The sequence below is a fragment of the Propionivibrio pelophilus DSM 12018 genome (assembly GCF_059569095.1).
In genome coordinates this window covers 1-183,846 of the sequence record NZ_JCANUT010000003.1, presented here as the reverse complement: position 1 = coordinate 183,846, position 183,846 = coordinate 1, and the positions used below count along the sequence as shown (strand labels likewise).

Genomic DNA, 183,846 nt, shown 5'->3' with positions numbered 1-183,846 from the left:
GCCGCCCCGTTTTGCGTTCCGGGCTAGCTCAGTGCCCGGTCTTTTCTGAAGTGCGTTTCGTCTTCTCGATCAGCGCGTACGCCGAGTGGTTGTGGATCGATTCGAAATTCTCCGATTCGACCACGTACGCGGCGATGCGATCTTCCGCGTTGAGTCGCGCCGCGACGTCACGCACCATGTCTTCGACGAATTTCGGGTTGTCGTAGGCGCGCTCGGTGACGTATTTTTCGTCGGGGCGTTTGAGCAGTCCGAAAAGCTCGCAGGACGCCTCGCCCTCGACGAGTTGGACGACTTCTTCAATCCACACGTGTTCGAGAATCCTGGCGGTTACCGTTACGTGCGACCGCTGGTTGTGGGCCCCGCGTTCCGAAATCTTCTTCGAGCACGGGCAGAGACTGGTCACAGGCACCACGACCTTGATGGTCGAAGCGATCTCGCCGTGGCAGATTTCTCCTATCAAGGTTACGTCGTAGTCGATCAGGCTTTGCACGCCGGAAACCGGCGCGGCCTTGTTGATGAAGTAGGGGAAGTTCATCTCGATGTGACCGGTTTCGGCTTCGAGCTTGCGCACCATTTCGCGCAGCATGACCGGGAAGTTCTCCACCGAGATCTCGCGTTCGTGGCTGTTCAGTATCTCGACGAAGCGTGACATGTGCGTGCCTTTGAAATTGTGCGGCAGGCCGACGTACATGTTGAATACGGCAATGGTGTGCTGGACGCCGCCCGTGCGGTCAAGCACCTTGACCGGATGGCGGATCGATTTGATGCCGACGCGATTGATCGCCAGGCGGCGGGTGTCCGCCAGGCCTTGAACGTCTTCCATCGCTGCGGCATGGTGTTTCTCTTTCATTGTCTGTCCTGATAGGTCCGGGCTGTCTGGATGATTCCTGCCTTGTCGAGTCCGGCTTCGGCAAGCAGGCGGAATTGGTCGCCGTGATCGATGAAGCGATCCGGGAGCCCCATTCTTGCGAGGCCCACTGCGCTTCCTGCCTCATGCAGGACCCGGGCAACTTCGGAACCAGCGCCGCCGATCACCACGTTCTCTTCGATGCTGATGAGCAGCGAATGTTCCTTGGCGAGTTCGAGGATCAGTTCGCGGTCGATTGGCTTGACGAAACGCATGTTGGCAACCGTTGCATCGAGTTCTTCAGCGGCTTGCAGCGCGGGGTTGAGCATGCTGCCGAAGGCGAGCAGTGCAATGTCCTTGCCGCGCCGCCTGATTTCCCCTTTGCCCAGCGGCAGTTCGGTCAACGCGGCTTCGGTCGGTACGCCGGGGCCGGTGCCGCGCGGATAGCGCACGGCGCAAGGGCCGTTGCTGCGCAGCGCGGTGGTCAGCATCCGGCGGCATTCTTCCTCGTCGCTCGGGGTCATGACGACCATGTTCGGGATGCAGGTGACGTAGGATAGGTCGAAGGTGCCGTGATGCGTCGGCCCGTCAGCACCGACGAGTCCGCCGCGATCGAGCGCAAAGACTACCGGCAGGTTTTGCAGTGCCACGTCGTGCAGCAACTGGTCGTAGCCGCGCTGGAGGAAGGTCGAGTAAATGGCCACAACCGGACGCATGCCCTCGCAGGCGAGACCGGCGGCGAAGGTCACGGCGTGCTGTTCGGCGATGCCGACATCGAAATAGCGTTCGGGGTAGCGTTCTGCGAACTCCATCATTCCCGAGCCTTCGCCCATTGCCGGGGTGATGGCTACCAGTTTCGGTTCCACGCTGGCCATGTCGCACAGCCATTGGCCGAAGATTTGCGTGTAGGTCGGCTTTCCGCCGCTCTTGCTGCCTTCGATACCGACATCCGGCTGGAATTTCGAAACCCCGTGGTAGAGGATGGGGTCCGCCTCGGCCAGCTTGTAGCCTTGTCCCTTGCGGGTGATGACGTGGAGAAACTGCGGGCCCTTGAGCTTCTGCAGATTCTGCAGTGTCGGGATCAGAGAATCCAGGTCGTGGCCGTCGATCGGGCCGATGTAATTGAAACCGAGTTCCTCGAACAAAGTGCCTGGCGTCAGCATTCCCTTGACGTGTTCCTCGACACGGTTGGCGAATTCGAGCAGCGACGGTGATACGCCGAGCACCTTCTCGCCGGCACGGCGCGCGGCGTTGAACGCGCTGCCTGAGAGAACGCGGGCGAGATATTTGTTCAGCGCGCCGACGGGGGGCGAGATCGACATGTCGTTGTCGTTGAGAATGACCAGCATGTTCGCGTCGGCGACGCCGCCGTTGTTCAACGCCTCGAAGGCCTGGCCGGCAGACATCGCGCCGTCGCCGATGATAGCGACCGTGCGCCGGTCGTCAGCGTTGAGTTTGGACGCCATGGCCATGCCGAGGGCGGCGGAGATCGATGTCGATGAATGGCCGACGCCGAATGTGTCGTACGGGCTCTCGCTGCGCTTGGGAAAGCCCGAGACGCCACCGTGCGTCCGCAGCTTGGCCATGCCGGTGCGACGGCCGGTGAGGATCTTGTGCACATAGGTTTGATGACCCACGTCCCAGACGAGGCGATCCTCCGGTGTATCGAAGACATAATGCAGCGCGATCGTCAGTTCCACCGTGCCAAGATTGGAAGAAAAATGCCCGCCGGTTCGTGAGACGGATTCGACGATGAAGTTGCGCAGTTCCTCGGCCAGTTCGGGCAACTGTTTGCGGTCCAGCGCGCGCAGGTCAGATGGGGCGCTGATGGTGTCGAGCAGAGGATATGTGTTCATGGCGTGTCGTGGTTCAGCGTGATGGGGTGACCGCGCGTCCGTCGAGGCGGTTCCCGTTCAGAACTTCCGATGGGCGATAAAGTCGCTTATTGCAACCAGGCGCCGGGCCCGGTCACCGAATGTGCCGAGCGCTTCCAGAGCCTGTGTCCGGAGTTCGTCAGCAAAACTGCGGGCTTGTTCCAGACCCATCAACCCGACGTAGGTCGGCTTGTCGGACGCGGAGTCCTTTCCGGCGGTTTTTCCCAACGTGGCCGTGCTCGCCGTGCAGTCGAGAATGTCGTCGATGACCTGGAAAAGCAGTCCCGCCCGTTTGGAGAAGCGGTCAAGAGCGTTCCGTTCCATTTCCGAGAGCGGGTCACCGCACAGTGCACCGAGCATGACCGCGGCACGGATCAGGGCGCCGGTTTTCAGCGCGTGCATGAGTTCGAGTTCGGGCAGTTCGAGTTCGCGCCCGACCGCATCGAGGTCGATGGCCTGCCCGCCTGCCATGCCGAGCGAACCGCTGGCATGGGTCAGCAGACGAATCATTTCGATCTGCACGCTCGCTTCGCCTAGGTTTTCGCGGGCGAGCAATTCGAAGGCCAGTGGCTGCAGACTGTCGCCGACGAGCAGGGCGGTGGCCTCGCCGAACTCGACGTGGCAGGTCGGGCGTCCGCGCCGCAGAACGTCGTTGTCCATGCAGGGCAGGTCGTCATGCACCAGCGAGTAGGCGTGGATCATTTCGACGGCACAGGATACGACTTCGAGCTTCTCCGGTGTCGCGCCGGTCAATTCCCCGGCGGCGAACGCCAGCAACGGACGGATACGCTTCCCCCCGTTGAGGCATGAATAGCGCATGGCCTGATGCAGGCGCGCCGGGATGGCTTCTCCGGGCGGCAGGAACCGTGCAAGCGCCCTCTCGATCCTGCCTTGGACATCCGCCATCCAGTCGATGAAGGAAGGGCTGTTTGTATTCATCGAGCGTCCCCGTTCAATGGGTCGAAATCACGCAACACGCCGTCATCGAGAATCTGAATCTTGCGTTCGGCATCGTTGAGCTGGTGCTGGCAATGCGCAAGCAGTGCGCTTCCGCGGCGGTAGGCTGCGATCGAGTCTTCCAGCGACAGGTTGCCTCCCTCCATGTTCTGCACGATCGACTCCAGTTCCGCGAGTGCTGCCTCGAATTTCAAGTCTTCGGCGACTTGCGGCGCGGGGTCCGCGTTCGGATCTTTTGCTTGTGGTCTGGCCATGGCTTGGAAGCGGCTAAAACATTGAAAAATAGCCTAAGGATAACACTCCGGTCAATTGGAAAGGTGATGGGGCGGCAGTAGAATGTCACGTCCTCCCTGATCGATTCGACGCGATGCGGCGTGCGGATCGAAACTCTTCCGGTAAAGAACGATGCAGTCGTTGTGGATGATCGTGGCCAGTTTCTTCTTCGCGTGCATGGGCGTGTGCGTGAAACTGGCAGCAGTACAGTTTTCGGCAGCCGAAATCGCCTTTTATCGCTCCTTGATCAACTTCCTGTTCATGATCCCGCTGGTGTTCGTGCGGCGCATTCCGGTCCGAACGCCGTTGTGGCGGTTGCACGTGGTACGCAGCGGAGCCGGTTGCCTGGCGCTCATGTTGTATTTCTCCGCCTTGAGCATGCTTCCGCTGGCATCCGCAGTGACGCTTTCGTACACGTCACCGTTGTTTCTGGCGATCTTCCTGGCGCTGTCCGGCAAGGTGCGCCTGCAGGGCGGCGTGGCGTGCGCGCTGGTGCTCGGGTTTGTCGGAGTCGCCCTGTTGCTGCGCCCGACCTTTGGTGCCGACCAGATGTTTGGTGGCGCGATCGGCCTGGCCAGCGGCATGGTGGCTGGCGTGGCGTACCTCAATGTGAAGGAGCTTGGTGCGCGCGGCGAGGTCGAGGAGCGGATCGTGTTTTACTTCGCCCTGGTGACGACGGTGATTGGCGCGACCTGTATGCTCTTCTTCGAGTTTCACCCGATCAACTGGGAGGGCGGCTGGCTGTTGCTGGGCGTAGGGAGCTTCGGGACGGCCGCACAACTGGTTATGACCCGGGCGTACAAACGCGGCAACACGCTTGTTTCGGCCAGCCTCGCGTATTCGACGGTGATCTTTGCGAGCCTTTTCGGTATGCTGTTCTGGCGGGAGACGCTCTCCGCGGCGGCGTGGTCGGCCATTGCGCTGATCGTTGCCAGTGGCGTCATCTCCAGCTGGTTGTCGCGGGCCAACCCGGCGGACCAGGATTGAAGCCAACCATCCGGGCACAAAAAGGAGAAATTGCCATGATTGTTATCCAGCACCAGAGCAATCGCGTCGCAGTCAATGTGTATGGAGAGTTCACCTTGGCGGACTTCAAGGAGTTCGAGGATATGGTGAACTACAAGGTGAAGTTCGAGGGGCCGGTCAATCTGCTGTTCGACTTGCGTGAAATGGCCGATTTCACGTTGGACGTCGCGTGGGAGGATATTGCCTTTGCCCGGGCGCATGCCAACGATTTCAATCGCATCGCTGTCGTCACAAAAAGCCAGTGGGTCGCCTGGAGTGCATGGCTGTCTCAAATGTTCGTCAGCGCGGAGATGCGCGTGTTCGACGAGGCGGTGGATGCCGAGGCGTGGCTTGATTCGCAGGAGGCGGTGGCGTGAGCTTTTCGACCCTGGTCTCCTGTGCGCAGCTTGCCGACCACCTGAACGATCCGACGTGGGTGGTCGTCGACTGTCGGCATCAACTCTCGGATGTCGGCTACGGCGAGCGCGAATACGCCAGGGGACATCTTCCCGGCGCGGTGTTCATGCACCTCGATCGCGATCTGTCCTCCGCGATGACCGGCCGGAACGGGCGCCACCCGCTGCCTGATCCCCTGCGACTGGCCGAGAAGCTTGGCGCCGCGGGTATTTCGCGGACGACCCAAGTGGTGGTTTACGACGACGATGGCGGCATGTACGCCGTGCGTTTGTGGTGGCTGCTGCGCTGGCTGGGGCACGACCGCGTGGCCGTTCTTGACGGTAGCATCCGCAGTTGGGTTGCGGAGGGGCGGTCGTTGGTGACCGAAGTGCCGGAACTGGTTCCCGCTGTGTTCAATATCGATCTGCGCGACGGGGTCGCCACGGCCGCCGAGGTCGAGGCCAATCTGGAAAAGAATGAGTTCGTCCTGGTCGACGCGCGCGCACCTGATCGCTTTCGCGGCGAAAACGAGACGCTCGATCCGGTTGGCGGGCACATTCCCGGGGCGCGCAACCGGTGCTTCCGTGACAACCTCGACGAGCAAGGTGGGTTCCAGTCTGCCGCCGAGTTGCGCCAGCAGTATCTCGCGTTGCTCGCCGGCGCAGAGCCAGCCCAAACCGTCATGTATTGTGGTTCGGGCGTCACTGCGTGCCACAATTTGCTGGCGATGGAAATCGCCGGGCTTCCCGGTGCACGGCTGTATGCAGGCTCCTGGAGCGAGTGGTGTTCCGATCCGGCGCGGCCGGTGGCGCGCTGATACGGTGTTTTCCTAGCCGGCGTTGATCGACTCCAGCGCGCCGCTCAAGGCGCGCTCGAACAGCGCTTCTTCATGGACGAATGCGGCCTTGCCGTCGCGAATCTGCCGAACAAGCGCTTCCGGCGTGATCGAAATGGCCTTGGCCGAGCGGTGATTGCTGAAAAGCAGGATGCCGCGCTGCGGGCTGATCCAGTTGAGGCGCTCACGGCTGGCGTGGCCGTCCTCGTCGATAAACTCGACCCAGTCGCCGCGCTTCAGTTCATCAACCTGGCGGGCGATGTCGCGGTCGTCGGCTTTCCAGACGGGGCTGGCGCCGACGAGGACGATCTCTTCCACCTGAACGCCATTGTCGACGCTTCGTGTCACCAGTAGGTCGCCTTCACTCGGCGGTGTGATCGATCGCGCGGCCGCTGCCTCTTTCTGTGGCGCTTCGGGCTCTATCGCACCGGGGGATTCGCCTTTCAATGCGCCAGAGTGATGTTTCACCAATGCGTCGAAAAACGCGTTGCGTTGCTCGGCGGTGATGTCGATGGAGTCCAGCCCCTTGTTGAGGGATGCGAGCAAGCGTGGGAGCAGACCGATCAGTTTGAGTCGATCGTCCGGGGCCTTCTTGGGGATGATGCTCCACGCCAGATCCTTCATCACCTCACAGGCCATGCGCCAGTCCGTTTCGGCCGTGTCGCTTTCGCTGACGGCGATTTTGCGCAATACAGCGGTCCAGTGTTCGTCCAGGAAGCGTTCGACCGGGGCGGGTTGCGGGGCGTCGCGCAAGAAAGCACGAACGGCCTGATGGGAACGCTCCCAGGCTTCGGCATCGATTTCGTGGCGAATGACTGTGTTTGCAGCAACCAGCGCGGTGTCGTTTTCTTCCTCTTCACGCGCATCGACGAATGCTTCCAGTTCGTCGAGGGCCGTGCCGAAAATGCCGATATCTTGTTCGAACTCCGCCTGGATGCGTTCGACCAGACCGGATAGCTTTTCGTAGAAAGGGTCGCTTTCATCAACGCTGTCCCCCCAGCGAACCGCGATTCCCGAGATACAGCCGAGAAAGCGCCGGGTCGGGTGCTGCCGGTCGGCGAAAAAGCCGGGGTTGAGCATCGCGACCTTGAGAACCGGAATCTGCAGACGACTGAGCAGCGCCTTGACCGCCAGCGGAATGCGCGCATCGTCGAAGATGATGTCGAAAAGCGTGGCGACGATATCCATCGTCACGGCCTCCAGACCGGTGGCCTGTTTCGCATTGTCCGAGTCGCGGACGAGTCGTACCTGATTGACGATGACCTCTTCGCCCCAAACCGGTACGGCGTGCTGCAGGTTGTTCAGCGAATTCAACAGGAGATGGCTGATGGCTGCCGAATCGACCGTGGCTGGTGTTTGTGCCAAATTTCCGCCGGGCGGCGTTGGCACCGCCTGTAAGCCAACGCTCTGCGCGCTGATTTGTCCCGACAAGCTGCCCGGGTTTTGCGCCGAGCGCGCCAGAGCCAGGCGCTGCAAGGCTTCGATAATGGAATTCTCCGTGATTGGGGCCGCGGTAGTCTCGGGGGCGGGAGGTGTTGCCGCAGAGGTGGCCTTGTCCGGAACGGAGTCCTCGCGGTTTGCGCCTGATGAGCGGCGGAAGGTGCGCTTCAGATCGGGCAGGATGCCGCGTTCGACCAGATAACTGTTGACCCTCTGGTAAATGCCAGGGAGGGATGCATGAAGATGACGCTCGAGGCGGCGCAGCAGGATCAGGCGTGACTCGGGGTCAGATCCGATCGACGTGCAGGAATCAGAAAGCGCACGGCAAACGACTGCCGGGGCGAGCGGGTTGCCTGAGGCGTCCGGTTGTTCCTCCCGGCCGAGCAGCGCCGCGACTCGCCGGTTGAGCGTATAGAGTTCCTCGTCGCACGTCTCCTCCAGTTGCGCCGAGAATTCCCTGATGACGATATGTTGCGAAAGATCGTCATCGTCGATCAGTTGCAGCCCTTCGAAATCGGGGATTTCGAGAGCGGGACCATTCTTCTCGCTACCGCCGAGGACATCGTCCTGGCACCGTTCGGCCTCGGCGGAGAGATCGCGGCGAAAGGTCTCGACGAAGTGCTGCCAGCCCTTTTCGATGTCTACACGCAGGTCCAGAAAGCGAGTCTGTTGAACCCGGTCGCGTGTCGAATCGAGGAGCACGAACAATTCTTCCGAGACTGCTGGCGCGACATCGCGCAGCCACTTGCACAACCCTTCCACCAAGAGGTCGCGGCATTCGTTCAGGACGCGCTGGCCCGGGCTGCGGCTCCGTCCGAGTCCGTTCAGCGACACGACTCGGCTAACATTCGAAGAGGGCTTGCTCATGGCGATTACCTCGCGTGAAAACCCGCCCGCAACCGGCGTTGAACGACTGTTCTAAACGAGGAATATTGCTGGGCGCAAAGCAGGCGCCGGAAGGCCGCTTTGATCCGACCAGCGGCGTGGGGTAGTTCGGTATTACAACTCACGATCGACCTCGTTTTCTGGTGGTTCCGCTGCCATCGCTCCGCGGACCCCGCAGGCATTAGGCCGGTGACTTTGCGTCCTCGTCTTTCGACGGGTTTGCCCTGTTTCAGCGGCTGGCTTTACAACCGGCCAGCCTGAGTGCTTGTGCTGTTTTCGCGTTGAAGGAGCGGACCGGTTACGACCAAACGCACCTGCCAAATGGTATCTGAAAAGTTCAGAAAATCAATCCACCTGGCCGATTCTGGCAAGTGCCCAGGCAACGTGTTCGCGGACCAGTTCCGAGGGGTGATCGGCGCGGGCGTTGAGTGCCACGATTGCTTCTTGCGTGGCCGGCGCATTGCCGAGCGCCACAGCGATATTGCGCAGCCAGCGCTCATGGCCGATGCGACGTATGGGGCTGCCAGCGAGCCGTTGTTCGAATTCTGGCGGGCTCCACGAGAACAGGCTGACGAGTCCCGGCGTGTCGAGTTCGTTGCGCGGCGTGAAGTCAGGATCGCCGATCTTTGCAAAGCGATTCCACGGGCAGCACAGCTGGCAATCGTCACACCCATAGATGCGATTGCCGATGGCCGGGCGCAGCGCGACGGGAATGGCGCCCTGAAGCTCGATGGTCAGATAGGAAATGCACCGCCGGGCGTCGACCTCGTAGGGGGCGAGGATCGCCGCGGTCGGACAGCTGGTGATGCATCGGGTGCAGATTCCGCAGTGGTCTTCTGCGGCCGGGTCCGGCGGCAGCGAAAGCGACGTGTAGATCTCCCCGAGGAAGTGCCAGGAACCAGCACGCGTCAGCGAGATCGTGTGTTTTCCGCGCCAGGCAATGCCGGAGTTGCGGGCGAATTCGACCTCCATCACCGGCGCGGAATCGGAGAAGACGCGAAAGCTGAAATCCGTCTCCGGTGATTTTGCCGCCAATTCGGTACCGATGCGTTCGGCCAGCCGCTGCAGGCGGTTACGCACACTCTTGTGGTAGTCGCGGCCGAGCGCGTAGCGCGACACATAACCTTTCGCCGGGTCAGCCAACACGCCGTCTGCCGTTGTCGCATCCGGCCAGTAGGGCAGGGCGGCGGTGATGATCGATCGGGTTCCCGCTACGAGTTGGCCGGGATTGGCGCGCAGATCGGCGTGTTTGGCCATATAATCCAGCCCGCCGTGACGCCCGAGTTCGAGCCAGCGGCGCAACTTCTCGGCGGCCTCCGAAACATCGGGTTCGGCAATGCCGATGGCGCTGAAGCCGAGCTCCATCCCCCAGCGTTTGATCTGCCGAACCAGCGCTTCGCCGTCCAGTTGGCCTTTGGCCGGCTCAGTGGTTGCTCGTATCGTGGAGACATCGTTTTGCATAGCCCGAATCATAGCCTTTCCCCACCGCTTTCCTCACTAACCTTGGCCGTGTCCGACGAGGCCGCGACGGTTGCGCTGGGAAGACGCCTGGCGCCGCTGCTCGACGCAGGCACCGTGGTCTGGCTGGACGGGGACCTGGGCGCTGGCAAGACCACGCTGGTGCGCTCCATGCTTCGAAAGCTCGGTCATCAAGGGCCGGTGAAAAGCCCTACCTACACGCTGGTTGAAGTTTACGTAGTTTCGAACATATACTGGTATCACTTTGATTTTTATCGTTTCAACGACCCTGAAGAGTTTGTCGATGCTGGTTTGGGCGAGTATTTCCGCAACGATTCCGTTTGCTTGGTTGAATGGCCGGAAAAAGCCGCGGGCCATGTCCCCCCGGCTGATCTCCTGCTGGTCTTCCGCTTCCCGGAAAATCGCCACGATTCCGGACGCGTTCTTGAGTTGTCTGCATACACCGAGCGAGGGCAATCATGTCTGAACACCCTCAAAAGCCTCATCCCGGGCGCCGCCGCCTGATCAAGTTGGCCGGTGCGTCGCTTCTCCTTTCGGTAACGCCCGCAGCCAGCGCCGCGCTGAACCGCAATGCCGGCGTGCTCGCGGTGCGCGTCTGGCCAGCGGACGACTACACGCGCGTCACCATCGAACTCGGCGCACCGCTCAAGTTCTCCCACTTCATTGTCAAGGACCCCGAGCGCCTGGTGGTCGATCTGGAAGGGATTGAGTTCAGCAGCGTGCTCGGTGATTTGGCGAGCAAGATTTTGCCGGATGACCCGAATATCAAGGTTCTGCGTGCGGGGCGCTTCAAGCCGGGCGTTGTCAGGCTGGTGATGGAGTTGAAGGCCGAAGTCAAACCGCAAGTATTCGAATTGTCACCGGTCGGTAATTACGGCCATCGCCTGGTTCTCGACGTCTACCCAGCGGCGCCCCCCGATCCCTTGATGCAACTGCTGGAAAAGAACGAGCGCAATGACGCTCCGGAAAGTGCCATTGCCGAGAATGCGGCGGGTTCCACCGAAAATTCCAGAAGGGCGGAAAAGCGTTCTGACAAGCCGATCGTCGACCGTCTGGTGACGATCACGCTCGATCCCGGCCACGGAGGAGAAGACCCGGGGGCCGTTGGCCGGCGCGGCAGCTACGAAAAACACGTGACGCTGGCCATCGCCAAGCGGCTCAAGGCCAAGATTGATGCCGAGCCGAACATGCGCGCCGTGCTCACCCGCAATACCGACTATTTCGTCCCTCTGCAAATGCGCGTGCAGAAAGCACGCCGCATACGTTCCGATCTCTTCGTGTCGATTCACGCCGACGCGTTCACCCGTCCGGACGCCAATGGCTCTTCGGTCTTTGCGTTGTCGGAAACCGGCGCGTCGAGTTCCGCGGCGCGTTACCTGGCCCAGCAGGAAAACTCGGCAGACCTGATCGGCGGCGTCAACCTCGATGTCAAGGACCCGGTACTCGCACGTACCCTGCTCGATCTATCCCAGACCGCCACCATCAGCGACAGCCTCAAACTCGGGAAGGAAGTGCTCAACGAACTGGGTGGCATCAATCGCCTGCACAAGCCGCATGTTGAACAGGCGGGCTTCGCTGTGCTGAAAGCGCCCGACATCCCGTCGATTCTTGTCGAGACAGCGTTCATTTCCAATCCCGAAGAAGAAAAGCGCCTGAACGACGACGCCTATCAGGACAAGATGGCGGAAGCGATCATCGCCGGGATTCGCAAGTACTTCGCGAAGAACCCGCCGCTGGCGAAATCCAAGCTGGCGCGGCTGGATTGATGCGGTGGGCGTCTTTTTGCAGAAGATTTCCCTTTTACGTGTCAGCAAGCGTTTGCAAAAGGTGGTGGCTATCGTATAATGCGCGGCCTTGGACGCCGCTGTAGCTCAGTCGGTAGAGCAGCGCATTCGTAATGCGAAGGTCACCAGTTCGATTCCGGTCAGCGGCACCATTCTGATTCAGCCCACCTCGCGTGGGCTTTTTCACGTCTTATCCCCCTTCCTCTGTTCATTCCTCGTGATGGCAAGCCGCGCTGTCGACTGGTTGGTGTTTGTCCATTTGTCGCATGAGCAGGACCGTTCATTCCGCTGCCATGCGCACGTCTCTCGCGGATTTTTTATATTGCAGTTGTGCCGAGTGCTGTTCTCGTCACGGACCGGGTAGATGGTCGAAGACTCCCGGTAATACAAACAATCGTTGGGAGGCCTGTAAACGTGTTCTCATTGAAGCGCGCAGTCGCGGGTTTCACGCTGATCGAATTGATGATCACCGTTGCCTTGCTGGGAATTCTGGCAACACTGGCTGTTCCCGCCTTTAACGGCCTTATGGATCGGATGAGGATTCAATCCGCGGCGAATAGTCTTTCTGTTGCTTTTGCTACCGCGAGAAGCGAGTCGGTCAAGTTGGGGAGGGACGTCTCGGTATGCAAGAGTCAGGATCAGTCGACATGCATGAACAACGGAAATGACTGGTCGATCGGATGGATAGTTTACGCCACGGCAGGCACTCCTATTAAAGTCTTCGACCCTCCCGGCGGCAATGTGACGATGCTTGGAAGCGATAATCCGGCTGATCTGCAGAATGCCGTTCAGTTTTCACCAACGGGAGCTTCTGATTTGGGGGCGACGGGGAGTGTTACTGTCTGCGTTTCAGGACAAAACTCGCGTGTCGTCTCGGTTTCGTCTTCCGGTAGGGTTCGGGTTGCAGAGGGCGGGGTGTGTCCATGAGTCAAAGAAAGATCGAACAAGGTTTCTCGTTGATCGAAATCCTTGTTTCCATCGTCATTATATGTTTTGGGTTGCTCGGTGTCGCCGGCTTGCTGACCACCGGGCTAAAGAATACGCACAGTTCCCAGTACCGGACGCAGGCGAGTTTCCTGGCGTATGACATGGCCGAGCGGATGCGACAGAACCGTCAGGTTGCTCTGAACGGCGAATACAGCACGAGTACGACAGCAAGCAATACGATTGCCGCCAACGACAAGACTCAATGGCAGGCAGAAATCGGAAAATTGCCTTCTGGTGTGGGAATGGTTGCGATGACAAATACGACATTATTCACGATCACTGTTCAGTGGGACGATTCGAAAGCCGCCGGGGGCGGCGCTACCGAGCAATTCGTTTTCCGGGGAGAGCTTTGATGCGAGCCGTGCAGTACAGGACGAAATTGGCTCAGACGGGGCTTTCGATTGTCGAACTCATGGTCGCCATGGCCCTCGGGTTGCTGATTATTGGCGGCATCCTTTATACGTTCATCAGTTCCCGTCCCGTATTTACTGCAAACGACGCGGTGGCTCGCATCCAGGAGGATGGGCGTATCGCTATGGAGCGACTGACGCGTGAGGTTCGGCAAGCGGGGTATACAGGGTGTGCCAACTCGACGGATATTAATCCGACGATCATTGCTGACGTCAATAAAGACGGTGTTGTCGATGTGACTGCCCCTGCGGGCAGCGGCATACAGGTTTTTGATAATGGAACGGGGTGGGTTAACCCGACAGGGGTCGTTCGCGTGGCTGGAACGGATGTTATCCAGATTCGCGGGATCGGATCGTGCCAGAGGAGACTTACAGGCAATATGACGGCCAACAACGCCAACATTCAGATTGGTTCCAATCCCTGCGGTTGGGCTGCTGATCAAATTCTCGTGATTGCGGATTGTGCCAACGTGGATATTTTTGCTGCGACCAACGTCAGTACGGGGTCAGTGACGATTGCACATGCGAATTCCAAGAATACCGACGAGAAACTAGCAAAAGCATATGGTACGGAAGCTATCGTATTTGCCTACGGCGAAAAGCACTTCTTCGTGGGAATCCATCCGACGCTCAATCAGCCCATGCTTTATGAAGTGACCTTCAACGGCGCGACGACAGTCGCCAGCGACGTGGCTGGCAATGTTTATGACCTGCAGGTTATATCGGTTAAGACCGATACGGATGCAAATGGCGCGGGTGACGCCGAGATTACGTCTACCGGGACAACACTTGGCGCTGTGGCAGATTGGAGTCAGGCCGTGGGGCTCCGTGTGCGGTATTCAGTGCGTAGCGAGGCTGACAACACCGGTCCGGAAAGTAAAACCTACACGTATAACGGTGCCTCGGTCACGGATAGGCGCTTGCGGCGTGACTTCGTTACCAATATCGGCATCAGGAATCGTCTGCCATGAAAAAGGAATCCAGCCATCTCAGACAGCGGGGGGTCACCCTCATCACTTCATTGTTGATGCTTGTGATGATCACGATTCTGGCGTTGAGCGTGATGAATACCAGCGTTTTCGAGGAGCGCATGGCCGGGAATACGCGCGATCGTGCGCTGGCTTTTGAAGCGGCAGAGTATGCCTTGAGGGAAGCGCAGGAGTTTCTGTCCAGCGCAGTGCTGCCTGAGTTCGATGATAAGGGCGGTTCGACCGGCGCCTATTTCAAGGGGCTGGATACGTCGCCAAACGGTGTGATGGAAGAAGTGTATTGGCGCGATACGCATCAATGGAGCACCAAGTCAATCGCGGCGGCGGAATCCAACGCCGTATTGGCCGGGCAGGCCCAGCCGCGCTACGTCATCGAGGAGTACCAGGCGTTGTCATGCGCGGCGGGTTCGGCCAAGTGGCCGCCTCCACCGCCACGGAATGTCTACAAGATTACCGCCCGTGGCCAGGGCCGGACGACCGAAGCCGTGGTGATTCTTCAGGCTTTTTATGACCGTGGTTGCAGTTAAGAGGAAGTCATCGTGAAACGAATTCTTTCAGTCGGAATTGCCCTGCTTTCATCCGTGAACGTCCAGGCCGGCGTGATAGCCCAGGATCCGTTATTCATCAGCGCACAGGCCGATCCGCGCGTGATGCTGGTGGCCTCGCGGGACCATCAATTGTTCATGAAGGCGTACTCCGACTATTCGGATCTGAACAGCGACGGCTTTCTCGATACCTCGTTCGTGCCATATATCGAATACGAAGGGTATTTCAATCCGAGAAAGTGCTACACGTACCAGAACAGTCGTTTCGAGGCGACGGCCGCGGCAACGAGCGAAGAAGTGACTGTCACCTTTCCCGATGCGACTACTGCCAAGAAATCCGAGTACGTTTGCAGCAACCAATGGAGCGGAAACCTGCTCAACTGGGCGAGCATGACGCGGGTCGATGTGTTGCGCAAGGTGATGTTCGGCGGTTACCGCTCGACCGATTCGGAGACCGAAACCGTCCTCGAACGTGCGCATCTGCCTTGGGACGTGCATGCGTTCGCCAAGGTGTTCAATGCCGGCACGGCGGTGATGAGCAAGTTCACGCCATATAGCAACGAGTCCGCGATCAGTTTCTGTAACCTGACGGAAGATGGCTATTCGGCCTCGAAAACTTCGGACAAGCCGCCTGTCATGCAAATTGCCAGCGGGGAATATCGCCTGTGGGCCGCGAACGAGCATCCGCAATGCGGGACAAGTGATTCAAAACCTACGAAGCCGAAAAGTCTGCTTAATACCCTGAATGTCCGCGTCAAGGTCTGCGATGATGGGGGCGGAACGGATACGATCAACGGCCCCGGACCGAAGTGCAAAACCTACCCTAAAGGCACCGCCAAGAAACCGATCGGGTTGCTGCAGCAATACGGCGACGCCGATGTGTCGCTGAGCCTCAAGTTCGGCTTGATGACCGGGAGCTGGGCGCATAACAAGTCCGGTGGCGTGCTCAGAAAGAACATCGGCACGTTGAGCAACAGTAGCAAAAAGTACCCAAACAGCTATAACTGTTCCATAGCCGGGGAAGGGTTTGCTGCCAACTCGGCGGATGAGGTCGACTTCTGTACCGGTGTTTTCGTCAACAACCAGGGGAAGGCGCGGAGCGCATCCGCTAACGATGATTTGCCGTCGACCGGTGGCATCATCGGCACCCTTAACCGGTTGCGGATCGTCGGCTGGGACGGCAGCAAATACGACAGCGTGTGTAATAGTCCGGGAACGACCACTTTCTCCAACGGGCAGTGCGTTGACTGGGGTAACCCGATTTCGGAGATGTATCTTGAGTCGCTGCGTTACCTGCGGGCCGGCGATGCTACGACGAGTACCGAAACATCGGCGAGCGCCGCTTCGCCAACCGCGGCATTTGACGGTAGCGATGCGGGTTTCGTGGCCGGATTGCCGCAACTTTCCTGGAAAGATCCTATTCCTGCCACCGAGTGGTGTGCCAAGTCGAACATCGTAATGATTTCGACGGGGCTGAATTCGTTCGACTACGACGAAACCGGTCACGACCTGAAGTGGGTAAAAACCACTGCCGAACTGACCGACACGATGGCCGACTCGTCGCACGAAAACTTGAGCGGCGACTTTATGATCGGTAGTGTCACGGGCGAGTCAAGCTATGACGCGACGTGTTCGGAAAAGAAACTAGAGGCGTTGCATCTGGCATCCGGGATTTGCCCCGAGATGCCGAGTGTGGGCGGTAGCTATCACATGGGCGGGTTGGCGCTGGGTTCCGGTCTTTACGATCTGCGGCCGGGTTACGCCAGCAAACGTACCGATCTGTGGGGGAAAACCAATAAGGATTATGCGGAACGCCAACCGCTAAGCACCTTTGCCATCGCGCTTGCCGAGAATCTGCCTGATTTCACGGCCAAAGTGGGGTCGTATGAGGTCAAGTTCATGCCGTTCTGCCAGGCAAATTCGACCGGGGGGGCTGGTTTGGACAGCGCGGGATGGCGTGCCTGCAGCATGGTCGATTTGGAGGTCGAGCCGGGAACGAATACCACGGCGGGAAGCTTCAAAGTGATGTGGGAAGACTCCACCTGGGGAAATGACTACGACATGGATGGCGTGATGCATCTGCGCTATTGTGTCGGTGATGCATGTGCCCAGGAATTCAGAGGTAAGAATGGCATGCCTGCGACGCCGGCTAGCAACACGCTATACATCAAGGTTGCGTCGATGACCGCAGCAGCCGGGCACGCGCTGAAGTACGGCTATGTCATTTCCGGAACCTCGGCAGACGGAACTGTGTTGAACGTATTGCGGCCCGGAAGCAAAGACTACGCTACGTATCTCGCTGATAGCGAGTTTGAGAAGCCAGTAACCGAATGGACAACCCCGACTTGGGTGGCCTATACGCCCTCGACATCGGGCAGCGCGGCAATCCTGAAGAATCCGCTGTACTACGCCGCCAAGTATGCTGCCTGGCCAAACTGGGATGTCAAGATCAACGACGCGTCGCGAACCCCGGGCAAAGATCAGATCCCCGACAACTTTTTCGAGGTCCGCAACCCGGCAGGTCTGGATCTGGCGCTCGGGTCGGCGTTGAAGGAGTCGCTTGGCGATCCGTCGTCGTCGTCGGCGATAGCGACGAACTCGACACGGCTGGATACCGGCACGTTCATCTATCAGGCGAGGTTCAAAGCTTCTGATTGGAGCGGGCAGGTATTGGCGTATCCGCTTGAGCTGGATGACAAGGGTAACGTGAGCCTCGGGTCGTTGGCCTGGGATGCCGGGCTGCCTGCCAAGATTCCCGATGCGTCGGACCGGCGTATCTATACCCTGAACCGTTCGGCGAATCCGAAGGGGGTGAATTTCTCGTGGGACAGCCTTTCCAGCAAGCAGAAAGCCGCGCTAGACAACAAGAACGCCGCGGAGTCGGCCTCCCCGGTGCTGAATTATCTTCGTGGTGATCAGTCGCAGGAACTCAAGGACAGCAATAACGATGGCGTTTTCGATTCGGGGGTTTATCGCCCGCGGCCGACGTCTCTGTTGGGAGACATCATCAATTCCGACCCGGTGTTCCTCGGCAACCAGAATTTCTACTATTCGAACTTCTACGATGGCGAGACGGCCTCAATTGCGGGGGCTGACACATATGGAGCGTTTTTCGACAGCAAGCTTGTGACGACCTCGGGGGATGTCAAGAATCCGCTGGTCGTGGTCAATTCCAACGACGGGATGATGCATGTGATCGACGCGCAGAACGGGAACGAAGTATTTACCTATCTGCCGAGTTGGTTGATCTGCCAGGACGAGACCAGCGCGACCGGTTGTACCAGCGGAAACGACAGCAGCCCGTTGCGCAATTTACTGAGCTATGGGATGTCGCACCGGTATCTGCTTGATGGAAACCTTGTCGTCGGTGATGCGTATATCGACAAGGGATCCGGCGTCGCGTGGCGAACCGTTGTTGTCGGCGCGGCGGCGGCTGGCGGCAAGGGGATTTTTGCGCTCGATCTGACCAAAAGCTTTGCTGGAACCGGATCCACTACATCAACCTCGTCCGTGGCGAATACGCAAACCAATTACGCTGCGCTAACTGCAACAGAAACCGTGATGTGGGAGTTTACGGACAAGCACGGTGATGTCGATCTCGGTTATACCTTCGGGCAACCGGTTATTGCCCGGATGGCTGATGGCAACTGGGCGGCTATTTTTGGCAATGGCTACGGTTCGGCGAACGGCAAGGCGGTTTTGTACATCGTCAAGCTCAGCGACGGATCGGTGATCAAAAAGATCGATGTCGGAGATGGTTCGACTGCGGCCAGTCCGAACGGCCTGTCGTCGCCAGCCGCGATATTCGATCAGGGGACCGGGGCACTGTCGGCGATCTTTGCCGGCGACCTGAAAGGCAATCTCTGGAAATTTACTGTATCGGACAAAAATACGGATAAGTGGCTGGTTGACAACCAGTCTGGCGGCAAGCCCGTACCGCTGTTCACGGCCTTCGATGACACGGGTAACCGGCAACCGATAACCAGCGGCCTCGATATTGGTGTGCATCCCAGCGGCGGTTATCTGGTTTATTTCGGTACCGGAAAATACTTCGAGAAGGACGATGATTCGACGAAGTCGCAACAGACGCTTTATGCGATATGGGATAAGGCGGCCAGTACCGATGCGATTGCGGCGGCCGATGTCGATACAGGGGCTGAAAAAGCCAATGTTTTACAGAAGCACTCGATTCTGTTTGCGAAGACTGCGTCCGGCGAGGAGTACCAGATCACCGACGATCTGGGGGCGATCGACTGGTCGGATAAGGCCGGAACGCGTGGGTGGTACATGAACCTCACTTCAAGTTCCGGGGAACGGGTGGTGACGTATCCGATCCTGCGCAACAAGCGGGTGATTTTCACCTCGATGATTCCCAGTGCGTCACCGTGCGATTTCGGTGGTACCAGCTGGATCTGGGAATTCGACGCGGAAACCGGCAACCGGCCGTCCTACTCCGTGTTTGACGTCAATGGCGACGGAGTCATCAACGGCGATGACTATGTGACCGTAATCATCGACGGCAAGGAGGAGAAGGTTTCTGTCAACGCGATCAAGTCCTCCGAAGGCATCATCAAGAGCCCCGCGATCATTTCGGGCGGTGAAAAGGAATACAAGATCGCTAGTGGTACAACGGGGGGCGTGGAAGTCGTCGTTGAAAAGGGAACGACGACACGGCCGCGTACGGCGTGGCGGCAATTGCAGTAACGTGTGAAGGATTTGGTGATGAAAAAAGTTGGCGGTTTTACCCTGATCGAGTTGATGATCGTCGTTGCCATCGTCGCAATTCTGGCGGCGGTGGCATACCCCAGCTATCAGGAATATATAGCCCGCTCACGCCGCGCTGATGCGAAAACGGTGCTGCTGGAAAACGCGCAGTTCCTGGAACGCTTCTACACACAGAACGGTACCTACGTCGGGGCGGTGCTGCCAGTGACGGAGGCGCCAAAGGAAGGTTCGACCAAGTTTTACAACATCAGCTTTGTTGTTGATGCCACGGCAACCGCATTCCAGATTCAGGCGGTTCCCAAAAATGGACAAGCTGGAGACAAGTGCGGAAAGTTGAGGGTTAATCAGAGCAACCAGAAATCGGTGGCGGATGCGACCCTCAGCAGCACGGAGTGCTGGAACCGTTAATTCCGGCGCCGTGGAGGGTCAGTAGCTGATTTCGATCCGGATGATGCTGGCAACAGGAACGCCGTGACGTTCTCCTGGTATGAAGCGGGTAGCCTTGAAGCGCTCGGTGATTTGTTCGACGAATATCGCTGGTGCTGTTGTTTCGTCAGTTTCGGTATGTACCGCTTCTCCGCGCTGGTTGATCCAGATACGCATTTGGAACACCCCCGGCTGACTTGGCGGAGGAATGTCCTCCAATGAGAGCGTGCTCTTGGGGCTCGGCTGGCGGTTGAGGTATTCCTGAGGAAGAAAGACGTCGCTGTTCGGCGTGTTTGAGGCTTCCGTCTTTTTGGCAGACGGTGTTCTATTCATGGAACTGCCTTGAGGGGCGTCAATATACGTTACTCTCTCTAGGGGTTGAGGTTTTTCTCGGAGGGAGAGTTGATTCGAGAAAGGTCGTGCCGTGGAAACGAAGATGGCCTGGATCTTGCCGCCTTTCTTAGTCAGCGCCAGTCCTCGCGGTTGGTTGGCTGCTGCGCCGACGAGAAAAATTACCGCTGCGTGTAGCAGCGTTGAAATCAGAACGGCAACGATGAGTGGTCGTCGAGACGTGATCATGGCCGCTGAAGCGTAACCTGCCTCCCGTGTCAGACGGCTTTCAACTGAGTTCTTTCGGCAGGCTGAACGTTATGTTTTCAGCGACACCGGAATCGTCTTTCGTCGTGATGCCGGGCGAGAGTTGGGCAATCCGGTCGACGATTCTTTCAACCAGAACTTCCGGAGCTGACGCGCCGGCCGTTATGCCGACCGATCGAGCATTTTCTATCAACTCGCTGTCGAGGTCTCCCGGCGCTTCGATGAGTACGGCATTTTTTCCTCGCGCCAAGGCGACTTCCCTGAGCCGGTTCGAATTCGAACTGTTCGGACTGCCCACGACGATGATTGTCTCGCACCGTTCGGCCAGTGTTTTCACCGCATCCTGTCGGTTCTGCGTCGCGTAACAGATGTCATCACCCTTCGGCCCAACGATGGCCGGAAAGCGCTCTTTCAGTGCGGCAACAACTAGAGCCGCGTCGTCGACGGAGAGAGTTGTTTGCGTGACGTAGGCCAGCGGCGTGTTTTCGGTGATCTGCAGGTTGCGTACGTCATCGGCTGTTTCAACCAGATACATGCCGCCCGTGCTTTGCCCCATGGTCCCTTCGACTTCGGGGTGCCCCTTGTGGCCGATCATGATGATCTCGCGCCCTTCCTTGCGCATCCGGGCGACCTGGTTATGCACCTTGGTGACCAGCGGGCAGGTGGCGTCGAAGATGCGCAGGCCGCGCTGCTCGGCTTCTGTGCGGACGGACTTCGAGACGCCGTGCGCGCTGAAGATGACTGTGGCGCCGGCCGGAACTTCTTCCAGTTCGTCAACGAAGATGGCGCCCTTGTCGCGCAGGCTGTCGCAGACGAATCTGTTGTGTACGACCTCGTGCCGGACGTAGATCGGCGCACCGAATTTTTCGATGGCGCGCTCGACGATGGCGATGGCGCGTTCGACGCCGGCGCAGAAGCCGCGTGGATTGGCGAGGATGATTTCCATGAATTGACTGACCTGAATGTCTCGGTCGATATTCGACCACTTAGTCGCGGGTGGGTTTCCCGAAGAATTGATCCCAAAGCAGCAGCACGGCGCCGAGAGTGATCGCCGAATCGGCCAGGTTGAACGCAGGCCAGTAGTAGCCGGCGGCGTGCCACTGGATGAAGTCGACGACGGCACCGAAACGGATGCGGTCGATGACGTTGCCCAAGGCTCCGCCGAGTATCAGAGTGAGCGCGAGCGAGAGGCGGAATTCGCCGCTGTGCTTGCGCAGCAGGGAGACGATCCAGCCCGAGACGCCGAGCGCCAGCACGGTGAAGAACCAGCGCTGCCAGCCGCCGGCGTCGGAGAGGAAACTGAACGCCGCGCCGGGGTTGAAGGTGAGCACCCAGTTCCAGAACGGCGCGACGTAGTGCGAGTCACCCGGGCGCAGGTTGCCGAGGACGATCCATTTGCTGAGCTGGTCGAGCAGGATGATGACTCCGGCCAGCCACAGCCACGGCTTGATGTTACGCGCAGGCACGCGGTTCACCCTTGCCGTACAGGTTGCTCGCGCAGCGACCGCAAAGTTCCGGATGTGCCGGGTCGGCGCCGACGTCGTCGCGGACGTGCCAGCAGCGCTCGCACTTGGCGTGCGACAACGGGGCACACTCGACCTTCTCTTCGCTGGCGCGGACGAGCGTGGTCTTCGAACAGATGAAGACGAAGCGCAGGTCGTCGGCCAGCGAGTTCAGTAGGTCGAACTTCTCGCCATCGGCGTGCAGCGTGACTTCGGCCTGCAGCGAGGAGCCGATCTTGCCTTCGATGCGCAGTTCTTCGAGCGCGCGGGTGACATCGGCACGGTACGTGCGGAGCTTGCTCCACTTGTCGAGCAGCGCCGCTTCGTCGGCAAGGACCGGGAGCGGTTGCCAGGTGTGCAGCATGATCGAGTCGTCGGCGTCGTTGTTGATTGCCTGCCAGACTTCCTCTGCGGTGAAGGAGAGGATCGGCGCCATCAGCTTCACGAAGGTCTGTGTGATGTGCCACAGCGCACTTTGCGCCGAGCGACGGGCCTTCGACGTGGTGGCCGTGGTGTAGAGGCGGTCCTTGAGGATGTCGAGGTAGAAGCCGCCGAGGTCTTCCGAGCAGAAGGTCTGTAGCGCCTGGACGACGCGGTGGAATTCGTACTTACCGTAGTCTTCCTCGCACTGCACCTGCAGCTGGCGCGTCATGGCCAGCGCGTAGCGGTCGATTTCCAGCCACTGGTCGAACGGCAGCATGTCTTTCGCCGCGTCGAAGTCCGAGGTGTTGGCGAGCAGGAAGCGCAGCGTGTTGCGGATGCGGCGGTAGGCTTCGACGACGCGCTTGAGGATTTCGTCGGAGATCGACAGTTCGCCCGAGTAGTCGGTGGCGGCGGCCCACAGGCGCAGGATGTCGGCGCCGAGGGTGTCGGAGACCTTCTGCGGGGCGATGACGTTGCCCATCGACTTGGACATCTTGCGGCCCTTGCCGTCGACGACGAAACCGTGCGTCAAGAGCGACTTGTACGGGGCGCGGCCGTCGATGGCGCAGCCGGTCAGCAGCGAGCTCTGAAACCAGCCGCGGTGTTGGTCCGAGCCTTCGAGGTAGAGGTCGGCCGGGAAATTGCACTGTTCACGATGCGAGCCGCGCATCACCGAAAGGTGCGTGACGCCGGAATCGAACCAGACGTCGAGCGTGTCCTTCATCTTGCGGTACTGGTCGGCTTCGTCACCGAGAAGTTCCTTGGCGTCGAGCGAGAACCAGGCTTCGATGCCGGCCTTTTCGACACGCAGCGCGACTTCCTCGATGAGTTCCGCCGTGCGCGGGTGCAGCGCGCCGGTTTCCTTGTGCAGGAAGAAGGGGATCGGCACGCCCCAGTTACGCTGGCGCGAGACGCACCAGTCCGGTCGGGTCTTCATCATCGCCTCGAGACGGGCGCGGCCCCAGGCCGGGAAGAACTGCGTCTCGTCGACGGCGCGCTCGGCGATCCAGCGCAGCGTCGCCGCGTCTTCCTTGTCCTTGTGGTCCATGCCGATGAACCATTGCGTCGTGGCGCGGAAGATGATCGGCGTCTTGTGCCGCCAGCAGTGCGGGTAGCTGTGCGTGATCTTTTCGGTCTTGAGCAGGCGGTCGCGTGCTTCGAGTTCCTGCAATACCAGCGGGTTGGCTTCCCAGACGGTCTTGCCGGCTAGCGGGGATACGGACAGTGCCGGCGTGTTGGGAAGGAAACGGCCGTCGTCGCCGACCGGGTTGTTCACCGGCAGGCCGTAAGCCTTGCCGATCTGGTAGTCGTCGGCACCGTGCGCCGGGGCAGTGTGCACGAGGCCGGTACCGGCTTCGACGGTAACGTGCGTGCCGCAGATGATGGCGACGTCGCGTTCGTAGAAGGGGTGCTTGAGCAGGACATGTTCCAGGTCGCTCCCCTTGGTCGAGCCGACCACTGTGCCTTCGAGGCCGTAACGCTTGAGGCAGTCCTCTGCCAGTTCGCGCACTAGGATCAGCGTGCCCTTCGGCGTTTCGATCAGGTCATACGTGAATTCCGGGTGGGCGCTGACCGCCTCGTTGGCCGGCAGCGTCCAGGGCGTCGTCGTCCAGATGACGGCGAAGGCCGGGCCGCGCAGGTGGGTGAGGCCGAACGCCTTGGCGACCTTCTCGGCATGGTTGGGATGCACCTCGAAGGGGACGTCGATGGCGTGCGAGGTCTTGTCCTCGTATTCGACTTCGGCTTCAGCCAGCGCCGAGCCGCAGTCGAGACACCAGTTGACCGGCTTCAGGCCCTGGTACAGGTAGCCTTTCTCCAGGATCTTGCCGAGCGCGCGGATCTCGTCGGCTTCGGTCTTGTAGGCCAGCGTCAGGTAGGGGTTGTCCCACTCGCCGAGAACACCGAGGCGGATGAAGTCCTTCTTCTGCCGTTCGACCTGCTCGTTGGCGAAGGCGCGGCAGAGTTCGCGCACCTTATCGCCGGGAATGTGCTTGCCGTGCAGCTTCTCGATCTGGTGCTCGATCGGCAGGCCGTGGCAGTCCCAGCCTGGAACATAGGGAGCGTCGAAACCGGCCAGCGTCTTCGAGCGGACGATGATGTCCTTGAGGATCTTGTTGACCGCGTGGCCGATGTGAATGTCGCCGTTGGCGTAGGGCGGGCCGTCGTGCAGAACGAAGCGCGGCCGGCCCTTGGCTGCCTTGCGAATCTTCTCGTAGAGCTTTCTCTTTTGCCAGTCGGCGACCCACTGCGGCTCGCGCTTGGCGAGATCGCCGCGCATCGGGAAGGAGGTGTCGGTCAGGTTCAGGGTACTTTTGTAGTCAGCCATGGCGGTCACTCAGTGCTTGAAATACTGCCTTGCAGATTGAAGGTCTTGGGAAATTTGTTGCTTCAATGCGTCGATGTTCGGGAACTTGAATTCGTCTCTGATCTTGTGCAGGAAGCGTACGGAAAGGTGGGCGCCATAGATGTCTCCTTCGAAATCGAAGAGATGGATCTCTAGCAACGGATTGCTTCCCTTGTCGATGCTCGGGCGGAAGCCGATATTGGCGATGCCCTGGTGCGGTCTGTCTGTCAGCCCGCGTACTTCGACGGCATAGACGCCGATCAGTGGAGGATTGGCGTGTTTGATGCGGATGTTGGCGGTCGGGACGCCCAGTTGCCGGCCCAATTGCCGTCCGCGCACGACACGGCCGTCGATCACGTAAGGCCGCCCTAGGAAGCGAGCAGCGTCTTCCATGCGCCCGTCGGCGAGTGCCGCACGGACGGCAGAGCTGGATACGCGCACGCCCTCTACCATCACGCTGGATACCGCTTCGAGCGTGAAGCCGTGGTGACGCCCCGCTTCCTGAAGCATCCCGAAGTTGCCGCGCCGTTTCTGGCCGAAGCGGAAGTCGTCGCCGATGATGAGGTGCTTTACCTGCAGGCAGTCGACCAGGATCCGCTCGATGAATTCTTCGGCCTCCAGGTGGGCGAAGCCGGTATTGAAATGACAGACGCAGGTCAGTCCGATGCCTCCCTCGCCAAGCATTTCGAGCTTTTCACGCAGCGTCGATAACCGCGCCGGTGCCGATTCCGGGGCAAAGAATTCGCGCGGGTGCGGTTCGAAGGTCAATGCCGCCGGGAGCAGTCGTTCTTGGCGCGCAACGGCTTCGAGCCTTGCCAGCAGGGCGCGATGGCCAAGGTGGACGCCATCGAAGTTGCCGATGGTCAGTGCCGTGGCTTGCGGGGCCGGACGAGAATAACCGCGTAAGACGAGCATCGGGAGCGAGGTGTCGCCGGGGAGACGAAAAGGGGGGAATTATACCGGCGTTTCAAGGCCTTGGGCCCGTGCGCGGAACCTGGCGATCGGAGAGGCAGGCGTCCAGACCATTTGCCACGGCCGTCTTGCCACTGAAGGGACGGAAGCCGATACTTTCGGCAGATTACTGCCCCTCCCAGATTTCGTAGTCAGGAGACTTTCATGCAACCGTTTGTCGCGCGCGCCTTTACGCTGCTTTTCGCCGTAGTCCTGAGCGGGGCAGTGTTCGCAGAAGGCGTTTATGTGACACGGGGCGCGAACGGTCCCGTCTTTTCCGACAAGCCGCAGTCGGGAGCGAAGGAAGTGACGCTCAAACCGTTGAATGTCGTTCCGTCGATGCCTGCGATGCCGACGCGTCCCGATAGTCTCACTCCCGGAAAGCCGTCGGGAAACAGCAGCGTATCGGTAGCGAATGCCTACCGGCACCTTTCGATCGTCTCTCCCGCCGACAACGGCAGCGTACTTGGCGACACGTCACTTCTCGAGGTCAGGCTGTCAGCTGATCCGCTGCTGCTGCTTGGTGAAGGGCATGCATTCGTCGTGCGCATCAACGGTCGTTTTGTCGAGCAGCGCTTCACGTCGGCCGAGTTCGTAATCCCCCCCGGATTTTGGGATGAGGGCTATCTGCCGGCCAACAGTCGGCTGCAGATCGATGCGAGCATCGTCGATGGTGCCGGGCAGGTCGTGATGCGTGCCGCTCCGGTTACATTCCATACGCGTCAGCGGGTGGTGTATCCGCAGCCGTATCCGGTCGTTCCCGTCTATCCGGCTCCTCGTCCTTCGTTCAGGCCGGTTCGTCCGCCACACAAACCGCCCGAGGAGCCGCCGGCGTCCTCCGGCAGAAAAATGAAATAGCTGGCCGGGGGCTCAGGAAAACCCAGGCAGCCAACCGGATCGGGTGTGCTGATCCAGGGCCAGAGGCTCCAGGGCACCCTGGTAAAGCGCCTCGATGACCGGCGGCTCGCGCCAGGGGTCTTCCATAAAGCGCAATCCGGCCTCTTCGACCAGTGCGCCTCTCCAGTAGTAGCTCGAAACCTCGTCCAGCGTTGCCAGGTTGAGGCTGTGCGGCAGCCGGAGATAATCAAGCCAGGCCGAGTCGTGAAAGGAAACGACATAAGCCCCTTTGCTGTGGGCGGCAACCAGATGTTTTCCGTGAACCCTTGCCGGATGCTTGGCGCGGAAGTTCTCGGCATCCACGCGTGTGGCGAACAACAGGAGTGCATGCAGCCGGCTTGGGAAATCCTGAAAAAGTCGCTGCCGGTAATACTCAAGGTGATACTCGGCGAAGTAATTTTGCACTGTTGTGAAATGATCCTCGGGCAGGGCGATCCCGAAGGGGTTGGCCGAGAGAATGTCCCAGCCGGGAATCTCGGCGTCCGGGTCCAGCCAGGCGTAGAGTTCCAGCGATGTGGAGTCCTTGATCAGGTGGCCGTTCATGCGGGGGCGAGAAAACGGGCAGTTTCCAGCAGGATGCGGATAACTCCGGCCATCAGCAGCGCCGTAACGAGCGAACTCATCACCGAAAACAAGGCCTCCTTTCTTCCCAGGGTTTTCAGCATGACGGCAAAGGTCGACAGGCAGGGGACGTAGAACGTCAGAAAGATCAGAAAAGTAAATATCTGGACATGGTCGAGCAAGGGGGTGATTTCCTGCGTGCCCAAGGCCTGGAAAATCATGAGCAGCGAGAGTTCCTTGCGTAGCACGCCGAATAGAATGGGAACGCCGAGCGCCGCGGGCAGGCCAAGCCACCAGGAGGTTACCGGGGTGAGTAGCGTGTTGATCCAGGCGTCGGCGCCGACATGGCTGAGCAGTGCGAGGACGACACTGCCCGCGACGAGCAGGGGCGTGACAACGGTGACGATGTCGCTGGTTCGTTCCCAGGTGTTGCGCCAGAGCGTGTTCCAGCGGGGCAGCGAGTAGGGCGGGATCGCCTGGACAAAGCCCGGCGCGCTGTCGGCGAACCGGCGGGAAAGCAGCTTGCCGAGTACGGCGATGACGACGAGCGTGAGTATGAAAATGGCCAAAACGCCGAGACCGCCGAGATATTTGCCGCCGATGGCCAGGATGATCGCCGAACGGGCCGAGCAGGGAACGAAGGTGATCAGGATCGCGGCAACCACTTTTTCCCGCCGCGAGCCGCTGGCGGCGGCGGCCGAAATGGCCGGTACGTTGCAGCCGAGGCCGATCAGGAATGGGACGGCGACGCCGCCATGCAGCCCGATGTGGTGGAACCCGCGGTCGACGACGAAGGCGACGCGGTGCATCACGCCGGAGGCTTCGAGCGCCACCAGCAGCAGAACGAGCGGCAGCATGTAGGGCGCGACGATACCGATCAGTCCGACGAGACCGTCGGCCACTGCGCGCCCGACGACGCCAAGCGTCGATACCGGCTGCCATTCCTGCACCCATGCGGCGAGCCGGGCCGACGTCCATGAGTCGATCAGTGTGCTCATTTCAAAGACGATCAGCAGGACCGCGGCGAAAACCAGCAGGCTGCCGAACAGGCCCCAGCGGGGGTGGAGAAAGAGTTCGTCGAGCCAGCGTCGCCAGCCTTCGCCGCTCTCGGTGCTGCGTGGACTGCTGACCGCCTCGTGGAGTACCGCGGCACGATGGTGGCGATCGGCATGCAGTTCTTCCGCGAGCGGTCGCGGCAGCACTTTTTCGGCCGAAAGACGCGCTTCGGTGATTTCGTCCTGCAACCGGGGAAAGTGGGTCGTCAGCGACTTGAGAAAGTAATCGTCGTTCTCGGCCAACTGCGAAAGCAGCAAGGCGCGGGGAATGCCGAAAATGTCTTCGATTTCCGGTCGGGCGATGACTGCTTTCAGCGGACGCAGTGCGTCCTGGATGTGTCGGGCCGGCGGCTGGGGCAAGGGGCACGATTTTTCGCGGGCAATCGAGAGCACGGTCTCGAACAGCGCGGTGAGGCCTTTGCCCATGTGTGCGATTGTCGGTACGACCGGCGCGCCGACCTTTTCGCCCAGTGACTGGACGTCGACGTAAATGCCACGCTTGCGGGCCTCGTCGACGCGGTTCAACGCGATGACCAGCGGGCGTCCGAATTGATTGAGTTCGAGCGTCAGCTCGAGATCTCGCTCGAGCGCCGTGGCGTCGACCACCTGAACGAGAACGTCCGGTGCCGGAAAGTCCGGGTGCTCGGTGGTGTCTTGCGGCAGTTGTTCGAGCGGCCAGCGGTCGCCCCAGAGCAGATACATCAACACCACCTGGTCGTGTTCGCTCAGATGATGCAGGGTGTGGATGGACGGCAGGTCGACCAGCGATATCTGTTCCAGGCCGACGTCGACAACGCACTCCTGATAGGCCCCGCCGAGCCCGGCGAGGTGCTCATGGCTCACCACCGGGCTGGCGGCACCTTCGAATATCGTGCTTTTGCCTGCGCCGTGCCGGCCGATCAACGCGACCCGCGGCCGGCGGGCGCCACGCAGCAGGGGCGCGTGCAACGGAATCGCCGCAGAAGTGGTGGCCTTTTTTCCGTCTCGGTGAGTGACTGGCATTCTGTGTCGGGTGTGTGAATACAGGTTACGGGGGGAGCAGCGAATTCTCGTGAAACAGGAATTGGCCGTTACGGCGGTCTTCGAAGTAGGCTCTCAGGCACAAGGCGACACTGCGGAAGGCAAGGTCATCCCAGGGAATAGCGTCCTCGCTGAAGAGTGCCGTTTCCAGGCTCTCCTCGCCTGCCCCGAATTCGTTACCGAGCAACTGCCCCCGATAGAACAGATGTACCTGGCTGATGTGCGGAATATTGACCAGGGCGAAAAGCTCCTCAATCGCCACCTGGGCGCAGGCTTCTTCCCGGGTCTCCCGCAAGGCCGCCTCGATCGTCGATTCGCCGTTTTCCATGAAGCCGGCAGGGAGCGTCCAGAAACCATGGCGCGGCTCGATGGCGCGTCGGCAGAGCAGGATGTCACCATTCCATTCGGCGATGCAGCCGATAACGAGCTTCGGGTTCAGGTAATGAATCTCTCCGCACTCGCGGCAGACATGCCGCAGGTGCGTGTCACCTTCGGGGATACGCAGCTCGACTTTCGCTCCGCACTGGGTACAGTAGTTCATGCTTCAACGCCTCATTATGACTGGCCGATTCTAGCGGATTCGTCGCAAATCGGCCCGGTGCAGTACTCGCAGCGAATGAAACGGCGTTTCTTTTATTTCCCCGCCGGGGGCATCCCGTTACAATACCGCGGCAATCGTGATCCTTTGCCATGCAGAGGTTCAAGGCCTGACTCGGAGGGTGTGAATGTTTCTTATCGTTGGCTACGTCATCATTCTGGCCGCATCGGTCGGAACGTACTCGGTTCACGGGAGCCTGGCAGCGTTGTGGGTTCCCATGGAGTATCTGGCGATCGTCGGCTTGACGATCGGCGGATTCGTGGCCGGGAACGACATGAAGGTCATCAAGGCGACGATCGCCGCCCTCCCGAGCCTCTTCAAGGGGTCGAAATTCAACAAGGCGGCGTATGTCGACCTGCTCGCCATGCTTTTCGAAGTGCTTGCCAAGGTGCGCAAGGAAGGCCTGATGTCGATCGAAAACGACGTCGAGAATCCCCACGACAGCCCGATTTTCAGCAAGTACCCGTCGATTTCGCATGACCATCACGTAATGGAGTTCATCACCGACTATCTGCGCATGATGGTCGGTGGCAACCTGAACGCCCTGGAAATCGAGAATCTGATGGACATGGAGATCGAGACGCATCACCACGAGGTAGAGGTGCCTGGTCACGCGATGGCCAAGACCGGTGATGCCACCCCTGCCTTCGGTATTGTCGTGGCGGTGATGGGGGTGGTCAACGTCATGGGTTCGGTCGGGGAGCCGCCGGCCGTGTTGGGGAAAATGATCGGCGGCGCGCTGGTGGGGACGTTCCTGGGTATTCTGCTTTCTTACGGATTTGTCCAGCCTGTTGCGTCCTTGTTGGAGCAAAAGGCGCACGAGGGGTCGAAAATCTATCAGGTGATCAAGGTCGTGCTACTGGCATCGATGTCCGGGTATGCGCCTCAGGTCGCGGTCGAATTCGGTCGCAAGGTGCTGTTTTCTTCCGATCGACCGACGTTTGTCGAACTTGAAGAAGAGCTCAAGGCACGCAAGGGCAAGTAGTCCAAGCCTGCCTATCGGGGATTTTGAATGAGCGAGGATCTACGCCCAATCGTCATCAAGCGCATCAAGAAAGGCGGTGGTGGGCATCATGGCGGGGCGTGGAAGATTGCCTATGCCGACTTCGTGACGGCGATGATGGCCTTCTTCCTTCTGATGTGGCTGCTGGGGTCGACTGCCAACGGCGACTTGAAGGGGATTGCCGAGTTCTTTCAGAATCCGCTCAAGGTCAGTCTGTCGGGTGGTTCCGGCTCCGGAGACGCGACGAGCATCCTCAATGGCGGGGGAGAGGATATTACGCGCACGTCCGGGCAGGTGAGGCGAGGCGAAACGGAGGCGCAGAAGCGGTCACGCACCGAGGATCTGCGCAAGGAGTTCGAGCGACGTGAGCGGATGTCCCTCACCGAACTGAAAGGCAATCTGGAGAGTCTGATCGAGCGCAACGTGACCTTGCGGCAGTTCAAGAATCAATTGTTGATGGATGTGACGACGGAAGGCTTGCGGATCCAGATCATCGACGAGAAGAATCGGCCGATGTTCGATTCCAGCAGCGCCGAGCTGAATCCCTATTCGAAAGTGGTTCTGAAAGAGATTGGCAATGCGCTGAATGCCGTACCCAACAAGGTGAGTATTTCCGGGCATACCGATGCTGCGCAGTTCAGCGGGGGCGAGAAAGGATTTTCCAATTGGGAATTGTCGGCGAATCGTGCCAACGCCTCGCGTCGTGAAATGATCGCCGGCGGGATGGACGAAAACAAGGTGCTGCGGGTCGTCGGCTTGTCCTCGACGGTGTTGTTCGAGAAGAATGATCCGCTGAGTCCTTCGAACAGGCGTATCAATATTGTCGTGTTGAACAAACGCACCGAGGAAGCAATGTTGCTGGAGGATGGCAATGCCACAGTAACCGTCGATGGCAGCGAAGAAGCGGCAGCGCTTGTACCACCTGCACCGCCTGAACCCGAGGCCTCGGTGAAAAAAAATTGACGCATTGTCGGAATCGTTTTGCCGACGGTCGTGTGGCTGTAAAGGACAGGAGAATCAAGCGTGATCAATAACAGTTCCTGGCCAGGGAAGGAGTTGCCGAGTCGCGAGGGTGGCGAGCGTGAATTCGTTTTCACCCTTGCGGACTTCGAGCGGGTGCGCAAGCTGATTTACGAGCATGCCGGGATCGCCCTGTCCTCGGCCAAGCAGGATATGGTCTATAGCCGTCTGGCGCGGCGTTTGCGCGAGACACGCCTGCGAACGTTCGGCGAGTATCTCGCGCTGCTGGAGCGCGGCGACAAGCTCGAGTGGGAAAAATTCGTCAATTCACTGACGACCAATCTGACGTCGTTCTTTCGCGAACCGCATCACTTCCCGATCTTGGCCGAGCATCTGAAAAAGCTGCAGGGGCGCCCGTCGATCAAAATCTGGTGCTGCGCCTCGTCGACAGGCGAAGAGCCCTACAGCATCGCCATGACCGTCGTCGAAGCGTTCAACAGCTTCAACGTTCCAGTCTCGATCGTCGCTACGGATCTCGATACCAGCGTTCTGGCGACGGCGGCGAAAGGTCAATATACGCGTGACCGGGTCGAGCGCCTGTCGCCTGAGCGGCTGAACCGGTTTTTCCTGAAAGGCGGGCCGGGGCAGGAAGGAACCTATACCGTGCGTCCGGAATTGCGGCGGTTGGTGACATTCCAGCGCATCAATCTTCTGGAGCCGAACTGGAGTGTGCGCGGTCCGCTGGACGCACTGTTTTGTCGCAATGTAATGATCTATTTCGACAAGCCGACGCAGTACAAGATCCTTAAGCGTTTCGCCCCGCTGATGGATGGCAGCGGCCTTCTTTTCGCCGGGCATTCGGAAAGTTTTCTGCACGCGGCGGATGTGTTCCGTTCCCAGGGCAAGACTGTCTACGAACTGGCCGGACGTACGCGTTGATATGGACCGGCCATTGGTTATGTCCGGATCCGCAATCAAGCCGCTGGCCGGGGTGAGCCGGGTGATTTTCGTTGGGGCATCGACCGGAGGGACGGAGGCTGTCAAAAGTTTTCTTCTCGGAATCCCTGAAGATTGTCCGCCGATCCTGATTGTTCAGCACATGCCAGAGACGTTCACCGGATCGTTCGCCGCGCGGTTGAACGGCCTCTGCAAGCCGAAAGTCATCGAGGCGCAGGGCGGTGAGGTTCTCTCTGCCGGGACCGTTTATGTGTCGCCCGGCCATTCGCACATGTCCGTACGCAAGATGGGCGGAACGTACATGATCGAGTTGCTCAAGACTCCGCCCGTAAATCGCCATCGTCCCTCCGTAGACGTTCTGTTTGACTCGGCTGCTGAAGTCGTGGGACGGAACGCGATCGGTGTGATTCTAACGGGCATGGGTAAAGATGGTGCGAACGGTTTGTTACGTATGCGTAAGGCGGGCGCAAGAACCTTTGGCCAGGACGAGGCGAGTTGTGTCGTCTATGGAATGCCGCGTGAGGCTGCCCTGATCGGCGCGGTAGAGGAAACCGCAAGTCTTAACTTGCTATCACAGAAAGTCCTCGCCGCATTGGGAAGAAGCGTTTAGCTGGTCTTTCTCTCTACTCGTTCTGTAAATTGAATGCACCGGCATCTTGGCGTCTTGGCGTCTGCGCGGCTCGCCTGAGCCATTGTATTGGCGGGCGTTCGTGTCGTATTGTTTTCTCGTCGGTTGTGGTGAAATGCAGGTCGTTCGATTAAGATTCACTTCGACGTTGTAAGGCTATTTGCCCAGAAAAAGGTGATCAAGCATGTCAGATTTACTCAAAAGTATTGATGCGCGCACCAAACTTGCTGGTACCAACAAGTTGGAAATCTTGCTGTTTACGCTCGGAACGCATTCTCTTACCGGGCGTCGTGAGACATTCGGCATCAACGTCTTCAAGGTGCGTGAGGTCATGCGGACGCCGCCCATTACCGCGGCGCCGGAAATGCCCCCGTCGGTGGAGGGAATGGTGAGTTTACGCGGCGCGCTGGTTCCTGTCGTTGATTTGGCGCGTTATGCCGGGGTGGCGTCGGATTCTCCTCGCTCGATCATGATCGTGACCGAGTATGCTGGGCATACTCAGGGCTTCTTGGTCGAGGCGGTGGATACCATTCTTCGGCTCGACTGGAGCCAGATGAAGGTGCCCCCGGATATGTTGATGGCCGAGCTTGGCGGGTTGGTTACAGCGGTGACCGAATTGCCCGATGGACGCCTGGTCATGATGATGGATGTGGAAAAGGTGCTTTCGGAAACGACGAAGTATGACGACGAGGTGGTTTACCGCAACATCAAACCGATCGCCAACCGCGATCTGACCGTGTTCTTTGCGGACGACTCCGTTGTGGCACGCCGACAAATAGTACGTACGCTCGAGGCGATGGACGTCAAGTATGTAGAAACGATCAATGGTCGCTCGGCGTGGGAAGAACTGGAAAGGATTGCTGCCTATGCGGAGGCCTCTGGTCAGGCAGTTTCTGATCTGGTCAGCCTGATATTGACCGACGTGGAAATGCCGGAAATGGACGGCTACATTCTTACCAAGAAGGTGAAGACGGATCCGCGATTTGCTGGTGTGCCGGTGATCATGCATTCCTCCCTGTCCGGAATGTCCAACCAGCAACTGGGTAAATCCGTCGGTGTTGACGAGTATGTTCCCAAGTTCGAGCCGCAAAAGCTTTCGGAAGTGTTGACGCGACGTTTGCTTGGCACAGCTCCGGTTGCCCGCGCGAATGGCTGACGCATAAAAGTGGAGTACGGCGATGGCAATGGATTTGATTGAAAAGAAAAATCTGCTCGAGAGCGTTGATGCGAGAACCCTTCTTGCTGGATCCAACAAGATGGAAATCTTGTTGTTCTCGCTAGGAACGCGCGAGACTTTCGGAATCAACGTTTTCAAGGTGCGCGAGGTTGGGCGGACGCCGCATATAACAAAGACTCCGAATATGCCGAAGGGCGTCGAAGGGTTGGTGTCGCTGCGCGGAAACGTAATTCCGGTCATCTCGCTGGTCAGTTTTCTTGATACCGGAGAGAAGTCGGCCGAGCGGGGCAAGACGATGATGGTTGCCGAATTCTCGAAACGGACGCTGGGATTCTTGGTTCATGAAGTCGATCGGATTATCCGAGTTGACTGGGAGAAGGTTCGGGCGCCGGAGAGTGTGCTTTCGTCGAACCAAGGGTTGATCTCCTCTATTACCGAGTTGGAAAACGGCACCCTGGTTTCTATTCTGGACGTCGAGCAAATCCTGGCCAATGCATTTGGCGAGGCCATCATCGTCGATGTACCACCAGCACAGGTTTCGGAAGAGGTTGGTGTGTTTTTTGCCGATGACTCGGTCGTGGCGAGAAAGAAAATCACCGAGGTGCTCGATCGGCTTAAGGTGAAACACAAACATGCTACGAATGGCGCAGAAGCTTGGACCCGTCTGCAGGGGTTGGCGGCGCATTCGCAGCAGACGCGAGGTAATTTGCGTGATGACGTGCGACTGATTCTTGTCGATGCAGAAATGCCTGAGATGGATGGTTATGTTTTGACCAAGCACATTAAGTCCGATTCTCGTTTTGATGGCATTCCGGTGGTCATGCATTCATCGCTTTCGTCTGAAGCTAACCGGGCTATGGGGCAGGCTGTTGGGGTCGATGCCTATGTCGCAAAATTTGATGCCGAGGTGTTGGCCGATACCTTGCGTCCGATACTCGAGCGGTAAAAAAATAGGAGTGAATGAGTAATGGCTGATCCGAAAATGAGAATTCTTGTGGTTGATGATTTTTCGACGATGCGACGGATCGTCAGAAATCTCCTCAAAGAATTGGGCTTTGCCAATGTGGATGAAGCGGAGGATGGTGCGATCGCGTTGCAAAAGCTTCAAGCCGGTGGTTTTGAGTTTGTCGTGACCGACTGGAATATGCCCAACATGGATGGATTACAGTTGCTTCAGTCTATCCGCTCCACGCCGTCGCTGGCGCATCTGCCTGTGCTGATGATTACCGCCGAGGCTAAAAAAGAGAACATTATTGCTGCTGCGCAGGCAGGCGCGAGTGGGTATATCGTCAAGCCGTTCACTGCTGCGACGTTGTCGGAGAAATTGCAAAAAATCTTCGACAAGATGGGAGGCTGAAATGAGCGACGCGAACGCTTCCGGCGATTCGAGCGAACTAGAAGCTCTATTTGACAGTATCGCAAGCGGGATCTCCCCTTCGTCGAATCCACCACCAAGTGTTGAGAATAAACCATCCTTGATGCAACAGGCACGGGAAGGTAACGATCTGACGGACGATTCAAAGGAGTTGCAGGACCTTTTTGACTCTATCGTATCGAAGAACGCCACGATCGGAGGGGAGAGTGCCTGCGAAGAGGGAGTGGCGCCAGAGGATTGGCCGGCGCAAAAAAAAGTATTTACCCAAGTCGGGCAAATGGCACGGCAATTGCACGATACTCTCGGCGCGTTGGGATACGACAAATTGCTCGAGAAAACGGTCAACGCAATTCCAGATGCAAAGGATCGTCTTTCCTATATCGCTAACCTTACCGAGCAGGCTGCATGCAAGGTGCTGAATGCGACGGATGTAGCAAATCCTATTCAAGACGAGTTGGAGGCGGGGGCCACGCTGTTGGCCGCGAAATGGGATGCCTTGTATGCCAAGCAGTTGGGGGTCGAGGATTTCAAGCTGTTGGCTGCGGAAACCCGGAGCTTCCTGAAGAATGCTGTTCCGCAACGGACGGTTGCAACCAAAGAGCAGTTGCTGGAAATCATGATGGCGCAGGATTTCCAAGATCTTACCGGGCAGGTTATAAAAAAGGTTGTGGCGCTTGCACAGGATCTTGAGTCGCAACTGATGGGGATCCTCATCGAGACAATCCCGGGAGAGAAGCGAACCGAATCCGTAACGTCGCTTCTAAATGGGCCGGTGGTGAACGCCGAAGGGCGCTCGGACGTCGTTGTTAGCCAGCAGCAGGTCGACGATTTGCTGGATAGCTTGGGGTTCTAGGAGGTTCGATATGAGTGACTTTTCCGGAATGGAAGACCTGTTGCAGGATTTTTTGCAAGAGGCGAGTGATCTGCTTTCCGATGTAGATAACAGACTCGTTGAACTGGAGCGGGATCCTGAAGATCGTCGCCTGTTGAATGACATCTTTAGAGGATTTCACACGATCAAGGGGGGGGCGGGCTTTCTCAACGCCACCGAGTTGGTCACTCTTTGTCATCTGACCGAGAATCTGTTCGATAAACTCAGAAACGGTGAAATGACGCTGACGCCGGACTTGCTCGACGTAATCATGGCGGCGACGCAAGGAGTGAGGGGCATGTTTGGCGAACTGGCGCAGGCCGTGCAGCCTAAGCCCGCGCCTGCAGATGTAATTCAGGCTCTGCGAGTGGCGTTGCATGAACTTGCTCCGGTCGCTCCGGAGGAGCCATCGGTAATTTCCCCTGTTTCCACTCCGGGCGTCGATACGGCGCCATCGATGGAAAGCAAGGTGGCTTCTGACGAGCCTGACTGGCATGCGCTTCACGCTGCTGTTACGGGACAAGAGCCTGTCGAGCCAGAGGTTATTCCCGCCGTAAATGCTCCTGATCTGAAGTCGGCCGCTACGGCCGTCGTTTCTGAGCCGGAACTGATGCCACATTTTCCCCCGGAAGGTCGTCGTTCGACCGATAAGCCAGGTCTTGTCGGTTCCGGCACGACAGGTGGCAGGCGTTCCGATGAAAAAATAGCGACGCGTGAATCGACGATTCGTGTCGACACGGCGCGTCTTGATCAGGTGCTCAACCTGTCCGGCGAAATCGGGCTGACAAAGAATCGCCTGACCAGTCTGCGCGCAGATATTCTTGCGGGGAGGAATGATTCAGAGACGCTGCACGCTCTCGACCAGGCGGTGAGTCAACTCGATCTGTTGGTGTCGGATTTGCAGAACTCCGTGATGAAAACACGGATGCAGCCGATCGGGCGACTGTTCCAGAAGTATCCGCGTATCGCCCGCGATCTTGCCCGTCAATTGGGCAAGGATGTTGAACTTGCGCTGGTTGGTGAAGAGACCGAGGTCGATAAGACCATGATCGAGGATCTTGCGGATCCGCTGGTGCATCTGGTCCGTAACGCGGTTGACCACGGTGTCGAGTCTCCCGAAGAGAGACTGGCTGCGGGCAAGCCAGCCAAGAGTGTGGTGCGTCTGGAAGCGCGTCAGGAAGGTGATCACATCGTTCTCATCATCGCCGATGATGGTCGCGGGATGAGTCCGGAGAGGATTCGCGCCAAGGCAATCGAGAAAGGCCTGATTCAGGAGGAAGAGGCGAACACGCTCGATGACCGGCAAAGCCTGAACCTGATTTTCCTGCCGGGCTTCTCGACGATGACCCAGGCGTCTGCCGTGTCGGGTCGTGGCGTCGGCATGGACGTAGTCAAGACGAACATCCAGAAGTTGAACGGATCGGTCGAAATACGTTCTGAGTTGGGCAAGGGGACCGTCTTCCTCATTTCTTTGCCGCTGACTCTGGCGATTCTCCCGGTGCTCCTGGTCTTGCTGGGCGATCAACCGTTTGCCTTGCCGCTATCGATGGTGCGCGAGATATTGCCGATCGAAAAAGACAAAATGCAGGAGGTTGGTGGCAAGGAGACGCTCGTTGTCCGGGGTGAAGTTCTACCGGTCGTGGCGCTTTCGCGTCTGCTTGGATGGCCGCAGCTGCAAACGCCCGAATATGGCGTGCTGATGCAGACCGCCGAACGGAGCTTTATCCTTTCGGTCGACAGTTTCGCCGGGCGTGATGATGCGGTAATCAAGTCGCTCGATGATTTCCGGCCGCGTGGCGTGGCAGGCGTAACCACGCTGTCGAACGGCCAGATTGTCCTGATCCTAGATATGAAAGAGTTGCTGGCTGACCTCAATGCGCATATCGATCGTGAGCTTGGCATCAGGCATGCTCGAGCTCTTGAGTTATCTATCTGATTAGATTAAGTATTTTGTTATTCGTCAGGGGGCTTCGGTCCCCTGTTTTTTTTGGCTTGGCGAACGGGGGCAGTGTTCGTTTTTCCGAGAATTGGTGTAAATAAAACGATATATATCTTTATTTTTTAATGTTTTTTTATATAATTAGCTCTGGTTTTTTGGAATCGGAAGATGGCCGAAGAAAGCGATCTCGAACGAACAGAGCCCGCCTCGTCGAGGCGTCTCGAACAGGCTCGTGAAGAGGGGCAGGTTCCGCGTTCGCGCGAGGTTGGGGCATTTCTGGTTCTGATGGTTGCCGCAGGTTCGTTCTGGATGGTCGGAGGATGGATGATGCATCGCACATCGACCATTGTGTCGCAGGGCCTGATTTTTGATGCGGGCATGTTGCGTGATCCGCAGATCATGGTGGCCCGCTTTGGCGAAATCGCGCTGGATGCCCTGCTTGCCTTTGCTCCCTTTGTCCTGGCCCTCGTCGTGGCGGCCTTGATCTCCCCGTTCTTCCTCGGAAGCTGGAACGTCTCGTTCAAGGCGATGGCGCCTGATCTGGGGCGGCTCGATCCGCTGAAAGGCTTGACCCGTATCGTTTCCTGGTCCGGTTTGCTGGAACTGGTCAAGGGCGTGGCCAAGGCGACGCTGATCGGTGGCGTTGCCGCGAGTGTGCTGTGGGCCGAACGCGGCGAGATCATTTCGCTTCTTACGCAAACGATCGATGCAGGCCTGGTCAACGCAGGTCATTTGCTCAATTTCAGCTTTCTCCTGATTGTCGCCTCGATGCTGCTGATTGTCGCGCTCGACGTTCCGTTCCAGCTTTGGCAGTACCACAACAAGCTGAAAATGACCAAAGAAGAGGTGCGTCGCGAAAGCAAGGAAATGGAAGGGAACCCCGAGGTCAAGGGGCGGATCAGGAGCATGCAGCGCGAGGCGGCGCGCCGGCGAATGATGAGCGCGGTGCCCTCGGCGGATGTGATCGTGACCAACCCGACCCATTTTGCCGTGGCGCTCGCCTACAAAGGCGGAATGGGGGCGCCCAAGGTCATCGCCAAGGGAATGGGAGAGATCGCCCTGAAGATCCGCACGATTGGTGCCGAGAATGGGGTGCCCTTGCTGGAGGCCCCGCCGCTGGCGCGTTCGCTGCACCGCCATGCCGAACTGGATCAGGAGATCCCTTCGGCACTCTATGCGGCCGTGGCGGAGGTGCTGGCCTACATCTACCAGCTGGCGCGCTGGCGGCAGCAGGGCGGCAGCTATCCGGTTCCCCCGCGGCTGATCCCGGTTCCGGAGGAGTTGCTGGTCGCGGAGGTCGCCAATGGCTAGTTCGAGCATGACGCTGCAGAGCTTCATCGGCCGAATCGGCTTGCAGCAGCTCGCCGGGCCGCTGCTGATCATGCTGGTGCTGGCCATGATGGTGTTGCCTCTGCCACCTTTCATGCTTGACCTGTTTTTCACCTTCAACATCGCGATCTCGATCATCGTCATGCTTGTCGCGATCAATGTATTGAAGCCCCTCGATTTTTCGGTGTTTCCTACCGTTCTGCTGATCACTACCTTACTTCGCCTGTCGCTGAACGTCGCGTCGACCCGTATCGTGTTGCTGGAGGGGCATACAGGACAGGGGGCGGCTGGTCAGGTGATCGATGCGTTTGGTCATTTCCTGGTCGGCGGGAATTACGCGGTCGGGATTGTCGTGTTTGCCATCCTGGTGATCATCAACTTCGTGGTGATCACCAAGGGCGCCGGCCGGGTCGCCGAAGTGGCTGCACGCTTTACTCTTGATGCCATGCCGGGCAAGCAGATGGCGATTGATGCCGATCTCAACGCCGGTCTGATCGGCGAGGACGAGGCGCGTCGGCGGCGCGCGACGATTGCCGAAGAGGCGGATTTCTTCGGGTCGATGGACGGTGCGTCGAAATTCGTTCGCGGCGATGCCGTCGCCGGGATCCTGATCATGCTGATCAACGTCGTCGGTGGGCTGTTCGTCGGCATGTTGCAGCACAACCTCGACCTGGGAACGGCAGCAAAGACTTACACCTTGCTGACAGTCGGCGATGGGTTGGTCGCCCAGATTCCGGCGTTGATCATTTCCATCGCGGCGGGCATGGTCGTCACCCGTGTCGGCGATACGCAGGATCTTTCCCAGCAATTCCTTGGGCAGTTGTTCAACAACCCGCGGGTGATTGGCTTGTCGGCAGCGATCATCGGACTGCTCGGGCTGATCCCCGGGATGCCCAATTTCGTCTTCCTGCTGCTGGCCACGGCGCTTGGCGCACTGGCCTGGGAAATGTCTCGTCGTCAGGAACAGGAAAAGCCGGTGCCGGTGAAAGCGGCCCCCCCCGCGGTGACGGCAGAGTCGCAGGAGGCCAGCTGGGCCGACGTGGCGCCGCTCGACGTGCTTGGTCTGGAAGTTGGCTATCGCCTGATTCCGCTGGTGGACAAGGCGCAAGATGGTGAACTGTTGCGCCGGATCCGCGGAATCAGGAAAAAATTCGCACAGGAAGTCGGCTACCTCGTGTCTCCCGTGCACATCCGGGACAACCTCGAGTTGAAGCCGAACGCCTACCGGATCTTGCTCAAGGGCGTCGAGATCGGTCAGGGAGAAGCTTTCCCCGGCAATCTGCTGGCCATCAACCCCGGCCGCGTCGTTGGTCAGTTGGCCGGAACGGCGACCAAGGATCCGGCCTTCGGCCTGCCGGCAATCTGGATCGACAATACGTTGCGCGACCAGGCGCAGGCGTTCGGTTATACCGTGGTTGATGCCAGCACCGTGGTGGCGACCCACCTCAACCATCTGATCCTGTCGCATGCCGCCGAGTTGCTCGGGCGCCAGGAGGCGCAGGCGCTGCTCGACCATTTGGCGAAGGAAATGCCGAAACTGGTCGAGGATCTCGTGCCGAAGGTTCTGCAACTCGGGGTGCTCCAGAAGGTGCTGCAGAACCTGCTGGACGAAGGGGTGCATATCCGGGATATGCGTACCATCATCGAGACGCTTGCCGAATCTGCCCCGCGTACCCAGGACGGCGAAGCATTGACGGCGCAGGTGCGTATCGCGCTCGGGCGTTCGATTGTCCAGCAGCTCTATCCAAGCGGCGGGGAAATCCAGGTGATGTCGCTCGATCCGCAACTCGAACGGATACTGAACCAGGCCATGGCCGGCGGTGGCGAAGGTGCCAGCATCGAGCCCGGCCTCGCCGATACGCTGATCAGGGAGACGGCGGCGGCGGCGCAGCGGCAGGAGGCGCTGGGTCTGCCAGCCGTTCTCCTGGTCTCAGGCAATCTCCGCCCGCTCCTGTCGCGCTTCCTGCGACGGGGGATTTCTCAACTGAAGGTGCTGGCCCATGCGGAAGTACCGGAAAACAAAATCATCAAGGTCACCTCGATCATTGGGGGTAAAGCATGAACGTCAGGAAATTTGTCGCATCAACGGCGCGGGATGCGTTGCGCAAGGTCAAGGAACTCCTTGGGCCGGATGCCATCATCCTGTCTAACCGGGCCGTTCCTGGCGGAGTCGAAATCATGGCCGTGGCGGCCGGCGAAATGGACATGATCGTCCAACAGCCAAGTGTGGAAACGAGGCCCCGGCGGGACGAAGACTACACCGTTCGCCTGAGCGCAGGATCGCGTCCGCAGCAGCCTCCAGCCGGGCGGGCGTTGGCGCCCAGGGAAATTCCACCGCTGGCCTCAAGGCCACTGCCGCGCATTGATCGGCCGGTGGTCCAAGATGTCGCAAGCAGTACGCCAAAACAGGCGGAAATTATCCCGTCCGAGGTGATGGACGAGATTCGTTCGTTGCGGCGCATCGTCGAACAGCATCTGGCAGGCTTCGCGTGGGGCGAGAGCACGCGTTCGGAGCCAGTCAAAACGGAAATTCTGCGCCAGATGCTCGATGCCGGCTTCTCTCCACGTCTGGCGCGCGATCTCCTGGCGGAGTTGCCGCGCGATCTGGCTGCTACGCAAGCGCTGGCCTGGGTCAAGGCGGCCGCCGACCGCTCGCTGCGCACGATCGGGACGGAGAGCGACATCATCGATCGCGGCGGCGTTTACGCCCTGGTCGGGCCGACCGGCGTCGGCAAGACCACGACAACGGCAAAGCTTGCCGCTCGTTGCGTCCTGCGCCACGGTGCCAGCAAGGTGGCGCTGATCACGACCGACGGTTACCGGATCGGAGCGCACGAGCAACTCAGAATCTACGGCCGCATCTTGGGTGTTTCCGTGTATATGGTGAGGGACGCTGAAGAGTTGCGGCAGACCTTGTCCGACCTGCAGCACAAGCACATGGTGTTGATCGATACCATGGGGATGAGTCAGCGAGACCGGCTGGTCGAGGAACAGGTGGCGATGTTCGGGCATAGCGGTGTCAAGCGCCTGCTGCTGCTGTCGGCAACGGGGCGTGGCGATACGCTCGATGACGTCGTTCGGGCCTACAGCGGCCCGGATCTGGCCGGTTGCATCCTGAGCAAGGTCGATGAAGCGGCCGGGTTGGCGACGGCGCTTGACGTCATCATCCGCCACCGCTTGCCGCTGCACTATGTGTCCAACGGACAGCGCGTGCCGGAAGATCTGCATTTACCGAATCGTGTTTACCTGCTGCACCGGGCGTTCAAAGACCTGCCGCAATCCTCTCCTCATCGGCTCGACGGCCTCGAATCGGGGCTGATGATGGCCAGCGCTCCGGAAGTCGCGGCGGCGGGCGGGCGTCGTGGCTGAACTTTACGCTGACCAGGCCGCGGGCCTGCGTCGACTTTTTTCCCGCGAGCAGTTGCGGGTCGTCGCGTTCGCCGCGGGGAGCGCGGGCGTCGGCAAGAGTACGCTGGTCGCCAACCTCGCCGCTTGTCTGGCGCGGCGGGGCAAGAATGTCCTCGTGTTCGACGAAGGAGCCAAGGGCGGGGTTACGGCGCGTTTTGGCAGAGAAATCCGCCATGACCTCCTGGATGTCCTCGAAAACGGGCTGCCGCTCCCGGATGCCTTGATCAACGTCTACCCGGGCGTGCGGGTGCTGCCTGTCGCTGCGGCAGTCGGGCACCTCGGCAAATTGGGCGCTTCCCAGCGCGATGCCTTGATGAAGGGGTTTTCTGCGCTTGAAGAGCAGGCCGATGTGATCCTGGTCGATGCTTCGCTGGATCATCCGCTCGGATTCTCTCCGTTCGCTCTCGCCGCTCATCAGGCAATCATAGTCATGTCGCCGACGCCCGCCTCGATTACCGAGGCGTATGCGCTGATCAAGAAGGCGAGCCTGGGCTACGCCCGCCGGGACTATCGAATTCTGGTCAACGGAGCGCGCAGTGCCGTGGAGGCGCGGGCGGTCTTCGGCAACATCGCGCGGGTGACTCACGGCCGACGTTTCGCCCGGCTCGAGTACGCCGGCGGCGTGCCTCTCGACGAGCGAGTACAACGGGCCATTGCGCTGTGCCAGCCGCTGGAAAGCCTGTATCCGGATGCCGCAGCGGCGAAGGCCTGTCGCCGGGTGGCGGGCGAACTTCTTGACTGGCAAAGGCCGGAGCAGAGCGACGGAGGGCTCGAACAGTTTCTTGAGCAACTGTTACACTTGAGCCAGCAAATCGATCCCGTCGCCATTTACGCTTGACCTTCTCGCTCTATGTACAACGCTGCCGGTCAGATCAACAAGGACCAGCTGGTTCAGCAGTTCGCTCCGCTTGTTAAGCGCATCGCCCACCACCTGATGTCTCGTCTCCCGTCGAGCGTCCAGGTCGAGGATCTTGTGCAAAACGGCATGATCGGACTGCTCGATGCCATCGACCGGTTCGAGGCGGGCATGGGCGCGCAATTCGAGACCTACGCCGCGCAACGGGTCCGCGGTGCCATGCTCGACGGTCTGCGGGAGAACGACTGGCTGCCGCGTAGTTTGCGGCGCGATTTCAGGCAGATAGAAAAGGCGATCGCGCAGCTCGAGCAGGAAAACGGTCGCACGCCTTCTGAGAGCGAACTGGCTCGATCGCTGGGGGTCTCGCTCGCCGAATACCAGAAGATGCTGCAGGATGCGCGCGGGCATCAGTTGATCTCGCTGGAAGATTTGGTGGATGACGGCGACGAGGACTTTCTGGAACGCCATTTGAGCGATACGTCGGGCGATCCGTTGGCGATCCTCGAAGATGAGAGCTTCAAGCGCTTGCTCGTGCAGGGAATCGAGTTGCTTCCCGAGCGCGAAAAGTTGATGATGTCTCTGTATTACGAACAGGATCTCAATTTGCGTGAAATCGGCGAAGTCATGGGGGTGACGGAGTCGCGCGTCTGCCAGCTGCATACCCAGGCTGTCGCGCGTCTGCGCGCCAGGGTTTTCGGAGAATCGGGCGTCAAGAAGAAAGCCAGGAAGAATGGATAAGATCAGCGTACTTGGCCTGGTGATCGGAATCGTGGCGATTGTCGGCGGGCAGATCCTGGAAGGCGGACATGTCGGTTCGCTGGCTCAGCCGACGGCGCTGTTGATCGTCCTCGGTGGCACGATGGGGGCCGTGATGCTGCAGAGTCCCTACGCGACTTTCGTTCGCGGCATGCGCATGACGCGCTGGGTCTGGCTTCCCCCGGAGGTCGATTATCAGCAGCAAATCAAGCAGATCGCGGCGTGGAGTCAGCTTTCGCGCCGTGAGGGGTTGCTGGCGCTGGAAAACTCGATGGCGCAACTGAAAGATGGATTCTCTCGCAAGGGGTTGCAGTTGCTGGTGGACGGCGCTGAGCCGGAGCGTTTGCGCGAAGTGCTCGAAGTAGAGATCAACACGTATGAGCAGCAACTCCGCATGGGAGCAAAAATCTGGGAGGCAGCAGGCGGCTATTCGCCGACCATCGGTATTCTCGGTGCGGTGCTGGGGTTGATCCACGTGATGGAGAACTTGTCCGATCCGTCGAAACTGGGAGCCGGGATTGCGGTGGCATTTGTCGCGACGATTTACGGGGTTGGTCTGGCGAATCTGGTCTTCCTTCCGATGTCGAACAAGCTCAAGGCGCATATCGGGCGTCTCGTCGTCCATCGCGAGATGATTGTCGACGGTCTGGTGGGGATTGCCAATGGCGACAATCCGCGCATCATCGAAAGCCGTCTGCAAGGCTACGTTTCCTGAACCATGGCCCGACGTCGGAGAGATGATGACGAGCATGACAACCACGAGCGCTGGTTGGTCTCGTACGCTGATTTCATTACACTACTGTTTGCCTTTTTCGTGGTGATGTACGCTCTTTCGTCGGTGAACGAAGGCAAGTACCGCATTCTCAGCGATTCGATGATGAGCGCTTTTCGCAATATCCAGGCGAACAGCGCGACGCAGGCCCCGATTCTCCTGCAACCTCCGATTGCCCTGGCCCAGAAGCGGCCGCAGATGGCCACTCGTCAGGCAGAAGAAAAACAGAAGCGGCGGGACAAGATGCGCAACGTGGCCAAGGAGATTCTCGATGTCATGGCCCCGCTCATCGAACAGGGAAAGGTGCGGGTGATCGAGACGAGTCGCGGGGTGACCGTGGAAATCAACGACAGCATCCTGTTCTCGCCGGGACAGGCCGTCCTGCATCCCTTGTCTGCCAAGGCGATGCGGGCGATCGCGCAGGTGCTGGCGCCGACCGACTTCCCGATCACCATCGAGGGGCACACGGACAATGTGCCCATCAATACGCCCCAGTTTCCCTCCAACTGGGAACTCTCGGCCGTGCGGGCGACGACCGTGCTCAGGCTGTTTTCCGATTCGGGGGTGGCGGCCGAGCGGCTAACAGCGATTGGCTATGCCGACACCCGGCCGGTCGAGCCGAATCTTCTCGCTGACGGACGGGCACGCAACCGGCGGGTCACGATCCTGATCGATTCGAGCGGGCCGGAAAAAGGCAGGGAGGTCGCGCTGGAAGAAGATTCGGCGCCCGAGGCGCGCCAATAGCCGATTACGGAACGAGCGCGCTATACCGCGTCGTTGATTCGCCGTTCGCCAGTCCCGGATGCCTTTCCATCCGGACCATACAGATCCAGAGCGGCGGTGTTGCGTTGCAGAATCTCGAGAATCCGGCTGTTGTACTGCAGGCGCATCTGGATCAGTTCCCCGTTCAGCCGGTTGAGATCGCGCGCGCGGGCGGCCAATTTCAACGTCTTTTCCCATGCTGAAGAGGCGTCGGGACTGCCCGCTGCCCACGCGGACATGCCTTGGCGGTCTGCGGGCAGATTCAAGGCAGAGAGGCGATCGTTGCGCTGGCAGCCGAGACGTTGCAGGTCAGCCACCAAGGGCTCCTTTTCGGTCGCGAAGCGGGCCAGGTCGTCTACATTTCCCTCAGTGAGGGCCGTTTTCTCCGTCTCCAGCAGGTCGACGAATCGAGCGATCAGCGCCGCTTCTGCGGTGACGATATCGAGCAACTCGTCTTTGGCCGGAGGCATGCGGTGAATGGATCAGGCGTCGCTGCGGGATCCGACCAGCTCTTTGGCGGAGGCGATCAATCGGTCGGCGATAGCGCCGGGATTGATCGAGAACCGGCCTTCTGCGATCGCCTGTTTGATTTCGGCGACGCGTCCGGCATCCAAAGGAGCTTCGCTCTCCGACGCAGCGAGTTGCGATGCAACGCTGCTCAGTTGAACGTCGTCGGAATTCCTGGCGGCTGCCTTGGTCGCCGTCCCGCGGTTTTCCTTGACGACGGACGCATTGGTGAGTTTCGGGGAGTTCTCAATCTTCATGGCGATGCCTCAAAAGTTCCTTGCTTACGCCTCTTATCGACAGCCGGGGCGGAAACTTTAGCATCTTTTCGACAGGATCTTCCGCCCAGGCGCGAAAGTCGTTCGGGTCAACAGGCGATCAATAAGCGATCTCGACTATCCCGCCGGCGCGCGCGATTCCGCTGACGATCTGGCCGGAAGGTGTCTTGACTTGAACGACCTGCCCTTCGGCCGCGTTATTCAAGGCCTTTCCTTCGCTGCTGACGCTGAAACCGGCGCCGCGGGTCACTGTTTTGACATTCTGCCCGAGTTGTATTGCCCACGGTTCGATCAACTGATCGCTGCGCAGCGGTTGGCCGGCGGCGATGCCTATCTTGATCGTCTTGCCGACGGCTTGCTCGGCGTCGAAAAGGACGCTGGCGGGAAGCGCTCCGAGGTCGCCGGTCCGCCGAATGAGGTCGCGCTCGCCGATGATCTGGCCGGCGGCGAGTGGGCGGGCGGCAACAAGATAGTTCGCCCGTACGCTGACCTGGGCTTGGATGTAGATGGTCCAGGATGACGGTCCGAGACAGCGGACGCCGACCGTCGTTCTCCCCCAAGGGGCGCTTCCCGTCGGGAAGAATGGCTCGAAAGCCTCGCACTCCGCGAGCTGGGTGCGAGGGTCGAGCGGCGTGACTCGATAACTGACTTTACCGGGCAGGCCCCGGGTCTGGCTCTGCAGAAAGTCGTCGACGGCACGATACAGAGCCGATTGCCCTGCTTGTGCGCTGGCGAGCAGCGGTGATAACAGACACAGGGCGCAAAGGAGGACTCGAAGGCGGCGTCGGCAGTTCATGCCGCTATTTTGCCTGATCGACGATTGATGGCGAAGAAAATGGCCACCGTTTTGGCAACGGCCGTGTCGAGGCGGCTGATTTTGGCGGCAAGAATTGCCGATGTCTCGTGGTTTGCCGAGGCGATGCCGCTTGTTCGGTGCCAGTTTTCGATTGGCACGACGGTTGCTTTGCTGGATCAGATGCTTTTCCTTGGAGAGACCGTGATCAGCAAACTCGACAACGCGCTTTCGTTCCAGCAAACGGCGCTGGGCATGCGTGCCTACCGACAGCAGGTTCTGGCGGGGAACATCGCCAATGCGGATACGCCGAACTACAAGGCGCGGGATTTCGACTTCGCGACTGCCTTGAGCGAAGCGGTCGCGGGGCGCAGCGAGGGCGGTCTCTCGGTGGCTCGGACCGACACGGCGCATCTTGCCGGAACGGACAGCGCCGGGCCGGTATCGCTCAAGTACCGTACGCCGGCGCAATCGAGTGCGGACGGGAATACCGTCGAGATGGACGTGGAGCGGGCGGCGTTTTCCGAGAACGCCATTCGCTATGAGGCGGGCCTCACGTTCATTACCCACCAACTGAAGATGCTGGGCCTTGCGGTCCAGTCACAATAATGAGCGTATTCAACGTCTTTCAGGTCGCCGGCAGCGCGTTGACCGCGCAGTCGATGCGGCTCAACGCGGTGGCAAGCAATCTGGCCAATGCGGACAGTATTGCCGGTCCGGACGGCAAACCTTACCGCGCGAAGCAGGTTGTCTTTGAGGCGGCGCCGGTCGAGGGAAGTGCGGCGCTTGGCGTCAGGGTCAAACAGGTGGTCGAGGACGCCAGTCCGGGGCGGATGATTTACGACCCGCGCAACCCCGCGGCCAACGAGAACGGCTACGTCACCCTGCCGAACGTGAGCGTGGTCGATGAAATGGTGAACATGATTTCCGCCTCGCGCTCTTACCAGACGAACGCCGAGGTGATGAATACGGCCAAACAGTTGTTGCTGAAGACACTGACCCTCGGTCAGTAATGCAGCCAGTAGCGCATTCAGGAGAATGTCATGACGACAGTTGATACAAGCACCACATCGAGCAGTATCCTCGCCTCGCTGAACTCCGGAAGTTCGAGTTCGACGAGCACCACGACGACCGAAGACATCCAGAACCGCTTTCTGACCCTGCTCGTGGCGCAACTCGAGAACCAGGATCCGCTCAATCCGCTCGAAAATACCGAAATCACCAGCCAGCTGGCGCAGATGAGCACCGTGGAGGGCATCGAGCAGCTCAATACGCAGCTCACCTCGCTGGTCGACAGTCTGGCTCAGACGCAGGCGGTCCAGGCTTCTGCGTTGATCGGCAACACCGTGCTGGTTCCGGGGGACGGGCTGACCCTGTCTGATGGCGAAGCCTACGGTGGGGTGAATCTTGCCAGCGCAGCTGATGAGGTCACGGTGAGCATTCTCGACAGTACCGGCAAGGTCGTTCAGACCCAGACGCTCGGCGCGAACGAAGCTGGCAACGTGCTGTTTTCCTGGGATGGCGCGACAAGTTCCGGAGAGACGGCACCGGATGGTTCCTACGCATTCACAGTGAGTGCGAGCAACGGAGCGAACAGCGTGACTGCCGAAGCCTTGCAGCTTGGCACGGTTTCTGCTCTTACACGGACAACGAGTGGTTCGTTCCGGCTCGATCTCGGATCGCTGGGGATGTACGACTTCTCCGATGTGCAGCAGATTTTCTAGCCGTTTATTTTGAGACAGAGGTAGAAAATGTCATTTCAACAAGGGCTAAGCGGGCTTAACGCTTCTTCCAAGGCGCTGGATGTGGTCGGCAACAACGTGGCGAACAGCAGCACGGTTGGCTTCAAGTCGTCCAGTGGGCATTTCGCCGACGTTTATGCCGCCTCGCTGAGCGGAAGCGGCGCATCGCAGGTGGGGATCGGTACGTCGCTGTCCTCCGTCTTCCAGCAATTCACCCAGGGAAACATTACGACCACCAACAACTCGCTGGACGTGGCGATCAACGGTGGCGGGTTCTTCAAGGTGACGCGCGACGATGTCATTGCCTACACGCGCAACGGGCAGTTTCATGCGGATAACCAAGGCTACATCATCAACGACCAGAATTATCGGTTGATGGGCTATGTGGCGACTGCAACGGGGCAGATTGTTCCCTCCGAGCCCGACGAAATCCGTATCGATACCAGCAATATTGCGCCACAGGCGACCGGTGCGGCGTTGGGCGGAAACGCGGAGATGGTCATCAATCTCGATTCAAGCGAAGACGTTCCTTCGGTTTCTCCGTTCAGCTACAGCAATCCGCTGACTTATAACTTCTCGACAGCGCAGACTGTTTATGACACGTTGGGCGTTGATCACAACGTTACCTATTATTTTGTCAATACCGGTACGGATGGGATATGGGAGGTCCGCGCCACTCTGGATGGCGGGGACAACGCCACGCTGTTAGGCAGCCTCGACTTCAATACCAGTGGCGGGCTGGATGGCGTTCTTGATTCCACAGGGACTGCCATCGTTGACGCGGACGGTAACCCATCTAAAGTATTGCCGTTGCCGACTACTTGGACTGTCACAACTGGGGCAGAGAGTCCTCTAGGTTCTGGGCAACCCAACTGGAACATTGATTTCGCCAATTCAACCAGTTACAGCGGCGACAGCACGGTGAACTCGCAATACCAAGGGGGATACGCGCAGGGGTCACTTTCCAGCATCAGTATTGGCTCGGACGGGATCGTGCTTGGCAACTATAGTAACGGCCAGACCAAAAATCTGGCGCAGATTGTTCTGACGACATTCCCGAATTCCAATGGCCTGATCAATCTCGGCAACAACCTGTATCAAGCTACCTCCACTTCTGGCCAGGGGCTGGATGGCTCGCCGGGTGCTGGTTCGCGTGGCGTTCTCCAATCGGCAGCGGTTGAAGAGTCCAATGTCGATTTGACAGCCGAACTGGTCAATATGATCACCCTGCAGCGCAACTACCAGGCGAACGCGCAATCGATCAAGACGCAGGATCAGATCATGCAGACGCTGGTCAATCTGCGCTGATCAACGTTAGCCGGATAGCGAGAGAAGAGACCCCATGGATCGGCTGATTTACACCGCGATGACCGGCGCCCGGCAGGCGTTCCAGCAGCAGGCGGGCGTCGCACACAACCTGTCCAACGCTTCGACGATCGGCTACCGGGCGATGGAGCATCGCTTCCGCTCGGTTCCCTTGCAAGGCGAGGGTGCGCCGACGCGCGCTTTCGTCGTCGATGCGTCCGTGGCCGATGTTCTTCAACCCGGACCGATGATGGCGACCGGGCGTCCGCTCGATGTGGCCGTGCAGGGCGACGGCTGGATCGCCGTCGATGCCGGGAACGGCCAGGAGGCCTACACCCGCGCCGGAAACTTGCGGGTCGATGCCAACGGCCAGCTGCAGACGTCCGCCGGACAGAATGTCCTTGGCGACGGCGGGCCGATCGCCATTCCGCCGGACAACAACATCACCATTTCACCGGATGGAACCATCTCGGTCGTCCCGTTGTTTGGTTCGCCGAACAACGTCAATGAAGTCGGGCGGATCAAGCTGGTCAATCCGGCGGCTACCGATCTGGTTCGGGGCGACGATGGCCTCTTCCGGACGCGCAACGGCCAGCCAGCTGAGGTCGACGGGAACGTCCGTCTCGCACCGGAGACGCTTGAAGGAAGCAACGTCAATCCGGTCGATTCGATGGTCAGCATGATCAGTCTGGCGCGGCAGTTCGAAATGCAGATCAAGATGCTGCAGACCGCTGACGGCAACGCCAGCAAGGCCAACCAGATCCTCTCGATGAGTTAAGCATTGCAACGGGAAAAAAATAAATGATCCGCTCTCTCTGGATTGCCCGTACCGGGCTCGACGCGCAACAGACCAACCTGGACGTCATTTCCAACAACCTGGCGAACGTCAGCACCAACGGTTTCAAACGTTCGCGCGCGGTGTTCGAGGATCTCCTCTACCAGACGTTGCGCCAGCCGGGAGCACAGTCGTCCCAGTCGACGCAGATTCCCAGCGGCTTGCAGCTCGGTACGGGCGTACGGCCGGTGTCAACGGCACGTATCCAGACGCAGGGATCACTGCAGCAGACCGGCAACGATCTGGATGTCGCCATCGATGGCGCTGGCTTTTTGCAAGTGCTGTTGCCTGACGGAACAACGGCTTATACGCGCGATGGCTCGCTGCAGCGCGACAGCCAGGGACAGTTGGTCACGTCGAGCGGCTATCCGATTCAGCCGGCGATCACCATTCCGGCCGATGCCACCTCGATCACGATCGCCAAGGACGGTGTCGTCAGTGTCGTACAGGCCGGGTCGGCGGCGACGACGCAGATCGGCACGATGCAGGTTGCGACATTCATCAACGTCGGCGGGCTGCAGAGCATTGGAGAAAACCTGTATCTTGAAACGGCGGCAAGCGGCGCGCCGACGCCGAATACGCCCGGAACCAACGGCTCCGGTGCGCTCTACCAGAGCTACGTCGAGACGTCGAACGTCAACGTGGCGGAAGAGCTCGTCAGCATGATCCAGACGCAGCGGGCGTATGAACTCAATTCCAAAGTGATTTCTACCTCGGATCAGATGCTGAGTCGGCTGACGCAGCTATGAGGTGCCATGATGCGTAACGCTGCGCTATTGATCGGGCTGGCTTTCGTGATGTGGGGGTGTAACACCGTGCCGCCGACGAACGTGCATCAACCGATGTCCGTCCGGCCCAATCCACGTAATGCGGCAGCCCCGGCGAACGGGAGTATTTATCAGGCGGGTAGTTCGCGCACGCTGTTTGAGGATCGTCGCGCGCGTTATGTCGGCGACACCCTGACCATCGTGATAGCGGAAAGGACCTCGGCATCGACCGAGTCGAGTACCAATGTGAGCCGGGCGAGCAACGTTTCGGCCACGGTTCCCACGATCAGTGGTCTGCCGGGAAAATCTTTCCAGGGGCTGACCTTGTCGGCGCAGAGCTCGAACACCCTCGCGGGTGAAGGCGATGCCGCGGCAAACAACGTCTTTACCGGCAATATCGCCGTGACCGTGATCGAAGTTCTGGAGAACGGGAATTTGCTGGTTTCGGGGGAAAAACAGGTGTCCATCGGTCACGGCACCGAGTACATCCGGCTTTCCGGCGTGGTGAACCCCTACTTCATCAGTACCGCGAACACTATCAGTTCGGCGAACGTCGCTGACGCGCGCATCGAGTACAAGGAAACCGGCGTGATCAGCGAGGCGCAGGTCATGGGGTGGCTTGCACGCTTCTTCATGACGGTGCTGCCGTTCTAGCGGCCAGGAGGCGGAAGGCGGATCATGAGACAGAAAAGCTATCGCACCTCACGTTTCTGGGCATTGCTTGGCGTTGTTTTTGTTGCCCTTTTCAGCAGCAATGTCCTTGCAGATCGCATCAAGGACCTGGCGAGCATCCAGGGAGTCCGCCACAACCAGCTGGTCGGCTATGGCCTGGTGGTCGGGCTTGACGGAACCGGTGACCAGACCACGCAAACACCGTTCACCACGCAAAGCATCATCAACATGCTCGCGCAGCTGGGCACGACCTTGCCCACGACCCAGTCGTTGCAACTGAAGAACGTGGCAGCGGTGATGGTGACCGCCAGCCTGCCGCCGTTTGCCCGCACCGGCCAGCAAATCGACGTGACCGTCTCTTCGATGGGGAATGCCAAGAGCCTGCGCGGCGGAACGCTGATCATGACGCCGCTCAAGGGTGCGGACGGGCAGGTCTACGCTCAGGCGCAAGGGAATCTGATGGTCGGCGGCGCAGGTGCGTCTGCTGGCGGAAGCCGGGCAGTGGTCAATCACCTGTTGGCCGGGCGCATCCCCGCCGGTGCGACCGTCGAGCGCGAGGTGCCGACCTCGCTCGGTCAGGGCGCTTACGTTCATTTCGAGCTGGCCAATACCGATTTTGGAACTGTCCAGCGCATGGTCGAAGCGATCAACCGAAATATCGGGGTGGAGGTTGCGGAGGCGCTGGACGGGCGGGTCGTTCGCGTTGTGGCGCCGGAGTCCGCCAACGAGCGGGTTGCGTTCGTCGGCAGGCTTGAGAACGTGGAGGTGCGTCCGACCAAGGCGATGGCGAAGGTGATCGTCAATCCGCGCACTGGTTCCGTCGTGATGAATCAGATGGTGACGATCGAATCATGTGCCGTGGCACACGGCTCCTTGTCCGTCGTGGTGAGGTCGGAGCAGCAGGTCAGTCAGCCGAATCCGCTTTCAGGCGGGCAAACGGTCACCACCACGCAAGCGGATATCGCGATCGAGCAACAGCGCGGCAGTCTGATGGCGGTCAAGGCCGGCGCCAATCTGTCCGAGGTGATCAAGGCGATCAATGCGCTCGGGGCCAACCCGCAGGATCTGTTGTCGATATTGCAGGCTATGAAAGCTGCCGGAGCGCTTCGCGCGGAGCTGGAGATCATCTAGTTGGCCTGAAAGTTGCTTTTTCTGGTCCATGAGAGCAGATAACTTCCAGACCGGCCGCTTCGTCCTTGATATGTCGACAGCGTCCGATACGCAGCTGAAAATCAAACAGGATCCGCAGGTCGGCCTGAAGCAGGCCGCGCAGCAGTTCGAAGGCATGTTGTTGCAGATGATGCTCAAGAGCATGCGCGATGCGACGCCGCAGGATGGGCTGATGGACAGCGACCAGACGCGCTTCTTTACGTCGATACTCGATCAGCAACTTGCCCAGAATCTGTCCTCCACCGGCAGCCTCGGTTTCGCGAAGTTGATCGAAGAGCAACTCGGTCTGGGCTTGCAGGGGGTAGACGAAGGTAGCGTGGGTTCGACGCTTGCACAATTGCAGCAAGCTTTCGTACAGCGGCAGGCGGCAACTTCTGCCGGGTTTCTTGCCGGTGCCGGCAGCGTTGGATCGGTCGTTCGGGGTGCCGCTGCCGATGTCGGCGACGGCGCTTCCGTGTCGGCGCAGGAATTCGTCAACAAGGTCTGGCCGCACGCCAGCGAGGCGGCAAAAAGCCTTGGCGTGCCGGCGCCGTTCCTCGTCGCCCACTCGGCGCTCGAAAGCGGGTGGGGCAAAAGCGAAATTCGCTATGCCGACGGATCGCAGACGTACAACGTCTTCGGCATCAAGGCCGGACGAAGCTGGACGGGCCCGTCCGTCGAGATCCAGACGACCGAGTACGTCGATGGCGTCGCGCAGACGGTGCGGGAGAAGTTTCGCGCCTATGGCTCCTACGGCGAGGCATTCCAGGACTATGCCAACCTGCTTGGCCAGAGCCCGCGCTTTTCGACCGTCCTGGGGCAACAGGATGGCGCGCAGTTTGCCCGCTCGCTGCAACAGTCAGGGTATGCCACCGACCCGCAATACGCTGACAAGCTGGGACGGATCATCGGGGGCGCCACGCTTCGCCAGGCGCTCGCCGGATAAGGAATTGACGCTTAATAAACCGGCAAATGTGCCGTTAATCACATGGAAAAGGAGAGAGTTCCATGGGTTCAGGAATCTATAGCATTGGTATCTCGGCGCTGCAAAACGCCCAACTCGGACTGGCAACGACGTCGCATAACATCGCCAATGCCAACACCGAAGGCTATAACCGGCAGCGGATCATTCAGGCATCAAACGTCGCGACCCTGACCGGGGCCGGATATGTCGGGCAAGGTGCCCATGTTTCGACCATCGAGCGGATCTACAGCAGCTACGTTGCCAAGCAGGTGTATACGGCACAGACCACAGCCAGCGAACTCGAAGCCTATTCAACCTCAATCACTCAACTCAACAATTTGCTCCTCGATGAGGATGCCGGGCTGGCTTCGGCGCTGGATGGTTTTTTCGAAGGGGTCAATCAGGTCAGTGCAGATCCTTCTTCGCTGGCAACCCGGCAAACCATGGTGTCTTCCGCGGAAGCGCTGGTGTCGCGTTTCCAGAGTCTGAATTCCCAGATCGACGCTCAGTACGAGGGGATCAATAGCCAGATTCAGGGCTATGTGACATCGATCAATTCGTATGCCCAGCAGATTGCGACCCTGAACAAGCAGATCATCGTGGCGGAATCGTCGACGAACCAGCCGCCGAACGATCTCTATGACCAGCGCGACCTGGTTGTTGCGGAGCTTAACAAGCTGATTGGCGTGCAAACGACGACCAACTCGAATGGTTCGTTGAATGTCTTTTTCGGTAACGGCCAGCAACTCGTGGTCGGATTGACGGCAACGACGCTCACGGCAGTATCTTCTTCCGAGGATCCTTCAAGGCTGACCGTCGGTCTGGTCAATCCGTCCGGAACACAAGAGTTGCCCGAATCGGTTCTTTCCGGCGGGGCGCTCTCCGGTATTCTGGAATACCGTTCGGAGACGCTGGACACGGCGGCGAATGAACTGGGACGCATCGCGGCGTCCCTCGCGCTGACCTTCAACGCGCAGCACGCGCAGGGTCGGGATTTGCTGGGCAATACGGGTTCTTCAGTAGAGGCTTTTTTCAGCCTGGATGTCCCGACGGTCGTCGGCAATGGCAATAATCCCGAGGGCACAGCAGCGGTTGAAGTATCTGCGGCTTTTCTGGATCCCTTGCAGAGCAGCGATGGTACGTTCTACACGAACCTGACGACCAGTGACTATCGACTCGACTACGACGGCAGCACAAATAGTGTGACCCTGACCAGCCTTTCGAATCCGGACGATATCTGGACAGGGGCTGATATTGCGGCCATTAATACTCAAATCGGTACGAGCCTTGGTTTTTCAATCTTAGCAAACGCCGCCTTCACCGCTGGAGAAACTTACAGCTACTTGATTCAGCCAACGCGGAATGCGGCGCAGGGGATCGAGGTGAATGATGCGGTTTCTGCCGATGTTCGTCTGATTGCCGCAGGCGCTGCGAGTGACAGCGGTGTTTCGGATAACCGGAATGCCTTGCTGTTGGCCCAACTGCAGACGGGCAAGACGATGGACGGGAATGCCGCCAGTTTTGCGACGGCATATGCCCAGATGGTCAGCGATCTGGGCAATAAGGGGAATGAGGTAGAAACGCTGCTGGCTGCCCAGACGACGCTGTTGACCGAAGCCGAGGATGCGCGTGATTCCATTTCGGGGGTCAATCTGGATGAGGAGGCCGCCAAGCTCATCGAATATCAGCAGTCCTACCAGGCGGCGGCAAAAATGCTGCAGATCGCCTCGGAGCTTTTTGATTCAATTCTGGCCATAGGGTGACGGAGTAGCCATGCGAATCAGTACCAGTCAGATTTACCAGTCGGGAGCCCGCAGTTTGATGGACGGGCAGACCAGCCTTTACAAGATCCAGAACCAGTTGTCGACCGGCAAGCGCTTCTTGTCGGCGCAGGATGATCCGGTGGCCGCGGCGCAGGTGGTATTGACCAATCAATCGTTGGCGGTCAATAGCCAGTTTGCCGATAACCAGTCGAATGCCTCCAGCCAGCTGGCTTACGAGGAAGGGCAACTGGAATCGGTGGTGGAGAGTGTGCAGTACATCATGGAGCGCGTGGTCGCTGGTGGGAACGGATCCTATTCGGATAGCGACCGCGAATCCATTGCCGCGGATTTGCAGAGCCAGTTTGATTTGTTGCTCGGCCTGGCGAACAGCAAGGATGCCAACGGTTATTACCTGTTCTCGGGTTATAAGAGCGATACCAAGCCGTTTGAACTGCAGGCAGATGGTTCCGTGACGTACGCTGGTGACGATGGACAGCGCCTGCTTCAGGTCGGGCCGTCGCGGCAGATTGCGGTGAATGATTCAGGGGAAACGATTTTTGACAATGGTCAAAGCGTCTTTGGTACCTTGCAGAATCTGATCACGGCCTTTTCTACGGACATCTCGGGCGATGCCACGGCGACAGCCGCGTTCAACAGCACCTACGAAACCGAGTTGGAGAACCTTCACGGCATTCTCGACAACGTGTTGAGCGTTCAGGCCTCCATCGGCTCACGCATGAATGAACTCGATTCGCTGGCCAATCTGTCCTCTACCTTGGACCTGCAGTATCAAGAGCGTTTGTCGAATCTTCAGGACATTGACTACGCTGAAACGATCTCCCGGTTTATTCAGCAGCAGACGCAACTTGAGGCGTCGCAAAGCTCGTACGCAAAGATTACCGGCTTGAGCCTTTTCAATTATCTCTGATGGGCAATAGACGACTGGTTGTAGCGCTATTAGCGCTTGCTTGCACCGCGTGTACGACGGTCAATTCCGTCTCGCCGGTGACCGGAGACATCGTGTCACTGCCGGATATCAACCTTCTCAATCCGCTGGCCAACAATTGGACGATCGCTGAAACCCCGATTAGCAACGATTCGTATCGCCTGTTGTTGCGCGCGCGCTATTTCAGGCTTGGCGGTGACGGAGAGGCGATTCAGGTCATTCGCCGGCGTGCCTCGCAGCTTCAGCAGGAACGCGGGGCGTCCGGCTATCAGTTGCTGGATTACGTTGAAGGGATTGAATCTTCAACTCCCTTCAACTATCGCGTTTCCGCAGGAACTGTGCGTCTGGTTGGTCTTCCGTAAGGTTGCCACGATAAGCGTTTATCGCAGGACAAAATTTCCGAGCATCGAGGTCAGCCCCGTTTCGAATAGCCGCATCAGGGGGGCGACGAGGTATGGGAGGCAGACATACAGGGCGATGAAGCCGATAGTGATCGTGACCGGGAAGCCGATGACGATGATGTTCAATTGGGGGGCGACGCGCCCGAGAACGGCAATGGCCGTGTTGGTGATGAGTAAGGTCACGACAATCGGCAGCGCGAGCAGTAGTCCAGCAGAAAATATTATGGCGCCAGCGTTTGCCATGTTGGCCCACGAGGCCTTGTGAGGCAAGACTCCGATCGGAAGTGCTCGGAAACTCTCCAGTAGCGTCGATAGCACCATCAGGTGCCCGTCGATGGCGAGGAAGACCAGCAGGCCGAGGACGCCGATGAACTCGGAGACTACCGGCGTTTGAGATGAGCTCGTAGGGTCGTAGGTCGTGGCGAAACCTAGGCCCATCTGCATGCTGAGGGCATTTCCTGCAAGATCGATGGCGCTGAATACGAGCCGCAAGGAGAAGCCCATCGCATAACCGATAAGCATCTGTTCCGCCAGGATCAAAAGGCCTGTCCCCGATGCCGGTTCGACTGCTGTCGGTAGTTCCAGCACCGGAGCGATCGCTGCCGTCACCGCCAGTCCGCAGATGAGTCGAATACGGGTGGGAAGGCTGGCGTTGTTGAAAGGGGGGGCCGCGGCGAGGAGCGCCAGAATACGGGCCATGGGGAACGCCAAGGCCGCAATGATTGCGTTCAACTCGGCCGAAGTGATCGTGATCATCGCCGATCAGCCAATCAGTTGCGGGATTCTTTCCAGAAGCTGGCGAATATAGTCGACGAACATTGACAACATCCATGGGCCGGCCAGCGCAAGGACGAGGAAGGTGCCAACCAGCTTGGGGATGAACGACAGGGTTGCCTCGTTGATTTGCGTTGCCGCCTGGAAAATACTGACGATCAACCCGATTGCCAGCGCAGAGAGCAGCAGGGGGGCTGCCAGCATGAGTGCAACTTCAATAGCCTGTCGACCGAGCGACATCACGACTTCAGGCGTCATGTCGCAAAACTCATGACGAGGGAGCCGAGCATCAGGTGCCAGCCGTCGACCAGTACGAAGAGCATCAGCTTGAAGGGCAGGGAGACCATCACCGGCGACATCATCATCATGCCCATCGACATCAGCACGCTGGCGACCACCATGTCGATGATCAGGAACGGGATGAAGATGATGAATCCGATCTGGAAAGCCGTTTTCAGTTCGCTGGTGACAAAGGCCGGGATCAGTATCCGCATCGGGACGTCGTTCGGCGATTCCATTTTTGGCACGTTGCCCAGGCGAGCGAACAGCCCGATATCCGCCTCCCGCGTCTGCTTGAGCATGAAGCTGCGCAAGGGGACCGCGCCGCGATCAACGGCCTGGGAAAAAGTAATCCGGTTCTCGGAAAGCGGCTGGTAGGCGTCCGTGTAGATCTTTTCGAGAACCGGCGACATGATGAAGAACGTCAGGAACAGGGCGAGTCCGACGAGTACCTGGTTCGGCGGCGAGGTCTGCGTGCCGAGGGCGTGACGCAGGATCGACAGCACGATGATGATGCGGGTGAAACTGGTCATCATCAACAGCACTGCCGGGATGAAGGTCAGCGCGGTCAGCGTGATCAGCGTCTGGATCGAGAGCGTGTAGGTCTGGCTGCCGCCGGCACCCGGTGTGCTGGTCAGTGCCGGCAAGCCGCCAGTCTGTGCCAGTACGGCCAGCGGAATGAAGAGAGCGACAAGCGCCAGCCAATGGGCGCGCTTAGGCGGATTCATTGCGACGCTCGGTCATCTGCTTCAACCAGTGGCCAAACCCGCCGTCGCTTCCGTTCGCGACGGGGAGTTCACCTTTGGGCATCGTATGGAGGGTCTTGATCTGTCCGGGGACGATGCCGACGACGACCCAGGTTTCGCCGACTTCAAGAAGGACGATGCGTTCGCGGGGGCTGATCATCAGTCCGCCAACGATGCGCATCGGGCCGGTGTTGCCGAAGGTGTGCCCGCCATTGAAGCGGCGAAGCAGGTAGGCCCCCAGTACCAGCACGCCGACGATCAGTGCCAGGCTGAGCAGCATTTGCATGAATGCCCCCGCCGAGACGCCGGGGGTCTCCGGCAGAGCTGCAGCGGTTTGGCCCGAAGCCAGGGGGGCGAACAACGCGATCGGCAGGGCCACCAAAGGGGCAATCCGTATGCGTGGCTTGTCGTCGTGTGCGGAAGTCAATTGGCGGGCGGGGAGAGTGGATTGCCCGCTATCTTAATCGAAGCCGCCGGTGCGCGAAACCGCCGGGCGCGGTAGAAGGGTCAGCGGCCGATCTTGCGCATTCGTTCCGACGGGGTGATGATGTCGGTGAGCCGGATGCCGAACTTGTCGTTGACCACGACGACTTCGCCCTGGGCGATCAGGGTTCCGTTGACGTAAACGCTCATCGGCTCGCCGGCCATCGCGTCGAGCTCGACGACCGAGCCGTGAGCCAGTTGCAGCAGGTTCTTGATGGAGATCTTGGTGCGTCCCAATTCGACGGAAATCTGGACCGGAATGTCCAGGATCATGTCGAGTTCGTTCATCATCGACGCCTTGGTGCTGGCTTCCCCGAAAGAAGGGAATATCTGCGCCGGCTGGGCGCTGGTTGCCGACGACTCGGCCAGCGCCTGTTCTGCCATCGCAGCCGCCCAGTCGTCATCCATGCCGGTTTCGGCATTGAGGTTGTTGTCTTCGGTTTCGTCGGCCATTGCTTAACTCCTTGGTAATGCCGAGTCGTCGGCATCCGGCGTGATGAATCTCTCGATCTTCAGCGCGTATTGTCCTCCCTGCTGGCCATAGGTGCCTTCGAGGAGGGGGATCTCATCGACGCTGGCGATGATCTTTTCCGGAATGTTGATCGGGATGATGTCGCCCGCTTTCAGTTCGAGGATCTCTCCCAAGGTGATGCTGGTCGTGGCGAGGTTCGCCCGAATCTCCACCTCCGCATCCTTGAGTTGCTTGCGCAGCATCAGTATCCAGCGCTGATCGGTCGACAGCTGGTCGCTCTGCATCGCGCTGTAAAGCAGGTCGCGGATCGGTTCGACCATCGAATAGGGGAAGCAGATGTGCATGTCCGCTGCCGATCCGCCGAACTCGAGGGTGAATGTCGTCGAGATGACGATCTCGGAAGGCGTGGCGATGTTGGCGAACTGCGAGTTCATCTCGGAACGGATGTAGTCGAACGAGATGGAGTAAACCGGCTTCCAGGAGCGGGCATACTCGGTGAACACGACATTCAGCAGCCCCTGGATGATGCGCTGTTCCGTGCCGGTGAAGTCGCGGCCCTCGACGCGGGTATGGAAACGTCCATCGCCACCGAACATGTTGTCGACGACGAGAAAGACGAGGTTGGGATCGAAGACGAACAGTGAGGTGCCGCGCAGCGGTTTGGCGGCAACAAGGTTCAGATTGGTCGGGACGACCAGGTTGCGAATGAACTCGCTGTATTTCTGCACGCGGATTGGTCCGACCGAGATTTCGGTGGTCCGGTGCATGTAGTTGAACAGGCCGATGCGCAGGTAACGGGCGAAGCGCTCGTTGATGAGTTCGAGCGTCGGCATGCGGCCGCGGACGATCCGTTCCTGCGTTCCCAGGTTGTAGGCACGAATGCCGCCTTCGCCGTCCTCCGCGGCTTCCGGTTCGTCACTCTCCCCGGTGACGCCCTTGAGTAGGGCATCGACCTCGTCCTGGGAGAGAAAGTCGGTGGCCATTTTGCGTTACTGGATGATGAAGGAAGTGAAGAGAACTTCCTTGACCGGCGCTTCGTCCTTCTTTGCTCCGGGCGCAAGGATTTCGTTCATCTGATCGCGAATTTCCTCAGCCAGCTTTTCCTTGCCTTCCTTGGTCAGCAGTTCGGACGCCTTCTTGCCGGACAGCAACAGCATCACGTTGTTGCGGATCTTGGGCGTGAACGTCTTGATCTTGTCGCCGGTATGGGCGTCCTCAACTTCGACCGAAAGCACCAGTTGCACGTATTGCTCGCCCGCTTCCGGGGCGAGGTTGACGGTGAAGGCGTCCATCGCGACGTAGACCGGAAGCGCCTCTTTTTCCACCTTTTTCTTGCTGGACTTCACGGTTTCATGTGCGACTTCCTCTTCGCCGCCGCCTTCTGCCGCATTCTTCTTCATTATCAGGAAAGCCGCTGCGCCGCCGCCGAGCAGCAGAACGAGAAGCAGCGCCGCGAGGATGATGATCAGCAATTTTTTGCTCTTCTTGGGGGCGGCTGCTTCTGCGCTTGCTGCTTCAGGTTTGGCATCCTTGGCCATTGTCGGGACCTCGCTTGTCTTGTCGTGACCGGTAGTTCTGTTTGTCGTTCAGATGTCCGGGGCGCCGTCAGGCGAAAAGATCGACCAGGCCGCGGCCGCTTGTCGTCAATTGCCGCACACTGCTAGTCATGTCCCGCGGAACGCCGGCAAGTATAGCGTTATCGTCGGTACCACGCGATGTGCTCTGGTTCCCCGCTCCTTGCCCCGTGGCTTGCCGGAAGGATTCGGCGCTGACGTTGGCCTGTCCGAGCGATATGCCGACACCGGCGAGCATTTCGCGCAAGCGGGGCAACGCCGTTTCGATGGTTTCCCTGACCTCGGCGTTGGTCGAGACGAACGTTGCCGTCGCCTGGTCGTTGTCGATTCGCAGGGAAACCTCGATGCTGCCCATGTTGGGCGGATTGAGGGTGAGTTCCGCCGCCTGCTTCTGGTTCGAGGCCAGCCACACGATCTTTTGCGCAAAATCGTTGTTCCAGTGCGGGTCGCGCAGGGGCGTGGGGATGGCCGGCGAGTCCGTCCCGCTTGCAACAGCCGAATGGCCGGTGGCCGCGGTGGCGACTGCCGAGTGCGATGATGGAATGGAGGGAGTGGCGGGGTCAGCAGATTGGAGCGTCGATGACGTGTTGCTGTCTGTCGAAAATTTCTCCGGAACGGCAAAAGTTGCCGGTTTTCTGTTTGCCGGGTCGGCTACTGCCGCGGTCATCGACTCCTCGAACGAGGCTGGCATCTCGGTTTGCGACGAATCACCACGCTGCGTTGCCTGCCCCTCTCGTGGTGTCGAGATCGGGTTGGCGTCGGCGGATACGGCTTGCGACGCGACCTTGGCGATGTCCGTGTTGGCTGTGGCGGGCGATGCGTCTGCCTGTGCCGTTGTCGAAGCGCCCAATGCCGCCAGCAACGCCAGTGCATCGGTCGGTTCACTGTCTTCGCTAGCGGTCGATTCTTTGCTCGCGTCCGTTCCGGCTGCCTCGCTCAACAACAGCTCCTTCCCGGGGGGGGCGCCAGCCACTTGGGCGAGTTGGCCAAGCAGCATGCTGGCGAAGCTGTTCGCCGTGTCCTGTACGTCCGCGTCGGCAGGGGCCCCGGTGGCCGAGGGCGGAGTCGATTTTGGCAGTGTCGCGACAAGGGTGATGGGCATGGAATTTCCTGATGGCCGGTATGCGTGCGACTTCAGCAATATCCGTGCCTAACATCCTGTGTCAGACCTCCTTGTCACCGCGGGGGCGGATGGCGAATTCGTCCTGCATTTTCTGCTCCCGCTTTATCTCGCGCGCGTTTTCCGTGGCATGGTGCCGTTCCGACAACGTATCGAAGGCCTTGAGTTTCTTGCGTTGCTGTTGCCATTGCAACTGGCCTGCCACTGTATGCCGGGCCTGGGTCGCAACGGCGTTGCATTGTGCCTCGATGGCATCATCGAGGCGACTCAGAAACTGCTGGTAGTTTTGCCACTCGCGAGGGTTGATGCCGCTTTGCGCGGCTTTCTGGAAGCGTGCCGCGTACTCGTCACGGTATTGCTGGAGCATCTCCAGCTTGGCCTTGGCGTCGCGCTCGTTGGCGATCAGGCGGGCGAGGTTGCGCGTGGCCTCGTCGGTGCGGGACTGCATCAACTCGAGGATCGTCTGCAACGGAAACGGCTTCGGCATGGTCAGCGTCTGGCGGCGAACAGGGCATCGAGGTGTTCGAGGCTCTGGGCGAAATCGGATTGTTCGTTGAGTGATTGTTGCAGGAACTTCTCGAACGACGGGTACATGCTGATCGCCTGATCGAGCATCGGGTCGGAGCCGGTCACGTAGGCGCCGACGCTGATCAGGTCGCGCGAGCGCTGATAGCGCGAATAGAGCTGCTTGAATTGCCGGATCTTGTCGAAATGTTCCGGTTCGATCAGATTGACCATGGCGCGCGAGATCGACTGTTCGATATCGATGGCGGGGTAGTGGCCGGCATCCGCCAACGAGCGCGAGAGGACGATATGGCCGTCGAGGATCGCGCGGGCGGAGTCGGCGATCGGGTCCTGCTGGTCGTCGCCTTCAGTCAGTACCGTGTAGAACGCGGTGATCGAGCCGCCGCCATCGGCGCCGTTGCCGGCGCGTTCGACGAGTTGCGGCAGCCGTGCGAAGACCGACGGAGGATAGCCGCGGGTGACGGGCGGCTCACCGATGGCCAGGGCAATCTCACGTTGCGCCATGGCATAGCGGGTCAGCGAGTCCATGATCAGCAGGACGTGACGCCCCCGATCGCGAAAGTGCTCGGCGATGGCCGTCGCGTAGGCCGCACCCTGCATGCGCATCAACGGGCTGACGTCCGCCGGTGCGGCAACGACCACGGCTCGCCGCAGTCCCTCCTCGCCGAGGATCTGTTCGATGAATTCCTTGACCTCGCGTCCGCGTTCGCCGATCAGTCCTACGACGATGACTTCCGCCTCGGTGTATCGCGCCATCATGCCGAGCAGGACGCTCTTGCCGACGCCGGAGCCGGCGAAAAGTCCCATACGTTGCCCGCGGCCGACCGTGAGCAGGGCGTTGATGCAGCGAATGCCGACATCGAGCGAATGCTCGATCGGTGCCCGTGACATCGGATTGACCGGCCGGCCCTGCAACGGGCGCAGCATGTCGGAGAGAACGGGGCCATGGCGGTCGAGCGGACGACCGGCACCGTCGACGACCCGGCCAAGCAGCGCGTCGCCAACCGGCAGGAGTTTTGCCCGGTCGACCGCACGGCGGCGGGGCGGCACTGGGCTTCCTACCTTGGGCCGCAGAGTCGGCGTCTCCAGCGCTAGCACGCGGGCGCCAGGGGAAAGGCCATAGACGTCCTCGCAGGGCATGAGGAACAGGCGCTCGCCGTTGAAACCGACGACTTCGGCCTCGATCGGCGATCCGCCGGTGGGCAGGATGCGGCAGGAGCTGCCGAGCGGCAGCTTGAGTCCGGCAGCTTCCATGACCAGCCCGTTGATCCGCGTCAAGTGACCGCTCGGGAGAAGCGGCGAAGATTGCGTCGCCGCGTCACGGCAATTGCCCAGAAAAGCGTCCCAGGTTTCCAGATGGGCATTGGGTTGCTGGCTCATGGCTTGTCGCCGAGCCAGTCCTCGTTGACGCCGATCGCCTCGATTACACGGCGCCAGCGCGTTTCGAGCGTGGCGTCGACTTCGCTGGCGCCCAGTTCGATGCGGCAACCACCGCGGCTGAGCGCGGGATCCTCGATGATCCGCCAGTTGTTGTGGGTCAGGTGATCCCCCATGTGCTTGCGAATCAGCGCTGCATCCTCGGGATGCGCCAGGAGCGCCGGATGGCCGGCACCGGGGTGGAGCGTGGCGACGGCTTCGCGGACGATCGGGAGCAGAAGTTCGGGCTGGAGTTTCAGGCTTTGACGGAGCACCTGATTGGCGATCTCGATCGACGTGGCCAGCAACTGATCGGCGATCTTCTGATCGAGATCCGTGATCGCCTGCTGCAGATTGTTCAGAATCTCTCTGGCGTCGGCCAGGACGGCTTTTGCGTCGGCGATTCCTTCTTCGTAGCCCGCCGCATAGCCCTGCTCATGCGCTTCGTTGTGCATGCGCTCGATGTCGGCCGCTGTCGGCAGGACGATGGGCGGCTCTTCCGGCGCGGCTGGCGCTTCGGCGACGGCTTCATGTGGCGGCTGCTCGGGCTCGGCCGCAGCCATCTCCCGGGCGTGCTCTGCTTTCTGCTCGGCCTCATCGAAGGCAGCGAGTTCCCAGCGCTGATAGGCAGTGAGTTTTTCTTTGGGAATGAAGCCGGCGGTCATGGCAACGACCTCGTCACAGCATCTCTTCGCCGCCCGCGCCGCCTAGCACGATCTGGCCTTCGTCGGCCAGGCGGCGAACGATCTTGAGGATTTCCTTCTGTTCGTTTTCGACTTCGGAAATACGTACCGGCCCGCGCGATTCGAGATCCTCGCGCAGCATTTCCGCCGCCCGCTGCGACATGTTCTTGAAGATTTTTTCGCGCAGCGGTTCGGACGCTCCCTTCATCGCCAGGATCAAGGAGTCCGACTGGATTTCGCGCAGCAGAAGCTGGATGGCGCGGTCGTCGAGGTCGAGCAGGTTCTCGAAGACGAACATCTCGTCAAGGATGCGCTGCGCGAGGTCGGGGTCGTACTCGCGGATCGAGTCGATCACCGTCGTTTCGTTGGCCGTGCCCATGAAGTTGAGGATTTCCGCCACGGCACGTACGCCGCCCATCGCCGACTTCTTGATGTTGGCGGAGCCGGAGAGCAGCCGCAGCATGACGTCGTTGAGTTCCTTCAGTGCTTCCGGCTGAATGCCCTCGAGTGTCGCGACGCGGAGCACCACGTCGTTGCGCAGACGCTCGGTGAAGTGGTTGAGGATGTCGCTGGCGTGATCCTTTTCAAGGTGCACCAGGATCGTGGCGATGATCTGCGGGTGCTCGTTGCGGATGAGCTCGGCGACGGTCGGGGCGTCGAGCCATTTCAGCCCTTCGATGCCGTTGGTGTCGCCGCCCTGCAGGATGCGCGAGATCAGGTTGGCCGCCTTGTCGTCGCCGAGCGCCTTGGTAAGTACCGAGCGGACGTAGGCTTCAGTGTCGACGTGCACTGCCGCCGACTCCGTGGCCGTCTTGTGAAAATCTGCGAGGACATTCTCGACCTTGGTGCGCGGCACGGTCTTCATCGCGGCCATGGCATGGCCGAGCTTTTGCACCTCCTTCGGCCCGAGGTGCTTAAGGACTTCAGAAGCGTAGTCCTCGCCGAGCGCGATCAGCAGGATTGCGCTTTTCTCGATGCCTTCATCAGCCGCCATTGGCTCCAGTCCATTCCTTGATTATGTTGGCGACGACCTTCGGGTCCTGCTGCGCCAACTCGCGCGCGAGGTTCAGTTTCTGCTCGAATTCCTGTGCCGCCGACGGCGTGCGGCTTACGCCTTCTTCCTCGTCTACGATGTTGATGGTGCCGCCGACCTGCGGTTTTGCTTCCGGCTCCGGAGGAGGCGGCGGTTGCATCGCTTTCACCAGCGGAAGGATGACCTTGAACATCAGGTAGGCGACGATTGCGGCGATGGCGAGATATTTGAACAGTTCCTTGGCGAGCGGGAGAATTTCCGGGTCTTTCCACAGCGGCATTTCCAGCGTGGACTTCTCGATGGCGGTGAACGGGGCGTTGGCGACCGAGACGGAATCCCCTCGCTCTTGGCTGAAGCCGAGGGCCTCCTTGATGATATCGTTGAGTTGCTTCAGCTCTGGATCGGGCAGCGGCTTGATGGCGCCCTTGGCGTCCTTGCGGTGGTTGACGACCACGGCGGCGGTCAGGCGCTTGATTACCCCGACGGCTTGCTTGGTGTGGCGGATCGTCCGGTCAACTTCGTAGTTGATCGTGGAATCCTTGCGCGTATTGATCGGCTGGCCGACGTTGGAAATCTGCGCCTGGACGCCGGCGGCATTGATAAGTCCCGGAACCGGCGCAGTCTGCCCGGCCGGGGTGCCTGCACCCGGAACAGCCGGCTGCGTCAACGGCGCGGTGGCCGGAACCGGCGGCTGGTTGGACAGTGCGCCCGGCACGCCTTGTGCCGAAGGCATGGTGCTCGCCGACTCGCTGGTCTGCTGGCTGCGGATGCTGACGTCGGGCGGCGTCGTATTCGGCCGGTGCGTCTCCGCCGTTTGTTCACTCTGCGAGAAGTCGATGTCGGCGGCCACCTGGACGCGGTAGTTGCCCGGCCCGAGAATCGGCGAAAGGATGTCTTCGACGCGCTTGATCGCGTTGGCTTCGATTTCCCTGACGTACTTGAGTTGCGCCGGATCGAGCCCGGCGTCCATCAGCTTGCTCTTCAGTTGCGAGAGCATCGAGCCGCTTTGGTCGATGATCGTCACGCTTGCCGGGGCCAGGTTCGGCACGCTGGCGGCGACAAGGTTCTGGATGCCAGCGATCTGCACGGGGTCGAGCGACCGGCCCGCGTAGAGGTTGAGCAAAACCGACGCGGAGGGTTTGAGTTCTTCGCGGACGAAGACCGTCGGCTTGGGAATGGCGAGATGAATCCGTGCGGCCTGCACGGCGGAAATAGACTGGATCGTGCGCGACAGTTCCCCTTCCAGGCCGCGCTGGTAATTGACCTGCTCGGCGAACTGGCTGATCCCGAATTTCTGGTTTTCCATCAGTTCGAAACCGACGCCGCCACCTTTGGGAAGACCTTGCGACGCGAGGCGCAGACGCACCTCGTGCACCTTGTCGCCTGGGATAAGGATGGAGCCGCCGCTTTCGCTGAACTTGTACGGAACGTTCATCTGATCGAGAGCGGCTATGATGGAGCCTCCGTCGCGCTCGCCGATGTTCGAGAAAAGGATCCTGTAGTCGGACTGCTTGACCCAAGTGCTGCTCGCCACGACGACGGCGATGAGCGCGGCCACAGCGACCATCAGCAGTATTTTCTGCTGTCCGGTCAGACGGTCGAGGGCAGCGCGCAACCGGTCCAGAGGGTTGGTTGCCTCTGCCGTTACGGGAGTTTCAGTGCCGATTGCCGCCATGCGTTTTAGTGGTCAACTCTGAGATAAATCAAGCAGAAAGCGCTATTTGCCGAGAATTATCTTACTATTGTATCTGTTTATCGCATGGGATTTTCCACAGAAATGGGCGATGCGCCGCAATTACCAGCCCCGGAAATCAAGGCTCAGGAACTGCAACGAGCCTTCGACGTATTCAATCAGGTTTCCCTGGAGCTGACGCAGGCCTATGAAGCCTTGCAGCAGCGCGTCGAGTCGCTGACCGCGGAGCTGGCGGTGGCCAATGGGGAACTGCGGCGCCAGTATCAGGAGAAGGAGGCGCTGTCGGAGCGTCTGTCCTTGCTGTTGCACGCACTTCCCGCCGGCGTTGTTGTTCTCGACAGTCACTCGACGGTCGGCGAAGCTAATCCGGCGGCGATCCGCATGTTCGGCGAGGCGATCGTCAGCAGTGACTGGGGCGTCACGGCGAGAGACGTGTTGCAGGCGACCGATGCGCCGGAGGAGTGGCTGCTCGGGAAAAGGCGGTTGTCGATTGCCGAAAGCCCGCTCGATTCCGCTGGCGGACGCATCCTGGTCATCCACGACATCACTACCGCGCACGAGCTCAAGGCCAACCTGGAACGCAACCAGCGGCTGGCGGCGATGGGCGAGATGGCTGCGTCACTCGCGCACCAACTGCGTACGCCACTTGCCACGGCATTGCTCTACAGCGCCAACCTCGCCCAGCCGGAACTCTCCGAAACCGCGCGTGCGCGTTTCGCCGGCAAGGCGACCGAGCAGTTGAAACGGCTGGAACGGCTGATCCAGGACGTACTCTTGTTTACCCGCGGCGAGAGCATTGGTCGCGAGGCAATTCCCGCAGCGTCGCTGATCGGGGAAGCCGTTCAGACCGTCGAACCGCTTTGTCGGGCAAAAGGCGTCGAACTTGCCGTCGGCGCTGAGGTCGGCGATACGATTGTGATGGGGAGCCGGAAAGCGCTTGCCGGCGCCTTGCTCAATCTCCTCGAAAATGCGCTTCAGGCATGCGAGAGCGTGGAGGAGGGGCGTCGAGTCATTCAATTTGCCGCTGAGAGAAGCGATGAATGGCTGCAAATAAGCGTGCGCGACAGCGGGCCGGGGATTGCGCTCGAGACGCAGGCGCGGATCTTCGAGCCGTTTTTCACGACGCGGGGGCAGGGCACCGGGTTGGGGTTGGCGATCGCCCTTGGCGTTGTTCGGGCGCACGGAGGCACGATCGACGTGAATTCACGCCCCGGCGAGGGCGCGGAATTCGTCATGCGACTGCCTGCCGGGAACAGCCCGCAGACACAGGGCGCATAAAAATCAGATTCGCCGATTGGGAGAATGATGGCTACAGAGTTACCGGTACTGGTCGTCGAGGACGATCCGAATTTGCGCGAAGCGGTGTGCGACACCCTGGAACTGGCCGGGCAGGCGGTTCTGTCGGCGCCCGGCGGGGAGGCGGCGCTGCGCCTGCTGGAGATGCAGGCCGTGTCGCTGGTCGTCAGCGATGTGCGCATGATGCCGATGGACGGCATCGCCCTGCTCAAGGAAATCCGCAATCGCCATGTCCACCTGCCGGTCGTGTTGATGACCGCCTATGCCGACGTTGACCGGGCGGTCGAGGCCATGCGTTCGGGTGCCTGCGATTTCCTGCTCAAGCCGTTCGAGCCAAAGGCGCTGCTCGAACACGTGGCGCGCTACCGCCTGCCGGCCTCGATGGACGACGACCGCGTCATTGCCAGCGACCCGGCCAGCCGCAACCTGTTCGCGCTGGCGGCGCGGGTGGCACAGACCGATACGACGGTCCTGCTGACAGGGGAAAGCGGAGTGGGCAAGGAGGTAGTCGCCCGCTATATCCATAACCATTCCGCCCGGCGCGGCGGTCCGTTCGTCGCCATCAACTGCGCGGCGATTCCCGACAGCCTGCTCGAAGCGACGCTTTTCGGTTACGAGAAGGGTGCCTTTACCGGGGCGCAGCAGGCGCAGGCCGGCAAGTTCGAGCAGGCGCAGGAAGGCACACTGCTGCTCGACGAGGTGACCGAAATGCCCCTGGCGCTGCAAGCCAAGTTGCTGCGCGTGTTGCAGGAGCGCGAGGTCGAGCGGGTCGGCGGCAAACGGCCGGTGCCGCTGAATATCCGCCTGATCGCCACCTCCAACCGCGATATGGCCGAAGCCGTGGCGAAGGGCGTCCTGCGCGAGGACGTTTATTACCGGCTCAATGTCTTCCCCTTGCTGATTCCCGCGCTGCGCCAGCGGCCTGACGATGTCGTGCCGCTGGCGGTCCGCTTCCTCGCTGAGCATGGCGGGCGCTCGGGGCGCAGCGGCCTGCGCCTGGCGCCCTCGGCTGAAATCGCTTTGCGCGCTTATTCCTGGCCGGGCAACGTGCGCGAACTGGAGAACGTCATGCAGCGCGCGGTCATTCTGGCGACGGGGGATACGGTCGAGGCGGAGGCGTTGCATTTGCCGGCTACGCAGGCTTCCGTCGTCTCCAGTCCGGTTGTGCCCTCGGCACCAATCCTGACAGCGATGCCCCAGGCACCGTTAGCCCGGACGGATAACATGCGGGATCTCGAACGCGAACACATTCTGGAAACGCTGGCATCGGTCGGCGGTTCGCGAAAACTGGCGGGCGAGCGGCTCGGCATGTCGGAACGAACCTTGCGGTACAAGCTCAAACAATACCGTGAGGCGGGCTTTTTCGATGGTTGATGGCGTAGTGTGTGGGTTCTGGTGCAGTTTTTGCTGTTAAGGAAGTGCTGATTTATTGAAGATTCGTCATTCCGGCGAAGGCCGGAATCCAGAAGGAACTCAACGAGCTGGACCCCGGCCTTCGCCGGGGTGACGAATAGTTCAGCGTTTCCTTAACCGAGAAGACGCTGCAAGGAGTAACGAATGGACACCAAGGGCATTGATCAGATGTTAGGAATGCTGCGGGCGACGGCCGCGCAGGCGGGCGGGCGCGCAAGCGAGGCGCCGGCGAGCGAAGCGGGCACGACGGACTTCGCCAAGGTGTTGCAGAACACCATCGAGCAAGTGAATCAGACCCAGCAGCAGGCGGAAGACATGGCGGCAAAATTTGCCGCCGGTGACGGCAATACCAACCTGCACGAGGTGATGATTTCCCTCCAGAAGGCCAACCTGTCGTTCCAGGAGATGGTGCAGGTGAGAAACAAGCTGGTAACCGCTTACCACGACGTGATGAACATGCAGGTCTGATCCGGCCGCTTGTTCCGTCAAAAACGGCGCCGTCAGGCGCCGTTGTCGTTTACGCCAAACCGCTCAGCCGCGCCTTGCGTTCCCGTTCGACGTGGGTGATGTAGCGCTGGATGGCGGTCAGTCGCGCACTCGGAAGGTCGATGTATTCGCAGCCAACGCGCACGTAGCGTGCGCCGCTGCGTGCGGTGACGTCGAACAGGTTGCGAATGCCCAATGTGGTCGCCACCAATCCTTCGCCGGGCAGGGTGATCCGGCAGTTTTCCAGCACGTCGCCGTTTCGCAGCAGGGCCGCCTGGTCGGGCGTGAGCATCAGGCCGACACCGCCACCGCTGATATCCAGCAGGGGAACATCCAGTTGCAGCGGCCCTGCGGGGCGCGGGATGCTGCTGTAAAGCCTGATCGGATTGGCAATCGGCGTGGCCAGTCGGAAAAACTCGCGGCGCTGCAGACGAAGCAGCGTGTCTGGAATACTCCCGAAAAATGCTGGTCGTCCCTCGTGTTTGCCGCGCGTGAGCGCATTGATGCTGAACTGGATCTTGATCCTGTCGACCACCGCCGTGAAGATCAGCTTGTCGGCCTGCAGCGCCCGGGCGTTGGTTTCTTCATCGCTTCCGACATCCACGATGAGGCGGTTTGTCTCCGGCTCGATGGCCAGTAGCGAAGTCAGGAAAAAGGCGTTGCCCTGGTCGAAATGAACGGTGACAAGCGCGTTTTTCTGGATCAGGGTACGCAATACCGCGAGAATTTCCACCCGCGCGTGCAACAGGTACTGGCTGTAGTCGTCGATTCGCTCGAGTTCAAAGCGCGGGGAAACTTGTCCGGCCGATTCGGGTTGTTCCGGTTTTGACATCGCTGATCCTGAGTCCTGAGTGCGCGAGCGAGTCTAGCAGGAGCGTGAGCGGGAATCCATGGCGTAGGCAGAAGTCGGCTCGCCGCCCGCGGCTATGTTTTCTCCCCGTGATAGATCGGCGGTTCGCCGGCGGGCCGGCCGCTCTCCAGTCGATAGATCCAGGCAAGGATCTCGGCGACGGCTACATAGAGCTGCGGCGGGATGCGCTGGTCCAGATCGATCTGCATGAGCAGGGAGACCAGCTCGGGCGATTCGTGCACATACACCCCGTTTTCCTGGGCGCGCGCGATAATCTGCTCGGCGATGAGCCCCTTGCCCTTGGCCACGACACGCGGCGCGGCGTCGGTCTGGGCGTAAACCAGCGCAACAGCGCTTTTCAGCGAATCCTTTTCCGCAGATGCCTTAGCCATTGTCTTGTGCGTCGCTGATGCCGATTGATGTGACACTCAGACCGGCTTCGGTCATTTGTTGGCGCAGGTGTCCGGCCTCCGTCTGCATCAGCGCCCGGGTTTCAGGGTTGCCCGCGTCGATTGCCAGAACGAGTTGCTGGCCTTGCAGACGGATTTGTGCGTTGACGCTGCCCAGGGTCGGGAGCGTCAGCTTCAGTCGGGTACTCCAACCAGTCGCACTTTCCGCGTCGTCTGCGCCGGTACGTCGGCCGTCCTCTTCGATTTCCCAACGCATCTCCTGTCCTGGCCAGACCTGCCCTTGCCAGGCGAAATGCTGGGTGGCCAGCGCATTGAGCTGTTGCTGGACGATCGGCTGAGTCTGCGGCGCGATCAGATGCCCGGAGGCCTGAGGCGGGGGAGGCTCGTTTACGGTCCTTGGCGAGGTCGCCGGATCGGTCGTGGGCAGTCTAGCCGCGACCGGGATTTCCTTGCCTTGCGCCGATGTCTCCGCGTTGCCTTGTTGTGGCAGGGGGAGGGGGCTGGCTGGAGCGAACGCATTCGGCGAGGACAACTTTCCCTGTGGTTCTTGGAGCAGCGCGTTTTGAGAGAAACGTCCTTCCGCCCATTCGGCTTGGTGCGACTCATAGAACATGCCGCTCTGCGTGATCGCCTGCTTCAACAGCGGCAGCAGTTCCTGCGCCGACGACGGCGGCGTTCTGGCGATCGGCTGGTTGCCGTTGAGCGTCAGTGCCTTGGCGCCATCGGATGATTCGTCAGCGCGGGAAAAAAGCTGGCCGATCAACTTTCCCGTCTGGCTGAGCGTGGTCGATACGGCGTCCCGGGCCGTTTTGCCCTCGTTCGCCTGCTGGTGCGACACCACTGCGAGCGAGGTTTTTCCGTCCGATTCCGTGACCAGCAGTTCCAGCGTGTCGCCGCTTTTGGCCGAGAACGGTAGTGCGAGGGTGATGTTCCGCTGGTTGATCAGTGCACGATACGTCCCGTTCGGCAGCATCGACTGGATCTCGGCCATCACCTTCTGGCCAGCGACCAGGTCGGACAGCTTGTCGGTCAGTTGCTGGGTCGGTGCTGCCGGGCGCAGCGTGGTGTCGACAGACGCTTGCTGGCGGCTTACGGCGTCGGCGGGAATCATTGCAGGTTATGCGTCAGGCGTGTTCGCGCAGCAGAATTCGCAACTCGTCCTGGCGCGCACCGAGCAGCGCCGAGGTTTGCGCATCCGTCTCGCGGCAACCTTCAATGATCGTTCTGGCGCGATTACCGTCTGGCGCGGACAGATGCGGCGAAATGTCCGCCGGCATCGTCTGGCGCAGGGCGTCACGCTCCGCGCCCAGCGTCACCAGCGCATCCCAGTCCTGCGCAGCAGCGGCCCGATGCATGGCCTCGGTCAGGCTGGCGAAGCGTTCAAGATCGGAAAATGCGTGATTCATTCCGGGGCTGGGCTATTGTTGCTTCCCCGGCGCAATCTCGCGCCAGGCCGAGTGGATTTCTTCCAGCAAACCGGAAACCTCTTCCAACGCCTTCGCGTCGTTTTTTATGTTCGCCATGAGCAGCCGGTTCGTCATGTAGTCGTACAGGGCGTCGAGCCGGGCTGCAATATCGCCGCCTTTTTCATGGTCCAGGCTGGCCTTGAGACCGTTGCTGATTATGTCGATGGCCTTGGAGATCGCAGCGCCCTTTTCGGCGATCTGGTTCAACTGCAGCGCCGCCCGTGCCTGGCCGATCGCTGCCTGAGCGCCGGCTAACAGCAAGAGAATCAGCTTGTGCGGATCGGCCACCTCCACGGCGGCGTCAACCCCGACTTTTTGATAAGCGGATATTCCGCTACGTGCTTGACCAAACATCTGGCTGGTTCCGTTGTTAATTCTGGCTATTCAAGTTGGAAAGGTTTTCGAGTTGCTGGGTTAGGTACGTGCTCGTCGAATTCATGCTGGAAATCAGTGTCTCCAGCGAAGTGAACTGTGTTCGGTAGCGCGCCTCGATTTTTTCCAGCCGCGCCTCGATGGACTCATATTGCTTTTCGTAGCGCTTGATCGTCGCATTGAGCCCGTCCGTGCGCGCCGCAATGATGCCATCCGATCCGGTCAGGCTGTCAATCGCATCGTCGAATGCCGCACCTACCGCCGAGAGCAGGTTGGCCACGCCAGTAAAGTCCTTGCTGACAGCGTCCGACAGCTTCGTTGAATCGACGGCCAAGGTGCCGTCCTTCTGCAGGCTGACGCCGATATGGGAGAGCAGTTGATACGTCGAGCCTGACAAGCCGGAGGGGACGCTGGTCAGCAGCGAACGCATCCTGTTTTGTGTCGAGCGCAAGGTGCTGTCGCCGTTGAGCGTGCCGGCCGTCTCGGTCGTCGCGTTGTAGCTACCTAGGCTGCTGGCCGTCGAACTAAAGCCGTTGAAGGCCTTCACGAAGGCGTTCACCGCGCTGGTCAGGCTCGAAGTGCTGCGGCTGACGGTGATCGTGGTGGCAACATCCGTCTCGCTTACCTTGGCCAGATTGAGCGTCAGGCCGTCGACGGCGGTGGTGACCGTATTGGTGCTGGCCGTCACGGCGATGCCGTTGAGTTTGAATGCCGAGCCCTGCGCGGCTTGCGCCTGCGTGAACTCATCGACGCTGCTACCGCTGCCGTCATAGGACAGGCCTTCGATGCCCGACAGCGTGATGATTTGATCGTCGCCCGTGGTGTTGCCAGTAAGCACCAGTTGCTTGCCGGCGCTGCCATTGACGATGACAGTCGCGACTCCGGCGCTGGCGGCGTTGATCTTGTCGCGGATCGTCTCGATGCTCGCGCCGTCGGCAATTTCGATGCTCGTGGTCTTGGTCGCATCGGCATCGCTGGCGGTGCCCAGTGCAATCGTCAGCGTCCCGCCGGTCGCCAGTCGTGTCACGCCTTCGGTGTCGGGCGGGCTAAATGCCGCCGTGGAGGAAACGATCTGGTGCGCTTGCGCCAGTTGGGTGACTTCCAGCGTGTACGTCCCGGCCACGGCCTTGCTGCTGGAAGAGACCGTGGCGATCGACGTGTCGGCGATCGAGGCCGAGAAGGAGCTCAGCTTTTCGCTCGCCGTTTGGCTGGTGCCCGGAACGAAGGCCTGGGCGGACGTTTGCAGCGAGGAGAGGACGCTTTTAAGCGAGCCGAGCGCCGAAATTTTTGTTTCGGCTGCCGATTCCTTTTTGGCAAGCGCCGTCAGCGGCGCCTGCTCGAGTGCCATCAACTGCGTGACGAGGTTCTCGACATCCAACCCCGAGCTGATTCCCGATACCGTAATTGCCATGATCTTCTCCTGCGCTACCCCTGCGGCTCGCTATTGATGAGGCCTGATGATGTATGAATTCGTCACCTCGGCGAAGGCCAGGGTCCAGTCGGCGATGGCTCTCCGATGCTGGATACCGGCCTTCGCCATTATGACGGCAACTTTCTACTTCATCGGGCCGAAGCAATAACTGTTCCTCAGGCCTGCTGCTTGATGAACAATCCCTTGATGTTGTCCAGCGCCTTGGCGATGGCGAGCATTTCCTCCGACGGAATCTGCAGGATCACGTCTTCCGTTTCCTTGTCGACCACCTTGACCACGACGCGGCCGATGTCGTCGTCAACGCTGAATTCGAGCCGGTTGTTGAAGGGCTTAATATACTCTTCGACGCTGCTGATCGCTTCGGCGAGCGCATCTTCGCGCTGTGCTTCTTGTGCCGATGGATCGGTGGCTTGGGTTTTTGCCGCGGCGGAGGCGTCGGTGGCGGTGGCTTCCCGGACGGCCTGGGGGGTCAGGGTGCCTGACTGCCGTGCGGACAGGGCGCTGACGGTGGCGGCGACGTCGGCCGCCGGCGCCGGGGGCGGCTGAAATGTGGGTGACGCGCTGATCGATTGAATGCTCATCCCGCTCTCCTTTTCTGGATGGACTCAGGGGCGTGGCGGCGTTTTCGCCACCACGCCCCCGGGTTTTACCGCTGGCGGTCTATTTTACTGGAGCAGCGACAGCACGTTCTGCGGCAGCGAGTTGGCTTGCGCCAGCATGGCGGTACCGGCCTGCTGCAGGATTTGCGCGCGGGTCAGGTTGGCCGTTTCGGCAGCGAAGTCGGCGTCCTGGATGCGGCTACGTGCGGCGGACAGGTTTTCCGACGTGCTGGCCAGGTTGGTAATGACCGACGAGAAACGGTTTTGGATAGCGCCGAGGTCAGCACGGGAGGAGTTGACCGCTGTCAGCGCGGCGTCCATCGCCAGAATCGCGTTGTCTGCGCCGGTTGTACTCGAAATATCCAGGCTGGCGAAGCCGGTCTGAGCGGCTCCGGCGGTGGCCGCATGATCACCAATGGTGAGACCGGTCTGTTCAGCTACTGCGCCCGTGCCACCGATGTTGATCGCGCCCTCCGTCGCGCCCGTTCCGCCGCCTGTAGACGACAGGGTGAGTGCGCCGCCGGAAACCTCCGCGGTGACACCCGTCGTGCTCGTTTGCGCATTGATCGCGGTGACGAGGTCGCTCAAGCGGGTCGCTGCATCGGCTGCTGCGCCGACTTCGATGTTGGTGCCGTTGATGGTGAAGGCGTCGCCGGAGAGGGCGGAGAATGTTCCCGGAACAGCTGCCACTGCTTCCGTGCCGTTGGTATGGTCCCCGTCAAAGCCTACTGTAGCGAAACTACCCGCTGTCGTTCCGAAGTTGCTCGTTATGTCGATGGTGAAGTCAGTGCCATCCGCCTTGCTGAATGCTAGCGTACCGGCTGCTGCGGTGCCCGTGAAGGTGATGCCTGCGGCTGTCAAGTCGTCGATTACGCTTTGGGTACCGAGCGCCGTGTCAATTTCGCCTGCCGTGACTGTAGCGTTAGCATCGGCCGCTGTCTCAGTAAATACCGTAACGCCGGCGACAGTAAGGGTGAAGACTTCATCCGCAGCGCTCGCGTCTGCCGCAGTGAAGGCGCCCGATGCGCCTGATGTGGTCGCTGTCGCCGGAACGGCTGCCGATCCACCGGAACCGGTCGGTGCTACGCCGGTTTGATCGGCGGCGGGCGTATCCACGCTGGTCCACGAGCCCAAAGCGGCGATGTTTGCATCGGCGATGCTGTTGATGCTGATCGTTTCCCCTTGCTTGGCACCGATCTGGAAGGCTTGGCTGGTGAAGCTACCGTCGAGCAGCTTGGTGCCGTTGAAAGCGGTCTGGTCAGCGACGCGGTCGATTTCCGACAGAAGTTGTGCGGCTTCCTTCTGCAGGGCTTGGCGATCTTCTGTGGAGTTAGTCGCGTTGCGCGACTGCACTGCCAGTTCGCGGATACGCTGCAGGTTGTTGCCGATTTCGCCGAGCGCGCCTTCGGCCGTCTGTGCCAGCGAGATGCCGTCGTTGGCGTTGCGCGAAGCCTGGTTGAGGCCGCGAATCTGCGAGGTCATGCGCTCGGAAATCGCCAGGCCGGCGGCGTCGTCCTTGGCGCTGTTGATGCGCAAGCCGGAGGAGAGGCGCTGCAGCGAGGTGGCGAGCGACGATTGCGAGGTGTTCAGGTTGCGTTGAGCGTTGAGCGAGGCAACGTTGGTGTTGATTACTTGTGCCATTTGAATCTCCTAATCACGATTGACTTGGGGGTTCCGTAGTTTTGCCTCGCGGCGTTGTTACGGCCCATCCTGTTACATAGTGCGACTCACGATTCCGGTAACGGAGCGCCGAAGGAAAACTTTAGGAAATTTTTTTCCGGCCCGCCGTGTGAGTCTTTATCGGCCAGAGGGGAAGGAACTTTAACGGGGTTCTTTACTTTCTTTGCGCACTCCCCATTCCCCTCTCAGCTTCCACTTGAAGGTCTATCGTAGGTACACAACCTGTCCGTCATTTCGGCGAAAGCCGAAAGCCAACGGATCCAGATTTTCGGAGCACAAACTGGATCCCGGCCTACGCCGGGATGACGGAGTTTGTGCGATGTGTGCCTACGGTAGCGCTTGAATGAGGCGGAGTTGACGGCCTGGAGCCTCTGCCGGCTAGGCGGCGGCGACGCGGTTCTTGCCGGTGGTCTTGGCGCTGTACATCGCTTCGTCCGCGCGCTTGACGGCAGTGGCCTGGGTGTCGTCGTTCCGCACTTCGGTGACTCCGGCGCTGAAGGTGATCAGCACCTTCTCGTTGTTGGCGAGGAAAAAGCGTCGGGTCAGTTCGCGCTGGACGCGGGTCAGCGCTTTGCCGGCATCTTCAACCGTCGTGTCCGGCAAAAGGATGATGAACTCCTCGCCGCCAAAACGTGCCAGGGTGTCTTGCGGGCGTAGCGTGTCGCGGATGACGGATACGAGGTGGATCAAGGCGGCGTCGCCGGCGTCGTGGCCGAGTGAATCGTTGAGCTTCTTGAAATTGTCGATGTCGAGCAAAGCAACGCACAGCGGCGACTGGCGGCGGCGGGCGCGGGCGACTTCGCTGTCGTAGATCTCGTCGAAGCCGCGGCGGTTGAGGGCGCCGGTCAGCTGGTCGTGGCGGACCAGCCGGCTGGCCTTGTCGAGTTCGACCTGCAGTTCGTTGACGCGCCGTTCGGCTTCCTCGACGCGCTGGCGGGTGGCGCGCAACTCGTCGCGGGACCGCTGCGCGTTGAGCTGGACGGTGCGCGTTTCCCGGATGACCTCGGCCATCACGTCTTCCAGCTGGGTGATGTCCTCGGCCTGACTGATTCGGGTGACGCAGACCTCGATCTTGTCGTGGTAGTCGGAGGTGGAGTCGGCGAATTCAGCGAGGTGATCGACGAAGCCGGCGAGCAGCTGCTTCAGCGCTTCCTTGGCTTCGCTCAGGCTGTGTTTCAACTGGCTCTGCTTGAAGATGACTTCCTTCAAGCGCTGCTCGGCGTCGTGGATCGTGCGCAGGTTCATCGGGCGGGCGACGATTTCCTGCACGATCTCGATCTGGCCGTTCAGCCAGCGGTCGTCGGCGACGAGTTCGCTGATGTTCTCGATGACGAGTTGCAGCAGGCTGAGGGTGCCGGAGCGCAACTCGGCGCGGTCTTCGGCGACGAACTCGAGCCGGTAGGCGAAGCGCTTGATGTCACTCATCAGCTCGTTGAGCATCTTGAGTGTCGTTGCCGCGCGGACAGCGGCGGCGAGCGTTTTGGCCTGGTTGGCCAGATCCGGTTCGTCGCCCAGTTGGGTGGTGAGAATGGTTTCCAGGGTGAAGGCGAAGCCCTCGCGGACTTCGGCCAGCAGTTCGCTGGCGCGGCTGAGCGGCATGGTCGGCGAGCGGGCGGGGGTTTCCGCTGCGCTTGCGGCTTCTTCAGCGGGCGCGACGAGTTCGATTTCGTCGGACGCGGCTTCGTTCGAAGACCACGAGCGGACGAGATTCTGCAGCCGGCCGAACAGCAGTTCGCTGTTCGTTCCGCCCGCCGAGAGGACACGGTCGAGCGACTCGCGCTTGCGCGCCTGGGTCAGTCCGCTCTGCTTGGCTTCCCATTGGCGGAGCAATTCGGTGATGAGTTCGTTCCACGGCTGGTCGGCTTCGCTGCTGTGCTCGCGGATGAACTCGACCAGCGGCGTGCGGAACTCGTCCCAGTCTTCACTTTTCAACGCTTGGTCGAGTTGCCGCGCAAGGCGTTGCTGCGCCGGCGTTTCCCGTGGCAGGGACTGCCATAGCGCCTTGAATTCGCGGTCCGCGCCGGAACCGCTTGGTCGTTCCTGCACGCCGGCGATCTCGTTGTAGATCGCCCGGTAGTTTTCGGGCGACGGCGCCAGGCGTCGCGACAAAAGCTGCTTCAGCGTTTCCCGCGCGATTTCCGAGGGATTGGTGAGCGTTGCCATGCGGTACCGTGTCCATGATCGTGGGATCGGAGGATTATAGCCGCGCGGGTGCGGCGCGGATTCTCTTCAGCTATAATTCGCGCCTCCGCAACACGCGGTGGCCCCCGTAGCATGAAGGTCGTGCAGTTGATTTGTAATCATCAGGTGTTGGTTCGATTCCGACCGGGGGCACCAGTAAAATCAAAAAGTTAGGCCATTCTTTGGAGAGGCCTTTTTGTTTTTTGGTTCTCCATTGCTCCTTGGTTACGCGTGCGGAGTCAACGCCCCTCGGCAGTTTTGTAGACCGCATTCTTGTCGCGCTTACCTATGGCTACGACCAGCACGAGCAATTGGCCGTCTTGAACTTCGTAGACGAGCCGATAGCCGATACTGCGCAACTTTATTTTGTAGCGGTCGGGGTGCCCCGAAAGCTTGGCGGATGGCAGCCGCGGCTCAACTAGGCGCTCCGCCAGTTTTTTCTTGAACTGAGCCTTGATGGAGCCATCCAGGCGATGCCATTCGGCCAGCGCCTCTTCAAGAAACTCGAGCTCATAGCTCATCGAGTTTGACCTTCACTCGCTTCTGACCTGCACGAGCATCCGCAACAGCATTCAATTCCAAATCCTCCAGGCGATTCATCATGCTCTCGAATGCGCGAGCCGGAATGCAATAGAAAGCTGGCTCGTTCCTGTTCAGGATCGCCACAGGAAATCCCTCTCCAGCGGCAACAGTACCCATAGGGTTGCGCTTTAACTCGGAAATGCTTGCTGCCGTTTCAGACAATATTTGGTGGGCCATAACCGCCTCCTGTTTTCATTGGTTCTAATAGTAGCATTTTTAAAAACCCTATTCAGGGTGCTTTGAATAGCATCAAAGGCGGATGGTTCCACACAACTATCTACTGGGAATTTGCAGCCGACGTGGTCAAGTCCGATAGGTGGCGACCGGAAAAAGTGCCGAAATCGACCGACAAACTCTCGCGGTTTTCGGGGCATAATTGCCAGGCGCGGATTCAAATCCGATTAGGGAAGCGCTGATTTATTGAAGATTCGTCATTCCGGCGAAGGCCGGAATCCAGAAAATTCAACGAACTGGACCCCGGCCTTCGCCGGGGTGACGAATATTTCAGCGTTTCCTTAGGGTTTTTAGCCATGTTTTTTTTCCGGCCGCTTGACGAAGCGGCTTTTTTGCGTTTGGAGTTCGCGGAATGATCAAAAGCCTGGGATGGCAATTGTGGCGGCAGGGGCGGATCCGCGAGACGTTTTCGTCGAGCGTGCGCACCACGGTGGCGCTGGTGGGCGTGATGCTGTGGTGCCTGGCGACGGATCAGGTGCGTCTGGCGATTCCGCTGCTGCTCGGGGTGATCGCCAGCGCGCTGGCGGAAACGGACGATCACTGGCGCGGACGCCTCGCCACGCAGAGCCTGACGCTGCTGTGCTTCGCGGCGGTGATCCTGGCGGTCGAGGCGAGTTTCGATCGGCCGGTCGCACTGGCGGCGGTGCTGGCGATCGCCGCGTTTACGCTGACCTTGCTCGGGGCGCTGGGCGACCGCTACCGGACGATCGCGGCGGCGACGCTGATCATGTCGATCTATACCGCGCTGGCGTTGCAGCCGCATGGCGGCCCGCCGGTCGAGCAGTCGCAGGTGATGCAGCTTCTCGTCGGTGCGGCGTGGTACGGCGTCATTTCGGTGGCGTGGGCAGCGGCGTTTCCGATGCTGGCGGTCGAGCTGAATCTGGCGCGGCTGTACGACGCGCTGGGGCGTTATCTGGAACTGAAGGCACGGATGTTCCTGCCGGTGCGCGGGATCGACCTGGAACAGCGGCGTCTGGATCTGGCGCTGCATAACGGTCGGGTTGTCGAGGCGCTGAATGCGACGAAGGAGAGCCTGTTCAGCCGGCATCGTCCGGGCACGATGCCGGACTGGCTGCGTGCCGCGTTGCACCAGTTCTTCGTCGCGCAGGATGTGCATGAGCGGGCGAGTTCGTCGCACGAGAACTACGATCTGCTGGTTGAGAGCTTTTTTCACAGTGACGTGTTGTACCGCTGCGAGCGCGTGCTGGAGTTGATGGGGCGCGATTGCCTGTCGCTGGCCGAAGCGATCCGGACGCGCGCCGAATGGTCGCGCAAACGGGCGACGGAGCGCGCCGTCGAAGACTTGCTTGCGGCCGTGGATCATGCGGATGCGACGAATGATCGGGGTGACGGCGCTACGCTGTTGCGCGCGCGCCGCGCGCTGCGGGCGCTGGCCGCCAACCTGCGGGCGATGAACGAGGAAATCGCCGGGGTGCGGGACAAGGCGTTTGATCGCATGCCGGCCGACACGGCGCTGCAGGACTCGTCGCTGCGCAGCGCGTCGCAGGCGGCGGCGCGCCTGAAAGCGCATCTGACGCTTTCCTCGCCGGTAATCCGGCATGCAGTTCGCTTGAGCTTGTCGCTGCTCGCCGGGTTTGCCCTGATGTCGGCGACGGGCGACAGTTACGGCTTCTGGATTCTGCTGACGATTGTCTTCGTCTGCCAGCCGCAGTACGCGGCGACCGTTGTCCGGCTGGTCGAGCGCGTCGGCGGCACGGTACTCGGCCTGGTCATCGGCTGGGCGCTGCTCGGACTCTTTCCGGCACCCTTGTTGCAGGCGCTGTTCGTCGTGCTGGCGGCCGTGGCGTTCTTTCTCCTGCGTACCCGGCGCTACGCCCTGGCTACCGCGGCGATCACCATTTTCGTCATGCTCTCCTTCAACCAGGTCGGCGATGGCTACGGCCTGATCGTGCCGCGCCTGCTCGATACGCTGGCTGGCAGCGTGATCGCCGGGCTGGCCGTCTGGCGCGTCCTGCCCAGCTGGAACGCGCCGAAGCTGCCGAAGCTGGCCGCGGCGTCATTGCGGGCGCAGGCAGGATATTTCCTGGCGATCATGGGGCAGTACGGGGTGGTCGGGAAGGAGGACGATCTGGCCTACCGCATCGCCCGCCGCAATGCGCACAACGCCGATGCGGCGTATTCCGGCGCGCTCAATGCGGCTTTCGCCGAGCCGGCGCGGGTTAGCCGCAACGTGCCCGCCGGCATTCGCTTTCTGGTGCTGTCGCATACGCTGCTGAACTATCTCTCGGCGCTTGGAGCGCACCGCAACGCGGAGCACGTGCCGCTGGCGGATGCGGTTGCGGCGGCCGATTACCTGGTCGTGGCACTGGAGGGCCTGGCTGCGGCGCTCGACGCCGCCCAGCCGCTGGCGGAATCGGCCGGCGACGCGCAGGCGACCGAAAACTGCGCCATGGCGTCGTCACCGGATGAAGCGGAAATTCACCGCGTGCTGCGCGGGCAGTTGTCGTTGGCGCTTGGATTGCTTCCGGAGCTGCGCGCGGTGGCCAATCGATTGATTGTCGGGTAATTCAGGCGGGCACAACGCGCAGATGGAGTCCTGAGGCGTCGTCGATCTTTTCCAGCACGAGGCGGGTGAAATCGGCCAGGCTGGGGACCGAAGCGTCTGCCGTGGCGTGGGTGCTGCCGCTGATCGCAATGGTCTGGCAGCCGGCGGCGATTCCGGCGGCGATCCCGGCCGGAGCGTCTTCGAAGACCACGGCGTGTTCCGGGCGCTGGCCAAGCCGGTCGAGGGCGAGCAGGTAGCAGCCGGGGTTGGGTTTGCCTTCGCTGATGTCGTCGGCGGAGACGACCGTGTCAGGCATCGGCAGACCCGCCGCGCCCATGCGCGCGCGGGCCAGCGGCAACTGCGCGGAGGTGACCAGTGCCCAGCGGTCGCGCGGCAGGCTGGCGAGCAGTTCGGCCGCGCCGGGGATCGGCACGATGCCGTCGGTTTCGACCAGCTCCTCGGAATCGATGGTCTGCAGTTCGGTTTCGGCGTCGAGGTGGGGCGGAACGATGCCGCGCATGATGTCGATGGCGCGGCGGCCGTGCATCGTGTGGCGGAAATCGTCGAAGGAAATGCCGTGCCCGGCGGCCCAACGCCCCCAGACGCGCTCGACGGCGGCGGTGGAATTGACCAGCGTGCCGTCCATGTCGAAAAGCAGGCAGTGGGCGGTGATGAGTGTTCCCGGAAGAAGCGTCATGGCTTGTGCTCGCAGATAGGGTCGCCGGATGCGCACATCGCGAGTGCTCCGTCATCCCGGCGCAGGCCGGGATCCAGTTTGTGCTCCGGAAATCTGGATTCCGGCTTTCGCCGGAATGACGGACGGGTGGTGTGCATACGGCAGTGCAGATGGGTGAGGTCGGGAATGATGCCGTTCTGAAATCGTGTTGGCAAATGCGAAGGGACAAAAAAAGCGGGGCGGCGCAAAGCGTCCGCCCCGAATCGTGCCGCTGGAGAGGAAATCAGTGCTTGTTGCCGATGCGGCCCTTCAGGCTTTCGAGCATCACGGCGAGGATGATGATGGCGCCCTTGACCACTTGCTGGTGGTAACCGGGGATGTTCATCAGGTTCATGATGTTCGAGATGATCGAGAGGATCATCACGCCGATCAGGGTATTGAACACCGTGCCGCGTCCGCCGGCGAGGCTGGCGCCGCCGACCACGACGGCGGCGATCGCGTCGAGTTCGAAGCCGATGGCCAGGATCGGCGAACCGACGCCGGTGCGTGTCGAGGCGACCACGCCGGAGATGCCGCAGGCGAGGCCGCACAGGGCGTAGACACCGAACTTGTAGTAAGCGACGCGTATTCCTGCGAAACGGGTGGCGGTCTCGTTGCTGCCGATGGATAGGGTCAGCCGGCCGAAAACGGTCTTGCGGTAGAGGAACAGGGTGACGAGGAAGCAGACGATCAGCAGGTAGAACGTCGTCGGGATGCCGAACCAGCTGGCAACGCCGAAGTCGTTGAACGCTGTGTCATCGATGAAGATAGGCTGTCCTTTCGAGACGATCAGCGCCACGCCGCGCGCCACGGTCATCGTCGCCAGGGTGGCGATGAACGGGGCGATGCGGAAGGTGGCCACCAGTGTGCCGGAGAATACGCCGCACAGGGCGCCGGCCAGGATGCCGGCGACGATGCCGACAAACAGTCCTTGTTCCGGTACGACGAGCGCGACGGTGACCGAGACGAGGGCCATTACCGAGCCGACCGAGAGATCGATGCCGCCGGTGAGGATGACGAACAGCAGGCCGAGGGAGACGACGCCGAGCGGCACGCTCTGGCGCAGGATGTTGGTGATGTTGTCGACGCTCAGGAAACGGTCGGAGAGAAAGGCCGAAACCAGCAGCATCGCGATGAAGACAATCAGCGAGGATTGATCGAGCAGAAGCTTTGCAAGACCTGGGCCTCGCGAGGCAGGGGTCTGGGCGGCGGTTTGTTGGGGCAGGGTGGTCGAGTTCATCGTCGTTCTCCTCAATGGGCGGCCTGGGCCACGCGGCGGGGAATGGCATGGGACATGATGGATTGTTCGGTCATCGTCTCGCCGGCAACTTCGCCGGTGATCCGGCCTTCGCTGAGCACGTAGGCGCGGTGGCACAGGCCGATCAGTTCGACCAGCTCCGAGGAAATGACCAGGATGGCCCGCCCTTCCTGGGCGAGGCGGTGAATCACGGCGTAGATTTCCGACTTGGCGCCGACGTCGACGCCGCGCGTCGGTTCGTCGAAGATCAGCACGTCGCAGTTGGCGTTGATCCACTTGCCGAGTACGACCTTCTGCTGGTTGCCGCCGCTCAGGCTGGACACCGGGTCGGTCAGGCGGCCGAGCTTGATCCGCAGCAGTTCACGAAGGTGTTGCGCGATGCCGCGTTCTTCTTTCTTGTTCAGGATGCCGAAGCGGGAGACACCGCCGAGCTTGGAGAGCGTGATGTTCTGTTCGATCGGCAGGTTGAGCACGGCGCCCTGCAGCTTGCGGTCTTCCGGCACGAGGCCGATGCCCTGGGCGACCGCGTCGGCGGGATGCTTGACGTGCACCGGTTGGCCGCCCTTGAGGATTTCGCCCTGCGAGTGGCGGGCGATGCCGAAGACGCATTCGGCGATTTCGGTGCGCCCGGAGCCGACCAGCCCGGCGAGGCCGACGACTTCGCCCTTGCGCACCTGGATGTTGATGTCTTCCAGCACGCCGGGACGGTTCAGGTGGCGAATCTCGAAATAGATTTCGTCGCTCGGTGTCGAGCGTTCCGGGAACAGCGAGGTCATTTCCCGGCCGACCATCATGGTGATGATGTCGTGTTCGCTGCAGGTCTTCGGATCGAGCTGGCCGACGGTTTCGCCGTCCTTGACCACGGTGATCCGGTCGGCGATGCGGAACAGTTCCTGCAGGCGGTGCGAAATATAGAGAATGGTGACGCCGCGCTGCTTGAGGCGCAGCAGGTTCTCGAAGAGGACGTCGACTTCCGGATCGGCGAGGACGGCGGTCGGCTCGTCGAGGATCAGGATGCGCACGTCCTTGGCCAATGACTTGGTGATCTCGACCATTTGCTGGTAGGCGACGCTGAGGTCGCCGACGCGCGTGCGCGGGTCGATGTCGTAACCGAAGGCACGGAGCAGTTCACCGGCCTTGCGGTTGAGTTCCTTCCAGTCGACGAGGCGACCGCCCTGGCCGAGGTCGTCGAGAAAGATGTTCTCGGCCACCGACAGGTCGGGGGCCAGCGCCAGTTCCTGGTGCACGATGCCGATGCCGCAGGCCATGCTTTGCTGCGGCGAGGTGAAATGGACTTCTTCGCCGAAACAGGTGATGCGTCCGGCGTCGCGGATGTAGATGCCGGAGAGAATTTTCATCAGCGTCGATTTGCCGGCACCGTTTTCGCCGACGATCGCGTGGATGGTTCCGGCGTCCGCCGAGAAATTGATTCCACGCAAGGCCTTGATGCCGCCAAAGCTTTTCTGGATGCCTTCGGCGACGATCGCTTGAGCTGTCATGCTCACCCTTCCTTCTGTTGCCGTGTTGCCCTGGAGTTGTTGTTGTCAGGCGCCTGGATGAAAAAAACGGCGGGCCGGGCCGGAAAAGGCCCCGTCCGCCGCACCGTTGATCAGTAGATCGAGTCCTTGTCGTAGTACTTGTCGACGTTGTCCTTGGTGATCAGGATCGGGGTGATGAATTCATAGTCGCTGAACTTGGTCTTGCCAGCCTTGAAGTCCTTGATAACTTCCATGACCTTCTCGGCGAGCGCCTTCGGGTTGTTCGAGGCGGTGGCCTTGAGTTCGCCGTTCTTGATCGATTCCAGTCCCTTCTTGTAGCCGTCGTGGGCGATGACCGTCACGTTCTTCAGCTTGCCGGACGCCTTCAGAGCACGGATCGCGCCGAGCGCCATGTCGTCCATCTCGGTATAGACGGCGTTGATCTTGTCGCCGTGCGCGACGAGCGCGTCTTCCATCGCCTTCAGTCCGCCCTGCTGGTCCCAGTTGCCCCAGCCTTGCGTCAGCACCGTGAAGTTGGTGCGGCCGTACTGGCGCATCTGCTCTTCCATGACCGCGGCGATGAAGTTGTCGCGGCGGGCGGCGCCGACCAGGTTGCCCTGGTTGCCACTGATGATCACGGCGTTGATCGGCTTGTCACCGAACAGCTTGACCGCGTATTCGCCGAGCATCTTGTTGTTGACCGGGTTGTTGGCCATCACGCGGGTGATCACCGGGGCGTCGAGGCTGATGTCGCTGTCGAGGTTGACGACCGGGATGCCCTTGGCCGTGGCCTTCTTGACGATGTTGACGCCGGCGGCCGGGTCCTGCGGGTTGAGTACCAGGATGTCGATGCCCTGCGAAAGCATGTCCTCGACGTCGGAAATCTGCTTGTTCATGTTGCCTGCGGCGTCGGTGGCGACGATCTCGTAGCCGGCCTTCTTGGCGCTGATCTTCATGTACTCGGTCAGGCCGTTGAAGAAGGCGCCGTTCAGGGTGCGGTTGGAAAAGCCGATCTTCAGGGGCTTGGCGGCTTGGGCCTGGGCCGCGCCGCTCATTCCCAGGATGCCGGCGGTGATCATGGCAACTGCGAGAAACCTTTTCATTGTTCGTGCCTCCTCAATTATGTTGGTTGGGTATTTCCGCTGTGCTGCGTGCGACTTTTCGACTGGGCGTTTTTTGTTTTCCCGTAGTCGGGTCAGCGCTGGGAAGATTACAAAGCGTCTGCATCGTTCTCTATGCGAAAATTTTGCAGTGCTATGCAATTTCTTACATCGTTTTCACGCCAGCGCGATATGCCCGACGCCGCTCATGCGGTTGCGATGCGCGTTCAGTGATTCCGGCGAGGAGGTGCGGTCGGTGCGAAATTTTGTCGGTGACACGCCCATGTAGCGGGTGAAATTCCGGTTGAACGTCGACAGGGAGTCGTAGCCGACGTCATAGGCAATCGCGGTGACCGACGAGTCCGTCTCGATCAGCATCTGGCAGGACTTGTAGATGCGCATCCGGTTGAGGTACTCCAGGCAGGTGCAGCGCACGTGCCGGTCGAAGAAGCGGGAGAAGGCGGAGAGCTGCATGTGCTCGCGCTCGGCGATCTCGCGGCAGGAGAGGTCGGAGCGGCTGTAGTTTTCGGCGATGTAGTTGAGGATGTTGTTCAGCCGCCTCATCTGGATGCCATCGGTCTTCGGCAGGACCAGCGACAGCGGTTGCCGCGCGCTGTCGTCGCTGAGCAGGCTGACGATGCGGAAGAAGGTGATCAGCCGGTTCATGCCGGTGGCCGTGAGCAGTTCGTGCAGCAGCGGCCAAGCGGCCTGCGAGGCGGCATCGGAGAACTTGATGCCCGCACGTGATTCGTCGAGCAGCGTCGAAAAGGCCGCGCAGTCGACGAATTCGGTCACGCATTTATGCGCAAAGGCGCCGCTGAACTGGATGACCAGATCGCGCTCGGCGATCTCGATGCGTCCGTTGGGCAGTTCGTCGCGGGCGCCGTCGGTGACCCACATGTGCGGCAGGTTGGCCCCGGTCATCACCAGGTCGCCGACGTCGAACTGGCCGACGTGCGTGCCGACGTAGCGCAGGCCGGACGAGCGGCGGATCAGGTGGATTTCGAATTCCGGGTGGTAATGCCAGCCCGTGTAGTGGAACGGGTAGTCATGGCAAAAAACGAGAAAGTCGCGTTCAAGCGGCGTGGCGATGACCTCGCGCAAAGGCCTGGTGTTCATTGGTAATGCCCCTCACTGCTGGATGGTGCAATCTGCCCGTGCGCCCTCTGTTCTCTTTGTGTTGTTTTTTTTGTGGCAGGCGGGTCGCCGGGGGTTCAACAAGTTTTTATCACTATGCGTCGACGGCCCGGCAATGTCAGGTCGGTTTTTGCACGTGATTGTGCAAAATTTTACGCCGTGGCGAAAGGCTTTTGAGAGGTTTTATGCGGCAGGGCGCTTTGCGTGTGGTTTCTCCCCCGTTTTTGAGCGCACGCCCTGCCGATTTTTTTACCCGTTTCCCGGATCGGTTCCGGGTCAGGCGAAGCGACGCACTGTTTCCTTCGCGCCGACTTCGTACAGGCTGGTCAATGCCTCGGTATAGGCTTCGACGAAGCGCGGGTTGTCGCAAAGGTCGCCGAACACCGCCCGGTTCTCGATGAAGGCGGTGATGTTCTGGCGGTTGTTGGCAGCGATCTGCATCAGTTCGTCCTTCATCCGGTCGACGACAGTGATCGGTTCGCCCTGTTCATCCTTGCCCTCGGCGTAACGCGCCCAGCTGGCGACGACTGCGGCGCTGCGCCGGATCTCGCCGCCGCTGGCGAGATTGGCGCGCACCACCGGTAGCAGCCACTTCGGGATGCGGTCGGAGCTTTCGGCGCAGAGGCGGGCGAGGGTGTCGCGAACTTCCGGGTTGGCGAAGCGGGCGATCAGCGTGCGCCGATAGAGATCGAGGTCTACGCCGGGAACGGGCATCAGCGTCGGTGTGCCTTCACGCTCCATGTAGTTGAGCAGGAAGGTCTCGAACAGCGGGTCCTGGGTGACTTCATGGGCGTAGCGGTAGCCGGCAAGGTAGCCGAAGTAGGTCAGCGCCTGGTGGCTGGCGTTGAGCAGGCGCAGCTTCATCAGCTCGTAGGGTACGACGTCCTTGACCAGCTGGACCTCTGCCTGCTCGTAGGGCGGACGGCCGAGCGGGAAGTGGTCTTCCAGCACCCATTGGGTGAACGGTTCGCAGACCACCGGCCAGGCGTCGTCGATGCCGAAGCGCTGGGCGAACTGTTCGATGTCGCTCGGCGCGGTGACGGGAGTGATGCGGTCGACCATTGCATTGGGGAAAGCGACATGGGTGGTGATCCAGTCGCCGAGCGCCGGATCCTTGCGCAGGGCGAAGGCGGTGAACATCTTCCTGGCGACGTCGCCGTTGGACTGGATGTTGTCGCAGCTCATCACGGTGAAGGGAGCGATATTCCGCTCGCGCCGCCGCCGCAGGGCTTCGGTGACGAGGCCGAAGACGGTGGCCGGGGCCGTCGATCCCTCGAGATCATTGACGATCGCCGGCGTGTCGAAATCGAACTCGCCGGTGACGTGATGGAAGTTGTAGCCGCCTTCGGTGATGGTCAGCGAGACGATGCGCGTGCTTGGCGCGGCGAGGGTCTCGATGACTTTCTCGACGTCATCCGGGGCGTAAAGGTAATCGACGATCGAACCGATCACGCGTGCCTCGTAGTTGCCGTCCGGGTGCTTGGTGACGAGCGTGTACAGTCCGTCCTGGGATTTGAGCGCATCGCGCATGCGCTGATCGGCGGGCATGACGCCGACGCCGCAGATACCCCAATCGAGCGCCAGACCCTGATTCATCAGCTGGTCGAGGTACATTGCCTGATGGGCGCGATGAAAGCCGCCGGTGCCGAAGTGGACAATGCCGACGCTTACTTGCGAACGGTCGTAGGAGGGGCGGGCGACGCCGGACGGCAGTTGCGACAGGGTGGCGGTGCCAAGTTTCAACATGGAAATCCTCGCTTTTTGGAATGGTCGGGAAAGTCGTGGTGTGCCAGGGCCGACGAGCGGCGGCAGCGACTGGGCCCGAGTGTCATGCACTCGGGGAATTTCGGCAGCTTGATATTTCCGGAGTTGATTGCACGGTTTTACGCTGTTCCGCCAGCATGCCGCGCTGGCTGATGGGGTTTCCGGTATCCTTCGCACTGGCCGCGCATCGCGGCCGTCGATTGACCCTCCCGCATCGGAACCTCCCATGATCTCCACCGAATGGATCGGCTATGGCGCAGCCGTCCTGACCACTATTTCCTTCGTCCCGCAGGTCTGGCAAATCTGGACGACCCGCCACACCAAGGACATTTCACTGCGCATGTACATCCTGTTTACGGGCGGGGTGAGCCTGTGGCTGTTGTACGGTGTGCTGCTCGGTTCATGGCCGATCATTGTCGCCAACAGCGTGACAGTCGTTCTGGCGGGGACCGTGCTGGCGCTGAAATTGCGCCACGGCTGACGGCCAAGGGGGCTATTGGGCGCGTCTGCGCCAGGCCCACCACAGACGGACGCCCAGCAGCCAGGTGACGACACCGGCGTAGATGCTGACGGTGCCGAAATCGTTCTTGCCGGCCTTGTGCCACCAGTAGTGCAGGATCGCCGCGATGGCGATGACGTACACCAGACGGTGCAACCGCACCCAGTTACGACCAAGGCAGCGCATCATGCCGTTGGTCGAAGTGACTGCCAGCGGGATCAGCAAAACGAAGGCTGTGAATCCCGCAGCAATGAATGGCCGTTCAAGCACGTCCTGCCACATTGCCTGAACATCCAGCATGTGGTCGACCCAAAACCACAGGCTGAAATGCAGTATGGCGTAGAAGAAGCTGTACAGCCCGAGCATGCGCCGGAACCGGATCCATTGCGAGAGCCCGGTGAGCCGTTTCGCCGGGGTCATCGACAGCGTCAGGCAGAGAAAGACCAGTGCCCAAGTCCCCGTCGAGCGGGTGACGAACTCGAACGGATTCGCCGTCAGGTCGTCGTGCCAGCCCAGCCAGACCAGGCGCGCCAGCGGCAGCAAGGAGGCAACGAATACCGCCGGGCGCAAAATGTCGAGGGGGCGCATCGATCGTTCAGTAGTATTTTTTCAAGTCCATCCCGGTGTAGAGCGAGGCGACCTGTTCGGCGTAACCATTGAACATCAGCGTCTTGCGCTTGGGCGGGAAGAGAACGCTGCCGCCGCCTTCGCCGATGCGCTGTTCGGTGGCCTGGCTCCAGCGCGGGTGCGGGACGCCCGGATTGACGTTGGAGTAGAAGCCGTATTCATTCGGCGCGGCGACCTGCCAACTGTTCTTCGGCTCGGTCTCCGTGAAACGGATGCGCACGATCGACTTGGCGCTCTTGAAGCCGTATTTCCAGGGGACGACCAGGCGCACAGGAGCGCCGTTCTGCTTCGGCAGCACTTCACCGTAGAGACCGAACGTGAGCAGCGTCAGCGGATGCATCGCCTCGTCGAGGCGCAGCCCCTCGACGTACGGCCATTCGAGTACCGGGGAAGAAATGCCAGGCATCTGCTTCCTGTCAGCGAGCGAAATGAATTCGACGTACTTGGCGTTGCCGGTCGGCTCGACCTTGCGGATCAGTTCCGACAGCGAAACGCCGATCCAGGGGATCACCATCGACCAGCCTTCGACACAGCGCAGGCGGTAGATACGCTCCTCCAGCGGGGCCAGCTTGAGCAACTCGTCGATGTCGTAAACCTTGGGGTTGCGCACGTGCCCCTCGACGGCCACGGTCCAGGGCCGGGTGATCAGCGTGTGCGCGTGCTGGACGGGATCGCCCTTGTCGGTACCGAACTCGTAGAAGTTGTTGTAGCTGGTGACGTCCTTGTAGCGCGTCAGCTTTTCCTTGGTCGAGTATTGCGCGTTGACGGCCGCCGCGAGTTTGTCGCTGTTGGCGTTGGGCGAGGGGGTCGGCCCAGCGGATTGGGCAAAGGCTTGCCGGGCGAAGAACGGCGACAACGCAGCGCCGAAAGCCCCGGCCGCGGCGGCCCGGATCAACGAGCGGCGCTGCTCGAAGATATCGCGTGGGGTTATCTCGCTGGCCGGAATAATCGGGCTCAGTTGATCTTGGCGGCGCATATCGACCTCTCGACGTTTTTTGACAATACAATAGGCACTTCTTGAAGCGAATCGGACAGGTGCTTCCGTGAAGGTTTTTGAGTGGTTATTGCCGGCTTTGTTCCTTGCGGCGTCTACGGTGGCTGTTGCCGGCCCGGCACCGTGGTATCAGTGGCGCAGCGTGACCGGTGCGACCGTGTGTGCGCAGACCTCGCCGGGTCCCGCGTGGATACGGCTGGAACAAGCGTTTGTCGATCCGCGCTGCCAGCGACGTGATCCGTCGTCGAACAACGCGAAAACGCGAAGCGGCAAGTAATTGAACACGCGCCCTGCGCTGCCGGGGCGCTCTTTTTTTCCCTCTGTTGGATGTCGTTGCCTTGACCGAAGCTGCAAACAACAAATCGCGCGTTCGCCTGGCCGAATGCATGCTGCTGCTCGTGGCATTGATGTGGGGGATGAACCCGCCGGTGATCAAGCTTGGTCTGCAGCATATTCCACCCTTGCCCTACAACGTCGCCCGCATGGTCGTCGGCAGCCTCTTTGCGCTGTTCGCCCTGTGGTTGTCGGGGTCCTGGCGCCGTCCGTCACGTGCGGATCTGGGCGTGCTGGTGCGCACGAGCATCTTCGGTTTCTTCGTTTTCCAGATATTCTTTACCGAGGGCATCCAGCGGACGACCTCCGGCAACGCGGCCTTCATGTTCTGCCTGTTGCCAGTGTTCGTGTTGTTGATGAACCGCTTCTTCGGTTTCGACACGATCAACCGGGCCGTTGTCGTCGGCATGGCCTGTTCAATGGCCGGAATCGTGTTGATCGTCATCGGCGCCGGCAAGGAGGTGAGCCTGGCGGGGCACCATCTGCTCGGCGCGTTTCTCGTGCTGCTCTCGCAGGTAGGCTACGCCTATTACACGGTGTTTTCGAAGGAATTGCTCGAGCGTTATTCGACCTATCAGGTCACCGCGTCGATGATGATCGTGACGACGCTCATGCTGCTGGCCGTTTCCATGCCGGAGATGCGCAGTGTGGCGTGGACGGCGTTGCCGGCGTCGGCGTGGGGAAGCGTGGTGTTCTCCGCGGTTTTCGGCCTCTGTCTCGGCAATTTCCTCTGGATCTGGGGCTCGGGGGTGCTTGGCACTTCGCGTGCATCGGTATTCAATAACCTGACGCCAGTGTTTGCCGTCGTCGCGGCGTACTTCCTTCTCGGCGAGACGTTCGGGCTGATGCAGGTGGCTGGTGCCGTCTGCGTCTTCGGCGGCGTCTACATCACTCGTAATCGTGATCGCTTCCTGCGCCGGAATGCGGTCCCCTCAGAAGTGGAGCGTGCATGACCCTTGGTGGATTGATTCTGCGTTTTTCCGCAGCTTACCTGTTGGCGCTGGTCGGTGGCTTGCTGCTGGCCTTCTATTTCACCCGAAGCAGCACGCTGGTGATCACGAGCGCGGCACTGGCCGCGTCGACGCTTTACGTCTGTCAGCTGTTTCGCCGGCGGAACGGTCGGAACCTCGTCGGGAAGGAAATGGCGCTTGCCTGGCCGGCTTTTCTGCTGATCGACGTTGTCCTGCAGGTGTTGTTGCGTCTAGCCTCCGTGGGTACAGATGCGGCGGGGCTCGACCTCTTGCGGCAGTTTGTCGCTGGCGAACTGATCGTCATGACAGTGCTGCACGGACTGTGCATTCTCGCGTTCATGGCGATGGCCGGGCGGATCAAGGACAAGGCACGTGGCTGACACTGCGATCTTCCGTGCCGGCGTCATGTGGCGGTGGGGTTGTGCGTCGGCGCTCGTTTCCTCGTTCGTTACTGGTGCCACGGCCGAAACTATCGGTTGCGTGACCACCGAATGGAAGCTGCTGGGCGCCAATCACAAGGTGTGCGTGGAATCGTTCGGTGATTCGCTGATTCCCGGTGTGACCTGTCACGTCAGTCAGGCGCGGAGCGGGGGTATCAGCGGCAGCCTGGGCCTGGCGCAGGATCCTTCGCAGTTCTCGCTGGCTTGCCGTCAGACCGGGCCGATCAGCATTCCGGCGAAGCTGCCGAAGAACGCCGTGGTGTTCAGCGAGGATACCTCGATCCTGTTCAAGGAAACGCGCGTCATCCGCATGTGGGACGAGGCGAACCGGACGCTGGTCTATCTGGCGATCAGCCGCAAGCTGATCGAAGGCGCGCCGGCCAACAGCATCTCCACGGTACCCGTGATGCCGTGGGGCGGCCGCTGACGCGGGTATTGCTGGGAATTACCGTTTGCCTGAGCCGCAGACGGCGCGTCGCAGCCGGTCGGCTACGGCCGCCCAGGCCGGCTCCTGGGGAATGTTCTCGACGAGAATGATGTCGTTGCCGCCACGGTCGAGTTCGCGTAGCGCCGAATACAAGGCACGGGCATAACCTTCGGGTGCGTCGGGGAGCAGGCAGAGCGAGAGAACAGCAGGCAGGGGCGAAACGACTGTATGCAGCAGGACGCCGCAACGCTTGCCGGCTTCCTGGAATGTTTCGAGGACTTGCGCGACGTCGCCGGCGGCGACCATTTGCATGGCGGTGCGCGGAGCGTAGTGTGCGTCGAGCGATCCGGAAACGCGGGGCGTGTGAGCGCTTTGCATCGTCTCCGGCAGCTCCGGAAACTCGCCGATGACCTCGGCGATCTGTTCCGGCGTGATGTGGCCGGGGCGCAGCAGACGCGGCGCCTGGCCATTGCGCGAGAGATCGATGATGGTTGACTCTATTCCTACATCGCACGGGCCGCCATCCAGAACCAGGGCGACCGCATCGCCAAGTTCCTCGCGCACATGCGCTGCGTCGGTGGGGCTGATGTGCCCAAAGCGATTGGCCGAGGGGGCGGCGATGCCACACAGTCCATTTTTCCCGCCGCCTGCCTGGGCGTAAGCCCGCAGCAGGGCAAGGGCCAGCGGATGCGAGGGGACGCGCACGCCGACGGTATCCTGCCCGCCAGTGACGGCATCGGGAACGGCGTTCTTGCGGTTGAGGATCAGCGTGAGCGGCCCGGGCCAGAAGGCTTCCGCCAGATCCCACGCTTCCTGCGGAATGTCCTGCGCCCATTGGTCGAGATGGCCGGCGCCGGGCAGATGAACGATCAGTGGGTGGTTGACCGGACGTCCCTTGGCGGCGAATATCTTGGCCACGGCGTCCGGGTTGGCGGCGTCGGCCCCCAGCCCGTACACCGTCTCTGTCGGGAACGCCACGAGCTCGCCGGCTTGCAGCAGCCGAACGGCCTGGTCCAGATCGACGGGCGTCGTGTTGTCGTTCATGTCTTGGTTAAGGCAGATCAGGCAGAGTCTTGGAGAGAACTTTTTCCGTCTGTTGCTTGCGGAAGTCGCTCAGTTTGCCGGCGATGGTGGCATCGCCCAAGGCCAGCATGGCAACGGAGAACAGGGCCGCGTTGGCCGCGCCGGCTTCGCCGATGGCAAAGGTCGCCACGGGAATGCCGCCGGGCATCTGCACCATGGCCAGCAGCGAATCGAGTCCTTGCAGGTGCTTGGAAGGCATCGGTACGGCGAGCACGGGGAGTTCGGTCTTGGCTGCGAGAACGCCGGCCAGGTGCGCGGCGCCGCCGGCCGCGCCGATCAGGATCTTCATTCCCCGTTGTTGCGCGGTGACAGCGTATTCGAGCGCGGCGTCCGGCGTGCGGTGCGCCGAGAGAACCTTGGCCTCATAAGCGATGCCGAATTTCTTCAGCGTTTCGGCGCAGGCACGCATGACCGGCCAGTCACTGTCCGAGCCCATTACGATGCCAACAAGCGGTTGATTCGACATTTTCGTCTCCTGATTCTGAAAAAACGTTGGATTAGGCGTTGGCCGCACGTTCCGCGCTTTCCAGCGTATTCGCCAGCAGCATGGTGATCGTCATCGGGCCGACACCGCCAGGAACCGGCGTGATGAACGCGGCGACTTCCTTGGCCGATTCGAAATCGACATCGCCACAAAGTTTCCCGTCCGGGAGACGATTGATGCCGACGTCGATGACCACTGCACCGGGTTTGATCATGTCGCCGGTGATCATCTTCGGCTTGCCAACGGCAGCAACCAGAATGTCCGCGCGCTGGCAGTGCGCCTTCAGGTCGCGGGTTTGCGAGTGACAGACGGTAACCGTGGCGCCTGCGTGCATCAGCAGCATGGCCATCGGCTTGCCGACGATGTTTGAACGGCCGACGACGACGGCTTCCTTGCCCTTGAGGCTGATGCCTGCCTCCTCGAAAAACTTCATCGCGCCGTATGGCGTGCACGGGATGAAGCAGGGTTGCCCCTGCATCAGGGCGCCGACGTTCTCCGCGCGGAAGCCGTCGACATCCTTCTCCGGAGCGATCGCGTCAAGAACGGCGTCCGCGTCGAAATGTTTGGGCAGGGGCAACTGAACGAGAATGCCGTGAATTTTCGTGTCGGCATTAAGCTCCGCGATCTTCTCGAACACGAGCTGCGGCGCGACGTCGGCGGGAAAGGTGTATTTTTCCGAGTGAAATCCGGCTTGGGCGCAGGCATTGACCTTGTTGCGTACATAAACCTGCGAGGCCGGGTCTTCGCCGACCAGGATCACCGCCAGACCGGGGCGAATGCCCTGTGCCGCGAGTTCTTCGGCGCGCAGCTTGAAATCGGCGCGAAGTTTTTGTCCAAGGGCGTTACCGTCAAGAATTTGGGCCGTCATGGGAATATCCAAAGGTTGTGCGGGCAATGGTGGAGCTGAAAAAACAAAACCCGATAGCGGGCTATCGGGTTTGTGTTTTGGCGGAGACGGAGGGATTCGAACCCTCGATACAGGTTTATGCCCGTATGCTCCCTTAGCAGGGGAGTGCCTTCGACCTCTCGGCCACGTCTCCGGAAGGGCGCGATGATAGCCTTTCCGATCCTTCTGGTCAAACCAAAAAGCAGTTGATTATTCCGCCTGTTCGAGACCGAAGGCCTTGTGCAGAACACGTACGGCCAGTTCCAGGTATTTTTCCTCGACGACTACGGAAATCTTGATCTCGGAGGTGGAGATCATCTGGATGTTGATTCCCTCTGCGCCAAGGACGTTGAACATCTTGCTGGCGACGCCCGGATGGGAGCGCATGCCCACGCCCACGGCGGAAACCTTGCAGATCTTGTTGTCGCCAACGACCCCACGGGCACCCAGCTTCTCTGCCGAACTCTTGAGAATGTCCATGGCTTTGGTGTATTCACCACGGTTGACGGTGAACGAGAAATCGGTCGTTCCATCGTGCCCGACGTTCTGGATGATCATGTCGACATCAATGTTGGCATCGGCGATCGCGCCGAGTACCTGGTAGGCGATGCCCGGACGATCGGGGACGCCGAGTACCGTCAGCTTGGCCTCGTCACGATTGAAGGCGATACCGGAAATGATGGGCTGTTCCATTTGATTGTCTTCCTCAACAGTAATCAGAGTACCTTCGCCTTCATCCTGGAAGCTGGAAAGTACGCGCAGTTTCACTTTGTATTTGCCGGCGAATTCGACCGAGCGGATCTGCAGGACTTTCGACCCGAGGCTGGCCATCTCCAGCATTTCCTCGAAGGTGATGGTCTCGAGCTTGCGTGCCGCGGGTTCGACGCGCGGGTCGGTGGTATATACGCCATCCACGTCGGTATAGATCTGGCACTCGTCGGCCTTCAGTGCTGCGGCAAGCGCAACGGCTGAGGTGTCCGAGCCGCCGCGGCCCAGTGTGGTGATGTTTCCGTCTTGGTCCGCGCCCTGGAAGCCCGCGACGACGACAACGTTTCCGTCAGCGAGATCCTTGCGAATCTTCTGGTCATCGATTTGCAGGATCCGTGCCTTGGTGAAGGTGCTGTCGGTGAGCACTCTAACCTGGGGGCCGGTGTAGCTTTTGGCTTTCACGCCTTCTTCTTTCAGTGCCATGGCCAGCAAGCCGATCGTGACTTGTTCTCCGGTCGACGCAATTACGTCGAGTTCCCGAGGGTCGGGGGCCGTCGAGATTTCTTTCGCCAGGCCGATAAGCCGGTTGGTCTCACCGGACATTGCCGACGGGACCACGATGATGTCATGCCCCTGTGCTTTCCAGCGGGCCACCCGTTTGGCAACGTTCTTGATCCGGTCCGTTGATGCGACCGACGTGCCTCCAAACTTCTGAACTATCAGAGCCATGCACAATCCCAGCAGTTAATACGAAGACCGAGGATTCTAACGTATCAGTTATTTGAAACACAAGGCAATTTTCGGATCCGGGACCGGCTTTGAACTTGCCCAGAAAGCATGAATAAATGCCACTTGCAATCGCATATGTTCATGTTCTATACTGGCCGCAATATAACGAAAGTTATATATCCAAGGTTTGGATAAAGACGAGGCCCGGTCAAGGGCGATTGGCCTGTTTTGGGGGGTCAGGACACATGAAAGGACATGCTATGAGCACTGTAAAAGCGAATGAAAAAGCCATAGAGCCGCGCGAAATTCGCCGCAAGCTCGGTCTGAACCAGCAACAATTCTGGTCGAAAATCGGCGTGACCCAAAGTGGCGGGTCGCGCTACGAAAGCGGGCGGAATATGCCGCGTCCGGTCCGCGAGTTGCTGCGCCTGGTTCACGTCGAGCAGGTGGATATTCAGCGGGTCAAAAAGGAGGACGTCGAGATCATCGACTATCTCAAGAGCGAAGACCCCGATCTTTACAAGACCTTGAAGAAGGCGGCCAAGGCCAAGAAGAAAGCGGCCTGACGCGTTACGGGGTTACACGAACGTCAATTCCCGTTGCCTCGATGCGGCGGGCGAACTGAGAAAGGCTTTCGGTACTGAGTGCCGAAAGCCTTTTTGCATCCGGCTGTAGGGATGGCCGGGCAAGACCGTAAAGCAATACCCCCTTTATTTCGTCCTTGATTGTCGCGATAAGCTCAAGGTAGGCGCCAAACTCCTGTTCGTCGATGCCCTGGCCGTCAATCGCAAAGAAACAGGTTTGCACCCAGGTCGGTGCAAGACCGGCGCAGGTGATGACAGCTTTTCGTATTCTATCGGGTGTGGTGGTGATGCCGTTGATCTGCAGGGTTCCCGCTTGCGATGCCCGGTCGATCTTGAACCAGACTTCCCCGCCGCGTTCTCCGATCAAAGCGATTCCTTCGCGAACGTAGGGCTTGTGCAACAGGCTGCCGTTGGTGATCAGCCTCAGACGCACTTTGGTTGATAGGCTAAATTCGTCGAGAACGTCTCCGGCAATGCGTACGGCTTCAGGAAAGGCTGATGCGCTGGTCGGCTCCCCGTTTCCCGAAAAGGCGACGTCGACCAGTGTTCTCGCCTCCGGTGGGGCGTTTCGGAGCAGATAGTCCCCCGAGGTCGCGCTCAACAGGAATGTCCTGAGTTCCGATTCCAGTTGGTTGAGATCGATTTCTGGGGCGGCGCCTCTGGTGAGATTGGGGACCTGGCAATAGATGCAAGCCCAGTTGCACGCATTGTTGGTATTCAGGTTGATGCCGACGGAGACCCCTCCGGCTCGTCGCGAAATGACCGGATAGACGTATTTCATTCCGGCGCTATCCCGGCTGTGGTCGTTGATGTTCAAGGTCGCAGGCATGTTGTGTTGTATCGTGTCGTGAAAGTGCGTGAAGCCCCGATGATATAATCGGCTCCGTAATTTTTCCCGAGGAAGTCATGCGCATTACCCGTCGCCTCGAATTCGATGCTGGTCATCGAATTCCCGATCACAAGAGCCAGTGCAGGCATTTGCACGGGCATCGCTACGTGCTCGAGGTGACTCTTTCCGGCGGGGTCATCCGGCGGGCAGGAGATCCTGCGAACGGGATGGTCATGGATTTTTCGGAGGTCAAGTCGCTGGCGTGCCGGCATGTGGTAGACCTTTGGGATCATGCTTTCCTGGTCTATGCCGGCGATGTGGCGGTGGTGGAGTTTCTGGCGTCCTTGCCGGAGCACAAGACGGTGGTTCTGGATTGTATTCCGACAGCGGAAAATCTCGCTGAAACAGCCTTTCGCATCCTTGATGCCGTTTATCGTGATGTCTACGGTAATCAGTTGCGGCTGGAACAGGTGCGTCTCTACGAGACTCCAAACTGCTGGGCGGATGCCTTGCGCAAGTAATGTCCGGTTGAATTCCGGGTGTGGATCAGGCTGATTTCACGGTGTGCATCAGATAGTTGACTGCGGTGTCGTTGCCTAGCGAGTATTTCTGGCTGAGCGGGTTGTACGTCATGCCGATCAGTTCGTCCGGTTGAAGCTCGACGCTCTTTGCCCAGCGTGCCAGTTCCGATGGTTTGATGAACTTTGCGTAGTCGTGGGTCCCCTTGGGGAGCATGCGAAGAATGTATTCGGCCCCGAGTATGGCGAAGACGTAGGCTTTCGGGTTGCGGTTGATCGTGGAAAAGAACACGTGTCCTGATGGCTTTGCCAGCGCAGCGCAGGCGGCGATGGTGCTTGCTGGATTGGGGACGTGTTCCAGCATTTCCATGCAGGTGACGACGTCGAACGTTCCGGCGGCCTGGGTGGCCAGTTCTTCCGCGGAGATCATTCGATAATCGACTTTCTTGCCGCTTTCCAGGAGGTGTAGCCTGGCTACGCCGAGTGCTTTTTCGGAAAGATCGATTCCCGTTACAATGGCGCCGGTCTCGGCCATGCTCTCGGCCAGAATGCCTCCACCACAACCGATGTCCAGAACCGCTTTTCCGGCCAGTTTGGCATGGTCGTCGATCCAGTTCAGTCGCAGCGGATTGATTTCGTGAAGCGGGCGGAACTCGCTGTGAGGATCCCACCAGCGGTGGGCAAGCTGGCTGAATTTCTCGAGTTCGTGCGGGTCGGCATTATTCATTTTCGTCAGCTTCGCAAATGGGTCGAAATAAAAAAGCCCTGCCGGAGCAGGGCTTTTCCAGTGACGTGCAGTCTTACTTCTTGGTGCCGATGATTTCGATATCGACACGACGGTCAGGCTGCAGGCAAGCGATAACCTTCGCGCTCTTCGGTCCCTTGCACTGATCCGGCTTGGTGACGGGCTGCTTGCTGCCCTTGCCTTCGGTGTAGATGCGGTTGGCCGGGATGCCCTTGGCAACCAGGTAGTCCTTGACCGAAGCGGCGCGCTTCTCGGACAGCTTCTGGTTGTAGGCGGCGCTACCGATGCGGTCGGCGTGACCGACAGCGATAACAACCTCGAGGGTCAGTTGTTGCGATTTTGCAACAACGTCGTCGAGTTTGGCTTTGCCTTCCGGACGGAGGGTTGCCTTGTTGAAGTCGAACAACGCGTCGGCAGCGACAGTCACCTTTTCGCGAGCCGGGGCTGCGGCGGGCTTGGCGGCGGGCTTGGCAGCCGGAGCGGGAGTTGCCTTCGGCTCGCAGACTTCCTTCGGCAGGAGGTCCTTGTCGCACTTGCAGCCGGCCGGATCCTTGGCGGCAGCTGCCGGGGTCCAGTAGTTGGTGCGCCAGCAGAGGCCGAACGGATCCATAACGACTTCGCCGCGGCCATCGATCGCGTAAACACGATCCACAGCTTGAGCTTGCGCCAACGAGGCGCAGAGACCAAGGGTAGCGGCCATCAAGGCCATCAGGGTATGTTTTGCTGTTTTATTCATCTTGATTCACCTCGTTAGTTAGAGCCAGCGGAATCGTCCGGTCGGCCGGTTCATTGTTGAAAATACTAGGTCGAGCATTTTACGGACGGATTTGATTCTGCCATAAAGCCGCGAGATTTTTCAACTCGATTTCTCCGCCGGAAAGCAGCAATCCGTCGCAAACACGCGCCTTCCCAGCCACCCAAACGTCTGATACATGCTCACGTCCTGCCGTATAGGCGAGAAGTGATGCCTGATCGTAGCACGGTGCTAATGCAACGTCATCAATTCTGATTGCGCACAAGTCCGCGGCCTTGCCGATTTCGATGCTGCCGGTTTCCGCGTCCAGTCCCAGCGCTTTTGCGCCGTTCAGGGTCGCCATTCGCAAGGCTTGGTGGGCCTCGACGGCATCGGCCTGACCGCTGCTTCCTTTGGCGAGTAGTGATGCGAGTCGCATTTCCTGGAGGATGTCCAGGCGGTTGTTGCTGGCTGCGCTATCCGTGCCCAGGCCGACATTGACCCCCTTTTCAACGAGTTCCGTGAGTGGGCAGATCCCGCTGGCGAGCTTCAGATTGGACGTGGGGCAGTGCGCGACGGAAGCGCCGTTTTCCGCCAGCAAGGTGATCTCTTCGGAGGTGAGATGTATGGCGTGAACTCCGATCAGTGCCGGTCCGAGTATCCCCAGTTTCTTGAGGCGCTCTATCGGGCGCACGCCGTGCTGGCGCTCGCTTTCTTCAATTTCATTGCGGGTTTCGTGGAGGTGGAGATGGATCGGAATGTCGCACTGTTCCGCCAGCGTAAGAACTTGGGAAAAGCTGCGGTCGCTTACGGTATAGGGGGCGTGCGGCGCGAGGCAGAAGCTGATCAGCGAATTGTCTTGAAACTCGTCGCGAACGGCGAGTCCCTTGGAGAGGTAGTCCTCGCAATCCGCTGCGTAGGCGGTCGGAAAGTCGATGACGATTAGCCCGAGTGCTGCGCGCATGCCCATGCCCAGAGCGGCTTTGACCGCGGCTTTGGGGAAGAAATACATGTCGTTGAAGCAGGTGATGCCGGAACGAAGCATTTCGGCGCAAGCCAGTGCCGTGCCGTCATGCACGAATTGTGCTGAGACGTGTTTGGCTTCAGCGGGCCAGATGTGGTTCTGCAGCCAATCCATCAGCGGGAGATCGTCGGCAAGGCCACGCAACAGGGTCATTGCCGCATGGGTATGGAGGTTGACCAGGCCCGGAATGAGGATGTGGTCGTTCAGTCGCTTGACTTCTTTGGGTGCGAAGCGCGATCGGGCTTCCCTGTGTTGCAAAATTGCAACAATTCGCCCGCCGTGCACGGCAATCGAGTGGTTTTCCAGTACGGTTCCGGCGGGTTCGACGGGGATGACCCACTTGGCTTCAATGAGCAGGTCAATGGGATCGGCTGCGTGCATAAGAAAGTGCCTTTCGATATCGGGTTCGGGTCGGGAGCCACAGGGGGCAGCGTGCTAGAATTACCTGTTTATCAGAACGACAACAAGACCGACGCCAGCGTCTGGGGCTGCCGCATTGCCGGTTATCGAATTGGAACAGACCGTGGAAACCTTCGCAAAAGAAACACTTCCCATCAGTCTTGAAGACGAGATGCGTCGTTCGTATCTCGATTATGCGATGAGCGTCATCGTCGGGCGTGCGCTGCCGGATGCTCGTGATGGCTTGAAGCCGGTACATCGCCGCGTCCTGTTCGCCATGCACGAACTGGGCAACGACTGGAACAAGGCGTACAAGAAATCGGCCCGCATTGTCGGTGACGTGATCGGTAAGTACCATCCGCACGGCGATACGGCGGTCTACGACACGATCGTGCGCATGGCGCAGGATTTTTCGCTGCGCTACATGCTGGTCGATGGTCAGGGTAATTTCGGTTCGATCGATGGTGACAACGCGGCGGCGATGCGTTACACGGAAGTGCGCATGGCGCGCATCGGGCACGAACTGCTGGCTGACATCGACAAGGAAACGGTCGATTTCGGGCCGAACTACGATGGTTCCGAGCAGGAACCTTTGATCCTGCCGGCGCGTATCCCGAACCTGTTGATCAATGGCTCGTCGGGTATCGCCGTGGGCATGGCGACGAACATTCCGCCCCACAACATCAACGAGGTGATCGACGGCTGTCTGGCGCTGTTGCACCACCCGGAGATGACGGTCGACGAGTTGATCGAGATCATTCCGGCGCCGGACTTCCCGACGGCCGGAATCATCTACGGCGTATGCGGTGTGCGCGAGGGCTATCAGACCGGTCGCGGCCGTGTGGTGATGCGTGCCCGTACCCATTTCGAGGACATCAAGGGAAGTCAGGACCGGCAGGCGATCATCGTCGATGAGTTGCCGTACCAGGTGAACAAGCGGTCGCTGCTGGAAAAGATCGGCGAACTGGTCAACGACAAGCGGATCGACGGCATCGCCGACCTGCGCGACGAGTCGGACAAGTCCGGTATGCGCGTGGTGATCGAACTCAAGCGCAACGAAGTGCCGGAAGTCGTCCTGAACTGTCTGTACAAGCAGACGCAGTTGCAGGACACCTTCGGCATGAACATGGTGGCGCTGGTCGATGGGCAGCCACGCTTGCTCAACCTCAGGCAGATGCTCGACTGCTTCCTCTCGCACCGACGCGAGGTCATCACCCGTCGCACGGTTTACGAACTGCGCAAGGCGCGGGAGCGGGCGCACATCCAGGAAGGCCTGGCGGTGGCGCTCGACAACGTCGATGAGATCATTGCCATGATCAAGGCTTCGCCGACGCCGGCCGATGCACGCCGCGGCCTGATGGCGCGGCTCTGGCAGTCGGCGACGGTGGGCGAGATGCTGCAGCGCGCCGCGCTGGATGCTACCCGCCCCGAAGGGCTGGCGATGGAGTACGGTCTCTCGAAGAGCGGCTATCTGCTGTCCGAGGCCCAGGCCCAGGCCATCCTCGAGCTTCGCCTGCAGCGGCTGACCGGGCTCGAGCGTGACAAGATCGTCGGCGACTTCGCCGACCTGCTCGAGAAGATTGCCGACCTGATGGACATCCTGGCGCGTCCCGAGCGCATTACCGAAATCATTTCCGAGGAGCTTGAGCAGATCCGCGCGCAATTCGGCGACAAGCGCCGTTCGGAGATCGTCCTGGACACGCAGGACCTCGGCATCGAGGATTTCATTACGCCGCAGGACATGGTCGTGACGCTGTCGCACACCGGCTACATCAAGTCGCAGCCGCTCGCTGATTATCGGGCGCAGCGGCGCGGCGGGCGCGGCAAACAGGCGGCGAGCGTCAAGGAAGACGATTTTGTTGACCATCTGTTTACCGCCAACACCCACGATTACATCCTTTGTTTCTCCAGTCGCGGACGGCTCTACTGGCTCAAGGTCTACGAAGTGCCGCAAGGCGCACGGACCGGACGCGGCAAGCCGATCGTCAACATGTTCCCGCTCGAAGAAGGGGAGAAGATCAGCGCCATCCTGCCGATCAAGGAGTTCGTCGAGGATCGTTTCGTCTTCATGTGCACGGCGCAGGGGACGGTCAAGAAGACGCCGTTGTCCGACTTCTCCAACCCGCGCAAGGCCGGCATCATCGCCGTGGCGCTCGATGAGGGCGATTACCTGATCGGTGCGGAAGTGACCAATGGCACGCAGGACATCGTGCTCGTCTCGGATGGCGGCAAGGCGATCTGGTTCGACGAGGAAGACGTCCGGCCGATGGGACGCACGGCACGCGGCGTGCGTGGCATGAAGCTGGGTGATGGGCAACAGGTGCTGTCGTTGCTGGTTGCCGACAACCACCAGGAAACCGTGCTGGTGGCGACCGAGAACGGCTTTGGCAAGCGCACGGTGCTGGCCGACTTCCGTCACTCCGGTCGCGGTACGCAGGGGGTGATCGCGATCGCCGCCAGCGAGCGCAACGGCAAGGTCGTTGCTGCGCGTCTGGTCAAGGACGAAGACGAGATCATGCTGATCACCACCGGCGGCGTGCTGATCCGGACGCGGGTCGCGGAGATTCGCGAGCTTGGCCGGGCGACGCAGGGCGTGACCCTGATTTCCCTCGACGAGGGCGAAAAACTCGCCGGCCTGGAGAAGGTGGTCGAGTCCGAAGATGACTCCGAGAGCGCCGATGGAGATGAAAGCGGTCACGAAGGCGCTCTCGAAGAGACGCCTGACGGGGAATGATCGGTTCGTAGGGGAGGCAGGATTGCCTTTCCCGGTGAATTTTTGACGAGAGAGTGTCTGCACTGACATGAGCGACGACCTGAAGACAGAACTAGCCGTCGTGCGCGGCGAAATCGATGCCATCGACGCGCAACTGCTCGATCTGCTCAACCGTCGGGCGCGCTGCGCGCAAAAGGTCGGCGAGATCAAGGAAGCGCACGGTGACGCCGGATTCATCTATCGACCGGAGCGTGAAGCGCAGGTGTTGCGGCGCGTTCAGGAATTGAATCAGGGGCCGCTGCCCGATGAGAGCGTCACTTGGTTTTTTCGCGAAGTCATGTCGGCCTGCCTGTCGCTGGAGAAGCCCCTGGGGGTGGCCTTCCTCGGGCCGCTGGGTACCTTCTCGGAGAGCGCGGCAACCAAGCATTTCGGTCATGCGGCGCGCTTGTCGCCGCAGGGGTCGATCGATGACGTGTTCCGCGAAGTCGAAGCCGGCCACGCCGATTTTGCCGTCGTGCCTGTGGAAAACTCGACCGAAGGGGCGATCGGACGGACGCTGGACCTGTTGATGACATCCCCGCTGAAAGTCTGTGGCGAGGTTGTCCTGCGCATCCACCAGCACCTGTTGTCGAAGGAAACGTCGCTCGACGCGATCGGCAAGGTTTACTCGCATGCCCAGTCGCTGGCGCAGTGCCACGAATGGCTCAACCGCTCGCTGCCGAATGCGCAGCGCATCCCGGTAGGCAGCAACGCGCAGGCCGCGCAACTGGCGGCAGCGGAGCCTGGCGCCGCGGCGCTGGCCGGCGAAGCGGCGTCGCAACGCTACGATCTGCCGATGCTGGTCAGCAACGTCGAGGACGAACCGAACAATACGACGCGTTTCATCGTTCTCGGGCGACAGGAAAGCGGGTCGTCGGGGCGCGACAAGACCTCGCTGATCATGTCGGCCCCCAACCGCACCGGCTCGCTCTGCGAACTTCTCGCCCCGCTGTCGGATGCCGGAATGTCGATGACCCGCCTGGAATCGCGTCCGGCTCGCCACACGCTGTGGGAATACGTCTTCTACGTCGACATCGAAGGGCACAAGGATGATCCGACCGTGGCGAAAGCGCTGGCGGAGCTGGCTGGGCGAGCAGCCTATTTGAAGGTGCTCGGTTCGTACCCGGTCGCCGTCTATTGATCAACCCGTTATGTGAGGTTTTCGCATGTCCATCTGCGATCAGTCGTTACCGTATGTCCGTGCCATTTCTCCCTACCAGCCTGGCAAGCCGATCACCCAGCTGGCTCGGGAAATGGGTATCCCCGTCGAGCGGATCATCAAGCTGGCGTCCAACGAGAATCCTCTCGGGATGAGTCCGAAGGCGCGGGTGGCGCTGGAAAAGGCGGCGGGTACGCTGGAGCGCTATCCGGACGATTTCGAACTGAAGGCGGCTGTCGCCGAGCATACCGGCTTCGGCATGGAACGCATCGTTCTTGGCAACGGTTCGAACGATCTGCTCGACATGGCGGCGCGGGTGTTTCTTGCGCCGGGGCGGTCCACTGTCTTCTCGCAGCACGCCTTCGCGGTCTATCCGCTGGCTTCCCTGTCGGTTGGCGCCGAACTGATCGCCGTCCCGGCCAAGGACTTCGGTCACGATCTCGACGCGATGCGCGCGGCCGTGCGTCCGGATACGCGCTTGATCTGGATCGCCAACCCGAACAATCCAACCGGCACTTTTGTGTCGTATCCGCAGTTGAAGGCGTTCATGCAGTCGGTTCCGGCCGATGTCGTCGTGGTGCTGGACGAGGCCTACAACGAATACCTTCCCCCGGATGTTCGGGAAGACTCGAAGGAATGGCTGGCCGAGTTCCCCAATCTCCTCATTACGCGGACCTTCTCGAAGATTTACGGGCTCGCCGGATTGCGCATCGGTTATGGATTGACCTCTCCGGAAATCGCCGATCTGATGAACCGGGTCCGGCAGCCGTTCAACTGTAACAATCTGGCGCTGGCCGCGGCGACGGCCGCGCTGGGCGACCACGAGTTCGTGGCGCGCAGCCAGGAGCTCAACCGTGCGGGGATGGCGCAACTCAACGAGGGATTCAAGCGGCTCGGTTACGAATTCATTCCCTCCTATGGGAACTTCGTTGCTTTCCGGGCGGGAGATGCGGTGGCGGTCAACCTGAATCTGTTGAAGCAGGGCGTCATCGTTCGTCCGGTGGCCGGCTACGGGATGCCCGAGTGGCTGCGCGTGACCATCGGGACCGAGGCGGAGAATCGCCAGTTCCTCGAGGCGCTGGAAAAGGCGCGCGGATGAGAGCGGGCGAATGAGAGTGCGCGCATGAGTTCGGAGCCCGAGTTTGGCAAGGTTGTCGTCTTCGGCGTCGGGCTGATCGGCGGTTCGTTTGCGCTCGGACTGAAGGCCGCCGGGCAGGTCGGCGAGGTGGTTGGCTTCGGTCGAAGCGTCGCGACGCTGACGCAGGCGCTCGATCTGGGCATCATCGATCGCGTCGGAGCCAATCCGGGGCAGGAGGTGAGCGATGCCGACCTTGTGCTGATCGCCTCGCCCGTCGGGCAGATGCCGGAGATCATGGAGCGGATCGCGCCCTATATCGGGCCGGAAACCGTGGTGACCGACGGCGGTAGTACCAAGGCGGATGTCGTCGCCGCCGTGCGCGAGCATTTTGGCGACAAGGCCGGGCAGTTCGTCCCGGCGCATCCGATTGCCGGGGCGGAAAACAGCGGCGCGGCAGCGGCGCGCGCCGAGCTTTACCGCGAGAAGAAAGTGGTCCTCACCCCGCTGCCCGAGAACCCCGTGCTCAACGTCGCCAAGGTGCGTTCGGCCTGGGAGTGGTGCGGCGCGCAGATTTTCGAACTGACCGCGGAAGAGCATGACCGGGTTTTCGCCGCGGTCAGCCATTTGCCTCACTTGTTGTCGTTCGCCCTGGTGCATGACCTCGCCGTCCGGGAGAACAGTGACCTGTTCTTCAGCTTCGCCGCCAGCGGTTTTCGCGATTTCACCCGCATCGCCGCCAGCCATCCGGAAATGTGGCGGGATATCTGCCTCGCCAATCGCGTTGCTTTGCTCGATGAGCTTGATCGCTACCGGGCGCAGCTCGACGAATTGCGCGGCGCGCTGGCCAGCGGCGACGGTGCTGTGCTGGAGAAGACCTTTGAAGTGGCGCGCACGGCGCGTCGTGCCTGGGATGGAAGCAAGAGCAAATGAGTACGCCTGAATTCATCGATTTGCCCGAGGTGCTCTGTGCGCGCGGAACCGTTCGTTTGCCCGGCTCGAAAAGCATTTCCAATCGGGTTCTGCTGCTCGCCGCACTGGCCGAGGGCGATACCGAGGTGCGTGACCTGCTCGCATCGGACGATACGGAGCGGATGCGCGAAGCGCTGCTGGCGCTTGGCGTCGAGATGCATTCACTTGACGACAACGCATGGCGTATCAAGGGCGTCGGCGGGTCGTTTCCGAACAAGCAGGCCGACTTGTTCCTCGGCAATGCCGGGACAGCATTTCGCTCGCTGACGGCAGCGCTGGCATTGAGTGGCGGGACGTATGCCTTGTCGGGTGTCCCGCGCATGCACGAACGGCCGATTGGCGATCTCGTCGACGCATTGCGGCAGCTTGGTGCGGATATCGATTACGTCGCCAATGATGGGTTCCCGCCGCTGAATGTTCGCCCGGCAACGATCCGCGCCGGCGGCGTGGTACGCATCCGCGGCGATGTCTCCAGCCAGTTCCTGACCGGGGTGTTGATGGCGCTGCCGCTGGCCGGCATCGAGACCACGGTCGAAGTGGTCGGCGAACTGATCTCCAGGCCATATATCGAGATTACGCTGGCGATGATGGCCCGCTTCGGCGTGCACGTGCAGCGCGATGGCTGGCAACGCTTCGTCGTGCCCGCCGGCTCGGTCTATCGCTCGCCCGGCACGATCTACGTGGAGGGCGATGCGTCGTCGGCCTCGTACTTCCTGGCGCTTGGAGCGATCGGAGGAGGCCCTTTGCGGGTTGAAGGCGTCGGCGAGGAATCCGTCCAGGGCGATGTCCGTTTCGCCGATGCGATCGCGCAGATGGGCGCGCGTATCGTCATGGGCCCGAACTGGATCGAGGCCAGTGCGCCGAAAAACGGCCGGCTGCATGGTATCGAGCTTGATTGCAACCACATCCCCGACGCGGCGATGACGCTCGCGACGACGTTACTGTTTGCCGAGGGAGTGACGACGCTGAAGAACATCGCCAGCTGGCGCGTCAAGGAAACCGATCGCATTGCAGCGATGGCTGCCGAGTTGCGCAAACTCGGCGCGACCGTGGAGGAGGGGGCTGATTTTCTCCGCGTGGAACCGCCGGCATCGTTGCTCGCGCCGCATGCCGGCATCGATACCTATGACGACCACCGCATCGCGATGTGCTTCTCGCTGGCCGCCTGCGGTGTGCCGGTGCGGATCAACGATCCGGGCTGTGTGGCCAAGACGTTCCCCGAGTACTTCGCGCGCTTTGCCGAGGTGACACAGGCGGTGCCGGTGATCGCCATCGACGGGCCGTCGGCGTCGGGCAAGGGGACGATCGCCGCGCGGGTGGCCGCCGAGCTCGGCTGGCATTATCTGGATTCCGGAGCGATCTATCGACTGACTGCGCTGGCCGCGCAGCGGGCCGGGGTGGCGTGGGGCGACGAACTGGCGCTGGCGCGAATCGCCGCCGAACTTGACGTCGAATTCGGCGAGAACTCGATCCGCCTGTCCGGTGAAGAAGTTGGCGACGCGATCCGCCTTGAGGAAATCTCCATCGGTGCGTCGCGTGTCGCCGCGCTGCCAGCGGTGCGGCAGGCCTTGTTGTTCCGGCAGCGGCTGTTTCGCCGTGCGCCCGGGCTGGTCGCCGACGGGCGGGACATGGCCTCGGTCGTTTTTCCCGACGCGCAGACCAAAATTTTCCTCACTGCCAGTGTCGAAGTGCGCGCGCAAAGGCGCTATAAGCAGTTGATCGACAAGGGAATCGCTGCTAACATTGCTCCTCTTTTGCTGGACTTGCGTGAACGCGACTTGCGCGATAGCCAACGTAGCGTGGCGCCATTGCAGCAAAGTGAAGGGGCCCACCTGCTCGATACGACGGAACTGACCATCGCCCACACCGTGGCGCAAGTTCTCGAATGGAGCCGGCGGGCTTGATAGCAGTAAAGGCGGTGCGGCAGCCATGCCGGACCGTTTCGGTGTCGCTGGAGCCTTTTCCGGGCTTGCAGCGATGTTGTTCAACTAACCCGCGCAAGCGTAACCCCCATTTTTTATGTCAACCAATCCCACCATGCAGGAAAGTTTTGCCGATCTCTTCGAGGCTAGCCTCAACCGTCAGGAAATGCGTCAAGGCGAGGTCATCACCGCGTCGGTCGTGCGCATCGATCAGAATTTCGTCGTCGTCAATGCCGGGCTGAAGTCCGAGAGCTACATCGACCGCGACGAGTTTCTGAGCGACGCCGGTGAAATCGAAGTTCAGGTCGGTGACTTTGTTCAGGTCGCTATCGAACAACTGGAGAACGGTTTCGGTGAAACCCGCCTCTCTCGCGAGCGTGCCAAGCGCGTCGCCGCCTGGAATGCCCTCGAGCTGGCTCTTAACGACGGCTCGCTGGTCTCCGGTACGATTACCGGCAAGGTCAAGGGCGGTCTCACCGTCATGACCAACAGCGTGCGCGCCTTCCTGCCTGGTTCCCTGGTTGACATGCGTCCGGTCAAGGACACCACCCCGTACGAAGGCAAAACCTTCGAATTCAAGGTCATCAAGCTCGACCGCAAGCGCAATAACGTCGTCGTCTCGCGTCGTGCCGTGCTTGAAGCCACCGCGGGTGAAGAGCGCGAAGCGCTGCTGGCCAACCTCAAGGAAGGCAGCATCGTCAAGGGCATCGTCAAGAACATCACCGACTACGGCGCTTTCGTCGACCTCGGCGGCATCGATGGCCTGCTGCACATCACCGACCTGGCCTGGCGCCGTGTCCGTCACCCGTCGGAAGTGCTGGCGGTTGGCGACGAAGTGCAAGCCAAGATCCTCAAGTTCGACCAGGACAAGAACCGCGTCTCGCTCGGCCTCAAGCAGCTTGGCGAAGATCCGTGGGTCGGCATCGCCCGCCGTTATCCGCAGGGCACCCGCCTGTTCGGCAAGGTTACCAACCTGACCGACTACGGTGCTTTCGTCGAGATCGAGCAGGGCATCGAAGGTCTGGTGCACGTCTCGGAAATGGACTGGACGAACAAGAATGTCCATCCGTCGAAGGTCGTCCAGCTCGGCGACGAAGTCGAAGTCATGATCCTCGAGATCGACGAAGAGCGTCGCCGCATCTCGCTGGGCATGAAGCAGTGCGTGGCCAATCCGTGGGATGACTTCGCCATGAACCACAAGAAGGGCGACAAGGTGACGGGCGCCATCAAGTCGATCACCGACTTTGGCGTGTTCATCGGCCTGCCGGGTGGTATCGACGGTCTGGTTCACCTCTCCGACCTGTCGTGGTCGACCCCGGGCGAAGAAGCCATTCGCAACTTCAAGAAGGGCGATGAGGTCGAGGCGGTCGTGCTGGCCATCGATACGGAGAAGGAGCGCATCTCGCTGGGCGTCAAGCAACTCGACGGCGACCCCTACACCAGCTTTATCGCTACCCACGAGAAGAACGCGGTCGTTAAGGGTACCATCAAGTCGGTTGATGCCCGCGGCGCCGTGGTTACGCTCGAAGGCGACATGGATGGTTACCTGCGTGCGTCAGAGGTATCCCGCGATCGTATCGACGACCTGACCAAGGTTTACAAGGAAGGTGACGAGGTCGAGGCGATGATCATCAACATCGACCGCAAGACGCGTTCGATCAACCTGTCGATCAAGGCCAAGGACCAGGCCGAGCAGCACGAGGCGATGCAGAAGTTCGCCGCGGAAAGCAATGCCAGCTCGGGTACGACCAACCTTGGCGCCCTGCTGAAGGCCAAGCTGAACAGCCAGCAGTAAGGGTAGCGCATGACCAAGTCAGATCTGATCGCGCGGCTGGCCGAGCGGTTTCCGCAGCTGGTCGCGAAGGATGCCGACTTTGCGGTCAAGATGATTCTCGATGCGTTGTCCGAGGCCTTGGTCAAGGGCGATCGCATCGAGATCCGGGGATTCGGCAGTTTTTCGCTGAATTATCGGCCGCCCCGTGTCGGACGCAACCCGAAGTCAGGCGACAAGGTCAGTGTTCCCGAAAAGTGGGTTCCGCACTTCAAGGCTGGAAAGGAGTTGCGGGAGCGGGTCGACAAGGTGGAAGATGTGGTTTGAATGACGAATCTGCTTAGGTAGATAGCGGGGCGGCAACGGCGTTGCCGCCCTTTTCTTTACGGGAGGCCGTGACGATGCGTGTCGTGCTGTGGTGCTGTCGGATTTTTATTTTTCTCTTCCTGCTGGCGTTTGCGCTGAAGAACACGGCCCCGGTCAATGTCAGCTTTTTCTTTGATGCATCGTGGCAGGCGCCACTGATCATCGTCGTGTTGGCCTTTTTTGTTGCGGGCGTGGCGCTGGGTGTGCTGGCGTTGCTGGGGAAAATATTCGGTTTGCGGCGAGAGATTGCCCGCTTGAAGCGTATTGCCACCGTCTCGGAGCGCGAGGAAGAACCGTCGCTTCCCGTGACGCCGCCGTTCCTTTGACGGGAAACAGAAAAAATGATCGAACTCGAATACTGGCATCTCCTGTTCCTCCCGCTCTTTTTTGTTCTCGGCTGGGCAGCTGCGCGTATCGACATCCGCCATCTGGTCAAAGAGTCGCGCGCCTTGCCCCGGTCCTATTTTCGGGGACTTAATTTTCTGCTCAACGAGCAGCCGGATCGGGCGATCGAGGCGTTCGTGGAAGCGGTCCGGGTCGATCCCGAGACTGTCGAACTGCATTTTGCGTTGGGCAGCCTGTTTCGGCGCCGCGGCGAAACCGAGCGGGCGATTCGCATGCATCAGAGTTTGATCGACCGCGACGATCTGCCACAAGACTTGAAGCTGCAGGCGTTGTCGGAACTTGGGCAGGACTATCTGAAGGCCGGGCTGCTCGACCGGGCCGAGGAAATATTCGACAAGTTGCGTGAATCCCCTCGCGCGGATGATGCCAAGCGCAACTTGCTGGAGATTTACCAGCTCGAAAAGGACTGGGGAAAGGCGATCGCCATCGCTGCCGAACTGCCGGATTTCGCCTCGCAGAAGGAGGTCGCCGAATACTATTGCGAACTCGCGGCGGCCGAGATGATCCGTTCGCGTCCCGAAGCGGCGACTGAACACCTGAAGTCCGCGCTCGAGCGCAACCGCAAGTGCGTGCGCGCCAGCCTGCTGCAGGGGGATATCGCCGTCCAGCAGGAGTGTGTGCCGGAGGCGATTGCCTGTTGGCAGCGTATCGAGCAGCAGGATCCGACGTATCTGGCGCTGGTGGCGAAGCGTCTGCTGGAAGCCTTCCGCAAGTTGGAGCGGCGCGATGAGGGCCTGCTGCTGTTGCGCGGCTATCTCGAGCGCTACCCGTCGCTGGATCTGCTCGACGTCGTCTTTCAGTTGGTCCTCGAATGCGAGGGGGCGGAAGCGGCATACGGATTGGTGCGCGACGAGCTTCGCCGCAATCCGACCTTGCTCGGTTTCGACAAGCTGATTGAGGCGCGCTCGTTGATTTCTCCGCCGGAAGCCCGAGCCGACATCGATCTGGCGAAGGGCATCGTGCAAGGATATACCCGCCGGCTGGCACGTTACCGGTGCGATAATTGCGGCTTCAAGGCACGGCAGTTCTACTGGCGTTGCCCGGCGTGCGGTGGTTGGGAAACCTATTCGCCGAAACGCACCGAAGAATTCGACCTGACCCCATAGGATTTCGCTGCATGGTTTTGCCTGAACTTTCCTCAGTCCGTCTGCTGATCGTTGGCGACGTGATGCTTGACCGCTACTGGTTCGGCGACGTCTCGCGCATCTCTCCCGAGGCGCCGGTGCCGGTTGTCCGGGTCGAGCGCTGCGAGGAACGGCCGGGGGGGGCAGCCAACGTGGCGCGAAATGCCGCGGCACTTGGCGCCCGGGTTTCCTTGCTGTCTCTGGTCGGTCGGGACGAAGCCGGCGAGAGCCTGGCGCGTCTCGTGCGTGAGGGCGGCATCGACGCCAGTCTGCATGTCGACGACGCGGTGTCCACAACCGTCAAGCTGCGTGTGATCGGACGGCAGCAACAGCTTTTGCGTATCGACTTCGAGAACCGTCCGTCGCATGAAATCCTGCGCGCCAAGCTTGCCGAATTCGCCCAACGCCTTGCCGATTGCGACGCCGTGGTTTTTTCCGACTACGGCAAGGGCGGGCTGACGCACATCAGCGAAATGATCAGGTTGGCACGCGGGGCCGGAAAAATCGTCCTGATCGACCCGAAAGGCGACGACTATTCCGCTTATGCCGGGGCGACGGTGGTGACGCCGAATCGTTCGGAAATGCGCGACGTGGCCGGTCGCTGGAAGGACGAGGCCGACCTGGAGCGCAAAGCCACCGAATTGCGTGACCAGCTGCAACTGGACGCGCTGCTGGTGACTCGCAGCGAGGAGGGCATGTCGCTGTTTCTCGCCGACCGGGCGATTCACGAGAAGGCCGTGGCGCGCGAAGTGTTCGACGTCTCCGGTGCGGGCGACACGGTCATCGCCACGCTGGGGGTGATGCTCGCCAGCGGTGCCGACTGGGAACCGGCGATTCACGTGGCGAACGTTGCTGCCGGCATCGTCGTCGGAAAACTGGGAACCGCCGTCGTCACGCGCGACGAACTGGCGGCCGCTTTGAATTAAGGAGTTCTCATGTACACCATCGTCACCGGCGCCGCCGGCTTCATCGGAGCGAATGTCGTCAAGGCGCTGAACGAGCGGGGCGTCACGAAGATCATCGCCGTCGACAATCTGGCCCGGGCCGAGAAGTTCAAGAACCTAGTCGATTGCGAGATTGCCGACTACCTCGACAAGGAAGGCTTCATCGAGCGTCTGCTGGCCGGTCATTTCGACGGCGCGGTCGATGCCGTGCTGCATCAGGGCGCCTGCTCCGACACCATGGAGCAGGACGGCCACTACATGATGGAGAACAACTTCCGCTACTCGCTGGCCCTGCTCGACTGGTGCCAGGAGCAGAAGATCCAGTTCCTCTACGCCTCCAGCGCGGCGACCTACGGTGGCAGCAGCCAGTTCCGCGAGGAGCGCGCCTGCGAGGGGCCGCTCAACGTGTACGGCTACTCCAAGTTCCTGTTCGACCAGATCGTGCGCCAGCGTCTGCCGGAAGCCAGCGCGCAGATCGTCGGCTTCCGCTACTTCAACGTCTATGGCCCGCGCGAGTCGCACAAGGGGCGCATGGCGTCGGTGGCATTCCACCACTACAACCAGTTCCGCGCCGAGGGCAAGGTCAAGCTGTTCGAGGGCTGCGACGGGTACGGCAACGGCGAGCAGAAGCGCGACTTCGTCTATGTCGGCGACGTGGCCAAGGTCAATCTGTTCTTCCTCGACCATCCAGACAAGTCGGGCATCTTCAACGTCGGCACCGGCCGTGCGCAGAGCTTCAACGAACTCGCCACGGCCAACGTCAACAGCTGCCGCGCCCTGCAGGGCAAGCCGGCGGAACCGCTCGAAGAACTGCTCAAGCAGGGGCTTGTCGAGTACATTCCGTTCCCTGAAGCGCTGAAGGGCAAGTATCAGAGCTTCACCCAGGCCGACCTCACGAAGCTGCGCCAGGCGGGCTACGATGCGCCGTTCGCCAGCGTCGAGGAAGGTGTCGCGCAGTACGTGCAATGGCTGAACCGCCATGTATAGGACGCTCGAAGACTACGTCGGCAACACCCCGCTGGTACGCCTGAAACGTTTGCCCGGCAAGGATGCCGAGGCACGCGGCAACATCATCCTGGCCAAGCTGGAGGGCAACAACCCGGCCGGGTCGGTCAAGGACCGGCCGGCGCTGTCGATGATCACTCGCGCCGCGCAGCGCGGCGACATCAAGCCGGGCGACACGCTGATCGAGGCGACCTCCGGTAACACCGGCATCGCCTTGGCGATGGCTGCGGCGATGGGCGGCTACCGCATGATCCTGGTCATGCCGGAAAACCAGAGCGTCGAACGCCGGCAGACAATGCGCGCCTTCGGCGCGGAGTTGGTACTCACCCCGCGCGACGGCGGCATGGAACTCGCGCGCGACGTGGCAGAGAAATTGCGCGACGAGGGCAAGGGCGTGATCCTCGACCAGTTCGCCAATCCGGACAATCCGCTGGCGCACTACGAGGGCACCGGCCCGGAAATCTGGCGCGACACGGAAGGACGGGTTACGCATTTCGTCAGCAGCATGGGCACCACCGGGACGATCATGGGTGTTTCGCGCTATCTCAAGGAGCAGAACCCGGACATCTGCGTCGTCGGCTGCCAGCCCGAGGACGGCTCACAGATTCCCGGCATTCGCAAGTGGCCAGAGGCTTACCTGCCGAAGATTTTCGACCGGACGCTGGTCGACCGCATCGAATCAGTGTCGCAGGGCGAGGCCGAAAAAATGACGCGTCGCCTGGCCGCCGAGGAAGGTATCTTCGCCGGAATTTCGTCCGGTGGCGCGATGGCCGTGGCCCTGCGTCTGGCGGAGGAAGCACGCAACGCGACGATCGTGACGATCGTTTGCGATCGCGGCGACCGCTATCTCTCGACCGGTGTGTTTCCGGGATGAGCATGAAGCCCGTCCTCGTCTTCGACATCGAAACCATTCCAGACGTGCCGGGGCTGCGGCGCCTGCACGAACTCGACCCGGCGCTGTCCGACGCCGAAGTGGCGGAAATGGCCTTCCAGCAGCGGCGGGCGCAGAATGGCAGCGACTTCCTGCCGCATTACCTGCAGCGCGTCGCTGTCATCTCCTGTGTCCTGCGTGCCGGCAAGGATCTGCGAGTGTGGTCGCTGGCCGAGCCGGAGCAGGGTGAGGCGGAGATCATCCAGCGCTTCTTCGACGGCATCGAGAAATTCACGCCGCAGATCGTCTCGTGGAACGGCGGCGGTTTCGACCTGCCGGTGCTGCACTACCGTGGCCTGGTTCACGGTGTCGTTGCGCCGCGCTATTGGGATCTCGGCGACGGCGATTACGGCGACAGTCGCGACTTCAAGTGGAACAACTACATCAGCCGCTACCACACCCGTCATCTCGACCTGATGGACCTGCTGGCGATGTACCAGCCGCGCGCCAACGCGCCGCTCGACGACCTCGCCAAGCTGATCGGCTTCCCCGGCAAGCTCGGCATGGACGGCAGCAAGGTCTGGGAGGCGTGGCAGGGAGGCGAAATTGCTGGCATCCGCGACTACTGCGAAACCGACGTGATGAACACCTATCTGGTGCTCCTGCGTTTCCGCCTGATGCGCGGCGAAATGTCGCGAGCCGAATACGATGCGGAAATCGCCTTCGTGCGCGCTGAACTGGAGAAACTGAACAAGCCGCACTGGGCCGAATTCCTGGTGGCGTGGGCCTGATGGGGCGAATCTGATTGTCGCCCAGTCGCGCTTTTTACTACTGTTGACGTACTTGAGTTTTGAAAATAAAGGGAGATTGAATGCCAGGCACCAAAATGGAATCCGTTCAGGCTAGCCCTGTCGGAGGTAAGTCGCGCTCGGCTTTCCGGGATATGTTCCGTCTGGTCGTAGGCGTCGTTTTCATCGCCGCCGCCGTTTTCTACTCCGCGCGCTACGGAACCGCCCAGCCGAACCTGTTTTTCCTGGTCGCTGTCGCGGTTGGCGGCTACATGGCGATGAACATCGGTGCCAACGATGTCGCCAACAACGTCGGCCCGGCGGTCGGTTCCAAGGCGCTGAACATGGGCGGAGCTCTGGTCATTGCTGCCGTTTTCGAAGCTGCCGGGGCTCTGATTGCCGGGGGCGAGGTCGTCGGCACGATTCGCAGCGGAATCATCAATCCCGATCTCATTCCAAATTCGAACGTGTTTGTCTGGCTGATGCTCGCTGCGCTGCTGGCCGGGGCGCTGTGGCTGAATATTGCCACAGCGGTCGGAGCGCCGGTCTCGACCACGCACTCGATCGTCGGCGCGGTGCTGGGGGCGGGGGTTGCCGCTGCCGGGGCGGATATCGTCAACTGGTCAACGATGGGCAGCATCGCGGCAAGCTGGGTCATCTCGCCGGTCCTCGGCGCCTTCTTCGCTGCGTCCTTCCTCTATCTGGTCAAGCGCAGCATCACCTACCAGCAGGACATGAGCGATGCGGCATGTCGTACGGTTCCGCTTCTCGTCGGGCTGATGGTCTCGATTTTCACCTGCTATCTGTTGCTGAAGGGCTTGAGCAAGATCTGGAAAGTGGGTTTCGGTGCGGCCGTCGCTTATGGTCTGGTGGCGGGGGCGGTGGTGTTCTTCATCGTGCGAAAGAGACTGAGCCGGACTGGTGCCCTTGCGTCGAACACCAAGGAGAGCGTCAATCGCCTGTTCAACGTGCCTCTCATCTTCGCTGCGGCGCTGTTGAGTTTCGCCCATGGTTCGAATGACGTGGCGAATGCGATCGGTCCGTTGGCTGCGATTGTTGACATCGTTACCGGCGCTGGTGTGATCCACAAATCTGCGCCGATTCCCCTCTTCGTGATGATGCTCGGGGCGGTTGGAATTTCCTTCGGCCTTGTGCTGTTCGGTCCCAAGGTCATCCGTACCGTCGGTTCGGAGATTACCGAACTGGACCAGATGCGCGCCTATTGCATTGCCATGGGGGCGACGATCACCGTGATCGTCGCCAGCCAGCTGGGCTTGCCGGTCAGTTCAACCCACATCGCCGTCGGCGGTGTGTTCGGCGTAGGTTTCCTGCGGGAATATCTGAAGACCAACTACGATCGCATGCTTGCCGAGATCCATGCGCATCATGCCGGAGAGGGAGCTGCCGCAGTGGCCGCCTTTATCGATGAATTCGAAAAAGCATCGATCCAGGAAAAAGGTGCGATGCTGCGTGATCTCAAGGCGCGGGGGAAAGCTGTCGCTTCGCCGGGCGTCGTCTCCAAGGACGAGCGCAAGGGGCTAAAAAAGTTGCACAAACGCGAACTCGTCAAACGGTCGCAGGTGATCCGTATTGCCGCGGCGTGGGTCATCACCGTGCCCGCCTCTGCGGCCATGGCCGCCGTGCTGTACTTCACGATCCGGGGCGTAATGCTGCCCTCCTGATTGTCTGGAGTGATGAAAAAGAACGGACGGTCTGCTTCAGCGCACCGTCCGTTTTTCAATGGTTCTCCTCGCAGACGCCTGTGCCAGGGGAGGGGTGACAGACATAGATATCCGGCTGCAGGCCGGTGGCAGCGGGGTAATGCTCCGTGACGGCGGTGCGCACCGATGTGACGAGGTGGTCGGGTACGAGGGCGACGACACATCCCCCGAAGCCGCCGCCTGTCATGCGCGCGCCGCCGGCGTCGCCGATGACGTCCTTGACGATCTCCACCAGCGCATCGACCTGCGGGCAGGTGATCTCGAAGTCGTCGCGCATCGACGCGTGTGAATCGGCCATCAGTTGGCCGATGCGCCGCAGGTCACCGGCGGGCAGAGCCTCCGCCAGATCGACGGCGCGCCCGCTGTCGGTGATGATGTGGCGGGCCCGGCGGGCGACGACCGGATCGAGTCCCGCGGCCCTCGCCGTGTAGGTATCGAGGTTAACGTCGCGTAGCGCCGTGACGCCGAAGAAGCGCGCCGCTTCCTCGCACTGCCGGCGGCGCGTGTTGTATTCGCTGCCGACGAGGCCCCTTTGGACGTTCGAATTGACGATCACCACCGCGACTCCTTCTGGCATCGCCACCGATCGGGTGCGCAGGCTGCGGCAATCGATCAGCAACGCATGCCCGGCCTCGCCGCGCGCCGAGATCAACTGATCCATGATCCCGCAGTTGCAGCCGACGAAGCGGTTCTCGGCACGCTGGCCGATCAGCGCCAGCTCGGTCGGGTCGATCGCGAGGCCGCCAAGGACCTTGAAGAACTGGCCGGTGGCGACCTCGAGCGAAGCGGAGGAACTCAGCCCCGCGCCCTGCGGGACGTTGCCGCTGATCGCCAGATCGGCGCCGCGAACGGTATGCCCGGCTTCCTGTAGATACTCGACGACGCCTCGTACGTAGTTTGCCCACTGGCGGTCGTGGCGCGGTTCGATCACGGTGCTGAGGCGAAATTCGTCGTGTTCGTCGCCGTAGTCGGTGGCGACGAGACGGACCAAGTCGTCATTCCTTGGCGAACCGCAGATCACCGTGCGGTAGTTGATCGCGCAGGGCAGTACGAAGCCGTCGTTGTAGTCGGTATGTTCCCCGATCAGGTTGACGCGGCCAGGCGCCTGCACCGCGAAAACGGGAGGGGCGCCGAAGGCGGAGACGAAAGTCTCTCGGGCAGAACGCAAAGGATCCATGAGGACGGAAAAGACGGAATCAGGATTCAAGGAAATGTACGGCACCGACCGCACGCAGCCGGTCGGCCGCCTGTTCGGGCGTCAGGTCGCGCTGCGGTTCGGCGAGCATCTCGTAGCCCACCATGAACTTGCGCACACTCGCTGAACGCAACAACGGTGGGTAAAAATGCGCGTGCAGTTGCCAGTGCGCGTGATCCCCTCTGTTGAACGGCGCACCGTGCCAGCCCATCGAATACGGAAAGGAACACTGAAAGAGGTTGTCGTAACGGCTGGTCAGTTGCTTCATCGCCACGGCCAGGTCGTCCCGACGGACATCGTCGAGATCCGGCAGGCGCAGCGCCGGCGTCTTGGGCAACAACAGCGTCTCGAACGGCCACGCTGCCCAGTACGGCACGACAGCCAGCCAGAGTTCGGTTTCCACAACGACTCGTGGGCCACCAGCCTCAGCGTCGGCGTAGTCAAGCAGCAACGGCCGCCCGACCTTTGCAAAGTACTCCCACTGATGGCGATCCTCCGCCGCCGGCTCGTTGGGCACGAAACTGTTGGCCCAGATCTGGCCGTGCGGATGCGGGTTCGAGCAACCCATCATCGCCCCCTTGTTCTCGAAGACCTGCACCCAGGGGTAGGTCGCGCCGAGTTCGGTGGTCTGTTCGCACCAGGTGTCTATGACGCCGCGGATTGCCGGCAGCGGCAACTCGGGCAGACTCTTGCTGTGGTCGGGCGAGAAGCAGATCACGCGGCTGGTGCCGCGTGCGGTGGCGGACTGGAACAACGGACTGGTCGGCGCGGGCGCATCGGGCGCATCGGCGGTCAGCGCGGCGAAGTCGTTGGTAAACACGAAGGTGCCGGTGTAGTCGGGATTCGTTTCGTCGGTGACGCGCTTGTTGCCGGCACACAGATAGCACGCCGGGTCATGCGCCGGCCGGGCGGAGTGGTCGGGCGTTTCCTGCTGGCCCTGCCACGGGCGCTTGGCGCGGTGCGGGGAGACCAGCACCCAGGTGCCGGTCAGCGGGTTGAAGCGACGATGCGGATGGTCGGCGGGGTCGAACATGGAGGTTTTCCAGAGACGTTGAACGTTACCGGGCGGGGGCGCTTTCTTCTGCCGGTTTTTTCCAGTACGAGAAGATCGCGCCGAGGTTCGATCCGCCCTGTTCGAGCAGCCGCTGCATGAGGCAGAACGCGCAGAGCAGGACGCCGATGGCGATGCGCGTCCACCACGAGCTCAGCGAGCCGTCGAAGGCGATCAGCGACTGGATCACCCCGAGGATCATCACGCCGACCAGCGAGCCGGCGACGTAGCCGACGCCGCCGGTGAGCAGCGTGCCGCCGATCACCGCCGCGGCGATGGCATCCATCTCCAGGCCGAGCGCATGCAGGCCATAGCCGGAAAGCATGTAGAAGGTGACGAGCACGCCGCCGAGCGCGGAGCAGAAACCGCTCAGGGTGTAGACCAGGATCTTGGTGCGCCCGACCGGCAGGCCCATCAGCAGCGCCGAGCGTTCATTGCCGCCGATGGCGTAGACGGTGCGGCCGAAGCGCGTGTATTGCGCAAGAAAAATGGCCAGCGCCAACGTGAGGAGGGAAATGATGGCGCTGACCGAGAGGAAGGCTTCTTCGCCGAAACTGATGCGGTATTCTGAAATCGCCGCGTAGGTGGGGTCGGTAATGGCGATCGAATCGATGCTGATCACGTAGCACAGGCCGCGTGCGAGGAACATGCCGCCGAGCGTGACGATGAACGGCTGCATGCGGAAATAATGGATCAGCGATCCCGTCAGCAAGCCGAAGAGTGAGCCGATGGCCAGCACCAGCGGCACGACGACCCAGATGCTCCAGTGGTGCTGCTCGACGAGCGCTGCAGTGACCATCGTGGTCAGGGCGACGATGGAACCGACCGAGAGGTCGATGCCGCCGGTGAGGATCACGAAGGTCATGCCAATCGCCACGACGGCGACGAAGGCGTTGTCGATCAACAGGTTGAGGAACACCTGCACGGAAAAGAAGTTGTCGTAGGAGACCGAGCCGAAATCGAAGAGCAGCGCGAACAGGACGCTGGTGACGAGCAGCGGCAGGGTGCGGGTGTTGATTGTTCTGGCCAGGTTCATGCCGTTCCTCCAGTGCGTAGTGCATGTTTCAGCAACAGGTCGCGCAGGGCCGGCGACTGGATCAGGCAGACGCCGAAGACGACGATGGCCTTGACGACCATGTTGATCTCCGGCGGCACGCCGAGCGAGTAGATGGCGTAGGTCAGCGTCTGGATGATCAGCGCGCCGATCAGAGTGCCGATCAGGTAGAAGCGTCCGCCCGCCAGCGAGGTGCCGCCGAGAGCGACGGCGAGGATCGCGTCGAGTTCGAGCAGCAGGCCGGCGTTGTTGGCGTCGGCGCTCTTCACGTTGGAGGTGATGATCAGCGCGGCAATGCCCGCCGTCACCGCGCAGAAGGCGTAGACCCAGAACACCAGGGCGCGGGCGCTGATGCCGGAAAAGCGCGAGGCGACCGGGTTGATGCCGACAGATTCGATGAACAGGCCGAGCGCAGTGCGTTTGGTGAGCAGGAGCAGGACGGCGAGCACGACGGCGACGATGTACAGCGACACCGGGATACCGAAGATGAAGCCGTTGCCGATGAAGAAAAACGGCTCGTAGTACACCGTGACGATCTGCCCCTCGGTTATCAGCTGGGCGACACCCCGGCCGGCGACCATCAGGATCAGCGTGGCGACGATCGGCTGCATCCCGGCGCCGGCGACGAGCAGGCCGTTCCATAGGCCGCAGAGCAGGGCGACGGCCAGTGCCGCGACGATGGCCAGCGGCATCGGCACGTTCGAAACGTAGGTCTGCACACCGTCCTTGATCACCAGCGAGCCGCCGATCAGCGCGGCGACGACGGCGCCGGCGATGGCGACCGTGGCGCCGACCGAGATGTCGATGCCGCGCGTGGCGATCACCAGCGTCATGCCCATGGCGATCAGCATCAGCGGCGCGGCACGGTTGAGGATGTCGATCACGCTGCCGTAGAGGTGGCCGTCCTTGAGCTCGATGTCGAAGAAACCGGGGTTGAAATAGACGTTGGCCAGGCACAGCAGCACGAGCGTGACGCAGGGCCAGAACAGGTGGCTGCGGGTAAGTTGGCTGAGAGTGTTTTTCATCGTTATCTCGTCATTCCGGCGGAGGCCGGAATCCAGGTTTTCGGAGCACGCGCTGGATCCCGGCCTTCGCCGGGATGACGGTCGATGGGGCGTTGTTCGACGTTCATGCCTCGGCTCCCGCGATCATCCGGAACACGCTCTGTTCGTCGGCGGCCTTGCCGTCGATCTCGCCGACCTTCTGGCGGTCGCGCAGGACGGCGATGCGGTCGCTGACGCGCAACACCTCGCTCATCTCCGACGAGATGAACAGGATCGCCAGCCCCTTGCGGCATTGGGTCTTGACGAGTTCCATGATCTCCAGCTTGGCGGCGATGTCGATGCCGCGCGTCGGTTCGTCGAGGATCAGCATCTTCGGCTCGGTAGCCAGCCAGCGGGCGAGCAGCGCCTTCTGCTGATTGCCGCCGGAAAGCTGGCCGATCGGTTTCTCGGCGTCGGGGGTGCGGATGCCGAGCTGCTTGATGTACTCGTCGGCCATCGCTGTCTGCACACGTTTAGGCAGGTAGCGGAAGATGCCGCGCCGGGCCTGCAGCGCCAGGATGATGTTCTCGCGGATCGACAGGTCGGCGACGATGCCTTCGGTCTTGCGGTCTTCCGGACAGAAGGCGATGCCCTGCTGCACGGCCTTGCGCGGCGAATTGAGCCTGACCGGCGCGCCGTCGATGGCGATCGTTCCGGATTCGGCGCGGTCGATGCCGAAGAGCATGCGCGCCGTCTCGGTGCGGCCCGACCCGAGCAGGCCGCCGAGGCCGAGCACCTGGCCCTGGTAAATGTCGAGGTCGATCGGGTGCATCCGCCCCGCCGCGCCGAGGCCCTGCACCGATATGAACGGCCGGTCGGCCGGGTGGTCGGCGGAGGCGGCGCTTTTTGCTGCCTGTCCGGCTTCGTCGATGTCGCGGCCGACCATGGTGTTGATCAGTTCCAGCCGGCCGAGTTCGGCCGCCGGGTATTCGCCGATGAATTCGCCGTTGCGCAGCACGGTGATGCGGTCGGAGATGGCGTAGGTCTGGTCGAGGAAGTGGGTGACGAAGAGGATGGCGATCCCCTTGCGCTTCAGTTCGCGCAGGGCGTCGAACAGCCGTTCGACCTCGTCCTCGTCGAGGCTGGAGGTCGGTTCGTCGAGGATCAGCACCTGCGCCTCGGTGGATAGCGCGCGGGCGATGGCCACCATCTGCTGGATGGCGACCGGGAATTCGGACAAGGTGCGAGTGACGTCGATGTCGATGTTCAGGGCGAGCAGCGCCGTCCGGGCGTCGCGCTCGATGGCCTTCCAGTCGATCGCCAGCCCGCGCATCGGGAAACGGCCGATGAAGATGTTCTCGGCGACCGAGAGGTTGGGGCAGAGATTGACTTCCTGGAATACCGTGCTGATGCCGAGCTTCTGGGCATCATCGACCGATTCGGGCCGGATCGGCTGGCCTGTGAGCAGGATCTGCCCGGAATCGGGCGATTCGACACCGGTCAGCACCTTGATCAGCGTCGACTTGCCGGCACCGTTCTGGCCCATCAGGGCGTGCACTTCGCCGGGGAACAGGCGCAACCGTGCGTCGGTCAGCGCCTTGACTCCGGGAAACGACTTGCAGATGTCCTGCATTATCAGGACGGGGGTTGGACTCATTACCGCGGACTCCGTTGATCACAGAAAAGAGCACGTGGTGTTGTGCTCCGTCATCCCGGCGCGAGCCGGGATCCAGGCCGAACTTCGGAATCCTGGATTCCGGCGTTCGCCGGAATGACGAGGTACGTGAAACTCAGTACTTGCGGTTCGGGAATTCCTTGGCCGCGGTTTCCATCGGGAAGACGCCTTCCTCGGTGTTGATCCGCTTCGGCAGCTGCTTGCCGGCCTTTACGTCCTTGACGATGTTCATCAGTTGCGGCCCGAGCAGCGGGTTGCATTCGACGGAGACGTTGAGCTTGCCGGCCATCATCGCTTCGAAGGCGCCTTTCACGGCGTCGATCGAGATGATCGTGATGTCCTTGCCCGGCTTCATGCCAGCGGCCTCGATGGCCTGGATCGCGCCGATGGCCATGTCGTCGTTATGCGCGTACAGCACCTGGATGTTCTTGTCGGTCTTCAGGAAGGCCTCCATGACTTCCTTGCCCTTGGCGCGGGTGAAGTCGCCCGTCTGCGAGCGGGTGATCTTGAAGCGCGGCTCGGCCTTGATCACTTCCTCGAAGCCTTTCTTGCGCTCGATCGCCGGGGCGGAGCCGACGGTGCCCTGCAGTTCGACGATGTTGACGTCGCCCTGGCCCTTGGTGTTTTCCAGCATCCACTTGGCGGCCTTGCGCCCTTCCTCGGTGAAGTCAGAGCCGATCATCGTTACGTACAGCGACGGATCCTTGGTTTCGATGCTGCGGTCGGTAAGGATGACCGGGATCTTGGCGCGCTTTGCTTCCGCCAGTACCGTGTCCCAGCCGGTGGTGACGACGGGGGCGAAGGCGATGACGTCGACCTTCTGGGCGATGTAGCTGCGGATGGCCTTGATCTGGTTCTCCTGCTTCTGCTGCGCGTCGGAGAACTTCAGCTTGATCCCGGCGGCCTTGGCCGCCTCCTTGATCGAGCCGGTATTGGCCGTGCGCCATTCGCTCTCGGCACCGACCTGGGCGAAACCGAGGGTGAGGGCCGAGGCGCTGATGGGCATGGCGAGGGTACCGGCGACCAGCCCGGCGGCGATGGCGGAAATGACGGATCTTCTTGACGTACGCATGCTGACTCTCCTTATGCTTCTGGTTGGATTGAACTACCGTGTTTGCTAAAGGCACTGCATGAATCAAAAAACCGGGGTGCGGCTACATTCGCATCGATGGCTACGGTTGCCGCAGGCCGAAGGCCACCTCGTTCCAGCTGATTTCGTTCTTGAACGCGGGGATTTCAGTTTTCTCGTCGATCAGCAGGAATTCGATGCCGAAGATCTCCGCGAAGATGCGCAGATGCTCGGTCGTCACGCCCTGCGTGTAGACGGTGTGGTGCGCGCCGCCGGCGAGAATCCACGCTTCGGCGGCAACGTCGAGATTCGGCAGGGCCTTCCAGACCGCACGGGCGACCGGCAGCTTGGGAAGCGGCTGCGGCTGCGCGACCGTTTCGACGGCGTTCACGATCAGGCGGAAGCGGTTGCCCATGTCGATCAGGCTGGCGTTGAGCGCCCGGCCCGGACGCGCCGAGAACAGCATGCGCGCCGGATCGGCCTTGCCGCCGATGGAGAGCGGCTGCGCATCGAGCAGCGGGCGGGTGTCGTCGGCGATCGACGGGCAGACTTCGAGCATGTGCGCGCCGATCACCAGTTCGTTGCCCGGCGTGAAGTCGTAGGTGTAGTCCTCCATGAACGACGTGCCGCCCGGCAGGCCATGCGCCATGACCTTGACGGTGCGCAGCAGCGCGGCGGTTTTCCAGTCGCCTTCCGCAGCGAAGCCGAAGCCCTGTTGCATCAGGCGCTGTGCCGCCAGACCGGGGAGTTGCGTCAGGCCGTAGAGGTTCTCGAAGGTCGTGGTGAAGGCCTGGAAGCCGCCATCGACGAGGAATTTCTTGACGCCCAGTTCGATGCGTGCAGCGTCGAGCAGGTGCTGGCGTTTCTCCCCTCCTTTTTGTACCGCCGGTGCCAGGTCGTAGGTCGCCTCGTATTCTTCGATCAGTTGGGCCAGTTCGGCGTCGCTGACGGCGTCGACCACCTTGACGAGGTCGCCCAGCGCGTAACCGTTCACCGCGTAGCCGAAACGGATCTGCGCGGCGACCTTGTCGCCCTCGGTAACGGCGACTTCGCGCATGTTGTCGCCGAAGCGGGCGACCTTCATCCGGCGGCTGTCGTAGACCGCCGCGGCGACGCGGATCCAGCGGTCGATGCGGGCCTGTACCTGCGGGTTCTGCCAGTGGCCGACCACCACGCTGTACTGCTTGCGCATGCGCGCGCCGATGAAGCCGAACTCGCGGCCGCCGTGTGCCGCCTGGTTCAGGTTCATGAAGTCCATGTCCATGCTCTCCCACGGGATCGCGACATTGAACTGGGTGTGCAGCTGCATGAACGGCTTTTCGAGCACCGAGAGGCCGCCGATCCACATCTTGGCGGGCGAGAAGGTGTGCATCCAGGTGATCAGGCCGATGCAGTTCTCGGCATGATTGGCCTCGCGGCACAGCGCCACGATTTCGTCGGGGGTCTTTACCGTCGGCTTGAGCACCACCTTGACCGGGAATTTTCCCTCGGCGTTGAGCCCATCGACGACGACGCGGCTGTTTTCGGCGACCTGTTGCAGCGTCTTCGGACCATACAGATGCTGGCTGCCGACGACGAACCAGACTTCCAGTTGTTTGAAAAACTCCATGGTTTGGCTTCCTGTTTTTTCGGGGAAAGGGTTGTGTACGGGGTCAGGCGGCGGGTGTTGCCTGGCCGTAATAGGCGTTGGCACCGTGCTTGCGCAGGTAATGCTTGTCGAGCAGGTGGCCGGAGATCGGCGGATGGCACGGGCTGAGCATTTCGGTGTACAGCGCCATGCGCGCAACTTCTTCCAGTACCACCGCGTTGTGCACCGCGTCGTCGGGCGATTTGCCCCAGGCGAACGGGGCGTGCTCGCAGACCAGCATCCCCGGCACCTGCAGCGGATTGCGCCCGGCCAGCGTATCGACGATGACCTTGCCGGTGTTGGCCTCGTAGGCCTCGTCGATTTCCGCTTTCGTCAGCGGACGGGAGCAGGGGATTTCTCCGTAAAAGTAATCGGCATGGGTCGTGCCCAAGGCCGGAATCGGCCGCCCGGCCTGCGCCCAGGCGGTGGCGTGCGTCGAGTGGGTGTGGACGATGCCACCGATGCTCGGGCATTCGCGGTACAGCACGAGATGGGCCGGGGTGTCGGAGGATGGACGCAGCGTGCCGTCGATGATTTTCCCTTGCAGGTCGAGCACCACCATGTCGGTGACGCGCATCGTTTCGTAGCTGACGCCGCTGGGCTTGATTACCACCAGGCCGTGTTCGCGGTCGATGCCGCTGACATTGCCCCAGGTGAAGGTGACGAGGCCGTGTTTCGGCAGGTCGAGATTGGCGCAGAGGACTTCCTCGCGAAGTTTTTCGAGCAACATGGTCAGAGTCCTGCGGCGCCCGGGGCGTAAAGCGGTTCCGCCTGCGCGCACCAGTGCCGGTAGCGTTGATAGAGCGATTCGAAGGCCGCGGCGCCCTCTGCATCGGGGTGAAAGGTGCGTTCGATGCGGCTGGCCATCGCCTGCTGGGCCGTGGCGATGTCGGGGTGCTGGCCGGAGGCCACGGCGGCGAAGATTGCCGCGCCGAGCGCGCAGCATTGGTCGGAGGCGACGACGTCGATCGGCCGGTTCATCACGTCGGCGCAGACCTGCATGACCGTCGGCGACTTGCGGGCGATGCCGCCGAGGGCGACGACGTTTTCGACCGGCACGCCCTGATCGGTGAAGCATTCCATGATCGCCCGTGCGCCGAATGCCGTCGAGGCGATGAATCCACCGAAAAGCGTCGGCGCGTCGGTGCCGAGATTCAGGTCGGTGATCACGCCCTTCAGCCGCTGGTTGGCGAACGGCGTGCGCCGGCCGTTGAACCAATCGAGCACGACCGGCAGGTTGCGGTAGTCGATGCTGCCGGCCCAGCTTTCCGTGAGTGCCGGCAGGAGGTTGTCCTGTACCTGTTGCAATTGCGTGGCGATCTCCGGGTGATGGTGCGCCGCGTATTGCAGCGGCCAGCCGAGCAGTCGCGAGAACCAGGCGTACATGTCGCCGAAGGCCGATTGCCCGGCTTCCAGGCCGATCTTGCCGGGCAGCACGCTGCCGTCGACCTGGCCACAGATGCCTTCGATGGCACGGCCGCCGATCACGCTGGCGTCGGCGATCAGGATGTCGCAGGTCGAGGTGCCGATGACCTTGACCAGAGCATGGTCGCGCGCACCGGCGCCGACCGCGCCCATGTGGCAGTCGAAGGCGCCGCCGGAGACGATCACGCTTTCCGGCAGGCCGAGCCGCGCGGCCCACTCCGGGGTGATGCGCCCGACCGGCAGGTCGGCGGTATGGCTCTCGGTGAACAGCGGATACGCCAGCGTGTCGACCAGGCACCGGTCGAGTTCGGCAAGAAACTCACGGCCGGGCACGCCGCCCCATTCCGGGTGCCACAGGCTCTTGTGCCCGGCGGCGCAGCGCCCGCGGCGGATTTCGGCCGGGCGGGTGGTGCCGCTCAACAGTGCGGGCACCCAGTCGCACAGTTCGATCCAGCTTTTTGCGGCCGCGCGCACGGCGCTGTCCTCTCGCGAGACGTGGAGGATCTTGGCCCAGAACCATTCCGAGGAGTAGACGCCGCCGATGTAGCGGCTGTAGTCCGGGTACTTGCCGCTGTGGCAGAGCGCGGTGATCTCTTCGGCTTCGGCGATCGAGGTGTGGTCCTTCCACAGCACGAACATCGCGTTCGGGTTGTCGGCGAACTCCGGGCGAAGGGCCAGCACGTCGCCGTTTTCGTCGATCGGCGCGGGGGTCGAGGCGGTACTGTCCACGCCGATGCCGACGATCGTATCGCGTTGCGCCTCAGTCAGGAGGGAGGTCGCCTGGCGGACGGCCTCGGTCATCGACTCGATGTAGTCGAGCGGGTGATGGCGGAACAGGTTGGCCGCCGGGTTGGTGAAGCGGCCTTCGCTCCAGCGCGGGTAGTAGGTGACGGCGGTGGACAGTTCGTCGCCGCTCTCGCAGCCGACCGCCAGCGCCCTGACCGAATCGCTGCCGAAATCAAGACCGATGACAATCTTTTCCGCGATTTTTTCCGACATTTGACAATCCCTGGTTGGAAGAGGTGGTGCTGTTTTATGGATCGCACGATATGGATTAATTGCCTGTTTGCGTTAGGACAGGCTGGTCATTTATATGCACAGATGTGCTCAGCTGTTCAGGCTAATTGATTGAATGGGCACTGAATTTTTGAAAAACAGGTCGTAGATATGGATAATTATGCTTTTGTATCGGTTTCGTGGCAGTCGCTACTTCCATAAGCCAGCCCCTTGGATGTACCGTAGTTTCGTGACCGGGCGTAACGGTGTGTGACGGCTCAGGGGCGGGCGGGGACGGTGAATTTGTCCCTTGGCGATGCCGGCCAGGAGCGTTGCCTGCGTGTCCGGCTTAACAAGAAAAAGCAAGCAGACCGGCTGACGGGGCGCAGGATCCGTTTTCCCCGGGGGTAGGCATGGAGTCATGCAAATTGCTTCAGATGTTGGTCGTAGAAACGCATTGTCAACATTGTCAATTTTGCAAATTGAATAATTCGGAGAGGATCGTTATGCATAGAAGAACAATGATTGCCGCTTCGCTGTTGATCGGAGCGCTGGGGCTGTCTTCGGTCGTGCAAGCGCAGGACAAGGGAATGGTCGGGATATCCATGCCGACCAAGTCGTCGGCGCGCTGGATCTCGGACGGCGAGAGCATGGTCAAGTACTTCAAGGAAGCGGGCTACAAGACCGACCTGCAGTACGCCGAGGACGACATTCCCAACCAGCTCGCCCAGATCGAGAACCTCGTCACCAAGGGCGCCAAGGTGCTGGTGATCGCTGCCATCGATGGCACCACGCTGTCCGATGTGCTGCAGAAAGCGGCCGAAAGCGGCATCAAGACGATCGCCTACGATCGCCTGATCAAGAACTCGAAGAACGTCGACTACTACGCGACTTTCGACAACTTCCAGGTCGGCGTGCTGCAGGCCAATTCGCTGGTCGATGCGCTGAAGCTCAAGGAGGGCAAGGGGCCATTCAACATCGAACTGTTCGGCGGCTCGCCGGACGACAACAACGCTTATTTCTTCTACGACGGGGCGATGTCCGTGCTCAAGCCGTATCTGGACAGCGGCAAGCTTGTGGTGCGCAGCAAGCAGATGGGCATGGAAAAGGTCGGCACGTTGCGCTGGGACGGCGCGGTGGCGCAGGCGCGCATGGACAACCTGCTCTCGGCTTTCTACGGCAAGGACAAGGTGCACGCCGTGCTGTCGCCGTACGACGGTCTGTCGATCGGCATCCTCTCCTCACTGAAGGGCGTCGGTTACTGTTCGGCGGAGCAGCCCTGCCCGTACGTCAGCGGTCAGGACGCGGAAGCCCCGTCCATCAAGTCGATCCTGCGCGGCGAGCAATACTCGACGGTGTTCAAGGATACCCGCGAACTGGCCAAGGTGACGGTCAGCATGGTCGACGCGCTGCTCTCGGGCAAGCAACCGCCGATCAACGACACCAAGACCTACAACAATGGCGTGAAGGTGGTCCCCTCCTACCTGCTCAAGCCGGTCAGCGTGGACAAGAGCAACTGGAAACCGGTGCTGGTCGATAGCGGTTATTACAAGGAAAGCCAGCTGAAATAACCTGCGGTACGGAAAACGCGCCCCGTTCCGCGGGGCGTTTCGCTTCTGGCTGGCAGTCACGGACTGCCAGCCTTTTGCCTGAAACTGAGGAGAATCGGTGAGCGCGATTCTGGAAATGAGGGGAATCACCAAGCGTTTTCCGGGGGTTGTCGCCCTGAAGGACGTGAACCTGGCGGTACAGCCGGGAGAGATCCACGCCATCTGCGGTGAGAACGGGGCCGGAAAGTCGACCTTGATGAAGGTGTTGAGCGGGGTTTACCCGCACGGAACGTACGAGGGGGAAATCCGTTTCGAAGGAGACGAGCAGCGCTTCGGATCGATCCGCGACAGCGAGGACAAGGGCATCGCCATCATCCACCAGGAACTGGCGCTGGTGCCGCTGATGTCGATCGCCGAGAACATCTTTCTCGGCAACGAGCTTTCCCGCAAGGGCGTGATCGACAACGAGGCGACCCATCGCCGGACGGTCGAACTGCTGAAGCAGGTCGGGCTCGACGCGTCGCCCGAGGAGCTGATCACCAACCTCGGCGTCGGCAAGCAGCAGCTGGTCGAAATCGCCAAGGCGCTGGCCAAGGAGTGCAAGCTGCTGATCCTCGACGAGCCGACCGCCAGCCTGAACGAGAACGACAGCCAGGCGCTGCTCGACCTGCTGCTCGAATTCAAGGCGCAGGGCATGACGATGATCATGATCTCGCACAAGCTCAACGAGATCGCGCGCATCGCCGACTCGGTCACCGTCCTGCGCGACGGTTCGACCGTTCGCAGCATGGATTGCGTCGATACGCCGATCAACGAGGACGAGATCATCCGCCACATGGTCGGCCGTGAAATGGCCGACCGTTACCCGCACCGCGAGCCGAAGATCGGCGAGACGGTGTTCGAGGTCCGCGACTGGACGGTGTTCCACGAGCAGCACGCGGATCGCAAGTTCATCAAGGGCGTCAACTTCCACGTTCGCGCCGGAGAAATCCTCGGTATCGCCGGGTTGATGGGCGCCGGGCGCACCGAACTGGCGATGAGCATCTTCGGGCGCACCTACGGGCGCAACATCTCCGGCAAGGTGCTGCTGCACCGGCAGGAGGTCGACGTCAGCACCGTCGAGAAGGCCGTGAATCACGGCATCGCCTATGTCACCGAGGACCGCAAGGGCTATGGGCTGGTGCTGGAAAACGAGATCAAGCACAACATTTCGCTGGCCAATCTGCCCGGCGTGTCGAGGCGCGGGGTGATCGATGACGGCCGGGAGTACTCGGTGGCCCGGGACTTCCAGAGGAAGATGAACATCCGCTGCCCGGACGTCTTCCAGTACGTCGGCAACCTTTCGGGCGGCAACCAGCAGAAGGTGGTGCTCAGCAAATGGCTGTTCGCCGGTCCGGAGGTCTTGATCCTGGACGAGCCGACGCGGGGCATCGACGTCGGGGCGAAATACGAGATCTATTGCCTGATGGCCGAACTGGCCCGGGAGGGCAAGTGCATCATCCTGATCTCCTCGGAAATGCCCGAACTGCTCGGGATGGCCGACCGGCTCTACGTGATGAACGAAGGCGCGTTCGTTGCGGAAATGGATGTCGCGGACGCCACCCAGGAAAAAATCATGCGCGCAATCGTCAAGGCGGGGAAGAACTGAAATGAGCAGTGTCATGCAAGCGGTCGAGCCGACGACCGGGATCGTTTCGGCATCCGGTTTCATCAAGAAGAACCTGCGCGAGTACGGCATGCTGCTCTCGCTGGTCGCGATCATGGTGTTCTTCGAATACATGACCGACGGCACGCTGATGCAGCCGTTGAACCTGACCAATCTGGTGCTGCAGAACAGTTACATCGTGATCATGGCCCTGGGCATGCTGCTGGTGATCGTCGCCGGGCACATCGACCTGTCGGTCGGCTCGGTGGCCGGGTTCATCGGCGGACTTGCCGCCGTGCTGATGGTCGAGTACCACTGGCACTATCTGCCGGCGACGCTGGCGTGCCTCGCCGCCGGGGCGTTGATCGGCGGCATTCAGGGCTATTTCATCGCCTTCCACCGGATACCGGCCTTCATCGTCACGCTCGGCGGGATGCTGGTATTCCGCGGATTGGCGTTGTGGCTGCTGCATGGGCAGTCGGTCGGGCCGTTCCCGAAGGGCTTCCAGTTGCTCAGTTCCGGGTTCATCCCGGATCCGTTCGGTACCGACGGCCTGCGGATGACGTCGTTGCTGCTCGGCGCGGCGGTGGCACTCGGCTTTGTTTACATGAACCTCAAGGAGCGGGCCAACAAGATCCGCTACGGCGCGGCAGCCGAGCCGCTCGGTTTCCTGATCGGCAAGAACCTCGCCTTCGCGGCGGCGATCATCTATCTGTGTTACCTGCTGGCTTCGTACAAGGGCATGCCCAACGTGATGGTGATCATGTTCGCCCTGATGCTGTTCTACGATTTCGTCACCAACCGCACCACGATCGGCCGCCGCGTCTATGCCCTGGGTGGCAACGAGAAGGCGGCGCGGCTCTCGGGCATCAAGACTGACCGCCTGTCGTTCTACACCTTCGTCAACATGGGCGTCCTGGCTGCGCTGGCCGGGCTGGTTTTCGCCGCGCGCCTGAACACCGCGACGCCGAAGGCCGGCGTCGGCTTCGAACTGGACGTGATCGCTGCCTGCTTCATCGGCGGCGCGTCGGCCACCGGCGGCGTCGGCAAGGTAATGGGCGCGGTGATCGGCGCCTTCGTCATGGGCGTGATGAACAACGGCATGTCGATCCTCGGCATCGGCATCGACTGGCAGCAGGTGATCAAGGGCGTCGTGCTGGTGGCCGCCGTGTTCGTCGATGTGTATAACAAGAACAAGTGATCAGCGAACGGCCGATCTACCCGTGACGGAAGATTGAAATCGATGCGCCATCATCAGGAAGCCGGGCAGCAACTCAACCCGCTGTTACCGGGGTATTCGTTCAATATCTACCTCGTGGCCGGGATGACCCCGATCATCGAGAACGGCCCGCTCGACTTCTACATCGACCGCAAGAACGGGATGAGCGGCTTCATCATCAACATGACGGTGCAGGGGCGGGGCAAGGTCTTCGAGGGAGATGACGCGTTTTACTGCAACCCCGGCGACCTGCTGCTGTTCCCGCCCGAGGCACGGCATTTCTACGGGCGCGCCCCGGACAGCCCGGACTGGTACCACCGCTGGGTGTATTTCCGTCCGCGCGGGTTCTGGGCGCCCTGGCTGCAGTGGCGCGACCAAGTCAACAAGGTTGGGCGGATGACGCTCCCGAACGAAACGCTGGTGGCCGAATTCGATACACTGTTCCAGCAGATCGAGGAAACCTACAAGGCCGGGCGCCGCTCGTCCGAGGAACTGGCGCTCAACCTGCTCGAACGCCTGCTGATCCGCTGCTTCGAGGAAACGCCGGAGAACAGCAATGATCCGGTCGATCCGCGCATCGAGGAAGCGTGCCAGCACATATCGCGCAACCTGGCGGCGGACCTTACGCTGGAGGATGTCGCGCGCCATGTCTGCCTGTCGCCCTCCCGGCTGGCGCACCTGTTCCGCGACCAGATGGGGGTCAATCTGGTGCGCTGGCGGGAAGACCAGCGCATGATCCTGGCCAAGCATCTGCTGCATGCCACGCGTTTCCCGGTTGCCCGCGTGGCCAGCCTTGTCGGCTACGATGACCAGATGTATTTTTCACGGGTCTTCCGCAAGCGTGTCGGCAGCTGCCCGACCGATTTCCGCCGGACCAGCGAGGCGTCGCCGGCGCCGTGCGTCGTCCCCGATGAATTCTGGGGCGGCGAGGCGGGAATCGCCGCTCTGCGGGAAAACGACCCATTTCAGGAGAACGTTTGAATGAGTGCCCATGTCCGGTGTCCCGACGGCAATCCGCCGAATCTGATATCGATCGGCAGCGAATCGGGAATTCGGCTGGCCTTGATGGACTGGGGGGCGACGTGGCTTTCGTGCCGCGTTCCGGTGGCCGGAGCGACGCGCGAAGTGCTGCTCGGGTGCAGCCGGATCGAGGACTACTTTGTCCAGAAGGCCTTCCTCGGCGCGACGGTCGGGCGCTACGCCAACCGCATCGGCGGGGCGGAGTTTTCGGATGGCAGCCGGCTTTTTCATCTCATGCCGAACGAGGGGAGGAACCAGTTGCATGGCGGGCCTGAAGGATTCTGGAACCGCCGCTGGCAGATCGCCGAGTGTTCCGGCGAGCATGTGGTGATGAGCCTGGTTTCGCCGGACGGCGACCAGGGTTTCCCGGGAGCACTGCGCGTGTCGGTCTGCGTCCGGGTGCAGGGGGCATCGGCCGTCAGCATCGATTATGAAGCGAGCGTCGATGCGCCGTGTCCGGTCAATTTCACCAACCACGCCTACTTCAACCTTGATGGGGTGGTGAGCGACATCCGCCGTCACCGCCTGCAGATCAACGCCGGCCATTACCTCCCGGTGGGTCCGGAGCTGATCCCGACGGGCGATCTCGCGCTGGTTGAAGGGACGGGCTTCGACTTTCGCCGCGAGAAGCCGATCGGCCAGGATTTCCTGTGCGACGACCAGCAGCAGATCACTCGCGGTTACGATCACGCCTACCTGCTCGATCCCGAGTGCCCGATGCTGACCCGCGCCGCGGCGACACTGGTCGCCGGCGACGGCGCACTGGCGATGGATGTGTTCACCACCAAGCCGGCGCTGCAGTTCTACAGCGGCAACTACCTCGACGGCGTGCCGGCCCGGGATGGCGGCAGCCATGCCGCCTGTCAGGGCGTGGCGCTGGAAACCCAGTTCCTGCCGGACAGCCCGCATCATCCCGAATGGCCGCAGCCGAGTTGCTGGCTTCAACCGGGCGAAACCTATCGGCACAAGACCGTTTTGTCGTTCCGGGCAGGGTGACAAATCCAGCCTCGTAACGGGGGCTGAGTGGCCGAAACAGGTACGGGTCGCGGTTCTGCCGGCCTCGACTATCGTTTATAGTTACGCCTATGCCACTCAAGATAGCCATTGCCCAAATGAATGCCGTGGTCGGCGATATCGCCGGCAATGCGGCTCGAATCGTCGACTTCGCCCGCCGCGCCAAGGCGCAGGGGGCGGACGTCATGTTAACCCCCGAACTTGCGCTGTGCGGCTACCCGCCGGAGGACCTGCTGCTGCGGCCGGATTTCTATGCCGCCTGTGCCGAAGCATTGACCGCGCTGGCCGGCGAGTTGCCGGATCTGCCCGTGATTGTCGGCCATCCGCTGGCCGAGAACGGACGCTTCTTCAACGCCGCCACCTTGCTTTCCGGGGGCGCGTTGGTGACAACTTATCGCAAGCAGCGTCTGCCGAACTACGAGGTGTTCGACGAGGAGCGCTATTTCGATTCGGGCGACACGCCCTGCGTGGCGACCTTCAATGGCGTGCGCTGCGGCATCAACGTTTGCGCAGACGTTTGGGAGGCCGGTGCGGCCGACCGGGCCAAGGCCGCCGGTGCGGAAATCCTGCTGGTGCTCAACGCTTCGCCGTATCACATCGGCAAACAGTCGCTGCGTGCCGAGGTGTTGCGCGAGCGCATTGCCACGACCGGGCTGCCGGTGGTCTATGCGAACCTCGTTGGTGGACAGGACGAACTAGTGTTCGACGGCGGCTCGTTCGTCCTTGACTCCCAAGGCGAGGTGCGTTGTCAGTTGCCGAAGTTCGATGAAGCGCTGGAAATCGTGCAGGTCGTCGATGGTGAACCGCAGCCGGGCGTCTTTGTTCCCGATCAGTCGACCGAGGCAGAGGTCTATCGTGCGCTGGTACTCGGCGTGCGCGATTATCTCGGCAAGAACGGTTTCCCCGGAGCGATCATCGGCCTGTCGGGCGGGATCGATTCGGCGCTGACCCTGTGCGTCGCCGTCGATGCGCTGGGCGCGGACAAGGTGCGTGCGGTGATGATGCCGTCACCCTACACCGCCGAGATCAGCCTGGCCGACTCGCGCGACATGATCCGCCGCCTCGGCGTGCGCTACGACGAAATCCCGATCGAGCCGGCGATGAACACCTTCGCCGCGATGCTGGAAAAGGAGTTTGCCGGCCTGCCGGCCGATACGACCGAAGAGAACCTGCAGGCGCGTATCCGCGGGATGATCCTGATGGCCCTGTCGAACAAGACCGGTTCGCTGGTGTTGACCACCGGCAACAAGTCGGAGATGGCGGTCGGCTACTGCACGCTCTACGGTGATATGGCCGGTGGTTTTGCGGTGATCAAGGATCTCGTCAAGACACTGGTTTACCGCATTTCGCGCTGGCGCAATACCGTCAGCGACGTCATCCCGGAACGGATCATCACCCGGCTGCCGTCGGCCGAGCTGAAGCCGGGGCAGACCGACCAGGACAGCCTGCCGCCGTACGACGTGCTCGACGCCATCGTCGAGGCCTACATGGAGCAGGATCTCAGTCCGCGCGAAATCATCGCCAAGGGCTATGCCGAAGCCGACGTGCGCCGCGTCGTGCGGCTGTTGAAGATCAGCGAATACAAGCGCCGGCAAGCACCGATCGGTATTCGCGTGACCCAGCGCGGGTTCGGCAAGGACTGGCGTTATCCGATCACCAATCGCTACCGGGATCCGTACTGATCTGATACGATCCGCAGCGTTTGTGCAGTCTATCTGGAGTTCTGCAATGAAGAAAATCGAAGCGATCATCAAGCCTTTCAAGCTCGACGAAGTGCGCGAAGCGCTGTCGGAAATCGGTGTCACCGGACTGACGGTAACGGAGGTCAAGGGGTTCGGCCGGCAGAAAGGGCACACCGAACTGTATCGCGGCGCCGAATACGTCGTCGATTTTCTGCCGAAGGTGAAGATCGAAATCGTCGTGAGCGATGACATCGTGGAAACGGCGATCGACGCGATCGTCAAGGCGGCGCATACCGGCAAGATCGGTGACGGCAAGATCTTCGTCATGCCGGTCGAGCAGGTGGTGCGTATCCGGACGGGGGAAACCGGCGACGCCGCGCTCTGATCCTAATCCTGGGCAACCTGAAAAAGCCCGCTGCGTGCGGGCTTTTTTAGTACCTGTCTTATAGACAATTTCTTTTTCTATTCATGTTGTTGCAGCCATAAGCTCAAGCCAGTATCATCGTGCTTCGTTGGGCTTGAATGATTTTCTTCTGCAACTCTTTCGCACTCCTTTGCGCACCTCGCCGATGAATTCCAGACAATCCGAGCGAACGACCTCCAAGGTGCACCTGATCGACGACGATCCGATGGTGACGTTCCTGCTGGTCGATCTGGTCGAGTCGGTTAACCTGCCCTATGTCGTGTATGGGAGCGCCGTTAAATTCCTGGAACAGGAAGGACTGGAGAGCCTGCAGGGGTGCATTGTCAGCGACCTGCGCATGCCGGGGATGAGTGGCCTGGAGTTGCAGGAAACCTTGCACCGTCGTGAGATCAACCTGCCGATCATCTTCATCTCGGCCTATGCCGAAGTCCAGACCGTGGTTCGCGCGATGCGTGGCGGCGCGCTCGATTTTTTCCAGAAGCCGTTCTCGTCGCAAGAATTGGTCGAGCGCATCCAGGACGGCTTGCGCATCGACAAGCAGCGCGCCGAGTTGTTGAAGCGGAATCGCGAGATCGGCGAGCGTGTCGCGCAATTGACGACGCGCGAGAAGGAAGTCCTGCAGGGCATCTTCGAGGGCAAGATCACCAAGGTCATCGCCGATGAACTCGGCATCGGGGTCAGGACGACAGAGACCTACCGGCAACTGATCATGCAGAAACTGCAGGCCGGATCGGTCGCCGAACTGGTGCGTACCGTCATCGACGTGATGCCGCTGGTGCCGCAACGCTCATCCGAGTGATTCCGGCCCGGCCGGAGCGGACGTGTCAATCGGCTCCGGGCGTACGTGCCTTGGTGCTTTGCAGTTCGAGCAGGGCGCGTTCGTAGTCGAAGACATCGATCGCCGCGAGCAAGGTCTCGGCGGATTTTCCCAGTACGGCCCGTAGATTGGCGCTTTCCTTGCGGGCCAACCCGGTGGCGTTGATGTCGCCATCGCGCAACAGCCGCTCGAGTTGCAGCAATACGTGCTGGCTTCGATCGCCGCCGGGAGAGGCGGGCGGCGCCGGCTTGGCGGAGTCGTCGTCCATGGCCACGGCGGGGGGCGCGGTGTCGCCGGCACCGGTGTTCTCCAGCCCGTCGACGAGTTCGCGGAAAGGGGTTTCAAGCGCCGTCAGGCAGCCGAACAGCGCTCCCTGATGATCCTCTCCCTTGCGCACCGTTTCGAGCAGCGCCATGGCCATGGCTGCAACCTTCATGGCGCCGATCAGGCCCGCCGCGCCTTTCAGCGAGTGGGCTACTTGTTCGATCGTCTGCAGGTCGCTTTCCGCCAAGGCCGCAGAAATTTTCTCCAGGTCGCCGCGATGTTCCTGCAGGAAGAGCCGGACGAGTTGCCGGAATTTTTCTTCGTTGTTGCGTACCCGAGCTAGTCCGGCATCGATGTCGATCCACGCTACACCGGCGAGGTGTTGCCTCAGGCCCGATTCCTTCGATGCAACGGCGGCCGGCGCGGCGGTGTTTGCAGTTTCCTGTTTCATCAGTTCAGCCCCCTCAGTGCGTGGCAGCCAGCGGAGCAGCACGGCGTACAGTTTCTCGGGATCGACCGGTTTGGCGACGAAGTCGTTCATCCCGGCATCGAGGCAGGCACGCCGGTCTTCCTCGTAGGCATTGGCGGTCATGGCCAGGATCGGTGTCGCCGCGCGGCCGGGCAGTTTGCGGATGAGGCGCGTGGCCTCCAGTCCGTTCATGACCGGCATCTGCACGTCCATGAGTAGCAGGTCGTATGGCGTGGTGCGGATCATGTCGACGGCCTCGCGGCCGTTGTGCGCCGAATCCACCTGCAGGCCGGCCCCGTGCAGCAGGAGTCGGGCGACCTCGAGATTGACCTCGACGTCGTCGGCCAGCAGGACGCGCGCGCCGGCATGTTTCTGGCGCAACTCGTGCTCGTGGTCATCCGGACGGGTTGCGCTGACGTTGGGCATGATGCCGCGGCCACGCTGCAGGCGAGCGGTGAACCAGAACGTGCTGCCTTGCCCCGGCTGGCTTTCGACGCCGACATCGCCGCCCATCAGCCGCGTCAGACGCTGCGTGATCGCGAGGCCAAGCCCCGTGCCGCCGTAGCGGCGGGTGATCGACGTGTCGGCCTGCTCGAAGGCGCTGAAGATGCCTTCGATCTTCTCGGGAGCGATGCCGATGCCGGTGTCCTCCACCAGGAAGCGTACGACGAGCCCCTGCGCATCCTCCGACAGAAGCTCCGTGCGGATCGTGACTTGGCCGTGCTCGGTGAACTTGACGGCGTTGGCGCTGTAGTTGAGCAGCGCCTGCCGCAGCCGCGTCGGGTCGCCGCGCAACCAGAGGGGAACATCGCCGAGGTCGACAGAAACGGGGAGGCGCTTCTCGCGCAGCGCGTTGGCGAGCATCGAGCGTACGCTGTCGGTGATGCTGTTCAGCAGGAAGTCGGTTTCTTCAAGCTCCATCCGGCCGGATTCGATCTTGGACAGGTCGAGAATGTTGTTAATCAGCGCGAGCAGGTGATTGGCCGCCGCATCGATCTTGTCCAGACGCTCCATCTGACGGGGCGTAGGATCGCTGTTCCTCAACAGATGGGTGAGACCGACGATGGCGTTCATCGGCGTGCGGATTTCGTGGCTCATGTTGGCCAGGAAGGCGCTCTTGGCGATGTTCGCCGCTTCGGCGTGAACTCGTGCTTCCGCCAGTTGTGTGGTGCGTTGCTCGACGACCTCTTCAAGGTGAAAACGGTATTTGTCCAGCTCGGCGCCGAGGCGCTTTTTCTCGGTGATATCCTCCTTGACCGCTACATAATGGCTGGTCTGGCCGTCGGCCTGGCGGATCGCCGCGACGACCGCAAATTCAACGAACAGAGAGCCGTCCTTTCGCCGGTTGTGGAATTCGCCTTTCCAGGACTCGCCCCGTGTCAGTGCGCCCCACATCGCCACGAAATTTTCCCGCGGCGTCTCTCCTGAATGAAGGATGCGCGGATTCTGTCCGAGCGTTTCCTCCCGCGTGTATCCCGTTTGCCTCACGAATGCCGCGTTTACGTATTCGATGGCGCCAGAGGTGTCGGTGATCACGATCGATTCGGGGCTTTGTTCGACGGCCTCGGACAGGATCCGCAGGCTTTGTTCCATCGTTTTCTGCAAGGTGATGTCTGCCAGGGCCAGGCGGATGGCGGTAGACGTGTCGGAAGATGACTGCAGGGTGCTTTTTGCATTTGCGAAAATGATTGCCCCGTCGCTGCGGCGCAGGGACAATTCCGCCTTGTGTCGCTTGTTGTTGTGTTTTGCGTCATCCAGAAACCGCTCCCACTGCACGGAGGAACTGTCGTCAACGAAGGTTGAAAAGTGTTTTCCGATCAACGCTTCGGTGCCCACAGCGAGCATTGAGGACCCCATGACGTTGACGCGCTGGATGATTCCCTCCGGGGAGATGGCGAAGTAGGCGACCGGGGCATGCTCGTAGAGGTCGACATACCCCCGGCGTGATTCTTCGAGCGCCGCCTTGGTATTCAGCAAATCCTCGTTCTGCAGGCGGAGCTCCGTCTGACTGCTTTTCAATTGCGCGTTGGCGATGTTCAGCGCCATTTCGTGCATTTTTCGGGGCGTGATGTCCTGAGCCGTGGCGAACAGGTAGTCGAGTGATCCGTCGGCCTTTCGCGCCGCTTTGATCTCGGTATTGATGAAGATGACCGAACCGTCCTGGCGAATGATCCGCGTTTCGAAGACGACGGAGTCCGCGGCTCCGGTACGGACCTTCAGCACATTGCCGACGACGGCGTCGAGATCGTCGGGATGAAGTAATTCTCGCGCGACTTTCCGCGAGAGTTCGTCGCGAGAAAATCCGGTCAGACGACAGCATTGCTCGTTCACTCTCAGGAAACGCCGGTTTTCCACGCTCAAGACCGCCATGCCGATGAACGTCTGGTTGAAAAGCTTCGAAAGCAGTTCGTCGGCTTGGGTTTCTTCCGCGAATCGCTCCGTGAAACTCGCGTGTTGCGCGAGTACCCGGTGCAGGATGTAGCCGCTGATCAGGATGAAGCACACCTGCAGCATGACGAGGATCGGTGACTCGAAGGCCGGATGTCCGCCGGCGATCAACTGGGGTGTCCCCAGAATGCACAGCGCGGCCAGCAGCATGTAGAGTGCGGCGCCGGTGGCCGGCGGCAGGGACGAGAGCCGTCGACGCAAGGATCGGAGTGCGGGATGGGCCATGACCTGTCTGTCGTATCCGGGCGGGATGCTGATGGAGGCGGATTATCCGTCAAGCCCGTAATGCAGGGCGATCGCCTCGAATTCGTGACAGTGCGCCAGGAAAACGTCGGTGATCTCGGGGTCGAACTGCCGGTCGCGCTCGTCGGCGATGATCCGGCGGACCTCGGCGAAGGGCATGGCTTCCTTGTAGACGCGCCTTGAGATCAGCGCGTCGAAGACGTCGGCTACGGCCATCAGCTTTGCCGATACGGGAATGGACTCGCCGGCGAGCCCATCGGGATAACCGCGACCATCCCAGCGTTCGTGGTGCCAGCGCACGATTTCCTTGGCTTGGGCGAGAAAATCCGCAGAGGCGTTGATGTCTTTCTCGGCCAGCGCGATGGCGTCGCAACCCAGCACCGTGTGGGTGCGCATGATGGCCCATTCCTCGGTTGTCAGCCGACCTGGCTTGAGCAGGATGGCATCGGGAATACCGACCTTGCCGATGTCGTGGAGTGGTGCCGAGCGGGCCAGCGTTTCGATGTATTTCGGGGTCAGCGAACGGGAAAAGCGCGGCCGGTCGGCAAGCCGCATCGCCAGCAGCTGCACGTAGTTCTGCGTGCGCTGGATGTGGTTGCCGGTCTCGTTGTCCCGCGTCTCCGCCAGGTGGGCGAGGGCGCGAATGCTGACGGCCTGGATCAGCTCGTTTTCCCGCATCCGGCGGTTGACTTCGGCTTCCAGCGCCTGGTTCTGGTCCTGCAGCCAGGAACGTGCATGGCGAACCAGCAACTGGCTGCGCACGCGGGCAAGAACGATCGAGGGGCGAAACGGCTTGACGATGTAGTCGGCGATGCCGGCGGCGAAGGCCCGTTCCTCGTCCTCGTCGGTGTCCTTGGCGGTGAGGAAAATCACCGGAATGTCGCGTGTTTCCGGGTTGTTGCGCAGGTAGTAGAGGACTTCGTGGCCGTTCATGTCCTGCATCATGATGTCCAGCAGGATCAGGGCCGGCTTGGGTGCCTGCGCCGCCAGACGCAGCCCGGTACCGCCTGAGTTCGCCACCTTGACGCGGTAGCCGGCTTCCTGCAGCAGGGAACCCAGTGCGCTGAGGTTTTCCGGCGAGTCGTCGACGATGAGGATGATCTCGTTGTCGGTCGATCGGCGGCGCGGCGGGTTCGCGTGAGGATCGGGAACAATGACGTTCTCGCCGAGAATGAGCGACGACACGGTCGGGCGCGTATCCGTGAGCGGCATCGTCCGCGCATTGCTGTGCGAGCGTTCTGCCGGTGGAGCGCCTTGATCGTTTTGCATCTGCGCCTCGCTCACGCGTGTCCCGCGGCCGGTCAGGCGGCGGCCTCCGTCGCCGGCAGGGTCTCGCCGGTGGCTTGCGCCATGCCGGAGAGCATGGCGATTTCGTCGATGGACAGCACCTTGCCGATGTTCAGGATGATGACGAACTTTCCGGCGACCTTGCCCATCCCGGAAATGAAGTCGGCGCGGATCTTCGCTCCGAATGAGGGCGGCGGCTCGATCTCGCCGGACGGAATCTCGAGGACTTCCGACACGGCGTCGACCATGATGCCGATGTCGCTATGCACCTCCTGATCGATGACCTCGAGGATGACGATGCAGGTCCGCCGGCCTACTTTGGTCGGCTTGCCGCCGAAGCGGGCGGCCAGGTCGATGACCGGGACGACGGCGCCGCGCAGGTTGATCACGCCGCGAATGAACGCCGGCATCATCGGGATTTCGGTCAGATGGCCGAACTCGATGATCTCCTTCACGTTCAGGATGCCGACGGCGAACATCTCCCCGGCGAGCGAGAAGGTCAGGTACTGGGCTGGCGCATCGCTCGTCCCGGCGACGGCGGTTTGTGCCGTGGCCGCGGAAAGCGGGTTGCCCCGTGCGGGGGTGAGTTGTCCCATGGTCGGCCTCTCAGAAACGCTCGAAGTCGCCTTCGCTGACTTGCAGCGAGCCCGCCGGCGTGGCCATCGCCAGGCGTGGCGAAGCGCTCCGCGCAGCGGCGCCGGAACCGGCCGGGCGGCTCGCCGGCCGGCGGCTGGTACCCTCGTCGAGACGGAAGAAGGTCATGGTCTGCTGCAATTGTTCCGCCTGCGCACCCAGTTCCTCGGCTGTGGCCGCAAGCTCCTCGGAGGCGGATGCGTTCTGCTGGGTCGCCTGATTGAGCTGGCCCATCGCCCCGTTGATCTGCGCAACGCCGGACGATTGTTCGGACGACGCGGCGGCGATTTCCTGCACCAGGTCGGACGTCTTGCGGATCGACGGGACAATCTCCGTCAGCAGTTCGCCAGCGCGTTCGGCCTGCTTGACCGAGGAGTCGGCGAGGCCACCGATTTCCTGGGCAGCGACCTGCGAGCGCTCGGCCAGCTTACGTACCTCGGCGGCGACGACCGCAAAGCCCTTGCCGTGTTCGCCTGCCCGTGCGGCTTCTATTGCCGCGTTCAATGCCAGCAGGTTGGTCTGGTAGGCGATGTCGTCGATGATGCCGATCTTGCCGGCGATGCTCTTCATGTCATCCACCGTACGGCTGACTGCATTGCCGCCTTCTGCCGCTTCCTCTGCCGCCTTTGACGCCATGCCGTCGGTGACACGGGCGTTTTCGGTGTTCTGGGCGATCGAGGCGGTCATCTGCTCCATCGACGAGGTGGTTTCCTCGACGGAGGCCGCTTGTTCACTCGACGATTGCGACAGCGACTGGGCCGTTGCCGAAACCTGGCCGGCGGCGTTGGTCAGGTTGTCCGCGGCGGTACGCACTTCGCCGATGATCTGGGTGAGGCGGCCGATCATGTTCTGCATGGCGGTCATCAGTTGCCCGACCTCGTCCTTGCTGTCGGCATCGAGGCACACCGTCAGATCGCCCTCCGCCAGGCGCTCGGCGGCTTCGACGGCGGTCCGGATCGGGCGGGTGATCGAACGGGTGATCCACCAGGCAAAGGCCAGGGCAATGACGATTGCGGCGATCGCGATGGAGAGAATCAGCGTCTGGGCGCTGGCGGCCATCTTGTCCGCCGTTTCGCCCGACTTGGTCATGGAGTCGGTTTGATGGTCGATCAGTTGCGAGACAGACTTGAGATAATCGTCCTGTGCCCTGGTCATGTTCCCCATCAGCAAGGTGGTCGCCTCATCGCGTCTGCCGGCGTTTGCCAGTTCGATGAGCTTGCCGAGTTCAGAAACGTATGCCTTGCGCGTTTCACCGACCCCCTGCAGGATGCGCCGGCCTTCGTCGGAAGTGACCGTTTTTTCGAGCTTGTCCATGCGGTCGGAAATGATCTTGCTGCTCGCCGGGATCCGCCCCAGTTCCGTGCGAGCCCCTTCCTGCGAGCCGGCCAGGATGGCGTTGCGGGTAACCCTGGCGACGACGTTGACCTCGTTGATGATGTCGTTGGCCTGGACGGTTTTCGGGAATTTGTCGCGCACCATGTCGTCGATCTCGCCGTTGAGTACCCCGAGGCGCTGGTAGGCGAGGGAGGAGACCACGATCAGCAGCATCAGGACGAGCCCGAAGCCGACGCCGAGGCGAACACCGATTTTCAGATTCTTGAACATGATCTACCTTTCCGTTGGACTTGCAATTTGAATGTTGGTGGGGGTGTTGATGGAGGATGGCGGGAGCAGACGGCTTTCCTCGGCCTGCCGGACGATCCGGACGAGCGCCGCGACGTCGAGGATCAGTGCCACGTCGCCACTGCCCAGGATGGTCGAGCCGCTGATCCCGCGCAGGTTGGCGAACAGGCGGCCGAGCGGCTTGATCACGGTCTGGAACTCGCCCATCAGCTGATCGACGACGATGCCGGCGCGTTGTCCGGCGAACTGGACGACGACGATGCTTTCCCTCGCCGGTGCCTTCCCGTCGATTTCGAACAATTCGCGCAGGCGGATGAAGGGCAGTGCCTCGCCGCGCAGGTTGAGGAAGTTGCGCTCGCCGCCGAGATTCCGGTGTTCGATGCACTCGACGACCGAATCGAGCGGAATGACGTAGGATGCCTTGCCGATGCCGACCAGGAAACCGTCGATGATCGCCAGGGTCAGCGGCAGGCGGATGGTGAAGATCGATCCGACGCCTTCCGTCGACGCGACCTCGACCGTGCCGCGCAGCGCCTGGATGTTGCGGCGTACGACGTCCATGCCGACACCGCGGCCGGAGAGTTTCGAGACCTGGTCGGCGGTCGAGAAGCCGGGTTCGAAGATGAGGTTGATGATCTCGCTGTCCGACAGTGCGTCGGTTGGCTGGATCAGTTCGCGCTCGATGGCCTTGGTACGGATTTTCTCGCGGTTGAGCCCGCCGCCGTCGTCGGAAACCTCGATGACGATGCTGCCCGAATCATGGAAGGCGTTCAGCGAGACGCGGCCGCAGGCCGGCTTGCCGCAGGCCAGGCGCGTTTCGACCGGTTCGATGCCGTGGTCGAGCGAGTTGCGCACCAGGTGCATCAGCGGATCGCCGATCTTCTCGACAACGCTCTTGTCGAGTTCGGTGTCAGCGCCGCTGATCGACAGCTCGATTTCCTTGTCGAGATCCTTGGCGACGTCGCGCACTACCCGGTGGAAGCGGTTGAAGGTGTCGCCGATCTGCACCATGCGCAGCTGCAGCGCGGAATCGCGAATGTTTTCGACGAGGCGCGAGAGCACCGACGTCGCTTCGATCAGGTTGCCGTTGCGGCTGCGGGCGGCCAGCAGGTTGGCCGAGGCGCCGGCGATGACCAGTTCGCCGATCAGGTCGATCAGGCTGTCCAGCTTGTCGGCGTGCACCCGCACCAGTTGCGCTTCGCGCGCCTTCTTCTCGGTGACCTGGCTCTGGCGGGTGACCGCGGCGTCGACGATTTCCTTGTGCACCACCTTGCTGTCGACGAGAATTTCGCCGAGCGGCGGCGCTTCTTCCGGGGCGGCCTGCGATGCGCTCTGTTGCGCTAGCAGGCCGCGGTCGACCTCGGCCTGGGTCAGTGCGCCGCAGCGTACCAGCATCTCGCCAAGGCGCAGGGTGTCTTCGGGCAACTCGGCGATCAGCCGGAGGTAATCATCGAGCTTGCTCTGCGGCGGGAGAATACGCAGGTCGCATTCGTCGCTGACGAAATCGAAGACGCGTTCGATGTCGGCCTTGCCGGCCTTGGTCTGCAGGCGAATCTCGAAGCCCAGGTAGCACGATTCCGGGTCCATCTCGGCCGCTTCGGGGAGCGCATCGGCGATCGTTTCGATACCGATGATTTCGCCGAGACTGCCGAGGAAGCGGATGAACGAGAGCGGGTCAGTGCCGCCGCGCATGACGTTGGGCCCGAAACGCACCGAGACGTGCCAGGCGTCGTTGCTGACCACGCCGCCGCCCGTGCTTTCCACGGTTGCGTCATCGTCGGGGATGGTCAGGCTGGCGCTGGTAGGTGCGTTGCTGTTTCCGAGGATCTGTTTCAGTTGTTCGGTCAGGGCTTCCCCGCGCTCGCAGAGGGCGGCGTCCGGTTCGGCCTGTTGCGCGGCGAGGACCTCCACCAGGCTGCTCATGTGGTCGCAGCAGGCCAGCAAGACGTTGGCCAGTTCGCCGCTGACGGCGGTTTCCCCATTGCGCAGGGCGTCGAGGAGGTTCTCCACGCGGTGGGTGAACTGCTCGATGTAGGCGCACTCGATGACGCCCGCGCCGCCCTTGATCGTATGCGCGGCGCGGAAGATGGCGTTGAGGTTGTCGGCGTCGTCGGGTATCTGTTCGAGCCGGAGCAGCCCGGCTTCCATTTCCGCGAGCTGTTCGCGGCATTCCTGGATGTATACGCTGGTCAGTTCGTCCATCGGGGGTTCCTCAGCAGGCTTCGGCGGCGGGGATGACCAGCGGGTCCCCGAGTTCGCCGGCGAGGTTGCAGAAGTCGATCAGCGAACGCACCGCCTGGCTGTGGGCGACGATGACGGCGCGCTTGCCGGCGCGTTGCGCTTCCTTTTTCAGCAGGAGAAGCAACTGCAAGCCGGCGGTGTCGATCTCGTTGACCTGCGACAGGTCGAGTTCGAGCTCTTCGCTGGCGGCGAGCGCGTCGAGCAACGCCTGCTTCAGTTCGAGCGCGTGGTAGATCGTCAGGTCGTCGGCGAGGGGCAGGGTCTGGCTGGCTGGCATGACGGAGCCTCAAAAAAGTTCGACGCGCGGCGAGTTCAGGGTGCCTGCATCGCTCGCGGCGGCGGACGCGTGGATCGCCCGTTGCCGTTCGGTAACGTAGCTGCCGTGCAGATGCTGCAAGCGTTCATCGCCACTCTGCAGGCTTTCCGGAGGTGTTCCGGTCCGGAGCAGTTCGGCCAGGTGGCCGCTGTGCTGTCCGAGCATCTGCAGCGCCGTCATGACGCTGCCGATCTGCTGGCGCAGCACATCCTGGAACTGCAGTTGGGCGAGCGCGTCGCCCAGCTTGTCGGTCACCCGCTGGAAAACGTCTGCCGGGTGGCCTGGCATCTCGGGCACGATGTCGGCGAGCGAGTGATCGACGGCAATCAGGTCGTTGGTCAGCGCGACGACCGCTTTTTCGCCCGTTTCAACGCTGTTCTGCAGTTGCCGGCAGAGGATCTCAACGAGATGGCCTGCCTCCTGGAGTTCTGTTGCGACCTGCCGGGCGGCGTCCGGGGCTGAGGGTGGAATTGGCAGCATGGTCTTTTTTAGCGCAGGACCAGCTTGATGGTGTTGAGCAGTTCGTCCGCCGTCGCCGGCTTGACGATCCAGCCGGAGGCGCCGGCAGCCTTTGCTTCGGCCTTGCGCGCCTGCTGCGATTCGGTGGTCAGGAACAGGATCGGCATGAACTTGCAGGCCGGCAGCTTCCTGACTTCCTTGATCAGCTCGATGCCGTTCATGCCGGGCATGTTGAGGTCGGTGATCAACAGGTCGATCTTGGTTCCGTTGTTGAATTTCTTCAGGGCTTCCTCGGCGTTGGGCGCCTTTTCCACGATGTATCCGGCCTTGCTGAGGATGCTCGAGATGCTCAGCAGGATGGTTGTGGAATCGTCTACCAGCATGATTGTGCTCATGGCGTCTCTTTTTTTGATCAGGTAAATGGTTGGAGGTGAAAGCGTGCGTCGATGATTCCAGAAACGCGCTGCGCTTTGCATCCGTGGAATCCGCAGGAATTTGCGGGAACTACGTAGTTCCCGCAAAGCGTTGAAGTGTCAGTGTTTCAGGGCGTTGGCGAGCGAGCCGACCTCGGCGGCAGACTCGGCCAGGATGGTGGAGAGCGTCTGTTCGTCGACGAGCAGTTCGATCTCTGTAGTCATCCCGCGGCGGCTCATGCCGGTGAGCGCGTCAAGCGGCGACTCGACCGGCGCGACCTCGTCGGCGAGCAGGACGGTGTCGCCGAGCGATCGAGGCGGCAGGGCAAGGAAGCCGGTCCAGACGGTTGTGAGCGCATCGGCGAGGCTTTCGGGAACGTCGAGGGCGCGGAGGATCGCGCCGCCGACGCGGGCTTCTCCGTCCTCGTGCCAGGGTTCGAGATCGTTGTTGAACAAGCCGGGATGGCGCGCGGCCTGCCCGATAAGGTAAAAGCCGCCGATCTCGTGGAGGATACCGGCGAGAAAGGCGGCCTCCGGGTTTTGCCGGGTAATCTGCCGGGCGATGACGCGGGAGAGCGCCGCCACGTGCGCGGTGTGTTCCCAGAGACGCGCAGAGAACGCGGCCTGCTCCGCCGAGAGTGAGTCTCCGGCGAGCTGACGCACGATGATCGACGCCGTCAGGCTGCGCAGCGTCGAAAATCCGAGTCGGGCGATGGCGGTCTTGAGTTCGGTGATCGCCCGTCCGCCGGGGTTGTAGGCCGCCGAGTTGGCAAGGGCCAACGTGCGTGCCGCCAGCAGCGGGTCGGCGGAAATCAGCGTGCCCAGCGCTTCGATCGCACAGTCAGGGTCGTCGAGCAGTTTCTGCACGCGCAGCGCGACGGCGGCGTGGGTGGAAAAAACGAGCTCGCCCGCGGCGGCCTGGGCGGCAATGTCGTCAAGAACGGTCTGCACATTCATCACAGTCGCCCCTTGTCATAGTTGATGATCGCCTCGGAAATCCGGTTGAGCGGCAGAACGTGGTCGACGCCGCCGATGCGGATGGCTTCCATCGGCATGCCGAAGACGACGCAGCTGGCTTCGTCCTGGGCAATAGTGGTCGCGCCGGCGTCGTGCATTTCCTTCATCGCCCGTGCACCGTCGGCCCCCATGCCGGTCATGATGATGCCCAGCGCATCGGCGCCGGCGGCGCGGGCCACGGAGCGAAACAGGACATCGACGGACGGCTTGTGGCGGTTCACCGGCTCGCCATCGCGAACCTCGACCGCATAGCCGCTGCCGGTGCGCGTCAGTGACATGTGGTGGCCGCCGGGAGCGACCAGCGCAAGACCCGGCCGGACGTGGTCGCCGTGCCGCGCCTCGCGCACCTCGATCCGGCACAGGCCGTCGAGACGCTCGGCGAACATGGCGGTGAACACGGCGGGCATGTGCTGGACGATGACGATGCCGGGTGTTTCTTCCGGCAGGCGGGTGAGGATGGTTTCCAGTGCCACTGTGCCGCCGGTGGAGGTGCCGATGGCGACGATTCGCCCGTTTTGCCGTGTCGCCCTGGGCGCAGTGTGAAGGTGCGACGAAAGAGTCATGGCGCAGGAACTCCGGTGATGGCGCCTTCGCCGTCGGGGAAGGCGAGCCAGACGTCGCCATTCCAGAGATCGAAATGCAGCTTGCGCCGTCCGTTGCCGCCGATGTGGCGGGCGACGACGGCGATGTGCCGCGAGGCGAGCAGCCTCATCCCGAAGTCGATGTTGCGTGCGCCGACGTCCATTTTTCCGCCGGCCGCCTGGTTGAACATGTTGGCGCCGCCGAACAGCTTGGCCTGGTATTCCGATGGGCGGGTGTGTTCGCGCTCGACGTGGCGCAGGAAGAACTCGAAGGCTTCGCTGGCGTAGCGCCCGTCGAGCGGCGCGTCGGCTGGACGCTCGCGCCCGGTGAGCATGTAGTGGCACATGCCGCCGATGCGCTTGCGCGGATGCCACAAGGTGATCGATACGCAGGAACCGAGCAGCGTGGAGATGCGCGTCGGACCGCCGCCGAAGTGGAACTCGCCCGCCTGGAGCGTGACGACCGTGACATTGCCGGCTGGCGGGCGCGGGTGCGTCATGGCTTGCGGTAGATCGTCGGGCGCACGGTGATCAGCCGGTCGGAGATGCCGTTGAGGGTTTCCGAATGGCCGATGATCAGATGGCCGCCGGGCCTGAGGCGCGGGAGCAGGTTGTGCACGACCCGCGCCTTGGTCGGCGGATCGAAGTAGATCATCACGTTGCGCAGGAAGACGACGTCGAATTCGCCGATGGCCGTGTCGACCGGCTGCATCAGGTTGAGCTGGAAAAAGCGGGTGCGCTGGCGCAGTTCCGGCGCGATCAGGAAGGTGCCGGCCTGCGAACGCACGCCCTTCAGGCAATACTTGCGCATGTAATCGGGTGGGATGCCCTCGGTGCGCGCCAGTCCGTAATGCCCGGTGACGGCGCGCGCCAGCACGCGGGTGCAGATGTCCGAGCCGACGATCTCCCAGGGCGCGTCGCCGAGCGTGTCGGCCAGCAGCATGGCGATCGAGTAGGCCTCTTCGCCGCTCGAACTGGCGGCGCTCCACACGCGCAAGGGGGGGGCGTTGTTGCGGCGGGGGACGATCTCGTTGCGCAGGAAGTCGAAATGCGTCGGCTCGCGGAAGAAGTAGGTCTCGTTGGTCGTCAGCAGATCGACCATGACCTGAACCTCGTCGGGGTGGTCGCCGGTGGCGAGCATCCGGTAGTAGCTGGCGAAGCTCGGCAGCTGATAATGGCGCAGCCGTTTGCCGAGCCGGCCGATGAGCAGATCCTTCTTCGTGTCGTTCAGGCTGATGCCGGCGAGCTTGTAGATCAGCCGCTGGAAGAGGGCGAATTCCTGGTCGGTGATGCGGGCGTCGCTCATCAGAACAGCTCGATCTTCTTGTCGGACGCCTGCGGCGTGCGACGCAGCGTTTCGGCGTAGGCGCGCTCCTCGCGGGCGATGACCTCGGCGGTGGCCATGTTGGTGACCATGCGCTTGCAGAAGGCTTCGCCGTTGGTCGGCAGGAAGATGATCTTGCGCGACCACGGGCCGAGAAAATCGGAGGAAACCAGCGGGATGCTCTCGCGCTGCAGCCACTCCTTGGCGAAACCGGCGTTGCGCAGGCCGATGCTCAGCGAGCCTTCGCCGGCGTCGATGATCGTGCCGCCGCCGAAGGCCTTGGCCTGCAGCCTGACCTTCCTGGCGCCCTTGCCGAGCAGGGCATTGAGCAGCGCCTCCATGGCGAAGTCGCCGGAGAGCAGCGAGTCGACGTCGCCGTTCCGGCTCCGCCCCATGTCCGGCAGCATGAAGTGATTCATGCCGCCGATCTTCAACAGCGGATCGAAGAGGCAGACGGCGACGCAGGAGCCCAGCAAGGTCGCCAGCGGTTGCCGGGTATCGACGGCCCAGGCGCCCGGCTGAATGTTTCGCGCCAGTCGTTCAAGTTCTCGTGGAGGAAGGCCGGCATGCTCCAAAGCGTATCCTCGGGGAGGTCAGCAACTGCGCAACTGTTCGAGGCGGTCGTTCAGGCGCTGCAGGGTGTCCTGCGTGTGCAAGCCGCGGTTGAGCAGTTCGGCCATGCGCGCCATGAAGTCGCTGACCATGTTCTGCAGGAAGCGCTCCTGGTTGTCGGTCAGCCCCAGTTTATAGAACGAGTTCAGCAGAGTGTCCTGCAGTGCGTTGATCAGTTGGGTACTGTCGGCGGCGTTTCGCTGATGCGCATCGCGGAGCTCACGAAGGGTGCTGCCAACGCTGGTTAGTGCGGACTGGACGCCTTGTTCGTCCTGAATGGCTTTGAGACGCGAATCGACGCCCTGCGCGGCGACAGAGAGGTGGTCGCGGAGTCGGCCACAGTAGTCCGGGTCTTCTAGTGGCAGGTTGTTGATCATCAGTGTGACGCGCTCGAAGTTGTGCACGCTCCGCCGGCTGAATTCGAAGATCCTCCCCTGCTTGCGCACGTGTTCGATGATCGCGACTTCCAGCGGCAGATCGATGCCGGCGGCGCTGACGGTCAGCACCTCGTCGCCGGCGCGCGTCTGCACGACGCCATCGAGCCGGTAGCGGCGCATCAATTCGAGCAGTTCGTTGGCGATTTCGCGCTGGCTGTCCATGGCGATCAGCTTGCTCATGAACTGCAGCAGAATGCCGGTTTCGTCCATGCTGGCCATGACCAGCGAAGAGAGTTGTTCCGCCTCGCGCACCTGTTCGGCAAGCGAACGCTGGCTGAAGACCATGTTCTGCGCCACCTTCAGCTTGCGCAGCAGTTCCTCAGGCTCGAACGGCTTGACGATGAAATCCTCCCCGCCGGCGTCGTAGCCGCGGACGCGTTCCTCGATCGTGTCGTGCGCGGAGACGAAGATCACCGGTGTCTGGCGATGTTCCGGCGTTGTCTTGATTTTCCGGCAGAGGGTGAAGCCATCCATGCCCGGCAGGCTGACGTCGAGAAAGAACAGGTCGGGCCGGGTCGAATCCATCGCTTCCCAGCACGCTTCGGCGCAGTCGAAGGTGCGGATATGGCAATCCGGTTCGAGGATGGTGGTGATGATCTCGAGAACAAGCGGGTCATCGTCGACGACGAATACCTTGAAAGACTCGCTCATGATGGTTTTTGCTCCCTGTTCGATGGTGATTCGGCGTGGTCGATTGTCAGCTGGCAGTGAGCGCCAGCGCGCTGGTGATTTCCTGGCACATTTCGGCGGTCGTGCGTTCGAGCTCTTCCAGCCAGAGACCGATCGGCTCGTGGTTGCGCAAGCTCATTTCAAGCGACAGGGCGATCGAATGAAGTTCCGACATGCCGAGCATGCCGACGCGTCCCTTCAGCGAATGAACGAGGCCGATGGCCGTCTCTTTCGTTCCGTGCGCAATCGCGTCGCGGATTTGTGTCGTTGCCGCCGGGCCGTGCGTGGTGAATTCGGCCAGCCAGTGCTGGTAACGGTTTGCATCGCCGGCGAAACGCGCCAAGGCCTCGGTGGTGTGGAGTCCGCGAATCGCCAGCAATGGATTCCCCGGTTCTGTTGCTCCCTCATGTTGTACGCCCATCCATATTTCCTTCTTCTTTTGTTGGTCATGTGGTGTCGGCTGTCGCCCGAAAATGATGTGCCGCCGACTCGAACGACGGCATGTTCCCAAAGCCGGCCTTTCTTGTGCATCCGTAATTTGTGCAACGAATTGCGGGAAATACGGAGCTTTATCCGACTGCATGCGAACGGTGGCCGACGGCCACAAACAAAAAGGGCCTGCCGATCGGCAAGCCCTTTTCGCTGACAGGAGATACGGATTACTTCTTCTTCTTGCCTTTGGGGGCAGCGACGGCAGCCTTGAAAGAGGCGCCTGCGGAGAACTTGGGAACGGTGGTTGCCGGGATCTTGATCTTTTCGCCCGTCTTCGGGTTCTTGCCTTCGCGGGCGGCGCGCGCTGCGGCCTTGAAGGAGCCGAAACCGACGAGGCTGATTGCGTCACCTTTGGCGACAGCCTGAACGATGGTTTCGAGGACGGCGTCAAGCGCCTTGCCGGATGCAACTTTGGACAACTCGGTTTTCTCAGCGATTGCGTCGATCAATTCAGACTTGTTCATGGTATCTCCTGTTGTTGATTGTCGAGAGTCGTGGTGGAAACTCCGCAGCGATTCTTGCACTTCGCTGGCTTGAATGGAAGAGGGGGAAGCCTTGAAATCGCCACGAATCGGCAAAAAATGTTGTTTTTTCCTCGTGGTTGCTTCGTTTCGGTCAATTCCCCTTGCGCAGCAAGGGTTGCAGGAAGCGTCCGGTGTGGCTGGTTGCGCTTTTGGCTATGACTTTTGGCGTGCCGGTGACCAGGATCTCGCCGCCGCCATCACCGCCTTCGGGGCCGAGGTCGACGATCCAGTCGGCTGTTTTGATGACATCTAGGTTGTGCTCGATGACGACGACGGTGTTGCCGTGATCGGCCAGACGGTGCAGCACCTTGAGCAGCATCTCGATGTCCTGGAAGTGCAGCCCGGTGGTCGGCTCGTCCAGAATGTACAGCGTCCGGCCGGTGTCGCGCTTCGATAGCTCCAGCGCCAGCTTCACCCGCTGTGCCTCGCCGCCCGAAAGCGTCGTCGCCGATTGGCCGAGGGTAATGTAGGAGAGGCCGACGTCGACCAGCGTCTGCAGTTTCCTGGCGACGACCGGCACGGCGTCGAAGAATTCGCGCGCCTGCTCGACGGTCATCTGCAGGATGTCGCGGATGTTCTTGCCCTTGTACTGGATCTCCAGCGTTTCGCGGTTGTAGCGCTGGCCGTGGCAGACGTCGCAGGCGACGTAGATGTCGGGCAGGAAGTGCATCTCGACCTTTATTACCCCGTCGCCCTGGCAGGCTTCACAGCGTCCGCCCTTGACGTTGAACGAGAAGCGGCCGGGGCCGTAGCCGCGTTCGCGCGCGGCCGGAACGCCGGCGAACAGTTCGCGGATCGGCGTCAGCAGGCCGGTGTAGGTGGCCGGGTTGGATCGTGGCGTGCGGCCGATCGGCGACTGGTCAACGTTGATCACCTTGTCGAACTGCTCGAGGCCGACGATTTCGTCGTGCTCGGCGGGTTCGGCGGTGGATCCATACAGGTGTTTCGCGGCAGCAGCGTAAAGCGTGTCGTTGATCAGCGTCGACTTGCCCGAGCCGGAGACGCCGGTGATGCAGGTGAGCAGGCCAAGCGGCAACTCAAGGGTGACGTTTTTCAGGTTGTTGCCGCGCGCGCCGATGATCTTCAGGAGCCGCCCGGGGTCGGCCTGCCGCGGCTTGCCCGGTGCTTCGATGCGGCGGCGGCCGGCGAGGTAGTCGCCGGTCATCGAGTCCGCGTTGGCCATCACCTGTTCGGGCGTGCCTTCGGCGACGATGGCACCGCCGTGAATGCCCGCACCGGGGCCGATGTCGACGACGTAGTCGGCGCTGCGGATGGCGTCTTCGTCGTGCTCGACGACGATCACCGTGTTGCCGATGTTGCGCAGGTTCTGCAGGGCTTCGAGCAGGCGGTGGTTGTCGCGCTGATGCAGGCCGATCGAGGGTTCGTCGAGAACGTACATGACGCCGGTCAGGCCCGAGCCGATCTGCGAAGCCAGGCGGATGCGCTGCGCCTCGCCGCCCGAGAGCGTTTCCGCCGAGCGGTCGAGCGACAGGTAGTCGAGGCCGACGTTGATCAGGAACTGCAGGCGGCTGGTGATTTCCTTGAGCACTTTCTCGGCGACCTGCGCCTTGTTGCCGGCGAGCTTCAGGTCGAGGAAGTAGTCGCGCGCCTGCTTCAACGGCATCCGGCTGATCTGGTGCAGCGTCAGCGCCTCCGGGCCGGCGCCGATGCGCACGTGGCGCGCTTCCTCGCGCAGGCGGGCGCCGTCGCAGGTCGGGCAGGTCTTGTTGCTGATCAGCTTGGACAGTTCCTCGCGCACCGCCTGCGAATCGGTTTCCTTGTAGCGGCGCTCGAAGTTCGGGACGATGCCCTCGAAGGTGTGGCTGCGATCGAAGCGCGTGCCTTTCTCATTGAGGTAGCGGAAGCGGATGACCTCCCGGCCGGAGCCGTACAGCACGATCTGGCGGATGTTCTCCGGCAACTGCTCGAACGGTGTGTCGACGTCGAAGCCGTAGTGATCAGCGAGCGAGGTCAGCAGCTGGAAATAGAACTGGTTGCGCTTGTCCCAGCCGCGGATCGCGCCGGCGGCCAGCGACAGGTCGGGGCGGGTAACGATGCGCTTCGGGTCGAAAAACTGGATCACGCCGAGGCCGTCGCACTTCGGACAGGCGCCCATCGGGTTGTTGAACGAGAAGAGGCGCGGTTCGAGTTCCTGCAGCGAATACGAGCATACCGGGCAGGCGAACTTGGCGGAGAACAGGTGCTCCTTGCAGGAATCCATCTCCAGCGCGATGGCGCGGCCGTCGGCATGGCGCAGCGCAGTCTCGAACGACTCGGCGAGGCGCTGCCGGATGTCGTCGCGAACCTTGAGGCGGTCTACGACGACGTCGATGGTGTGCTTCTGCGTCTTGGCCAGCTTGGGCAGGGCGTCGATCTCGTAGATCGTGCCGTCTACCCGCAGGCGGGCGAAGCCCTGCGCGCGCAGTTCGCCGAAGAGGTCGAGCTGTTCGCCCTTGCGGTTGGCGACGACCGGCGCGAGGATCATCAGCTTGGTCTCGGCGGGCAGCGCGAGGACATGGTCGACCATCTGCGAGACGGTCTGCGCGTCGAGCGGCTGCTGGTGCTCAGGGCAATACGGCGTTCCGGCGCGGGCGAAGAGCAGGCGCAGATAGTCGTGGATCTCGGTGACCGTGCCGACCGTCGAGCGCGGGTTGTGGCTGGTCGCCTTCTGTTCGATCGAGATGGCGGGGGACAAGCCCTCGATCAGGTCGACGTCCGGCTTGTCCATCATCTGCAGGAACTGGCGGGCGTAGGCCGAGAGCGACTCGACATAGCGTCGCTGGCCCTCGGCGTAGAGCGTGTCGAACGCCAGCGACGATTTGCCGGAACCAGACAGGCCGGTGATGACGATCATCCGGTTGCGCGGCAGGTCGAGGCTGATGTTCTTCAGGTTGTGCGTGCGCGCGCCGCGGATGCGGATTTCCTTTAATTCTTCCATGGGGAGGGCGGAGGGTCGGAGAGTCGGAGAAGCCGAAAAAGCAAACCTGCTAATATACGCGGGAAATTTCGCCAATACGACCGCCTGAACTCCTTCATTGTTCCAGGGTCTTTTCCCCCGTCTGCGGTTGAGTCCATTCCGATGCTTTCTCCCACCCACGAATCGATGAGTCCCGACGAGCGTTATTCGGGGCTGATCCTCTCCTTCGTTTTTTCCCTGCGCATGCTCGGGCTGTTCCTGATCCTGCCGGTGTTCGCCGTTCATGCGCTCCACTTGCCGTCGGGGGATAACGTCATGCTGGTCGGCATGGCGCTGGGGGCCTACGGGCTGACCCAGGCGCTGTTCCAGATCGCCTACGGTGTGGCCTCGGACCGGTTCGGGCGCAAGCCGGTGATCTTTTTCGGCCTGTTCCTTTTCGCCATTGGCAGCTTCACGGCGGCGCTGTCGACGGACATTTACGGCATCATCATCGGCCGCGCCCTGCAGGGCGCGGGCGCGGTGTCGGCGGCGGTGACGGCGCTGGCCGCCGATCTGACGCGACCGCAGCACCTGACCAAGGTAATGGCGATGATCGGCTCGTCGATCGGCCTGACGTTTGCGCTGTCGATGGTGGTGGCACCGTTGCTCTATGAAGGGGTCGGCATGGCCGGGATCTTCTCGCTGACCGGTTCGCTGTCGCTGTTCGGCATCTACATCGTCAAGAAGCTGGTCCCGGATGCGCCGTTGATACCGCGTCAGCCGGGCGGTGCGAATTTCTCCGAGGTCTTGCGTGACAGAGCGTTGCTGCGCCTGAATTTCGGTGTTTTCAGCCTGCATTTCGCGCAAACGGCGATGTGGGTCGTATTGCCGTCGATGCTGGTCGGGGCGGGAGGGCTGCCGGTCGGCGAGCACTGGAAAGCGTATCTGCCGGCGGTGCTGCTGTCGTTCGTCGTCCTGGTGCCGGCAATCATCGCCGCGGAAAAGCATGGCCGGATGAAGTTCGTGTTCAATGCCGCCGTCGTCCTGCTGCTGGTGGTTCAAGCCGGGTTCGCGGGGCTGAGCGGCACCATCTCCGGGTTGTTCCTCTGGCTGACACTGTTTTTCGTCGCCTTCAATATCCTTGAGGCGGTGCAGCCGTCGCTGATCTCGCGCGTGGCACCGGCGCACGCCAAGGGGGCCGCGCTGGGAATCTACAACACCACCCAGTCGCTCGGACTCTTTCTCGGCGGCGTGGCCGGCGGCTGGCTGGCCCGGACGGGCGGAGCAACCGCCGTCTGGAGTGTCTGCGGCGCGATTCTGCTGGTCTGGCTGGCGCTCGGCCTGACGATGCCGTTCCCGGTGCGCGGGCGTCAGCAGTAACGCCAATCTCTTTTATAATCGCCGCTTTTCGAACACGATCCTTCAGGGAGTTTTCATGGCATTTACGCTCACGTTTTCCTATGTAAATATCCATCATGGCCGTATAAACAGGGGAATTTAGCCATATTTGCTGATACATTGTCTTTGTGATTGACAATAAGTTGGCTGCCATAAGCGACTTATTGACATATACCCGAACGATTTGGCCTCGCGATTTTGCCAGGTTGAATCGTCCGGGCGGTAAGCATAGCGCCTGTAGCCGATTCGGCACTCCAACGCGCCGATCCCCAGCCAAAGCTGAACGAGGATGACGAGCAGGAATTGAAGTCGCTCTACCGAAAGGCGTGCAGCCTTTCCCATCCGGACAAAGTGCCGGATGAGAAAAAGGAAGCGGCCCACGCTATTATGCCAAAGTGCAAAATTCCCTTGCGCCGGACAAGGTCGAGCTCTTGGCTCATGCTTCGCCATGGCACTTTTTGTACTTTTTCCCTGAGCCGCAGGGGCACGGATCGTTACGGCCGACCTTGTTGGGTTTAATCGGTTTGGCAGGTGGTGAAGGCGGTACGAATTGCGTGACATTGTCCTGGTACTGCTGCATGGCAGACGTTCCGAAGAAGTTAAACTCCTTGTTTAGCTCTTCGTAGTAGGCCTTCGTTTCCTCGGGCCATGTCTCACACGGCATCAATATAAAATCCTCGGCGACTGTGCTACCTGAAAACTTTGGAGCGTCAATGCCGATGCCAATGATCTTGACCAAGTGCGGGAACTTGTTCTTCGCTGCGCCACACGCGATTTCAAGAAGTGTCTGCCGCTTTTCGCGGTAGTCCGGTTCCGATCGGAACGCGTCGGGAGCACGTAGTTGCAGGAGAACATAGCCAACATTGGGCTCGAACGATGGAAGGAATGTCACCTGTCGGACGAACTGCCCGTTGTCGGGAAAGCGCTCGACCGCTGACAGCATTTTCTCGGCTAGGCCTCGGCGCATGAAGCGCGGTTCCTTAACCATCTCATAGATTGCGCTTTCGCCGCGAGCAATGTCGGAATTGCCACCAAGCGTGCCGTCTACACTGTTCTGGCACGTCCTCTGGATCAGCTTGTCCCAGAAATAGGAAATTCGGTCTTCGTTTTTCGTGTTCTTGTAGAGATCGGTCTCCACGAAGTCGTGCCACTCGCCCTCGCCGATCATGACGCCGTTGATCTTGTCTTTCAGCTTCGGGCCAATCACATGGCGCTGCGTCGCTGCGTCGTAGTTCAGTAGGTAGTGTCCGAGGAGGTCCTCCTCGCCGCAATAGCTCAAATAGTCGAAGGCGCTGGCAGCCCGTACTTTCTCGTCAAGATATGCCTTGAAGTCATTGACCGTGTCCAGCTCTCGCAGCACGATCGGCATGTTGTGGCCGTCGAGTATGTGGACCACGTTACGTCTGTCGATTTCGACGTGGAACGGATGGGTCGGCCCTCCATCTGTCTCCGTATAGGTGATCGCAAGGCTACCGTAAACATTTTGTTGCGATGCACGCTCGCACGCCTCCTTCGCCCCATGTGCCACGATGATTTTGTGAATGACCGCTTTGTCTCGGTCAAAGGGAATCGGGAACGGTTTCTCGCACTTAGCGTCGAGAAAAATCAGTCTGCCGCTACGTATGTAGCGCTCTGCCCCATGCGCAGTCCTGACCTGACGGTCGATAACGTTGCGCTTCCATCGATCCCACAGTATCTGCGGGTCCTTGTCGGAAACCTCTGACAGCGCACGTTCGCGGTCGAAGAAAATGAACAAGGTGTGGTTGAACACCGCGAGCAGGTCGCAAAGCTCGTGCCCATCGTCCTTGTAAGGGTTTGGATAACTCCAAAGCTTTAGGAACGACCGCTCGCAGAACTCTGCTAGTAGCCGCTCGGTTGCAGTGACCCCACTTCCATTTTTGTTCATGAGAGCTAACCATCCGGCGATATTTACTGCAAGCTTACTGTAGCCTACGCGACGGCCTGGAGCGTCGTGTGGACATGTTCAAACTGCCAACTCGCGATTCCTTCACAGCCTATCGCAAGGTAGTTACTTGGTACGGGAATGTTGGGATGCATCATCGGGAACATCCGTTCTATCGCAGCCGCTCTCAATGCTTCTCGTAGCCCATCCCACCATGATATGCGTATAGCATTGTTTTCGCAGCACGAAAATGTTAAACGTAGCAGTGCATCCTCGATTTTCCCGCCACGTGCTGCATTTCGCGCTAGTGATTGCATGAATGGAATACAGGTCCGATTGCTTGAGACGTGCCACCCAAATGAAAATACCCATCCTTCATCAATTGGTGCAGTGAAGAACGTAATCAAATCTAGTGGCTTCTCATAACTCCCAAGTTCTTGGAGTTGATTACCTTCGAAGTCATAGTCTGGATACAGCAGGCCTGATAACAGGACTGGGCACAGCGATTTGGATGTGAAATATGTGAACTCGAATTGAGCAAAATCGCTACTGGAAAGAGCTGCGTCGAATATCGACTTGTGGTGTTTTACCCCAGCGAAGCCAATACTATGGCCAACTTGCGTGGCGGCCAAGAATCCTCGACTTGGTTCATCGAGTTCCGGGTGATCCTTCATGTTGGTGAGGACTTCGACTGCGTTCTCTTTGACGAAATACTCACGACAAATACATCGATATGCGTAGAGAGCAATTTGCTCTCTTGAGGGCCCAAGCGGGAAGTTGTCAATTGGTTCAAATAGCTCATTGTCGTGGTGTTTGCAGAAGCCAACAAAGGTTGACGCCCGGTTTACTCCAGTTTTCTTAAGTCCAGGAATACCTTTGTTTTTTTGAAGAATGGACAAGTCTGCGCTCGGTCTATAAACATGCCCTTCCTCTGCGATGAGGCTCAACTGCCCTCCCTTCTGAATCGAGTGAGCTGAAACGATCTCATTGCAGCGATCACCATTTGAGTAGTGGAGGCAACGCCCGCGCTGGCTTTGTCGCTTAAGCTCGCGTTGATAGTCGTCGAGGAAGGTCATGGCTTCACCTTTAGATTCATAGCTGACACAAAATACCGGTCAGAAAGGAAATCCTGAACTGGCCTTTAACAACGGATCCGGGTCGTTCCTAACGGCCATGACACTTCTTGTATTTCGCACCACTGCCACATGGACACGGATCATTTCGCCCCGGCTTTTTGGTCATCCCCAAGGGGGTAGCAATTTCTGGCTGATTGAAATTCACCATCCGCGTGGAGTGAGCCATTCGCGCGGCATCTTGGTAAATGTAGGCGTTTTCTTCCGTTCGCGCCGTAGGTGTGTGGACCGTGAAAGATTGCACCTGCTGGTAGGATCCATCAGCACTTACCTCTGCCACAACGCTGATTACGTTAGTAGCTTTGACGGCCAGCGCAGCTGCGCTGGCTTTGTCATTCACCCTTGTCCAGTCAATTTGGTGGCCGTGTTGTTGAAGCCAAATAAAGAGCGGCTCACCGTCCCCGGACAGTAGAAAGTAGCGAGAGGGATGCTTGTTCAGGGTTTGGCGAAGATCGGACAGCATTTTGGCGAGATTATTCCGACCTTCTTCGCCCAAGTCACGGATACGGCTATCCGCAGAAAGCCACCCACGGGCGCGAGTGGCGTCAAGAGCCTCAAGCAACTTCAGCACCTCTCCCGGGAAGTTCTGCATCGGAAACGGCCTGTTTTCCCAGTCTTCACCCTCGAAGCTCTTGTCAATGATGTCGCACATGCCGTCCCATATGAGCATGTTTGCTTGGCCGTCTTTCAATTGGTCAGTAATATCCTGATCGAATCGATTCTTCGTCAGGTACGCGCCCAGGTGATCGAACTCATCGAAGAGATGAGCTTGGCGTATACCTGCCACTGCTTGTCGAACCTCCATGTAATGCGCAAACAAGCCAGGCGTGGGCAGTAACCGCTTGAGAACGAACAGGTCGTCAATGGACAGCGAAACAAAGGCATGCTTCCCAAGTAGAGGCACAACCTGCGGCAGCGCCTTGCAGTACGCCGAGAAGGGCGAGAACGACTCGACCGTAAGCCCAATCGGCAACATCACGCGATAATCGGAACCGCGGACACGGCCGCACTCTTCATACTTGCCGTCGACAAAGTGGTAAAGCGGCACTTCGTCTGCAGAATTTAGGTAGCTAAAGAAGCGCTCGCACTGCTTGTAAGCTTTGAGCACCAAATCTTGCACGGACTGGGCGTGACGGCCGAAATCAAGTGCCGGCGACGCAATGGTGGCAGCAGCTCCCGCCTTGGCTTCAACGAGGAACAGCACGTCATCGACCAAGATGAGTGTGTCGTTTTCGGACCACTGCTTGCTGGCAGGGGCCTTGTAGTAGACCTCTTGGAAAATCTTGGCACCGGGAAGTTGGGCAGACAAAATGTCGGCGAAGGCAGCTTCGCTCATCGCCTTCTGCCGTTTTTCAAAGGTCTTCTTATAGTCTGGCTTTCGCTGAAGGAGGTTGTAGAGAAGCGCACGATACCCCGCGTCGCGGGTGAAGCATGGGTCGACGGCGTAGTAGTCGGATCCAAGCTGGATTAGGGGTTTCTTCCGGGCAGGCAGTGTCCGGTAGGGGGTCCCCGCAAAATCGCCCGCAGCGAAGAACTCAGTTTCTTCTCCGCGCCTGTAAGCCAAGTCCGCCAGCAGCGTCGGCGGCAGCTTTGTGTGACGGCTCACGTTGGCGATGCCGCCGCGAAACATGTCATCCATCGCCCATCCAGCGGCTTCTGATTGTTCCGCATTGGCCGCAACCCACGCCTCCATGACGGTTTCCAGAGGCTTGTTCTGTGCCGCAGCGAAGGCTTGCACCGCCTCAAACTGCTGCCCTATTTCCGTGATCGCGTCGGCATGCCCAGAACGGTTGGCGTTGGCCATAGCCTGGAAGCCTTCGGCGATATTGGTGGCATCGACGCCATACATCTCTTTCAGGACATCATTGTGAGGCGCCAGAACGTAGCTGTAAAACTCTCCTTCCAAAACTTGGTAACGATTCCCTCGTAGCATGACCCAGGTGGATTTCGCGCGGAATTCAATGTCGGCCGTGTCTGGACCGAAGACGCCGTCTTTGGTATCGGCGGAGGTGACCATGGCAAAAAACATCGCCTGCTCTCGCAGTTTGCGGCCAAGTTCAAACAGTTCTGCGCACAAAGCCTCTTCGAATGCCATGTTATTAGGAGAGTTATCTGACGCTAGAACCGCGTGCACGTACTCAAGCAGGAATTGGTTTTCGTTGATTAGGTCATCTGGACCGTTTACTTCCTGGCGCGACGAAGCGGGGATTTGGCTTTCCATCGCCTTTATCATGTATTGGGCATAAAGGTAGCCAAGCAGATCATGCGGAGGCATCGCGACGATCAGTTTACGCATTCGCGCAGCAGTCGATTCCATGTCTTTCAATAACGACGCAGCGGCTTCTTTTCGTTTTTTCTCATCCATAACCAACGTATCCCTAATATTTCTGAAGCCAAAATACATGCTAAAACTGCTTTAAATGTGGCACAAAGAATACTAGCTGCGAAATCTCACCTTACTTGACCGCCGAATCGCACGGGAACTGACCGAGCATTCTCATCGCACCTAACCAGCGGTATTGTGTTATTGACCAGCACGAGGTCATGCTGGATGATTCGGCAGCAGTCGGCCAAGAGCCGACCTTCGGTCTCCGCACAGAGCTACCATCCGTAGACCGGTAAACTTCGGAACCAGCCGGAAGAGCAATTCAAGCAGCACAGCCTCAACGGCTAGTCAGCCTATGCCACGTCGACGACCGCACAGCGTCGTCTTTCACCATTCGAACGTTTTCAACGAAAATCCACGGTTGTTAGCCGGAACGGCTAGTTGCGTCACCGCAATTGCGCATTTCTGGGAAAATGCGGACATGGACCTACAGCGGCGCTATCGGGAGACCCTCGCCACCATCAGGAACACAGGATAGGATTTCGTTGCGCCATTTACCGACTTGCGCATGTCGAACACGGTCTCAAAAACCACGTCCCGGAAACCAGCCGAAACGGCGCGCTGCGCAAGATTGTCTCGATCGAACCCGTTGCGCCCGGTAAAGCCGGGGCCATGGAAGGAACCGTCCTCGCGGTCGAGATCCGCCACGCAAAGGTGCCCGGCGGGCTTGAGCAGCGAGAACAGACTGTGCAACAAGCGATCTGTGTCCTGCACATGGTGAAAAGTCATGAGCGAATAGACAAGGTCAAAGCGCTCATCCGGGAGGAAATCCATCTCCAGATCAACCTTGAACGGGCGCATTGAGGCAACGCCGGCAGCAGCTATCTTCTCGCCCAGGACGGCGAGCATGCCGGAGGAACTGTCGGCCAAAGTAATCTGTTCGAGATCGTGCTGCAGCATGAAACTGAGCAAGCCGGTACCGCATCCGAGTTCGAGCCCCGTCATTCCCGCGTGCCACGGCACCTGACGGCGAATACCCGCGGCCACCGCTTGTGCTCGTGCGACTTTGACCGGATCATCGTCCCAGGTCGCAGCGGCGATATCGAAGTCGGTTTGTTGTGCATTTGCCGGCATAGTTCTCTTTCAAGTCATTGGTCGACAACAGTTCGCTAGAAGAAGCCTCTCGTACGGCAGGAAGCCGGTATTCTCGCTTTTCGTCGAGAGGCTTCGCGTCGGCGAGGCGCCAACTCGCTGGATGGCGCCTTTCAGACAGGACTCTAGTAATGGCCGAGCATCTTCCACCAGGCCATGCCAACGGCGAATGTGAGAATCACATTGAAGGTTACAACGAGCAAGTTGATCTTGTAGAAGCGCGGACGCTCGAAGTACCCCTGGGCGAAATACAGCGGGCCCGGACCACCGGCGTATTCAGTGATCGACCACATCAGATTGCTGAAGATGCCGAAGCAGATGGCGACCATCATCGGTGGTGCCCCCGCGGCAATCGCCGTTGCGGCAAACGGAGCGTACAGCGCCGCCACATGGCCTGACGCAGTCGCGAACAGGTAGTGGACGTAGATGTAGATCAGACCGAGCAGCAGGAAGGCCTGAATGCCGGTGAAGCCTTTCATCGAGGCGGCAAGGTGTGTCGTCAGCCATTTGATGAAGCCGAGGTCTGTCAGCCCGCTCGCCAGACTGATGATTGCCGCGAACCAGATCAGCGTGTCCCAGGCCGCATGGTCCTTCAGCAGGTCTTTCCAGGCCACCGCCTTGGTTGCCAGCAGATAAGCGGCCAGGCCGAGGCCGACGGTAGTGGCCGAAATCTGTGTAACCAAGCTCGTTCCCCAGCCAAGCAGAGCAAGGATGAAGCCGATCGCCACCTTGATCTCGGCCGACGACATCGGGCCGATTTCCGCCAATGAGCGTCGGCCGAGTTCCTTACCTTCCGGAGTCTTCTTGAGTTCCGGATCGAGTACCTTGTAGACAAGCAACGGCATCAGGAGGAAGCAGACGAGGCACGGAACCACGGCCGCAACGAACCATCCGCCCCAACTGATTTCGACCCCCAGCGAATCCTTGGCCAGTCTGCCTACCAGGGGATTCGCTGCCATCCCCGTCAGGAACATGGCACCGGTGATCGGGGTGAATTGGAAACAAACCATGGTCAGAAAATCGCCGATCTTCTTCCCGGATGGCCCCGGTCCGGAACCGAGCACGTCATTGATCGAGCGCGCGATCGGGAAAATGATGCCGCCCGAGCGCGCCGTGACCGAAGGCATGGCAGGTGCCATGATCAGGTCGGAAATACCCAGCGAATAGGCGATCCCCAGGCTGCTGCCGCCGAACAGGGACAGCATCTTGAAGGCAATGCGCTTGCCCAGCCCCGAGGTGATGAATCCCAAGGACAGGACATACGCGCAGAAGATCAGCCAGACGGTGCCGTTGCCGAAGCCGGACAACGCTTTTGCTTCGGTCAGGGTCTTGGTGAAGATCGCCACCGTGATGGCGATCAGCATGACCGCGCCCGAAGGCAAGGGTTGCGTCAGAATGCCGGCGATCGTGGCGGCAAAAATGGCAAACATGTGCCACGCCTCCGGCTTCAGGCCTTCCGGTACAGGATAGAACCAGATGGCGACCCCGATCAGGAGTGGGATCAACGCAGAAACGACAGCTTTCTGACTCGATTTGGATTCGGTCGATGACATATCGGCTCCAGTAATAGTGTGGATGTGTCGTCGATCAATCCCGCGCGGCGGAACTGGCCAACACCTGGTCGACCATCTGCGGCGCGCTACCGAGGTAGTTGGCAGGGTCGGTCAGGCGTTCGATCAGTTGCGGATCAAGGCGACTGGCGACCGAAGGCATCGCGTTGAGCACATCGGAGAGCCGCCCGCCCTTTTCATTGACCACCCGGCACGCGTCATAGACCACGTCATGGGCGTCCTGACGACCGATGTAGGGGGCCAGACCCATCATTACTGCCTCGGCGACGATCAAACCGTTTGTCATGCCAAGGTTGCGCAGCATCACTTTTTCATCAACGATCAGGCCGTCGAGCATGAACCTGGCCTGGTTGAGGGCGCCTGCCGCCAGAATGAAGGCTTCGGGGATGGCAATCCATTCGGCGTGCCACGGTCCGGTCGCTCGTTCGAGATCCTGCACCATGGCGTCGAGCATCAACCCTGCCTGCTGACGAACCCCCTTGGCACAGGCCAGCATGAGTTCGCTGGAAATCGGGTTGCGCTTCTGCGGCATGGTGCTGCTGGCGCCGCGCCCCTTGACGAACGGTTCATAAAGCTCGCCAAATTCGTTCGAGGCCATGATCATCACGTCGTAGGCGATCTTGCCGAGCGAGCCGGTAATCACGGCGAGAAGATTAACCGCTTCGGCGAAACCGTCACGTGCCACGTGCCAGGTGGACACCGGAACCCCGAGTCCGAGCTCTTCCATCATCGCTTTCTGAACGGCCAGGCCTTTGTCCCCGAGAGATGCCAGGGTGCCGGCCGCACCGGCAAATTCACCGACCAGTACGCGCGGCCGCAGTTGGGCCAGTCGTTCCTCATGCCGATCGAACATATCGAGCCAGATCGCGGTTTTGTAGCCGAATGTCACCGGCAAGGCTTGTTGCAGGTGGGTCCGGCCGGCCATCGGTGTATCGCGATAACGCCGCGACAACTTGGCCAGGATGCCGCGAAGCGCCTTGATATCGGCTTCGACCAGATCCAGACCGTCGCGAACCTGCAAGACTACGGCCGTATCCATGATGTCCTGCGTCGTGGCACCCCAGTGAACGAATCCTCCGGACGTTCCAGCTTGCTTGGCAATCTGATGAACGAGCGGCAGGATGGGATAGCCGACGATTTCGGTTTCGTGGCGCAGTAAATCGAAATCCAGCGTTTCTGCCGAGCACTTGGCAGCAATTTCGTCTGCCGCTTCCTGCGGAATCACTCCGCAGCGCGCCTCGGCCTTGGCCAACGCGATCTCGACTTCGACGTATTTGCGGATCAGTTCATGGTCGTCAAAGATGGCGCGCATGGCAGGAGTGCCAAAGGAATCACGGAAGAGGACTGAATCAATAACGGTTGAGGCCATCAAAATCTCCTGATAGTGGAAGGGTGATCGAATCAACGCGTCCGCGACATAACTCACCTCGCACCACCTGTCCGGACATGTAGATGTCCGGACAGGCTAATATGTCCGTACAGGCATGTCAATAGCTATGAGAGGCCAATCTGATAAACTCGAATTCATCTGAAATCGATGACGAGTTGACGCATGAGTGAAACGTTTTATGCTCAGATTGCCCGCGACCTGGCCGAAGGGATTGCCACAGGGCGATTTCCGGCGGAATCGCTGCTTCCCTCCGAATCGACACTCTGCGAGGAATATAAAGCCAGCCGCCACACTGTCCGCGCTGCTCTGCGCGAATTGGTCGATCTGGGACTGGTTTCCCGCCACAAAGGCATCGGCTCACGGGTCGAGAAGCAACAAAGCACCCACGGCTACAACCACTCCCTGGCATCTCTCGAGGATCTGATCCAGTTCGGCGCCACCAATCTGCGTGTGGTCAAGAAATTCGACGAAGTTGTCGCCGATATCGAATTGGCGCAAGTCATCGAATGCGCCCCCGGTACACGCTGGTTTCACATTGCGAGCATTCGCCAAGATGCCGCCAAAACCGCTCCCCCCGTCTGCTGGACAGACAACTATGTCGATCTGGCCTACTCAGGGCTCCGCAAACTTGTTCGCAAATACCCGTATGCGTTGATCAGCGAATTGATTGAAAAGCAATACGGTCGGTCAAGCGCCGAAGTTTTTCAAAGCATCACGGCGGTGGGCGTACCGGCAGGAGTTGCCGATGAACTGAAGGTTCTCCCTGAATCGCCGGCCCTCAAGATTGTTCGCCGCTACATTGACCGTTACGGAAAAGTGTTTTCCACGACCGTATCCATCCATCCGGCGGGGCGGTTTTCCTTCTCGATGGTTTTGAAGCGCTCCGTGCGGGATCTTGACGGTTGCGCCTAAAGCGAATTGCTTGACTACCATTTGTCGGTTGTTGTTTGCTCTCCCGCTCGCCGACCACCACGGACGCTGAGCCAAACACTGGTCTAGCGACCGAATAGCACAATTTGTGGGCTGGTGATTAGAATGCGGCCACTGACGATCAATACGCCAACAGTCCCTTGATTCGGCTGTGGTTTGATGTGCCAAGCGGCCATTCGTAACGATCTTTCCGGTCTACGTTGTTGTCTTCTCATTGCAGTCGTACTTAGGAAGAGGGGCGATGTCAGCAATACGTAAACCCCCGGCGAAGTCATCTATGAATTGAGGTTTTAGACCGGGAAGATCGTGTCCGCTAAGGAAGCGCTGAACAAATTCCCTGATTTGAGATAATGGTGGTTTCAGTAGTTCACGTCCCAGCCGATGTCCCGCCAAGCCAGTTTTTCCGACCTTGAATACGCAAGCAAGAAGCGCCAGACACGGCGTGAGCTATTTCTGAACGAGATGGAGGAGGTGGTTCCTTGGTCAGCGCTATTGGCGCGATTGGAGCCGCATTACCCGAAGAGCGGTCGGCGTGGTCGCCAGCCGATGGCCCTGGAAAGCATGCTCCGCATTTACTGCCCGCAGAACTGGTTCAATTTCTCAGATCGTCAGATGGAAGACGCGCTGTACGAGATCGAAAGCCTGCGTCGTTTCTGTGGCTTCAGTGGCGTGACGGAAGCGTTGCCGGATGAGACGACGATCCTGAACTTCCGCCATTTTCTGGAGAAGCACGACTTGACGACGGCGTTGCTGTGCGAAATCAACAACGACCTCAAAGCCCGAGGGTTGCTCGTGTCGAAAGGCTCGATGGTAGACGCCACGATCATCCACGCCCCCAGTTCGACCAAGAACCAGGCGCAGGAGCGCGATCCTGAAATGCACCAGACCAAAAAGGGTAATCAGTGGTATTTCGGCATGAAGATTCATGTCGGTGCCGATGTTGATTCAGGCGCCGTGCACAGCGTCGAAGTCACTGCGGCCAACGAAGCCAACATCACCCTCTTACCCAAGCTGCTGAGGCCGAAAGACGAAGTCATCTTCGCCGATGCCGGATACACCAGCGACGAATACAAACGCGGCGCAAGGGCCTTGGGGCTCCGCTGGTGCGTGCAGGACAAACGCAAGCCCGGCCAGAACCTCTCGTCGAGCCAGCGGAAACGCAACCGCAAGCAATCGTCGATCCGAGCGCGGGTAGAACATGTGTTTCGGGTGATCAAGCGACAGTTTGGGTTCACCCAGACCAGCTACCGGGGTCTGGCGAAGAACAAGGCCCAGGTGAATATGTTGGTGGGTTTGGCGAATTTATATCTGCTACGAGGGCGGCTAAAAACCGCCTGAGGGGCGGACTCCGTCCACCACGCCCCGGCGGTGGACGGAAACGCAGGAATTCGGGGAGAAAGCGTCGAAATGGCGCGTTTGCGGTTTAAACGTTGCTCAAAAAACGAGCAACCAACCCTTGCGCGTGAAAACTCGCCGTTTGTTCAGCGCTTCCCTAAAGAAACATGGTGGACACGATCGATGGGAATACAGAAACCGATGCGGCGCAGGCGGTTTCACCCGGAAGAATTCAAGCAGGCGGTGATTGCCGCCTGTTGCGAGCCAGGGTCCTCGGTGGCCGGAATCGCGATGGCCAACGGCGTCAATGCCAACCAGGTCCGTCGTTGGATGCGCGAGCGCGGTATTGAGGCGCCGACGCAGCGCTTACCCATGCTCACGGGGATGGCCCCGGCCATTGTGCCGGTGCCGATGGCGCCCGCGACGCGGGAATCGCCCGATATCCGGATCGAAATTCGCCGTGGCAATGCCGCGATCAAGATCGATTGGCCGGTCCAGGCCGCGGGGGAATGTGCCACCTGCCTCCGTGACTGGCTGCGATGATCCGGGTCGAGGCCTTGTGGCTGTCGGTCGAACCGCTCGACATGCGCGCGGGCACGGAGACGATTCTGGCGTGGGTGGTTCAGGTGTTTGGTGCGGCGCAACCGCACCACGGTTACCTGTTTGCCAATCGACGAGGCACCCGGATGATAGTCCTCGTCAATGACGGGCAAGTACAGCCCACCCAATAGGCAAGTTTCGTCTAGGGAAACGCCGAACAAGTCGCCATTTCACGGCGCCGTGAAAGCGAATTGAGACGAAATTTTGATGCAATTGCATTTTCCATTGGATAAACGGCCGTTTTGTGGCCTGGAAGCGGGGATTTCCCTCGCCTTTCGGCTACGTTGGGCGCACCTCTCCTGTCAGAGGTCGTCCCCATCTGTTGATATTGAGCATGGCCAGCATGGCAAAAGCTCGGTTAGCAGGCTGTTGAAATTTGTCCCCGTGTCAACGGGGTTTGCGGGGTAGACGTTCTGTATATCGTGTTCATGATCATGCTGTTTGAGAATAGGTGAGCGAGATGCGCGGAGCGGACGGTCTGCAGGAAAGTCTTTTCACGGTAGCAAAGCTGGATGATTTCGTTCCGGCGGATCATCCGTTGCGCTCGATTCGGACGCTGGTCAATGAAGCGCTGGGGCGCCTCAATAGCTTGTTCAATATGATCTACGCGGATCGCGGACGCGACTCGATTGCTCCCGAGAAATTGATGCGCGCGCTGCTGCTGCAAGTGTTCTACTCGATCCGCTCAGAGCGGCAACTGATGGAACAGATGCGCTACAACCTCCTGTTCCGCTGGTTCGTTGGGCTGTCGCTGGAAGATACGGTCTGGAACCATTCCGTGTTCTCGAAGAACCGGGATCGCCTGTTCGAGAACGAGGTTATTGAATCCTTCTTCACCGAAGTGATGCGGCAGGCCGACCGGCAAGGCCTGCTCTCGAAGGAGCATTTCTCTGTCGACGGCACGTTGATCCAGGCCTGGGCCAGCCAGAAGAGCTTTCGCCCGAAAGACGGATCGGATGATCAGACGCCGAACGGCGGTGGGCGCAATGCGCAAGCGGATTGGAAGGGCAAGCCGCGCAGCAATGACACCCACGCCAGCACGACCGATCCGGAGGCCCGCCTGTACCGGAAGAGCAACAATACGGCCTCGATCCTTTCCTACCAGGGGCATGTACTGATGGAGAACCGCTCGGGGCTCGTGGTCAGCGCGGTGGTCACGCATGCCGATGGAACCGGAGAACGCGAAGCGGCGATCCGCATGCTCGACGGCGTTCCCGGCACTCACTCCAAGACGGTTGGCGCCGACAAGGCCTACGACACCGCCGACTTCATCGCCGCCTGTCGCCAGCGCAACGTCACTCCGCATGTGGCGCAGAACGAGGGACGTCGTGGCGGCAGCGCCATCGACGGCCGGACAACCCGGCACGACGGTTACCGGATCAGCCAGGTCATCCGCAAACGCATTGAGGAACACTTCGGTTGGGGCAAGACGGTCGGACGGATTCGGCAAACCGTCTTTCGAGGACTCCGACGGGTTGATCAGCAGTTCAAACTGACGATGACCGCGAGCAATCTCACGCGCATGGCACGAATACTGTTCACGGTGCCGCTGGGAGTGCGGCAATGAGCGGCAAAACCGGGGCCGATGCGCCATCGAAGCGCATCGGGCGGATGAATCAACGAGCGTTTCAGCGGCGATTTGCATTCAGTTGCATCAAAAATAGCCGGCGTTTCATCGTTCGTCGGAGAATTTCAACAGCCTGTTAGGAGCCCCTTCGTTCGTGGTCATTGCCAACGTGGCGCCGGGGCCAGAGCTGCGGGCTCATGTCGACACGGGCGGTTTGCCTGAGGGAGTGACGCTATCGTGGCCGGGAGCGACGACGAGTGCGCCTGCATGCCTGCCGACCGCTTGGCCCAGCGTAGCGGAGGCGGTCCACTGGTGTGCCGACAAAGCTCGATTGCTTCCGCTGGCCATGCTTGAGCCCGAGACGCTCGTTTGGAAACTGACTGGTCGAGTACTTCTGGCGGCGACGGGCGAACCAACTCGTCACGCTTTCAACACGACCGAGCTGCACACACTATTTGAGCAGCTCGTCGTGCAGCTGCAGCAGTTTCCTTCGCCACCGGAAGTCTATCGCCCGCTCGAAGATGAGCCCATCTTGGATAGTGGCGCGCGCGTGCGCATCGTGAGCGGCTTCTCCGGGGCTGGCAAGACGGCCTGGGCAGCGCAGGCCGCGGTGCACCTCGGCAGCGAATGCGCCTACTACGACGTAGGCGATGTCCCCGGCCCCGCCATCGCGGCGAGCTTGGTTCGGGATCTCGCCGCGCAGTGGGCCGCTCCAACCGCCTGCGGCTTGCGGCAGATTCTTTTGCCGGGCGCCAGTGGCGTTGATGCGTTGCGCGCGCTGGACAGATTCTTGGGCGCGAGCGGAGTTCACGCGCTCGTGGTTCTGGACAACGCGGGTCGAGTTCCAGCGAGCGATCTGCGCATGCTTGTCGACGCTACTCAGCACCTCAGGTTCGTGCTTCTGGCGCAGCCGACACCGTCGATCGCCGAATTGGAAGCGACAATTGACACTCAACTGCCGGATGTAGTGTCAGAGGACCTATGTCCAGCGCCCCGAGTGGATCTGCCGTTCGTTAAGGCTGATCGCCGGCAACTTTGTCCGCCCGACCTGGTCGGGATGACCGTGGTCGTTGCGCGCGGATTGCTGGCGGCGGCCTCGCCGCGAAAAGCTACGTTGTTGACGGCCAGTTCTCCGCGAAGAGTTGCTTGTCAACTGCTATCTGCTCCGTAAGAAATTCAAGGCAAACACGTACCTTTGCCGATTGGGCGGAGCGTGATGTGGAAACCGCCCAGATGTCCGCGGGCTGATACCAGTCGGGCAGGACGCGAACAAGTGATCCGCTGGCCAGGCTTTTAGCAAACAGCCAGTCGGCGCTGAACGCAATTCCATGCCCGTCATGTACCCAGCGCAGCACGACGTCAATGTCGTTGGATGCCATGGTTCCTGCGACTTTTGCGTTCTCACTGCCGCGCGGACTGGTCAGCCGCCACGTTCCGAACGGTTCTTCCCTTTCCCTCAACAGAATACAGTCATGGTTGATCAGGTCTCCGGGAACAATGGGAGCGCCATGACGGGCAATGTATGAAGGGGCAGCGCACAGGATGCGCGAACTGACGGCGACCCGATGGGGAATAAGGTGATGTTCATTGACCTCTCCCGCGCGAATATCCAGATGGAAACCTTCTCCGAGAAGGTCGACCCTGCGGTCAAGGAGTTCAAGCCAGACCTCCACTTCCGGGTAGCGCATTTTAAAGCGTGAAAGTGCCGGTGTGAGCAGTTCCCGCCCCAGGCGTGCGCTCGAACTGATGCGAATCAGTCCGCGCGGATCGCCTCGTGTGGTCGCGATATCGTCATGCATGTCCTCGACGTCATCGAGTATTTTTTGCGCCCAGAGGTAGACCTTGGCTCCTGCGTCCGTGACATTGACCCGTCGCGTCGTTCGATGAAAGAGCTTCACCCCGAGAGACTCTTCGAGCATCGCAATGCGTTTGCTGACCGAGGTGGGTGCCGCGCCGGTATCACGGGCAACCGCTATGAAACTTGATTTCTTGGCAACGGCACAAAACAGTCGCAAGTCATTTAGATCGGGGTCATTGCTCACGATTTCTGCTTAAACAATGAATTAAAAGAGTGATAATAATCCAAAACTAGCATAGTAAGCTGGCTTTCCGATGAGGGAAACCCCGGTGACCTGCTCAGGAGCGTCGGCACCGGATTTGAGCCGATGGGCAAGGGCAGGGAAAGATCGCGCGAACCCATGACGGCATTCATTCAGGGCAAAGGAGAGTCAGATGAAATTGAAAAAAACAGCTGGATTCGCAATTACGGCGGCGTGCTGCCTGTTGATGCTCGGCGGAGCACAAGCCGAGGTTCGTGAGCATACGTTCCGCTTTGCAACGAACAACCCAAAGGGGCATCCGATCCCGGCCGGTGGCGAGAAATTCGGTGAACTGTTGGCACAAAAAAGCGGCGGCAAGATGACCGTCAAGCATTTCCCGGGTGGAGTTCTGGGCGGTGACGTCCAGGCTCTTTCCGCCGCTCAGGGTGGAACGATTGATCTGGTGTCGATGAACGCCGGCATCCTGCAAGGCATCATCAAGGAATTTGCCATCGTCGATATGCCTTTTCTCTTCGACAACGGCAAGGAAGCAGATGAAGTGCTGGCCGGACCGATGGGCAAAAAGCTGGCGGACATGATGCCGGCCAAAGGCCTGATTCATCTTGGCTGGTTCGAACTCGGGTTCCGCCAACTCACCAACAGCAAACGACCTGTCAAGACCGTCGAAGACATTCAAGGCTTGAAGCTACGTGTGGTTCAGTCGCCAACTTATGTCGATACGTTCAACGCGCTGGGGGCCAATGCTGTTCCAATGGCTTTCCCGGAGGTTTATACGGCGCTTGAGCAAAAAGCAATTGACGGTCAGGAGAATCCCTATTCCGTGATTCAGATCACCAAGTTGTTTGAAGTCCAGAAGTACCTGACGGTCACCAACCATATGTACAACCCACAAACCTGCTTCATGAGCAAAAAGACGTGGGACAAACTCAATGCTGAGGAGCAAAAACTCGTGTTGGAAGCAGGCAAGGAAGCCTCCGTGTGGCAACGCCAGTTTGCTCGCGACACGCATGACAAGGCGCTCGCAGAGCTGAAGAAAGTGATGGAGGTCAATGTCTTGCCGCAGACAGAAGTCGTCAAGATGCGGGAGAAGGTCAGACCGGTGATCGAGAAATACAGTACATCGATTGGTCCGGAGTTCGTCAAGGAATTCCTGGCAGAGGTTGATAAAGCACGCAAGTAAAACAATAAGGGCGACTAGCTCGTCTGTATTTCGTTGACCTCGGCGGACTTGCAAAGTTACTCCTCTTCTCTTTGCGCGCCGAGGCCGATTTTTTTCTGGAAATCACGGAGACGCCTGCGTAGTCCTTCGTGTCTATTGTGCAAATATCGTGCGTAATTTGTGAATATCTAGCGCAATAATTCTCTGTTCTGGAGGTAGTAAACTTTGTTGCGTACCCTCTTATCAGTATTTCTCGAAGGAGATTTGGAATGAAAAAAACTGCAATCATTGGCGCGGGTGCCATCGCGTACTGCCATGCGGAAGCCCTGACCAAAATGGGTGTTGAAATCTGCGGGGTGGTCGACGTCAACAAGGAAAGCGCAAAAACACTGGCCGCCAAGTACAACACGACTGTTGTTGACGATTTGGCCACAATCGCCCAGAACCTCGACATGGTGCATATTTGTACGCCGCCGGCGTACCGCATCGACTATGCACGGACCGCGATGAAAGCAGGGTGCCATGTCGTCATGGAAAAACCGATGGCCATCTCGATTGCTGACGCGGAAACGCTGGTGGGCTTGGCCTCGGCTAATGGCGTCAAGCTGATGATCGACTTCAATCACCGGTTCCGTTCAGGATTCCAGGAGTTGCTGAAAATTGTTCAATCCGGCGAGGTTGGCGACGTCGTCAATGTCTTCGTGAATCGGATGGGCATGCTGGGCGGAAACGCGGGCACGCAGAACGACACGTGGCGGCGCAAGGCCGATACGGTGTGTGGAATGAGCATCGAATCGTTATCGCACGATATCGACATGATCTACCAACTCGCCGGACCGATAGCCAGCGTTAAGGCCGATGTGCGCGGTACCTTTGCCGACGCTCCGAAGTTCGACAACAACGCCAACGTTCTTTTCAACATGAAAAACGGGGCGATGGGGATCATCAACGCAAGTTGGTCTTCCTGGTTGAAAGGCAGTTCACGCGGCGTATTCGGCACCAAGGGCACGGTCGTTCTCGAAGGAGATGACCTGTTCGACTTCACCCGCCTGCGCATCCGTACACAGGACATGCCGTACGAAAAAATCATCAAGCTGAACGATATTTACAACTTCACGACGTGTCCGTCCTACCGGAATGCGAATAGATATTTCATCGAATGCATGGATAAGGAGGCGGATTCCACGGCCTCCGGGCAGCACGCACTGGAAACCTTGAAGGTATCGCATGCCATTCTGGACTCCGCGCGCACCCAGTCACTGATCACGCTGTAAATCCACAAAGCAGCACTGCAACATTTCAAAAAGGAACAGCAATGAAAAACATCGGAATCGTGGGCCTCGGCAATATGGGCATGGGTATGGCGAAAAATCTTGTCGCCAATGGCTTCAAGGTGAGCGGCTTTGATATGAACGATACAGCGCTCGAAACCTTGACGAGTTTGGGTGGGTTGGCAGAAAAAGACAGTGCAACGGTTGGTGCCAACTCGGACGTGGTTTTTGTAATGGTGGTCAACGCCAAACAATCCAACGCCGTGATTTTCGGGGAAAAGGGGTTGTTGGATACCATGAGGCCGGGTTCGGTCATCGTTGTGACGGCAACAATTGGAAGCGCGGCCGTGCAACTGATCGAAGCCAAAGCGAAGGAACGGCAGGTCATTGTGATTGATTGCCCGGTATCCGGAGGGCAGAAAGGCGCTGATGCGGGGCAACTGACGCTAATGGCCGCGGGGGACAGGACGGTTTACGGGCGGTGCTCTCTGGTATTCAAGGCCATTGCTAAGAACATCAACTATGTAGGCGAACAGGTCGGACAGGGGCAGATCGTCAAGGCCTGCATGCAGGGTCTGGTCGGCTGTATCTACTCGGGCATGTTCGAAGTCATGCTGCTCGGCGTGAAAGCCGGTGTCAGTGCCGAGTCACTGTTCAACGTGATTGGCACCAGTGTGGCCAACACGCCGCTGTTCCAGGGGGCAATCCCCGCAGTCATGGACCGCAAGTTCAAGGGAACAGGATCGAACATCGGTAATACCTACAAGGATCTGACAATTACGATGGCACTGGCCGAAGAGCAGGGCGTTCCAATGATGACGACGGGTACGGCGAAGCAGTTTTTCCAGGCCGGCATCACCAAGTTCCCCAATGAGGACAATCAGTGTCTGATCAAGGTGCTGGAGGATATCGTCGGAGTCGAAGTCAAGCGGAGTGCTGAATCACCAGCACCTTTGTAACTGATCTTGGGCGTTTCTCATGTTCCTCCGAATTATTTCCATTGTTTTTCCCATCTTTGCCGTGGTCATGGCCGGGTATTTTTATGCCCGGCGGCACAGCCCAGAGATGGCTGCCGCCAACCGGATGAACATGGAGATTTTCCTGCCTGCGCTGATCTTCTCCGCGCTTGCGGGAAAATCGTTCAACTTGGCAGACAACGTCGGGTTGGCGATAGGAGGTGCTGTAGTAGTCATCGGTTCCGGGATGTTGGCATGGCCGGTTGCACGCGCATTGGGGATTGATCCAAAGACGTTAATTTCGCCGTCGATGTTTAACAACGTCGGCAACATGGGGCTTCCCCTGATGTTGTTCACTTTTGGGGATCAGGCGCTCGGACCCGCCGTGGTGCTGATGCTTGTCCTCACCGTGTTGCAGTTCATCCTGTCTCCTTGGCTGTTGAGCGGGCGATTTTCGATTGTCGAGATTTGGCGCCAGCCTTTTCTTGTTGCTGCTGCTCTCGGTGTCGCGGTTAGTCTGAGCGGGGTAACGTTGTGGCCGCCGCTAATGGCGGCGACTAGGTTACTCGGAGATATCGCACTCGGTTTGATGATTTTTTCGTTGGGGGTGCGTCTTTCGTCGACAAAGCCGGGAAGCATGCTCGGCATCGGAATTGCCGGTGCTATCGTTACTCCGGTGACGGGGATGTTGATGGCCTGGTTGTTCGGAATCACAGTTGGTTTGGGCAAGACAGAGATGGATATTCTGTTTCTCTTCGGTGCCTTGCCCCCGGCGGTGTCCTGCTTCATCTTCGCCGACCGATTCCGAGGGGAGTCGGAAAAAGTGGCTGCGATCGTTATGATTGGTAATGCCTTTGCATTGTTTTTTATCCCCTTAGCGCTGGCGCTTCGGCTCTGAGTGGAGATCCCAGTATCAGCAGATGCTGCGCACTATCGTTCCGTTTAGAGGAAAGCAGGAGTTTGAAAATCTGTGAGAAAGCTAGGCTTAGCCAACCTGCTGTCCGTGAGTAGGCAGGGTGAGCGTCGGCTTAACTCAGTTACCTGCCGCAGAAACATCGTAAGCGTTAACCCACCGGCGATCTTCTCCTCTCCGCGTCACTGACGAACAATGCGTCCGTTTTCAACGACAAGGAGAAACGGGCATGGCAGAAGTGACGAATGCAGGGGGCACGCACCAACGGCGCAGCGCCGAGGAATGGCGGGATATTTTTGAACGGCGGGCGGCCAGCGGACTGTCCATCGCGACCTTCTGCCAACGGGAAGGCATCGCCAAATCGAGTTACGAGCGCTGGCGGACGCAGCTGGCCCACGCCGCGCGCGATGCCGGCACCGCGCTTTC

At 60.6% G+C, this 183,846-nt stretch carries 174 protein-coding genes, 3 tRNA genes, 1 pseudogene and 1 riboswitch; of the genes and pseudogenes, 87 read left to right on the top strand and 91 right to left on the bottom strand.

Annotated features, from left to right (window positions below; all coding sequences use genetic code 11):
- Window positions 1-28: 28 nt before the first annotated feature.
- The 4 genes from folE2 to BO74_RS03340 are packed head-to-tail and all read right to left on the bottom strand — an operon-like array spanning window position 29 to window position 3,932.
- Window positions 29-850: a GTP cyclohydrolase FolE2 gene (gene folE2 / locus BO74_RS03355; protein ID WP_496439989.1), complete on the bottom strand. Its 822-nt coding sequence runs from the start codon at window positions 848-850 to the stop codon at window positions 29-31.
- Complete coding sequence (gene dxs, locus BO74_RS03350; RefSeq protein WP_496439987.1) at window positions 847-2,703, bottom strand: 1-deoxy-D-xylulose-5-phosphate synthase; 1,857 nt, start codon at window positions 2,701-2,703, stop codon at window positions 847-849. Before dxs ends, folE2 begins: the two co-directional genes overlap by 4 nt.
- 57 nt (window positions 2,704-2,760) lie before the next feature.
- Window positions 2,761-3,660, bottom strand: coding sequence for a polyprenyl synthetase family protein (locus BO74_RS03345; protein ID WP_496439986.1), 900 nt, complete (start codon window positions 3,658-3,660; stop codon window positions 2,761-2,763).
- Window positions 3,657-3,932: an exodeoxyribonuclease VII small subunit gene (locus BO74_RS03340; RefSeq protein ID WP_496439985.1), complete on the bottom strand. Its 276-nt coding sequence runs from the start codon at window positions 3,930-3,932 to the stop codon at window positions 3,657-3,659. Before BO74_RS03340 ends, BO74_RS03345 begins: the two co-directional genes overlap by 4 nt.
- Before the next feature lie 151 nt (window positions 3,933-4,083).
- On the opposite strand from BO74_RS03340, the gene BO74_RS03335 reads away from it, so the two are divergent.
- Genes BO74_RS03335 through BO74_RS03325 form a run of 3 tightly spaced genes read left to right on the top strand, consistent with a single transcriptional unit; the run spans window position 4,084 to window position 6,169 of the window.
- Window positions 4,084-4,938 carry a DMT family transporter gene (locus BO74_RS03335; RefSeq protein ID WP_496439983.1) on the top strand — a complete coding sequence of 285 codons (855 nt, stop codon included), beginning with the start codon at window positions 4,084-4,086 and terminating at the stop codon, window positions 4,936-4,938.
- 35 nt (window positions 4,939-4,973) lie between these two features.
- Complete coding sequence (locus BO74_RS03330) at window positions 4,974-5,333, top strand: SpoIIAA family protein (protein WP_496440001.1); 360 nt, start codon at window positions 4,974-4,976, stop codon at window positions 5,331-5,333.
- Window positions 5,330-6,169 carry a sulfurtransferase gene (locus BO74_RS03325; RefSeq protein ID WP_496439981.1) on the top strand — a complete coding sequence of 280 codons (840 nt, stop codon included), beginning with the start codon at window positions 5,330-5,332 and terminating at the stop codon, window positions 6,167-6,169. Before BO74_RS03330 ends, BO74_RS03325 begins: the two co-directional genes overlap by 4 nt.
- A gap of 12 nt (window positions 6,170-6,181) precedes the next feature.
- On the opposite strand, the gene BO74_RS03320 is transcribed toward BO74_RS03325, so the two are convergent.
- Window positions 6,182-8,494: a DUF1631 family protein gene (locus BO74_RS03320; protein WP_496439979.1), complete on the bottom strand. Its 2,313-nt coding sequence runs from the start codon at window positions 8,492-8,494 to the stop codon at window positions 6,182-6,184.
- Window positions 8,495-8,651: 157 nt separating this feature from the next.
- A riboswitch (cyclic di-GMP riboswitch) is annotated at window positions 8,652-8,746 on the bottom strand.
- Window positions 8,747-8,857: 111 nt separating this feature from the next.
- Window positions 8,858-9,973, bottom strand: coding sequence for a tRNA epoxyqueuosine(34) reductase QueG (gene queG, locus BO74_RS03315; RefSeq protein WP_496439978.1), 1,116 nt, complete (start codon window positions 9,971-9,973; stop codon window positions 8,858-8,860).
- Between the two features lie 48 nt (window positions 9,974-10,021).
- On the opposite strand from queG, the gene tsaE reads away from it, so the two are divergent.
- The 9 genes from tsaE to BO74_RS03270 all read left to right on the top strand — a co-directional run bounded on the left by tsaE (window position 10,022) and on the right by BO74_RS03270 (window position 19,839).
- Entirely contained in the window at window positions 10,022-10,495 is a 474-nt protein-coding gene (gene tsaE, locus BO74_RS03310) for a tRNA (adenosine(37)-N6)-threonylcarbamoyltransferase complex ATPase subunit type 1 TsaE (RefSeq protein WP_496439977.1), read from the top strand.
- A complete protein-coding gene (locus BO74_RS03305) occupies window positions 10,450-11,757 on the top strand; it encodes an N-acetylmuramoyl-L-alanine amidase (protein ID WP_496439975.1) in 1,308 nt (435 codons plus the stop codon). Before tsaE ends, BO74_RS03305 begins: the two co-directional genes overlap by 46 nt.
- Window positions 11,758-11,851: 94 nt before the next feature.
- Window positions 11,852-11,927 (top strand) — tRNA-Thr (locus BO74_RS03300).
- 262 nt (window positions 11,928-12,189) lie between these two features.
- Window positions 12,190-12,702 carry a GspH/FimT family pseudopilin gene (locus tag BO74_RS03295; RefSeq protein ID WP_496439974.1) on the top strand — a complete coding sequence of 171 codons (513 nt, stop codon included), beginning with the start codon at window positions 12,190-12,192 and terminating at the stop codon, window positions 12,700-12,702.
- Window positions 12,699-13,115 (top strand): type IV pilus modification protein PilV, encoded by a 417-nt coding sequence (gene pilV / locus BO74_RS03290; RefSeq protein WP_496439973.1) that lies wholly within the window; start codon window positions 12,699-12,701, stop codon window positions 13,113-13,115. The genes BO74_RS03295 and pilV overlap by 4 nt, the downstream gene beginning before the upstream one ends.
- Window positions 13,115-14,143, top strand: coding sequence for a hypothetical protein (locus BO74_RS03285; protein WP_496439971.1), 1,029 nt, complete (start codon window positions 13,115-13,117; stop codon window positions 14,141-14,143). Before pilV ends, BO74_RS03285 begins: the two co-directional genes overlap by 1 nt.
- Complete coding sequence (locus tag BO74_RS03280) at window positions 14,140-14,688, top strand: pilus assembly PilX family protein (protein WP_496439969.1); 549 nt, start codon at window positions 14,140-14,142, stop codon at window positions 14,686-14,688. The genes BO74_RS03285 and BO74_RS03280 overlap by 4 nt, the downstream gene beginning before the upstream one ends.
- A gap of 12 nt (window positions 14,689-14,700) precedes the next feature.
- Window positions 14,701-19,410, top strand: a complete 4,710-nt coding sequence (locus BO74_RS03275; RefSeq protein WP_496439967.1) for a pilus assembly protein — start codon at window positions 14,701-14,703, stop codon at window positions 19,408-19,410.
- 18 nt (window positions 19,411-19,428) lie between these two features.
- Window positions 19,429-19,839, top strand: a complete 411-nt coding sequence (locus BO74_RS03270) for a type IV pilin protein (protein ID WP_496439965.1) — start codon at window positions 19,429-19,431, stop codon at window positions 19,837-19,839.
- An 18-nt stretch (window positions 19,840-19,857) separates the two neighbouring features.
- Here the strand turns inward: BO74_RS03270 and BO74_RS03265 are convergent, their stop codons facing one another.
- Genes BO74_RS03265 through BO74_RS03245 form a run of 5 tightly spaced genes read right to left on the bottom strand, consistent with a single transcriptional unit; the run spans window position 19,858 to window position 25,638 of the window.
- Entirely contained in the window at window positions 19,858-20,436 is a 579-nt protein-coding gene (locus BO74_RS03265; RefSeq protein WP_496439964.1) for a hypothetical protein, read from the bottom strand.
- 40 nt (window positions 20,437-20,476) lie between these two features.
- Complete coding sequence (gene ispH, locus BO74_RS03260) at window positions 20,477-21,400, bottom strand: 4-hydroxy-3-methylbut-2-enyl diphosphate reductase (RefSeq protein WP_496439963.1); 924 nt, start codon at window positions 21,398-21,400, stop codon at window positions 20,477-20,479.
- A 40-nt stretch (window positions 21,401-21,440) separates the two neighbouring features.
- Complete coding sequence (gene lspA / locus BO74_RS03255) at window positions 21,441-21,920, bottom strand: signal peptidase II (protein WP_496439962.1); 480 nt, start codon at window positions 21,918-21,920, stop codon at window positions 21,441-21,443.
- On the bottom strand, window positions 21,907-24,705 hold the full coding sequence (gene ileS, locus BO74_RS03250; RefSeq protein ID WP_496439960.1) for an isoleucine--tRNA ligase: 2,799 nt from the start codon (window positions 24,703-24,705) through the stop codon (window positions 21,907-21,909). Before ileS ends, lspA begins: the two co-directional genes overlap by 14 nt.
- Window positions 24,706-24,714: 9 nt before the next feature.
- Complete coding sequence (locus BO74_RS03245; protein WP_496439959.1) at window positions 24,715-25,638, bottom strand: bifunctional riboflavin kinase/FAD synthetase; 924 nt, start codon at window positions 25,636-25,638, stop codon at window positions 24,715-24,717.
- A gap of 201 nt (window positions 25,639-25,839) precedes the next feature.
- Here BO74_RS03245 and BO74_RS03240 point away from each other — a divergent pair, with 201 nt between their 5' ends.
- On the top strand, window positions 25,840-26,532 hold the full coding sequence (locus tag BO74_RS03240; protein ID WP_496439958.1) for a hypothetical protein: 693 nt from the start codon (window positions 25,840-25,842) through the stop codon (window positions 26,530-26,532).
- Window positions 26,533-26,544: 12 nt separating this feature from the next.
- On the opposite strand, the gene BO74_RS03235 is transcribed toward BO74_RS03240, so the two are convergent.
- From BO74_RS03235 to BO74_RS03225, 3 genes are read right to left on the bottom strand one after another with little or no spacing between them, the layout of a single operon-like run.
- Window positions 26,545-27,114: a hypothetical protein gene (locus BO74_RS03235; protein ID WP_496439957.1), complete on the bottom strand. Its 570-nt coding sequence runs from the start codon at window positions 27,112-27,114 to the stop codon at window positions 26,545-26,547.
- Window positions 27,111-29,189 carry a FeoB small GTPase domain-containing protein gene (locus tag BO74_RS03230; RefSeq protein ID WP_496439954.1) on the bottom strand — a complete coding sequence of 693 codons (2,079 nt, stop codon included), beginning with the start codon at window positions 29,187-29,189 and terminating at the stop codon, window positions 27,111-27,113. Before BO74_RS03230 ends, BO74_RS03235 begins: the two co-directional genes overlap by 4 nt.
- Before the next feature lie 25 nt (window positions 29,190-29,214).
- The gene (locus tag BO74_RS03225; RefSeq protein ID WP_496439953.1) at window positions 29,215-29,748 is read right to left on the bottom strand and encodes an NUDIX hydrolase; all 534 of its coding nucleotides are present in this window, start codon (window positions 29,746-29,748) and stop codon (window positions 29,215-29,217) included.
- Between the two features lie 184 nt (window positions 29,749-29,932).
- Between BO74_RS03225 and motA the strand changes: the two genes are divergently transcribed.
- From motA to motD, 16 genes are all read left to right on the top strand, one after another.
- Window positions 29,933-30,790, top strand: a complete 858-nt coding sequence (motA, locus tag BO74_RS03220; protein WP_496439950.1) for a flagellar motor stator protein MotA — start codon at window positions 29,933-29,935, stop codon at window positions 30,788-30,790.
- A gap of 27 nt (window positions 30,791-30,817) precedes the next feature.
- Window positions 30,818-31,771, top strand: coding sequence for a flagellar motor protein MotB (gene motB, locus BO74_RS03215; protein ID WP_496439949.1), 954 nt, complete (start codon window positions 30,818-30,820; stop codon window positions 31,769-31,771).
- Window positions 31,772-31,831: 60 nt separating this feature from the next.
- The gene (locus BO74_RS03210; protein ID WP_496439947.1) at window positions 31,832-32,707 is read left to right on the top strand and encodes a CheR family methyltransferase; all 876 of its coding nucleotides are present in this window, start codon (window positions 31,832-31,834) and stop codon (window positions 32,705-32,707) included.
- Between the two features lie 19 nt (window positions 32,708-32,726).
- Window positions 32,727-33,335 carry a chemotaxis protein CheB gene (locus BO74_RS03205; RefSeq protein ID WP_496439945.1) on the top strand — a complete coding sequence of 203 codons (609 nt, stop codon included), beginning with the start codon at window positions 32,727-32,729 and terminating at the stop codon, window positions 33,333-33,335.
- A 202-nt stretch (window positions 33,336-33,537) separates the two neighbouring features.
- On the top strand, window positions 33,538-34,509 hold the full coding sequence (locus BO74_RS03200) for a chemotaxis protein (RefSeq protein WP_496439943.1): 972 nt from the start codon (window positions 33,538-33,540) through the stop codon (window positions 34,507-34,509).
- A gap of 28 nt (window positions 34,510-34,537) precedes the next feature.
- A complete protein-coding gene (locus tag BO74_RS03195; protein WP_496440000.1) occupies window positions 34,538-35,476 on the top strand; it encodes a chemotaxis protein in 939 nt (312 codons plus the stop codon).
- 21 nt (window positions 35,477-35,497) lie between these two features.
- Entirely contained in the window at window positions 35,498-35,887 is a 390-nt protein-coding gene (gene cheY, locus BO74_RS03190; RefSeq protein ID WP_496439941.1) for a chemotaxis response regulator CheY, read from the top strand.
- A 1-nt stretch (window position 35,888) separates the two neighbouring features.
- Window positions 35,889-36,758 carry a protein phosphatase CheZ gene (gene cheZ / locus BO74_RS03185; protein WP_496439939.1) on the top strand — a complete coding sequence of 290 codons (870 nt, stop codon included), beginning with the start codon at window positions 35,889-35,891 and terminating at the stop codon, window positions 36,756-36,758.
- Window positions 36,759-36,768: 10 nt separating this feature from the next.
- Window positions 36,769-38,712: a chemotaxis protein CheA gene (locus tag BO74_RS03180; RefSeq protein WP_496439937.1), complete on the top strand. Its 1,944-nt coding sequence runs from the start codon at window positions 36,769-36,771 to the stop codon at window positions 38,710-38,712.
- Window positions 38,713-38,883: 171 nt separating this feature from the next.
- Complete coding sequence (flhB, locus tag BO74_RS03175; RefSeq protein WP_496439936.1) at window positions 38,884-40,026, top strand: flagellar biosynthesis protein FlhB; 1,143 nt, start codon at window positions 38,884-38,886, stop codon at window positions 40,024-40,026.
- A complete protein-coding gene (flhA, locus tag BO74_RS03170; protein ID WP_496439934.1) occupies window positions 40,019-42,106 on the top strand; it encodes a flagellar biosynthesis protein FlhA in 2,088 nt (695 codons plus the stop codon). Before flhB ends, flhA begins: the two co-directional genes overlap by 8 nt.
- A complete protein-coding gene (gene flhF / locus BO74_RS03165; RefSeq protein WP_496439933.1) occupies window positions 42,103-43,413 on the top strand; it encodes a flagellar biosynthesis GTPase FlhF in 1,311 nt (436 codons plus the stop codon). Before flhA ends, flhF begins: the two co-directional genes overlap by 4 nt.
- Window positions 43,406-44,290 carry a nucleotide-binding protein gene (locus tag BO74_RS03160; RefSeq protein ID WP_496439931.1) on the top strand — a complete coding sequence of 295 codons (885 nt, stop codon included), beginning with the start codon at window positions 43,406-43,408 and terminating at the stop codon, window positions 44,288-44,290. Before flhF ends, BO74_RS03160 begins: the two co-directional genes overlap by 8 nt.
- Before the next feature lie 12 nt (window positions 44,291-44,302).
- Window positions 44,303-45,046: an RNA polymerase sigma factor FliA gene (locus tag BO74_RS03155; RefSeq protein ID WP_496439930.1), complete on the top strand. Its 744-nt coding sequence runs from the start codon at window positions 44,303-44,305 to the stop codon at window positions 45,044-45,046.
- Window positions 45,039-45,779, top strand: coding sequence for a flagellar motor protein (locus BO74_RS03150; protein ID WP_496439929.1), 741 nt, complete (start codon window positions 45,039-45,041; stop codon window positions 45,777-45,779). Before BO74_RS03155 ends, BO74_RS03150 begins: the two co-directional genes overlap by 8 nt.
- A 3-nt stretch (window positions 45,780-45,782) precedes the next feature.
- Window positions 45,783-46,580, top strand: coding sequence for a flagellar motor protein MotD (gene motD, locus BO74_RS03145; protein WP_496439928.1), 798 nt, complete (start codon window positions 45,783-45,785; stop codon window positions 46,578-46,580).
- Between the two features lie 20 nt (window positions 46,581-46,600).
- On the opposite strand, the gene BO74_RS03140 is transcribed toward motD, so the two are convergent.
- The 3 genes from BO74_RS03140 to flgA form a co-directional block, all read right to left on the bottom strand.
- Complete coding sequence (locus tag BO74_RS03140) at window positions 46,601-47,068, bottom strand: flagella synthesis protein FlgN (RefSeq protein WP_496439927.1); 468 nt, start codon at window positions 47,066-47,068, stop codon at window positions 46,601-46,603.
- A 12-nt stretch (window positions 47,069-47,080) separates the two neighbouring features.
- Window positions 47,081-47,362 carry a flagellar biosynthesis anti-sigma factor FlgM gene (gene flgM, locus BO74_RS03135; protein WP_496439926.1) on the bottom strand — a complete coding sequence of 94 codons (282 nt, stop codon included), beginning with the start codon at window positions 47,360-47,362 and terminating at the stop codon, window positions 47,081-47,083.
- Between the two features lie 118 nt (window positions 47,363-47,480).
- Window positions 47,481-48,176 carry a flagellar basal body P-ring formation chaperone FlgA gene (flgA, locus tag BO74_RS03130; protein ID WP_496439924.1) on the bottom strand — a complete coding sequence of 232 codons (696 nt, stop codon included), beginning with the start codon at window positions 48,174-48,176 and terminating at the stop codon, window positions 47,481-47,483.
- Between the two features lie 27 nt (window positions 48,177-48,203).
- On the opposite strand from flgA, the gene flgB reads away from it, so the two are divergent.
- The 12 genes from flgB (at window position 48,204) to BO74_RS03070 (ending at window position 58,678) form a co-directional block, all read left to right on the top strand.
- Entirely contained in the window at window positions 48,204-48,782 is a 579-nt protein-coding gene (gene flgB / locus BO74_RS03125; protein WP_496439922.1) for a flagellar basal body rod protein FlgB, read from the top strand.
- Window positions 48,782-49,186 carry a flagellar basal body rod protein FlgC gene (gene flgC / locus BO74_RS03120; RefSeq protein WP_496439921.1) on the top strand — a complete coding sequence of 135 codons (405 nt, stop codon included), beginning with the start codon at window positions 48,782-48,784 and terminating at the stop codon, window positions 49,184-49,186. Before flgB ends, flgC begins: the two co-directional genes overlap by 1 nt.
- A gap of 30 nt (window positions 49,187-49,216) precedes the next feature.
- Window positions 49,217-49,897: a flagellar hook assembly protein FlgD gene (locus BO74_RS03115; RefSeq protein WP_496439920.1), complete on the top strand. Its 681-nt coding sequence runs from the start codon at window positions 49,217-49,219 to the stop codon at window positions 49,895-49,897.
- Between the two features lie 27 nt (window positions 49,898-49,924).
- Window positions 49,925-51,223: a flagellar hook protein FlgE gene (flgE, locus tag BO74_RS03110; RefSeq protein ID WP_496439919.1), complete on the top strand. Its 1,299-nt coding sequence runs from the start codon at window positions 49,925-49,927 to the stop codon at window positions 51,221-51,223.
- Window positions 51,224-51,257: 34 nt separating this feature from the next.
- Complete coding sequence (gene flgF / locus BO74_RS03105; RefSeq protein ID WP_496439917.1) at window positions 51,258-51,998, top strand: flagellar basal-body rod protein FlgF; 741 nt, start codon at window positions 51,258-51,260, stop codon at window positions 51,996-51,998.
- Between the two features lie 23 nt (window positions 51,999-52,021).
- The gene (flgG, locus tag BO74_RS03100) at window positions 52,022-52,804 is read left to right on the top strand and encodes a flagellar basal-body rod protein FlgG (protein ID WP_496439915.1); all 783 of its coding nucleotides are present in this window, start codon (window positions 52,022-52,024) and stop codon (window positions 52,802-52,804) included.
- Between the two features lie 9 nt (window positions 52,805-52,813).
- Window positions 52,814-53,476, top strand: a complete 663-nt coding sequence (locus BO74_RS03095; protein WP_496439913.1) for a flagellar basal body L-ring protein FlgH — start codon at window positions 52,814-52,816, stop codon at window positions 53,474-53,476.
- Between the two features lie 24 nt (window positions 53,477-53,500).
- A complete protein-coding gene (locus BO74_RS03090) occupies window positions 53,501-54,625 on the top strand; it encodes a flagellar basal body P-ring protein FlgI (RefSeq protein WP_496439911.1) in 1,125 nt (374 codons plus the stop codon).
- Between the two features lie 28 nt (window positions 54,626-54,653).
- The gene (gene flgJ / locus BO74_RS03085) at window positions 54,654-55,589 is read left to right on the top strand and encodes a flagellar assembly peptidoglycan hydrolase FlgJ (RefSeq protein WP_496439909.1); all 936 of its coding nucleotides are present in this window, start codon (window positions 54,654-54,656) and stop codon (window positions 55,587-55,589) included.
- A gap of 62 nt (window positions 55,590-55,651) precedes the next feature.
- A complete protein-coding gene (gene flgK, locus BO74_RS03080) occupies window positions 55,652-57,370 on the top strand; it encodes a flagellar hook-associated protein FlgK (protein WP_496439907.1) in 1,719 nt (572 codons plus the stop codon).
- A 10-nt stretch (window positions 57,371-57,380) separates the two neighbouring features.
- Window positions 57,381-58,298 (top strand): flagellar hook-associated protein FlgL, encoded by a 918-nt coding sequence (gene flgL / locus BO74_RS03075; RefSeq protein WP_496439905.1) that lies wholly within the window; start codon window positions 57,381-57,383, stop codon window positions 58,296-58,298.
- 92 nt (window positions 58,299-58,390) lie between these two features.
- On the top strand, window positions 58,391-58,678 hold the full coding sequence (locus tag BO74_RS03070; RefSeq protein ID WP_496439903.1) for a hypothetical protein: 288 nt from the start codon (window positions 58,391-58,393) through the stop codon (window positions 58,676-58,678).
- 18 nt (window positions 58,679-58,696) lie between these two features.
- Here BO74_RS03070 and fliR read toward each other — a convergent pair whose 3' ends face one another.
- From fliR to fliF, 13 genes are all read right to left on the bottom strand, one after another.
- Window positions 58,697-59,473 (bottom strand): flagellar biosynthetic protein FliR, encoded by a 777-nt coding sequence (fliR, locus tag BO74_RS03065; protein ID WP_496439902.1) that lies wholly within the window; start codon window positions 59,471-59,473, stop codon window positions 58,697-58,699.
- A 6-nt stretch (window positions 59,474-59,479) separates the two neighbouring features.
- Window positions 59,480-59,749 (bottom strand): flagellar biosynthesis protein FliQ, encoded by a 270-nt coding sequence (fliQ, locus tag BO74_RS03060; protein ID WP_305074282.1) that lies wholly within the window; start codon window positions 59,747-59,749, stop codon window positions 59,480-59,482.
- Window positions 59,746-60,498: a flagellar type III secretion system pore protein FliP gene (gene fliP / locus BO74_RS03055; protein WP_496439900.1), complete on the bottom strand. Its 753-nt coding sequence runs from the start codon at window positions 60,496-60,498 to the stop codon at window positions 59,746-59,748. The genes fliQ and fliP overlap by 4 nt, the downstream gene beginning before the upstream one ends.
- The gene (fliO, locus tag BO74_RS03050; RefSeq protein WP_496439898.1) at window positions 60,485-60,895 is read right to left on the bottom strand and encodes a flagellar biosynthetic protein FliO; all 411 of its coding nucleotides are present in this window, start codon (window positions 60,893-60,895) and stop codon (window positions 60,485-60,487) included. Before fliO ends, fliP begins: the two co-directional genes overlap by 14 nt.
- Window positions 60,896-61,023: 128 nt before the next feature.
- Window positions 61,024-61,452 (bottom strand): flagellar motor switch protein FliN, encoded by a 429-nt coding sequence (gene fliN, locus BO74_RS03045; protein WP_496439897.1) that lies wholly within the window; start codon window positions 61,450-61,452, stop codon window positions 61,024-61,026.
- 3 nt (window positions 61,453-61,455) lie between these two features.
- Entirely contained in the window at window positions 61,456-62,454 is a 999-nt protein-coding gene (gene fliM, locus BO74_RS03040; RefSeq protein ID WP_496439896.1) for a flagellar motor switch protein FliM, read from the bottom strand.
- A gap of 6 nt (window positions 62,455-62,460) precedes the next feature.
- A complete protein-coding gene (gene fliL, locus BO74_RS03035) occupies window positions 62,461-63,009 on the bottom strand; it encodes a flagellar basal body-associated protein FliL (protein ID WP_496439894.1) in 549 nt (182 codons plus the stop codon).
- Window positions 63,010-63,076: 67 nt separating this feature from the next.
- Window positions 63,077-64,147: a flagellar hook-length control protein FliK gene (locus BO74_RS03030; protein ID WP_496439893.1), complete on the bottom strand. Its 1,071-nt coding sequence runs from the start codon at window positions 64,145-64,147 to the stop codon at window positions 63,077-63,079.
- Between the two features lie 61 nt (window positions 64,148-64,208).
- Window positions 64,209-64,652 carry a flagellar export protein FliJ gene (fliJ, locus tag BO74_RS03025; protein WP_496439892.1) on the bottom strand — a complete coding sequence of 148 codons (444 nt, stop codon included), beginning with the start codon at window positions 64,650-64,652 and terminating at the stop codon, window positions 64,209-64,211.
- A gap of 2 nt (window positions 64,653-64,654) precedes the next feature.
- Window positions 64,655-66,070, bottom strand: coding sequence for a flagellar protein export ATPase FliI (gene fliI / locus BO74_RS03020; protein WP_496439891.1), 1,416 nt, complete (start codon window positions 66,068-66,070; stop codon window positions 64,655-64,657).
- Window positions 66,067-66,771 (bottom strand): flagellar assembly protein FliH, encoded by a 705-nt coding sequence (locus tag BO74_RS03015; protein ID WP_496439890.1) that lies wholly within the window; start codon window positions 66,769-66,771, stop codon window positions 66,067-66,069. The genes fliI and BO74_RS03015 overlap by 4 nt, the downstream gene beginning before the upstream one ends.
- Before the next feature lie 13 nt (window positions 66,772-66,784).
- Window positions 66,785-67,783: a flagellar motor switch protein FliG gene (gene fliG / locus BO74_RS03010; RefSeq protein WP_496439888.1), complete on the bottom strand. Its 999-nt coding sequence runs from the start codon at window positions 67,781-67,783 to the stop codon at window positions 66,785-66,787.
- Window positions 67,773-69,497, bottom strand: coding sequence for a flagellar basal-body MS-ring/collar protein FliF (fliF, locus tag BO74_RS03005; protein WP_496439887.1), 1,725 nt, complete (start codon window positions 69,495-69,497; stop codon window positions 67,773-67,775). Before fliF ends, fliG begins: the two co-directional genes overlap by 11 nt.
- An 84-nt stretch (window positions 69,498-69,581) precedes the next feature.
- On the opposite strand from fliF, the gene BO74_RS03000 reads away from it, so the two are divergent.
- The 3 genes from BO74_RS03000 (at window position 69,582) to fliE (ending at window position 72,692) form a co-directional block, all read left to right on the top strand.
- On the top strand, window positions 69,582-70,793 hold the full coding sequence (locus BO74_RS03000; protein WP_496439886.1) for a sensor histidine kinase: 1,212 nt from the start codon (window positions 69,582-69,584) through the stop codon (window positions 70,791-70,793).
- A gap of 27 nt (window positions 70,794-70,820) precedes the next feature.
- Window positions 70,821-72,185 (top strand): sigma-54-dependent transcriptional regulator, encoded by a 1,365-nt coding sequence (locus tag BO74_RS02995; RefSeq protein WP_496439885.1) that lies wholly within the window; start codon window positions 70,821-70,823, stop codon window positions 72,183-72,185.
- A gap of 183 nt (window positions 72,186-72,368) precedes the next feature.
- Window positions 72,369-72,692 carry a flagellar hook-basal body complex protein FliE gene (fliE, locus tag BO74_RS02990; protein WP_496439884.1) on the top strand — a complete coding sequence of 108 codons (324 nt, stop codon included), beginning with the start codon at window positions 72,369-72,371 and terminating at the stop codon, window positions 72,690-72,692.
- Between the two features lie 49 nt (window positions 72,693-72,741).
- Here fliE and BO74_RS02985 read toward each other — a convergent pair whose 3' ends face one another.
- The 9 genes from BO74_RS02985 to BO74_RS02945 form a co-directional block, all read right to left on the bottom strand.
- On the bottom strand, window positions 72,742-73,542 hold the full coding sequence (locus BO74_RS02985) for a flagellar brake protein (RefSeq protein WP_496439883.1): 801 nt from the start codon (window positions 73,540-73,542) through the stop codon (window positions 72,742-72,744).
- A gap of 92 nt (window positions 73,543-73,634) precedes the next feature.
- Window positions 73,635-73,952 (bottom strand): EscU/YscU/HrcU family type III secretion system export apparatus switch protein, encoded by a 318-nt coding sequence (locus BO74_RS02980; RefSeq protein ID WP_496439882.1) that lies wholly within the window; start codon window positions 73,950-73,952, stop codon window positions 73,635-73,637.
- Window positions 73,945-75,081: a flagellar hook-length control protein FliK gene (gene fliK, locus BO74_RS02975; protein WP_496439881.1), complete on the bottom strand. Its 1,137-nt coding sequence runs from the start codon at window positions 75,079-75,081 to the stop codon at window positions 73,945-73,947. Before fliK ends, BO74_RS02980 begins: the two co-directional genes overlap by 8 nt.
- Window positions 75,082-75,094: 13 nt before the next feature.
- Entirely contained in the window at window positions 75,095-75,376 is a 282-nt protein-coding gene (locus tag BO74_RS02970) for a flagellar protein FliT (protein WP_496439880.1), read from the bottom strand.
- A 12-nt stretch (window positions 75,377-75,388) separates the two neighbouring features.
- Window positions 75,389-75,790: a flagellar export chaperone FliS gene (gene fliS / locus BO74_RS02965; protein ID WP_496439879.1), complete on the bottom strand. Its 402-nt coding sequence runs from the start codon at window positions 75,788-75,790 to the stop codon at window positions 75,389-75,391.
- 16 nt (window positions 75,791-75,806) lie between these two features.
- Window positions 75,807-77,219, bottom strand: a complete 1,413-nt coding sequence (gene fliD, locus BO74_RS02960; protein WP_496439878.1) for a flagellar filament capping protein FliD — start codon at window positions 77,217-77,219, stop codon at window positions 75,807-75,809.
- Window positions 77,220-77,395: 176 nt separating this feature from the next.
- A complete protein-coding gene (locus BO74_RS02955; protein WP_496439877.1) occupies window positions 77,396-77,821 on the bottom strand; it encodes a flagellar protein FlaG in 426 nt (141 codons plus the stop codon).
- 84 nt (window positions 77,822-77,905) lie between these two features.
- Window positions 77,906-79,480, bottom strand: a complete 1,575-nt coding sequence (locus BO74_RS02950) for a flagellin (RefSeq protein WP_496439876.1) — start codon at window positions 79,478-79,480, stop codon at window positions 77,906-77,908.
- A 417-nt stretch (window positions 79,481-79,897) separates the two neighbouring features.
- The gene (locus BO74_RS02945; RefSeq protein ID WP_496439875.1) at window positions 79,898-81,682 is read right to left on the bottom strand and encodes a GGDEF domain-containing protein; all 1,785 of its coding nucleotides are present in this window, start codon (window positions 81,680-81,682) and stop codon (window positions 79,898-79,900) included.
- Between the two features lie 100 nt (window positions 81,683-81,782).
- Between BO74_RS02945 and BO74_RS02940 the strand changes: the two genes are divergently transcribed.
- A tRNA-Thr gene (locus BO74_RS02940) sits at window positions 81,783-81,856 on the top strand.
- An 83-nt stretch (window positions 81,857-81,939) separates the two neighbouring features.
- Here BO74_RS02940 and BO74_RS02935 read toward each other — a convergent pair.
- Complete coding sequence (locus tag BO74_RS02935) at window positions 81,940-82,221, bottom strand: type II toxin-antitoxin system RelE family toxin (protein WP_496439874.1); 282 nt, start codon at window positions 82,219-82,221, stop codon at window positions 81,940-81,942.
- Entirely contained in the window at window positions 82,211-82,459 is a 249-nt protein-coding gene (locus tag BO74_RS02930) for a type II toxin-antitoxin system Phd/YefM family antitoxin (protein WP_496439873.1), read from the bottom strand. Before BO74_RS02930 ends, BO74_RS02935 begins: the two co-directional genes overlap by 11 nt.
- A gap of 409 nt (window positions 82,460-82,868) precedes the next feature.
- Here BO74_RS02930 and yccS point away from each other — a divergent pair, with 409 nt between their 5' ends.
- Complete coding sequence (gene yccS / locus BO74_RS02925; protein ID WP_496439872.1) at window positions 82,869-85,043, top strand: YccS family putative transporter; 2,175 nt, start codon at window positions 82,869-82,871, stop codon at window positions 85,041-85,043.
- 1 nt (window position 85,044) lies between these two features.
- Here yccS and BO74_RS02920 read toward each other — a convergent pair whose 3' ends face one another.
- From BO74_RS02920 to BO74_RS02895, 6 genes are all read right to left on the bottom strand, one after another.
- Window positions 85,045-85,719 (bottom strand): HAD-IA family hydrolase, encoded by a 675-nt coding sequence (locus BO74_RS02920; protein ID WP_496439870.1) that lies wholly within the window; start codon window positions 85,717-85,719, stop codon window positions 85,045-85,047.
- Between the two features lie 262 nt (window positions 85,720-85,981).
- Entirely contained in the window at window positions 85,982-86,977 is a 996-nt protein-coding gene (locus tag BO74_RS02915) for an ABC transporter permease (RefSeq protein WP_496439869.1), read from the bottom strand.
- An 11-nt stretch (window positions 86,978-86,988) separates the two neighbouring features.
- Window positions 86,989-88,494, bottom strand: coding sequence for a sugar ABC transporter ATP-binding protein (locus BO74_RS02910; RefSeq protein WP_496439867.1), 1,506 nt, complete (start codon window positions 88,492-88,494; stop codon window positions 86,989-86,991).
- Between the two features lie 110 nt (window positions 88,495-88,604).
- Complete coding sequence (locus BO74_RS02905) at window positions 88,605-89,576, bottom strand: substrate-binding domain-containing protein (RefSeq protein ID WP_496439866.1); 972 nt, start codon at window positions 89,574-89,576, stop codon at window positions 88,605-88,607.
- A gap of 174 nt (window positions 89,577-89,750) precedes the next feature.
- Window positions 89,751-90,692, bottom strand: a complete 942-nt coding sequence (locus tag BO74_RS02900; RefSeq protein WP_496439865.1) for an AraC family transcriptional regulator — start codon at window positions 90,690-90,692, stop codon at window positions 89,751-89,753.
- Between the two features lie 294 nt (window positions 90,693-90,986).
- Complete coding sequence (locus BO74_RS02895) at window positions 90,987-92,456, bottom strand: mannitol dehydrogenase family protein (RefSeq protein ID WP_496439863.1); 1,470 nt, start codon at window positions 92,454-92,456, stop codon at window positions 90,987-90,989.
- A gap of 244 nt (window positions 92,457-92,700) precedes the next feature.
- Between BO74_RS02895 and BO74_RS02890 the strand changes: the two genes are divergently transcribed.
- The gene (locus tag BO74_RS02890) at window positions 92,701-92,955 is read left to right on the top strand and encodes a SemiSWEET transporter (protein ID WP_496439862.1); all 255 of its coding nucleotides are present in this window, start codon (window positions 92,701-92,703) and stop codon (window positions 92,953-92,955) included.
- 12 nt (window positions 92,956-92,967) lie between these two features.
- Here the strand turns inward: BO74_RS02890 and msrQ are convergent, their stop codons facing one another.
- Window positions 92,968-93,561, bottom strand: coding sequence for a protein-methionine-sulfoxide reductase heme-binding subunit MsrQ (msrQ, locus tag BO74_RS02885; protein WP_496439860.1), 594 nt, complete (start codon window positions 93,559-93,561; stop codon window positions 92,968-92,970).
- 7 nt (window positions 93,562-93,568) lie between these two features.
- Window positions 93,569-94,576, bottom strand: coding sequence for a protein-methionine-sulfoxide reductase catalytic subunit MsrP (gene msrP, locus BO74_RS02880; RefSeq protein ID WP_496439859.1), 1,008 nt, complete (start codon window positions 94,574-94,576; stop codon window positions 93,569-93,571).
- A gap of 67 nt (window positions 94,577-94,643) precedes the next feature.
- On the opposite strand from msrP, the gene BO74_RS02875 reads away from it, so the two are divergent.
- The 4 genes from BO74_RS02875 (at window position 94,644) to BO74_RS02860 (ending at window position 96,765) form a co-directional block, all read left to right on the top strand.
- Window positions 94,644-94,871: a hypothetical protein gene (locus BO74_RS02875; RefSeq protein ID WP_496439858.1), complete on the top strand. Its 228-nt coding sequence runs from the start codon at window positions 94,644-94,646 to the stop codon at window positions 94,869-94,871.
- A 61-nt stretch (window positions 94,872-94,932) separates the two neighbouring features.
- Window positions 94,933-95,880 carry a DMT family transporter gene (locus BO74_RS02870; protein WP_496439857.1) on the top strand — a complete coding sequence of 316 codons (948 nt, stop codon included), beginning with the start codon at window positions 94,933-94,935 and terminating at the stop codon, window positions 95,878-95,880.
- Window positions 95,877-96,278, top strand: coding sequence for an ABZJ_00895 family protein (locus BO74_RS02865; RefSeq protein ID WP_496439856.1), 402 nt, complete (start codon window positions 95,877-95,879; stop codon window positions 96,276-96,278). The genes BO74_RS02870 and BO74_RS02865 overlap by 4 nt, the downstream gene beginning before the upstream one ends.
- The gene (locus BO74_RS02860; protein ID WP_496439855.1) at window positions 96,271-96,765 is read left to right on the top strand and encodes a CreA family protein; all 495 of its coding nucleotides are present in this window, start codon (window positions 96,271-96,273) and stop codon (window positions 96,763-96,765) included. Before BO74_RS02865 ends, BO74_RS02860 begins: the two co-directional genes overlap by 8 nt.
- 18 nt (window positions 96,766-96,783) lie before the next feature.
- On the opposite strand, the gene BO74_RS02855 is transcribed toward BO74_RS02860, so the two are convergent.
- The 5 genes from BO74_RS02855 to BO74_RS02835 form a co-directional block, all read right to left on the bottom strand.
- Window positions 96,784-97,809, bottom strand: coding sequence for an L-threonylcarbamoyladenylate synthase (locus BO74_RS02855; protein WP_496439853.1), 1,026 nt, complete (start codon window positions 97,807-97,809; stop codon window positions 96,784-96,786).
- A 7-nt stretch (window positions 97,810-97,816) separates the two neighbouring features.
- A complete protein-coding gene (gene purE, locus BO74_RS02850) occupies window positions 97,817-98,314 on the bottom strand; it encodes a 5-(carboxyamino)imidazole ribonucleotide mutase (RefSeq protein WP_496439851.1) in 498 nt (165 codons plus the stop codon).
- A gap of 31 nt (window positions 98,315-98,345) precedes the next feature.
- A complete protein-coding gene (folD, locus tag BO74_RS02845; protein WP_496439850.1) occupies window positions 98,346-99,200 on the bottom strand; it encodes a bifunctional methylenetetrahydrofolate dehydrogenase/methenyltetrahydrofolate cyclohydrolase FolD in 855 nt (284 codons plus the stop codon).
- A gap of 78 nt (window positions 99,201-99,278) precedes the next feature.
- Window positions 99,279-99,372 (bottom strand) — tRNA-Ser (locus tag BO74_RS02840).
- Window positions 99,373-99,428: 56 nt separating this feature from the next.
- Window positions 99,429-100,655, bottom strand: a complete 1,227-nt coding sequence (locus BO74_RS02835; RefSeq protein ID WP_496439849.1) for an aspartate kinase — start codon at window positions 100,653-100,655, stop codon at window positions 99,429-99,431.
- A 260-nt stretch (window positions 100,656-100,915) separates the two neighbouring features.
- Here BO74_RS02835 and BO74_RS02830 point away from each other — a divergent pair, with 260 nt between their 5' ends.
- Window positions 100,916-101,221 carry a helix-turn-helix domain-containing protein gene (locus tag BO74_RS02830; RefSeq protein ID WP_496439848.1) on the top strand — a complete coding sequence of 102 codons (306 nt, stop codon included), beginning with the start codon at window positions 100,916-100,918 and terminating at the stop codon, window positions 101,219-101,221.
- Between the two features lie 4 nt (window positions 101,222-101,225).
- Here the strand turns inward: BO74_RS02830 and BO74_RS02825 are convergent, their stop codons facing one another.
- Window positions 101,226-102,068, bottom strand: a complete 843-nt coding sequence (locus BO74_RS02825; protein ID WP_496439846.1) for a radical SAM protein — start codon at window positions 102,066-102,068, stop codon at window positions 101,226-101,228.
- Window positions 102,069-102,145: 77 nt separating this feature from the next.
- Between BO74_RS02825 and queD the strand changes: the two genes are divergently transcribed.
- Window positions 102,146-102,589, top strand: coding sequence for a 6-carboxytetrahydropterin synthase QueD (queD, locus tag BO74_RS02820; RefSeq protein ID WP_496439844.1), 444 nt, complete (start codon window positions 102,146-102,148; stop codon window positions 102,587-102,589).
- A 25-nt stretch (window positions 102,590-102,614) separates the two neighbouring features.
- Here the strand turns inward: queD and ubiG are convergent, their stop codons facing one another.
- The 3 genes from ubiG to BO74_RS02805 all read right to left on the bottom strand — a co-directional run bounded on the left by ubiG (window position 102,615) and on the right by BO74_RS02805 (window position 105,469).
- Window positions 102,615-103,313, bottom strand: coding sequence for a bifunctional 2-polyprenyl-6-hydroxyphenol methylase/3-demethylubiquinol 3-O-methyltransferase UbiG (gene ubiG, locus BO74_RS02815; RefSeq protein WP_496439999.1), 699 nt, complete (start codon window positions 103,311-103,313; stop codon window positions 102,615-102,617).
- 73 nt (window positions 103,314-103,386) lie between these two features.
- Complete coding sequence (gene ompA, locus BO74_RS02810; RefSeq protein ID WP_496439842.1) at window positions 103,387-104,067, bottom strand: outer membrane protein OmpA; 681 nt, start codon at window positions 104,065-104,067, stop codon at window positions 103,387-103,389.
- 79 nt (window positions 104,068-104,146) lie between these two features.
- Complete coding sequence (locus BO74_RS02805; RefSeq protein ID WP_496439841.1) at window positions 104,147-105,469, bottom strand: TRZ/ATZ family hydrolase; 1,323 nt, start codon at window positions 105,467-105,469, stop codon at window positions 104,147-104,149.
- Window positions 105,470-105,611: 142 nt separating this feature from the next.
- Here BO74_RS02805 and gyrA point away from each other — a divergent pair, with 142 nt between their 5' ends.
- The 14 genes from gyrA (at window position 105,612) to BO74_RS02735 (ending at window position 122,323) form a co-directional block, all read left to right on the top strand.
- On the top strand, window positions 105,612-108,221 hold the full coding sequence (gene gyrA / locus BO74_RS02800) for a DNA gyrase subunit A (RefSeq protein WP_496439839.1): 2,610 nt from the start codon (window positions 105,612-105,614) through the stop codon (window positions 108,219-108,221).
- 67 nt (window positions 108,222-108,288) lie between these two features.
- Window positions 108,289-109,380 carry a prephenate dehydratase gene (gene pheA, locus BO74_RS02795; RefSeq protein WP_496439838.1) on the top strand — a complete coding sequence of 364 codons (1,092 nt, stop codon included), beginning with the start codon at window positions 108,289-108,291 and terminating at the stop codon, window positions 109,378-109,380.
- Between the two features lie 25 nt (window positions 109,381-109,405).
- A complete protein-coding gene (hisC, locus tag BO74_RS02790) occupies window positions 109,406-110,497 on the top strand; it encodes a histidinol-phosphate transaminase (RefSeq protein WP_496439837.1) in 1,092 nt (363 codons plus the stop codon).
- Between the two features lie 24 nt (window positions 110,498-110,521).
- Complete coding sequence (locus BO74_RS02785; protein WP_496439835.1) at window positions 110,522-111,406, top strand: prephenate dehydrogenase; 885 nt, start codon at window positions 110,522-110,524, stop codon at window positions 111,404-111,406.
- Window positions 111,403-113,349 (top strand): bifunctional 3-phosphoshikimate 1-carboxyvinyltransferase/cytidylate kinase, encoded by a 1,947-nt coding sequence (locus tag BO74_RS02780; protein ID WP_496439834.1) that lies wholly within the window; start codon window positions 111,403-111,405, stop codon window positions 113,347-113,349. Before BO74_RS02785 ends, BO74_RS02780 begins: the two co-directional genes overlap by 4 nt.
- Window positions 113,350-113,464: 115 nt before the next feature.
- Entirely contained in the window at window positions 113,465-115,162 is a 1,698-nt protein-coding gene (gene rpsA / locus BO74_RS02775; protein ID WP_496439833.1) for a 30S ribosomal protein S1, read from the top strand.
- Between the two features lie 9 nt (window positions 115,163-115,171).
- Window positions 115,172-115,465 (top strand): integration host factor subunit beta, encoded by a 294-nt coding sequence (locus BO74_RS02770; protein WP_496439832.1) that lies wholly within the window; start codon window positions 115,172-115,174, stop codon window positions 115,463-115,465.
- A 74-nt stretch (window positions 115,466-115,539) separates the two neighbouring features.
- On the top strand, window positions 115,540-115,830 hold the full coding sequence (locus BO74_RS02765) for a LapA family protein (RefSeq protein WP_496439830.1): 291 nt from the start codon (window positions 115,540-115,542) through the stop codon (window positions 115,828-115,830).
- Window positions 115,831-115,848: 18 nt separating this feature from the next.
- Entirely contained in the window at window positions 115,849-117,015 is a 1,167-nt protein-coding gene (gene lapB, locus BO74_RS02760) for a lipopolysaccharide assembly protein LapB (RefSeq protein WP_496439997.1), read from the top strand.
- An 11-nt stretch (window positions 117,016-117,026) separates the two neighbouring features.
- Window positions 117,027-117,959 carry a D-glycero-beta-D-manno-heptose-7-phosphate kinase gene (gene rfaE1 / locus BO74_RS02755; protein WP_496439828.1) on the top strand — a complete coding sequence of 311 codons (933 nt, stop codon included), beginning with the start codon at window positions 117,027-117,029 and terminating at the stop codon, window positions 117,957-117,959.
- Between the two features lie 9 nt (window positions 117,960-117,968).
- Window positions 117,969-118,964, top strand: a complete 996-nt coding sequence (gene rfaD / locus BO74_RS02750) for an ADP-glyceromanno-heptose 6-epimerase (protein WP_496439827.1) — start codon at window positions 117,969-117,971, stop codon at window positions 118,962-118,964.
- Complete coding sequence (gene cysM, locus BO74_RS02745) at window positions 118,957-119,856, top strand: cysteine synthase CysM (protein WP_496439825.1); 900 nt, start codon at window positions 118,957-118,959, stop codon at window positions 119,854-119,856. The genes rfaD and cysM overlap by 8 nt, the downstream gene beginning before the upstream one ends.
- A gap of 2 nt (window positions 119,857-119,858) precedes the next feature.
- Window positions 119,859-120,644 carry a 3'-5' exonuclease gene (locus BO74_RS02740; RefSeq protein ID WP_496439996.1) on the top strand — a complete coding sequence of 262 codons (786 nt, stop codon included), beginning with the start codon at window positions 119,859-119,861 and terminating at the stop codon, window positions 120,642-120,644.
- 95 nt (window positions 120,645-120,739) lie between these two features.
- Window positions 120,740-122,323 (top strand): inorganic phosphate transporter, encoded by a 1,584-nt coding sequence (locus tag BO74_RS02735; protein ID WP_496439995.1) that lies wholly within the window; start codon window positions 120,740-120,742, stop codon window positions 122,321-122,323.
- 55 nt (window positions 122,324-122,378) lie between these two features.
- On the opposite strand, the gene galK is transcribed toward BO74_RS02735, so the two are convergent.
- From galK to BO74_RS02690, 9 genes are all read right to left on the bottom strand, one after another.
- The gene (gene galK, locus BO74_RS02730) at window positions 122,379-123,539 is read right to left on the bottom strand and encodes a galactokinase (RefSeq protein ID WP_496439824.1); all 1,161 of its coding nucleotides are present in this window, start codon (window positions 123,537-123,539) and stop codon (window positions 122,379-122,381) included.
- A gap of 19 nt (window positions 123,540-123,558) precedes the next feature.
- Window positions 123,559-124,590, bottom strand: coding sequence for a UDP-glucose--hexose-1-phosphate uridylyltransferase (locus tag BO74_RS02725; protein WP_496439823.1), 1,032 nt, complete (start codon window positions 124,588-124,590; stop codon window positions 123,559-123,561).
- Window positions 124,591-124,615: 25 nt separating this feature from the next.
- Complete coding sequence (gene yjfF, locus BO74_RS02720; RefSeq protein WP_496439822.1) at window positions 124,616-125,644, bottom strand: galactofuranose ABC transporter, permease protein YjfF; 1,029 nt, start codon at window positions 125,642-125,644, stop codon at window positions 124,616-124,618.
- On the bottom strand, window positions 125,641-126,687 hold the full coding sequence (locus tag BO74_RS02715) for an ABC transporter permease (protein WP_496439821.1): 1,047 nt from the start codon (window positions 126,685-126,687) through the stop codon (window positions 125,641-125,643). Before BO74_RS02715 ends, yjfF begins: the two co-directional genes overlap by 4 nt.
- Window positions 126,688-126,790: 103 nt before the next feature.
- A complete protein-coding gene (locus BO74_RS02710) occupies window positions 126,791-128,302 on the bottom strand; it encodes a sugar ABC transporter ATP-binding protein (RefSeq protein ID WP_496439819.1) in 1,512 nt (503 codons plus the stop codon).
- A gap of 133 nt (window positions 128,303-128,435) precedes the next feature.
- Window positions 128,436-129,392 (bottom strand): ABC transporter substrate-binding protein, encoded by a 957-nt coding sequence (locus BO74_RS02705; protein WP_496439818.1) that lies wholly within the window; start codon window positions 129,390-129,392, stop codon window positions 128,436-128,438.
- Between the two features lie 100 nt (window positions 129,393-129,492).
- Window positions 129,493-130,998, bottom strand: coding sequence for an L-arabinose isomerase (gene araA, locus BO74_RS02700; protein ID WP_496439816.1), 1,506 nt, complete (start codon window positions 130,996-130,998; stop codon window positions 129,493-129,495).
- A 43-nt stretch (window positions 130,999-131,041) separates the two neighbouring features.
- Window positions 131,042-131,746, bottom strand: coding sequence for an L-ribulose-5-phosphate 4-epimerase (locus tag BO74_RS02695; RefSeq protein WP_496439815.1), 705 nt, complete (start codon window positions 131,744-131,746; stop codon window positions 131,042-131,044).
- Between the two features lie 2 nt (window positions 131,747-131,748).
- The gene (locus BO74_RS02690; RefSeq protein ID WP_496439813.1) at window positions 131,749-133,440 is read right to left on the bottom strand and encodes a ribulokinase; all 1,692 of its coding nucleotides are present in this window, start codon (window positions 133,438-133,440) and stop codon (window positions 131,749-131,751) included.
- A gap of 503 nt (window positions 133,441-133,943) precedes the next feature.
- Here BO74_RS02690 and chvE point away from each other — a divergent pair.
- From chvE to BO74_RS02650, 8 genes are all read left to right on the top strand, one after another.
- Window positions 133,944-135,008 carry a multiple monosaccharide ABC transporter substrate-binding protein gene (chvE, locus tag BO74_RS02685; protein ID WP_496439812.1) on the top strand — a complete coding sequence of 355 codons (1,065 nt, stop codon included), beginning with the start codon at window positions 133,944-133,946 and terminating at the stop codon, window positions 135,006-135,008.
- Window positions 135,009-135,105: 97 nt separating this feature from the next.
- A complete protein-coding gene (mmsA, locus tag BO74_RS02680) occupies window positions 135,106-136,635 on the top strand; it encodes a multiple monosaccharide ABC transporter ATP-binding protein (protein ID WP_496439811.1) in 1,530 nt (509 codons plus the stop codon).
- 1 nt (window position 136,636) lies between these two features.
- Window positions 136,637-137,833 (top strand): multiple monosaccharide ABC transporter permease, encoded by a 1,197-nt coding sequence (mmsB, locus tag BO74_RS02675; protein WP_496439810.1) that lies wholly within the window; start codon window positions 136,637-136,639, stop codon window positions 137,831-137,833.
- Window positions 137,834-137,875: 42 nt separating this feature from the next.
- Window positions 137,876-138,832 (top strand): arabinose operon transcriptional regulator AraC, encoded by a 957-nt coding sequence (gene araC, locus BO74_RS02670; protein ID WP_496439809.1) that lies wholly within the window; start codon window positions 137,876-137,878, stop codon window positions 138,830-138,832.
- Window positions 138,833-139,867: a galactose-1-epimerase gene (gene galM, locus BO74_RS02665; protein ID WP_496439808.1), complete on the top strand. Its 1,035-nt coding sequence runs from the start codon at window positions 138,833-138,835 to the stop codon at window positions 139,865-139,867.
- 89 nt (window positions 139,868-139,956) lie between these two features.
- On the top strand, window positions 139,957-141,567 hold the full coding sequence (locus BO74_RS02660; RefSeq protein ID WP_496439807.1) for an NAD+ synthase: 1,611 nt from the start codon (window positions 139,957-139,959) through the stop codon (window positions 141,565-141,567).
- A gap of 46 nt (window positions 141,568-141,613) precedes the next feature.
- Complete coding sequence (locus tag BO74_RS02655) at window positions 141,614-141,952, top strand: P-II family nitrogen regulator (RefSeq protein WP_305074144.1); 339 nt, start codon at window positions 141,614-141,616, stop codon at window positions 141,950-141,952.
- Window positions 141,953-142,136: 184 nt separating this feature from the next.
- Window positions 142,137-142,790 (top strand): response regulator transcription factor, encoded by a 654-nt coding sequence (locus tag BO74_RS02650; RefSeq protein ID WP_496439806.1) that lies wholly within the window; start codon window positions 142,137-142,139, stop codon window positions 142,788-142,790.
- Between the two features lie 25 nt (window positions 142,791-142,815).
- Here BO74_RS02650 and BO74_RS02645 read toward each other — a convergent pair whose 3' ends face one another.
- The 17 genes from BO74_RS02645 to uvrA form a co-directional block, all read right to left on the bottom strand.
- Window positions 142,816-146,214, bottom strand: coding sequence for a PAS domain-containing hybrid sensor histidine kinase/response regulator (locus BO74_RS02645; protein ID WP_496439804.1), 3,399 nt, complete (start codon window positions 146,212-146,214; stop codon window positions 142,816-142,818).
- A 42-nt stretch (window positions 146,215-146,256) separates the two neighbouring features.
- A complete protein-coding gene (locus BO74_RS02640) occupies window positions 146,257-147,501 on the bottom strand; it encodes an HD-GYP domain-containing protein (RefSeq protein WP_496439803.1) in 1,245 nt (414 codons plus the stop codon).
- A gap of 32 nt (window positions 147,502-147,533) precedes the next feature.
- A complete protein-coding gene (locus tag BO74_RS02635; protein ID WP_496439802.1) occupies window positions 147,534-148,115 on the bottom strand; it encodes a chemotaxis protein CheW in 582 nt (193 codons plus the stop codon).
- Between the two features lie 10 nt (window positions 148,116-148,125).
- Window positions 148,126-149,757, bottom strand: coding sequence for a methyl-accepting chemotaxis protein (locus BO74_RS02630; RefSeq protein WP_496439800.1), 1,632 nt, complete (start codon window positions 149,755-149,757; stop codon window positions 148,126-148,128).
- Window positions 149,758-149,760: 3 nt separating this feature from the next.
- On the bottom strand, window positions 149,761-151,977 hold the full coding sequence (locus tag BO74_RS02625; RefSeq protein WP_496439799.1) for a chemotaxis protein CheA: 2,217 nt from the start codon (window positions 151,975-151,977) through the stop codon (window positions 149,761-149,763).
- A gap of 10 nt (window positions 151,978-151,987) precedes the next feature.
- Window positions 151,988-152,293 (bottom strand): STAS domain-containing protein, encoded by a 306-nt coding sequence (locus BO74_RS02620; RefSeq protein WP_496439798.1) that lies wholly within the window; start codon window positions 152,291-152,293, stop codon window positions 151,988-151,990.
- A gap of 9 nt (window positions 152,294-152,302) precedes the next feature.
- Window positions 152,303-152,812, bottom strand: a complete 510-nt coding sequence (locus BO74_RS02615; protein WP_496439797.1) for a hypothetical protein — start codon at window positions 152,810-152,812, stop codon at window positions 152,303-152,305.
- A gap of 8 nt (window positions 152,813-152,820) precedes the next feature.
- Window positions 152,821-153,186 (bottom strand): response regulator, encoded by a 366-nt coding sequence (locus tag BO74_RS02610; protein WP_496439795.1) that lies wholly within the window; start codon window positions 153,184-153,186, stop codon window positions 152,821-152,823.
- Between the two features lie 138 nt (window positions 153,187-153,324).
- A complete protein-coding gene (locus tag BO74_RS02605) occupies window positions 153,325-154,161 on the bottom strand; it encodes an HDOD domain-containing protein (protein ID WP_496439794.1) in 837 nt (278 codons plus the stop codon).
- A complete protein-coding gene (locus BO74_RS02600; RefSeq protein ID WP_496439793.1) occupies window positions 154,161-154,784 on the bottom strand; it encodes a chemotaxis protein CheB in 624 nt (207 codons plus the stop codon). The genes BO74_RS02605 and BO74_RS02600 overlap by 1 nt, the downstream gene beginning before the upstream one ends.
- Complete coding sequence (locus BO74_RS02595; RefSeq protein WP_496439791.1) at window positions 154,781-155,302, bottom strand: chemotaxis protein CheD; 522 nt, start codon at window positions 155,300-155,302, stop codon at window positions 154,781-154,783. The genes BO74_RS02600 and BO74_RS02595 overlap by 4 nt, the downstream gene beginning before the upstream one ends.
- Entirely contained in the window at window positions 155,299-156,108 is an 810-nt protein-coding gene (locus tag BO74_RS02590) for a CheR family methyltransferase (protein WP_496439790.1), read from the bottom strand. The genes BO74_RS02595 and BO74_RS02590 overlap by 4 nt, the downstream gene beginning before the upstream one ends.
- On the bottom strand, window positions 156,108-156,701 hold the full coding sequence (locus BO74_RS02585) for a chemotaxis protein CheD (RefSeq protein ID WP_496439789.1): 594 nt from the start codon (window positions 156,699-156,701) through the stop codon (window positions 156,108-156,110). The genes BO74_RS02590 and BO74_RS02585 overlap by 1 nt, the downstream gene beginning before the upstream one ends.
- Window positions 156,702-156,719: 18 nt before the next feature.
- Window positions 156,720-157,826, bottom strand: a complete 1,107-nt coding sequence (locus BO74_RS02580) for a response regulator (RefSeq protein ID WP_496439787.1) — start codon at window positions 157,824-157,826, stop codon at window positions 156,720-156,722.
- A gap of 46 nt (window positions 157,827-157,872) precedes the next feature.
- Window positions 157,873-158,265 (bottom strand): Hpt domain-containing protein, encoded by a 393-nt coding sequence (locus BO74_RS02575; protein WP_496439785.1) that lies wholly within the window; start codon window positions 158,263-158,265, stop codon window positions 157,873-157,875.
- 238 nt (window positions 158,266-158,503) lie between these two features.
- Window positions 158,504-158,860: an HU family DNA-binding protein gene (locus BO74_RS02570; protein WP_496439993.1), complete on the bottom strand. Its 357-nt coding sequence runs from the start codon at window positions 158,858-158,860 to the stop codon at window positions 158,504-158,506.
- 91 nt (window positions 158,861-158,951) lie between these two features.
- Window positions 158,952-161,798: an excinuclease ABC subunit UvrA gene (gene uvrA / locus BO74_RS02565; RefSeq protein WP_496439783.1), complete on the bottom strand. Its 2,847-nt coding sequence runs from the start codon at window positions 161,796-161,798 to the stop codon at window positions 158,952-158,954.
- Window positions 161,799-161,939: 141 nt separating this feature from the next.
- Between uvrA and BO74_RS02560 the strand changes: the two genes are divergently transcribed.
- The gene (locus tag BO74_RS02560; protein WP_496439782.1) at window positions 161,940-163,136 is read left to right on the top strand and encodes an MFS transporter; all 1,197 of its coding nucleotides are present in this window, start codon (window positions 161,940-161,942) and stop codon (window positions 163,134-163,136) included.
- Between the two features lie 454 nt (window positions 163,137-163,590).
- On the opposite strand, the pseudogene BO74_RS02555 reads toward BO74_RS02560, so the two are convergent.
- The 6 genes and pseudogenes from BO74_RS02555 to BO74_RS02530 all read right to left on the bottom strand — a co-directional run.
- Window positions 163,591-163,662, bottom strand: a pseudogene (locus BO74_RS02555) (SEC-C metal-binding domain-containing protein); the annotation flags it as partial.
- A gap of 1,442 nt (window positions 163,663-165,104) precedes the next feature.
- Window positions 165,105-166,133 carry a hypothetical protein gene (locus BO74_RS02550; protein WP_496439781.1) on the bottom strand — a complete coding sequence of 343 codons (1,029 nt, stop codon included), beginning with the start codon at window positions 166,131-166,133 and terminating at the stop codon, window positions 165,105-165,107.
- Between the two features lie 88 nt (window positions 166,134-166,221).
- Window positions 166,222-168,594 carry a YecA family protein gene (locus tag BO74_RS02545; protein ID WP_496439780.1) on the bottom strand — a complete coding sequence of 791 codons (2,373 nt, stop codon included), beginning with the start codon at window positions 168,592-168,594 and terminating at the stop codon, window positions 166,222-166,224.
- A 420-nt stretch (window positions 168,595-169,014) separates the two neighbouring features.
- Window positions 169,015-169,650 carry a class I SAM-dependent methyltransferase gene (locus BO74_RS02540; RefSeq protein ID WP_496439778.1) on the bottom strand — a complete coding sequence of 212 codons (636 nt, stop codon included), beginning with the start codon at window positions 169,648-169,650 and terminating at the stop codon, window positions 169,015-169,017.
- Between the two features lie 143 nt (window positions 169,651-169,793).
- Complete coding sequence (locus BO74_RS02535) at window positions 169,794-171,221, bottom strand: DASS family sodium-coupled anion symporter (RefSeq protein ID WP_496439776.1); 1,428 nt, start codon at window positions 171,219-171,221, stop codon at window positions 169,794-169,796.
- Between the two features lie 34 nt (window positions 171,222-171,255).
- On the bottom strand, window positions 171,256-172,551 hold the full coding sequence (locus tag BO74_RS02530) for a class-II fumarase/aspartase family protein (protein ID WP_496439774.1): 1,296 nt from the start codon (window positions 172,549-172,551) through the stop codon (window positions 171,256-171,258).
- 240 nt (window positions 172,552-172,791) lie between these two features.
- Between BO74_RS02530 and BO74_RS02525 the strand changes: the two genes are divergently transcribed.
- From BO74_RS02525 to BO74_RS02500, 6 genes are all read left to right on the top strand, one after another.
- Window positions 172,792-173,541 (top strand): GntR family transcriptional regulator, encoded by a 750-nt coding sequence (locus BO74_RS02525; protein WP_496439772.1) that lies wholly within the window; start codon window positions 172,792-172,794, stop codon window positions 173,539-173,541.
- 399 nt (window positions 173,542-173,940) lie between these two features.
- The gene (locus BO74_RS02520) at window positions 173,941-174,897 is read left to right on the top strand and encodes an IS5 family transposase (RefSeq protein ID WP_496439771.1); all 957 of its coding nucleotides are present in this window, start codon (window positions 173,941-173,943) and stop codon (window positions 174,895-174,897) included.
- Between the two features lie 69 nt (window positions 174,898-174,966).
- The gene (locus BO74_RS02515; protein WP_496439770.1) at window positions 174,967-175,437 is read left to right on the top strand and encodes a transposase; all 471 of its coding nucleotides are present in this window, start codon (window positions 174,967-174,969) and stop codon (window positions 175,435-175,437) included.
- Complete coding sequence (tnpB, locus tag BO74_RS02510; protein WP_496439769.1) at window positions 175,434-175,625, top strand: IS66 family insertion sequence element accessory protein TnpB; 192 nt, start codon at window positions 175,434-175,436, stop codon at window positions 175,623-175,625. The genes BO74_RS02515 and tnpB overlap by 4 nt, the downstream gene beginning before the upstream one ends.
- 329 nt (window positions 175,626-175,954) lie before the next feature.
- Window positions 175,955-177,061 (top strand): IS5 family transposase, encoded by a 1,107-nt coding sequence (locus BO74_RS02505; protein ID WP_496439992.1) that lies wholly within the window; start codon window positions 175,955-175,957, stop codon window positions 177,059-177,061.
- Between the two features lie 346 nt (window positions 177,062-177,407).
- Window positions 177,408-178,232, top strand: coding sequence for an ATP-binding protein (locus tag BO74_RS02500; RefSeq protein ID WP_496439768.1), 825 nt, complete (start codon window positions 177,408-177,410; stop codon window positions 178,230-178,232).
- Here BO74_RS02500 and BO74_RS02495 read toward each other — a convergent pair.
- Window positions 178,171-179,103 (bottom strand): LysR family transcriptional regulator, encoded by a 933-nt coding sequence (locus BO74_RS02495; RefSeq protein ID WP_496439766.1) that lies wholly within the window; start codon window positions 179,101-179,103, stop codon window positions 178,171-178,173. The genes BO74_RS02500 and BO74_RS02495 overlap by 62 nt on opposite strands.
- 190 nt (window positions 179,104-179,293) lie before the next feature.
- Between BO74_RS02495 and BO74_RS02490 the strand changes: the two genes are divergently transcribed.
- The 5 genes from BO74_RS02490 to tnpA all read left to right on the top strand — a co-directional run.
- Window positions 179,294-180,301 (top strand): TRAP transporter substrate-binding protein, encoded by a 1,008-nt coding sequence (locus BO74_RS02490; RefSeq protein WP_496439765.1) that lies wholly within the window; start codon window positions 179,294-179,296, stop codon window positions 180,299-180,301.
- Between the two features lie 248 nt (window positions 180,302-180,549).
- Window positions 180,550-181,554, top strand: coding sequence for a Gfo/Idh/MocA family protein (locus tag BO74_RS02485; protein ID WP_496439763.1), 1,005 nt, complete (start codon window positions 180,550-180,552; stop codon window positions 181,552-181,554).
- The gene (locus BO74_RS02480) at window positions 181,503-182,510 is read left to right on the top strand and encodes an NAD(P)-dependent oxidoreductase (protein WP_496439990.1); all 1,008 of its coding nucleotides are present in this window, start codon (window positions 181,503-181,505) and stop codon (window positions 182,508-182,510) included. Before BO74_RS02485 ends, BO74_RS02480 begins: the two co-directional genes overlap by 52 nt.
- Window positions 182,511-182,529: 19 nt before the next feature.
- Window positions 182,530-183,405, top strand: coding sequence for an AEC family transporter (locus BO74_RS02475; RefSeq protein WP_496439762.1), 876 nt, complete (start codon window positions 182,530-182,532; stop codon window positions 183,403-183,405).
- A 244-nt stretch (window positions 183,406-183,649) separates the two neighbouring features.
- Window positions 183,650-183,846 (top strand): IS66 family insertion sequence element accessory protein TnpA (tnpA, locus tag BO74_RS02470; protein WP_496439761.1); only part of this gene is annotated, 197 nt, incomplete at its 3' end.

What these genes read in the sequence shown, in the direction of transcription:
- folE2 (WP_496439989.1), bottom strand. Translation starts at nt 850, where the DNA reads ATGAAAGAGAAACACCATGCCGCAGCGATGGAAGACGTTCAAGGCCTG.
- dxs (WP_496439987.1), bottom strand. Translation starts at nt 2,703, where the DNA reads ATGAACACATATCCTCTGCTCGACACCATCAGCGCCCCATCTGACCTG.
- BO74_RS03345 (WP_496439986.1), bottom strand. Translation starts at nt 3,660, where the DNA reads ATGAATACAAACAGCCCTTCCTTCATCGACTGGATGGCGGATGTCCAA.
- BO74_RS03340 (WP_496439985.1), bottom strand. Translation starts at nt 3,932, where the DNA reads ATGGCCAGACCACAAGCAAAAGATCCGAACGCGGACCCCGCGCCGCAA.
- BO74_RS03335 (WP_496439983.1), top strand. Translation starts at nt 4,084, where the DNA reads ATGCAGTCGTTGTGGATGATCGTGGCCAGTTTCTTCTTCGCGTGCATG.
- BO74_RS03330 (WP_496440001.1), top strand. Translation starts at nt 4,974, where the DNA reads ATGATTGTTATCCAGCACCAGAGCAATCGCGTCGCAGTCAATGTGTAT.
- BO74_RS03320 (WP_496439979.1), bottom strand. Translation starts at nt 8,494, where the DNA reads ATGAGCAAGCCCTCTTCGAATGTTAGCCGAGTCGTGTCGCTGAACGGA.
- queG (WP_496439978.1), bottom strand. Translation starts at nt 9,973, where the DNA reads ATGCAAAACGATGTCTCCACGATACGAGCAACCACTGAGCCGGCCAAA.
- BO74_RS03305 (WP_496439975.1), top strand. Translation starts at nt 10,450, where the DNA reads ATGTCTGAACACCCTCAAAAGCCTCATCCCGGGCGCCGCCGCCTGATC.
- pilV (WP_496439973.1), top strand. Translation starts at nt 12,699, where the DNA reads ATGAGTCAAAGAAAGATCGAACAAGGTTTCTCGTTGATCGAAATCCTT.
- BO74_RS03285 (WP_496439971.1), top strand. Translation starts at nt 13,115, where the DNA reads ATGCGAGCCGTGCAGTACAGGACGAAATTGGCTCAGACGGGGCTTTCG.
- BO74_RS03280 (WP_496439969.1), top strand. Translation starts at nt 14,140, where the DNA reads ATGAAAAAGGAATCCAGCCATCTCAGACAGCGGGGGGTCACCCTCATC.
- BO74_RS03270 (WP_496439965.1), top strand. Translation starts at nt 19,429, where the DNA reads ATGAAAAAAGTTGGCGGTTTTACCCTGATCGAGTTGATGATCGTCGTT.
- BO74_RS03265 (WP_496439964.1), bottom strand. Translation starts at nt 20,436, where the DNA reads ATGATCACGTCTCGACGACCACTCATCGTTGCCGTTCTGATTTCAACG.
- ispH (WP_496439963.1), bottom strand. Translation starts at nt 21,400, where the DNA reads ATGGAAATCATCCTCGCCAATCCACGCGGCTTCTGCGCCGGCGTCGAA.
- ileS (WP_496439960.1), bottom strand. Translation starts at nt 24,705, where the DNA reads ATGGCTGACTACAAAAGTACCCTGAACCTGACCGACACCTCCTTCCCG.
- BO74_RS03245 (WP_496439959.1), bottom strand. Translation starts at nt 25,638, where the DNA reads ATGCTCGTCTTACGCGGTTATTCTCGTCCGGCCCCGCAAGCCACGGCA.
- BO74_RS03240 (WP_496439958.1), top strand. Translation starts at nt 25,840, where the DNA reads ATGCAACCGTTTGTCGCGCGCGCCTTTACGCTGCTTTTCGCCGTAGTC.
- BO74_RS03235 (WP_496439957.1), bottom strand. Translation starts at nt 27,114, where the DNA reads ATGAACGGCCACCTGATCAAGGACTCCACATCGCTGGAACTCTACGCC.
- BO74_RS03230 (WP_496439954.1), bottom strand. Translation starts at nt 29,189, where the DNA reads ATGCCAGTCACTCACCGAGACGGAAAAAAGGCCACCACTTCTGCGGCG.
- BO74_RS03225 (WP_496439953.1), bottom strand. Translation starts at nt 29,748, where the DNA reads ATGAACTACTGTACCCAGTGCGGAGCGAAAGTCGAGCTGCGTATCCCC.
- motA (WP_496439950.1), top strand. Translation starts at nt 29,933, where the DNA reads ATGTTTCTTATCGTTGGCTACGTCATCATTCTGGCCGCATCGGTCGGA.
- motB (WP_496439949.1), top strand. Translation starts at nt 30,818, where the DNA reads ATGAGCGAGGATCTACGCCCAATCGTCATCAAGCGCATCAAGAAAGGC.
- BO74_RS03205 (WP_496439945.1), top strand. Translation starts at nt 32,727, where the DNA reads ATGTCCGGATCCGCAATCAAGCCGCTGGCCGGGGTGAGCCGGGTGATT.
- BO74_RS03200 (WP_496439943.1), top strand. Translation starts at nt 33,538, where the DNA reads ATGTCAGATTTACTCAAAAGTATTGATGCGCGCACCAAACTTGCTGGT.
- BO74_RS03195 (WP_496440000.1), top strand. Translation starts at nt 34,538, where the DNA reads ATGGATTTGATTGAAAAGAAAAATCTGCTCGAGAGCGTTGATGCGAGA.
- cheY (WP_496439941.1), top strand. Translation starts at nt 35,498, where the DNA reads ATGGCTGATCCGAAAATGAGAATTCTTGTGGTTGATGATTTTTCGACG.
- cheZ (WP_496439939.1), top strand. Translation starts at nt 35,889, where the DNA reads ATGAGCGACGCGAACGCTTCCGGCGATTCGAGCGAACTAGAAGCTCTA.
- BO74_RS03180 (WP_496439937.1), top strand. Translation starts at nt 36,769, where the DNA reads ATGAGTGACTTTTCCGGAATGGAAGACCTGTTGCAGGATTTTTTGCAA.
- flhB (WP_496439936.1), top strand. Translation starts at nt 38,884, where the DNA reads ATGGCCGAAGAAAGCGATCTCGAACGAACAGAGCCCGCCTCGTCGAGG.
- flhA (WP_496439934.1), top strand. Translation starts at nt 40,019, where the DNA reads ATGGCTAGTTCGAGCATGACGCTGCAGAGCTTCATCGGCCGAATCGGC.
- flhF (WP_496439933.1), top strand. Translation starts at nt 42,103, where the DNA reads ATGAACGTCAGGAAATTTGTCGCATCAACGGCGCGGGATGCGTTGCGC.
- BO74_RS03155 (WP_496439930.1), top strand. Translation starts at nt 44,303, where the DNA reads ATGTACAACGCTGCCGGTCAGATCAACAAGGACCAGCTGGTTCAGCAG.
- BO74_RS03150 (WP_496439929.1), top strand. Translation starts at nt 45,039, where the DNA reads ATGGATAAGATCAGCGTACTTGGCCTGGTGATCGGAATCGTGGCGATT.
- motD (WP_496439928.1), top strand. Translation starts at nt 45,783, where the DNA reads ATGGCCCGACGTCGGAGAGATGATGACGAGCATGACAACCACGAGCGC.
- BO74_RS03140 (WP_496439927.1), bottom strand. Translation starts at nt 47,068, where the DNA reads ATGCCTCCGGCCAAAGACGAGTTGCTCGATATCGTCACCGCAGAAGCG.
- flgM (WP_496439926.1), bottom strand. Translation starts at nt 47,362, where the DNA reads ATGAAGATTGAGAACTCCCCGAAACTCACCAATGCGTCCGTCGTCAAG.
- flgA (WP_496439924.1), bottom strand. Translation starts at nt 48,176, where the DNA reads ATGAACTGCCGACGCCGCCTTCGAGTCCTCCTTTGCGCCCTGTGTCTG.
- flgB (WP_496439922.1), top strand. Translation starts at nt 48,204, where the DNA reads ATGGCGAAGAAAATGGCCACCGTTTTGGCAACGGCCGTGTCGAGGCGG.
- flgC (WP_496439921.1), top strand. Translation starts at nt 48,782, where the DNA reads ATGAGCGTATTCAACGTCTTTCAGGTCGCCGGCAGCGCGTTGACCGCG.
- BO74_RS03115 (WP_496439920.1), top strand. Translation starts at nt 49,217, where the DNA reads ATGACGACAGTTGATACAAGCACCACATCGAGCAGTATCCTCGCCTCG.
- flgE (WP_496439919.1), top strand. Translation starts at nt 49,925, where the DNA reads ATGTCATTTCAACAAGGGCTAAGCGGGCTTAACGCTTCTTCCAAGGCG.
- flgF (WP_496439917.1), top strand. Translation starts at nt 51,258, where the DNA reads ATGGATCGGCTGATTTACACCGCGATGACCGGCGCCCGGCAGGCGTTC.
- flgG (WP_496439915.1), top strand. Translation starts at nt 52,022, where the DNA reads ATGATCCGCTCTCTCTGGATTGCCCGTACCGGGCTCGACGCGCAACAG.
- BO74_RS03095 (WP_496439913.1), top strand. Translation starts at nt 52,814, where the DNA reads ATGCGTAACGCTGCGCTATTGATCGGGCTGGCTTTCGTGATGTGGGGG.
- BO74_RS03090 (WP_496439911.1), top strand. Translation starts at nt 53,501, where the DNA reads ATGAGACAGAAAAGCTATCGCACCTCACGTTTCTGGGCATTGCTTGGC.
- flgJ (WP_496439909.1), top strand. Translation starts at nt 54,654, where the DNA reads ATGAGAGCAGATAACTTCCAGACCGGCCGCTTCGTCCTTGATATGTCG.
- flgK (WP_496439907.1), top strand. Translation starts at nt 55,652, where the DNA reads ATGGGTTCAGGAATCTATAGCATTGGTATCTCGGCGCTGCAAAACGCC.
- flgL (WP_496439905.1), top strand. Translation starts at nt 57,381, where the DNA reads ATGCGAATCAGTACCAGTCAGATTTACCAGTCGGGAGCCCGCAGTTTG.
- fliR (WP_496439902.1), bottom strand. Translation starts at nt 59,473, where the DNA reads ATGATCACGATCACTTCGGCCGAGTTGAACGCAATCATTGCGGCCTTG.
- fliQ (WP_305074282.1), bottom strand. Translation starts at nt 59,749, where the DNA reads ATGACGCCTGAAGTCGTGATGTCGCTCGGTCGACAGGCTATTGAAGTT.
- fliP (WP_496439900.1), bottom strand. Translation starts at nt 60,498, where the DNA reads ATGAATCCGCCTAAGCGCGCCCATTGGCTGGCGCTTGTCGCTCTCTTC.
- fliN (WP_496439897.1), bottom strand. Translation starts at nt 61,452, where the DNA reads ATGGCCGACGAAACCGAAGACAACAACCTCAATGCCGAAACCGGCATG.
- fliM (WP_496439896.1), bottom strand. Translation starts at nt 62,454, where the DNA reads ATGGCCACCGACTTTCTCTCCCAGGACGAGGTCGATGCCCTACTCAAG.
- fliL (WP_496439894.1), bottom strand. Translation starts at nt 63,009, where the DNA reads ATGGCCAAGGATGCCAAACCTGAAGCAGCAAGCGCAGAAGCAGCCGCC.
- BO74_RS03030 (WP_496439893.1), bottom strand. Translation starts at nt 64,147, where the DNA reads ATGCCCATCACCCTTGTCGCGACACTGCCAAAATCGACTCCGCCCTCG.
- fliJ (WP_496439892.1), bottom strand. Translation starts at nt 64,652, where the DNA reads ATGCCGAAGCCGTTTCCGTTGCAGACGATCCTCGAGTTGATGCAGTCC.
- fliI (WP_496439891.1), bottom strand. Translation starts at nt 66,070, where the DNA reads ATGAGCCAGCAACCCAATGCCCATCTGGAAACCTGGGACGCTTTTCTG.
- BO74_RS03015 (WP_496439890.1), bottom strand. Translation starts at nt 66,771, where the DNA reads ATGACCGCCGGCTTCATTCCCAAAGAAAAACTCACTGCCTATCAGCGC.
- fliG (WP_496439888.1), bottom strand. Translation starts at nt 67,783, where the DNA reads ATGGCGGCTGATGAAGGCATCGAGAAAAGCGCAATCCTGCTGATCGCG.
- fliF (WP_496439887.1), bottom strand. Translation starts at nt 69,497, where the DNA reads ATGGCGGCAATCGGCACTGAAACTCCCGTAACGGCAGAGGCAACCAAC.
- BO74_RS03000 (WP_496439886.1), top strand. Translation starts at nt 69,582, where the DNA reads ATGGGATTTTCCACAGAAATGGGCGATGCGCCGCAATTACCAGCCCCG.
- BO74_RS02995 (WP_496439885.1), top strand. Translation starts at nt 70,821, where the DNA reads ATGGCTACAGAGTTACCGGTACTGGTCGTCGAGGACGATCCGAATTTG.
- fliE (WP_496439884.1), top strand. Translation starts at nt 72,369, where the DNA reads ATGGACACCAAGGGCATTGATCAGATGTTAGGAATGCTGCGGGCGACG.
- BO74_RS02985 (WP_496439883.1), bottom strand. Translation starts at nt 73,542, where the DNA reads ATGTCAAAACCGGAACAACCCGAATCGGCCGGACAAGTTTCCCCGCGC.
- BO74_RS02980 (WP_496439882.1), bottom strand. Translation starts at nt 73,952, where the DNA reads ATGGCTAAGGCATCTGCGGAAAAGGATTCGCTGAAAAGCGCTGTTGCG.
- fliK (WP_496439881.1), bottom strand. Translation starts at nt 75,081, where the DNA reads ATGATTCCCGCCGACGCCGTAAGCCGCCAGCAAGCGTCTGTCGACACC.
- BO74_RS02970 (WP_496439880.1), bottom strand. Translation starts at nt 75,376, where the DNA reads ATGAATCACGCATTTTCCGATCTTGAACGCTTCGCCAGCCTGACCGAG.
- fliS (WP_496439879.1), bottom strand. Translation starts at nt 75,790, where the DNA reads ATGTTTGGTCAAGCACGTAGCGGAATATCCGCTTATCAAAAAGTCGGG.
- fliD (WP_496439878.1), bottom strand. Translation starts at nt 77,219, where the DNA reads ATGGCAATTACGGTATCGGGAATCAGCTCGGGGTTGGATGTCGAGAAC.
- BO74_RS02955 (WP_496439877.1), bottom strand. Translation starts at nt 77,821, where the DNA reads ATGAGCATTCAATCGATCAGCGCGTCACCCACATTTCAGCCGCCCCCG.
- BO74_RS02950 (WP_496439876.1), bottom strand. Translation starts at nt 79,480, where the DNA reads ATGGCACAAGTAATCAACACCAACGTTGCCTCGCTCAACGCTCAACGC.
- BO74_RS02945 (WP_496439875.1), bottom strand. Translation starts at nt 81,682, where the DNA reads ATGGCAACGCTCACCAATCCCTCGGAAATCGCGCGGGAAACGCTGAAG.
- BO74_RS02935 (WP_496439874.1), bottom strand. Translation starts at nt 82,221, where the DNA reads ATGAGCTATGAGCTCGAGTTTCTTGAAGAGGCGCTGGCCGAATGGCAT.
- BO74_RS02930 (WP_496439873.1), bottom strand. Translation starts at nt 82,459, where the DNA reads ATGGCCCACCAAATATTGTCTGAAACGGCAGCAAGCATTTCCGAGTTA.
- yccS (WP_496439872.1), top strand. Translation starts at nt 82,869, where the DNA reads ATGATCAAAAGCCTGGGATGGCAATTGTGGCGGCAGGGGCGGATCCGC.
- BO74_RS02920 (WP_496439870.1), bottom strand. Translation starts at nt 85,719, where the DNA reads ATGACGCTTCTTCCGGGAACACTCATCACCGCCCACTGCCTGCTTTTC.
- BO74_RS02915 (WP_496439869.1), bottom strand. Translation starts at nt 86,977, where the DNA reads ATGAACTCGACCACCCTGCCCCAACAAACCGCCGCCCAGACCCCTGCC.
- BO74_RS02910 (WP_496439867.1), bottom strand. Translation starts at nt 88,494, where the DNA reads ATGACAGCTCAAGCGATCGTCGCCGAAGGCATCCAGAAAAGCTTTGGC.
- BO74_RS02905 (WP_496439866.1), bottom strand. Translation starts at nt 89,576, where the DNA reads ATGAAAAGGTTTCTCGCAGTTGCCATGATCACCGCCGGCATCCTGGGA.
- BO74_RS02900 (WP_496439865.1), bottom strand. Translation starts at nt 90,692, where the DNA reads ATGAACACCAGGCCTTTGCGCGAGGTCATCGCCACGCCGCTTGAACGC.
- BO74_RS02895 (WP_496439863.1), bottom strand. Translation starts at nt 92,456, where the DNA reads ATGTTGAAACTTGGCACCGCCACCCTGTCGCAACTGCCGTCCGGCGTC.
- BO74_RS02890 (WP_496439862.1), top strand. Translation starts at nt 92,701, where the DNA reads ATGATCTCCACCGAATGGATCGGCTATGGCGCAGCCGTCCTGACCACT.
- msrQ (WP_496439860.1), bottom strand. Translation starts at nt 93,561, where the DNA reads ATGCGCCCCCTCGACATTTTGCGCCCGGCGGTATTCGTTGCCTCCTTG.
- msrP (WP_496439859.1), bottom strand. Translation starts at nt 94,576, where the DNA reads ATGCGCCGCCAAGATCAACTGAGCCCGATTATTCCGGCCAGCGAGATA.
- BO74_RS02865 (WP_496439856.1), top strand. Translation starts at nt 95,877, where the DNA reads ATGACCCTTGGTGGATTGATTCTGCGTTTTTCCGCAGCTTACCTGTTG.
- BO74_RS02855 (WP_496439853.1), bottom strand. Translation starts at nt 97,809, where the DNA reads ATGAACGACAACACGACGCCCGTCGATCTGGACCAGGCCGTTCGGCTG.
- purE (WP_496439851.1), bottom strand. Translation starts at nt 98,314, where the DNA reads ATGTCGAATCAACCGCTTGTTGGCATCGTAATGGGCTCGGACAGTGAC.
- folD (WP_496439850.1), bottom strand. Translation starts at nt 99,200, where the DNA reads ATGACGGCCCAAATTCTTGACGGTAACGCCCTTGGACAAAAACTTCGC.
- BO74_RS02835 (WP_496439849.1), bottom strand. Translation starts at nt 100,655, where the DNA reads ATGGCTCTGATAGTTCAGAAGTTTGGAGGCACGTCGGTCGCATCAACG.
- BO74_RS02830 (WP_496439848.1), top strand. Translation starts at nt 100,916, where the DNA reads ATGAGCACTGTAAAAGCGAATGAAAAAGCCATAGAGCCGCGCGAAATT.
- BO74_RS02825 (WP_496439846.1), bottom strand. Translation starts at nt 102,068, where the DNA reads ATGCCTGCGACCTTGAACATCAACGACCACAGCCGGGATAGCGCCGGA.
- queD (WP_496439844.1), top strand. Translation starts at nt 102,146, where the DNA reads ATGCGCATTACCCGTCGCCTCGAATTCGATGCTGGTCATCGAATTCCC.
- ubiG (WP_496439999.1), bottom strand. Translation starts at nt 103,313, where the DNA reads ATGAATAATGCCGACCCGCACGAACTCGAGAAATTCAGCCAGCTTGCC.
- ompA (WP_496439842.1), bottom strand. Translation starts at nt 104,067, where the DNA reads ATGAATAAAACAGCAAAACATACCCTGATGGCCTTGATGGCCGCTACC.
- BO74_RS02805 (WP_496439841.1), bottom strand. Translation starts at nt 105,469, where the DNA reads ATGCACGCAGCCGATCCCATTGACCTGCTCATTGAAGCCAAGTGGGTC.
- pheA (WP_496439838.1), top strand. Translation starts at nt 108,289, where the DNA reads ATGAGCGACGACCTGAAGACAGAACTAGCCGTCGTGCGCGGCGAAATC.
- hisC (WP_496439837.1), top strand. Translation starts at nt 109,406, where the DNA reads ATGTCCATCTGCGATCAGTCGTTACCGTATGTCCGTGCCATTTCTCCC.
- BO74_RS02785 (WP_496439835.1), top strand. Translation starts at nt 110,522, where the DNA reads ATGAGTTCGGAGCCCGAGTTTGGCAAGGTTGTCGTCTTCGGCGTCGGG.
- BO74_RS02780 (WP_496439834.1), top strand. Translation starts at nt 111,403, where the DNA reads ATGAGTACGCCTGAATTCATCGATTTGCCCGAGGTGCTCTGTGCGCGC.
- rpsA (WP_496439833.1), top strand. Translation starts at nt 113,465, where the DNA reads ATGTCAACCAATCCCACCATGCAGGAAAGTTTTGCCGATCTCTTCGAG.
- BO74_RS02770 (WP_496439832.1), top strand. Translation starts at nt 115,172, where the DNA reads ATGACCAAGTCAGATCTGATCGCGCGGCTGGCCGAGCGGTTTCCGCAG.
- BO74_RS02765 (WP_496439830.1), top strand. Translation starts at nt 115,540, where the DNA reads ATGCGTGTCGTGCTGTGGTGCTGTCGGATTTTTATTTTTCTCTTCCTG.
- rfaE1 (WP_496439828.1), top strand. Translation starts at nt 117,027, where the DNA reads ATGGTTTTGCCTGAACTTTCCTCAGTCCGTCTGCTGATCGTTGGCGAC.
- rfaD (WP_496439827.1), top strand. Translation starts at nt 117,969, where the DNA reads ATGTACACCATCGTCACCGGCGCCGCCGGCTTCATCGGAGCGAATGTC.
- cysM (WP_496439825.1), top strand. Translation starts at nt 118,957, where the DNA reads ATGTATAGGACGCTCGAAGACTACGTCGGCAACACCCCGCTGGTACGC.
- BO74_RS02740 (WP_496439996.1), top strand. Translation starts at nt 119,859, where the DNA reads ATGAAGCCCGTCCTCGTCTTCGACATCGAAACCATTCCAGACGTGCCG.
- BO74_RS02735 (WP_496439995.1), top strand. Translation starts at nt 120,740, where the DNA reads ATGGAATCCGTTCAGGCTAGCCCTGTCGGAGGTAAGTCGCGCTCGGCT.
- galK (WP_496439824.1), bottom strand. Translation starts at nt 123,539, where the DNA reads ATGGATCCTTTGCGTTCTGCCCGAGAGACTTTCGTCTCCGCCTTCGGC.
- BO74_RS02725 (WP_496439823.1), bottom strand. Translation starts at nt 124,590, where the DNA reads ATGTTCGACCCCGCCGACCATCCGCATCGTCGCTTCAACCCGCTGACC.
- yjfF (WP_496439822.1), bottom strand. Translation starts at nt 125,644, where the DNA reads ATGAACCTGGCCAGAACAATCAACACCCGCACCCTGCCGCTGCTCGTC.
- BO74_RS02715 (WP_496439821.1), bottom strand. Translation starts at nt 126,687, where the DNA reads ATGAAAAACACTCTCAGCCAACTTACCCGCAGCCACCTGTTCTGGCCC.
- BO74_RS02710 (WP_496439819.1), bottom strand. Translation starts at nt 128,302, where the DNA reads ATGAGTCCAACCCCCGTCCTGATAATGCAGGACATCTGCAAGTCGTTT.
- BO74_RS02705 (WP_496439818.1), bottom strand. Translation starts at nt 129,392, where the DNA reads ATGCGTACGTCAAGAAGATCCGTCATTTCCGCCATCGCCGCCGGGCTG.
- araA (WP_496439816.1), bottom strand. Translation starts at nt 130,998, where the DNA reads ATGGAGTTTTTCAAACAACTGGAAGTCTGGTTCGTCGTCGGCAGCCAG.
- BO74_RS02695 (WP_496439815.1), bottom strand. Translation starts at nt 131,746, where the DNA reads ATGTTGCTCGAAAAACTTCGCGAGGAAGTCCTCTGCGCCAATCTCGAC.
- BO74_RS02690 (WP_496439813.1), bottom strand. Translation starts at nt 133,440, where the DNA reads ATGTCGGAAAAAATCGCGGAAAAGATTGTCATCGGTCTTGATTTCGGC.
- chvE (WP_496439812.1), top strand. Translation starts at nt 133,944, where the DNA reads ATGCATAGAAGAACAATGATTGCCGCTTCGCTGTTGATCGGAGCGCTG.
- mmsB (WP_496439810.1), top strand. Translation starts at nt 136,637, where the DNA reads ATGAGCAGTGTCATGCAAGCGGTCGAGCCGACGACCGGGATCGTTTCG.
- araC (WP_496439809.1), top strand. Translation starts at nt 137,876, where the DNA reads ATGCGCCATCATCAGGAAGCCGGGCAGCAACTCAACCCGCTGTTACCG.
- galM (WP_496439808.1), top strand. Translation starts at nt 138,833, where the DNA reads ATGAGTGCCCATGTCCGGTGTCCCGACGGCAATCCGCCGAATCTGATA.
- BO74_RS02660 (WP_496439807.1), top strand. Translation starts at nt 139,957, where the DNA reads ATGCCACTCAAGATAGCCATTGCCCAAATGAATGCCGTGGTCGGCGAT.
- BO74_RS02655 (WP_305074144.1), top strand. Translation starts at nt 141,614, where the DNA reads ATGAAGAAAATCGAAGCGATCATCAAGCCTTTCAAGCTCGACGAAGTG.
- BO74_RS02650 (WP_496439806.1), top strand. Translation starts at nt 142,137, where the DNA reads ATGAATTCCAGACAATCCGAGCGAACGACCTCCAAGGTGCACCTGATC.
- BO74_RS02645 (WP_496439804.1), bottom strand. Translation starts at nt 146,214, where the DNA reads ATGGCCCATCCCGCACTCCGATCCTTGCGTCGACGGCTCTCGTCCCTG.
- BO74_RS02640 (WP_496439803.1), bottom strand. Translation starts at nt 147,501, where the DNA reads ATGCAAAACGATCAAGGCGCTCCACCGGCAGAACGCTCGCACAGCAAT.
- BO74_RS02635 (WP_496439802.1), bottom strand. Translation starts at nt 148,115, where the DNA reads ATGGGACAACTCACCCCCGCACGGGGCAACCCGCTTTCCGCGGCCACG.
- BO74_RS02630 (WP_496439800.1), bottom strand. Translation starts at nt 149,757, where the DNA reads ATGTTCAAGAATCTGAAAATCGGTGTTCGCCTCGGCGTCGGCTTCGGG.
- BO74_RS02625 (WP_496439799.1), bottom strand. Translation starts at nt 151,977, where the DNA reads ATGGACGAACTGACCAGCGTATACATCCAGGAATGCCGCGAACAGCTC.
- BO74_RS02620 (WP_496439798.1), bottom strand. Translation starts at nt 152,293, where the DNA reads ATGCCAGCCAGCCAGACCCTGCCCCTCGCCGACGACCTGACGATCTAC.
- BO74_RS02615 (WP_496439797.1), bottom strand. Translation starts at nt 152,812, where the DNA reads ATGCTGCCAATTCCACCCTCAGCCCCGGACGCCGCCCGGCAGGTCGCA.
- BO74_RS02610 (WP_496439795.1), bottom strand. Translation starts at nt 153,186, where the DNA reads ATGAGCACAATCATGCTGGTAGACGATTCCACAACCATCCTGCTGAGC.
- BO74_RS02605 (WP_496439794.1), bottom strand. Translation starts at nt 154,161, where the DNA reads ATGAATGTGCAGACCGTTCTTGACGACATTGCCGCCCAGGCCGCCGCG.
- BO74_RS02600 (WP_496439793.1), bottom strand. Translation starts at nt 154,784, where the DNA reads ATGACTCTTTCGTCGCACCTTCACACTGCGCCCAGGGCGACACGGCAA.
- BO74_RS02595 (WP_496439791.1), bottom strand. Translation starts at nt 155,302, where the DNA reads ATGACGCACCCGCGCCCGCCAGCCGGCAATGTCACGGTCGTCACGCTC.
- BO74_RS02590 (WP_496439790.1), bottom strand. Translation starts at nt 156,108, where the DNA reads ATGAGCGACGCCCGCATCACCGACCAGGAATTCGCCCTCTTCCAGCGG.
- BO74_RS02580 (WP_496439787.1), bottom strand. Translation starts at nt 157,826, where the DNA reads ATGAGCGAGTCTTTCAAGGTATTCGTCGTCGACGATGACCCGCTTGTT.
- BO74_RS02575 (WP_496439785.1), bottom strand. Translation starts at nt 158,265, where the DNA reads ATGGGCGTACAACATGAGGGAGCAACAGAACCGGGGAATCCATTGCTG.
- uvrA (WP_496439783.1), bottom strand. Translation starts at nt 161,798, where the DNA reads ATGGAAGAATTAAAGGAAATCCGCATCCGCGGCGCGCGCACGCACAAC.
- BO74_RS02560 (WP_496439782.1), top strand. Translation starts at nt 161,940, where the DNA reads ATGCTTTCTCCCACCCACGAATCGATGAGTCCCGACGAGCGTTATTCG.
- BO74_RS02550 (WP_496439781.1), bottom strand. Translation starts at nt 166,133, where the DNA reads ATGACCTTCCTCGACGACTATCAACGCGAGCTTAAGCGACAAAGCCAG.
- BO74_RS02545 (WP_496439780.1), bottom strand. Translation starts at nt 168,594, where the DNA reads ATGTATTTTGGCTTCAGAAATATTAGGGATACGTTGGTTATGGATGAG.
- BO74_RS02540 (WP_496439778.1), bottom strand. Translation starts at nt 169,650, where the DNA reads ATGCCGGCAAATGCACAACAAACCGACTTCGATATCGCCGCTGCGACC.
- BO74_RS02535 (WP_496439776.1), bottom strand. Translation starts at nt 171,221, where the DNA reads ATGTCATCGACCGAATCCAAATCGAGTCAGAAAGCTGTCGTTTCTGCG.
- BO74_RS02530 (WP_496439774.1), bottom strand. Translation starts at nt 172,551, where the DNA reads ATGCGCGCCATCTTTGACGACCATGAACTGATCCGCAAATACGTCGAA.
- BO74_RS02525 (WP_496439772.1), top strand. Translation starts at nt 172,792, where the DNA reads ATGAGTGAAACGTTTTATGCTCAGATTGCCCGCGACCTGGCCGAAGGG.
- BO74_RS02520 (WP_496439771.1), top strand. Translation starts at nt 173,941, where the DNA reads ATGTCCCGCCAAGCCAGTTTTTCCGACCTTGAATACGCAAGCAAGAAG.
- BO74_RS02515 (WP_496439770.1), top strand. Translation starts at nt 174,967, where the DNA reads ATGGCGCGTTTGCGGTTTAAACGTTGCTCAAAAAACGAGCAACCAACC.
- tnpB (WP_496439769.1), top strand. Translation starts at nt 175,434, where the DNA reads ATGATCCGGGTCGAGGCCTTGTGGCTGTCGGTCGAACCGCTCGACATG.
- BO74_RS02505 (WP_496439992.1), top strand. Translation starts at nt 175,955, where the DNA reads ATGCGCGGAGCGGACGGTCTGCAGGAAAGTCTTTTCACGGTAGCAAAG.
- BO74_RS02500 (WP_496439768.1), top strand. Translation starts at nt 177,408, where the DNA reads ATGCTTGAGCCCGAGACGCTCGTTTGGAAACTGACTGGTCGAGTACTT.
- BO74_RS02490 (WP_496439765.1), top strand. Translation starts at nt 179,294, where the DNA reads ATGAAATTGAAAAAAACAGCTGGATTCGCAATTACGGCGGCGTGCTGC.
- BO74_RS02485 (WP_496439763.1), top strand. Translation starts at nt 180,550, where the DNA reads ATGAAAAAAACTGCAATCATTGGCGCGGGTGCCATCGCGTACTGCCAT.
- BO74_RS02475 (WP_496439762.1), top strand. Translation starts at nt 182,530, where the DNA reads ATGTTCCTCCGAATTATTTCCATTGTTTTTCCCATCTTTGCCGTGGTC.